Origin of the sequence: Flavobacterium sp. RSSA_27 (assembly GCF_051547125.1) — a bacterium.
Classification (GTDB): Bacteria; Bacteroidota; Bacteroidia; order Flavobacteriales; family Flavobacteriaceae; genus Flavobacterium.
The window spans coordinates 115,343-323,426 of record NZ_JBPTTN010000005.1; the positions used below are offsets into that span (position 1 = coordinate 115,343).

Annotated in this window: 193 protein-coding genes and 2 tRNA genes (1 of these 195 only partly in view); 102 read left to right on the top strand and 93 right to left on the bottom strand. The window is 35.1% G+C overall.

Annotated features, from left to right (window positions below; genetic code table 11):
* Nucleotides 1–377, top strand: partial view of an alanine dehydrogenase gene (gene ald / locus ACSVH5_RS08345; protein ID WP_438060984.1) — the 3' end only. 754 nt of this gene lie to the left of the window's left edge; only the last 377 of its 1,131 coding nucleotides appear in the window; the start codon falls outside the window, past its left edge; the stop codon is at nt 375–377.
* 767 nt (nt 378–1,144) lie between these two features.
* On the opposite strand, the gene ACSVH5_RS08350 is transcribed toward ald, so the two are convergent.
* The 3 genes from ACSVH5_RS08350 to ACSVH5_RS08360 all read right to left on the bottom strand — a co-directional run bounded on the left by ACSVH5_RS08350 (nt 1,145) and on the right by ACSVH5_RS08360 (nt 5,954).
* Nucleotides 1,145–2,560, bottom strand: a complete 1,416-nt coding sequence (locus ACSVH5_RS08350) for a hypothetical protein (protein ID WP_438060985.1) — start codon at nt 2,558–2,560, stop codon at nt 1,145–1,147.
* A gap of 604 nt (nt 2,561–3,164) precedes the next feature.
* Nucleotides 3,165–4,586, bottom strand: coding sequence for an APC family permease (locus tag ACSVH5_RS08355; protein WP_438060986.1), 1,422 nt, complete (start codon nt 4,584–4,586; stop codon nt 3,165–3,167).
* Between the two features lie 90 nt (nt 4,587–4,676).
* A complete protein-coding gene (locus ACSVH5_RS08360) occupies nt 4,677–5,954 on the bottom strand; it encodes a dicarboxylate/amino acid:cation symporter (RefSeq protein ID WP_438060987.1) in 1,278 nt (425 codons plus the stop codon).
* Between the two features lie 331 nt (nt 5,955–6,285).
* Here ACSVH5_RS08360 and ACSVH5_RS08365 point away from each other — a divergent pair, with 331 nt between their 5' ends.
* The 4 genes from ACSVH5_RS08365 to ACSVH5_RS08380 are packed head-to-tail and all read left to right on the top strand — an operon-like array spanning nt 6,286 to nt 8,410.
* On the top strand, nt 6,286–6,861 hold the full coding sequence (locus ACSVH5_RS08365) for a hypothetical protein (protein WP_438060988.1): 576 nt from the start codon (nt 6,286–6,288) through the stop codon (nt 6,859–6,861).
* A gap of 7 nt (nt 6,862–6,868) precedes the next feature.
* Nucleotides 6,869–7,219, top strand: coding sequence for a lysozyme inhibitor LprI family protein (locus ACSVH5_RS08370; RefSeq protein ID WP_438060989.1), 351 nt, complete (start codon nt 6,869–6,871; stop codon nt 7,217–7,219).
* Nucleotides 7,220–7,222: 3 nt separating this feature from the next.
* A complete protein-coding gene (locus ACSVH5_RS08375; RefSeq protein WP_438060990.1) occupies nt 7,223–7,564 on the top strand; it encodes an iron chaperone in 342 nt (113 codons plus the stop codon).
* Nucleotides 7,565–7,588: 24 nt separating this feature from the next.
* Entirely contained in the window at nt 7,589–8,410 is an 822-nt protein-coding gene (locus tag ACSVH5_RS08380) for an alpha/beta hydrolase (protein WP_438060991.1), read from the top strand.
* Between the two features lie 72 nt (nt 8,411–8,482).
* Here ACSVH5_RS08380 and ACSVH5_RS08385 read toward each other — a convergent pair whose 3' ends face one another.
* A complete protein-coding gene (locus ACSVH5_RS08385) occupies nt 8,483–9,397 on the bottom strand; it encodes a TIGR01777 family oxidoreductase (protein ID WP_438060992.1) in 915 nt (304 codons plus the stop codon).
* A gap of 119 nt (nt 9,398–9,516) precedes the next feature.
* On the opposite strand from ACSVH5_RS08385, the gene ACSVH5_RS08390 reads away from it, so the two are divergent.
* The 5 genes from ACSVH5_RS08390 to ACSVH5_RS08410 all read left to right on the top strand — a co-directional run bounded on the left by ACSVH5_RS08390 (nt 9,517) and on the right by ACSVH5_RS08410 (nt 14,005).
* Nucleotides 9,517–10,176: a TetR family transcriptional regulator C-terminal domain-containing protein gene (locus ACSVH5_RS08390; RefSeq protein ID WP_438060993.1), complete on the top strand. Its 660-nt coding sequence runs from the start codon at nt 9,517–9,519 to the stop codon at nt 10,174–10,176.
* On the top strand, nt 10,176–11,483 hold the full coding sequence (locus ACSVH5_RS08395; RefSeq protein WP_438060994.1) for an ABC1 kinase family protein: 1,308 nt from the start codon (nt 10,176–10,178) through the stop codon (nt 11,481–11,483). Before ACSVH5_RS08390 ends, ACSVH5_RS08395 begins: the two co-directional genes overlap by 1 nt.
* A 1-nt stretch (nt 11,484) precedes the next feature.
* Nucleotides 11,485–11,763, top strand: coding sequence for a TIGR03643 family protein (locus ACSVH5_RS08400; protein ID WP_438060995.1), 279 nt, complete (start codon nt 11,485–11,487; stop codon nt 11,761–11,763).
* Nucleotides 11,764–11,781: 18 nt separating this feature from the next.
* On the top strand, nt 11,782–12,465 hold the full coding sequence (locus ACSVH5_RS08405) for an SDR family NAD(P)-dependent oxidoreductase (RefSeq protein ID WP_438060996.1): 684 nt from the start codon (nt 11,782–11,784) through the stop codon (nt 12,463–12,465).
* A gap of 118 nt (nt 12,466–12,583) precedes the next feature.
* On the top strand, nt 12,584–14,005 hold the full coding sequence (locus ACSVH5_RS08410; protein ID WP_438060997.1) for an SDR family oxidoreductase: 1,422 nt from the start codon (nt 12,584–12,586) through the stop codon (nt 14,003–14,005).
* Nucleotides 14,006–14,073: 68 nt separating this feature from the next.
* On the opposite strand, the gene ACSVH5_RS08415 is transcribed toward ACSVH5_RS08410, so the two are convergent.
* The 11 genes from ACSVH5_RS08415 to ACSVH5_RS08465 all read right to left on the bottom strand — a co-directional run bounded on the left by ACSVH5_RS08415 (nt 14,074) and on the right by ACSVH5_RS08465 (nt 25,123).
* Entirely contained in the window at nt 14,074–16,284 is a 2,211-nt protein-coding gene (locus tag ACSVH5_RS08415; RefSeq protein ID WP_438060998.1) for a heavy metal translocating P-type ATPase, read from the bottom strand.
* A 668-nt stretch (nt 16,285–16,952) separates the two neighbouring features.
* Entirely contained in the window at nt 16,953–17,522 is a 570-nt protein-coding gene (locus ACSVH5_RS08420; RefSeq protein ID WP_438060999.1) for a helix-turn-helix domain-containing protein, read from the bottom strand.
* 76 nt (nt 17,523–17,598) lie between these two features.
* A complete protein-coding gene (locus ACSVH5_RS08425) occupies nt 17,599–17,967 on the bottom strand; it encodes a helix-turn-helix domain-containing protein (protein WP_438061000.1) in 369 nt (122 codons plus the stop codon).
* Between the two features lie 131 nt (nt 17,968–18,098).
* Nucleotides 18,099–18,395, bottom strand: a complete 297-nt coding sequence (locus tag ACSVH5_RS08430) for a type II toxin-antitoxin system HigB family toxin (protein ID WP_438061001.1) — start codon at nt 18,393–18,395, stop codon at nt 18,099–18,101.
* Nucleotides 18,396–18,459: 64 nt separating this feature from the next.
* Nucleotides 18,460–19,755 (bottom strand): cryptochrome/photolyase family protein, encoded by a 1,296-nt coding sequence (locus ACSVH5_RS08435; RefSeq protein WP_438061002.1) that lies wholly within the window; start codon nt 19,753–19,755, stop codon nt 18,460–18,462.
* A complete protein-coding gene (locus tag ACSVH5_RS08440) occupies nt 19,755–20,216 on the bottom strand; it encodes an SRPBCC family protein (RefSeq protein WP_438061003.1) in 462 nt (153 codons plus the stop codon). The genes ACSVH5_RS08435 and ACSVH5_RS08440 overlap by 1 nt, the downstream gene beginning before the upstream one ends.
* A gap of 184 nt (nt 20,217–20,400) precedes the next feature.
* Nucleotides 20,401–20,841 carry a sterol desaturase family protein gene (locus tag ACSVH5_RS08445; RefSeq protein WP_438061004.1) on the bottom strand — a complete coding sequence of 147 codons (441 nt, stop codon included), beginning with the start codon at nt 20,839–20,841 and terminating at the stop codon, nt 20,401–20,403.
* A 25-nt stretch (nt 20,842–20,866) separates the two neighbouring features.
* Nucleotides 20,867–21,706: a phytoene/squalene synthase family protein gene (locus ACSVH5_RS08450; RefSeq protein WP_438061005.1), complete on the bottom strand. Its 840-nt coding sequence runs from the start codon at nt 21,704–21,706 to the stop codon at nt 20,867–20,869.
* 3 nt (nt 21,707–21,709) lie between these two features.
* Entirely contained in the window at nt 21,710–23,176 is a 1,467-nt protein-coding gene (locus ACSVH5_RS08455) for a phytoene desaturase family protein (protein WP_438061006.1), read from the bottom strand.
* A gap of 26 nt (nt 23,177–23,202) precedes the next feature.
* Nucleotides 23,203–24,099, bottom strand: a complete 897-nt coding sequence (locus ACSVH5_RS08460) for a MerR family transcriptional regulator (protein ID WP_438061007.1) — start codon at nt 24,097–24,099, stop codon at nt 23,203–23,205.
* Nucleotides 24,100–24,163: 64 nt separating this feature from the next.
* Entirely contained in the window at nt 24,164–25,123 is a 960-nt protein-coding gene (locus ACSVH5_RS08465; RefSeq protein ID WP_438061008.1) for an ion channel, read from the bottom strand.
* A 232-nt stretch (nt 25,124–25,355) separates the two neighbouring features.
* On the opposite strand from ACSVH5_RS08465, the gene ACSVH5_RS08470 reads away from it, so the two are divergent.
* The 4 genes from ACSVH5_RS08470 to ACSVH5_RS08485 are packed head-to-tail and all read left to right on the top strand — an operon-like array spanning nt 25,356 to nt 28,413.
* Entirely contained in the window at nt 25,356–26,243 is an 888-nt protein-coding gene (locus tag ACSVH5_RS08470; protein ID WP_438061009.1) for a dienelactone hydrolase family protein, read from the top strand.
* 33 nt (nt 26,244–26,276) lie between these two features.
* Complete coding sequence (locus ACSVH5_RS08475; RefSeq protein ID WP_438061010.1) at nt 26,277–26,915, top strand: CatB-related O-acetyltransferase; 639 nt, start codon at nt 26,277–26,279, stop codon at nt 26,913–26,915.
* Entirely contained in the window at nt 26,905–27,558 is a 654-nt protein-coding gene (locus ACSVH5_RS08480; RefSeq protein WP_438061011.1) for a hypothetical protein, read from the top strand. Before ACSVH5_RS08475 ends, ACSVH5_RS08480 begins: the two co-directional genes overlap by 11 nt.
* Before the next feature lie 9 nt (nt 27,559–27,567).
* Complete coding sequence (locus tag ACSVH5_RS08485; protein WP_438061012.1) at nt 27,568–28,413, top strand: sulfurtransferase; 846 nt, start codon at nt 27,568–27,570, stop codon at nt 28,411–28,413.
* 66 nt (nt 28,414–28,479) lie between these two features.
* Here the strand turns inward: ACSVH5_RS08485 and carB are convergent, their stop codons facing one another.
* Together carB and rpmH are read right to left on the bottom strand one after the other, a co-directional pair.
* Nucleotides 28,480–31,332, bottom strand: a complete 2,853-nt coding sequence (gene carB, locus ACSVH5_RS08490; protein ID WP_438061013.1) for a carbamoyl-phosphate synthase large subunit — start codon at nt 31,330–31,332, stop codon at nt 28,480–28,482.
* Nucleotides 31,333–31,455: 123 nt separating this feature from the next.
* A complete protein-coding gene (rpmH, locus tag ACSVH5_RS08495) occupies nt 31,456–31,617 on the bottom strand; it encodes a 50S ribosomal protein L34 (RefSeq protein ID WP_008464848.1) in 162 nt (53 codons plus the stop codon).
* Between the two features lie 166 nt (nt 31,618–31,783).
* On the opposite strand from rpmH, the gene ACSVH5_RS08500 reads away from it, so the two are divergent.
* A complete protein-coding gene (locus ACSVH5_RS08500; protein ID WP_438061014.1) occupies nt 31,784–32,299 on the top strand; it encodes a DUF2892 domain-containing protein in 516 nt (171 codons plus the stop codon).
* Nucleotides 32,300–32,334: 35 nt separating this feature from the next.
* On the opposite strand, the gene ACSVH5_RS08505 is transcribed toward ACSVH5_RS08500, so the two are convergent.
* Complete coding sequence (locus ACSVH5_RS08505; RefSeq protein ID WP_438061015.1) at nt 32,335–33,012, bottom strand: alpha/beta fold hydrolase; 678 nt, start codon at nt 33,010–33,012, stop codon at nt 32,335–32,337.
* Nucleotides 33,013–33,251: 239 nt separating this feature from the next.
* On the opposite strand from ACSVH5_RS08505, the gene ACSVH5_RS08510 reads away from it, so the two are divergent.
* Nucleotides 33,252–33,536, top strand: a complete 285-nt coding sequence (locus ACSVH5_RS08510) for a GNAT family N-acetyltransferase (RefSeq protein WP_438061016.1) — start codon at nt 33,252–33,254, stop codon at nt 33,534–33,536.
* Between the two features lie 36 nt (nt 33,537–33,572).
* Here ACSVH5_RS08510 and ACSVH5_RS08515 read toward each other — a convergent pair whose 3' ends face one another.
* Complete coding sequence (locus tag ACSVH5_RS08515) at nt 33,573–34,694, bottom strand: hypothetical protein (protein ID WP_438061017.1); 1,122 nt, start codon at nt 34,692–34,694, stop codon at nt 33,573–33,575.
* Between the two features lie 137 nt (nt 34,695–34,831).
* Here ACSVH5_RS08515 and ACSVH5_RS08520 point away from each other — a divergent pair, with 137 nt between their 5' ends.
* The 3 genes from ACSVH5_RS08520 to ACSVH5_RS08530 are packed head-to-tail and all read left to right on the top strand — an operon-like array spanning nt 34,832 to nt 38,375.
* Nucleotides 34,832–36,232, top strand: a complete 1,401-nt coding sequence (locus tag ACSVH5_RS08520) for a TolC family protein (protein WP_438061018.1) — start codon at nt 34,832–34,834, stop codon at nt 36,230–36,232.
* Nucleotides 36,233–36,261: 29 nt separating this feature from the next.
* The gene (locus ACSVH5_RS08525) at nt 36,262–37,215 is read left to right on the top strand and encodes an HlyD family secretion protein (RefSeq protein WP_438061019.1); all 954 of its coding nucleotides are present in this window, start codon (nt 36,262–36,264) and stop codon (nt 37,213–37,215) included.
* A 2-nt stretch (nt 37,216–37,217) separates the two neighbouring features.
* On the top strand, nt 37,218–38,375 hold the full coding sequence (locus ACSVH5_RS08530; RefSeq protein ID WP_438061020.1) for an ABC transporter permease: 1,158 nt from the start codon (nt 37,218–37,220) through the stop codon (nt 38,373–38,375).
* A 59-nt stretch (nt 38,376–38,434) separates the two neighbouring features.
* On the opposite strand, the gene ACSVH5_RS08535 is transcribed toward ACSVH5_RS08530, so the two are convergent.
* Nucleotides 38,435–40,072: an ABC-F family ATP-binding cassette domain-containing protein gene (locus ACSVH5_RS08535; RefSeq protein WP_438061021.1), complete on the bottom strand. Its 1,638-nt coding sequence runs from the start codon at nt 40,070–40,072 to the stop codon at nt 38,435–38,437.
* Between the two features lie 232 nt (nt 40,073–40,304).
* Between ACSVH5_RS08535 and ACSVH5_RS08540 the strand changes: the two genes are divergently transcribed.
* Nucleotides 40,305–41,693, top strand: a complete 1,389-nt coding sequence (locus tag ACSVH5_RS08540; RefSeq protein ID WP_438061022.1) for a S8 family peptidase — start codon at nt 40,305–40,307, stop codon at nt 41,691–41,693.
* Nucleotides 41,694–41,802: 109 nt separating this feature from the next.
* Here ACSVH5_RS08540 and ACSVH5_RS08545 read toward each other — a convergent pair whose 3' ends face one another.
* Together ACSVH5_RS08545 and ACSVH5_RS08550 are read right to left on the bottom strand one after the other, a co-directional pair.
* Nucleotides 41,803–42,978 carry a GlmU family protein gene (locus ACSVH5_RS08545; protein WP_438061023.1) on the bottom strand — a complete coding sequence of 392 codons (1,176 nt, stop codon included), beginning with the start codon at nt 42,976–42,978 and terminating at the stop codon, nt 41,803–41,805.
* A 151-nt stretch (nt 42,979–43,129) separates the two neighbouring features.
* Complete coding sequence (locus tag ACSVH5_RS08550; RefSeq protein WP_024981357.1) at nt 43,130–43,381, bottom strand: type B 50S ribosomal protein L31; 252 nt, start codon at nt 43,379–43,381, stop codon at nt 43,130–43,132.
* A 242-nt stretch (nt 43,382–43,623) separates the two neighbouring features.
* Between ACSVH5_RS08550 and ACSVH5_RS08555 the strand changes: the two genes are divergently transcribed.
* The 5 genes from ACSVH5_RS08555 to ACSVH5_RS08575 all read left to right on the top strand — a co-directional run bounded on the left by ACSVH5_RS08555 (nt 43,624) and on the right by ACSVH5_RS08575 (nt 49,576).
* Nucleotides 43,624–44,157 (top strand): DUF4199 domain-containing protein, encoded by a 534-nt coding sequence (locus ACSVH5_RS08555; protein ID WP_438061024.1) that lies wholly within the window; start codon nt 43,624–43,626, stop codon nt 44,155–44,157.
* Nucleotides 44,158–44,166: 9 nt separating this feature from the next.
* Nucleotides 44,167–45,123 (top strand): glycosyltransferase family 2 protein, encoded by a 957-nt coding sequence (locus ACSVH5_RS08560; RefSeq protein ID WP_438061025.1) that lies wholly within the window; start codon nt 44,167–44,169, stop codon nt 45,121–45,123.
* 55 nt (nt 45,124–45,178) lie between these two features.
* A complete protein-coding gene (locus ACSVH5_RS08565; protein WP_438061026.1) occupies nt 45,179–46,906 on the top strand; it encodes a phospho-sugar mutase in 1,728 nt (575 codons plus the stop codon).
* Between the two features lie 79 nt (nt 46,907–46,985).
* Nucleotides 46,986–48,821, top strand: coding sequence for an ABC transporter ATP-binding protein (locus ACSVH5_RS08570; RefSeq protein WP_438061027.1), 1,836 nt, complete (start codon nt 46,986–46,988; stop codon nt 48,819–48,821).
* 53 nt (nt 48,822–48,874) lie between these two features.
* A complete protein-coding gene (locus tag ACSVH5_RS08575) occupies nt 48,875–49,576 on the top strand; it encodes a hypothetical protein (protein WP_438061028.1) in 702 nt (233 codons plus the stop codon).
* Here ACSVH5_RS08575 and ACSVH5_RS08580 read toward each other — a convergent pair whose 3' ends face one another.
* From ACSVH5_RS08580 to ACSVH5_RS08590, 3 genes are all read right to left on the bottom strand, one after another.
* Nucleotides 49,577–50,299: a hypothetical protein gene (locus ACSVH5_RS08580; protein WP_438061029.1), complete on the bottom strand. Its 723-nt coding sequence runs from the start codon at nt 50,297–50,299 to the stop codon at nt 49,577–49,579.
* Nucleotides 50,300–50,392: 93 nt separating this feature from the next.
* A complete protein-coding gene (locus ACSVH5_RS08585) occupies nt 50,393–52,858 on the bottom strand; it encodes a TonB-dependent receptor (protein WP_438061030.1) in 2,466 nt (821 codons plus the stop codon).
* Nucleotides 52,859–52,866: 8 nt separating this feature from the next.
* Nucleotides 52,867–54,567, bottom strand: coding sequence for a M23 family metallopeptidase (locus tag ACSVH5_RS08590; RefSeq protein ID WP_438061031.1), 1,701 nt, complete (start codon nt 54,565–54,567; stop codon nt 52,867–52,869).
* 175 nt (nt 54,568–54,742) lie between these two features.
* On the opposite strand from ACSVH5_RS08590, the gene ACSVH5_RS08595 reads away from it, so the two are divergent.
* The 3 genes from ACSVH5_RS08595 (at nt 54,743) to rny (ending at nt 57,099) form a co-directional block, all read left to right on the top strand.
* Nucleotides 54,743–55,033, top strand: a complete 291-nt coding sequence (locus ACSVH5_RS08595; protein WP_438061032.1) for a hypothetical protein — start codon at nt 54,743–54,745, stop codon at nt 55,031–55,033.
* A gap of 3 nt (nt 55,034–55,036) precedes the next feature.
* Nucleotides 55,037–55,327 (top strand): cell division protein ZapA, encoded by a 291-nt coding sequence (locus tag ACSVH5_RS08600; protein WP_438061033.1) that lies wholly within the window; start codon nt 55,037–55,039, stop codon nt 55,325–55,327.
* A gap of 206 nt (nt 55,328–55,533) precedes the next feature.
* A complete protein-coding gene (rny, locus tag ACSVH5_RS08605) occupies nt 55,534–57,099 on the top strand; it encodes a ribonuclease Y (protein WP_438061034.1) in 1,566 nt (521 codons plus the stop codon).
* A 59-nt stretch (nt 57,100–57,158) separates the two neighbouring features.
* Here the strand turns inward: rny and ACSVH5_RS08610 are convergent, their stop codons facing one another.
* From ACSVH5_RS08610 to ACSVH5_RS08620, 3 genes are all read right to left on the bottom strand, one after another.
* Nucleotides 57,159–58,658 carry a PAS domain-containing sensor histidine kinase gene (locus ACSVH5_RS08610; protein ID WP_438061035.1) on the bottom strand — a complete coding sequence of 500 codons (1,500 nt, stop codon included), beginning with the start codon at nt 58,656–58,658 and terminating at the stop codon, nt 57,159–57,161.
* 87 nt (nt 58,659–58,745) lie between these two features.
* Nucleotides 58,746–59,651, bottom strand: a complete 906-nt coding sequence (xerD, locus tag ACSVH5_RS08615) for a site-specific tyrosine recombinase XerD (RefSeq protein WP_438061036.1) — start codon at nt 59,649–59,651, stop codon at nt 58,746–58,748.
* Nucleotides 59,652–59,728: 77 nt separating this feature from the next.
* The gene (locus tag ACSVH5_RS08620; RefSeq protein ID WP_438061037.1) at nt 59,729–60,226 is read right to left on the bottom strand and encodes a hypothetical protein; all 498 of its coding nucleotides are present in this window, start codon (nt 60,224–60,226) and stop codon (nt 59,729–59,731) included.
* A gap of 367 nt (nt 60,227–60,593) precedes the next feature.
* Between ACSVH5_RS08620 and ACSVH5_RS08625 the strand changes: the two genes are divergently transcribed.
* The 3 genes from ACSVH5_RS08625 to ACSVH5_RS08635 all read left to right on the top strand — a co-directional run bounded on the left by ACSVH5_RS08625 (nt 60,594) and on the right by ACSVH5_RS08635 (nt 64,217).
* Nucleotides 60,594–61,157 carry a porin family protein gene (locus ACSVH5_RS08625; protein ID WP_438061038.1) on the top strand — a complete coding sequence of 188 codons (564 nt, stop codon included), beginning with the start codon at nt 60,594–60,596 and terminating at the stop codon, nt 61,155–61,157.
* A 74-nt stretch (nt 61,158–61,231) separates the two neighbouring features.
* Complete coding sequence (gene aroQ, locus ACSVH5_RS08630; protein WP_438061039.1) at nt 61,232–61,645, top strand: type II 3-dehydroquinate dehydratase; 414 nt, start codon at nt 61,232–61,234, stop codon at nt 61,643–61,645.
* An 82-nt stretch (nt 61,646–61,727) separates the two neighbouring features.
* Nucleotides 61,728–64,217, top strand: a complete 2,490-nt coding sequence (locus tag ACSVH5_RS08635; RefSeq protein WP_438061040.1) for a DUF5686 and carboxypeptidase regulatory-like domain-containing protein — start codon at nt 61,728–61,730, stop codon at nt 64,215–64,217.
* A 172-nt stretch (nt 64,218–64,389) separates the two neighbouring features.
* On the opposite strand, the gene ACSVH5_RS08640 is transcribed toward ACSVH5_RS08635, so the two are convergent.
* The 4 genes from ACSVH5_RS08640 to ACSVH5_RS08655 form a co-directional block, all read right to left on the bottom strand.
* Nucleotides 64,390–65,256, bottom strand: coding sequence for a cation diffusion facilitator family transporter (locus tag ACSVH5_RS08640; RefSeq protein ID WP_438061041.1), 867 nt, complete (start codon nt 65,254–65,256; stop codon nt 64,390–64,392).
* Between the two features lie 208 nt (nt 65,257–65,464).
* Nucleotides 65,465–66,775: a UDP-N-acetylglucosamine 1-carboxyvinyltransferase gene (gene murA, locus ACSVH5_RS08645; protein ID WP_438061042.1), complete on the bottom strand. Its 1,311-nt coding sequence runs from the start codon at nt 66,773–66,775 to the stop codon at nt 65,465–65,467.
* Nucleotides 66,776–66,818: 43 nt separating this feature from the next.
* Nucleotides 66,819–67,538, bottom strand: coding sequence for a DUF4290 domain-containing protein (locus tag ACSVH5_RS08650; protein ID WP_438061043.1), 720 nt, complete (start codon nt 67,536–67,538; stop codon nt 66,819–66,821).
* A 2-nt stretch (nt 67,539–67,540) separates the two neighbouring features.
* On the bottom strand, nt 67,541–67,837 hold the full coding sequence (locus ACSVH5_RS08655; RefSeq protein WP_438061167.1) for a DUF493 family protein: 297 nt from the start codon (nt 67,835–67,837) through the stop codon (nt 67,541–67,543).
* Between the two features lie 299 nt (nt 67,838–68,136).
* Here ACSVH5_RS08655 and ACSVH5_RS08660 point away from each other — a divergent pair, with 299 nt between their 5' ends.
* From ACSVH5_RS08660 to ACSVH5_RS08680, 5 genes are all read left to right on the top strand, one after another.
* The gene (locus ACSVH5_RS08660) at nt 68,137–68,679 is read left to right on the top strand and encodes an AAA family ATPase (protein ID WP_438061044.1); all 543 of its coding nucleotides are present in this window, start codon (nt 68,137–68,139) and stop codon (nt 68,677–68,679) included.
* Between the two features lie 46 nt (nt 68,680–68,725).
* Nucleotides 68,726–70,618: a RecQ family ATP-dependent DNA helicase gene (locus ACSVH5_RS08665; protein ID WP_438061045.1), complete on the top strand. Its 1,893-nt coding sequence runs from the start codon at nt 68,726–68,728 to the stop codon at nt 70,616–70,618.
* A gap of 1 nt (nt 70,619) precedes the next feature.
* Nucleotides 70,620–71,567 carry a methionyl-tRNA formyltransferase gene (gene fmt, locus ACSVH5_RS08670; RefSeq protein WP_438061046.1) on the top strand — a complete coding sequence of 316 codons (948 nt, stop codon included), beginning with the start codon at nt 70,620–70,622 and terminating at the stop codon, nt 71,565–71,567.
* Between the two features lie 176 nt (nt 71,568–71,743).
* Nucleotides 71,744–72,016, top strand: a complete 273-nt coding sequence (locus tag ACSVH5_RS08675) for an HU family DNA-binding protein (RefSeq protein WP_064714443.1) — start codon at nt 71,744–71,746, stop codon at nt 72,014–72,016.
* A gap of 117 nt (nt 72,017–72,133) precedes the next feature.
* Entirely contained in the window at nt 72,134–72,694 is a 561-nt protein-coding gene (locus ACSVH5_RS08680) for a YqgE/AlgH family protein (protein ID WP_438061047.1), read from the top strand.
* Here the strand turns inward: ACSVH5_RS08680 and ACSVH5_RS08685 are convergent.
* Nucleotides 72,691–73,530 (bottom strand): aminotransferase class IV, encoded by an 840-nt coding sequence (locus ACSVH5_RS08685; RefSeq protein WP_438061048.1) that lies wholly within the window; start codon nt 73,528–73,530, stop codon nt 72,691–72,693. The genes ACSVH5_RS08680 and ACSVH5_RS08685 overlap by 4 nt on opposite strands.
* Nucleotides 73,531–73,584: 54 nt before the next feature.
* Nucleotides 73,585–73,977 (bottom strand): START-like domain-containing protein, encoded by a 393-nt coding sequence (locus ACSVH5_RS08690; protein WP_438061049.1) that lies wholly within the window; start codon nt 73,975–73,977, stop codon nt 73,585–73,587.
* 151 nt (nt 73,978–74,128) lie between these two features.
* On the opposite strand from ACSVH5_RS08690, the gene ACSVH5_RS08695 reads away from it, so the two are divergent.
* Together ACSVH5_RS08695 and ACSVH5_RS08700 are read left to right on the top strand one after the other, a co-directional pair.
* Nucleotides 74,129–74,205 (top strand) — tRNA-Met (locus ACSVH5_RS08695).
* A gap of 197 nt (nt 74,206–74,402) precedes the next feature.
* Nucleotides 74,403–74,585, top strand: a complete 183-nt coding sequence (locus ACSVH5_RS08700; RefSeq protein WP_438061050.1) for a hypothetical protein — start codon at nt 74,403–74,405, stop codon at nt 74,583–74,585.
* Between the two features lie 52 nt (nt 74,586–74,637).
* On the opposite strand, the gene ACSVH5_RS08705 is transcribed toward ACSVH5_RS08700, so the two are convergent.
* Nucleotides 74,638–75,090 (bottom strand): DUF4442 domain-containing protein, encoded by a 453-nt coding sequence (locus ACSVH5_RS08705; protein WP_438061051.1) that lies wholly within the window; start codon nt 75,088–75,090, stop codon nt 74,638–74,640.
* Nucleotides 75,091–75,343: 253 nt separating this feature from the next.
* Between ACSVH5_RS08705 and ACSVH5_RS08710 the strand changes: the two genes are divergently transcribed.
* The 4 genes from ACSVH5_RS08710 to ACSVH5_RS08725 all read left to right on the top strand — a co-directional run bounded on the left by ACSVH5_RS08710 (nt 75,344) and on the right by ACSVH5_RS08725 (nt 78,724).
* On the top strand, nt 75,344–75,799 hold the full coding sequence (locus ACSVH5_RS08710) for a DUF4870 domain-containing protein (RefSeq protein ID WP_438061052.1): 456 nt from the start codon (nt 75,344–75,346) through the stop codon (nt 75,797–75,799).
* A 122-nt stretch (nt 75,800–75,921) separates the two neighbouring features.
* Nucleotides 75,922–76,254 (top strand): PadR family transcriptional regulator, encoded by a 333-nt coding sequence (locus ACSVH5_RS08715; RefSeq protein WP_078212445.1) that lies wholly within the window; start codon nt 75,922–75,924, stop codon nt 76,252–76,254.
* Between the two features lie 2 nt (nt 76,255–76,256).
* Nucleotides 76,257–77,981: a PspC domain-containing protein gene (locus ACSVH5_RS08720; RefSeq protein WP_438061053.1), complete on the top strand. Its 1,725-nt coding sequence runs from the start codon at nt 76,257–76,259 to the stop codon at nt 77,979–77,981.
* A gap of 2 nt (nt 77,982–77,983) precedes the next feature.
* The gene (locus tag ACSVH5_RS08725; protein ID WP_438061054.1) at nt 77,984–78,724 is read left to right on the top strand and encodes a head GIN domain-containing protein; all 741 of its coding nucleotides are present in this window, start codon (nt 77,984–77,986) and stop codon (nt 78,722–78,724) included.
* A 204-nt stretch (nt 78,725–78,928) separates the two neighbouring features.
* On the opposite strand, the gene trxB is transcribed toward ACSVH5_RS08725, so the two are convergent.
* The 4 genes from trxB to ACSVH5_RS08745 all read right to left on the bottom strand — a co-directional run bounded on the left by trxB (nt 78,929) and on the right by ACSVH5_RS08745 (nt 80,797).
* The gene (gene trxB / locus ACSVH5_RS08730) at nt 78,929–79,876 is read right to left on the bottom strand and encodes a thioredoxin-disulfide reductase (protein WP_024981320.1); all 948 of its coding nucleotides are present in this window, start codon (nt 79,874–79,876) and stop codon (nt 78,929–78,931) included.
* A 188-nt stretch (nt 79,877–80,064) separates the two neighbouring features.
* Nucleotides 80,065–80,313, bottom strand: a complete 249-nt coding sequence (locus tag ACSVH5_RS08735) for a GIY-YIG nuclease family protein (protein ID WP_438061055.1) — start codon at nt 80,311–80,313, stop codon at nt 80,065–80,067.
* Nucleotides 80,314–80,433: 120 nt separating this feature from the next.
* Nucleotides 80,434–80,682 carry a GIY-YIG nuclease family protein gene (locus ACSVH5_RS08740; protein WP_438061055.1) on the bottom strand — a complete coding sequence of 83 codons (249 nt, stop codon included), beginning with the start codon at nt 80,680–80,682 and terminating at the stop codon, nt 80,434–80,436.
* A gap of 40 nt (nt 80,683–80,722) precedes the next feature.
* Nucleotides 80,723–80,797, bottom strand: a tRNA-Pro gene (locus tag ACSVH5_RS08745).
* Nucleotides 80,798–81,011: 214 nt separating this feature from the next.
* Here ACSVH5_RS08745 and ACSVH5_RS08750 point away from each other — a divergent pair.
* The 8 genes from ACSVH5_RS08750 to ACSVH5_RS08785 all read left to right on the top strand — a co-directional run bounded on the left by ACSVH5_RS08750 (nt 81,012) and on the right by ACSVH5_RS08785 (nt 87,901).
* Nucleotides 81,012–81,653, top strand: coding sequence for a PliI family lysozyme inhibitor of I-type lysozyme (locus ACSVH5_RS08750; RefSeq protein WP_438061056.1), 642 nt, complete (start codon nt 81,012–81,014; stop codon nt 81,651–81,653).
* A 34-nt stretch (nt 81,654–81,687) separates the two neighbouring features.
* Entirely contained in the window at nt 81,688–82,143 is a 456-nt protein-coding gene (locus ACSVH5_RS08755; RefSeq protein ID WP_438061057.1) for a hypothetical protein, read from the top strand.
* 496 nt (nt 82,144–82,639) lie between these two features.
* On the top strand, nt 82,640–83,407 hold the full coding sequence (locus ACSVH5_RS08760) for a ParA family protein (RefSeq protein ID WP_438061058.1): 768 nt from the start codon (nt 82,640–82,642) through the stop codon (nt 83,405–83,407).
* 5 nt (nt 83,408–83,412) lie between these two features.
* Complete coding sequence (locus ACSVH5_RS08765) at nt 83,413–84,312, top strand: ParB/RepB/Spo0J family partition protein (protein ID WP_438061059.1); 900 nt, start codon at nt 83,413–83,415, stop codon at nt 84,310–84,312.
* A complete protein-coding gene (locus ACSVH5_RS08770) occupies nt 84,312–84,872 on the top strand; it encodes a DUF5683 domain-containing protein (protein ID WP_438061060.1) in 561 nt (186 codons plus the stop codon). Before ACSVH5_RS08765 ends, ACSVH5_RS08770 begins: the two co-directional genes overlap by 1 nt.
* A 26-nt stretch (nt 84,873–84,898) precedes the next feature.
* The gene (gene dapB / locus ACSVH5_RS08775; protein ID WP_438061061.1) at nt 84,899–85,603 is read left to right on the top strand and encodes a 4-hydroxy-tetrahydrodipicolinate reductase; all 705 of its coding nucleotides are present in this window, start codon (nt 84,899–84,901) and stop codon (nt 85,601–85,603) included.
* A 39-nt stretch (nt 85,604–85,642) separates the two neighbouring features.
* On the top strand, nt 85,643–87,199 hold the full coding sequence (gene lepB / locus ACSVH5_RS08780; RefSeq protein WP_438061062.1) for a signal peptidase I: 1,557 nt from the start codon (nt 85,643–85,645) through the stop codon (nt 87,197–87,199).
* A gap of 78 nt (nt 87,200–87,277) precedes the next feature.
* Complete coding sequence (locus tag ACSVH5_RS08785; RefSeq protein ID WP_438061063.1) at nt 87,278–87,901, top strand: WbqC family protein; 624 nt, start codon at nt 87,278–87,280, stop codon at nt 87,899–87,901.
* A gap of 162 nt (nt 87,902–88,063) precedes the next feature.
* Here the strand turns inward: ACSVH5_RS08785 and ACSVH5_RS08790 are convergent, their stop codons facing one another.
* From ACSVH5_RS08790 to ACSVH5_RS08815, 6 genes are all read right to left on the bottom strand, one after another.
* Nucleotides 88,064–89,107 (bottom strand): endonuclease/exonuclease/phosphatase family protein, encoded by a 1,044-nt coding sequence (locus tag ACSVH5_RS08790; RefSeq protein ID WP_438061064.1) that lies wholly within the window; start codon nt 89,105–89,107, stop codon nt 88,064–88,066.
* A 96-nt stretch (nt 89,108–89,203) separates the two neighbouring features.
* The gene (locus tag ACSVH5_RS08795) at nt 89,204–90,070 is read right to left on the bottom strand and encodes a rhomboid family intramembrane serine protease (RefSeq protein WP_438061065.1); all 867 of its coding nucleotides are present in this window, start codon (nt 90,068–90,070) and stop codon (nt 89,204–89,206) included.
* Nucleotides 90,071–90,127: 57 nt separating this feature from the next.
* Complete coding sequence (locus tag ACSVH5_RS08800; protein ID WP_438061066.1) at nt 90,128–90,886, bottom strand: rhomboid family intramembrane serine protease; 759 nt, start codon at nt 90,884–90,886, stop codon at nt 90,128–90,130.
* Nucleotides 90,883–92,748, bottom strand: coding sequence for a DNA mismatch repair endonuclease MutL (gene mutL, locus ACSVH5_RS08805; protein WP_438061067.1), 1,866 nt, complete (start codon nt 92,746–92,748; stop codon nt 90,883–90,885). The genes ACSVH5_RS08800 and mutL overlap by 4 nt, the downstream gene beginning before the upstream one ends.
* Nucleotides 92,749–92,924: 176 nt before the next feature.
* Nucleotides 92,925–93,497, bottom strand: coding sequence for a 6,7-dimethyl-8-ribityllumazine synthase (ribH, locus tag ACSVH5_RS08810; protein WP_438061068.1), 573 nt, complete (start codon nt 93,495–93,497; stop codon nt 92,925–92,927).
* 319 nt (nt 93,498–93,816) lie between these two features.
* Nucleotides 93,817–94,590, bottom strand: coding sequence for a tetratricopeptide repeat protein (locus tag ACSVH5_RS08815; RefSeq protein ID WP_438061069.1), 774 nt, complete (start codon nt 94,588–94,590; stop codon nt 93,817–93,819).
* 254 nt (nt 94,591–94,844) lie between these two features.
* On the opposite strand from ACSVH5_RS08815, the gene recF reads away from it, so the two are divergent.
* From recF to ACSVH5_RS08870, 11 genes are all read left to right on the top strand, one after another.
* Nucleotides 94,845–95,924: a DNA replication/repair protein RecF gene (gene recF / locus ACSVH5_RS08820; protein WP_438061070.1), complete on the top strand. Its 1,080-nt coding sequence runs from the start codon at nt 94,845–94,847 to the stop codon at nt 95,922–95,924.
* A gap of 99 nt (nt 95,925–96,023) precedes the next feature.
* Nucleotides 96,024–96,722 carry a thioredoxin domain-containing protein gene (locus ACSVH5_RS08825; protein ID WP_438061071.1) on the top strand — a complete coding sequence of 233 codons (699 nt, stop codon included), beginning with the start codon at nt 96,024–96,026 and terminating at the stop codon, nt 96,720–96,722.
* Nucleotides 96,723–96,725: 3 nt separating this feature from the next.
* Nucleotides 96,726–97,397: a DUF2461 domain-containing protein gene (locus tag ACSVH5_RS08830; protein ID WP_438061072.1), complete on the top strand. Its 672-nt coding sequence runs from the start codon at nt 96,726–96,728 to the stop codon at nt 97,395–97,397.
* Between the two features lie 31 nt (nt 97,398–97,428).
* Nucleotides 97,429–98,442, top strand: a complete 1,014-nt coding sequence (gene murB / locus ACSVH5_RS08835) for a UDP-N-acetylmuramate dehydrogenase (RefSeq protein ID WP_438061073.1) — start codon at nt 97,429–97,431, stop codon at nt 98,440–98,442.
* 148 nt (nt 98,443–98,590) lie between these two features.
* Nucleotides 98,591–99,205, top strand: a complete 615-nt coding sequence (locus ACSVH5_RS08840) for an FMN-binding negative transcriptional regulator (RefSeq protein ID WP_438061074.1) — start codon at nt 98,591–98,593, stop codon at nt 99,203–99,205.
* A gap of 74 nt (nt 99,206–99,279) precedes the next feature.
* The gene (locus ACSVH5_RS08845) at nt 99,280–100,386 is read left to right on the top strand and encodes a glycosyltransferase (protein WP_438061075.1); all 1,107 of its coding nucleotides are present in this window, start codon (nt 99,280–99,282) and stop codon (nt 100,384–100,386) included.
* Complete coding sequence (locus tag ACSVH5_RS08850; protein WP_438061076.1) at nt 100,377–100,928, top strand: RNA polymerase sigma factor; 552 nt, start codon at nt 100,377–100,379, stop codon at nt 100,926–100,928. Before ACSVH5_RS08845 ends, ACSVH5_RS08850 begins: the two co-directional genes overlap by 10 nt.
* A gap of 199 nt (nt 100,929–101,127) precedes the next feature.
* Nucleotides 101,128–101,949 carry an energy transducer TonB gene (locus ACSVH5_RS08855; RefSeq protein ID WP_438061077.1) on the top strand — a complete coding sequence of 274 codons (822 nt, stop codon included), beginning with the start codon at nt 101,128–101,130 and terminating at the stop codon, nt 101,947–101,949.
* 126 nt (nt 101,950–102,075) lie between these two features.
* A complete protein-coding gene (gene lipA, locus ACSVH5_RS08860; RefSeq protein WP_438061078.1) occupies nt 102,076–102,945 on the top strand; it encodes a lipoyl synthase in 870 nt (289 codons plus the stop codon).
* Nucleotides 102,946–102,989: 44 nt separating this feature from the next.
* Nucleotides 102,990–103,982, top strand: coding sequence for a type I glyceraldehyde-3-phosphate dehydrogenase (gene gap, locus ACSVH5_RS08865; protein WP_438061079.1), 993 nt, complete (start codon nt 102,990–102,992; stop codon nt 103,980–103,982).
* An 11-nt stretch (nt 103,983–103,993) separates the two neighbouring features.
* Nucleotides 103,994–106,177: an ATP-binding protein gene (locus tag ACSVH5_RS08870; RefSeq protein ID WP_438061080.1), complete on the top strand. Its 2,184-nt coding sequence runs from the start codon at nt 103,994–103,996 to the stop codon at nt 106,175–106,177.
* Here ACSVH5_RS08870 and ACSVH5_RS08875 read toward each other — a convergent pair.
* From ACSVH5_RS08875 to ACSVH5_RS08885, 3 genes are all read right to left on the bottom strand, one after another.
* Nucleotides 106,174–106,986 carry a purine-nucleoside phosphorylase gene (locus ACSVH5_RS08875; RefSeq protein WP_438061081.1) on the bottom strand — a complete coding sequence of 271 codons (813 nt, stop codon included), beginning with the start codon at nt 106,984–106,986 and terminating at the stop codon, nt 106,174–106,176. The two genes, ACSVH5_RS08870 and ACSVH5_RS08875, sit on opposite strands and share 4 nt — an antisense overlap.
* Complete coding sequence (lpxK, locus tag ACSVH5_RS08880) at nt 106,958–107,983, bottom strand: tetraacyldisaccharide 4'-kinase (RefSeq protein ID WP_438061082.1); 1,026 nt, start codon at nt 107,981–107,983, stop codon at nt 106,958–106,960. The genes ACSVH5_RS08875 and lpxK overlap by 29 nt, the downstream gene beginning before the upstream one ends.
* A gap of 66 nt (nt 107,984–108,049) precedes the next feature.
* On the bottom strand, nt 108,050–108,787 hold the full coding sequence (locus ACSVH5_RS08885; RefSeq protein WP_438061083.1) for a hypothetical protein: 738 nt from the start codon (nt 108,785–108,787) through the stop codon (nt 108,050–108,052).
* 228 nt (nt 108,788–109,015) lie between these two features.
* Here ACSVH5_RS08885 and ACSVH5_RS08890 point away from each other — a divergent pair, with 228 nt between their 5' ends.
* The 4 genes from ACSVH5_RS08890 (at nt 109,016) to rluF (ending at nt 112,702) form a co-directional block, all read left to right on the top strand.
* A complete protein-coding gene (locus ACSVH5_RS08890) occupies nt 109,016–110,131 on the top strand; it encodes a Nif3-like dinuclear metal center hexameric protein (protein WP_438061084.1) in 1,116 nt (371 codons plus the stop codon).
* A 3-nt stretch (nt 110,132–110,134) separates the two neighbouring features.
* Nucleotides 110,135–110,914: a zinc ribbon domain-containing protein gene (locus ACSVH5_RS08895; RefSeq protein ID WP_438061085.1), complete on the top strand. Its 780-nt coding sequence runs from the start codon at nt 110,135–110,137 to the stop codon at nt 110,912–110,914.
* A gap of 36 nt (nt 110,915–110,950) precedes the next feature.
* Nucleotides 110,951–111,802 (top strand): alpha/beta fold hydrolase, encoded by an 852-nt coding sequence (locus tag ACSVH5_RS08900; protein WP_438061086.1) that lies wholly within the window; start codon nt 110,951–110,953, stop codon nt 111,800–111,802.
* Nucleotides 111,803–111,889: 87 nt separating this feature from the next.
* On the top strand, nt 111,890–112,702 hold the full coding sequence (gene rluF / locus ACSVH5_RS08905; protein WP_438061087.1) for a 23S rRNA pseudouridine(2604) synthase RluF: 813 nt from the start codon (nt 111,890–111,892) through the stop codon (nt 112,700–112,702).
* A gap of 44 nt (nt 112,703–112,746) precedes the next feature.
* Here rluF and ACSVH5_RS08910 read toward each other — a convergent pair whose 3' ends face one another.
* From ACSVH5_RS08910 to ffh, 5 genes are all read right to left on the bottom strand, one after another.
* Nucleotides 112,747–114,126, bottom strand: coding sequence for a DUF4153 domain-containing protein (locus tag ACSVH5_RS08910; protein ID WP_438061088.1), 1,380 nt, complete (start codon nt 114,124–114,126; stop codon nt 112,747–112,749).
* 54 nt (nt 114,127–114,180) lie between these two features.
* Nucleotides 114,181–114,474: a winged helix-turn-helix domain-containing protein gene (locus tag ACSVH5_RS08915; RefSeq protein ID WP_438061089.1), complete on the bottom strand. Its 294-nt coding sequence runs from the start codon at nt 114,472–114,474 to the stop codon at nt 114,181–114,183.
* Nucleotides 114,475–114,480: 6 nt separating this feature from the next.
* Nucleotides 114,481–115,095 carry a hypothetical protein gene (locus ACSVH5_RS08920; RefSeq protein WP_438061090.1) on the bottom strand — a complete coding sequence of 205 codons (615 nt, stop codon included), beginning with the start codon at nt 115,093–115,095 and terminating at the stop codon, nt 114,481–114,483.
* 122 nt (nt 115,096–115,217) lie between these two features.
* On the bottom strand, nt 115,218–116,096 hold the full coding sequence (locus tag ACSVH5_RS08925; RefSeq protein WP_159686821.1) for a bifunctional 5,10-methylenetetrahydrofolate dehydrogenase/5,10-methenyltetrahydrofolate cyclohydrolase: 879 nt from the start codon (nt 116,094–116,096) through the stop codon (nt 115,218–115,220).
* A gap of 145 nt (nt 116,097–116,241) precedes the next feature.
* Nucleotides 116,242–117,597, bottom strand: coding sequence for a signal recognition particle protein (gene ffh, locus ACSVH5_RS08930; RefSeq protein ID WP_438061091.1), 1,356 nt, complete (start codon nt 117,595–117,597; stop codon nt 116,242–116,244).
* 184 nt (nt 117,598–117,781) lie between these two features.
* Here ffh and ACSVH5_RS08935 point away from each other — a divergent pair, with 184 nt between their 5' ends.
* The 7 genes from ACSVH5_RS08935 to ACSVH5_RS08965 all read left to right on the top strand — a co-directional run bounded on the left by ACSVH5_RS08935 (nt 117,782) and on the right by ACSVH5_RS08965 (nt 125,912).
* Entirely contained in the window at nt 117,782–118,474 is a 693-nt protein-coding gene (locus ACSVH5_RS08935; RefSeq protein ID WP_438061092.1) for a hypothetical protein, read from the top strand.
* 6 nt (nt 118,475–118,480) lie between these two features.
* On the top strand, nt 118,481–119,179 hold the full coding sequence (locus tag ACSVH5_RS08940) for a type 1 glutamine amidotransferase (RefSeq protein ID WP_438061093.1): 699 nt from the start codon (nt 118,481–118,483) through the stop codon (nt 119,177–119,179).
* A complete protein-coding gene (locus ACSVH5_RS08945; protein ID WP_438061094.1) occupies nt 119,176–119,418 on the top strand; it encodes a CBU_0592 family membrane protein in 243 nt (80 codons plus the stop codon). The genes ACSVH5_RS08940 and ACSVH5_RS08945 overlap by 4 nt, the downstream gene beginning before the upstream one ends.
* A 306-nt stretch (nt 119,419–119,724) precedes the next feature.
* The gene (locus tag ACSVH5_RS08950; RefSeq protein WP_438061095.1) at nt 119,725–120,084 is read left to right on the top strand and encodes a hypothetical protein; all 360 of its coding nucleotides are present in this window, start codon (nt 119,725–119,727) and stop codon (nt 120,082–120,084) included.
* A 103-nt stretch (nt 120,085–120,187) separates the two neighbouring features.
* A complete protein-coding gene (locus ACSVH5_RS08955) occupies nt 120,188–121,300 on the top strand; it encodes an efflux RND transporter periplasmic adaptor subunit (RefSeq protein ID WP_438061096.1) in 1,113 nt (370 codons plus the stop codon).
* 28 nt (nt 121,301–121,328) lie between these two features.
* Nucleotides 121,329–124,451 (top strand): efflux RND transporter permease subunit, encoded by a 3,123-nt coding sequence (locus ACSVH5_RS08960; protein WP_438061097.1) that lies wholly within the window; start codon nt 121,329–121,331, stop codon nt 124,449–124,451.
* Nucleotides 124,452–124,484: 33 nt separating this feature from the next.
* Nucleotides 124,485–125,912 carry a TolC family protein gene (locus ACSVH5_RS08965; RefSeq protein ID WP_438061098.1) on the top strand — a complete coding sequence of 476 codons (1,428 nt, stop codon included), beginning with the start codon at nt 124,485–124,487 and terminating at the stop codon, nt 125,910–125,912.
* 228 nt (nt 125,913–126,140) lie between these two features.
* On the opposite strand, the gene ACSVH5_RS08970 is transcribed toward ACSVH5_RS08965, so the two are convergent.
* The 4 genes from ACSVH5_RS08970 to argS are packed head-to-tail and all read right to left on the bottom strand — an operon-like array spanning nt 126,141 to nt 132,533.
* On the bottom strand, nt 126,141–127,838 hold the full coding sequence (locus ACSVH5_RS08970; protein WP_438061099.1) for an MBOAT family O-acyltransferase: 1,698 nt from the start codon (nt 127,836–127,838) through the stop codon (nt 126,141–126,143).
* A gap of 3 nt (nt 127,839–127,841) precedes the next feature.
* A complete protein-coding gene (locus tag ACSVH5_RS08975; protein ID WP_438061100.1) occupies nt 127,842–129,251 on the bottom strand; it encodes a GDSL-type esterase/lipase family protein in 1,410 nt (469 codons plus the stop codon).
* The gene (locus ACSVH5_RS08980; RefSeq protein WP_438061101.1) at nt 129,241–130,719 is read right to left on the bottom strand and encodes a hypothetical protein; all 1,479 of its coding nucleotides are present in this window, start codon (nt 130,717–130,719) and stop codon (nt 129,241–129,243) included. The genes ACSVH5_RS08975 and ACSVH5_RS08980 overlap by 11 nt, the downstream gene beginning before the upstream one ends.
* Nucleotides 130,720–130,754: 35 nt before the next feature.
* The gene (gene argS / locus ACSVH5_RS08985) at nt 130,755–132,533 is read right to left on the bottom strand and encodes an arginine--tRNA ligase (RefSeq protein ID WP_438061102.1); all 1,779 of its coding nucleotides are present in this window, start codon (nt 132,531–132,533) and stop codon (nt 130,755–130,757) included.
* Between the two features lie 349 nt (nt 132,534–132,882).
* Here argS and ACSVH5_RS08990 point away from each other — a divergent pair, with 349 nt between their 5' ends.
* Nucleotides 132,883–135,297, top strand: a complete 2,415-nt coding sequence (locus ACSVH5_RS08990) for a TonB-dependent receptor domain-containing protein (RefSeq protein WP_438061103.1) — start codon at nt 132,883–132,885, stop codon at nt 135,295–135,297.
* A gap of 668 nt (nt 135,298–135,965) precedes the next feature.
* Here ACSVH5_RS08990 and ACSVH5_RS08995 read toward each other — a convergent pair.
* Both ACSVH5_RS08995 and ACSVH5_RS09000 read right to left on the bottom strand, forming a co-directional pair.
* Nucleotides 135,966–138,410, bottom strand: a complete 2,445-nt coding sequence (locus ACSVH5_RS08995; protein WP_438061104.1) for a TonB-dependent receptor domain-containing protein — start codon at nt 138,408–138,410, stop codon at nt 135,966–135,968.
* Nucleotides 138,411–138,499: 89 nt separating this feature from the next.
* Nucleotides 138,500–138,844, bottom strand: a complete 345-nt coding sequence (locus tag ACSVH5_RS09000; protein WP_438061105.1) for an ArsC/Spx/MgsR family protein — start codon at nt 138,842–138,844, stop codon at nt 138,500–138,502.
* A 104-nt stretch (nt 138,845–138,948) separates the two neighbouring features.
* On the opposite strand from ACSVH5_RS09000, the gene ACSVH5_RS09005 reads away from it, so the two are divergent.
* Nucleotides 138,949–139,863 carry a CPBP family intramembrane glutamic endopeptidase gene (locus tag ACSVH5_RS09005; protein WP_438061106.1) on the top strand — a complete coding sequence of 305 codons (915 nt, stop codon included), beginning with the start codon at nt 138,949–138,951 and terminating at the stop codon, nt 139,861–139,863.
* Nucleotides 139,864–139,893: 30 nt separating this feature from the next.
* Complete coding sequence (locus tag ACSVH5_RS09010; RefSeq protein WP_438061107.1) at nt 139,894–140,946, top strand: AMP-binding protein; 1,053 nt, start codon at nt 139,894–139,896, stop codon at nt 140,944–140,946.
* A gap of 74 nt (nt 140,947–141,020) precedes the next feature.
* On the opposite strand, the gene ACSVH5_RS09015 is transcribed toward ACSVH5_RS09010, so the two are convergent.
* The 11 genes from ACSVH5_RS09015 to ACSVH5_RS09065 form a co-directional block, all read right to left on the bottom strand.
* A complete protein-coding gene (locus ACSVH5_RS09015; protein WP_438061108.1) occupies nt 141,021–141,443 on the bottom strand; it encodes a DoxX family protein in 423 nt (140 codons plus the stop codon).
* Between the two features lie 462 nt (nt 141,444–141,905).
* Entirely contained in the window at nt 141,906–143,354 is a 1,449-nt protein-coding gene (locus ACSVH5_RS09020; RefSeq protein WP_438061109.1) for an FAD-dependent oxidoreductase, read from the bottom strand.
* Nucleotides 143,355–143,596: 242 nt separating this feature from the next.
* Nucleotides 143,597–143,935, bottom strand: coding sequence for a HepT-like ribonuclease domain-containing protein (locus tag ACSVH5_RS09025; RefSeq protein ID WP_438061110.1), 339 nt, complete (start codon nt 143,933–143,935; stop codon nt 143,597–143,599).
* Nucleotides 143,925–144,227, bottom strand: coding sequence for a nucleotidyltransferase family protein (locus ACSVH5_RS09030; RefSeq protein ID WP_438061111.1), 303 nt, complete (start codon nt 144,225–144,227; stop codon nt 143,925–143,927). Before ACSVH5_RS09030 ends, ACSVH5_RS09025 begins: the two co-directional genes overlap by 11 nt.
* Before the next feature lie 360 nt (nt 144,228–144,587).
* Complete coding sequence (locus tag ACSVH5_RS09035) at nt 144,588–145,685, bottom strand: YbjQ family protein (protein WP_438061112.1); 1,098 nt, start codon at nt 145,683–145,685, stop codon at nt 144,588–144,590.
* A 150-nt stretch (nt 145,686–145,835) separates the two neighbouring features.
* Nucleotides 145,836–146,042, bottom strand: a complete 207-nt coding sequence (locus ACSVH5_RS09040; RefSeq protein ID WP_438061113.1) for a hypothetical protein — start codon at nt 146,040–146,042, stop codon at nt 145,836–145,838.
* A gap of 6 nt (nt 146,043–146,048) precedes the next feature.
* Nucleotides 146,049–146,252 (bottom strand): hypothetical protein, encoded by a 204-nt coding sequence (locus ACSVH5_RS09045; RefSeq protein ID WP_438061114.1) that lies wholly within the window; start codon nt 146,250–146,252, stop codon nt 146,049–146,051.
* Nucleotides 146,253–146,263: 11 nt separating this feature from the next.
* Complete coding sequence (locus ACSVH5_RS09050) at nt 146,264–146,683, bottom strand: molecular chaperone DnaJ (protein ID WP_438061115.1); 420 nt, start codon at nt 146,681–146,683, stop codon at nt 146,264–146,266.
* Nucleotides 146,676–147,080 carry a hypothetical protein gene (locus ACSVH5_RS09055; protein ID WP_438061116.1) on the bottom strand — a complete coding sequence of 135 codons (405 nt, stop codon included), beginning with the start codon at nt 147,078–147,080 and terminating at the stop codon, nt 146,676–146,678. Before ACSVH5_RS09055 ends, ACSVH5_RS09050 begins: the two co-directional genes overlap by 8 nt.
* Before the next feature lie 14 nt (nt 147,081–147,094).
* Nucleotides 147,095–147,634 carry a hypothetical protein gene (locus ACSVH5_RS09060; protein ID WP_438061117.1) on the bottom strand — a complete coding sequence of 180 codons (540 nt, stop codon included), beginning with the start codon at nt 147,632–147,634 and terminating at the stop codon, nt 147,095–147,097.
* A 13-nt stretch (nt 147,635–147,647) separates the two neighbouring features.
* Nucleotides 147,648–148,070: a hypothetical protein gene (locus tag ACSVH5_RS09065; protein WP_438061118.1), complete on the bottom strand. Its 423-nt coding sequence runs from the start codon at nt 148,068–148,070 to the stop codon at nt 147,648–147,650.
* Nucleotides 148,071–148,563: 493 nt separating this feature from the next.
* On the opposite strand from ACSVH5_RS09065, the gene ACSVH5_RS09070 reads away from it, so the two are divergent.
* From ACSVH5_RS09070 to ACSVH5_RS09085, 4 genes are all read left to right on the top strand, one after another.
* The gene (locus ACSVH5_RS09070; protein ID WP_438061119.1) at nt 148,564–148,785 is read left to right on the top strand and encodes a hypothetical protein; all 222 of its coding nucleotides are present in this window, start codon (nt 148,564–148,566) and stop codon (nt 148,783–148,785) included.
* Nucleotides 148,786–149,058: 273 nt separating this feature from the next.
* Nucleotides 149,059–149,760: an SIR2 family NAD-dependent protein deacylase gene (locus tag ACSVH5_RS09075; RefSeq protein WP_438061120.1), complete on the top strand. Its 702-nt coding sequence runs from the start codon at nt 149,059–149,061 to the stop codon at nt 149,758–149,760.
* Between the two features lie 65 nt (nt 149,761–149,825).
* Nucleotides 149,826–151,172 carry an adenylosuccinate lyase gene (gene purB / locus ACSVH5_RS09080; protein WP_438061121.1) on the top strand — a complete coding sequence of 449 codons (1,347 nt, stop codon included), beginning with the start codon at nt 149,826–149,828 and terminating at the stop codon, nt 151,170–151,172.
* Between the two features lie 151 nt (nt 151,173–151,323).
* Nucleotides 151,324–153,555: a cation:proton antiporter domain-containing protein gene (locus ACSVH5_RS09085; RefSeq protein WP_438061122.1), complete on the top strand. Its 2,232-nt coding sequence runs from the start codon at nt 151,324–151,326 to the stop codon at nt 153,553–153,555.
* A 237-nt stretch (nt 153,556–153,792) separates the two neighbouring features.
* Here the strand turns inward: ACSVH5_RS09085 and guaB are convergent, their stop codons facing one another.
* Nucleotides 153,793–155,265 carry an IMP dehydrogenase gene (guaB, locus tag ACSVH5_RS09090; protein ID WP_438061123.1) on the bottom strand — a complete coding sequence of 491 codons (1,473 nt, stop codon included), beginning with the start codon at nt 155,263–155,265 and terminating at the stop codon, nt 153,793–153,795.
* 149 nt (nt 155,266–155,414) lie between these two features.
* Between guaB and ACSVH5_RS09095 the strand changes: the two genes are divergently transcribed.
* Nucleotides 155,415–157,916: a cation-translocating P-type ATPase gene (locus ACSVH5_RS09095; RefSeq protein WP_438061124.1), complete on the top strand. Its 2,502-nt coding sequence runs from the start codon at nt 155,415–155,417 to the stop codon at nt 157,914–157,916.
* Between the two features lie 117 nt (nt 157,917–158,033).
* Here the strand turns inward: ACSVH5_RS09095 and ACSVH5_RS09100 are convergent, their stop codons facing one another.
* From ACSVH5_RS09100 to ACSVH5_RS09115, 4 genes are all read right to left on the bottom strand, one after another.
* Nucleotides 158,034–159,437: a DUF5723 family protein gene (locus ACSVH5_RS09100; protein WP_438061125.1), complete on the bottom strand. Its 1,404-nt coding sequence runs from the start codon at nt 159,435–159,437 to the stop codon at nt 158,034–158,036.
* Nucleotides 159,434–159,976, bottom strand: coding sequence for a hypothetical protein (locus ACSVH5_RS09105; RefSeq protein WP_438061126.1), 543 nt, complete (start codon nt 159,974–159,976; stop codon nt 159,434–159,436). Before ACSVH5_RS09105 ends, ACSVH5_RS09100 begins: the two co-directional genes overlap by 4 nt.
* A 57-nt stretch (nt 159,977–160,033) precedes the next feature.
* The gene (locus tag ACSVH5_RS09110; RefSeq protein ID WP_438061127.1) at nt 160,034–160,897 is read right to left on the bottom strand and encodes a hydroxymethylglutaryl-CoA lyase; all 864 of its coding nucleotides are present in this window, start codon (nt 160,895–160,897) and stop codon (nt 160,034–160,036) included.
* A 147-nt stretch (nt 160,898–161,044) separates the two neighbouring features.
* Nucleotides 161,045–162,067 (bottom strand): quinone-dependent dihydroorotate dehydrogenase, encoded by a 1,023-nt coding sequence (locus tag ACSVH5_RS09115; RefSeq protein ID WP_438061168.1) that lies wholly within the window; start codon nt 162,065–162,067, stop codon nt 161,045–161,047.
* Nucleotides 162,068–162,204: 137 nt separating this feature from the next.
* Here ACSVH5_RS09115 and pepT point away from each other — a divergent pair, with 137 nt between their 5' ends.
* Complete coding sequence (gene pepT, locus ACSVH5_RS09120; protein WP_438061128.1) at nt 162,205–163,488, top strand: peptidase T; 1,284 nt, start codon at nt 162,205–162,207, stop codon at nt 163,486–163,488.
* A gap of 72 nt (nt 163,489–163,560) precedes the next feature.
* On the opposite strand, the gene yajC is transcribed toward pepT, so the two are convergent.
* From yajC to ACSVH5_RS09135, 3 genes are all read right to left on the bottom strand, one after another.
* Entirely contained in the window at nt 163,561–163,833 is a 273-nt protein-coding gene (yajC, locus tag ACSVH5_RS09125; protein ID WP_438061129.1) for a preprotein translocase subunit YajC, read from the bottom strand.
* 57 nt (nt 163,834–163,890) lie between these two features.
* Entirely contained in the window at nt 163,891–164,802 is a 912-nt protein-coding gene (nusB, locus tag ACSVH5_RS09130; RefSeq protein WP_438061169.1) for a transcription antitermination factor NusB, read from the bottom strand.
* A 191-nt stretch (nt 164,803–164,993) separates the two neighbouring features.
* Nucleotides 164,994–166,097 carry a Glu/Leu/Phe/Val family dehydrogenase gene (locus ACSVH5_RS09135; RefSeq protein ID WP_438061130.1) on the bottom strand — a complete coding sequence of 368 codons (1,104 nt, stop codon included), beginning with the start codon at nt 166,095–166,097 and terminating at the stop codon, nt 164,994–164,996.
* 197 nt (nt 166,098–166,294) lie between these two features.
* On the opposite strand from ACSVH5_RS09135, the gene ACSVH5_RS09140 reads away from it, so the two are divergent.
* Both ACSVH5_RS09140 and ACSVH5_RS09145 read left to right on the top strand, forming a co-directional pair.
* On the top strand, nt 166,295–168,073 hold the full coding sequence (locus ACSVH5_RS09140) for an ABC transporter ATP-binding protein (protein ID WP_438061131.1): 1,779 nt from the start codon (nt 166,295–166,297) through the stop codon (nt 168,071–168,073).
* Nucleotides 168,074–168,137: 64 nt separating this feature from the next.
* A complete protein-coding gene (locus ACSVH5_RS09145; protein ID WP_438061132.1) occupies nt 168,138–168,518 on the top strand; it encodes a PUR family DNA/RNA-binding protein in 381 nt (126 codons plus the stop codon).
* Nucleotides 168,519–168,654: 136 nt separating this feature from the next.
* Here the strand turns inward: ACSVH5_RS09145 and ACSVH5_RS09150 are convergent, their stop codons facing one another.
* From ACSVH5_RS09150 to ACSVH5_RS09200, 11 genes are all read right to left on the bottom strand, one after another.
* Nucleotides 168,655–169,008, bottom strand: a complete 354-nt coding sequence (locus tag ACSVH5_RS09150; RefSeq protein ID WP_438061133.1) for a tRNA-binding protein — start codon at nt 169,006–169,008, stop codon at nt 168,655–168,657.
* 96 nt (nt 169,009–169,104) lie between these two features.
* Nucleotides 169,105–170,037 (bottom strand): peptidylprolyl isomerase, encoded by a 933-nt coding sequence (locus tag ACSVH5_RS09155; RefSeq protein WP_438061134.1) that lies wholly within the window; start codon nt 170,035–170,037, stop codon nt 169,105–169,107.
* Nucleotides 170,038–170,214: 177 nt separating this feature from the next.
* Nucleotides 170,215–170,673, bottom strand: coding sequence for a hypothetical protein (locus ACSVH5_RS09160; protein ID WP_438061135.1), 459 nt, complete (start codon nt 170,671–170,673; stop codon nt 170,215–170,217).
* Between the two features lie 26 nt (nt 170,674–170,699).
* Nucleotides 170,700–171,083: a VOC family protein gene (locus ACSVH5_RS09165; RefSeq protein WP_438061136.1), complete on the bottom strand. Its 384-nt coding sequence runs from the start codon at nt 171,081–171,083 to the stop codon at nt 170,700–170,702.
* 125 nt (nt 171,084–171,208) lie between these two features.
* On the bottom strand, nt 171,209–171,772 hold the full coding sequence (locus ACSVH5_RS09170) for a PepSY domain-containing protein (RefSeq protein WP_438061137.1): 564 nt from the start codon (nt 171,770–171,772) through the stop codon (nt 171,209–171,211).
* A 145-nt stretch (nt 171,773–171,917) separates the two neighbouring features.
* Entirely contained in the window at nt 171,918–174,041 is a 2,124-nt protein-coding gene (locus ACSVH5_RS09175) for a M3 family metallopeptidase (RefSeq protein ID WP_438061138.1), read from the bottom strand.
* Between the two features lie 331 nt (nt 174,042–174,372).
* Nucleotides 174,373–174,534, bottom strand: coding sequence for a hypothetical protein (locus tag ACSVH5_RS09180; protein ID WP_438061139.1), 162 nt, complete (start codon nt 174,532–174,534; stop codon nt 174,373–174,375).
* 281 nt (nt 174,535–174,815) lie between these two features.
* The gene (locus ACSVH5_RS09185; RefSeq protein ID WP_438061140.1) at nt 174,816–175,901 is read right to left on the bottom strand and encodes a hypothetical protein; all 1,086 of its coding nucleotides are present in this window, start codon (nt 175,899–175,901) and stop codon (nt 174,816–174,818) included.
* A gap of 68 nt (nt 175,902–175,969) precedes the next feature.
* Nucleotides 175,970–176,185, bottom strand: a complete 216-nt coding sequence (locus ACSVH5_RS09190) for a hypothetical protein (RefSeq protein ID WP_438061141.1) — start codon at nt 176,183–176,185, stop codon at nt 175,970–175,972.
* A gap of 154 nt (nt 176,186–176,339) precedes the next feature.
* Entirely contained in the window at nt 176,340–176,603 is a 264-nt protein-coding gene (locus tag ACSVH5_RS09195; protein WP_438061142.1) for a hypothetical protein, read from the bottom strand.
* Nucleotides 176,600–177,001: a response regulator gene (locus ACSVH5_RS09200; RefSeq protein ID WP_438061143.1), complete on the bottom strand. Its 402-nt coding sequence runs from the start codon at nt 176,999–177,001 to the stop codon at nt 176,600–176,602. The genes ACSVH5_RS09195 and ACSVH5_RS09200 overlap by 4 nt, the downstream gene beginning before the upstream one ends.
* A 257-nt stretch (nt 177,002–177,258) precedes the next feature.
* Here ACSVH5_RS09200 and ACSVH5_RS09205 point away from each other — a divergent pair, with 257 nt between their 5' ends.
* From ACSVH5_RS09205 to rlmF, 9 genes are all read left to right on the top strand, one after another.
* On the top strand, nt 177,259–177,702 hold the full coding sequence (locus ACSVH5_RS09205) for a DUF1569 domain-containing protein (RefSeq protein ID WP_438061144.1): 444 nt from the start codon (nt 177,259–177,261) through the stop codon (nt 177,700–177,702).
* A 512-nt stretch (nt 177,703–178,214) separates the two neighbouring features.
* Nucleotides 178,215–178,892: a tRNA (guanosine(37)-N1)-methyltransferase TrmD gene (trmD, locus tag ACSVH5_RS09210; RefSeq protein WP_438061145.1), complete on the top strand. Its 678-nt coding sequence runs from the start codon at nt 178,215–178,217 to the stop codon at nt 178,890–178,892.
* Between the two features lie 186 nt (nt 178,893–179,078).
* Nucleotides 179,079–179,429, top strand: coding sequence for a 50S ribosomal protein L19 (rplS, locus tag ACSVH5_RS09215; protein ID WP_438061146.1), 351 nt, complete (start codon nt 179,079–179,081; stop codon nt 179,427–179,429).
* A 267-nt stretch (nt 179,430–179,696) separates the two neighbouring features.
* On the top strand, nt 179,697–181,919 hold the full coding sequence (locus tag ACSVH5_RS09220) for an NADP-dependent isocitrate dehydrogenase (protein WP_438061147.1): 2,223 nt from the start codon (nt 179,697–179,699) through the stop codon (nt 181,917–181,919).
* A gap of 129 nt (nt 181,920–182,048) precedes the next feature.
* On the top strand, nt 182,049–184,460 hold the full coding sequence (locus ACSVH5_RS09225; RefSeq protein ID WP_438061148.1) for a TonB-dependent receptor: 2,412 nt from the start codon (nt 182,049–182,051) through the stop codon (nt 184,458–184,460).
* A 5-nt stretch (nt 184,461–184,465) separates the two neighbouring features.
* A complete protein-coding gene (locus ACSVH5_RS09230; protein ID WP_438061149.1) occupies nt 184,466–185,287 on the top strand; it encodes a DUF4249 domain-containing protein in 822 nt (273 codons plus the stop codon).
* A 22-nt stretch (nt 185,288–185,309) separates the two neighbouring features.
* Nucleotides 185,310–185,756, top strand: coding sequence for a DinB family protein (locus ACSVH5_RS09235; protein ID WP_438061150.1), 447 nt, complete (start codon nt 185,310–185,312; stop codon nt 185,754–185,756).
* A 65-nt stretch (nt 185,757–185,821) separates the two neighbouring features.
* Nucleotides 185,822–186,484, top strand: coding sequence for a thiamine diphosphokinase (locus tag ACSVH5_RS09240; protein ID WP_438061151.1), 663 nt, complete (start codon nt 185,822–185,824; stop codon nt 186,482–186,484).
* Nucleotides 186,485–186,527: 43 nt separating this feature from the next.
* Entirely contained in the window at nt 186,528–187,475 is a 948-nt protein-coding gene (gene rlmF / locus ACSVH5_RS09245) for a 23S rRNA (adenine(1618)-N(6))-methyltransferase RlmF (protein WP_438061152.1), read from the top strand.
* Nucleotides 187,476–187,494: 19 nt separating this feature from the next.
* Here the strand turns inward: rlmF and ACSVH5_RS09250 are convergent, their stop codons facing one another.
* On the bottom strand, nt 187,495–188,271 hold the full coding sequence (locus ACSVH5_RS09250) for a class I SAM-dependent methyltransferase (protein WP_438061153.1): 777 nt from the start codon (nt 188,269–188,271) through the stop codon (nt 187,495–187,497).
* 355 nt (nt 188,272–188,626) lie between these two features.
* Between ACSVH5_RS09250 and uvrB the strand changes: the two genes are divergently transcribed.
* Nucleotides 188,627–190,618, top strand: coding sequence for an excinuclease ABC subunit UvrB (gene uvrB / locus ACSVH5_RS09255; protein ID WP_438061154.1), 1,992 nt, complete (start codon nt 188,627–188,629; stop codon nt 190,616–190,618).
* Here the strand turns inward: uvrB and ACSVH5_RS09260 are convergent.
* Nucleotides 190,615–191,016, bottom strand: coding sequence for an excinuclease ABC subunit B (locus tag ACSVH5_RS09260; RefSeq protein ID WP_438061155.1), 402 nt, complete (start codon nt 191,014–191,016; stop codon nt 190,615–190,617). The genes uvrB and ACSVH5_RS09260 overlap by 4 nt on opposite strands.
* Before the next feature lie 56 nt (nt 191,017–191,072).
* Here ACSVH5_RS09260 and ACSVH5_RS09265 point away from each other — a divergent pair, with 56 nt between their 5' ends.
* From ACSVH5_RS09265 to ACSVH5_RS09285, 5 genes are all read left to right on the top strand, one after another.
* Nucleotides 191,073–191,885 (top strand): alpha/beta hydrolase, encoded by an 813-nt coding sequence (locus ACSVH5_RS09265; RefSeq protein WP_438061156.1) that lies wholly within the window; start codon nt 191,073–191,075, stop codon nt 191,883–191,885.
* A 30-nt stretch (nt 191,886–191,915) separates the two neighbouring features.
* Nucleotides 191,916–192,926 (top strand): dipeptide epimerase, encoded by a 1,011-nt coding sequence (locus ACSVH5_RS09270; protein WP_438061157.1) that lies wholly within the window; start codon nt 191,916–191,918, stop codon nt 192,924–192,926.
* A 5-nt stretch (nt 192,927–192,931) separates the two neighbouring features.
* Nucleotides 192,932–193,960: an aminotransferase class I/II-fold pyridoxal phosphate-dependent enzyme gene (locus ACSVH5_RS09275; protein ID WP_438061158.1), complete on the top strand. Its 1,029-nt coding sequence runs from the start codon at nt 192,932–192,934 to the stop codon at nt 193,958–193,960.
* Between the two features lie 429 nt (nt 193,961–194,389).
* Nucleotides 194,390–194,842, top strand: a complete 453-nt coding sequence (locus ACSVH5_RS09280) for a DUF1456 family protein (protein ID WP_438061159.1) — start codon at nt 194,390–194,392, stop codon at nt 194,840–194,842.
* Nucleotides 194,842–195,513, top strand: a complete 672-nt coding sequence (locus tag ACSVH5_RS09285; RefSeq protein WP_438061160.1) for an oxidoreductase — start codon at nt 194,842–194,844, stop codon at nt 195,511–195,513. The genes ACSVH5_RS09280 and ACSVH5_RS09285 overlap by 1 nt, the downstream gene beginning before the upstream one ends.
* Before the next feature lie 204 nt (nt 195,514–195,717).
* Here ACSVH5_RS09285 and sucC read toward each other — a convergent pair whose 3' ends face one another.
* Nucleotides 195,718–196,911: an ADP-forming succinate--CoA ligase subunit beta gene (gene sucC / locus ACSVH5_RS09290; RefSeq protein WP_438061161.1), complete on the bottom strand. Its 1,194-nt coding sequence runs from the start codon at nt 196,909–196,911 to the stop codon at nt 195,718–195,720.
* A gap of 403 nt (nt 196,912–197,314) precedes the next feature.
* Between sucC and gltB the strand changes: the two genes are divergently transcribed.
* The 4 genes from gltB (at nt 197,315) to ACSVH5_RS09310 (ending at nt 206,225) form a co-directional block, all read left to right on the top strand.
* Nucleotides 197,315–201,832, top strand: a complete 4,518-nt coding sequence (gene gltB / locus ACSVH5_RS09295; protein WP_438061162.1) for a glutamate synthase large subunit — start codon at nt 197,315–197,317, stop codon at nt 201,830–201,832.
* A gap of 2 nt (nt 201,833–201,834) precedes the next feature.
* Nucleotides 201,835–203,289, top strand: coding sequence for a glutamate synthase subunit beta (locus tag ACSVH5_RS09300; protein WP_438061163.1), 1,455 nt, complete (start codon nt 201,835–201,837; stop codon nt 203,287–203,289).
* A gap of 184 nt (nt 203,290–203,473) precedes the next feature.
* On the top strand, nt 203,474–204,691 hold the full coding sequence (gene lysA, locus ACSVH5_RS09305; RefSeq protein WP_438061164.1) for a diaminopimelate decarboxylase: 1,218 nt from the start codon (nt 203,474–203,476) through the stop codon (nt 204,689–204,691).
* Nucleotides 204,692–204,809: 118 nt separating this feature from the next.
* Nucleotides 204,810–206,225: an alkaline phosphatase gene (locus tag ACSVH5_RS09310; RefSeq protein ID WP_438061165.1), complete on the top strand. Its 1,416-nt coding sequence runs from the start codon at nt 204,810–204,812 to the stop codon at nt 206,223–206,225.
* Nucleotides 206,226–206,279: 54 nt separating this feature from the next.
* Here the strand turns inward: ACSVH5_RS09310 and pafA are convergent, their stop codons facing one another.
* On the bottom strand, nt 206,280–207,896 hold the full coding sequence (pafA, locus tag ACSVH5_RS09315; RefSeq protein WP_438061166.1) for an alkaline phosphatase PafA: 1,617 nt from the start codon (nt 207,894–207,896) through the stop codon (nt 206,280–206,282).
* Nucleotides 207,897–208,084 lie beyond the last annotated feature (188 nt).

The window sequence follows — 208,084 nt, forward strand, 5'->3', positions numbered from 1 at the left end:
GCGATATGCTAAAATTAATGAGCCCCGGAACCGTAGTAGTAGACGTAGCCGTTGACCAAGGAGGTTGTATCGAAACTTGTAAACCAACCACTCACGAAGACCCGACTTTCATCATCGATGATATTGTTCACTACTGTGTGGCCAATATGCCGGGTGCTGTGCCTTACACTTCAACTTTGGCGTTGACCAATGCGACTTTGCCTTACGCATTACAATTAGCCAACAAAGGATGGAGAAAAGCCTGCGAAGAAAACAAAGAATTAAAATTAGGATTGAACGTAGCCAACGGAAAAGTAGTTTACCGTGGCGTTGCCGAAGCTTGGGATTTACCTTTGCACGAAGTAGAAAGCGTGCTAGCAGAAGAAGCTGTTTGCTAATTCCATCTAACAACATTTTGATTAAAACATATAAGTCACCTAAGTTTTAGTTTAAATAGATAAAGTAAAATAGTCAGTTCATTGAAGTAGTTTAGGACCAATTTACAAAACCCTTGTATCTTCTATTGTCTTTAACCATCTGAATAAACAAGCTACTTCACACAGCTTAAATGACTTATATGTTTAAAAAAAATGTTTAACATACAAAATCCGTCCAGTTGCAAAACAAGACGGATTTTTTTATGCTTATTTGGGAGCGGAAAGAATAGGCTTTTTTGTGGTCATCGTCCTGCTCTCCGCTCTATCTTTGCTTTTTAACCCAAAAAGCAAAGGATGCCGCTGCGATCAGGGCTAAAAGCTGAGAAATGGCTTTCTTGGAGGTATTGAAAAAAATTAGCTTTTATTATCTAGATACTTTACTACTTTCTTATAAAGTTTTACGACAAAATATACAATTGTAATTAGCAAAACTAAAACAAACAATTGCCATAAAAACAAACCTATACTAAAATCATTTACAATATTTTCCATTTTTTATTTTACTTTTAGATAAATAGTACTGCTTATGGTTTATAAATAATTATTGCTAAAAGCATAACCTTATTCACTATTCTTCTTTATTTCTTTTAATTTATATTGATAATATTCCGTTTTAACATCTAAATATTTTTTCACTAAAATATAAGTTCTTATCAAAAAAAGAATAAAAACAATAACAAGTAAACTTGGTATTAAACTTATCGCTACATCTATAACATTTTCCATAATTATTTATTTTTTATATTTTTTGTTGTAACACAACATATTTTACCTGTTACCTTATCTACTAATACTTCAATTAATTTTCTTTGCTTTATACCAAACTCAAGCCCTTCCATTTTAATTCCGACTAGAATATAACCTGAAATTCGAATTTTGGCATGCGTAGTCGAAAATAACACATCAGATAAATGCATTGAATTTTGAACCCAATCAAGTCCTACAACTGTATTTGATATAAAGGTTTTGGATTCCCCTTTATCAAAGGAATATGGTGTTCCTGAATTAGACACAATTTCAATTGCTAAATCAACAATAGGAGTTAATGAGATTGTCTTTGTAGCCCATGTTTGGTTTTGAAGAATACTTAAATCATTACTCTCTGAATAATCATTAACTTCAGTTTTTAACTGTTCCATTACTTCTAATAATCCCGAGAAATTACTTATTCCTATAGTATTTGATATCTCTGATTGAGCAACAATTTCAAAACTATCATTGCCAGTAAACCAATATTCAAACTGCTCTATACTTACATCAGGATTTTGCTTCAAGAAAGCATTAGCCCACTGAGGAAAACTATCATTGCCAAGAATGTAATTTAATCCTTCTAAATTGGGTATAATAGACACTCCTTCACTATCACTTATTCCTGTACCTCCCTCACCAGAACCTCCAGAACCGCCTCCTATAACACTACCTCCTGCATCAATATATACAGGATCAGGTCCAACTGGTTCTGAACCACATAATCTATAACTTTCATAACCAACACATAAATTACATTGGTCACAAGTGCCACTCGCACAATCACCTGTTCTTGTACAATGCCAAAACTCAACAAAAATTGTTGTACAATTAAGTTGGGAACTTCTAGAAGTTTTTCCTGAATTTGATAAATTGGATTGATACAAACGGCTAATAGTTCCTTCAAATTTGGAATTAACCCCTTGTTTTAAAGATAATAAATACTCCTTAGTTGGTTTTAATTCTATAAGAATACTTTGCCATCCTTGTTTATAAAACATTGTTAAGTTGTAAATATTATTTGATTTTATGTTCTTAGGATGAACTTGAAAGGTATAGGTTGTCTTCTTATCTCTTACTAACTTTTTGATCACAATAGTGTCGATAACAAATTCATTTAATACATGCTTGTTTGTATTCTCTTTTTTAAGTCCTGCATCCAATGTCCCATCGATTTTGAATTTGTTTTCGAAATCCAAAAGTCCTGATTCCTTCTTAAAACGATCAAAAGTAATGTCTTTTTCAATAAAACTACTCTGTTTTTCGAAAGAATCATAACTATCCTTACTACAATTGATAAAAAATAAAAAACAAGCCATAACCCTAAGATATAAAGTTACTTTTTTCCTAAAAGGCTGATTCCTTGTGTGTGTGTGTGTGTGTGTGTCTAATTGCATAATTATTTATGTTTGTTAATAAATTCAAAGATATTTAAATTTTATTAACAAACATATACCCACATTTAGTGATATTTCAATAAAAAATAAATCTTATAAAATTCATTTACTGACAAACTACTTTCTGAGTTTCACAAAATTTAGACAAATTACTTCGAGCAACTAATGCCTATATTCTTTTAAAAAAAACCTTAAATTACATGTTTTCACACCTGCCAATTTTCAAAAACCTATCAAATGTATAATTTAAAAGAACTATTAAAAAAATTCACTTTTCTGTAAAACGAATAAAATCCGTGACTACAAAATGTTTCGTTCCTACAGAACTTGCGCACCCCAAAAGAGTCGTAGACTCGGCATATCCTATAGGCTGGACTTCAGTTGCTACAAAATATTTCGTTCCTACGGAACTTGCACACCCCAAAAAGAGTCGTAGACTCGGCATATCTTATAGGGCTGGACTTCAGTCCAGTTAACAGCAAACCATATGAATAAAAGAGCCATAGGCTCGGTCCATTTTATTTTACAAAAAAAAGCAACGAATTACAATCCGTTGCTATAAAAAATATTCTCTCTTTGAATCTTGTCCCTCCTATGTAGAACACTACTCCTTTAACACTTTACGCTGCGTTACATAATACACTGGAATTCCTGTTAGCATAATCAGTACACCCCAACCACAAGTAGAAAATTTGGTAAACAATAACGAAATACAAATTGCCGTGGCAATTATAATATACAAACCTGGCAAAAACGGATAGCCAAACGCTTTGTAAGGACGCTCGGCATCGGGCATTTTTTTACGTAAAATAAAAATACCGTAGATGGTCAAAATATAAAAAATCAATACAATGATGATTACAAAATCCAATAAATCGCCGTACTTACCCGTCAAACACAAAGCCGAAGCCCAAAAACACTGTGCCCAAAGCGCCCATCCTGGTACACTTTTCTCATTCAGTTGTGCGGCTTGCTTGAAGAACAAACCATCTTTGGCCATCGTATAATACACTCGGGAGCCCGCCATAATCAATCCGTTGTTGCAGGCAAAAGTCGAAATCATAATCATCACCGCAATAATCACGGTACCATAATCGCCAAACGTATATTGAGAAGCAACCACCGCTACCCTATCGGATTTGGCTGTGGCAATTTCTTCTATTGGAATAACCGCCAAATACATCAAATTGGTCAACACATAAATAATCGTCACAATGAAAGTCCCCAAAAACAAACTCAAGCCCACATTGCGCTTTGGATTTTTTAATTCTGCTGCAATAAAAGTAACTCCGTTCCAAGCATCACTCGAAAACAACGACCCTACCATAGCTGCCGAAATCCCAGCTAATAATGCCGTTCCTGTAATTGGTGTCCATTGTTTTGTCACTAAATCATAGGATTTGGTTTCCCATACGTCCGTCCAGTTCACTTCCCAAACTTCGGCTTTTGCCGCAAGGATAAATCCAAAAACAATCAATCCAAAAAGCGACAAAATTTTGATAATCGTAAGCACCGTTTGCAACGTTTTGCTGTCTTTTACTCCGCGACTGTTAAGATAGGTCAAGAAAACAATCGTAATGATAGACACAATTTGAGCCGCGTTGAGTTGAAAAGCGCCCAAATCGAGCAAAATATTTTCATCACTCAACGATGGAATCAAATAGGCCGCAAACTTGGAAAAACCTACACCCACCGCAGCAATAGTTCCGGTTTGAATCACTGCAAAAAAACTCCAACCGTACAGAAACGCAATCAATTTGTTGTAGGCTTCTTTTAGATACACATATTGTCCGCCAGCATTGGGCATCATAGCACTCAATTCGCCATAACTCACCGCAGCAATCATCGTAATTAGTCCTGAGAGTAACCAAATCAAAGTAAGCCAAGCGGCGGAACCCACTTGTCGCGCAATATCGGCACTTACAATAAATATTCCTGAACCAATCATCGAACCTACTACGAGCATCGTACCATCTAAAAGTCCGAGTTCACGTTTAAAATCTTCGGGTTTGTTTTCTTTGTTCATAGTTGAAGTTATAATTCATTAAATAAAATTGGCTTTCGCCAGTTGTTAATAGCATAAAAATTGTGAGTTCACTCTTTAAAAATAAAAGCGTTATCGCAACACTTTTTCTAAGGCTTCCTCATCGAGTTGATTTTCCCAACGAGCAATGACAATTGTAGCAACGGTATTGCCAATAAAATTAGTCAATGCTCTGCATTCCGACATAAATTTATCAATACCAAGAATTAGCGTCATTCCAACTACGGGCACATCAGGAACGACGGCTAATGTCGCAGCCAATGTAATAAATCCAGCTCCCGAAACTCCCGCAGCTCCTTTTGAACTCAGCATAGCAACAAGTAACAACAAAATTTGTTGGTCAAAAGATAAATCAACATCACAGGCTTGGGCAATAAAAAGTGCTACCAAAGTCATATAAATATTCGTCCCATCCAAATTAAAAGAATAGCCTGTTGGAATTACCAATCCAACGACTTGTTTGGCACAGCCTGCTTTTTCTAACTTCTTCATCACATTTGGCAAAGCTGATTCAGAAGAGCTAGTACCTAATACCAAAACCAACTCTTCCTTAATGTATCGTAGCAATTTGAAAATATTGAATTTATTGTACCAAGCAACAGCCCCTAAAATGATAAAAATAAAAAAGGCGGAAGTCAGGTAAAAGGTAACCACCAATCCTCCTAATTTCAATAAAACAGACAAACCAAATTTACCCACTGTAAAGCCCATCGCTCCAAACGCACCAATGGGAGCCAGCTTCATCAATATTTCAACGATTTTAAAAATGGGATGCGACAATGCGTGTAAAAAATCAAGTACTGGTTTACTTTTATCGATAGTCAACGTAATCCCAATACCGAACATAATCGATACGAAAAGCACTTGCAAAATACTATCGCCAGTGAGGGAACTCATCAATGATTTTGGAATAATATCTAGCACAAAATTGGATAAATTATGCTCCTTTGTGGCATCAATATAATCTTGTATAGATTTGGGGTCTAGGGATTTTGCATCAATATGCAGGCCGGCTCCAGGTTGAATGATGTTACTCACTAACATTCCTATAACCAAAGCTAAAGTTGAGAAGATAAAAAAGTAAATAAATGCTTTACTAGTAATCCTTCCCATTGCTTTTAAGTCACCCATAGAGGCAATTCCTGTAGTAACTGTTACAAAGATTACTGGGGCAATAATCATTTTTATTAAAGCAATAAATCCGTCTCCTAAGACTTTTAAATTCATCGCTTTTTCGGGTACAAAATGACCCAATACAACTCCTGCTAGGATAGCAAGGAGCACTTGAAAATAAAGAGCTCTATACCAAGGTTTGGGGAGAGTTGGAGCGGTATGCACTTGAAATGACATAAGAAATAGGTTAGTTATAGTTGGCTAAAGATATACTTTTTTGCTAAAAATTGAATGTTATGAAAAAAGAATCCTAACAAAGGCTTAAAAAAGCTGGCCACAAATTCACAAATTCTTTTTTAAATCTTTTACTGACTAAAAAACAAAAAAAAGATTTTAGTATTTTTGAGAATGTTTACAAAAGGGTACTTTGTCTCCTTTTAGCCCCGGGAGGAGCGGCATCCTTTGTCTTTTTTCTTTAAAAAGACAAAGATATAGCGTATCACGGGACTTTGATGGCCAAAAAGCCTCTTGTTACTGCTCCTAAAATTAAACCAATTAAAATTTAAAAATGTTAGAACGCATCGACATCATCAACAATTTTAATCCCTTAAAAGGAGATTCAGACGCTGACACTTTTGTGAGGTACAGAAAGAGTAAATGGCTCTTACTTGCGAATGGAGTTTTGGCAGGAATTTGTTTTTTGTTTGTTTTCTTGGCAATTATAAATGAATACTTAGGGCTTGAACATCTGCCAAAATGGAGCAAAAGCGGAGGAATGTTTCTGATTTCATTTTCGTTTTTTATTAATTTACAAAGTGAAATTTATAAAACGCTTTTACTACAACATTTGATTAGAATAGAAAACAAAAACAGTAGCCAAATTGAAGAAATAAATTCGAAATTGGAGGCTATTCTTCGTAATATGACCAATGCCAAAAAAGGATTACCTATCATTCTACTTGCAATTTTACTGATTATCGGAAGTGTAATCCAAGTGCTTTCTGAGGGAGGCTTTCAGTATTGGAACTATTTCATACTCCCTTTAATCCTCTTATTGCTTTTAAGTATTTATAGAACGTTTTCCAATTACAAAGCCTTAAAAGAAAACATTACTGCATTTGAAAATCAAACACTTTACACCTAATTCCCTAATGAAAAAACTTCTCCTGTCCCTATTCTTTTTGGTATTTACCGTTTCTGCTGCTATTGCACAAACGCAGTTAGAGATGAACGAAAAAGCATCGCTAGATTACAAGAAAGCCGATGCTGAACTCAACAAAACCTACAAAAAATTGGTTTCGCTTTTGGACAAAAATGAAAAAGCGTTGCTCATTCAAGCGCAAAAAGACTGGATAAAATACAGAGATTCGCATTGTAAATATGAAGCCGACCCTTATACGGGTGGAAGCATAAAACCTTTAATTTTGTTGACTTGTTTGGAGGAAATCACCAAAGAAAGAACCAAGCATTTGAAAGAAAGTCTCAAAAATCAAAACCAATAAGTTATGGAAACCGTAGCCTCTTATTTCGCTAAATTCCCCGAAGCCAGTCAGAAAAGAATGCAGCAAATTAGAGCGCTCATTTTGGAAAAAGCGCCCGAGGTTCAAGAAAGTATTAGCTACGGAATGCCCGCCTACAAAACGAATGGGAAACCGTTGATTTATTATGCGGCTTTCAAAAATCATATTGGTTTGTATGCTACACCTTCTGGTCATACGCATTTTGCAGCCGCACTTTCGTCATACAAACAAGGTAAAGGCTCCGTGCAGTTTCCGAATGACCAGCCGTTTCCGCTTGATTTAATCGCAGAAATTATAGCTTTCAGGGTGGAAGAAAACAAGAAATAGCCATTTCAAAGCAACAAGTATAGTATGAAATATTCTTTTTTAGTCCTTTTTTGTATTCTTCATTTTTCTGTTCAAGGGCAAACAACTTTAAAACAAAGTACGCCTTTGACTATTGGTGAAGTGAAAACCATAGCGTCTTCAATTCTAAAGGAAGACCGAACGTTAAATATTTATTTGCCTCAAAATTATGATGCGACCAAATCTTATCCTGTAATCTATCTTCTTGATGGAAGTAGGAATGAAGATTTTCTGCATATTGTAGGTTTGGTTCAGTTTTTTAACCTTCAATTCAAAATGCCAGATTGTATTTTGGTAGGCATAGCCAACATTGATCGTAAAAAAGATTTTACTTTTTATACCGATAAAAAAGACTTTCAAAAAGAATATCCGACCACAGGACATTCGGCGGAATTTATCAATTTTATTGAAAAAGAGTTGCAGCCCTTTATTCAATTGCAATACAAAACCAACGGAACCAACTTTTTAATTGGTCAATCCTTGGGCGGACTTTTAGCTACTGAAATCGTCCTAAAACGACCCAATTTATTCTCCCATTACTTAATTGTGAGTCCAAGTTTGTGGTGGGATGACGAAAGTTTATTAAATCAAGCTCTTGAATTACTATCGAAATCAAGCCCTACATCAAAATACATTTACATCGCTGTAGGGAAAAAAGAGCATCCTGTGATGCAAAAAGATGCGGAAACATTAGTTACTATTTTGCAAAAAGCACAATTGAAAGACACCAAAATAGATTTCAAGAGTATGCCTAATGACAATCACGCTACTATTTTGCACCAAAGTATCTATGAAGCTTTTCTTTTGTTGTTTCCATTTAAAGAATAAAAAACCTCATTTCGCTATAGCAGCAGCAAAATGAGGCTTTACATAAGTAAACTACAAATGACCAATAAAAAATTATTTATTCAAGCAATCTCGCAAAGCTAAATCTAAATTTTTATACTCAAACCGGAATCCTAAAAGCAGTAACTTATCATTGGATATTCGTCTTCCGGTTAGGGCTAAAATGGCCATTTCACCCAGTGTTAATTGCAAAACAAAAGCAGGAATTTTGGGCATCCAAAGCGAATACCCATAAATGTTTGCTAGTGTTTTAGAAAAAATAGCATTTGTAGTACTATCTTCAATTGCGGCATTGAAAACACCTTCCATCTCTTCATTTTCTATGGCTAATAGATAAATCGCACACAAATCATGAATATGAATCCAAGGCATGTATTGCTTTCCATCCCCTAACACTGAGCCTAAACCTCTTCGAAATAGAGGAGCCATTTTTTTTAAGAATCCTTCGTCTTTACCTAGCACTAAACCCGTTCTGATCTTCACGGTTCGTATACCCAGTTTGGCTATGGTATCGGCGGCTTTTTCCCATTCTTGACAAACTTTACCTAAAAAGTCATGCGCTGCAGGGGTATCTTCCGTACAAATTCCTTTGCCATTTAAAGCACCATATACTCCTACACCCGAAGCCGAAATAAAGGCTTTGACTTTTTTATTATTGGACTGTAAAACACTAGCTAGCAGTGCAGTTGATTGTACCCTACTATCCAAAATTGCCTTTTTACGTGCTACAGTCCAACGCTTATCACCTATTGATTCTCCAGCCAAATGAATAATATAATCAGCATCTAAGACGGCTTTTTCTTCGATACTACCGGCAGACACATCCCAAGAATAATAAGAAATATCGTCTGTATTTTTCTTAGGCGTTCGAGTTAAAATAGATACGGAATATCCCTTGTTGAGTAACATTTGAGTCAAATATTTCCCAACAAAACCAGTACCTCCTGTCAACAATACCTTCTTTTTCATTTTATTTTTTTTTTTATTATCAAAATAATTTATGCAAACATAGGTTAAATTTTTGTTTAACATTATCAATAATAAGTTAAACAATAGTATCTTTATACTCAAATTTAAACGGAACAGCAATGGCAACTAAAAAAACTGTACTTACCAAAGATGAAATAATATCCTATTATATGGACCATGTGGTTGAACATAATGAAAAACCAAAATCAATTTATCAATTTGCTAAGCACAACGGGTTTAGCGAAGCCGAATTTTACACCTTCTTTGGAACACTCGAAGCTATCGACAAAGAAATCTTCATTCAATTCTTTGATAAAACCATCGAATTATTAGAAAAAAATCCTGCTTATTCAAGTTATGACATGCGATCCAAACTGTTGAGTTTCTACTATACTTTTTTTGAATTGCTTACTGCGAACCGAAGTTATGTTTTATATGCCTTGCAACAACATAAAAATCAGTTAAAAAACGTATTGATTTTGAGTGATATTCGTAAAAAATTCAAAAATTATATAGGTGAAATTACCACAGATGATTTCCGTATTCAAATCGAGCGTTTTCAAGAATACCAAGAGAAAGCAACAACCGAGTCATTATGGATTCAGTTTTTACTCACCTTAAAGTTTTGGATGGACGACAGTTCCGCTGGATTTGAAAAGACAGACATCTATATAGAAAAATCCTTAAAAGCAGCTTTCGAAGTAATGAACATCACTCCTATTGACAGTTTAATCGATTTTGGAAAATTCCTATTCAAAGAAAAAATACAAAAAAACTAATGAAAACCATAGACTATATTCCTACTTCAAAGATTGAACGAGCGACCAAATTGGTGCAAACGGGGGCAAAAGTAGGCGTGAATTACCTAAAATATTACGGCGAAAAAATAGTCAACTCCGACTTGTCGAGAGATAAACTCAACGAAGACAATGCCGAAGACATTTATGACGGCCTAAAAAGCTTGAAAGGAAGTGCGCTAAAAGTGGCACAAATGCTGAGTATGGACAAAAATTTTCTACCACAAGCCTATGTAGAAAAATTTTCTCTATCTCAGTTTTCTGTTCCGCCGCTTTCGGCTCCTTTGGTACTCAAAACCTTCAAATCGAATTTTGGCAAAACACCTTATGAAATTTTTGATGAATTCAATGCCGAATCGGTAAACGCAGCAAGTATTGGTCAAGTGCATTTGGCGAAGAAAAAAGGAAAAAAATTGGCTGTAAAAATTCAATATCCTGGAGTAGCTAACAGTATTTCGTCGGATTTGGCTTTGGTCAAACCAATGGCGATTCGAATGTTTAATCTACAGGGCAAAGATTCTGATAAATACTTTAAAGAAGTAGAAGACAAATTGATTGAAGAAACCAATTATACCCTTGAACTAAAACAAAGTCAAGAAGTAGTGGCTGCTTGCCAAAAAATAGAAAACTTGGTTTTTCCTACTTACTATCCAGAATTTTCATCCGAAAAAATACTGACGATGGATTGGATGACAGGGAAACATTTATCTGAGTTCACTGCCGAAAATACCCATCAAGAAACCGCCAACAAAGTGGGACAAGCACTTTGGGATTTTTATATGTACCAAATTCACGTTTTACGAAAAGTACACGCCGACCCACATCCTGGCAATTTTTTGATAGACGAAAACCAGCAATTGGTTGCCTTAGATTTTGGTTGTATGAAAAGCATTCCGAATGACTTTTATGTGCCTTACTTTGAATTAATCAACAAAGAAATCATTGGCAACAAACAACTCTTTAATGCCAAATTGTTTGAGCTTGAAATTTTAAGAAAAGAAGATACTCCAGAAGAAATCGAGTATTTCACTAGTATGTTTTATGATTTGTTGTCCTTATTCACTTTACCATTTCAACACACACAGTTTGATTTTTCAGATGAAGTCTTCTTTAACAATATTGCACAATTGGGCGAGCGATTTGCCAAAGACACCAACCTGCGTAAGATGAATGGCAATCGAGGTTCCAAGCATTTTATTTATATGAATAGGACCTTTTTTGGGTTGTATAATTTAATGTTTGATTTGAAAGCTACTATTTCCGTTAATAAGTACCAAAACTATTTGTAACATGCAACGTTTCCTTTCTGAATTTGAAATTGACCGAATTATAGAAATGGCTTGGGAAGATCGAACCACTTTCGAAGCTATTGAATTGCAATTTGGAGTAAAGGAACAAGAGGTCATCGACTTGATGCGAACCGAAATGAAACCTTCAAGTTTCAGACTTTGGCGAGCAAGAGTAAAAGGTCGGAAAACCAAACATGAAAAATTACGCATATTTACCGAAGGGAGATTCAAATGTAATTTACAACGCCAAATCACTAACAACAAGATATCAAAACGATAAATTAAATCCAGCAACAGCATGAAAAACATTGTAATCATTGGCGGTAGCAAAGGAATCGGTAGCGCGATACTCCTGCAACAGTTGCAATCGAATCAAGTATACAACATCAGTAGAACAGCGCCAGATTTGTCACATCCCAACTTAACGCACTATGCTGTTGATGTTTTACAAGATCCCCTACCGGTTATTGAAAATGTGGATACTTTGATTTATTGTCCGGGTTCCATTACTTTAAAACCTATTGGAAACCTTAGCATATCTGATTTTAAAAGCGATTTTGAAATCAATGTCATCGGCGCTGTAAAAGCCATTCAAAATTATTTACCTGCCTTGCGAAAAGGACAAGACCCCTCGATTCTATTATTTAGTTCTGTAGCGGCTAAATTAGGAATGCCATTTCACGCAAGTATCGCCACAGCCAAAGCTGGAGTAGAAGGATTGGTAAAATCATTAGGAGCGGAACTGGCTTCAGTGGTACGTGTAAATGCAATTGCGCCCACAATTACCGATACCTCATTGGCTTCAGGTATTTTAAGAAATGATCGAATGAAAGATAACATGATAGAACGGCATCCGATGAAAGGTTTTTTGAAACCTGATGAAGTGGCACACTTAGCCAATTTCTTGATTTCTAAAGAGGCACAATCCATTTCAGGGCAAGTCTTTGTAATGGATTATGGAATGGTAAGTTTTAAAGTATAATTCAACTAAAAAAAAGAGCATGATAAAAACCATTTTAACCTTAGTCACAATACTAGTAACAACTATAATTACTGTATTACGCGAAATTCTGTAAACCTTTACTAAACGCTACTTCCATATGAATATTCTTTTAACAGGCGCCACTGGATATGTTGGCAAACGATTACTTCCTTTGCTAGTCGCTAATGGACATCATGTGGTATGTTGTGTTCGAGATAAGGATCGATTTTACCTTCCTGAAAATTTAAGTCATAGTGTACAAGTACTTCAAGTAGACTTCTTGAAACAAGAAACCTTAAGTGCTATTCCCAATGAAATTGATGTCGCTTATTACTTGATTCATTCCATGTCAGGTGCAGCTAAAAATTATGATGCGTTAGAATATGCTTCCGCTATGAATTTTGTTGACCGAATGAATCTTACCCGAGTAAAACAAGTGATTTACTTGAGTGGAATAGTCAATGACACCATTTTGTCAAAGCATTTGGCCTCTCGCAAAGCGGTTGAAGACGTCCTTAAAACGGGCCTTTTTGCCATAACCACTTTAAGAGCGGGTATTATTGTTGGTTCTGGCAGTGCTTCTTTTGAAATCATCCGTGATTTGGTTAACAAACTTCCTGTAATGATTACTCCAAAATGGCTCAATACACATTGTCAACCCATAGCCATTTCGGATGTCTTGGATTTTTTGATAAAAAGTTTACACAATGCATCAACCTATGATCAAAATTTTGACATTGGAGGCCCGGATATTCTCACTTACAAAGAAATGCTTTTGGGGTATGCTGAGGCCGCAGGATTGAAACGTTATATTTATACAGTGCCAGTAATGACTCCTAAATTATCTTCCTATTGGTTGTATTTTGTTACCTCAACTTCTTATAAATTAGCCTCAGCCTTAGTGAGCAGTATGAAAGTGGAAGTCATTTGCCATGACAACCGCATCAATTCTCTGTTGCATCTTCAACCAATGACTTACAAAGATGCTGTATCTAGAGCGTTACTTAAAATAGACAAAGATGATATTCCTTCGAGTTGGAAAGATGCCTTGATAAGCGGACAATTTATAGGCAATGTTGCCGATTATCTCAAAGTGCCTAAAAAAGACTGTTACATTGATCGTCGTAAAAAAGAAATTATCAACCGTAATTTTACTATAGAACGTATTTGGTCCATTGGTGGTGAAACCGGTTGGTACTATGGAGACTGGCTCTGGGAGATTAGAGGTTTCATTGATAAGTTGGTAGGAGGCGTTGGTTTACGTCGAGGACGTACCAATAAACACGACATTCATTCGGGAGATGTTTTGGATTTTTGGCGGGTATTGTATGCCAACAAAAAAGAAGGCAAACTCATTTTGTATGCCGAAATGAAACTCCCCGGTGAAGCTTGGCTAGAATTCAAAATCATACACAATACCTTATACCAAGCCGCTACCTTCAAACCTCATGGTTTTTGGGGCAAATTGTATTGGTACTCCGTGCTCCCCTTTCATGGCTTTATCTTTGAAGGCATGATTAATAAATTGATTAAAAAATAAATTCCAAATTCCAAGGGTACTGCGACTACTTGGGATTTGGAATTTGTTTTTTTTTAAAGTTTACTTCCCTATAACTTTTTCAATTTCAATCGTAAACTATTACTTACCACACTTACACTACTCAGTGCCATAGCTGCACCCGCCAGCATTGGGTTAAGTAAAAATCCATTAAACGGAAATAAAATACCTGCCGCGATAGGAATCCCAATTACATTGTAAATAAAAGCCCAAAATAAGTTTTGGTGTATCGTAGCTACGGTAGCTTTAGACAAACGAATCGCTTGTGGAATCTTATGCAAATCCGAGGTCATTAGCGTCATATTGGCGACTTCCATCGCAATGGCGCTTCCTTTTCCCATAGCAATACTGACATCGGCTTGGGCCAATGCTGTGCTGTCGTTAATTCCATCACCCACCATAGCAACTGTTTTGCCTTGAGCCTGTAATTCCTTGATAAAATCGGCTTTTTGTTGAGGCAACACTCCGCCTTTGAAGTGAGTAATTCCCGTTTGGGCGGCCATCGCTTGCGCGGCTTTTTCAGCATCGCCGGTTAGCATATAGACCGCAATGCCCATTTCTTCCAACTCACGAATCGCAGCCACCGAAGTGGGTTTTACCGCATCCGAAATGGCCAAGAGGGCTAAAACGCTAGTTGAATTAGCAAAGCCAATTACGGTTTTGGCTTCGGCTTCCCAAGCGGTACCTTTTTGAAGGAAGTCATCGTTTATTTTGATTTTGTTGGCTTTTAAAAAAGAGGGATTCCCGATAAAGTACTCCTCACCTCCTACTTTGGCTCGAACGCCTTGCCCCGTAACACTCTCGAAATTCGCAATCGCAACCGTTGGAACTCCTTGTAAATGTTGCACCACGGCTTCCGCCAAAGGATGCTCGGATTGCGATTCAATACTCAACAAAATAGAACGCAACAAAGAATCGACAGTACTCCACAGTTCATCCGTAACTTTGGGTTTTCCTTCGGTGATGGTACCTGTTTTATCTAGGACGATGGTGTCTATTTTTTGTGCCAATTCCAAACTCAAGGCATCTTTGATGAGGATCCCGTGTTCGGCACCTTTTCCTACTCCAACCATAATGGCGGTAGGAGTTGCCAATCCCAAGGCACACGGACAAGCAATCACCAAAACAGTGACCAAAGCCATAATTCCTTGAGTAAACCCATTTTCTCCTCCTAAAATCCACCACAAAACAAAGGCTAAAACAGCAATTGCCATAACCACAGGCACAAAAATACTAGCAATAAAATCGACCTTTTTTTGGACTGGGGCTTTGCTTCCCTGAGCTTCTTGTACTGTTTTGACGATGTGTGCCAAAAGGGTTTCGGAGCCAATTTGAACTGCTTTGAATACCAAACTCCCTTTTTGATTCAACGTACCCGCCCAAACTTTTTCATTTGCCATTTTGAGTACAGGAATAGGTTCGCCACTTAACATACTTTCATCTACATAGGAATCGCCACTTATCACAACCCCATCGACCGCAATTCGCTCGCCGGGTTTTACCAACAATTTATCACCTACTTTGACTTGGGCAATAGGAATTACTTTTTGTTGCTCGTTGTCTAGCCACAAAGTGACCTCATTAGGTTGCAACGCCATTAACTTTTTTATGGCTGTGGACGTATTGGATTTGGCGTTTTCTTCCAACCATTTACCCAATAAAATAAAAGCAATCACTACTGCTGCTGCTTCAAAATAAACGTGTCCGTGTAGTCCTTTTTGATGCCAATACTCCGGAAACAATGTATTGAAAACACTAAATATATACGCAACTCCAGTACTCAGCGCCACGAGTGTGTCCATATTGGCTGTACTATGTTGAGCTTGCTTCCAAGCATTTATAAAAAAACGGCTTCCTAAACCAAAAACAACGGGAGTAGCTAACACCCACATAATTTCGTTGGCATAGGGCATTTCCATAAAAAACATACCAATAATTACAATAGGCAAAGCCAATAGCAAAGCCCAAATGGTTTTGGTTTTTAAAGCCTTAACATTTTTTTCTTGCAGCTCCTCTAGTGTTTGGGTATGATTCGTATCCTCTTCAATAAACAAATCATAGCCTGCGTCTTGCACCGCTTTTTGGACTTCGGATAGGGTAATGACATTGGGAAAAAACTCAAGAGAAAGTAGCGCAGAAGCATAATTAACTTCGGCTGAAACAATCCCATTTAAAGCTTGAACCGTAGATGCGATTCTATTGGCGCAAGACGCACATCCCATTTGTAAAACAGGAATTTGTTTCTTTATAGTGGTTTTCATAATGTACTGTTTAAATATTAGAGTACGCTTAATTTTATAAACTACAGCATTTTATCAAAAAAATTAAAACATAGGAGACATTTAAGTTTCTACTTTGAATAGCTAAAGTAAAATTAATAGATCATCTAAGTGATGTAGGATAGTTTCGAAAAGAATACTAATAACTTATATTCTCTAATACCTATCTGCATAAATAAGCTGATTTAAAAAACTTAGTTAACTTATATGTTTACAATTAAATACTGTTTATATTGTATTAAATCAATACATTACAAAATTAGACGTAATCTAATTGAGAAGTATTACACAATTATCCAAAAAAATTACAACAATTTCGGTAGATAAACAGTGAATACTTTTTCAAGCATCCGTCATCTAAAAAAGAGCCACGAATGCACCAATTGCAGCTAGAATGCTATAATAATTGTGGTGCAATTTACTTTGGTTCTTCAATTCACAAATAACATGAATTTTAGAATTTACGCCATAAAAAACACCTTATAATCAAGAAAATTTCCCCAAAAAAACAAGAATATACACTAATTTCTAACCGTTTTTTATTCCACGAATTCTTAAGGATCTATAAAATTAGTGCAATTCCATTTTAATATTTATAAAAATTAGTACCAATTTGTGCATTCGTGGCTAACTTTTTTAAGGGAAACGAACTACTTTGCTTGGACTTGGTCTAGGGGAATACGACGGTCAGAGCGAAGATTTTTGAAATAACTCGGAGTTAATCCCGTTACGCTTTTGAATTGATTGCTCAAATGTGCCACGCTGGAATACTGCAACTGAAAGGCGATTTCACTCAAAGTCAATTCGTTGTATACTAATAACTCTTTTACTTTCTCAATCTTTTGTGCGATGAAATATTTCTCGATCGTAGTGCCTTCGAGTTCAGTAAATATAGTAGTAATGGATTTATAATCACAATCCAATTGGGTGCTCAAATAATCGGAAAGAGTGTTTTTGAGTGCCGAATTTTGATTTTGAACCAAATCAATAATCAAGGTTTTCACTTTTTCAACCCCTTTCTTTTTATGATCTTCGATGATTTCAAAACCAACATTTTGAAGTGTTTTAGCTATAATTTCTTGGTCGCTTACAGCAAGTTCCTTTTCAAAAACTACTTCACCAAGAGATACGGAAAGTGGCGTAAATCCGCTCTTTTCCAACTCGGAATGCACCACCATAATGCAACGATGGCACACCATATTTTTGATATAGATTTTCATTTTTGGAGTTTTTGCAGAAAGTTAACCAAGAACGGGACGGTGTATTAAGAAGGAATGTATGATTGTCACGAAAAATTTAACGAACTAAAGGATAGTCATTAATCAATACACTAGGAGAAAGGTTCAACCGAATGACCAAATTTCGAATCATCTCAACTGTTAATTTTCTTTTACGATTTAAAATTTCGGAAACCCTACTTTTCCCACCGATAGCTTCAACTAAATCAATCTGTTTTAATTGCATTTCCTCCATTCTGATTTTAATGGCTTCTATAGGATCTGGCAGATTAATAGGAAAATGTACATTCTCATATTCATCGATTAATATTGCTAAAATTTCAGCTTCATCGCCCTCAGGAGTACCTATTGGAGCATCAAACAAAACTTCAAATCTTGCTAGTGCTTCTTTATAATCTTTATCAGTTTTGATGGGAATGATTTTCATATATGTAAAATTTATTTTTTATGGGCATAGGTGGTATGCTTCGCCAATTCGCTTCGCCCGGGTCGCCTTTTTTGTATTGGTTTTTGTTTGCTACAAACCTGTTGTTAATGGCGATTTCATAACTATTTTTTTTATATTGTATTTGCATCAATTTTGTCGTATTCAGAATGTGTTCCGATGAATCGTATAAAAATCCATTGTTTTTCAAAATTGAATTTAGCAATAAGTCTATGAGAATTTCCTTTAATGTTAAAAACTATTCTACTATCTTTTAAGATGCTTGCACTTGCGTAACTTCTTTTCACATCAGCAGGTGTTTTCCAAGTAGAATTTAGGGCGGTATCATACCAAGTCTTCAAATATTGTTCCGTATCAGGATGTTGTCCGCAATAGTCCCTCAATGTACCTTTAACAAAAATTCTAGCCATAGGATGCTGTAAACTGTAGCAAATATACAAAAATTCCCAATTTGAGAACTTTATTTGTGAAAAATTATTTCAAAATCCCTGCTTTATACGTAGCGATTGCGCGGTCTCTTGCCATAGCGTGTTCGACCATAGGTGCTCCGTAACCTAAATCAAATTCAGGTATCCATTTTCGGATGTAGTGTCCTTTGGTATCAAATTTTTGCAATTGAATATCGGGGTTGAAGACTCTAAAATAAGGAGCCGCATCGCAACCTGTACCTGCAGCCCATTGCCAATTGCCCACATTGGCAGACAAATCATAATCTAAGAGCTTTTGTGCGAAATAGGCTTCGCCCCATTGCCACGGTAATAGCAAATGTTTACACAAAAAGCTTGCTACCACCATACGCACGCGATTGTGCATATAACCCGTAGCATTAAGTTCGCGCATACCTGCATCAACCATTGGATAACCTGTGTTTCCAGAACACCAGCGTTGAAAATCGGCTTCGTCATTGCGCCATTCTATGCCGTCGTATGCCGATTTAAAATTGTGTTGGACTACTTTGGGGAAATGATACAAGATTTGCATAAAAAATTCTCTCCAAATCAATTCGCTCAAAAAAACGTCATTTTTACGAGCTGCCCAATTCACTAATTTTCGAACACTAACAGTACCAAATCGCAAATGTGGTGATAAATAAGAGGTTGTGTCTAATGCTGGAAAATCACGGGTTTCGTGATAATTTGCAATCTTAGTCAAATTGTGGGGTTTGACTTTGATGCTACTCGTTTCAAAACCAATAGCAGACAAGGAAGGAAATTCGAAGGAACTAGCCAACCAATTTTCTGAAAAAACATTCGTATCGTGCTCCGTAACGGGTGCTATCGTTTTATATTTTTCTAACCATTTGTTTTTATAGGGCGTGTAAACCGTGTAAGGCAAACCGTCGGCCTTGGTGATTTCGGCTTCTTCAAAAATGACTTGGTCTTTGAATGCCTGAACTTTTACGCCATTTTGAGCTAATAATTCGGTAATCTGTTGGTCTCTAGTTATGGCATAGGGTTCGTAATCTTTATTGAAAAAAAGCGCTTTGACCTCAAATTCGGTTATTAATTGTTGCCAAACATCTTGGGTTTTTCCTTTTTTTACCAAAAGAGAACTCCCAAATTCGGCTAATTTTTCGTTGATTTTCGAAAGTGATTCGTAGATAAAAGTAACTCTAGCATCGTCTTTGGGCAAATGTTCCAAAATGGCCTCATCAAAAATGAAAACAGGAAGTACGGGATAGCCACTTTGTAACGCCTGATACAAACCTACATTATCTTCTAACCGCAAATCGCGACGGAACCAAAAAAAAGTAATAGGCTGGGCAGTCATTATTTTGCATTAAAAAGTTGGTCTACTGCTACTCTTCTGTAGTCGAAGATTGTTTTTAGTTTATTTTTGACTACTAGGAAATTCATGATGCGACCTAAAAAACCTAGAGGTAGGGCGTAATGTACCACATCGGTCATTTTTACACCGTTTTCGGTGGCTTCAAAGAAATGTTTGTGGTGCCACAACGTATAGGGACCAAAACGCTGCTCATCTATAAAATAACTTTTGTCTTTTACGGCAGTAATGATGGTCATCCAACTTAGTTTTATTCCTGCCAAAGGCGATACTTTGTATTGTATCACTTGACCAGGATAAGCGGTTCTTCCGTCGAAATCTACGATTTGAAACCCCATATCTAGAGGTGTAATTTTTTGCAGATTTTGTGGACTGGAAAAAAAAGCCCAACACTCGTCAAGTGTTGCGTTGACGTGTTGCACGGTTTCTAATTTATATACTTTCATAATGTATGCGATAAATGGTGTTGATTTCCCCGCGTGAGGGGTAGTAATGGAGCTCTTTTTATTTTTTTTAAAGCCTAGGGTTTAAGGCTATAAAAAAAATAAAAAAGGGGGAATGGATGACACGACCCCCGATTGGAGTGTCGTTTTGTTAGTATATTCGTATTTCGGGGGGCACGCCCAAAAACTACATTTTATAATATTTGAACGGAACGAATAGCATTCCAAAACATTCGCCGTGTTCTTTGCCTAAATGTTTGTGGTGTACTTTGTGTGCTTTTCGTAGCCCAATAAGATATTTATTATTGGTGTTTTTGAACCATTTGAAGCGTTGATGAATCAAAACATCGTGAATTAGAAAGTAACACAATCCATAAAAAAAGATACCCAATCCGATAAAAAACAAATAATTAAGACCACCTTCTACACCAAAATAAAAAAAGAGAATACTAGGAATAGCAAAAATGACAAAGAAAATATCGTTGCGCTCAAAGATATGTGCATATTTTGGCTGATGGTGGTCGGCGTGAAAATACCACATAAAACCGTGCATCACGAACTTATGTGTACACCAAGTGACGCACTCCATAAAAAGAAAAACTCCTAGAAATATGAAAAAATTAAGCATTTTTGAATGAATTTGAAATGAAATATTAAACTAATCGCAACTTGTAAGTTACGAAAGATTGCGCCAATAATCCCGCTTTGGAATAATTAGAAACGCGTATTCTAGATGTGCCGATTTTGTGTGAAGGAGTACGCTCTAACTTATTCAAAAGTTTTTTGTAATAGACATAGGCTGTAAAAACACCAAATTTAGCCTCAAGCGGTAATTTCTTAATGCCTTCTCTTGCTGCTTTAAAATCTTCATCAATTTCAGCAATAATCGCTTTTTTTGCTTCATCATCGAAAGAACGAAGGTCTACTCCTGGAAAATAATTACGATTCAAAACTAGATTGTCGTCTTTTAAATCTCTCAAGAAATTCACTTTTTGAAAAGCAGAGCCCAATCTCATCGCTTCTTCTTTGAGGGCATCGTATTTTTCTTGATTTCCTTGAACAAAAACCTTAAGACACATTAAACCCACTACATCCGCTGAACCGTAGATGTAATCATCGTATTCAGCCTTGGTATTATACTCTGATTTCACCAAGTCCATTTTCATACTTTTAAGAAAAGCTTGCACCAAATCATCCGAAATATTATTCTTTTTTACAGTGATTTGAAAGGCATTCAGGATAGGATTCAAACTAATTCCTGAAGCCAATGCCTTGTAATAATCGGTTTCAAAATCTTGAATCAATTGTTCCTTTTGATATCCGTGAAAAGAGTCTACAATTTCGTCAGCAAAGCGGACAAAACCATATATATTATAGATATCATCTCGAATACTTGGCGCTAGCATTTTTACTGCCAAAGAGAATGAAGTACTATAGCTTTTGGTCACTAACTTACTACACTTAAAAGATACATCATCAAATAATTGCTTCATAATTTACGCTTCTGAAAATTTTTTATTGATTAACTCTGATACTAACTTTCCTGAAATTAATGCAGGTGGAACGCCTGGTCCTGGCACTGTTAATTGTCCAGTGAAATATAAATTGTTTACTTTTTTACTTTTCAATTTTGGTCTCAAAAAAGCCGTTTGGAGTAGCGTATTGGCCATACCATAGGCATTTCCTTTGTATGAGTTATATTCAGAAACAAAATCATTTTTACAGAATGATTGTTTAAATATAATATTATTTTTTACAGTTTGTTGCGTAAGTTGCTCAAAACGAGTAATTATTTTATCAAAATACTGTTCTCTCAACGCTTCGCTATCATTAATTCCTGGCGCTAAAGGCACCAAAAAGAAAGCAGATTCCATACCTTCTGGTGCTGCTGTCGGGTCCGTAAGAGAGGGAAAATTAGCATAAAACAAAGGTTCTTTTGGCCATTGTGGTTCATCGTAAATATCTTTTGCGTGTTGGTAAAAATCAACATCAAAAAATAAAGCGTGATGCGAAATATTTTCTATTTTTTTATCAAAACCTACATAAAACAATAATGAGGAAGGTGCAAAAACACGGCTTTCCCAATACGTTTCTGAGTAAGCTCGATGCTCTTTATCCAATAAAGTTTCTGTATGATGATAATCGGCACCGCTCAAGACTACATCAGAGGTGATGGTTTGTCCGTTGATGACAACCGCTTTGGCTGTTTTGTTTTCGACTACAATTTTTTCGATGGCTGCATTGGTAACAAACTTTACCCCTAACTCTCTGGCCAAACTTTCCATAGCTAAAACTACATCAAACATTCCTGTTTTGGGATGCCAAGTTCCTAAACCAAAATCAGCGTAATTCATAAAACTATAAAAAGAAGGAGTATCCGAAGGTTTGGCTCCAAGAAACAAGACTGGAAATTCAAGAATCTGAATCAATCTTGGATTGGTAAACTTTTTGCGAACATCTTTACTGATATTGCTAAAAAATTGACCCACTTTTTGGGCTGTTTTTATAGTAACCAATTCTAACGGAGAAACACCAGGTCGGTACACCAAATCTTTAATAGCAATATCGTAATTACTCTGAGCTTCGGCCATAAAAGCTCTAAGAACTTTACCACTTCCTTTTTCGATATTTTCAAAAGTGGTTACAATTTCGTCAAGATTATCTGCAATAGCTATAAAATCATTGATTCCGAAATATACTCTGTAAGCTGGAGAAAGTTTAATTAACTCGTAATAATCACTTGGTTTTTTATTAAAATCGGCAAAAAAACGTTCAAAAATATCGGGCATCCAGTACCAACTCGGCCCCATATCAAAAGTAAAACCAGCGGCTTTCATCTGCCTTGCTCTTCCGCCAATTGTTGCATTTTTCTCAAAAATAGTAACATCGTAGCCGCTTTTGGCTAAATAACAAGAGGCGGACAAAGCAGAAAAACCGGAACCAATAATTGTGATTTTTTTCATTGTTTTTTTAGGCTAAATTAGAAGGGCTAAAGGGCATCTACCAATTCAGTGATAGAACCAAAAACTCTAGTATCTTCTGCAATTTTTTCTTGGTTAATGTTATCTACTAAACGGCCTATAAACCATAATTTCGTTCCATCTCCTAATAACTCCGACTCCATGGTGGCCACATAATTGTCTATAGCATCACGATCGGGCTGTACCGTCATGTAGGTAATGTAGACGATGGGACCAAAATTACTTTTCAACACTTTCAAGTTGTCTATTGGCATGCTTTCTCCCAAATAAACCGTTTTATAACCTTGCAACAGAATTTCATAATGCAAATACATTAAACCTAACTCATGTATTTCATTCATTGGTAATGACAAAACAAACACTTTACTATGAAATTGTACAGGTTTAGTTTGCTGACTCTCAATATTAATCAATAATTTTTGCTTGATTAAATAGCTCACAAAATGTTCGTGAGCTGGTGTAATAGTATCGGTTTGCCATAACAATCCCAATTCATTCATCAAAGGAACAAAAACTTGCATAAAGACCTCTTTGAATGTTTTTTTAGCAATAAGCCAATCATAAGTCTTAAAAAACAAGTCTTGATCAAAATTCATCATTGCCATTTTAAAATCACTGATGGCGTGATTATTGGCATTTTTGGTGGTGATTATTTCGCGTACTAATGAAGGAATTTTTTCTTCTGAATAGGTTGCGATCTTGGATATTTTGTATCCATAATCATGAAGCAACGTAATGTTTAACAACTTTTGAAGACTATGAAGATCATATAAACGAATATTTGTATCCGTTCGCATAGGCTGCAAAACATTGTATCGTTTTTCCCAAATACGAATCGTATGTGCTTTAATCCCTGAAAGGTTTTCTAGGTCTTTGATACTGAATACATTTTTAATATTGTTCATTGTTTTGTCAAATTTATTAAACAAAAGTAAAATATTTTTTTTGATAAACAATGGAAAATAAAAATTATAATCTCACTTTTTCAAAATCATTGAGCTGATTCAAATGGATTAAGGTATGGATGTGATTAGCACTACGTTCAAACATGGGTCTAAACTTAGCTCCATAAATAACTTCAGGAAAAATATAAGAAGTTCTTGTAGCCACAGTGGTGCTGTACATATCATCAAATGTTTTGACGAAAACTAAAATTTCTCCTTGCAGATTTGCAAAATCTTGAGCGGTAAATTGGTACAAAGGGCTTTTATCGGTAATGGGATGCACTATAGTCCAACTCAACACAAGTGTATTTACTTTATTAATTTCTAAATCTAATGAGTAAAATTTATTGGTCATTACTCCATTTTCTTCTATGCTCAATCCTAAGGTAGCATTGACTTCTGTATCGAGATAATTGGTGTTTTTGTAGGGTGCCAGCCTAAACATCAAAGCTGTTCCTCCTTGATAGGGCGCAATGATGGCATTTTCGGAAAATTTTAAATAGATTCTAGGTTTACTAAAACGACCGAAAAACAATCCAGTTGCAATAGCAAAACAGAGCAAACCAATTAATGCTTCGGCAGCCGAAAGCGAGCTGGTTAAAAACCCAATAGGGCTTATATGACCGTAACCAACTGTAGTAAAAGTTTGAGCACTAAAAAAATAAGCTTGCCCAAACTGCTCCCATTGACTTTGAGTGGTCGCTATACCATTTAAATGTTCTATTCCGATGGCGAAATACAAACAAGCAAAAACAAAATTAATACCTATGTAAAACAACAATAATAAACCAAAGAACTTCCAAGAAGGCAAATCCAATAAGGTATGGTACCAACTATTTCTTTCAAAAAAAGTCAATCCTAAACGTTTCACTCTTGCACTACCTTCCTTGTCCAAAAAGCGTTTTCCGTTCACAGTAGCATTGGTCCCAAATCCAGTATTGATAATAGGTGTTAACTTGGAATTCAATCGTTGAAAAAGTGCCATAAAATTTGATGATTATATACCAAAAACAGTATTTTAGTTATTTTTAATGCAATAAAAATAACTAAATAACGCTAGAGTTTGCAATGACTCATTATGTAAACGAAAAAAAAGTTATTTTTATGTGCAAAAAGACTTTTAGATGAGATTATTATTTTTTGTTTAATTAAGTTTACTATTTCGTAATTATTCTCTCCTATAAAACAGCAACCAATTCTCCAAAAAAAAACCAACTATGAAAGAAATTACCAAAGCAGATATTAGCCAAGAAGTTTTTGATTTGTATGATGACTATGCTCATAACAAAATAGAAAGAAGGCAATTTATTGAAAAATTATCGCTTTTCGCAGTGGGAAGTTTGACTGTCCCTACCCTACTCAATTTTATGACGCCAAATTATAAAGACACTCAAACTATTGCAGCCGATGATCCAAGATTAGAATCAGCCATGATTAGCTATCCGTCCCCAAAAGGAGGCGGAACAATCAAGGGATTACTTTCTAAACCAACCGACAAAAAGAAAAAATTACCCGGTATTATTGTAGTTCATGAAAACAGAGGTCTAAATCCTTACATTGAAGACGTTGGAAGAAGAGGGGCGCTGGAAGGTTTTATCACATTAGCTCCCGATGCTTTGAGTCCTCTTGGTGGATATCCAGGAAATGATGATGCTGGTCGTGAATTACAAAAAAAACGTACCCGTGAGGAAATGCTCGAAGATTTTATTGCTGCCTATGAATTTTTAAAAGATCATAAAGATTGTAATGGACATATAGGAGTGGTAGGTTTTTGTTTTGGCGGATGGATTGCCAACATGATGGCCGTTCGCATTCCAAAATTAGGTGCAGCTGTTCCGTTTTACGGAGGACAACCTTCTGCCGAAGATGCCGCAAAAATAAAAGCACCGCTTTTGATACAATATGCAGGCTTAGATACTAGAGTAAATGAAGGTTGGCCCGCCTATGAAACCATTTTAAAACAAAACAAAGTTGATTATACTGCCTTTATCTATCCCGATGTAAATCACGGTTTTCACAACAATACTACACCAAGATATGATGAAAAAGCTGCAACATTGGCTTGGTCAAGAACCATTGACTTTTTCAAAAAAAATCTAAAATAAAAAGCATTCAGAAAGAGATACCAAAAGAGCACTATGCAATATCCTGATAAAAATCAAAAATTTCCACTCGAAAACTACACCAGATTATGCTTTTTAAAAAACATCATCACCAATCCCAACATTATCGTTGGAGATTACACCTATTATGATGATTTTGAAAATGTGGCTAATTTTGAAAAAAATGTAAAATATCATTTTGATTTTATAGGCGACAAATTGATTATTGGTAAGTTTTGCATGATTGCCTCTGACGTAACTTTTATTATGAATGGAGCTAATCATTTAACCCAAAGCATTAGCTCGTATCCCTTTGCCATCTTTGGACACGATTGGCAAAATGCTATGAAAGACAAAACCTATCCCAACAAAGGAAACACAATAGTAGGCAATGATGTTTGGATTGGTTACAATGTGACAATTTTGCCAGGAATAACAATAGGTGACGGTGCCATAATTGCGGCCAATACAACAGTAACCAAAGATGTTCCTCCATACTCAATTGCTGGTGGCAACCCCTCAAAAGTGATTAAAAAAAGATTCACTGATGAAAAAATCGAAACCCTTTTAGAACTTAAGTGGTGGGATTGGGATATTGAAAAAATTACCAAACATGTCGCTGATCTTACAGGCGATGGCATTATTAATTTGAAAGCTATTGCAAATGAAGAATAGACTCCTATTTATATTCCTTCTTTGTTACACTACTCTTGTTTATTCACAAGAAAACGTTCTAAATATTGACCCCGAAGGTATCATCATAGAAGAAGTTGCCAATGGAAGAATAGAGAACAATGTATTCATCTGTAATCTGTTTGATTGGAAAATTGCTATACCCAAAGGATTTAAAGTAACCGAACTCAAAACAACAGAAGAACTTCAAAACAAAGGGTATCCTTTTGTCAAAAACAATGTTCAAGAAGCTAACTCTATCCATTCCAAACCTCCACTTTTGATTGGTTTTGAAAGAAATAAATACAATTATTTCAGTTCAAGTTATGAAAGTCTAAAAGGCGACAAAAAAGTTACTTTGGAAGAGCATAAAAATTTTTCCGTACAATTATTAAGCAATACGTATGCTAAAATAAAAGAGCTCAAATCCGAAATTAAAGCTTCAAATTTAAACTTAGGACCTCGCCAATTCTATAAAATAACGATTAGATTGTACAATAGCAAGAATGACAGACTCGTATTAACACAAGAAATCTATAACACTTTCATCAATAATCATTTGTTTAGTGCCTCCATAAACTACACCAATGAAATTACAGGAATGTTATTGTATTATAGTTTGAAAAAATCTTTTGAAACCAACTAAAAATTGAATATGTCAATATCCCAAATTATAAATGCCACAGAGCTACTAACTATTTACAAAACCGAAAACATCCTTTTGGTTGATGCCAGCAACGGTCCAAACACTAGACTTAATTATGATAGCAAGCATTTGGAAGGAGCCATTTTTGCAGATGCTAATACACAATTGGCTACTATCGAAACTGATGTTGCTATCGGAGGAAGACATCCTTTGCCTAGCATTGAAGATTTTTCAAAAACTTTGGGCTATTTAGGGATTACTCCTCAAACTTGGGTAGTAGTTTATGACGATAAAAATGGAGCAAATGCCGCCGCTCGCTTTTGGTGGATGCTACGCGCTATTGGTCACGAAAAAGCACAAGTGCTTAACGGTGGTATTCAAGGAGCGGAAAAAATAGGTTTTCCTATAAATTCGAAACCAGTTCCTTTAGCAAAAAAAGAAAACTATCCTTGTACAACTTGGCAATGGCCTATAGCTTCAATTGATGAAGTCGAAAAAGTAGCCGAACTTCCTTCACATACCGTAATAGATGTTCGAGAAGCTTTTCGTTATAACGGAGAAAGCGAACCCATTGACTTAATTGCAGGTCATATTCCAGGTGCCATCAACTTTCCTTTTACTGAAAATCTAGATGAGAACGGTTTATTTCTGCATCCAGAAGATTTAAAAGAAAAATACAGCCCTATCCTATCCAAATCTTCTTCAGAAAATACAATTGTTCATTGTGGGTCGGGCATTACAGCTTGCCATACTTTATTAGCCATACATCATGCAGGTTTCGATATTCCTAAATTGTATGTAGGCTCTTGGAGCGAATGGAGCCGAAACGACAAACCAATAGCTAATAACAAATAACAAAAGAGTTCTTTGAAGACACAAAAAAAGCCCCTAAATGGGGCTTTTATATCTATAAATTTGAGTTTATTTGCTCAAGTACATTTTTCTTCTAGAGTACAACTCATAGAATTGATCGTCTTTCAAGTCATCAATAAACAAAATGCTCTCACCAGTAGATTTCATTTCTGGCCCTAACGCTTTGTTTACATTTTTGAACTTACTAAATGAGAAAACGGGTTGTTTGATAGCGAATCCTTTTAACTGTGGATTGAAATCAAAATCAGTCACTTTATTTACTCCAAGCATCACCTTAGTAGCGTAATTCACGTAAGGCTCTCCATAAGCTTTTGCAATAAACGGTACTGTTCTAGAAGCTCTAGGATTCGCTTCGATAATGTAAACCATATCATCTTTTATCGCAAACTGAATATTGATTAATCCTACCGTTTTCAATGCCAAGGCAATTTTCTTAGTATGATCTTTAATTTGTTGCATTACAAATTCTCCTAAATTAAAAGGAGGCAAAGTAGCATTACTGTCACCAGAGTGTACTCCACAAGGCTCAATGTGTTCCATAATTCCTATGATGTACACATTTTCACCATCACAAATTGCATCCGCTTCAGCTTCAATAGCTCCCGCTAAGTAATGATCTAAGAGTAATTTATTACCAGGAATAGACTTCAACAAGTTGATTACATGTTCTTCTAATTCTTGTTTGTTGATTACGATTTTCATTCCTTGACCGCCCAATACATAAGATGGACGAATCAACAATGGAAAATCTAATTTATCTGCTAAAGCCGAAGCTTCATCAGCGGTTTCTGCAATTCCAAACTGAGGGAAAGGAATTTCTAATTCAGTCAAAAGATCAGAGAAACGTCCTCTATCTTCTGCTAAATCCAAAGCTTCAAAACTTGTTCCGATGATTTTTATACCATATTTAGAAAGTTTTTCAGCTAATTTCAAAGCTGTTTGCCCTCCTAACTGCACGATAACACCTTCTGGTTTTTCGTGTTTGATGATATCATAAATATGTTCCCAGAAAACAGGTTCAAAATACAATTTATCCGCAGTATCAAAATCTGTAGAAACCGTTTCTGGATTACAATTGATCATAATGGTTTCGTAACCACATTCTTTGGCAGCTAAAACACCGTGAACACAAGAGTAATCAAACTCAATTCCTTGACCAATTCGGTTTGGTCCAGACCCAAGAACAACAATTTTCTTTTTATCAGTTACTATACTTTCATTATGAACATAACGCTCTCCATTGGCTTTTTCAATTTCGGCCTCAAAAGTAGAATAGTAATATGGTGTTTGCGCTTTAAACTCAGCCGCACAAGTATCAACCAATTTGAACACACGATTGATGTTCATTTTTTCTCTCAACTCGTGTACTTGACTCTCTAAGCAACCCATCATATGCGCAATTTGTCTGTCAGCAAATCCTTTTTGCTTGGCTTCAAGTAGCAATTCTCTCGATAAAGTATCTACTTTATAGTTAGAAATTTCTTTTTCCAAGATATAAAGTTCCTCATATTGTTTTAAGAACCACATATCGATTTTAGTAATTTCGTGAATACGACTCAACGGAATTCCCATTGCAATAGCATCATAAATTACGAAAACACGGTCCCAACTAGCAAAGGTTAGTTTCTCGATAATTTGCTCGTAATTAGTATATCCTTTTCCGTCAGCACCTAATCCATTACGTTTGATTTCTAATGACTGAGTGGCTTTGTGTAATGCTTCTTGAAACGAACGTCCAATTCCCATCACCTCACCTACAGATTTCATTTGAAGTCCTAATGTTCTATCAGAACCTTCGAATTTATCAAAATTCCATCGTGGTATTTTTACAATTACATAATCCAAAGTCGGCTCAAATAAAGCTGATGTAGATTTTGTAATTTGATTTTGTAATTCATCTAAGTTGTAACCCAAAGCTAGTTTTGATGCAATTTTAGCAATTGGATATCCAGTAGCCTTAGAAGCCAAAGCTGAAGAACGCGATACACGAGGGTTGATTTCGATAGCAACAATATCTTCTTTTTCATCAGGAGAAACCGCAAACTGTACGTTACAACCTCCAGCAAAATTTCCGATAGAACGCATCATTAAGATGGCCATATCACGCATTTTTTGGAAAGTCGTATCCGATAAAGTCATCGCTGGAGCAACTGTAATCGAGTCTCCTGTGTGAATTCCCATTGGATCCATATTCTCGATAGAACAAATGATTACTACGTTGTCATTTTTATCTCTTAAAAGCTCCAATTCATATTCTTTCCAACCAAGTAACGCTTTATCGATCAATACTTCGTGAATTGGTGACATTTCTAAACCATAGGTTAGTTTTTCATCAAATTCTTCTTTAGTATGAACAAAAGCTGCTCCAGTTCCTCCTAAAGTAAACGATGGACGAATTACTAACGGAAAACCAAATTCTTGCGCAATTTCTTTACCTTCAAGGAAAGAAGTTGCTGTTTTAGCAGGAGCTGTTGGAACATTAATTTTTTGAAGCAGTTGTTTGAACTGCTCTCTATCTTCAGTGATATTGATAGCATTTACATCTACCCCAATCATTTTTACCCCAAAATCATTCCAGATGCCTTTTTCATCCGCTTCTAAACATAAATTCAAAGCGGTTTGACCTCCCATGGTTGGCAAAACTGCATCGATTTGTGGATGCTCTTTTAGAATTTCAATAATCGATTTGGTTGTAAGAGGCTTAAGATAAATATGATCCGCCATAGAAGGATCCGTCATAATCGTAGCTGGATTCGAATTGATAAGAATAACTTCTATTCCTTCTTCACGAATGGATCGTGCCGATTGAGAACCTGCATAATCAAATTCGCAAGCTTGACCAATTACAATAGGGCCTGAACCTATTATTAAAACGGATTTTATCGATGTATCTTTTGGCATTTTTTATGGGATTGTGGTGTTATTGTACTTATTCCGAGGAAACTAATCAACGCCTGTCGCGTTTGGGTATAAAAAAAGGCGATACTAACAATAAGTAACGCCTTTATGATGTTTATCAAAACATTATTTTTTGTGTCTAGGTTCGCTAGAAACAGTCAATTTGTGTCTTCCTTTAGCTCTTCTACGCGCTAGAACTTTTCTTCCATTCGCAGATGCCATTCTGTCCATAAATCCGTGTTTATTTCTTCTTTTTCTTTTCGATGGTTGAAATGTTCTTTTGCTCATTGCTTTGTATCTTTAAAATAGTAATTTATATATCTTGTTTGTTTGGATTAACCCTTATTCCAAAACCGAGTGCAAATATACAAAGACTTTTTTTTCTAGCAAGTAGTTTTATAAAAATATTTTTAATTCCTTTTACTATCTTTGCAATCTAAATTTAACACCTATTATGTTTCACAAAAATATCAAACTTATCCTTGCTGCATTAATCATCATTGCAGGAATTTGGCAATTTACAGAATCAAATATTGGAAACGGAATTTTCCTTTTATTCCTTAGCGCCTTCCCTATCTTTCTTTATTATAAAAATGAATTTATTTTACTTGCCTTTTTAAAATTAAGAAAACAAGATTTTCCTGGCGCTCAAAAATGGTTAGCGTATATTAAAAATCCTGAAACAGCTTTGGTTAGAAAACAACAAGGATACTTTAATTACCTTCACGGGATTATGGTTTCTCAAACCAATATCAACCAAGCAGAAAAATTTTTTAAAAAAGCGATTGAATTAGGACTGTCAATGGATATGGATTTGGCAGTAGCCAAATTAAACCTAGCAGGAATTGCTCTTTCCAGAAGAAGAAAACTTGAAGCAACTAATTTATTGAATGAAGCCAAAAAGCTAGACAAACAAAATATGTTGAAAGAACAAATTACAATGATGAAGGATCAAATGAAAAAGATCTAAAGCATTTTAATTAAAAACTAAAGGCGATTAACTCATCAGTTAGTCGCCTTTTTTATACCATTTTGTATCAATTCGGGTAAATGCTCATTCAACCATCGGAATCGAAACAAAATCATGGCGTGATTTCCACCAGGTACTACGATTGCATTTGAGATATATTTTATTGGAAAAACATCATCTTGGTTGCCATGAATGTGAATCACTCTTGCATCAACCTCGGTTCGTTCCCACAAAATCACCTGCTCTATAGCCCAATCCAAATAAGTGATATCTCGAACCGAAAGAAATTTTTCATACAACTGTAATCGGCTTTTAATTTTTTCTCCAAATGAAAATTTTGCTAAATTTTCTACATTTAAAATCAAACTTGTTGGAATCAATTTGTAAGCTTTGGTGGCCTTAGCAACTTTCATTCGTCTAGGGAATTCCAAATTGCTCTTAACACTAGAAATGATGATTAAACGAAATGGATTCAAAAAAGCGACCATTTCTTGAACCAAAATACCTCCAAAAGAAACCCCGATGAGCACAGGGTTTTCATGAATAACTTTAGTACTCATTCGCTTAGCATACGCAGAAAGTGTTTCGTTTCCCAATGGAATTTCCCATTCTAATAAAATGACTTCAAATTCGTCCTTGGGCAAATCTATTCTCTCAAAAATAGCGGAACTTGCCGCCAAACCCGGCATAAAATAAACTGGTATTTTACTCATTATATTTCAAATCTAATACAAGCTAAATTTAGTTTTAAAATAACAAAGACCAACTATCCTTGAAAAATAATAGTCAACTTTATTCCGTTTCATTTCTTTAAAAACAAAAAAGAACCTCAAGAAACATTTTACATTCGCTATTTATTGATTATCAATTCATTACCTTTGTATTTATTCTTTTACAACTACAAAAGAATAATCCTATATTTTATCCAAATTTCAGAAAAACAGCCCCAACAATGGAAATTAAAGACAATATTTTTGCTAGACAATTTGAAACCATTGTTCCCGAAGGACTTTTAATCGTTGAATATTCCTTTCAAGAAAAAAAGATTTTTTTGACAAAATTCAATGCCCCCGATTCATTTTCTGATGAAGAAACCATTCACCAATTTTTCAAAGCAATCTTAGATACTATTAGCGAACGCAATTTGAAAGCCGTCCCAATCTTACCTAAAATAGTTCTTTTCTTTAAAAAAAATCCTTGCTACAAAGAACTTCTACCTCCTGGCATCCGTCTATAAAAAAAGCTACCTTTTCAGATAGCTTTTATAATTTAACTAATTTCTTCCTCCTCTATTAGACATATTTCCCGATGCAGTTCGTGTGGCAGGTCTTGCAGCTGGCCTTGATGCTGGAGCACTTGGACGCGTCATTGGACTACTTGGTCTCACATTAGGAGTTGTAGGTCTCGATGTTGATTGCAATCTATCAGTAGGTCTTGTAGACGGACGACTCATAGTGTTATTAGAGTTAGCAGGCCGCGTAGTTGGCCTCGTTGTTGGTCGTATCGAAGGACGATTTGTTGATGGTCTAACTGCTGGAGAAGCAGGTGTTCTATACGTTCTTCCATCATAAGTCGCTCTGTAACTGCCATTAACTCTGTTATTTCTAACCACAACCGAAGTAGTTCTTCGATTAGAGTAATACACTCTGTGACCCGGATTTCGGATGATTACCGTTCTATGATAGTAACGATTTCCATAATAATGTCTGTGATAACCCCAATAATTATGGTAAAAAACAGGGCGCCAAGGCCTCCAGTAAGGTGGATAATACCCCCAATACCAAGGAGAATGCCATGGAATAAACAAGGGAGAAAACATATAAACCACTAATGGCCAAGCGTTAATTGTTGATCCACTATCTGAATTATAATTGTTGGTCGTATTATTGTTAATAATAACCGTTCCTTCGCCCTTATAGCCTGGATTTGGCGTACCCGAAACCTTGGCCACTTCTGTAGGTTCTACGATATAATCTTTACCATATAATTCTTCGTCGCCAATGATTTGAACTAAAACCTGACCTTTCTTATCTTTGGTTACCTCAACAACAGCAACATCTTGTTTTTCGGATGAATTGACCGCTACTTGCAAAACCACAAAATAAGCCTCTCCTTTTTTCTCACTCACTACTTGAATATAATCAATAGTAGTATCGTTGTTCAAATCAAGATTATTGATTTTTCCTTCTTCATCATTTATAGCTTTCTCAAAATCCTCTAATGTCTTTGATTTTTGAAAAACATCTAAAACCGCATACAAATTCAAATTATCTCCAGGAAGCCCCAATGCCTCAGGTTCGTCATTGGATTGGGCATAAGTCGAGAGACTAAAAAAACTCATCAAAAGAAGTATCAAATAAGGCAATACATTTTTCATATTTAATTTTTTTTCCATTACTATACCTCTAAGATAAACAAAATTGCAAAAGGTTTAATAACAAACAAAAAATTGACAGCCAAATAGTTATTTTTTTGTACTTTTAAAACAACAACATTTTGAAATTTAGTTTTCAATCTATTTAGCGATTAACTATGAAAAGAAGTACCCACTATCCTATACATTGGTTTATAGTTTTTCTTTTTACAATCTCCATTTCTTGGGGACAAATAAAAATCTCAACCACTTTAGACGAAGCCATAAACAAAGCTTTAGAAAAAAGCCTTTCACAAAAAAACAAAACACTCGAAATTGAAAAATTGCATTTACAAGAAAAAGGAATCTGGAACAAATACATTCCGACGGTTGAAGCTAGCGCCATATATTCTTATTTCGACAACAAACTCACGGTAGATTTACCCACTACTCAAATACCCATTATCAATTATCCTCTTTTTGACGGAAAAACGCCTTTCGATAATTATGGTAATCTTTTCAATGGTAGCATTATGGCAAAAACAGTCTTGTTTAGTGGTATGCAAATCCCTAATGGCGCCAAAGCAATCAAAGAAAAAACCAAAGGAACACAATACCTAAAAGATTCCGAAAAAGATCAAATCATTAAGGAGGTTATTAATACTTTTGACCAATTGTCGCTTTTGAAAGCTATTGACACCTTAATCAAAGACAGTAAAAATCGTCTTCAAACCGAAGCAAAAAGAGTCCAAAAAGCCATCGAACAAGGCCTAGCAGTACCCTATGACCGAGACAAAATCAAACTTGCTGCTTTAGAGTTACAATCCAAAAAAGCAGAACTTGACGGAAAAAGAGAGCTGATTTACAAAAAAATCACCTATTTAACCGGCTACGATGCCTCACAAATTAATTTGGTCACCTACAATTTAGAACCATACCTTATCCTGAATAATCAATTAAACACTGAAAACAAACAGGAAATCAAAGCTCTCGAATCTTTTAAATCGGCTTACGAATTTTTATTAAAAAAAGAAAAAGGCACTTATCTCCCAACAGTTGGAGCCTTTGGAGGCGTTACCTATTCAAGTTTATTCGATGCTAGAGCCACTACACCAGTAATCACTGGAGTCAATCAGGCACTATATTTAGGACTCAACGAATTGACCATAAGCAACAATTGGATGGTTGGAGCTGCTGTAAAATGGGAGATTTTCACAGGTTTTGAAAGACAACACAAAATTCATGAAGCCAAAATAAACATCCATCAACTGCAAAATCAAATTGATGATACGAAAGAAAAACTAGCACTGCTACTTGAAAACAATTGGGTCAATTATACAGTTTTAAATAAAAAATTAGAAATCGCTTACCAACAAGAAAAAATTTCAAAAAACAATTTAAATCTTGCTTCGAAACAATACGCTCAAGGCCTTATCTCGGTCTCTGAACGATTAGAAGCTGAAAATGATTGTTTCAAAAGTGCCGTAAGCAAAATCAACACCCTAATTGACCAACGTTTGGCCGCTATAGAAACGATAATTGCCACTGGCGATCTTACCAAACAACTTAACAAACAATAAATCAGATTCCAATCAAAATATAGCTAAAGATGAAAAATACACTCCTATCATTCCTCACCCTACTATTATGCGCGAGTTGTAAACAATCCCAAAAAAAAGAACTCCTTCAAGGTAAAGTAGAAAAAGAACAAATTGCAATTGTTAGCAAAGTACCTGGAAAAATCATCAGTTTACTAGTTAAAGAAGGGGATTTGGTACAAAAAGGAGACACCCTTGCCATTTTGGATATTCCTGAAGTCGATGCTAAAAAAAGTCAAGCAGAAGGCGCTGTTTTTTCGGCAAAAGCCCAATACAATATGGCCGTAAAAGGAGCAACAGATAATCAAATCAAACAATTGGAAGCCAAACTAATGGCCCTAAAAGAACAATATCAATTTGCGCAAAAATCGATTAAACGTTTGAATAATATGCTGAAAGACTCTCTGATTCCACAACAAACTTACGACGAAACTTTTGCCAAATACCAAGGCGCTTTAGCCCAATACAATGCCGTTCAAGCCGAATTGGACGATGCAAAAAAAGGTGCCCGAAAAGAACAACAAGAAATGGCGCTCGGACAACAAGAACGTGCCTACGGGGCACTACAAGAAGTAGAAACTGCCAATAAAGAACGATATGTAATTGCGCCTCAAGACATGAGCATCGAAACCATAACTTTAAATCTGGGAGAATTGGCGCTTCCAGGCTATACTTTATTCAATGGATTTATAAAAAATAGTACCTATTTCAGGTTTACAATCGCAGAGAGCAAGTTAAACCAAATCAAAAAAGGTCAAGAAGTAGTAGTTACTATCCCATACAACAAACAATCCATCAAAGGAAAAATCACTACCATTAAACAATTGAGTGCCTACGGGAATATCGCAACCGCTTATCCCGACTATGAAATGCAAGAGAGTTTGTTTGAAATCAAAATTACACCAATTCAAGTACAAGACACGAAAGATTTAATCTCAAAAACATCAGCCACTTTATCTTTATAATTATGCAGCACTTCTTTTCGCTTTTAAAAAGAGAATTTCAATTGTTTTGGCAAAATAGTGTGTTGCGAATGCTTTTCATTGGCGCACCACTTTTGTATGCCATATTATTAGGATATGTATATAGCAAAGGAAAAGTAACCGACTTACCAATACTAGTAATAGATTATGATCAAACCGAAATGAGCGCCAAAGCCATCGAGATGTTTAACGATGATGAAGTTATCAATGTAGCTGCGGTTTTATACGATCAAAATGACATAGCAAAAATTACTATTGACAAAGAAGCCAATGCTGTAGTCATCATTCCAAAGGGTTTTCAAAAAATGGTGTTTACCAAGAAATATCCTGAAATAACTACCATAATTAATACGGCCAATATTCTAACTGCCAATTATGCATCAACAGCAATACAAGTTTGTTTAGGGACTTTAAAGGTTGGAATTCAAATGGAAACCCTAAGAAAACAAGGTGTTCCCGAAAAAATACTTCCCTCTCAATACGAACCTTTTAAAACAACTTTCATAAAAAAATACAATCGAAGTACCAACTATATGTATTATCTCTGGCCAGGTGTTTTATCGGCAGTTCTACAACAAGTCATGTTATTAGCCTTAGCGCTTTCCTTTGCATCTGAATTCGAAAACGGTACTTTTAGCCAATTAGTCCAAAAAAGCAATTCGATTGTACAAATGATGAGCATTAAAATCATACCTTATTTAGTCATGAGTTTTGGAGTGTGGCTTATCTATTGGTTTTTTACCTTTTATTTCCGAATTCCTTTTTTCACGAACCTTCCACAACTCACTTGTGTGGCAGGTATCTTTATCCTCTCGGTTTCTTTTATCGGAATTCTAGTAAGTATCTTGATTCCAAATCAACTCAAAGCCACCGAAATTTTAATGGTGATTGCTACTCCGAGTTTCATTTTGAGCGGTTTTAGCTGGCCGCTGAGCCAAATGCCCAATTGGGTTCAAGGCGTGGCTAATATTATTCCATTGACCCACTTTTTAAAGGCGTTTCGAATCCTAATAATTGAAGAAGGCACCTTATCACAAGTACAAAATCCAATTTACAATATGATTATAATTGGAATAGTTTGCGCTATTTTATCCTATATCGCCTTGTATTTCAAAAGCAAAAAAGCATTACAATCAACATAAAACAAAAAAGGCAAGAGAATGAACCACTTGCCTTTTTGATAATTTCAAAATAAAATAAATTATTTCTTTTCGATTTCTCGCATACTATCCATTTTCTTATGAGCAAGGAAACCTTTGATATCTTCAAAATGCTCTACTACACGTTTGTTTCCAAATTCAAAAACTTTTGTTGCCAATCCGTCAAGGAAATCCCTGTCGTGCGAAACTAGAATTAAAGTACCATCAAAATCACGCAACGCATCTTTGATAATATCTTTGGTTTTCATATCCAAGTGATTGGACGGCTCATCCAGAATTAGAAGATTTACCGGTTCTAACAATAATTTAATCATTGCTAAACGCGTTTTTTCTCCACCAGAAAGTACTTTTACTTTCTTTTGAATGTCATCTCCTTGAAACATAAAGGCACCAAGAATATTTTTTATTTGAGTTCGAACATCACCCACTGCAATTCTATCAATGGTTTCAAATATGGTTGCGTTCTCATCCAACATTGCGGCTTGATTTTGGGCAAAATAGCCAATTTGTGCATTGTGTCCAACTTCTACAGAACCTCCATTGATTTCGATTTCCTTCATGATGGCTTTAATCATGGTAGATTTACCTTCACCGTTTTTACCCACAAAAGCCACTTTTTGACCGCGCTCAATTACTAAATTGGCATCTTTAAAAATCAATTTGTCTCCATAGGATTTTTCCAAATCTTTCACAATAACAGGGTATTGCCCAGAACGAACTGATGGTGGAAATTTCAATTTCAAAGCCGAAGTATCAATTTCATCTACTTCGATAGGAACAAGTTTTTCCAACATTCTCACACGAGATTGTACGGCATCGGTTTTAGAAAAAGTACCACGAAAACGCTCAATAAACGCTTGATTATCTGCGATAAATTTTTGTTGCTCATCGTACGCTTTTTGCTGATGAACGCGTCTGTCTTTTCGCAATTCTAAATAGTGAGAATATTTGGCTTTGTAGTCATAAATTCTACCCATTGTCACTTCGATAGTTCGATTCGTAATATTATCTACAAAAGCTCTATCGTGTGAAATTACCATAACAGCTTTGGCTTGATTGATTAAAAAGTCCTCTAACCATTCGATACTATCCATATCCAAGTGATTGGTTGGCTCATCGAGTAGAATCAAATCGGGTTTTGTTAAAAGGATTTTTGCCAATTCAATTCGCATTCTCCAACCGCCAGAAAATTCTTTCGTTGGACGATTGAAATCTTCTCTTTCAAAACCTAAACCTTTTAATATTTTTTCAACTTCAGCTTCATAATTAACCTCTTCGATAGAATAATACTTCTCCGATAATTCTGAAACTCTTTCAATCAACTTCATATACTCGTCACTTTCATAATCAGTACGAATAGTCAATTGCTCATTGATTTCGTCAATTTCTTTTTTCATGTTCAAAACGCCCGCAAATGCTTTGGATGTTTCTTCCATCACAGTACAATTATCTTCCGTTAATAAATGTTGCGGCAAATAAGCAACTACGGCATCGTTTGGAGCCGAAATAACCCCGCGTGTAGGTTTGTTTACCCCTGCTACAATCTTTAACAAAGTAGATTTTCCCGCTCCATTTTTACCCATAAGGGCAATTTTATCGGTTTCATTGATAGCAAAAGTAACTTCGCTAAAAAGAGTTGTGCCACCAAATTCAACGGCAATATCGTTTACTGTAATCATTATATAAAATTAGAAATTAGAAGTTAGAGATTTGAAGCTCTTTCCTCAATAAATTAAAAAGGGCAAAGATAACTCAAATAGAATATTGCACAAATTGAGAAATAGGTTTTTAAACTTAATAATCATTTTGTAAAACTAAAATCAAACATATTGATTTATAATACATTACACGAAATAATAAAAAACATTATGTATATTTGATTTCATTAACAACCAAAAAACTAAGCAAATTATGAAAAAAAACACTTTCTTAATGCTCACTTTTGCTCTATCAACATTGATAATATCATGTGAGAACGATGTTACACTAACAGAAGAATCTGCACAAAATCAAACAGAATTAAAATTTGTTCCTGGAGAAGTGCTTATTAAATTTAAAGCAACTAGCATAACAGGCAAACCCATTAACAAGTCCAACATTTTATCATTAATCAACGCAAGTGTTGTTGAAACTATTAGCACTAATGCAATGAAAACTTCCAACACTAATAAAGGGATTAAAGATGGCGAACTTTTATTAGTTACAACTAAGTTAGGAACTATGGAAGCGATCCAAATGCTTAAAAATTCAGCAGATGTAGAATATGCTGAACCCAATTGGATTTATCAACATTTTGAAATCTCAAACGATCTCTATTATACTAATGGCTCGCTTTGGGGTATGTATGGAGACGCCACCTCACCTACAAACCAATTTGGAAGCCAAGCTGGAGAAGCTTGGGCTGCTGGAAAAACTGGTTCTAATACGGTTTATATTGGAGTAATTGATGAAGGAGCTCAATTTTCCCATGAAGACCTAGCAGCCAATTTCTGGACCAACCCTTTCGACCCAATTGATGGAATTGACAACGACGGCAACGGGTATATAGATGATGTTCGAGGTTGGGATTTTGACAAAAACGACAATAGCACTTATGACGGAACAATAGACGACCACGGGACACATGTTTCAGGAACTATTGGAGCTGTTGGTGGAAATGGCAAAGGAGTTGCTGGAGTAAACTGGAAAGTAACACTTATCTCAGCAAAATTTCTAGGAAGAAGAGGTGGAACTACAGCAAACTCTATTAAAGCTATTGACTATTTTACAGACTTAAAACTACGTCACAACTTAAACATTGTAGCTACAAATAACTCTTGGGGCGGTGGAGGATTTTCTCAAGGAGTACAAGACGCAATTGAGAGAGCAAATGCAGCAAATATCTTATTTTGTGCTGCAGCGGGTAATGGAGGTAGTGATGGGATTGGAGACAACAACGACAACGTTGCTAATTACCCTTCAAATTATCCAAATGCAAATATAATTGCAGTAGCTGCAATAACTAGTACTGGAGGAGTAAGTAGTTTTTCTAATTTTGGCGCTACTAAAGTTGACATCGGAGCTCCTGGCTCAGGTATTTTTTCTACTTTGCCAAATGCAACTGGAAATTCTTACGGCTCCTATAATGGCACCTCGATGGCTACACCACATGTAACAGGAGCTTGTGCTTTATATGCATCAACTCACCCAGGATCAAGTGCAGCTACTATAAAAGCAGCAATATTAAACAGTGCAATCCCAACTAGCTCCTTATCTGGAAAATGCGTAACTGGTGGCCGATTAAATGTTAGTGGCTTTTAAAAAACAATTATTATTAACTTAAGAACATAAAGAAGGGCTAAACAGAAATCCAATCTGGATTCTCTACTAAGCCCTTCTTAATAACTTACAGCGCTCTTATTAATAATTACTATTCTTTACGATACTTTTTAGTAATTTCAAAAACGTGCTCTAGAATTGCTGCTTCTTTTTCATCAAAAACAATATTTCTTCGAGCCATTACCAAACGTGCTGTTTCGAAAGCTTTTTTTGTTAGATAGGTAGTAAATCCAGAAGCTCCTCCCCATGAGAAACTTGGAACAAAATTTCTAGGAAACCCACTTCCAAAGATATTAGCACTCACTCCTACAACGGTTCCTGTATTAAACATTGTATTGATACCGCATTTACTATGATCTCCCATCATCAACCCACAAAACTGTAGCCCTGTTTTGGCAAAACCTTCCGTTTGATAGCTCCACAAACGAACTTCTTCATAGTTGTTTTTAAGATTTGAATTGTTGCTATCTGCACCAATATTACACCATTCTCCTAACACTGAGTCCCCTAAAAACCCATCGTGCCCTTTGTTAGAATAAGCAAAAATCACTACATTTTTAACCTCTCCTCCTACTCTAGAATACGGACCAACAGTAGTTGCTCCATAAATTTTTGAAGCCATTTTCACTTGTGCATTATCGCATAGTGCAAATGGACCACGAATCACAGAACCTTCCATAATCTCGGTATCTCTACCAATATAAATTGGACCCGAAGAAGCATTTAAGGTTACAAATTCCAGCTTAGCTCCTTCCTCAATAAATACATTCTCGGGTGCAATTACGTTTACACTTTTAGGAATAGGCTGAGAACGTCTGTCTTGCGTTAAAAGTTCAAAATCTTCTCTTATTGCGATATCATTTTTAGAAAAAATATCCCAAGTATTTTCAATTGTAATACAATCGTCGTTGTATTCAATGATTTCATAAGTATCAAAATCAACTTCTTCTTGATTTTCAGAGGTATAAAAAGCAATGATTTCATCTTTCTTGAAAATGGCTTGATTGGGCTCTAAGTTACTTACCAATTCTGCTAAAATTGCATTGGGCAAAAAAGAAGCATTAATCATAACATTGCCTTCCAATTCTACAATTGGATATTTATCAGACAAGTATTCTTCGGTTAAAGTAGTGGTAGTTGACCCAAGATGCAGTTCCCATTTTTGGCGAATGGTCATAATGCCCACCAAAATATCGGCAACGGGACGGGTAAAAGTAAACGGCAACAAAGCATTTCGAGCGGGACCGTCAAAAAGAATGTAATTCATAAAAAATTGATTTGGCTATTGTTTCTTTTTCGATTTGGTTATCACGCACAAAGTTAAATCATTTTATGGTATAAATTCTATCCAAACAAAGCCAAACAAAAAAAGCCTTTCTAAAAAGAAAGGCTTCATTGTATTTAAAAACGAGTTAAAATTATTTAACGTGTTTTGCGTATTTAGTTTTGAATTTATCAATACGTCCTGCAGTATCGATAAGTTTAGATTTACCTGTGTAAAAAGGGTGAGAAGTTCTAGAAATCTCCATTTTCACTACTGGATATTCAACACCTTCGTGAATAATTGTTTCTTTTGTTTCAGCTGTAGATTTAGTAATAAAAACATCATCATTTGACATGTCTTTAAAAGCAACTAATCTGTAATTTTCTGGGTGAATACCTTTTTTCATCTTAAATCTTTTTTTATTGGTTCAATTATAATTTGTTTTGCAGCTTTTCTTCTGAATGAAAAGGTATAAACATCTTATAACTTTTTATTTACACTATTATTTTTGAGTGTGCAAATTTACACTTATTTTTAGATATACAAACCATTGTTGCTTTTTTTTTGTATTTGGCTAAAAAACATTTTTTAATCCACTTTAAATTGGAGAATTCTTATATTTGTAGATTAATTAAAAACCGAACCTATATGATCAATGAAATTATAAAAAAGAATGGGATTACTTTTGGTATAGTAACAGGAATTATCTCTTGTTTGTTGACTTCAACAATTTATGCTGTTGACTTAAATCTTTTTATCAAACCATGGATTGGAGCAATTAGTATTGTAATATATCTAATAATTGGAATTGTTCTTTTATCGAAAACTAAAAAAGAAATCAATGGTGATTTTTCCTTTAAAGATGCTTTTACCACTTACTTTATTTCAGCAGTCGTTGGAATATTGATTTCTACTCTATTTAATATTATGCTTTTCAATTTCATCGATCCTTCTGCCAAAGAAACTTTAAATGAGATTACCATAAAATACACCATCAACATGATGCAAAAATTTGGAGCTCCTTCCTCATCTATAAATGAAGCCATTAAAGGAATGAAAGAAAGCAGCCCTTATGATATCGATTCTTTATTAAAAGGAATGGTAACAAGCCTTATTTTCAGCTCCATCTTTGGACTAATTATGGCTGCCTTTTTCAAAACTAGAAGATCTTCTCAAGAATAAAACAAGTAAATGAATTTATCTATCCTAATACCACTTCTTAACGAAGAGGAATCCTTACAAGAATTGTACACTTGGATTCTAAAAGTGATGCAATCCAATAACTACTCCTATGAAATCCTTTTTTTGGACGACGGAAGTACCGACAATTCTTGGACTATTATTGAAAATTTTGCTACAACAAATCCCAACGTGAAAGGGATTCGTTTTATGAAAAACTTCGGCAAATCACAAGCGTTACATGCTGGATTTGCTCAAGCCAAAGGTGACGTAATCATCACCATGGATGCCGATTTACAAGATAGTCCTGACGAAATTCCAGGATTATACAACATGATTACCGAACAAAAATATGACTTGGTTTCGGGTTGGAAAAAGAAACGCTACGACTCAGTTGTAGCCAAAAATCTTCCTTCCAAATTATTCAATTGGGCTGCTAGAAAAACATCAGGTGTTGAACTAAATGATTTCAACTGCGGATTAAAAGCCTATAAAAATGTAGTAGTCAAAAACATTGAAGTTTCTGGCGAAATGCACCGATATATTCCAGTTTTGGCTAAAAATGCTGGTTTTGGAAAAATTGGAGAAAAAGTTGTACAACATCAAGCTAGAAAATACGGAGAAACCAAATTTGGAATAGACCGTTTCATTAATGGCTTTTTGGATTTGATTACCATCTGGTTTTTATCTCGTTTTGGCAAAAGACCCATGCATCTTTTTGGAGCCATTGGCTCTTTAATGTTTATAATCGGTTTTATAGCTGCGGCTTACATTGGAATTTCCAAATTGTATCATATGTATAACGATATGAAATACACTTTGGTTACCAACAACCCATGGTTTTATATTGCTTTAACTACCATGGTTTTGGGAACGCAACTATTTTTAGCTGGTTTTTTGGGTGAAATTATTTTAAGGACCAAAAGCAATGAAGCGCGATACAAAATTGCGAATCAAATCAATTTATAATTAAACCTCATCAAATTCAATTACAATTTATTGTTTCATATAAAATAAGTATACAATGTACATCCCTCAAAACATCCTTGACGCACTAAATGTTTGGCTTACCCCAACATTTGATTCAGCTACACAAGATGCTGTAAAAGAGTTAATGACTTCCGCTCCAAAAGACTTAGAAGAGAGTTTTTATAAGAACTTAGAATTTGGAACTGGTGGAATGCGTGGCGTTATGGGTGTAGGTGATAACAGAATCAACAAATATACCTTAGGAAAAAGCACTCAAGGACTATCCAATTACTTAAAAAGTGTTTTTCCTGGAGAGCAAATAAAAACAGCTATTGCTTTCGACTGTCGTCACAACAGTAAAACGTTAGCAAAAGTTGTAGCTGATGTATTTTCTGCTAATGGTATCGAAGTATTTCTTTTTTCAGACTTGAGACCTACTCCCGAATTATCTTTTGCTTTAAAACATTTGAACTGCCATTGTGGAATTGTACTAACTGCATCTCACAATCCTCCAGAATATAATGGCTACAAAGTATATTGGCAAGATGGCGGACAAATCGTTCCTCCTCAAGACGGAGAAATCATCAATGTGATTGAGAATCTGAAATATGATGAAATTAATTTCACGGCCAACGAAGACTTAATTCATTTTATTGACACAGAGATTGATCAAGCTTTCATTCAATCGTCTATAGAAAATGCAAGTTTTGCTACTCCAGCAACTGCCAAAGAGAATTTAAACATTGTTTTCACCTCTTTACACGGAACTTCTATTACAATTATCCCTGAAACGCTTTCTAAAGCTGGATATCCAAATGTACATATTGTAGAGGAACAAGCTGTACCAAATGGCGATTTCCCAACCGTAAAATCACCCAATCCAGAAGAACCAGAAGCACTAACAATGGCGTTAGCATTAGCTGATAAAACAAATGCTGACATTGTGGTGGGAACTGACCCAGATTGTGACCGTTTAGGTGTAGCCGTTCGAAATAATGAGGGGAAAATGGTCTTGTTAAACGGAAATCAAACGATGATTTTGATGACCGCATTCTTATTGGAGAAATGGAAACAAGCTGGTAAAATTAACGGTAAGCAATTTGTGGGTTCTACCATAGTTTCTACACCAATGATGATGGAATTGGCAACAGCCTACGATGTAGAATGTAAAGTAGGTTTGACAGGATTCAAATGGATTGCCAAAATGATCAAAGATTTCCCTGAATTGGAATTCATTGGTGGTGGAGAAGAAAGTTTTGGTTTTATGGTAGGCGATGCCGTAAGAGATAAAGATGCCGTGGCTGCAACGCTTCTAATTTGTGAAGTGGCTGCTCAAGCAAAAGCAAGCGGCAGCTCCGTTTACAAAGAGTTAATCAACCTTTATGTAGATCACGGTTTTTACAAAGAACACTTAGTTTCGCTAACCAAAAAAGGAATGGACGGATTACAGGCCATCAACCAAATGATGATTGATTTACGCGAAAATCCAGTAAAGGAAATTGACGGTCAACGTGTAATTATGGTAGAAGACTACCAATCTTCAATTGCCAAAAATTTGTTGTCTGGCGAAGAATTGACTATGGATATTCCAAAATCTAATGTCCTTATTTACTACACAGAAGATGGTTCAAAAATTTGCGCTAGACCAAGCGGAACCGAACCTAAAATTAAATTTTACATCAGTGTAAATGCCGATTTAGAAACAGCAACTGATTTTGATGCCGTAGAACATATTTTAGATCAAAAAATAAAAAACATCATTGCTGCAATGCAATTGAATTAATATACAAAAACATCATTCTTTCTGACAGACCCGATAAGCCCAAAAACTCATCGGGTCTTGATGATAACAAACAATTCAAATGGATCCTAATATAAAAAAATTAATACCCTTTACCAAACCTTATCAATCCCATATTATTTGGAATGTGATTTACAATATATTATATGCTTTGTTTAGCACGATTTCGATGTTGACCTTGTTTCCTGTTTTACAAGTTCTTTTTGGGAAAACGGAAGATAAAAAAAATTATACTCAACCAATATACTCAGGAATAGGACATCTTAAAGATTATGTAACAGAATACATAAATTTCAAAATAACATCATTATCAGAAAACCAAAGTACAGAGGTTGTACTTTTGTTTGTTGTAGCAATGGTAATTACAACATTTTTCATCAAAAATTTATTCAACTATTTGGCTTCATACCATATCATGCATCTTAAGAACGGTGTTTTAAAGGATTTGAGACGATCCATGTATGCTAAAATTATTGAGTTGCCAATTTCTTATTATTCAGAAAAAAGAAAAGGTGACATGATGGCACGCATGCTAGGAGATGTAAACGAAGTTCAAAATTCTTTTTTTTCTATCCTAGAGCTAGTAGTTAAAGAACCTCTAACCATCGTTTTTGCCTTAGGGATGATGTTTGCTATCAGCACAAAATTAACTTTATTTGTTCTCATTTTTATGCCTATTTCGGGTTGGATCATCTCAAAATTGGCAAAAAATCTAAGAAGCAAATCAGCTGAAGCTCAAAAAGAAAGTGGATCGCTAATTTCTGTGGTTGAAGAAACATTAGGTGGATTAAAAGTAATTAAAAGTTATAATGCTGAACCGACTTTTAAAGGGACATTCAATAATTCTGTAACACGATTGTTGAATTTAAATAACAGCATAGGAAGTCGAAATAACCTCGCAACACCATTGAGCGAATTTCTGGGAGTAACCACTATAGCTATTTTGCTTTTTTATGGCGGCCTTTTAGTCCTAAATGACAAAACACTAGACGGAGCTTCTTTTATTGTTTATTTAACACTAGCATTTAACATTCTCACACCAGCTAAAGCCATTTCAAAAGCATCCTATTCCGTAAAAAATGGATTGGCCGCAGCAGAACGTGTTTTTGAAGTTTTAGATGTAGAAAACGAAATCACATCCAAAGAAAATGCCATTCAAAAAAAGGCTTTTGAATCAGACATCACCATCTCTAACATCAACTTTAAGTATGAAGACGAGAATGTTTTGAAAAATTTCTCTTTGCAGGTAAAAAAAGGACAATCTGTTGCACTTGTAGGACAATCTGGTAGCGGAAAAAGTACAATAGCCAACTTGCTCACTCGTTTTTATGATGTAAACGAAGGAAACATATCAATTGATGGAACGGATATTAAAGACATCGATTTACAATCACTTCGTGGCTTAATGGGATTGGTAACTCAAGATAGTATTTTATTTAACGACACCATTAAAGCCAATATTTCACTTGGCAAACACAACGCCACCGACGAAGAAATCACAGATGCTTTAAAAATTGCTAATGCATACGAATTTGTGAAAGACCTCCCTAATGGCATTTACACCAACATTGGAGATAGTGGTAACAAACTTTCAGGCGGGCAAAAGCAACGTTTATCTATAGCTAGAGCGGTACTTAAAAACCCTCCGATTATGATTTTGGATGAAGCTACATCAGCATTAGACACCGAAAGCGAAAAATTTGTTCAGGTTGCACTTGAAAACATGATGCAAAACAGAACCTCTATTGTTATTGCACATCGTCTTTCTACCATTCAAAAAGCAGATGTAATTGTGGTAATGAAAAAAGGAAAAATTGTTGAGCAAGGCACTCACGAAGAATTGATTGCACTAAATGGTACATACAACAAATTAGTAACCATGCAATCCCTTGAATAGTCTCAAATGATTTGTATCTTTAAACAAGATTTTTTCTTTTTTAAATTCAACAAATGTATTTAGACAACCCCAACATTAAATTACCTGAAGACCCTGAAACAATTGTCTGGAAATACCTAGACTTGTCTAAATTTTTAGATTTATTATTATCCAAAAAATTATTCATGTCTAGGTCCGACAAATTCGAAGACCAGTACGAAGGCACTTTTAGTGAGCCTACTTTTGAAGAAATCAGAAAATTATCCAAAGACAATCCTGACTTTTTAAATTATTATAAAACTCATCGGGAAAAAGTCGCAATCAGTAGTTGGCACATTAACGAATATGAATCTTTTGCAATGTGGCAAATTTTCACACAAAACAGTGAAGGACTTGCCATACAATCGACCATAGGAAGATTACAAAAAGCATTGCTTCCTGAAGATCATTTTCAACAATATATTGGTGAGGTAAATTATATTGACTACAAAAAAGAATACATCCCTTTTGATGATTTATTTTTCCCTTTTTTATACAAAAGGAAAAGTTTTCAATACGAAAGAGAAGTTCGCATTATTAGCGATGTAACCCAAAATAATTTGAAACTAAATGATGGGTTAAAAATTAATGTCGATGTGAATCAACTAATAGAAAAAATATACATTCACCCAAAGTCTGAGAATTGGTATAAAAATCTTGTAATTCAACTAGTAACCCAATTAGGTTATAATATTGCTATAGAGAAATCAGACTTAGAAAGCGATATTTTGATATAATTAAATTGGAGAATAACGAACAACTTTCCAATCGTTCTTATTCAAATCGATATAATTATAATGTACCACATCTTTTTGATCAAACTGACCATTTTTATTGGTATCCTCAATAGTCCTAAAATACAATCTATTCGAAGACTCGATTAAATTCCAATCGATAAGTTCCTCTAAATCTGTAGAAACTTTAGTAAAATTATCACCGCTAATAGTGCTCAAATACAAAGTATTGATATCATTGGTGTCTAATTTCCCATCTTTATTGGTATCCGCATCAACCAAAGTGTAGGCCATAATTTGCTTTTTGATACGATCTGAGACTGTTTTTAAATAAGTAGCAGTTTCAATCAAAATAGGTTGATCCGTTAACTGACGAATTGAATCCGAATCAATCTTTTGAAATTTTAAGTTCTGCAAAAAACCTGTTATCTCATATTGTGCTACATTGCTAATGGTAAAACTTACGTCATTTACTGCTGAAGAACCATAACGGGACTTGGAGCCTCTTTCATAAATACGCAAATCGCCTATAGGATGAATCAAATAGTCGGTTCCTTCCATTTGAACTGGTAAATCGGCAATTTCTACTTTTGTAGAATCTAGTTTTGGTGCCACTGTATTTTTGGACGAATTATCGTATATCACTTTAGGTTTTTCAACCTCTTTCTGGCAACTCACCATCAAAAAAAGTAAAAACAAACCACTGATTATTGATTGAATCTTCATGCTAAACATAATTTATTTTCAAAAGTAAACAATTCTAATAAAACCCTACACTTTATGTTTTGAAATCACAGTAAATAATCGTTAGTTGACGAATTAAAAACGCGCATTCAATTTGATGTTAAAAACTCTAGTTGTCATATAATTAGCAATTCCATATTGATTTTTGGTATACACGTCTCGTACCCAAGTGTTGGTAATAGCATTTTGATTATTAAAGATATTATAAACTTCAAGTCCAATAGCCAGTTCTTGAAAACTATCGGCCCATTTCCCATAGTGTTTTGAAGCACTTCTATCGACTAGAAGTTTTGAAAACCCAACATCGGCTCTACGGTAATCTCTGAGTCTGTTTTGATACAAATAAGGGTCTGCATACGATGGAGAACCTCCTGGTAAGCCTGTGTTGTATACCAAATTGAGATACAATTTAACACTAGGAATATTTGGCATATAATCTTGAAACAACATGGCAAACTTTAATCGTTGATCTGTGGGACGAGCTATAAATCCTTTTCCACTACTATTTTCTTCGGTTTTTAGATAGCCAAAGCTTATCCAAGATTCAGTACCCGGAACAAATTCGCCATTCCATCTCACATCAATTCCTTGCGCATATGCTTTTGCATCATTATTGGCTTGATACCGAATCCTAACATTGTCGATAGTATAGGTATTGACATCGGACAATGATTTATAGTAAAGTTCTGTTACTAATTTAAAAGGACGACTCCACAAATTAAAACTATAATCATTCCCAAGAACCATATGTATTGATTGCTGGGCTTGTACATTGGGCTGAACTACCCCATCACTATCACGAAGTTCTCTGTAAGAAGGCGGTTGATGGTACATTCCACCAGACAATCGAAACAAAAGATTCGCCTTAGTATTAGGTTTAATGGTAAACTGAGCTCTTGGGCTAAATGTTAATTGTTGATCACCAGAAACAGCACCTCCTAAAACTTGCCAACTGTGCATTCTAACTCCCAAATTATACCAAACCAAACTAGTACCTAAATTGGCCTTACGACTCCATTGCAGATAGCCCGAAAAACGATTGATAGTATTGAAATTAATTGCTCTCACATCTTGGTAGGGAGCCAAAGGGCCATTGTAAATTGTATAAGGTTCATCTTTTTTAGGCAAAAAACGAGGAGGATTTAATGCAAAACCAGCAGAATCAATCACTTCCCATTCATTAATTCTGTCTCGTATTGATTCACGAGTGTATTTTACTCCCCATTCGACAAGATTGTTTTTCCAGTCATGAATACCTTTAAACTCTGCATTAGCAATTAAGGCATCCAAATCATTTCGAGCATGATTCAATTGTGAACCAATTCCTCTTGAAAACGAAACATCTCCCAAGGTTTCAGAGCCAATATTGGTATCTATGTCTCCCAAACGGTATTCAGCTAAAATATCAAAATACTCTTGTTCAATCGCATGATACATAGAGCCAATAAACTTAAATGTGGAATATTCATTAAGTTTAAACGAAGATTTTAAAGCTCCAAAATAAGTTTGATATTGATCTCGCTCTTGGCCTTCATAAAAAATCAACAACGCTTGAGGATTATCTATCGTACCAAAATTAGTTTGACGCGTTAGAGGTTCAAAATTGTATTTGTTTTGAGAAATATTTCCTAAAAAACTCCATTGCCATTTTGAAGAAGCTTGGAAATTGATGGCTGTTTGTACATCAACAAACGATGGGGTATAATTGGTTTGTGTTTCTTGACTGTTGACCAATAAACTATTATTTCTATAACGCACACCCGTAATTGCTGTCCATCGCTTGTCTTTTGAAACCAAATCCAAAGAGGCGCTTCCACCTAAAAAACTAGCTTCTACAGTTGCACCAAATTGTGTAGGTTTTCGATAAGATATATCCAAAACAGAAGATAACTTGTCGCCAAATTTACTTTGAAAACCACCTGCAGAGAAATCCACATTTTGAATCAAATCTGTATTGGTAAAACTCAAGCCTTCTTGTTGACCTGACCTAATCAAAAAAGGCCGATAGACTTCTACTTCATTAACATAGACTAAATTTTCATCATAATTTCCTCCACGAACAGCATATTGCGAACTTAATTCGCTATTGGAATTTACTCCTGCCAAAGACTTCAATACATTTTCTATACCAGGATTGGCTCCTGGAATATTCTTTAATGTGGCTGGCTCTATGGTCAAAATCCCTTGAACGCTTTTTTTATTGTTGGCATTTACAAACACCTCCCCCATTTGTTCCTCTTTTTCGCTTAAGACCAAGTTAAAATCTACCACTTCATTTGGAGTTACCTTCAAAATCAATGTGGCTTTTTTGAACGAAATATGACTAAATACAACTGCAACTTTTTCATCTGAAGGAATCGCTATCGAATAAAATCCTTGGCTATTGCTTTGAGATGCATACCCTTGAACCGAAACATTAACATCCGAAATTGGTTTTTTGTCATTATCAACAATAAATCCTTGTAATTTCCCTTTTTGAGAAAAAACAGGTGTCCAAAGAGATAAAAGGAAGAAGAAAAAACAAATTGGATATATTTTCAAACGAAGGGCTATTTATTAATTTGACTTCTAAAAAAACGAGTTTCAAAGGTAGTAGAATTTCCCATTTGATCTACTACATTTACTTTAAGAATATTAGCTCCTTCAGCCACTATTCCATCGCTAAAATCATGTGTTAATTGCCTAGTTTTGTTGTCATATTCCATCAAAATCCATTGGCCGTTTAAGTAAGCATTATACGATTTAATTCCAGACAAAGCATCATAAATAGAAAGTTTCATCTCTTTTTGAGAAGTAATCCATTTTCCTTCAATGGGTTTACCAATACTAATTACTGGATTTACATTATCAAGAACAAGACCATATTTCCCAAGGGTTTTAACCTTAGTGGTAAAAGTATTTTCCTTTACAGTAGTTGGGTTATAAGATATTCGTCCTCCTTCAATCCTTCCCAAAAACATTTTTTCTTTATCTACTGCCGTATGCGTAGAATCCTGAACCTGAATCGTAAAATTAGAATGTACTGGAACGGTATCCTCATGCAAAGTCAACACTTTATTCGCCACTGAAAGATTCAAATCAAAATCATTATAAAAAGTATTGGCAGGAAAAGTGACCGTCCAGTTGTCCTTTTCAAAAATGTATTCTTTTTTTGCTTTAATAAAATAATTTGAAGGAGTTGTTTCTTTTGGAATTACAGTAGCTTTTGTATCATAAGCAATAGGAATTGTGATAAGTGTTGTATTATTAAAATAATCAGCAACCTCAATACGATAAATACCCGACAAATTAGGCACTACAGATAGTATACCATTATTGTCATCGGTTTTTATAATGCTCAAATCGAAAGGTGCCATTCGAAACAATCGCTGAATACGCTGTTGTGATTTCTTATACCTTGCATAATCTATTAAAACATTGATATAACGCATTTCATCAAAAGAATAAGTCCCAAATTGATAGGCATAAGTAGGCGTTCCATTATAAAAAGCTTTTACCTCAAAAACACCATTTTTATTAAAAGAAACATCATCCGTGTCTGTAGCAACAATACCAAAACCAATATTTCCATTCGCCATAACAGGGTCTGCAAGATAAGTTCCGTCTTTTTGTAGGGTCAAATTAATTGGTACTGGACGTAAAGACTGATTCACGCTAGTCTGGTTATCCAAAGGATAAGCATAAACAGCGGTAACTTGTGGTTTTTTGGTGTCTTTAAGTTGAGAGTCAAATCCAAAAAACAAAGGATTGATAATAAACTCAGTTTTAGAATCTCTAATTTCAAAATGAAGGTGTGGTCCTTCTGAAGCACCAGTATTTCCTGAAAGCGCAATAAGTTGCCCTTTGGTAACAACTAACTCATTTGGTTTTAAGAAAATCTCGACTTCAAAGGATTTTTCTTCGTACTGCCTTTTTTTTATCACTTCTTGAATGGACCCAACAGCTTTTTGCAAATGTGCATAAACGGTTGTGTATCCATTAGGATGCGTGATATAAATGGTTTTTCCATTTCCAAAAGTCGAAATCTTTATTCTAGAGACATATCCGTCGGCAGCTGCATACACTGATAATCCTTCGCGCTGAAGCGTTTTATAGTCAAAACCTGCATGAAAATGATTGGGACGCAATTCGCCAAAATTACCCGACAATTGCATCGGAATATCCAATGGTGACCTAAAATAATCTTTAGGATACTGATTTTGAGCAGTCAAAACGCAACAACAAAACAGCAAAAAACATATTAATCTCATCCGACATCTTTTTGCTAAGGTAACCAAAACTGCTAAAACATAAAAAAAGAAATAAAAACATCAAAAATCTGATTATTAGACAATTAAATATTTTAGCACAAAAAAGACAATAAAATATTGCAATAATAAAAAGGAATACTAACTTTGTAAGATTAAGAAATGAATTGGTCAAAAAATGAGTGTAATTGCAGAAATAATTGATACTCTTGAAAATAAGATTGTAAAACTTTTTTCTAAAATAAAAAATCTAGAAAAAAACAATCAAGAATTAAGAGAAAAATTATCCGATGCAACACAAATCATATCCAAGCAATCTGAAGAGATTGAAGCGCTGAAAAAGCAATATGAAATCCTCAAAATAGCCAATACATTACTAGGCAGTGACGATAATAAAAGAGATACAAAGCTTAAAATAAATTCATTAATTCGTGAAATTGATTACTGTATAGCTCAGCTATCAGATTAAAAAATGGAAGAAAAGCTTAAAATAAAGATATCAATTGCAGACAGAGTTTACCCGTTAACGGTAGATGCTTCTCAAGAAGAAGGGCTAAGAAGTGCTTCGAAAAAAATTGATATGATGATTAAGCAGTTTGAAGAAAATTATGCCGTAAGAGACAAGCAAGATGTATTAGCCATGTGTGCACTACAATTTGCTTCTCAAGTGGAACAAAAACAAATTGACAATGCAATAAATGGCAGCGAAACCATTGACAGATTGCAAAAAATCAATACTGTTTTAGATCAATATCTCGATTAACGTTCTTACAAAAGATTAAGATACTGCCTACATTAGTTCTTATTTGATAAACTCAACACTAACAATTTAGAATGAGCGAATCATCGTTTCTATAGCAAGCCAATTCAGTTTGGAAGCTTGAACAACGAGTTAGCTCAAAACTTGTCTTTTCGAGTTTATACAATCCCACTAATGTAGGTTTTTTTATATATATAATTTAAACACAAATGGATAGTACATTATTAATAATTGTTTCAGGAATCATAGGTATTGCAGCTGGTTTTGGTATTGCCAAAATCATTGAAAAAAGCAATATCTCTAATTTAATTAAGAATGCTAAAAAAGAAGCTGCTTCAATTTTAAAAGACGCCAATTTAGAAGCCGAAAACATTAAAAAAGACAAAATTCTTCAAGCAAAAGAAAAATTTATCGAACTGAAATCAGAGCACGAGCAAGTGATTTTGGCTAGAGATAAAAAAGTAGCCGAAGTTGAAAAAAGGGTACGCGATAAAGAGTCTCAAGTTTCGAGTGAACTTTCTAAAGCCAAAAAAATCAACGATGATTTTGAAGCAAAAAAAGCGGAATTCCAAGCCAAAATTGAAGTTCTAGATAAGAAACAATTAGAAGTTGAGCGCTTACACAAAAGCCAATTACAACAACTGGAGGTGATTTCTGGATTGTCTGCAGAAGAGGCTAAAGAACAATTAGTAGAAGGATTGAAGGCTGAAGCGAAATCAAAAGCCATGTCGCATATCCAAGAAACTATCGAAGAGGCAAAATTAACCGCTCAACAAGAAGCTAAGAAAATCATCATCAACACCATTCAACGTGTTGGTACGGAAGAAGCTGTAGAGAACTGCGTATCTGTTTTCAACATTGAATCTGATGATGTGAAAGGTAGAATCATTGGTCGTGAAGGTAGAAATATTAGAGCTCTTGAAGCCGCAACTGGTGTTGAAATTATCGTAGATGATACTCCCGAAGCTATCATTCTTTCTTGCTTTGACCCTGTCCGAAGAGAAATTGCTCGTCTATCCTTACACAAATTAGTTACTGACGGACGTATACACCCAGCTAGAATTGAAGAAGTTGTAGCCAAAACAACTAAACAAATTGATGACGAAATCATTGAAGTTGGTAAACGTACTGTTATCGATTTAGGAATCCACGGTTTACACCCTGAATTGATTAAAGTGGTAGGTAGAATGAAATACCGTTCTTCCTACGGACAAAACTTACTACAACACTCTCGTGAAGTATCTAAATTATGTGGTATCATGGCAGCCGAATTAGGCTTGAATGTAAAATTAGCTAAAAGAGCAGGTTTATTGCACGATATTGGAAAAGTTCCTGATGCAGAAAGTGATTTACCACACGCTTTATTAGGTATGCAATGGGCTGAAAAATACGGTGAAAAAGAAGAAGTATGCAACGCAATTGGTGCGCACCACGATGAAATCGAAATGAAATCATTATTATCCCCAATTATTCAAGTTTGTGATGCGATTTCTGGAGCTAGACCAGGCGCAAGAAGACAGGTGCTAGATTCATACATACAACGACTAAAAGACCTAGAAGAAGTAGCGTATGGCTTCAATGGGGTTAAAAATGCTTATGCTATTCAAGCTGGTAGAGAATTACGTGTAATTGTAGAAAGCGAAAAAGTTTCTGATGATAACGCAGCTTCCTTATCTTTCGAAATTTCTCAAAAAATACAAACAGAAATGACCTATCCTGGTCAAGTAAAAGTCACTGTGATTAGAGAAACAAGAGCCGTAAATATCGCTAAATAACTTACCTTAAACACATAAAAAAAGCTTCCGAGAGGAAGCTTTTTTTATGTGTAATTAAATTATCTTTTAAAATAAATCTTAAATGTTGATCCCACATCTAAAGTGCTTTCTACTTCAATTTTACCTCCCATATTTTCGATTTGATTTTTAGTAAGATACAATCCTACTCCACGTGCATCATTATTTTTATGAAACGTTTTATACAATCCAAAAATAGAATCTTTGTATTTATTCAAATCAATACCTAAGCCATTATCTTTAATGTTCAAAATAATAAAATCATCGTTCTCTTCGGAAGTAAAAATAATTTTAGGCACTTTTTTACTATCTGAATACTTAATGGCATTCGTGACAATATTCAACAAAATACTTTCCAGATAGGCAGGCAAACAATCAATGTTTACATTGCTTTGGATATAATTGAGTACAACAATTTCTTTTTGTTTAATGGAATCATGTAAAACATCTAAAACTTTATTGATATATACATTAAGATTCAATTGCTCAATTTCTTTGTCTTTTACTGTATGAATGTTGACCAAATCATTTAGATTCTCAATTGTTGAAAACAATTCATCTGATACAATTTGAATATTACTTAAGGTATCTAAATCCGAAAGCAAGGCTTCTTTATGTAAATCCAATAAAGATTTGATATTACCACTATGAGTTCGCAAATTATGAGAGACAATATGTGCAAAATTGAGCAATTTGTTGTTTTGTGTATTCAATATCTCAAGCATTTTAGCTAACTCTAACTCTTTTTCCTTCTGATCAGAAATATCGGTATGTGTCCCAACAATTCTCAGGGGCTTACCATCAGAATCGCGTTCGATTACTTTTCCTCTGTCAAGAATCCATTTATAACGACCATTACACAAAACGCGATGACAAGTTTCGTAAAAAGGTATTTTATTATCAAAATGAAGGTTTATATTGCCATAATATTCTGCTCGATCATCAGGATGCACTCGTTCATCCCATTCCTCTGGAGTAGCTACTAAATCGGATTCTGTCAGTTCCAAAATCTTCATCGATTCAGAAGAATAATAGACTTTTCCAGTAACCAAGTCCCAATCCCAAACCCCTCTATCCGAAGCTTGTACTGCAAAATGATAGCGTTCATCTGCTACTTTCAACCTAATTTCTTGTTCTTTTACATCGGTAATATCAGAGATAAGACCATAAAAAACAACCTCATCAAAGTTATTTTTCTTAGGAGTAGCTTCAATTTTTATCCATTTATAACCACTATCCGGCAATAACAATCTAAATTCTATATCCCATACCTCAACATTGGCTATAGCATTTTCATAAGAATCTATAAATCCTTTCAAATCGGGCTCATAAATGGTATAATTTGATAACTTATAGGAGTCTTCAATAAATTCATTAAATGAGAATTCATTCAAAAAATCGACAGGCTTACTCAAGAAATCAAATGCTATCTGTCGATTAGCATTGACGCGAATTTGAAAAATAATATTAGGGAGTTGTTTAATTAAACTTTCGTAGAGTTTATTTAAATCTTCTGGATTTCGACTTTTTGCAAATATCATCTGTTATGCTCTTTCATTTGGATAAAAATACTAAAAGTTTTAATTAAACTAACATTCGACAACTGTATAGTTAAAAAACATCACTCCCTATAACTTTTCCTTTCTAGGGTGATAAGACTGCATGACTTGTTTTAAAAAGGAACGATCTAAATGTACATAAATTTCGGTAGTAGTAATGGACTCATGTCCTAACATCAGTTGAATGGAACGCAAATCGGCTCCATTTTCCAACAAATGAGTAGCAAAAGAATGTCTGAACGTATGTGGACTAATTTTTTTGTTGAGTTCAATTAAATCAGCTAATCTGTTGATAATGGTAAATATCATCGCCCTTGTCAATTGTCGCCCACGTCGGTTCAGAAACAAAGTATCTTCAAAACCTTTTTGTATAGGCAAATGCACACGACAAGTTTCTTTATAAATGGTGATATACTTTTGAGCCAATTCGCCAATAGGAACAAACCGTTCTTTATTGCCTTTTCCGTGAATTTTGATAAAACCTTCCTCAAAAAAAAGATCCGAAATTTTCAAACCAACCAATTCAGAAACACGAAGACCGCAACCATATAAAGTTTCGAGCATCGCACGATTGCGTTCTCCTTCGTTTGAGGTTAAATCAATCGCTAAAATCAAGTCATCAATCTCATCCACCGATAAAGTATCAGGAAGTTTTCTTCCAAGTCTTGGTGATTCTATCAATTCCATTGGATTATCTGCTCTATAGTCTTCAAAAATCAAATACGAAAAAAAACTTTTTAGACCAGAAATAATTCTAGCTTGAGATCTCGCGTTAACTTCTTTAGCAACCTCATAAATAAATTGTTGTACTGTTTCTTCAGCTATAGCAACAGGAGTGACTGTTACATTTTTATCAGACAAAAACGAACATAGCCGCTCAATATCTAAAGTATAATTCGCAATGGTATTGGCAGACAAACCTCTTTCTATTCTAAGATACGACTGATATTGCTTGATATAATTACTCCAACTCATACTACAAAGAAAGGCAATTTTAAGGCATAAAAAAACCTCCTTTTTAAGAGGAGGTTACTATATTAAAATATATAGAATTACAATTTAAAAGCAACTCCAAGATTTAAGGAAGAAAATGTTCCTCCATCAACAGAAATCCCTTTGTAACCTAAAAACAAATCTGTTTTACCAAATGAATAACCAATTTTTGGCTGGTACAAAAATCCACCATCATTCTCACTTGGAGCAACTCCAATTGCATAGCCTAAATCTAAACCTAAAAATAATTTATCGGATAAAGAATATTGAGCAGTTCCGTACACTGGTACAAATCCTGCATCTTCAACATCTAATTCAAAACCTCCAAAGTCAATTGTTTCTCCTAAATAATGAGCGTAACCAGCTCCAAAACCGGCTTCAAACTTTTCAGAAACTTTCCATGTGTAAGCAACGTCAACACCTAAATTTAAAGAATAACTATCTTTAATATCCCCTAATGGTAATCCTAAATTAGCACCTAACTTAAAGCCTCCATCTTGTGCATTAGCAAATGCGAATCCAAAAACTGCCACTGCAATTAAAATAATTTTTTTCATTTTTTTTGTTTTTGTTTATTAAGATTATTCAGCGAAACTAACCAATCAAAAGCAAATAAAAAAATAACTACGACCTGAACGTACAAAAAAAACACTGGAATAACAAAAATCAAAATTTAAAAAGCTATGTAAAAATCTAGTTATCAATAAACTAAAAAACAACCTATCACTAAAATCAGGTATTTTTTATAAAACTTAAAAAAATAATATTTTTAACAAGTTTAATCCTTCTTAATACTTTGGAAAGCAATTAAAATTGTTGTTATTTCGCGAATCAAAACAATCAGGTTGTAGGCTATATTTTTATAAAAACAGCTTTTATTTAAAATGTAGTTGCCAACTATTTAAATCATTAAATATAAATACAATGAAAAAAACCATTCTTCTTGCTGTTTTTGCTTTATTTGGAACACTAACTTCGCAAGCACAATTATTACATTTTGGAGCTAAAGCGGGTATTAACTACGCTAACCTTACAGGTTCTGAAATCACAGTTAATTCAGAAAATTACAATTCTGATGCCATTACTGGCTACCATATTGGACTATTGGCTGAAGTAAAATTGACAGAAAAATTCGGTATACAACCCGAGCTTTTGTATTCTACTCAAGGAGCTAACTACAAAAATGCACTTACTGAAATCAAAAACGAATTGGGTTATTTATCCATTCCAGTGATGGCAAAAATTTATTTAAACAACACTTTTAGTTTAGAATTAGGACCACAAGCTTCATTCTTATTAAGCGAAAAAGACAATGTAAACTTAGAAGATTCTAATACCTTCGACTTTGCGGTTGCTGGTGGTTTGGGTGTAAAAATTACTAAAGGCATCTTTGTTCAAGCACGTTATGGTCTTGGATTAACGGAGGTTTCTACCAATGCAAAAGCAAAAAATTCAGTAGTACAAGTGTCTGCAGGATTTATGTTTTAATAAATAACAAAAACTACCTCAAAACCGTACTATTATTTAGTACGGTTTTTTTATTTTTACCAAAAACAACCATTATGCAAATTGCTATTATCAACGGACCCAATCTTAATTTACTAGGAAAACGCGAACCTGAAGTGTACGGAAGTGAAACCTTCGAAGATTATTTTGAAAGGCTTAAGGCTAAATTTCCACATATTCAATTCTCTTATTTTCAGAGCAATATCGAAGGGGAATTAATTGACAAAATCCAAGAATTAGGATTTACTTATAACGGAATCATACTTAATGCTGGTGCCTATACCCATACTTCAATTGGCATTGGCGATGCGGTAAAAGCCATTACGACCCCTGTTATCGAAGTGCATATTTCCAATACTTTTTCAAGAGAAAGTTTTAGACATCAATCCTATATTTCAGGAAATGCCAAAGGAGTTATTTTGGGTTTTGGTTTAAAAAGTTATGAACTCGCCATTCAATCTTATCTATAAACCAATGAAATTTAGTACAAAAATTTAACAAGTTTTTATGATGTAAGTTTTTTCATCTGTTTAATTTTACCAAAAAAAACAGATGAAACAATTTTACGTTTTTATTTTATTTTTATTTTCTTCGCCTTTTATCGCACAAGTAAAAGGAACTATCACTGACGAAAAAGGAAACCCATTAGCTTTTGTTTCTGTCATCATTCAAAACTCCTATTCAGGAACTACTACCAACGAGAAAGGGAAATACGAACTAAATCTCAAAAAAGAAGGTGATTACACCTTACTATTTCAGTTCCTTGGCTTTAAAACCGTAAAGAAAACTATTCACTACGAAAAAACACCACTAACAATTGACATTCAGTTATCGGAAGAAAACTACAATCTCAACGAAGTAGTCATCAATCCCAAAAATAATCCTGCTAACGCCATTATCAGAAGTGCAATTGCAGCACGTAAAGAAAACGCAGAAAAAACAGCTCGATTTACTGCCGATTTTTATTCTCGTGGATTGTTCAAAATTAAAAATCTGCCTAAAAAGATTTTAGGAATGAAATTAGATATGCCAGACGAAATGACCACTGGCTTAGATTCTACTGGAAGTGGCATTTTGTACTTATCTGAAACCGTATCAAAACTCACCTTCGAAAAACCAAACAACTATAAAGAAAGAATTATTGCCTCAAAGATATCAGGAAACGACAAAGGCTATAGTTACAATACCGCTCGCTCTTCTTTTTATGACTTATATGACAATATGGTCGGTTTTAATGTAAAAATGATTTCACCAATAGCTAGCAATGCCTTTCAATATTACAAATACAAACTCGAAAGCACATTTTTTGACGAAAGCAATCATCAAATCAACAAGATTAAAGTCATTCCAAGACGCGACAAAGAGCCCGTTTTTGAAGGTTACATTTACATTGTAGAAGATAGCTGGGCAATTTATGCCGTTGATTTAGATATGAAAGGCTATCGCATGCGTGATGAATTTGTAGAAGTTATGACTTTAAAACAAAACTTCAATTATAATGCTTCAACTAAAATTTGGAGTAAAAATTCGCAAAATTTAGCATTATCCGCAGGTATTTTAGGTATTGGTTTTAATGCAAATTTTAATTATGTGTACAGCAATTATGAGTTCTTTGATACTTTTGACAAAAAGACCTTTGGCAATGAAATTGTAAGTTTTGAAAACAATGCCAACAAAAAAGAAGATACTTTCTGGGAAAGCACCAGACCTATTCCTCTCACCGAAGAAGAAAGCAAAGATTATATCAAAAAAGACAGTATTCAAACCATACGTTCATCCAAAACCTATTTGGATTCTATCGACCAAAAACGAAATAAATTCAAACTATTAGACCCAATAACAGGTTATAATTATAGAAACACCTTCAAAAAATGGTCATTCAATTATGCTGGATTAATGGACATAAGCTCACTAGCTTTCAATACGGTTCAAGGTTTCAATCTAGACTCTGGCTTTACCTATAGAAAATGGGACGAGGATTCTGGAAAAAGCACAGCTCTTGCAACAACTTTCAATTATGGTTTTTCAGACGAACGTCTTCGCGTAGTCGGAAACTTTAGTCACCGATTTAATAATCAAAATTACGCTACAATTTGGGTTGCTGGAGGAACGGCTGTTAAACAATTCAACGAAAACAATCCTATCTCTCCATTTATCAATTCGATTAGCACACTGTTCTTCAAAAACAATTTTATGAAATTGTACAACAAAGAGTTTTTCAATGTTACGTATTCACAAAATATAGCCAACGGCATCAACTTTACGGGAAAACTTGAATACAGCCAACGCAAACCTTTATATACTACTACTAACTATACCTTTATCAAAAATGACGACCTTTATTCTTCAAACAATCCTCTGGATCCTAATGATTATTCAACTGCTGGTTTCTCAACTCATCAGTTACTAAAAGCCAATTTGAACTGGCGCATTAACTTTGGCAACCAATACATTTCGCGCCCTGACGGAAAATTCAACCTCCGAAACGACAAGTATCCAACCGTGCTTTTAGGCTACGAAAAAGCCTTTGCTGCTAGCCAAAAAAACTACGAGTACGACTTAATTAGTGCACGTGTTCTGTATGACCTTCCGTTGGCCAACAAAGGCGATTTGGGAGTAAATCTAAGAGCGGGCAAATTCTTCAATGCTGAAAATATTGCTTTTATGGATTACAAACATTTCAACGGCAACCAAACGCGAATTGGCCAAACCGAACGCTATTTAAACGTTTTCAACCTGTTACCCTATTACAGCAATAGCACAAACGATGCCTATTTTGAATTTCATTCAGAGTACAGCGACAATGGTTTTATAATGAACAAAATACCAGGACTCAACCTTTTAAAAAGCAGTTTAATGCTCGGTTTTCACAACTTAGCCATTCCAAATCGCAAACCGTATCAAGAAGTCAGCATAGGACTCGATAACTTAGGAATCGGGAAATTCAAACAGTTTAGAGTAGATTATGTCCGTTCTTACCAAAATGGTTATCAAGGTGATGGCGTAATATTTGGACTAAAACTTTTGAATATTTTAGATTAGAAGCGGTATGAATAGGCTTTCTTGTCAGCAAAGTCCCGTCATCCGCTATATCTTTTTTTATTTTACCCTGTCAGGGTTTTGAACCCTGACAGGGTAAAATAAAAAAAGGATGCCGCTACTACCGGGGCTAAAAGGAAACATCTTACCTTTTTGCTTTCGTAGTAACTCAAAATTAATTCGGTTCTACATGAATCAAAACATGTCCCAAAGAAGGAATTTTTGCTCTAAGGGTATCTTTCAAATCATGTGCAATATCATGTCCTTCTCTAACAGTAATGGTACCTTCTACCCTTGCGTGCAAATCTACATGATACTGCATTCCTGCTTTTCTAATAAAACACTTTTCAGTATCTTGAATTCCTGGAACCGTTAAGGAAACGAGTCTAATTTCCTCCACCAATTCATCATATAGATGTTCATCCATTATTTCGCTCAAAGCCGGTCTAAATATTTTATAGCTATTGTACAAAATAAAACCAGATGCAAAAAGAGCCGCCCAATCATCGGCAGATTCATACCCTTTTCCAAAATAAAGTGCGATAGAAATACCTAAAAATGCCGCTACCGAAGTAATAGCATCACTTCTATGATGCCAAGCATCAGCTTCCAAAGAAGAACTATTGGTTTCTTTACTCCTTTTCATCACTAACTGAAAGGAATATTCTTTCCAAATAATAATGGTTCCCAAAATATAAAGTGTCCATGATTTAGGTAATTCATGAGGAGTTCCTATATTCTGAATACTCTCATACGCAATAATCGTTGCCGAAGTAATCAAAAAACCAACTACCAAAAACGTAATTAAAGGTTCAGCACGACCGTGTCCGTATGGATGATTATCATCTGCAGGTTTATTCGAATATTTGATTCCAAAAAGTACCAAAAAAGACGCAAAAATATCGGTTGTTGACTCAATCGCATCGGCAATTAGCGCATAAGAATTGCCAAAAAAACCAGCCAATCCTTTTACAATAGCCAATAAAGTATTACCAATAATACTGAAATAAGTTGCTTTTATAGCTGTTTGTTCGTTAGTCATAAATTAGTCCTTAGTACTTAGTGATTAGTCCTTAGCAGTTAGTCCTTAGCAATTAGTCAATTTGGCTAATTACTAAGGACTAAGAACTAAATATTAATTGTAAGCGATTTATTAATTTAGTAAAAACTAATATTTTATTTGATTAAGATTTAGCAACTAGTCCATTGAGCTATTAACTATGGACTAATTACTAAGTACTCAAAAAAAATTAAGCTCTTACAATATTGGCTCCGATAGCTCTAAGACGCTCATCAATGCGCTCGTAACCTCTATCAATTTGTTCAATATTTTGAATAGTGCTTGTTCCTTTCGCTGACAAAGCAGCAATCAATAACGAAATACCCGCACGAATATCTGGGGAAGACATTATAGTAGCTTTTAATTGCGATTTGAAATCATGCCCAATAACTACCGCTCTATGTGGGTCACACAAAATAATTTTTGCTCCCATATCGATTAGTTTATCTACGAAAAACAAACGGCTTTCGAACATTTTTTGGTGTATCAACACATCACCTTTTGCTTGAGTCGCTACTACCAAAACAATACTTAATAAATCTGGAGTAAAACCAGGCCAAGGCGCATCAGCAATGGTTAAAATAGAACCATCAATGTCTGTTTTAACTTCGTAACCATTTACGTGTGCTGGAATAAAAATATCGTCTCCTTTTTTCTCTAGTGTAATCCCTAGTTTACGGAATACATTAGGAATAACTCCAAGATTTTCCCAACTTACATTTTTTATCGTAATCTCAGACTTAGTCATTGCTGCTAACCCTATCCAAGAACCAATCTCAATCATATCCGGAAGAATACTGTGTTCACATCCACCTAATGCTTCTACTCCTTCAATAGTCAACAAATTAGACCCAACACCAGAAATTTTAGCACCCATAGCGTTCAGCATTTTACACAATTGTTGCAAATATGGCTCACAAGCAGCGTTGTATACTGTAGTTGTACCTTTAGCCAAAACGGCAGCCATTACGATATTAGCAGTTCCTGTTACTGAGGCTTCATCCAATAACATATCTGTACCTGTAAGTCCATCTGGAGCTTCTACTCCATAGAAATGATCTTCTCTATTGTATCTAAACTTAGCGCCTAAATTGATAAATCCTTCAAAATGGGTATCCAATCTTCTTCTTCCAATTTTATCTCCCCCTGGTTTAGGAATATAGCCTTTACCGAAACGAGCTAATAATGGACCAACAATCATAATCGAACCACGTAAAGAACCACCTTCTTTTTTAAAAGCTTCGGTTTCTAAATAGCCCATATTTACCTCATCAGCCTGAAAAGTAATGGAACTATTTCCGTTTTTTTGAATTTTAACTCCTAAGTTACCCAACAAAGTGATTAATTTGTTGATATCAATAATATCTGGAATATTATTGATTGTTACTTTTTCTGGAGTAAGCAATACGGCACATAAAATTTGTAACGCTTCATTTTTTGCTCCTTGTGGGGTGATTTCTCCTTTTAATTGAATTCCACCTTCGATTTTGAAAATTCCCATTTGTTATACCAATTTATATTAATCAATAATTACCCAAATATAATTACTGCGGTTTTCTATTTTGATTTTTGTGCATCGGAGTTTTGCCCGATTTATTTTTATTATTCTGATTCTTTTGTTGATTGGTAGGTGTGATTTTATTCGACATCCTTTTGTTGGTTCGAAGTAAATCTGTAGTACCCAAAAGCTCTTCTTTGCTTTGCAACAAATTCAATTTTCCACCAGAGAGCTCATGCAAATGCTCAAAAATAACATCGTCTTTTACGGTGTCTTTGTTCCAACTCAAATACGATTTCTTCATATGATTGGCAATTACCTTAACCAATGCGCTTTTCATTTCGCCCTCTTCCCATTTATTGGCTACATCTATCATATACTTAATATTATTTCCATAATATCTGTACTTAGGATAGTTCTGAGGATATTGCAAAACCTCAGGTTTCAATTGCAAAACTTCACGAGACGGAATAGGATATGGAGAATCTACCGCCAAACGAAAGTCGGACATAATAAACAACTGATCCCATAACTTGTGCTGAAAATCAGGCACATCACGCAAATGAGGGTTCAAGCTACCCATAACTTGAATGATGTATCTAGCAGCTTTGTTTCGCTCTTCGTCATTCTCAATATCAATGGCTTGCTCGATCAATTTTTGCAAATGACGACCGTACTCAGGAATGATTAAATGTTTTCTTTCAGAATTGTATTCTAAATGATACACTACATCATTGGCGTTCTCTTTTTTATATTTTTCGATCATATTTATAGGGAAACAATACCTTCAATTGTAGATAATTCTTGGTATTTTTCAATAACTTCTTGAGAGTTTTTCATGGTTACATCAACAGAAACACTTGTAAATTTACCTGTTTTTGATTTAGTAGTTTTAATTACGGCCCCCATACAATTGAAAGCCTCTTCTACTTTTTTCACATTTCCATCTACAGATGGAACGATAAATTTAAACAAATATTCTGAAGGCCAAGTAGTACTTTTATCTAATTCTACTTGTAATCTTTCATAAAAAGCAGCGGTCTCTTTTTCTTTGTCTTTATCCATTACTAATTTAAAATAAACGCAAATATACATTTTTGAAGGCAGATTCAAGAATTTAGAACCAGGATTTAGTTTTTTTTTAGTATAACATAGCTACTAAAAGCTATCGGAAAACACAATTTATTTTCTGTCATTAAACAAAAACACACAAAACTAAATCATTAAAAACCAATACATTCATTTCTATTCAAAATAAAATAGCATTACAAAAATCAAGCAAACCTATTGCTATTGATAATCCTATCAAAAAATGTTTTGAAAACCAATTAGTTTAGGTAAATTTGCCCCCTTATTTACAAATCGTGCAAAAAGAAATCATCGTTATTATTGGAGGACCTGGTACAGGAAAATCAACTATCATCAATCAGCTTACTGTAATGGGGCATTGTTGCTATCCAGAAATCTCCCGACAAGTAACTGCCGAAGCTAAAAAGCTAGGAATTGACCAATTGTTTCTAGAGGACCCAATATTGTTTAGCCAAAAACTATTAGAAGGAAGAATTAAACAATTTAACGATGCAAAAAATGAACCTCATCCAGTAGTATTTATAGACAGAGGCGTACCTGATGTAGTTGCATATATGAATTTTATAGGGGATGCTTACCCTCCACATTTTGAGGAAGCATGTATAAATTATACTTATTCAAAAATATTCATGCTCCCACCATGGGAAGAAATATACCAAAGTGATGGCGAGCGCTATGAAAACTACGAGCAAGCTCAACAAATATACTTGCACTTGAAAGAAACCTACCAAAACTATGGTTACGAACTCATTGAAGTACCCAAAGATACCGTTGATAACAGAATTCTTTTTATCTTAGACCGAATTTCTAGCAAATAATCAAGAAATCGGGAACAGATTTCTAGTTTGAACGAAACTGAAATCCATGCAAGAAGCCTTACAAATCCTACAAAAATATTGGCAACACAATAGCTTCCGTTCACTTCAACAGGAAATTATTGAATCTGTTCACAAGGGTAAGGATACCTTGGCCATTTTGCCAACAGGTGGAGGAAAATCGATATGTTTTCAAGTTCCTGCACTAATGAAAGAAGGCATTTGTCTGGTCATATCGCCTCTTGTCGCTTTAATGAAAGACCAAGTGGCGAATCTTCAACAGCGCAACATCAAAGCTATAGCACTTACCGGCGGTATTGCAACTGAAGAAATTATTGATTTGTTAGACAATTGTCAGTTTGGCAATTACAAATTTCTATATCTCTCTCCGGAACGACTTCAAGCAGATTGGATTTTGGACAGAATCAAAAATCTACCTATCAACTTAATTGCCATAGATGAAGCGCATTGTGTATCGCAATGGGGTCATGATTTTAGACCTGCTTACTTAAAAATCAGCCAACTTAAAGAACACTTTCCTAAAATTCCTTTTTTAGCTTTGACAGCAACTGCAACGCCTAAAGTTAAAGAAGACATCATACAAGATCTCAACTTACAACAGCCTGTGGTTTTTCAAAAATCATTTGCAAGAGAAAACTTAGCGTATATGATTTTTGAAGTCGAAGACAAACTATATCGCATTCAACAAATACTGATAAAAAACCCTGCGCCGTCTATTATATATGTAAGAAACAGAAAATCTTGTTTAGACCTTGCAGCACAACTCAATACCTTGGGATTTAAAGCCACCTATTACCATGGTGGTCTATCCTATAAAGAAAAAGAGAAAAATATGCAACTATGGATGAATGAAGAGACTCAAGTTATCGTTGCTACCAATGCTTTTGGAATGGGAATTGACAAAGCAAATGTAAAAACGGTCATTCATATTCAATTACCCGAAAATTTAGAAAACTACTACCAAGAAGCAGGAAGAGCAGGAAGAGATGGCAATAAAGCGTATGCCATTTTATTAAACAGTCCATCGGATAGTCTTCAGGCGGAGTCACAATTCATCAATAATCTACCGGATCGTCCATTTTTGAATATCGTTTATGTAAAACTTTGTAATTATTTTCAAATTGCGTACGGAGAAGGAATTAACGAACAGTTTAGCTTTAATTTAAATCATTTTTGTACAAAATATAGTTTTCCTATTCTAAAAACATACCAAACGTTACAATTCCTAGATCAACAAGGAATCATTAATTTATCTCAAGAATTCTCTGAAAAAATAACTTTGCAATTTTTAATTCCGTCGAAAGAAGTCATTCGGTACATTAGCCTTAATCCAAACGACGAAGAGATTATTCTAGCTATTCTTCGAACATATCCTGGAATATACGAAATGCAAACTCCTTTTAATCTTTCGTTGATTGCAAAAAAAGCAAACGTAAAAGAAGAAGTCGTTCAATTGGTTTTAAAAAAATTAACTGAAAAAGAAATCATTGATTACCATGCCAAAAACAATGACGCAACCCTTCTTTTTAATGAAGTAAGAGAAGATGAACGAACCATCAATCGGGTAATTAAACATTTGGATCAGCAAAATCAGTTAAAAAAAGATCATCTTGCTAGTGTCATAGCATATATACAAAACAAACACCAATGTAAGAGTCAACAGCTTCTTGCTTATTTTGGAGAAAAATCAAGCCCAGAATGCGGCATCTGTTCTTATTGCATTTCCAAATCAAAGCCCACTTATCTTGATGAAGAGTTGCCCAATGTCATTCTTGATTTTTTGAAAATAGAAGATTTGAACTCGAGAGAACTCGAAAAAAAGACTCAAAAAGGCTCCGATGCTATTATCTTTGCACTGCAAACCTTGATGGAACATGACAAAATCAAAATTCTAACCAACAATAAATATACTATACAATAAAATGGAAAAATTACGAATCGTTTTTATGGGAACTCCTGAGTTTGCCGTAGGAATTCTGGATACAATAATCAAAAATAATTTTGACGTAGTTGGGGTAATTACTGCAACTGATAAGCCTGCTGGACGTGGTCAAAAAATCAAATATTCAGCAGTAAAAGAATATGCACTTGAAAAAGGATTAAAAATCCTGCAGCCTAGCAATTTAAAAGACGAAAGTTTTTTGGCAGAATTAAAAGCACTCAATGCCAATTTGCAAATTGTTGTAGCGTTTCGAATGCTTCCAAAAGTAGTTTGGGAAATGCCAGCATTGGGTACCTTTAATCTACATGCTTCCTTATTACCTGATTATCGTGGTGCTGCACCTATCAACTGGGCCATCATCAATGGGGAAACCAAAACCGGAGTCACCACTTTTTTTATAGATGACAAAATCGACACAGGAGCTATGATACTTAGTAAAGAAACAACTATCAATAAAGAAGAAAATGCCGGGCAACTGCATGATCGACTTATGCAAATAGGAAGCGAAACAGTTATAGCAACTTTACATCTAATCGAATCCAAGAAAGTAATTACTACAATTCAAGAAGATAACGAAGGAATAAAAACAGCCTACAAACTCAATAAAGAAAATTGCAAAATAGATTGGAATCAATCTGCCGAAAATATTTATAATTTGATACGTGGATTAAGCCCTTATCCCGCTGCTTGGTGTTATTTTAAAGACAACGATACAGAATACAATGTTAAGATTTATGAATCAAAAATTGTTTCTGAACCACATTCAAACCCTATAGGAAGCCTGATTTGTACCAAAAAACAAATAAAAATAGCCATACATGATGGTTATCTTGAGATTTTAAATTTACAATTCCCAGGCAAAAAAAGAATGAAAGCCTCAGAACTTTTAAATGGAATTAAATTTTCAGAAAAAGCAATAGCTTGTTAATGTCAGTAAAAACGGGAGTTCACAATCAATTCATCTTCATGCGTAAGTCTTTTATGAACAATAAAAGTAAGTTATTAACAAATTTAGCTAAAATCAACAAAAACACTTGCAAGGAACGTAAATCCTACTAAATTTGTTCTAGTAACATTTTAACCAACAATTAATAACTATTTATTATGAACAAATCAGAATTAATCGACGCTATTGCTGCTGATGCAGGAATTACAAAAGCTGCTGCAAAATTAGCATTAGAATCATTTTTAGGAAATGTAAGTGGTACCTTGAAAAAAGGCGGAAAAGTATCTTTAGTAGGTTTCGGATCATGGTCAGTTTCTTCAAGAGCGGCTAGAGATGGAAGAAATCCTCAAACTGGTAAAACTATTCAAATTGCTGCAAAAAACGTTGTTAAATTTAAAGCTGGTGCAGATTTAGAAGGTGCAGTAAACTAATCCATTCTAACAACAATACATTAAAACCTTCCGCTGGAAGGTTTTTTTTTGCATTTAAACGATTATTTTTGCACTAATAAAATTTATTTAGTTAAATTTAATAAAAAAACAAGTGCTATGATTACTGAAAAATTAAAAAAAGGACATTTGCTCGTGGCAGAGCCTTCGCTAATTGGAGATTTATCATTTAATAGATCCGTAATCTTATTAGCAGACCATAACCAGGAAGGATCCATAGGCTTTATCATTAACAAACCTTTAAAATACACTATAAACGATTTAATACCCGAGATTGAAGCTCGTTTCAAAATCTATAACGGTGGCCCTGTCGAACAAGACAATCTCTATTTTATTCACAACATCCCAGAACTCATTCCAAATAGTGTTGAAATTTCAAATGGAATCTATTGGGGTGGTGATTTCGAATCCACAAAGGAATTAATCAATTCTGGTTTAATCGGAAAAAACAACATTCGCTTCTTTTTGGGCTATACTGGATGGGAAGAAAACCAATTAGAAGAAGAAATGGAAGGCAATTCATGGATTGTTGCAAAAAACTCCTATGAAAACAAAATAATTGGAAAATCTTCTGTTCATTTCTGGAAAGAACAATTAAGAGAATTAGGGGGCGACTATTTAATTTGGTCAAATGCTCCTGAAAACCCTTATCTGAACTAATTTTTTGCCAAATGTTGATTGAGTATCTCATTCAACATTTTAGCTTTTTCGATTGTAAACTCTTTTTTTCTATATTTGGTGATAGGCTGAATACCTTGAATTACATTGGTTACAAATAATTCATCTGCTTTTTGAAGATCAAAAGGAGAAACGATTTGTTCGACAACTTCTAAATCTGTTTCTTTTTTAGCCAAACTCAAAATTTGCTTTCTCATAATACCATTCAAACATCCCTCAGAAATCGGAGGTGTAATTAATGTATTTCCGCTGCACAAGAAGATGTTCCCTTGCAAGGCTTCGACTACATTTTTACTATCATTAAGCAATATACAATTGTCTAAACCATTTTCTTTAGCAAAAACACTACCAACTACATGTATCATTTTATTGGTAGTTTTTAAAGTTGATAATAACTGCTTGGTAACATAAAAATCCTTGTACAAATCTACCTCATATTTATTTTCATTAATAGCATAAGTAGATTGCATTAATTCTGAAGCTTGAATCAAAAACGACACTGTATTATTTTTAGGCAAATAAAAACCACCATCATTTCGATAGATTGTAATTCGAACACGAGCCGAATGTTCACAATGATTATTTTTAACAAGCGTGAGGACTTGTTCTTCTAAGAATTCTAAAGTAAAACGCATCGGAATTTCCATACGAACAATTCGCATAGCGGCCATAACTCTAAAATAATGATCTTCAAAGAATAATATTTTTCCCTCAACCACTTTTAAAGTTTCAAATACAGCATCACCATATAAAAACCCACGATTTTGTTCTAACAAATTTGTATTTGAATCCTGAAGTATTCCATTAAAATTAATCATAAAAAAAGCCCTAAAGTTAATTAGGACAAAGATATAGTTAAAAAAAGACTTTTACTAAATAGAACCTATGAGATGTTTTAAATCAGAAATTTGATTTTCCCAAAGTTGCGATGCCTCGGTAATTTCACTTTTTTCAGCAAAATCGATTACTAACAAGGAAACATCTCTAGTCAATTCATCTTCAAGAATATGCAGTTCAAAAAAATATTCGGTGTCTTTATTTTTATCATCTACCCATCTAAATTTAACTTTCTCGCCTGTTTTTTTTGAAGCTAATCTCGCTTTTTCTTGTGAATCATTCCAAATGAAAGTAAAAAACTCCCCTCTTGAATTGACATCATCAGCAAACCATTCTGCCAAACCCGAAGGTGTAGATATATATTGATACAACAACTGCGGCGATGAATTTATAGGGAATTCAATTTCATATCTAACTTTTTGATCCATACTTCCTATTTTTTTTTGGAAATATAAGAATATAAAGTCAAAAAAAAAGGTTTTTAAAAAAAATTATTTTTTGACACAATAAACTTGTCATCATTAAATTTATTTCTATATTTGCACCCGCATTCAGGGGTTATTCAATTAACCAGAATATGGCGAGATAGCTCAGTTGGTTAGAGCGCAGGATTCATAACCCTGAGGTCCCGAGTTCAAATCTCGGTCTCGCTACCAAAAGCCTCAAATTTACTATTTGAGGCTTTTTTTATACCCTACATTATCCTATCGTCAACTCACTAATACAAACCCTTATCAATAAATACATTAAAGGTTTTTTGTTAATTTTTATCAAAAAGAGCGCCTCAAAAAACGCACGATTGATTTTCTTATTATATTTGATACAAGTAAAACAAAAACTAAACTTTAATACAATGAAAAAAGTAGCCGCAATTTTAGCTTTTTCATTCTTTGCTTTGTCAGTTCAAGCACAAGAAGCTCCAGCTAAAGAAAAAACAAAAAAAGAAACTACAACAACTAAAAAAGAGACAACTAAAACAAAAACCGAATGCAAAACTGAAGGAAAAAAATGTTGTTCTTCTAAAAAATCAAAATAAAAAATGCCTCAATCGAGGCATTTTTTTATTGTTTACTTAAATCTAGAACTTATTATTTTACTTTAACGCTCCATTCAAAATCCATTTCAGAAACCTGAACTCCTTTTTCATCGGTTCCAATGGATTTCATCCAAAAAGTTTGCCCCTCACCTGTAGCAATCGTCTGCTTTATTGCTTCTTCTATCAAATGCCCATCATTACAGACAAATGTAATTCTGCCTGTTGCCTTTTTGGTAAAACTCCCTTTGTTATTAGCTACTAACATAGAAATTTTTCTACCGCTTTTTTGAATTTGATACATTACTAATGCCCCTGTAGACAACTCAGCAGCCATTGCCTGAACAGCAAAGTACATAGAATTAAACGGATTTTGATTGATCCAGCGGTGCTTGACACTTACTACACATTGCATTTCGTTTATAGCTTTTACTCTTACCCCACACAAAAAAGCCGAAGGCAATTTAAAAAATAAGAATTGATTCAATTTTGATACGTTTATTTCCATTATATGTTGGTTTTTGGGTAAAAGTACAAAAAAATACTATGCATACATATAAAATTACAATATCACCCCTAAACCATAACCACATCTCCAAATAACACACTCAAAGCACTACTAATCAATAGAAAACAACTAAATAAGCAGCAATTATAAAAAACACTTTTGTTAATATTTTGTTAATATTCACTACTATGCGATACAAGATACTTTCTTTTAGACATATATTTGCATAAGAAATTACTATATACTTTAAATCATGGAAACATCATCAGAAAAAAACATTGCAACTTTTACTCACCTGAGTACACTGAGTCAGTATATAATTCCTTTTGGAAATTATATCTTCCCTATTTTGATTTGGACTTCAAAAAAAGAGCAATCAGAATTTGTAGATCATCACGGGAAACAAGCTATTAACTTTCAATTGAGTATCCTTATTTACTCACTGGTTATGGCGGCAATTGCTTTACCGATATTAATTTTTACTGTTTTTAACAATATAACCTTTGATGAATTCTATCACAATCACGGATTAGTGATAAGAGATTTTAATTTTGAAAACCACATTGGACTTATTACAGTTGGAATCATCGCTGCTCTAGCTTTGGTAGGATTCAAAATAGCAGAATTCTTTTTAATAATTATTGCAGCTGTAAAAACATCAAATGGAGAAAAATACCAATATCCATTCACTATTCCCTTTATAAAGTAATCAATTATAAAGTAGTATATAGTAGTCTAATCAACTCTATAAATCATCTCAACTATCATCTGTAATGGAAAGTAATCAAAAAACGAACAGTTCTAATCAAACAAAAAATCAAAACGAAAATTATGAACATTGAAAACACAAAAGCCCAGATGCGTAAAGGTGTTCTCGAGTTTTGCATCTTATCAGTTTTAAAAGAAAAAGATGCCTACACTTCTGAAATATTAGACACTTTAAAAGACGCTAAATTGTTAGTAGTTGAGGGAACCATTTATCCTTTGCTAACACGATTAAAAAATGACGGATTACTCAACTATCGTTGGGAAGAATCAACCTCAGGACCACCACGAAAGTATTATGGTCTTACTGAAATAGGTCAAACCTTTTTAACTGAATTAAGCGGCACTTGGAATGAATTATCCGAAGCTGTAAGTCTAATCACCAACCAAAAACAATAGTCATGAACAAAACTGTAAATATAAACTTAGGCGGAATGTTCTTCCATATTGATGAAGATGCATACCAAAAATTAACTCGTTATTTTGAAGCAATCAGACGCTCGTTATCTAAATCTTCTGGCCAAGAAGAAATCATAAAAGACATCGAAATGCGCGTTTCAGAATTGTTGAATGAAAAACAAAAAAGCGACAAACACGTTGTAGGACTGAAAGACGTAGACGAAGTTATCGCAGTAATGGGACAACCAGAAGACTATATTATTGAAGATGAATCCAACACTTCTCAAAAATTCAACGAATACAGTGGTAGAAGCACAAAAAAACTATACCGCGACAAAGAAAAAGGAATGATTGGTGGTGTAGCCACAGGTCTTGGACATTACTTCGGAATCGATGCGGTTTGGTTAAAAATTATGTTCTTAATCTTTGTTTTTGCTGGATTTGGTACTGGTATATTGGCTTATATCATTCTATGGATTGTAACTCCTGAAGCCATCACTACTTCGGAAAAACTAGAAATGACAGGTGAACCTGTAACCATCTCTAACATCGAGAAAAAAGTACGTGAAGAATTTGAAAACGTATCTGGTAAATTCAAAAATGCCGATTATGACAAAATGGGAAACCAAGTAAAATCGGGAGCCGAAAAGTTGGGAAATTCTTTAGGTGATTTTATTATGACTCTTTTCAAAGTTTTCTCTAAAGTCTTGGGTGTTATTTTAATCTTGACAGGACTTTTTACACTAGTTAGCTTATTTATTGGAGTATTCACATTAGGCTCTTCAGCATTTATCGATTTTCCTTGGCAAAACTTTGTTGAAGCAGGGAACTTTGCAGACTATCCTGTTTGGAGCTTTGGTCTATTGATGTTTTTTGCTATCGGAATCCCATTCTTTTTCCTTACTATATTAGGATTCAAGTTATTATCACCAACTATTGGATCAATTGGAAACATTGCTAAATATAGTTTGTTGGCTTTGTGGTTAATCTCTATTGCCATCTTAATCTCTATAGGAGTAAAAACAGCTACTCAAGTAGCGTATGACGGAAAAACTGTAGCCAAACAAAATATTCCTTTGAATGCAAACGATACTTTGTTCGTGAAATTCAGATATAATGATTACTATACAAAAGATATCGATGATCATACTGAATTTGAATTTGTACAAGATTCTGCGAACAACAAATTGATTTATTCTAACAATGTAAGTTTGAGAATTTTGTATACCGATGAAAAAACTCCTTACATCCAAATTGAAAGAACTGCTAAAGGAAAATCGTTTCAAGATGCAAAATTCAGAGCTGAAAAAATTCAATATGGGATAAAAGTAGAAGGAAATCATTTGTATTTAGACAATTATTTATTGACCGATGTAAAAAACAAATTCCGTGATCAAGAAGTAGAATTGTATTTGTATTTGCCAGAAGGCACTTTATTGAAACCAGACGCATCAGTACAAAACTATGATCGTTCAGATAATGATTTCTTTAATTTACACTATAGCTCAGACAATTACGTTTACAAAGTAACTAATTCTCAAATAAAATGTTTAAATTGCCCTGATGATGAGAACGAGTGGAATGATGTAGAAAACGATTCAAAATCTACTAATGTTACCATCAACGAAAATGGTATTTCTATTAAAAAAGATACTTTAATTAAATCCAATAAGGATATAAAAGAATTAAAAATCAACAAAGACGGAATAATCATCAAAACCGAATAGCTATGGTAAAAATAATCACTTTAGTAACAAAATTCATCATTGTTACGCTGACCGCTTTACTGTTTGCCTCTTGTAACTTGTCTACAAATTTCAATTCCATCACAGGAAGTGGTAATGTAACCACCGAAAAGAGAATTGTAAATGGCGATTTTAAAAGTATTGAAGTAGGTAACGCTATCGATTTGGTACTAGAACAAGCCGACAAAGTTGAGATAATAGTAGAAGCCGATGATAATTTGCAAAAAGAAATCACTACCAAAGTAGAAAATGGCAAGCTTATTATTGGATGCAAATACAGTTCATTCATAAATATTAACTCTAAAAAAGTTACTGTTCGTGCTCCTATTATAGAAGGTATCGAAGCCAATAGTGCTGCAACTGTCAATAGCAAATCAACGCTTAAAGCTACCGAATTCAAGATTGATGCATCGAGTGCGGCTTCTTTGGATTTGAACATAGAGTCTGAAAAAATAATTTGTGATTCTGGTAGCGGAAGTAGCATTGAATTGAAAGGTAAAGCTATTAGCTTAGAAACCAATTCTTCGAGCGGAAGTTCTATTAATGCTGGTGAGTTGTTGGCAAATGATATCAAATCACAGGCTTCATCAGGAAGTATTCAATCACTACATCCTTTGGTGAGTCTTGATGCCGAAGCGTCTAGTGGAGGAAATATCTCCTACAATAATAAGCCTAAAAGCCTGAAAAAAAGCGAAAATTCTGGCGGTTCGATAAGCCAAGAATAGTTTTAGTTGACACAAAAAAAGTCCTTCTTCGTGAAGGACTTTTTTTATGACTAAAATTAAAAAGGTAACCCAAAAATCTCATTGCTGCTCTTTAGCCCCGATCGCAGTGGAAATCCTTTGTTGCCGGGGTTCGGCAACAAAGATTATAACGGAGAGCGGGACTTTGCTCACAAAAAAGAACTTTGAATACTGCTCCTAAAAAGATTATTCTTTGGCAGCCAAATAACGCTCGGCATCCAATGCAGCCATACAACCTGTACCAGCAGCAGTAATGGCTTGACGGTACACGTGATCGGCGGCGTCTCCTGCTACGAAAACTCCTGCTACATTCGTTTTTGAACTTCCTGGAACGTTTACGATATAACCCGTTTCGTCTAAGGTCAAGTAATCTTTGAAAATATCGGTGTTAGGTTTATGGCCAATGGCCACGAAAAATCCGGTTGCGGGAATGTCATAGACTTCATCGGTGGTTTTGTTTTTTACTTTGATAGCCGAAACCACTTGTTCATCCCCTAAAACTTCAACCGTATCGTGGTTTAAAAGGATTTCGATGTTTTCGGTTTTGCGTACTCTTTCTTCCATAATTTTGGAGGCTCTGAATTTTTCGCTTCTAACCAACATCGTAACTTTTTTGCATAATTTAGATAAGTAGTGTGCTTCTTCGCAAGCTGAATCTCCTGCTCCAACGATTACCACTTCTTGATTTCTGTAGAAAAATCCATCGCAAACGGCACAAGCAGAAACTCCTCCACCCATTTTTAAATAATGTTGTTCCGATGGTAAACCTAAATATTTTGCGGAAGCTCCTGTAGAAATAATTACGGTTTCGCAGTGCAATTCGATAGTATCATTAATCCAAACTTTGTGGATATCGCCAGAGAAATCAACTTTGGTAGCCCAACCATCGCGCACATCGGCACCAAAGCGTTGCGCTTGTTGTTGCAACTGAATCATCATTTCTGGACCAGTTACCCCGTCTACATAACCTGGAAAATTTTCTACTTCATTGGTTGTAGTTAATTGTCCACCTGGTTGCATTCCTTGATACAAAACTGGATTCATATTAGCTCTAGCAGCATAAATGGCAGCCGTATAACCCGCAGGTCCTGAACCAATAATTAGGCATTTTATTTTTTCGATAGTATTTGACATTGTTTTTTGAGTTTTTTAAAATACACGCAAAAATAGGATTTTAAAAAATAATAACTCGCTTTGAAGTATTTGTTTTGATTATAAGGTAATAAAAAAAAACCTTTCTGAGTTTCAGAAAGGTTTTTTTGTCGGGGTGGCAGGATTCGAACCTGCGACCTTCCCGATTATCATCGGGACGCGATAACCGTTCATTGCTTTGTTAAGAGTTGAATTCTGGCTTTGCTTTTCCAACTTTTTATTTCTTTTTCTCTTTTAATAGCTTCACTCTTTTCTGGAAACTTCTCAAAATAAAACAACTCCCAATCTTTAATTCTTCCAGTAAAACCTTTATGATTACTTAAATGACGCCTTAGTCGATCATCAATTCCCATAGAAGTATAACCGACATAGTACTTGTCAGCGGATTTTGAATATAATATGTAAACTGTAAATTCCATATATACAAAAAATCCCTTCTGAAACTCAGAAAGGATTTTGTCGGGGTGGCAGCGTTTATTCCGTTTAACGGAAATTCGAACCTGCGACCTTCCCGATTATCATCGGGACGCGATAACCGCTCATTGCTTTGTTAAGAGTTGAATTCTGGCTTTGCTTTTCCAACTTTTTATTTCTTTTTCTCTTTTAATAGCTTCACTCTTTTCTGGAAACTTCTCAAAATAAAACAACTCCCAATCTTTAATTCTTCCAGTAAAACCTTTATGATTACTTAAATGACGCCTTAGTCGATCATCAATTCCCATAGAAGTATAACCGACATAGTACTTGTCAGCGGATTTTGAATATAATATGTAAACTGTAAATTCCATATATACAAAAAATCCCTTCTGAAACTCAGAAAGGATTTTGTCGGGGTGGCAGGATTCGAACCTGCGACCTCCTGCTCCCAAAGCAGGCGCGATAACCGGGCTACGCTACACCCCGTAACGCGGGTGCAAATATAGAATACTTTTTTGGCTATCACAAGTTATTTAAAAAATAATATTACTAATAAATTATTGAACTCAAATTTGATTACTCTTGGAATTCGTTTTGTTTTTAAACAAAATATTTTTCATAATACAATAATCACATTAGAATTGTAATTATTTTTTTGTAATTTTATTCTAATCAACACATTTACAGCCAATATATTCTAATGAAATCAAATTTTATATTTATTTTTATATCAATTTCAACAATAACAACGCTATTTAGTTGTCAAAAAAAACAAGAGGAAAACCGCCAACTGCCATCAAATAAAAAAGCTGATTCTTTAGTTAGTTCAAATTACACAACTAAGGAACCTCAAACAACTTTCCAAAAAAAAGTGACTTACCAAAATATTAGCTTTGTTATTACATTAAAAGACACAACATTAACTATACAGCCAAATGGCTTCACCGAAGATAACTCATTAATTAAAAAAAACGTAGACGGAATAATTAATACTATAGAAATAGAGGATGTAAATACGGATGGTTCACCTGAGTTATTGATTTATATCACAAACAGCGGAAGTGGTAGTTATGGCACGGCAATTGGATTCTCAGGAAACAACAACAAGTCTGTGAGTGAAATTTCGATTCCTAGTATAATTGAGAACCCAAAGGCTAACAAAGGATACCTTGGACATGACGAATTTAAGCTCATCGTAGGAACTTTAATTCAACGCTTCCCTATATACAAAGAAGGAGACACCAATAGTAATCCTACTGGTGGTACCCGTCAAATACAATACAAACTAAAAAATGGTGAAACTTCAAAAATTTTTGTAATCGACAAAATAATTGAATATTAAAAAAATAATAACTAATCCTTAAAATTTTTAAAAAATGAAAAATCACTTTAAAACCCTAACTGTTCTATGTTTTTTCGCACTTTGTTCCACTACAGCTGTAGTAGCCCAAAAACATGACAACAAAAAAAATGATAAAAGCAACCATTCTAATAATGGTAGGTATAACAACAACAATAATTACAATAATGACCGATATGATAATGACCGATATGATAATGATCGATATGACAATGACCGTTACAGCAAGGATAGATACAATAACGATAGATACAGTAGCAAAAGTTACAACAATAGAGATTTAGTAGGTAGACAAGCTTTAACAGCATACTCTATGTTGAGAAATCGAAACTTTTACGAACAAAAAAGTCACCAAGAAGGAGGAAATACTTACAAAGTATGGTACAATCGAAATACCAGACAATGCCTAAAAACAACAAGTAGGGACAGAAGAATTACCTCTGTTGTTTCGTCTTCAAATTGCAGATATTAATCTTAACTATTTTATTTCTTATGAAATTCAAATTAGGTTAAGTAATAAAAAAAAGGAGCTATTCTTAAAAAAATTCATTAAAAACAGGAAAAATGACATTATTTTTTCCTGTTTTTTTTCTTTTTATAATTTAGAAAAGAGAATAGAAATGGCTAAAGAGTGGTTATTTTATGAAGCTATAAAATGTATAGATGCAATTAGCATAAAAATTATGTTTTATAAAAACCATATAAAACTAAGTAATGAAACAGAAATGCAAAACATATACAAGTACCAACAAACTATTTTAAATATACTATAGTTTTGTATATTGAATTGTTCTAAATACTATTTAGAGGAAGTAAGTTCTTGGTTTTGAAGAAGAATTCGCGCGAAGTAAATATATAATTCTAGATTTGTTAAAAATCGTTACTTCAAGAAGATCACAATTGTTAGTAATTAGATTTTCAATAACCATAAAAAATTGTATTTTTACCGCTCAAAATTCAAAAAACAAATGGGCAAAATCATTGCGATTGCTAATCAAAAAGGAGGCGTTGGAAAAACTACAACTTCCGTTAATCTTGCAGCATCATTAGGTGTTTTAGAAAAAAAAGTTTTATTAATTGATGCTGATCCTCAAGCCAATGCCACTTCAGGCTTAGGAATTGATGTAGAATCTGTTGAAATTGGAACTTATCAAATCCTAGAACATAGTAACACACCACACGAAGCTATACTAAAATGCACTGCACCAAATGTAGATGTCATTCCTTCTCATATTGACCTTGTAGCTATCGAAATAGAATTAGTTGACAAAGAAAACCGCGAGTACATGCTCAAAAAATCTTTAGATAGTATCAAAGATGAATACGACTACATTTTAATTGACTGTGCACCTTCATTAGGTTTACTTACTTTGAATGCCCTCACAGCTGCAGATTCTGTAATTATCCCAATTCAGTGCGAATATTTTGCACTCGAAGGATTAGGAAAATTATTGAACACCGTAAAAAGTATTCAAAAAATTCACAATCCAGATTTAGACATCGAAGGGTTATTATTAACGATGTATGACTCAAGACTACGATTATCTAACCAAGTTTTGGAAGAAGTTCAAAAACACTTCAATGATATGGTTTTTGAAACTGTAATCCAACGAAATGTGAAATTGAGTGAAGCACCAAGTTTTGGCGAAAGTATAATCAACTATGACGCAACAAGTAAAGGAGCGGTTAACTATATTCACTTGGCTCAAGAAATAATAAAGAAAAATAGCAAATAGGTTTTATGACAAAAGCAGTAAAAAAACAAGCACTCGGTAGAGGATTATCCGCATTACTAAAAGACCCTGAAAACGATATTAAGTCGGTTGAGGACAAAAATGCAGACAAAGTTGTAGGTAATATTATTGAGCTTGAAATTGATGCTATTGAAATTAATCCGTTTCAACCAAGGACTAATTTCAATGAAGAATCACTGCGTGAATTAGCCACTTCTATTAAAGAATTAGGTGTGATTCAACCTATTACAGTTCGTAAATTAGATTTCAACAAATACCAATTAATTTCTGGAGAACGACGTTTAAGGGCTTCAATTTTAGTAGGACTGACAACCGTACCAGCATACATTCGAATTGCCAATGACAACGAATCATTGGTAATGGCGTTGGTGGAAAACATTCAGCGTCATGACTTAGATCCAATTGAGATTGCGCTTTCCTACCAACGATTAATGGATGAAATCCAATTGACTCAAGAGCAAATGAGTGAAAGAGTGGGAAAAAAACGTTCTACCATTGCCAACTATTTACGTTTATTAAAATTAGACCCTATTATTCAAACTGGGATTAGAGACGGTTTCATTAGCATGGGACATGGTCGTGCTATTATCAATGTTGAGGATTTGGATGTACAAGCCCAAATGTATCAGAAAATTGTAAGTCAAAATCTATCGGTTCGTGAAACAGAAACTTTGGTAAAAAACTACCAAGAAAGTTTGCTACCAAAATCGAATACGCCTTCAAAATCTGCTGCTTTCGAAATTGATGAGGAACAACAACAAAGTTTTAATTCTTATTTTGGAACCAAAGTAGACTTGAAAGTAGACCCTAAAGGAAAAGGAAAAATAACGATTCCCTTTCACTCTAAAGAAGATTTAAACAGAATTCTAAAATTAATCAAAGGGTAGTGACAAAATTCCTAACCATATGTATCCTCACTTTTTTTCTCGTAAATGGTTTTGTTTTTGCACAAGATAAAAAAACGGAAGGTTTAGTTGCAAAAGACACTGTCCAATCCAATGATATTGACCCACTTACACCTGCAAAAGCAGCTTTTTATTCTGCAATTTTACCAGGTTTAGGTCAGGCTTATAACAAAAAGTATTGGAAAATTCCCTTGGTTTATGCCGGTATTGGGACAAGCTTGTATTTTTATTTAGACAATAACAGAAAATACAATCAATACCGTGATGCTTACAAAAGAAGATTAGAAGGTTACACCGATGACAAATTTTCCTATTTAGACAATAGCCGACTCATTGCTGGACAAAAATTTTACCAACGCAATAGAGATTTATCGGCATTAGTAACCGTTGGTTTTTATGTACTGAATATTATTGACGCCAATGTGGATGCGGCTTTAATTCAGTTTAATGTGAATGAAAACCTATCATTAAAACCCGAAATTTACCCAAACGATGTAACGTTTCGTCCCAACGTTGGACTAACTTTCAATTATACTTTTTAAGAAGTACTTATTTTAAATCAAAAAAAATGAAGATTGCGCTTTTAGGATACGGAAAAATGGGCCAAGTAATTGAAAGAATTGCACTTGAAAGAGGTCACGAAATAGTTTTGAAAAAAGACGAATTCAACACTTATGAAGGACTAGAAAAAGCCGATGTTGCCATAGATTTCAGTGTCCCAGCAGCAGCAGTTGCCAATATTTCGGCCAGTTTTAACAATAATGTCCCTGTCGTTTCGGGTACAACTGGTTGGTTAGAACACTATGACAAAATGATTGCCTTATGTAAAGAAAAAAACGGTGGTTTTATTTCAAGTTCTAACTTTAGCTTAGGAGTAAATCTTTTTTTTGAATTGAATTCCTATTTATCAAAAATAATGGCTCCTTATGATTCTTATAAAGTGGCTATGGAAGAAATTCACCATATCCACAAATTAGACGCGCCAAGCGGTACAGCTATTACCTTAGCCGAAGGAGTTATGGAACATAGTAACTATTCTAAATGGACTATGGATGCAAGTCCAAAAGAAAACGAACTTCACATTGAAGCCATTAGAACAGGAGAAGTTCCGGGAACACATACAGTAACCTACAACTCCCCTATCGATGCCATCGAAATTAAGCATACTGCTCACAACAGAGAAGGATTTGCCTTAGGTGCTGTTATAGCTGCAGAATGGTTGGCAGGAAAACAAGGCGTTTTCACCATGAAAGATGTTTTAAATTTTAAATAATCCTAGAGCTACATAAGTTTTTAAAAAATACCGAATCCTATGACACTATATTCTTGGTTTGTATTCTTTTTAGTTATTCAAATAGTCCATTTTTTGGGTACATGGAAAATGTACGAAAGTGCCGGAAGAAAACGCTGGCAAGCCGCTGTTCCTATTTACAATGCTATTGTATTGATGAAAATCATTGGAAGACCAACTTGGTGGACGATTTTATTGTTCATTCCGGTAATCAACTTAATTATGTTTCCTGTAGTTTGGGTAGAAACCTTACGCAGTTTTGGAAAACGTTCTACAGTAGACACTATCTTGGTAATTCTAACTTTTGGTTTTTATTTGTATTACATCAATTATACACAACCTTTGAATTATATTACCGATAGAGACACCGCACCTGACCACAAAGCGGCTGATACGGTTAGTTCATTATTGTTTGCCGTTATAGTTGCTACTATTGTTCATACTTATTTTATTCAACCTTTCACCATTCCGACCTCCTCTTTAGAGAAATCATTATTGGTAGGTGACTTTTTGTTTGTGAGCAAAATGAACTATGGAGCAAGAGTACCAATGACAACTGTGGCCCTACCGATGGTTCATGACACTATTCCTTTAACTAAGAAAAAATCCTATTTGAATTGGCCACAATTACCTTATTTGAGATTTCCATCTATTGAGGATATCAAACGAAATGACATTGTAGTATTCAACTGGCCAGTGGACACAGTATATAAATTCAGAGACAATTCAGGCTTACGAGTTGACAAACCTATTGATAAAAAATCAAATTATGTAAAACGTTGTGTAGGTTTACCTGGAGACAATTTATCTATTAAATATGGCATCGTTTACATTGATGGAAAAGAACTTATCTTACCAGAAAGAGCCAAAACTCAATATTCGTACAAACTGGTTTTAGATGGTAAAACACCTATTGATTTTGAAACTTTGTTCAAAGAATTAGACATTACTGATCCTGCAGGTTTTTTAGATGATCAACGACGAGACACTTTATTTATAAGTGCTTTGACTGCAGCTGGTGCCGAACGATTTAAACAAGTGCATGGAATTACATCTGTAATTAGAATAAATTCAAAAGGAGCAGAAAAAAGCGTCTTTCCACATACCAAAGACTGGAATCAAGATAACTACGGCCCAATTTATATTCCGCAAAAAGGAAAAACAGTGGCTTTGAATCTAGAAACGCTTCCTTTTTACAAAAATATCATAACCGATTATGAAAATAAAAAATTAGAAGTAAACGGAACCGAAATCCGAATTGATGGTAAAGTAGCTACTAATTACACTTTTGATCAAAATTATTATTGGATGATGGGAGACAATCGCCATAACTCGGAAGACAGTCGTTATTGGGGTTTTGTTCCAGAAAACCATATTGTGGGTAAACCAATATTTATTTGGATGAGTTGGGACACAAATGGAAAAGGCATCAACAAAATTCGTTGGGACCGCGTTTTCACAACGGTTAGCGGAGAAGGCCAACCACAATCTTATTTCAAGTATTTCTTGTTTGCTTTAGTTGCTTTCTTTATTGGAGAATATTTTTGGAAAAAAAGAAAAGCTAAAACCGAGATTTAACCCAATGTACAACGTTTCTTCAAAAGTCATATTTTTCCTTATCGGATAGATATGACTTTTGACTTTAAAAAAAGCAGTATGAATACACTAATACACCCCTCGTATTTCCCCTCTATCAGTCAGTTTGCGGCTATGGTACAGTCGGAAGTGGTGACCTTTGAAGTTGAAGATAATTTTCAAAAACAGACGAATAGAAATAGAACTTACATTTATAGCCCGAATGGGATTCAAATGCTAAATATTCCTATTAAGCACGCCAACAAAGGACATCAAAAAACAAAAGACATTATCATTGAGAATGATTTTGATTGGCAAAAACAGCACTTTAAATCTCTTGAAGCGGGCTATAGAAGCTCTCCTTTCTTTGAGTTTTTTGAAGATGATTTTGTGCCTTTTTTTGAAAAAAAACACCACTTTTTGATGGATTTGAATTTTGAAACCATTGCTTTGATAGAAAAATGCCTTCGATATCCGCTTGAGTTTAAAAAAACAGCTGAATATTTTCACGAAGTAGCAGATGATATTTTTGATGCTAGAAGCCTTGTTAATGGCAAAAAAGATCCTACTATTTTTGAGAGTTACCCTCAAGTTTTTGATGACAAACACGGATTCATCAATAACTTAAGTGTACTGGATTTGATTTTTAATGAAGGGAAATTTGCTTTGGATTATCTGAAAAATCAAAAGATTATAACAAAATAAATAACCAATTGACGGCTCTTTAGCCCCGATAGGAGCGGCATCCTTTTTTTATTATACCCTGTCAGGGTTTTGAACCCTGACAGGGTATAATAAAAAAAGATATAGCGGAGAGCGGGAACCCATGCTTACAAAATTGCCTTTTGTTTCGCTCCAAAAACTACTTTAAAAACTCAACTTAGCCATGATGGGATAATGATCCGAGTTTTGAAATTCTGAAAAACTCTGAAATTCTTTGACTTCCATTTTATCATCGGCAAAAATATAATCAATCCTTGCAGGATAATAACGAAAGGTATAGGTTTGCCCGAAACCCTTTCCTGCTTCTTCGAACGCGTCTCTTAATTTCCCTTTTACATTGCGATATACATACGAAAAAGCGCTATTGTTTAAATCGCCACATATAATTACGGGGTAGGGTGATTCTTTTTTATGAGCAATAAAAATGGTTGCTTGTTCTTGTTGTTTTTTAAAAGCTATGCTAATGCGGTTCAATAATTTTTGTGATTTTTGTTGATTGATCACTTCAATATTTTCGGAAATTTCATGTACATCGGGTGATATTTTTATGGATTGAAAATGGATATTGTACACACGAATAATGTCTTTTCCTCTCTTAATATCGGCAAAAATGGCATTGTTGTTGGAATTAGGAAACACAATGTTTCCTTGATTGATAATTGGAAATTTTGAAAAAATAGCTTGACCCGTACGAATTTTATCCCCTTCAATAAAAATATAACGATAAGGATACACTTTCAAATCGACATTACCATGATTTGAGTACTCTTGAATACAGAGTATATCGGGATTATTTTCGTTGATAAAGGCTAAAATCTCTTGAGGAATGTCTTCTCTATCAATCCACTTAAAGACGTTAAACAAGCGAACATTATAACTCATCACCTTAAAATCTTTTGGGGAATCTTGGTAAATTTTAGGAGAGAATTTATAGAACTTATTGATAAATGTGATGCCCATAAGCAGAACCAAACCTGATAAAATCATTCTTTTTTTGAATTGCATCCCCCAATACAAAAAAAACAAGCCGTTGAGTACAAAAAAAACAGGCATAAACAAGGTAAAAACCGCAAATAATGGAAAAACTTTAGGCGATAAAAAAGGAAATATATAGGCAGTAAATGTGAATACAGTTAAAACTATATTCAAAAAAAACATTATTTTATTAAACCATGAAAGGTTCTTCATTACTTGATAATTATCGTTGGTGGATGTATGGTTTGTCGCTGAATTGAGGACAACAATTTTGTATTGAATTTAACCTAAATCTACATAAACTTTGGATTATTTCCCTGCTTTAAACAAAAACTCTTTTTCTTCGGCGGTTAAACAATCATAACCAGATTGGCTTATTTTATCTAAAATTTCATCGATTTGTTGTTGGGTTTTGTCTTTGGTTACAATTCTGGAAGAAGTTCTTGGCGTTTCTTTTTTTGAATAATTAACGTGAACTTTCTTGAAAGGTGTTTTCTTTTTGGGCTGAAACAAACCTGTTCCAAAATCGACGGTACCCGAGACCAATTTACTCAAATCCACTCCATTAACCAACAACTTTATAAATAAAAAACCAAAAAAAGCACCAGCAAAGTGAGCAATATGACCACCCATATTTTCTAAACGAAATTGAAGGACATCTAATAGAAGAATAACAGCAGTAATGTACCATAACCTAACTCTCCCGAAAAGAAATAATTGCACTTCCATTAGTGGTTGATAGGTAGTTGTCGCCATTAGAATTGCATAAATTGCAGCCGAAGCACCAACAATTAACGAAGTATATTGCAAAAAATAATAAGAAACCACAAACACTATTCCTGAAAAAATTGAGCTGAGCATATACAATCCTACGAATTGTTTTGTGGTAAAAAAGGTCAAAAACAACTGACTGCAAAAATGCAAAACAAGCATATTGAAGAACAAATGCCCAATCCCGTCGTGAAAAAAAGCATACGAAAGATACGTCCATGGGTGACGAAAGGAAACCATAGGATCTGATGACAATGCAATCCAATCAGGAAATGCAAATTGACCTAACTTAAATTGGTAAAAAAGCGGTATGGAGAGTAAAAAGAGGGCTATATTCCAGAAAATGAATTGCAATGCAACATCTCCCATACGGTAACGTGACTTTAAATCATCGAGTATATTCATAAAAAGATGCTATAATATTCCAAATATAAACAAAGCTATAAAAAAGAACGCTCTTTTTTAATTCCAACGATTGTTATTGAATTGATTTTTTTTCCAATACCACATCATCAAGAAACCTAACAAAGCACCTCCCAAATGAGCAAAGTGCGCAATTCCTGTAGAACCGCCAAAAATAGAGCCTCCAGAAACACCTGAATACAAATCAATCAACAGCAATCCTGGTACAAAATATTTTGCTTTGATTGGAATTGGGACAAACATTAACATCAATTCGGCATTAGGAAACATAAAAGCAAAGGCTACCAGTAAACCATAAATAGCACCCGATGCTCCAACTACTGTACCTGTATAGGCCCCAATAAAACTATTAAAATCAGATACCGTAAGTAATTCTTGCCATCTCGTGTCAAACTTACCTTGATTTAGAATCTGCATGATTTCCATTTTGGAAAAACCATTAGAAATCAAAGTATTCAATCCGTTTTCAAACAAATAATAATTTACTCCTGAATGCAATAAAGCAGCTCCTAAGCCACAAGAAATGTAAAAAAACAAAAACTTTTTTCCTCCCCAAAAATGTTCCAAAGCTGATCCAAAGGAATACAAGGCAAACATATTAAATAAGATATGCATAATATTTGGCAATGGAGCATGCATGAACATGTGTGTAAAAATTTGCCAACTATGGAACTCTGGACTTTCTAAATAATACATAGCCAGTAAGCGATAGGCAGGTTCGCCTACAACTATGGAACCAATATAAAACAGCACGTTAATAATCAACAATTGCTTAACAGTTGGGGTGATATTCATCATATAGCAAATTTTTTATCTATATCTTCCACACGCATGGTAATGAAAGTAGGTTTATTAAAAGGGGAAACATTGGGTTCTTTGCATGCAAAAAGACCATTTACAACATTTTCTTGTTCTTTTTCGGTTAAATAGGTTCCTGTTTTTACTGCTAAACTTTTCGCCATTGATTTGGCAATAGTATCGCTTTGACTAAAACTGTTTTCTGGAATCCCATCGTTTAAATCGGCTACTAATTGTTCGATTACCAAAGCCACTTCACTTTCAGAAATCGTGACAGGAATACCAGAAATCACTACATGATCTGTAGCCGAAGTATCAAAAACAAAGCCTGTAGCGGTCAATGTGCTTTTCAATTCTGCAATCAACGCCATTTCATCGGTAGAAAAGAACAAATTCAATGGAAACAACAATTGCTGACTAGCTGCTTTATGCATGGTCATATTGGCCAAAAATTGCTCGTACAACACTCTTTGATGCGCACGCTGTTGGTCGACAATTACCATTCCTGACTTTATAGGCGAAACAATATATTTTTTATGAATTTGATACGTTTTTTGAACCGCTTGTTCTACTTCATTATCCGAAAACAATGAGGAAGAAATCGCATCTGTTTCAAAAGCCATACTAGAAAACTGCTCGGGTTCTGGGTCACGTTCTATCTCTGGTTCTAAGCCGACATACAAGCTTTCCCAACTTGCTGTAGCTTCTGGTTTCTTATAACTTGAATAGGATTTTTGAGGTGTTGGAGTCGATTCAGCGAAAGGGTTAAAATTACCATTAACTTCAATCGTAGGAAAAGAACCTTCCAAATCTTTATAATGATAAGGCGTATCCAAATTGGCATCACGATCAAAGTCCAACACAGGAGCTACATTAAATTGCCCAAGACTGTGCTTGATTGAAGCTCTTAGAATAGCATACAAAGCGTGTTCATCGTCAAATTTAATTTCAGTCTTCGTAGGATGAATGTTGATATCAATTGTATTGGGTTCCACTGTGAGGTACAAAAAGTAACTAGGTTGCAAACCGTCTTTCAAAATACCATCAAAAGCTGCCATCACAGCGTGGTGCAAATAGCCACTTTTTATGAATCGGTCATTAACAAAGAAAAACTGTTCACCCCTACTCTTTTTGGCAAACTCGGGTTTGCTTACAAAACCTTGAATGCTCACTATCTCGGTTTCTTCGCTTACAGGTACCAATTTTTCATTGGTCTTCCCAGCAAAAATTCCAACAATACGCTGACGTAAAGTGGCTGGAGGCAAATTGAACATTTCATTTCCGTTGTGATAAAAAGTGAAATGAATTTTGGGATGCGCCATAACCACACGTTGGAACTCATCGACCACGTGACGAAACTCGACAGTATCTGATTTTAGGAAATTACGACGGGCTGGAATATTAAAGAAAAGATTTTTTACGGCAAAAGAGGTTCCTTTGGGCAAAACAGCCACTTCTTGGGAAACGAATTTGCTTCCTTCGATAACAATGTGAGTACCTAATTCGTCTTGATCTTGCTTGGTTTTCATTTCTACGTGGGCAATCGCAGCAATAGAAGCCAAAGCTTCTCCACGAAATCCTTTGGTATTTAATGAAAATAAATCTTCGGCCAAACGAATTTTGGATGTAGCATGACGTTCAAAACACAAACGCGCATCTGTCACACTCATTCCAACGCCATTATCAATGACTTGTACCAGTGATTTTCCGGCGTCTTTTATAATCAATTTAATGTCGGTGGCTTTGGCATCAACGGCATTTTCCAACAATTCTTTGACAACAGATGCAGGTCTTTGGACTACTTCTCCAGCAGCAATTTGGTTGGCTACATGATCCGGAAGCAATTGAATAATACTCGACATTAAAAAAATAAAATTTAGAGGTTAAGAATTTCTGATTGGGATTTAAAATTAAAAACCAAGGAGGACAAATTTAAGCAAAAACTATTGGGTTTTGCTAGCGTCGTACCTATAAAAAAAACAAAAAACCTATACTTGAAAATTCGAAGTATAGGTTGTATAAGTGAGAAACCAAATTGTTATTCTTCAAGTTGTAACGGCTTGTCTTCGATTTGCAAAGCGCCTGCTCCTAATAAATTTTGATGTTGAAACAGGTGGGTAAGCGTAGCTTGATGACGAATGTATGCCATTTTTATAGCAGCGATGGCGGCTTCGGTACCTTTGTTTCCGTGAATTCCTCCGCTTCTATCGATAGACTGTTGCATCGTATTATCGGTTAGTACGCAAAAAATTACAGGAATATCGGTTTGTACGTTTAGGTCTTTGATGCCTTGTGTAACGCCTTCACAAACAAAATCAAAATGTTTGGTCTCGCCTTGAATCACACAACCTATCACAATAACCGCATCTACTTTTTGGGTTTGTAGCATTTTTTTGGCTCCATAAATCAGCTCAAAACTTCCTGGAACATTCCAACGGATAATGTATTGAGCTGGTACTTGATTTTCTATCAAGGCTTGGTAGGCGCCATTAAAAAGTCCTTCTGTTATGTTCTCATTCCATTCAGCAACCACAATTCCGAAACGGAAATCTTTGGCATCTGGAACTTCGTTTTTATTATAATCCGATAAATTTTTGTTTACGGTTGCCATTGTATTATTTTATTTAAATTAAACGCATCTACATTTTGTTGCCTTTTAAAAATGTTTACAAAAAAGCGAAATCACTACTCCTAGCCCCGATGGGAGGGAATATCCTTTTGTTTATAGCTGGCAGTTCTTCAACTGCCCGCTATAAACAAAAGATAGGAAGGACAGCGGGACGATTTTGCCTGAAAAGCCTATTGTTGCTGCTCCTAAAAGACCCTATAAATATAAGTATAAAAAAAGAGGTTAGAAAATGAAAGTATTCAAAAATTAATTCGAACTCCTTTGGTTTCTAACCTCACATTATTTTGGAGAAAAGTGCTTCTTATTGCGCTAATCCTATCAATCCATCTACAACGGCTGCTTCTGGAGTTGCGTCATAATTTTCTTTGATTTCTGTGAAATATTTCAAAGCTTCTTCTTTTTTGCCTAAGCTCAAAGCCGTTTTACCCGCTTTCATCAAGAAACGTGGCGTAGTAAAATCGTTTTTGTTGGACTCAGCTGCTTTTACATAAAAACCTAAAGCTTCTTCTTGCTTATTAGTTTGAGCATAAGCATCTCCGATAGCTCCTTTTGCCAATGCCCCAAGAATGATATCGTCAGATTTGAATTTCTCTAAATACGAGATAGCTTCTGCATATTTACCAGTATTTAGATAAGCAATACCTGCATAATAATTGGCTAAATTTCCAGCATCGGTACCTGAATATTCATCAGCGATTTTGATAAAACCAAATTTACCTTCTGATCCATTCAAAGCCAATTTATACAATGAATCACTAGCCACACCATCAGTTGCTTTTTGGAAGTTTTGTTGTGCCACAAACATTTCGTTGGCTGCTTCTTCTTGTTGAGGAGTTGCAATGAATTTTTGATAGGCTAAATATCCAACTGTTACCAATGCGATACTTGTTACAAAACCTATGATGATTTTTTGATTTTTGGCAATAAAATCTTCAGTTCTATTAGCCGTTTCGTCTAACTTTGAGAAAACTTCGGCCGTAGCACTGTCTTTTTCATTTACTTGAACTTCTTCGATTGGTTCTTTTACTTCTTTCTCTTTCGGTGTTTTATATCCTCGTTTGCTGTAAGTAGCCATTTAAAATAAATTTAGTGAGCCGCAAAAATAAAATTTTTATTGAAACTGAAGTAAAAAAAATGACTTTTATATCAAAACTTAACTCTTTTTTTTATTTGGTCCCTATGGACAGCCAAAATTAACCTATAGTTACAAGCATCAACGATATTATCCCTAGACCAAAAGCAAATAATATCAATATTTTTCGATAATTTGCACCCCTTAAATAAAGGGTGTAAATAGTCCCCAATCGTATCCTTAGTAAATTATCATCAATGTATTTAAAGAAAATTTCGTTATTCAATTATAAAAATTTTGGCGAAGCTGAATTTGAATTTGACATCAAAATCAATTGCTTTGTTGGCAAAAACGGAATTGGAAAAACGAATGTTTTGGATGCCATTTATCATTTGGCTTACGGTAAAAGTTATTTTAATCCGCTGGCCATTCAAAATATCAAACACGGTGAGGATTTTTTTGTAATTGATGCTTTGTTTGAAAAAAATGAGCGCAACGAACAAATTGTTTGCAGCATCAAAAAAGGACAAAAAAAGATTTTAAAAAGAAACGGCAAAGCCTACGATAAATTTTCGGACCACATTGGTTTCATTCCACTGGTCATTATTTCGCCAGCCGACCGCGACCTTATTATAGAAGGCAGCGAAACCCGAAGAAAGTTTATAGACAGCGTGATTTCACAATTGGACGCGACCTATTTACAGCAATTGATTCAGTATCAGAAAACAATCAGTCAGCGCAATGCTTTATTGAAGTATTTTGCCTTGAACCACGTTTTTGACAAGGACACCTTATCTATTTACAACGAGCAATTGGATGGTTTTGCTGCCTTACTTTTCGAAAAAAGGAAAGCCTTTATTGCCGAATTTTTACCGATTTTTAATAAACATCATCAAGCCATTACTGGAAGCGCAGAACAAGTACAACTTGTTTATGAAAGTCATCTTTATGAAAATTCTCTTTTAAACTTACTAAATGAAAATTTAGCTAAAGACCGAGCGTTACAGTACACCAGCGTTGGCATCCATAAAGACGATTTGTCGTTTGAGATTGATTCGTTTCCTATCAAAAAGTTTGGTTCTCAAGGCCAACAAAAATCATTTTTGATTGCGCTAAAACTGGCTCAATTTGATTTCCTAAAACAACAAAGTGGCGTAAAACCGATACTGCTTTTTGATGATATTTTTGATAAGCTAGATGAATTTCGAGTAGCCAAAATTATCGAAATGGTAAAAGACGATTCGTTCGGACAACTCTTTATATCGGATACCCATCCCGAAAGAACCGAAGCCATATTGCAATCGACTTACCAAAGCTATACTGTTTTCAATTTGTAGCTACCAAAAAGAACTCGCTATAGCATTCAAGATTTGAAATGTTTTATTTTAATCAAAGCCCAAAAAATAATTACTTTTACATAAAATCATTCAATACTTATGAAGAACATTTTTATCATCGCATTGGCAATGTTTTTTAGTTTTACTTCTTGCCAAAGTCAAACTTCAAAAAACATACAACTACTAGAAGCTTCAGTTTTTGCAGAGAAAATACAAAACATCCCAAATGCACAAATCCTTGACGTAAGAACGCCTCAAGAATTTGCGGATGACCATATAGAAAATGCCCAAAATATAAACTGGCTCAATGCTGATTTTGCCACAAATGTTGCAACATTAGACAAAACAAAACCGGTTTTTGTGTACTGCAAAGCAGGTAGTCGTAGTCAAAAAGCTGCCGCAAAATTAGAAGAAATGGGATTTACCACCATTTATGATTTACAAGGTGGTATTCTAAAATGGGAAGTCGCTGGACTTTCAAAACCAAGTGACAAACTTGTTGGAATAAACCGTCAACAATTTGAAACACTTTTGAACTCAGACAAAAAAGTACTAGTCAATTTCTTCGCCCCTTGGTGCGCTCCTTGCAAAAAAATGGAACCGTACATCTCAAAAATGCAAAAAGAAAATAGCGACAAAGTTGTTATTGTTCGTTTGAATGCCGATGACAACAAAACCATTATGAAAGAATTAAAAGTAGAAGAACTTCCTACCCTGCTTTTGTACGAAAACAAAAATCTAAAATGGAAAAGTAGCGGATTTGTAAGCGAAGAAGATTTGAAAAAACAAATACTATAACTTATGGTTTCTGAAAGCACAATACAATTCTTGAAAGATTTAAAAACCAACAACAACAGAGAGTGGTTTTTAGACAACAAAAAACGATACGAAGCTGTAAAAAAAGAATACTACCAAATAACTGCTGACATCTTGGATAGTATGAAAGCTTTGGACCCAACTTTAGAGCTTTTGGAAGTAAAAAACTGTGTATTCAGAATCAATCGTGACATTCGTTTTTCAAAAGATAAATCGCCGTACAAAACCCATTTGGGCATTTGGCTTTCTACTGGAGCAAAAAATGTAGAATCGGCTGGATATTATTTACAAATCGATGCCGAAAATCCTTTTGTTGGCGGCGGAATGTATTGCCCTCAACCCGAACAAATTCAGAAAATCAGAAAAGAAATCAACTTTTTTTATGACGATTTAATAGCCATAACTAGCAACAAAGATTTCGTCTCCAATTACAAAGCACTGAATCGTGACGAAAATTCAACGCTAAAAAATCCACCAAGAGGCTACGAAAAAGACAATCCAGCCCTAGAGTTTTTAAAGTTAAAAAGCTACACCGCCACAGAAAACTTTAGTCTTGAACTTTTGACACACAAAGATTTCATTCCATTAATGGTTCAAAAAATGATTGCTTTGCGACCGCTAAACGAATTCCTCAACAGAGCTTTAGAAACAGAATAACCTGTTTGCAACAGACAAAATAATTATCCTTATGGAAATCCTTGAAAATTTTTCATTAAAAAAATACAACACTTTTGGCATTGAAGCCAAAGCCAAACAATTCGTTGCTGTTCATTCTACCGAAGAACTTCAACAAGTATTAGCACAGTATCCCAACGAAAAAAAATTCATTTTAGGAGGAGGCAGCAATATGCTGTTAACCCAAGACGTTGACGCCTTGGTCATCCACATCGATTTGAAAGGGAAAAAGATAATTGATGCCAATGACGATTTTGTTTGGGTCGAAGCTCAAGCTGGCGAAAACTGGCACGAGTTCGTGCTTTGGACCATCGAGCAAGATTTTGGTGGATTAGAAAATATGTCGCTTATTCCGGGTAATGTGGGCACTACTCCCGTTCAAAACATTGGCGCTTATGGTGCCGAAATCAAGGATACTTTTGTTTCGTGCAACGCTATGCACATAGCCTCTCAACAAAACAAAAGTTTCACTAATGCCGATTGCCATTTTGGATACCGCGAAAGCATTTTCAAAAATGAAGTAAAAGGCCAATTCATCATCACGAGCGTGATTTTCAAATTAACCAAAAGAAATCACCACATCAACACCTCTTACGGCGATATTACTGGAGAATTAGCCAAAAACGGCATTACACAACCCACGCTAAAAGACGTGAGCAACGCCGTAATTGCCATCCGAAAAAGCAAATTACCCGACCCAAAAGAGCTAGGCAACAGTGGTAGTTTCTTCAAAAACCCAATCCTTCCAAAAGCCGATTTCGAAAGCATTCATAAAAAATTCCCAGAAATGCGCTTTTTTGAGGTCTCTCCTACCGAGGTCAAAGTGCCTGCGGGTTGGCTAATCGAGCAAGCGGGTTTCAAAGGCAAACGCTTTGGCGACGCTGGAATTCACAAAAATCAGGCGCTGGTGCTTGTCAATTACGGCAACGCGACAGGGCAAGAAATCGTGGCGGTCTCCAAAAATATCCAAGAAACTATTTTTAACACCTTTGGCATCCACATCGAGGCCGAAGTGAATATCATTTAGAAGCAAAACAATAGGCTTTTCAGGAAACAAGGTTCCCGCTCTTCGTTACAATCTTTGTTGCCGAACCCCGGCAACAAAGGATTTCCACTACGATCGGGGCTAGCGAGCCACAAATAGCTTTTTTGTAAACATTCAAAAATCTAAAAAAATGTACACACCCACTATTTACCAACTAGAAAATCCTGACACCATTCGCACCTTTCTTAAAGAAAATGCTTTTGGCATACTCATCAATCAAACCAACGGAAAATTATGGGCCACGCACATCCCGATGGAATTGGATTGCAATAGCGAAGGAAAAGAAATCTTACACGGTCACCTTTCCAAAGAGAACCCTCAAGGCGCTGCTTTTGTAGATAATGCGGACGTATTGGCTGTTTTTACAGGTCCACACGCTTACATTTCGTCTTCTTGGTACGACCACGAAAACGTTCCCACTTGGAATTACACCGCCGTTCACGTATACGGAAAAGTAAAAATCATTCACGGAGAAGCGGTAATCGATTCTCTAACAAAATTGGTAGACAAATATGAACAAACCTCAGCCTGTCCGGTAAAAGTAAGTGAGTTATCCAAAGCTACGATGCAACAAGTCAAGGGTGTAATTGGCTTTGAAATTGAAATCACACAAATTGAAGCAATACAAAAAATGTCTCAAAATCGTGACGACCACAATTACAAAAACATAATTGAGGAGTTACAAAAAACACAAACTCCTTCTTCCATTGCTGTTGCAGAAGAAATGAAAAAATTAAGAAAGTAAACAACCGATTGTGTGGAAAGTTTACAATTGATAAGTAACTTTGCAGCCATCGCTATCAGAAACTAATTATTACAATGTTTTTATACCTACTATACATTTTTATCGCCTTAATTGTCATACAATTTGTATACTATATTGGCATTTTTAGCAAATTTTCCTTCACAAAACAAGAAGTAATTGTACCCAAAAACATTCCTGTTTCGGTAATTGTTTGTGCCAAAAACGAAGAAGAAAACGTTAAAGAATACATTCCGATTCTTGCACAACAAGACTATCCAACCTTCGAATTAGTACTGATAGATGACGCTTCTAGCGATGAAACATTAGAGGTTTTTGAAGCCTTTGAACAACAATTTCCCAACATTCGATTAGTAAAAGTAAAGAACAACGAAGCCTTTTGGGGCAATAAAAAATATGCTTTGACCTTAGGTATTAAAGCTGCAAAATACGAACATCTGTTGTTTACTGATGCAGATTGTTTTCCGCATACCAAAGATTGGATTACCCAAATGGTCGCTCACTTTGATACCGAAAAAAAAATAGTTTTAGGATATGGAGGATACCTCAAAACAGCTAATTCTTTTTTGAACAAAATCATCCGTTATGAAACGGTATTAACTGCGATTCAATATTTTGCGTGGGCAAAAGCAGGCCGCCCCTATATGGGAGTTGGCCGAAACCTGGCCTATAAAAAAGAAGTTTTCTTTGGTGTCAATGGATTTATAGACCACATCCAAGTGCGATCAGGTGATGATGATTTATTTATTAATCAAGCAGCCAATAGCGAGAACACCACCATTGCTTACCACCCCTCAAGCTTTACCTACTCTGAACCTAAAAAAACATTCAAAGAATGGTTCAATCAAAAAAGACGACATATAGCTACCGCTGAACATTACAAATTGGGGGATCAAATCCAACTTGGTGTTTTTTATATCTCTCAATTATTGTTTTTTTGTGCAGCCATCTTTTTACTCATTTTTCAATATGAATGGATTATTGTGGTAAGCCTGATTGGCTTTAGATACCTATTCTCTTGGATTAGTTTTGGATTTGGAGCCAAAAAATTAAATGAAAAAGATGTTATTTTTTGGTATCCTATTCTTGAATTTTGGCTTATATTCACACAAATTAATATCTTTATTACCAATATTTTTTCAAAACCTGTACATTGGAAATAAATAAAAAAATTGAAAAAGCTAAAAAAGGAGATCAAATTGCTTTTACCTTCTTGTTAGATCATTATTGGAGTGAAGTGTATGGTTTTATGCTCAAAAGAACCGAAAACGAAACCGATGCAGAAGACATTACTATCGAAACTTTTTCCAAAGCCTTCGATAAAATAAGCACCTACAATAGTGAGTTTCAATTCAACACTTGGTTAATAGCTATAGCAAAAAATGTCCACATTGATTTACTACGCAAGAAAAAATCCAATCTTTTTGTAGAAATAACCGAAGAACAAGACCGACAAGCCCAAAATATTGCAGACACAACCCCATCAGCAGAAGACGAACTGATTACAGAGCAAAATTTATCTCGTTTATTACAATTCATCAAGGAATTAAAACCACATTACCAAGAAGTCATTCAATTGCGTTATTTTCAAGAATTAAGCTACCAAGAAATCGCTACTAAAATCGACGAACCCATCAGTAATGTAAAAATTAAGCTCCTGAGAGCTAAAAAGTTACTAGCAGAAATCATCCATCAAAAACGCTAGTTGCGTCTAAATTTTCTATTTTTTATATTGTTATTTTTTTAATAAAAACCTACAAAAACCACCAATAAAACACCTGTATAGTTAAATACTTATAATTATTTTTGTATTTTAACACAATAACAAAACACTTGTTAACGTTGTTAAATACAAAGATACTGCTTATGATGCTATAGTTACTTAACCTCTAAAACTATATACCATGTCAAAATTAAGTATTTACGAAAGCCGCTGGATTGATCTTGTTTTTGAACACAAAAACAAAAATTATGGAGCCTACCAATTACGCCAAGAGAACACTAAAAACACAGTGTCTGCATTTTTTCTTGGAGTAGTATCAATTACCACTATTGCCTGTATTGCCATGGTTATTAACAAGCTAAGCCCAAATACCATTGTAACGCCTGAAATACCAAAAATTATAATCCGTCCTGTAGATTTAAATGAGATCATTCCGATAACACCTGAAGACCCTGTTAAAAAAACAGCCCTTCCAACAGTAAAAAACCCTGTTGAAAATGTGGTAACCACCCAGCAAATGTCCAATCCACAAGTTGTAAATGCACAGGTGGCTACTCCCGAAGTCCCAAAAAACAATGAGTTTTCTCAATCCAACACAACAACCGCTGTTGGTGGTGAGGCTTCAACTGGAACGGTGACTACTGCAACACTAGGCACAACATCCGAAGTAGCATTACCCAATAATTCCATAGTGAATGCCGCTGTACTAGATAAATTACCAGAATTTCCTGGTGGAATGAAAAAATTCTATACCTACGTTGGGAATAATTTTGCAAAACCAGACATCGAAGGATTAGCCACGATAAAAGTGATGATTGCCTTTGTTATAGAAAAAGATGGCAGCATGACCGATATTCGCCTTTTAAAAGACCCAGGATACGGATTAGGACAAGAAGCTATTCGAGTATTAAAATCATTAAAAACAAAATGGGTACCCGGAATCCTAAATGGTAACCCCATGCGTACAGCCTATACATTACCCATTGTCATAAAAACAGAATAATTGCAATAAGGCAGGGCATTTGATCCTGCCTTATTTTTTTTACATAAGCACTAAAAAACTGATAGATCAGATACTTTTTTTCCATGCAACTTTGCCCTATATTTGTGGCGCTGAAAATTTGAAAAAATGGAAACCTTAACAGACAACACTTTACCGATAGGCAAACCAAAATGGTTAAAAGTAAAATTGCCCATTGGACAAAAATATACCGAACTACGCGGATTGGTAGATAAATACAGCTTAAACACCATTTGTACTTCTGGAAGCTGCCCTAATATGGGAGAATGCTGGGGAGAAGGAACTGCTACCTTTATGATTTTGGGAAATATCTGTACGCGTTCTTGTGGCTTTTGTGGGGTAAAAACAGGCAGACCAGAAACCATCGATTGGGACGAACCTGAAAAAGTGGCTCGTTCTATTAAAATCATGAACATCAAACACGCTGTAATAACAAGTGTTGATAGAGATGATGTAAAAGATGGTGGATCCATTATTTGGAATGAAACCGTAAAAGCCATTCGAAGAATGAATCCAAACACTACTTTAGAAACTCTAATTCCTGATTTTCAAGGTATAGAAAGAAACATCGACCGTATTGTAGAAGCCAATCCAGAAGTGGTTTCGCACAATGTAGAAACCGTTCGAAGATTAACTCGCGAAGTACGTATACAAGCCAAATACGACCGAAGCTTAGAAGTCTTACGCTATCTAAAAGAAAAAGGCATCAACAGAACTAAATCTGGAATTATGCTTGGATTGGGTGAACAAGAAGAAGAAGTTTTTCAAACACTTAGAGATTTGCGCAATGCAAATGTGGATGTAGTCACAATTGGTCAATACTTACAACCTAGCAAAAAACACCTTCCGGTAAAGGAATTTATTACTCCTGAGCAATTTGCCAAATACGAAGAGTACGCGCTTTCCTTGGGCTTTAGACATGTTGAAAGTGGACCATTAGTTCGTTCTTCATACAAAGCACAAAAACATATTTTATAAAACACTTCCTATAACAGGATAAGTACCAGTAACAATTACTCCTATTGAAAACAAGAATTGCTATTAATGGTTTTGGACGCATTGGTCGGAATTTATTCCGACTTTTAATCAACCATCCTACAATCGAAGTGATTGCGATTAATGACATCGCCAATGTTGAAACAATGGCACATTTAATAAAATATGACAGCATACATGGTATCTTGGCTGAAAAAGTAAGTTATGACACCGATAGCTTAATAGTTGCAGATAAACATTATTGGTTTTATAATGAAAAACAACTTGCCAACTTAGATTGGAAAAAGCATGCTATTGATTATGTTATAGAAGCAACAGGTAAATACAAAACCTACGAAGAAATTGCTGCACACCTCACTGCTGGAGCAAAAAAAGTGATTTTGACAGCACCAGCCGAAGTTGAGAACATCAAAACAGTTGTTTTAGGAGTTAACGAAGACATTTTGAACGGTACCGAAACCATCATTTCTAATGCGAGCTGTACTACCAATAATGCCGCACCGATGATTCAAATCATTGATGAATTGTGTGGTATTGAACAAGCATACATTACCACTATTCATTCTTATACAACCGATCAAAGTCTACATGACCAACCGCATAAAGACCTGAGAAGAGCAAGAGGAGCCAGTCAATCCATTGTTCCCACTACTACAGGAGCTGCCAAAGCCCTCACAAAAATTTTTCCAAAATTAGAAGGTAAAATTGGAGGTTGTGGTATTCGTGTTCCAGTCCCAGATGGCTCATTAACCGATATAACTTTTAACGTAAAAAGAGCGGTTACCATCGAAGAAATCAACAAAGCCTTCAAAAATGCAGCCCAAAACAAACTCAAAGGCATATTGGATTACACAGAAGATCCTATTGTCTCGGTAGATATTATTGGCAATACTAATTCCTGTCTTTTTGATGGTAAATTGACCTCAGTCATAGATAAAATGGTGAAAGTCGTAGGCTGGTATGATAACGAAATAGGCTATTCCTCTAGAATAATTGATCTTATACTTCACACAAAATAGTACAACATACTATGAAAGCAATGTTAAAATACCTATTGATTGTACTGTTAACTAGTAGTAATTTGCTAATTGCCTCTAGAACACAAATTATTGATAGCGTATCTATTTATCAAAATCTTTCACAATACAATATCAAAATTCACAATTACGAAAAGGCAACACTTTTTGCTACCAAAGCACTACAATTCAGTCAAAAGACTAAAAATTATGAAAGCCAAATTCAACAAAATTTTGCTCTTGGCAAATTATATTTCGACCTAAACAGAATCAACGAAGCTCAAAACTATTTCGAACAAAGTCGTCTATTAAATACCAAAAGACCCGTTACTTTTTGCAAATTAAAAACACTTTACTTTCTCGCATTTTGTGCTATAGAAAAAAAAGAATGGACCAACGCAGCTTCTTACTTTGCTCAAGCTGACCAATTACCTATTGCTACTTCTATCCAAAACAAGGCAAATGTTTTACTTTTAAAGAAAGCCAAATTATATTACAGCAACAATCAATTAACGGTAGCCTCAGAAAATTTCACTAGACTCTTAGCTCAAACTAATTTTGAAAATGAAAAAAACATCATAGAAGAAGCATATTTATACAAAGGCATGATTGCATTGAGGTACACGAAATACAAAGATGCCTTAGACATGTTAGAAAAAGCTTTGAATATCAATAGAATTACTAAAAATCTAAAAAGCAAAGAAAGTATTTTGTTGCATCTTAGTAAATGTCACAAAGGATTGCGAAATTTTGACCAAGCCTATTCTTATTTAGAAGAATATCATTTGCTAAAAATGCATTTAGCGGAAATCTCCAACTCGAAACAAAATATAGAGAACTTCAAAAAATTCAAGCGAGACGAACAATACAAAGATTTCATCGATAAAAACAAACAGCAACAGAAAGAAGAGGATGCTCATAAATACTCAAAATTGATCAACATATTAGCTGTTGCCCTAATCACCATACTATCGTTATTAAGTTTTTCCTTATACAAAAACAACATCATAAGAAACGAAAGCAATAAACTTTTGAAGGAAAAAAATCAAGAATTAATTATTGCAAAAAACAATGCCGAAAAAGCATCGAAAGCTAGAGCCGAATTTCTATCAACAGTAAGTCATGAATTGAGGACACCACTCAATGCAATAAATGGAATAACACATCTTCTTTTAGAAGAAAAACCTAAAAAATCCCAACTCAATTATTTAGCTTCCTTACAATTCTCAGGAAATTACCTTGCAACATTTATCAATGAAATTCTTGAAATAAATAAGATTGAATCCAATAAAATTGAATTGGAAAGCATTTCGTTTCACTTAAAAGAGTTACTCGAAAACATCCAAAGTTCACTAAATAAGTTTGCATTGACCAATAACAATGAATTCCATCTTTTATTTGACCAAAACATTCCGGATTATCTCATTGGTGACCCTACAAAACTATCTCAAGTATTTTTAAACTTAATCAACAATGCCCTTAAGTTCACCCAAGATGGATCGGTAACGATTAAAGTTAAATTATTAAAGAAGGAGGAGGATACCGTAAAAATCAATTTTCAAATCATCGATACCGGCATAGGTATTCCCAAAGATAAACTGGAATTAGTTTTCGAAAATTTCTCTCAAGGCTCTGTGGAAATCAACAGAAAATATGGTGGAACAGGACTTGGATTAACAATTGTAAAGAAGTTAGTTAAAGTATTGGGAGGAAAAATAAAATTGGAAAGCGAGGAAGGAAAAGGCTCAACTTTTTCGTTTAGTCTTCCGTTCAAAGTAGCTGAAAGTTTGGTAGAAACTACTGAAAAAGAAACTAATTATGATGAAAATCAATTCAAAAGCAAAAAAATATTATTGGTTGAAGACAACAAAATCAACCAAATGATTACCAAAAAAATGCTTGAAAACAAAGGAATTGTTTGTATTATCATAGACAATGGTGAAAGTGCTGTTCAATTAATGCATAACCATGATTATGATTTGGTATTGATGGATGTTCATTTACCCGGAATAAATGGAACGGTTGCTACACAAGAGATTAGAACTTTTGACACCTCAACGCCTATTATTGCACTAACGGCCATTTCATTGGATGAGAATAGAGAAATGCTACTTTCCTATGGGATGAATGATGTCATTACAAAACCATTTGTACCAGAAGAGTTTTATACTATTATTTCAAAATACCTTCCTAATTAATACGTTTCGATTAGATTTCGGATTAAATGCCTCACTTTAGGCTCTGCCCCTTTGGCTGCTTCTAGGACTTCGTCATGAGAAATGGTATCAATACTATCCGCATCCCCCATGTCAGTAATTACTGAAATCCCAAAAGTTTCAAGATCCATATGACGAGCCACTATAACCTCGGGAACGGTAGACATCCCCACACAGTCAGCTCCCACTGCTTTAACCATTTTATACTCGGCCAAGGTCTCAAATGTTGGTCCTTGTAAGGCCAAATAAACACCGACATGAACTTTAATTCCTAAATCCGCAGCCAGTGAAGTAGCATGGCTGATCATTTTTCTTGAATACGGCTCACTCATATTGACAAAACGAGGGCCAAAACGTTCGTCATTTTTCCCTCTTAAAGGGTGTTCAGGCATGAAATTAATATGATCTTTTAGTATCATAATCGATCCTACTTGAAAATCCGAATTAACTCCGCCACAAGCGTTTGATACTATTAACTTACTCACCCCCAAATACTTCATAACTCTTACAGGAAACGTCACTTCTTTCATAGAATAGCCTTCGTAAAAATGGAAACGCCCTTGCATGGCTACCACCTTTTTGTCTCCAATCCTTCCAAATACCAAAGCACCTTTATGTCCTTGCACTGTGGATACTGGGAAATTTGGAATATCGGCATAAGGTAAAGTGTATTCTATTTCGATTTCCTCGGTAAAACTTCCTAATCCTGAACCTAAAATCACCCCATATTCAGGTGCAAAATTGATTTTATTTTGAATAAAACTAACGGTTTCTTGAACTTGTTCCCACATAATCTAAAATGGTTTGGTCGAATTCTTTTTCATTACTGATAAAAGAACTTCGAATTGGTAAATAATACAATTGTTCAGAAAGAATGGAATCTTTCAATCGAACATAATCTTTTTCGGTAGTGATAATTTTTCTACCCTTGGCTTGCTTTTGAATAGCTATAATCTCGCTTTCGCTAAAATGATGATGATCTGGAAATGTCAAACATTCATCATTTGCTTCTTTAAGATGCTCAAAAAAAGATGCTGGTTTTGCAATTCCTGCCAAAAGCAATTTGGATTCCTTTCCTAAATCGGCCAATTTTACTTTTAAATCTTTCGAATAAACCGAATCTTCATAGTCTATAAAGGTAAAATATAATTGCTGATTATCGGCTACCTTGAGTTGGTTTTTTATCCTTATTTGTTCCGAAGAAGAAAGGTTTTTAGGGCATTTGGTTACCACCACAATCGCTGCTCTTTGGGCTCCATTGCTACTTTCTCTTAAGTTTCCTGTTGGCAATATATAGTCATTGGCATAAATATCTCCGTAAGCCGTTAATAGAATATAAAAACCTGCTTTTACTTTGCGGTGTTGATAAGCATCATCTAACAAAATAACTTCTGGAGAAATCTTTTGTGACAACAATTGTTCGATACCATTTTTCCTATCAGCATCTACCGCTACTTGAATAGCGGGAAACTTTTGAAAAAACTGAAACGGTTCGTCTCCAAAAATTGCCGCATTGACTGATGCATCGGCTAGTAGAAAACCTTCGGATTGTCTTTTGTAACCTCTGCTCAAAGTCGCCACGCGATAGTTACTTGAAAGCAACCGAATCAAATATTCAATTTGAGGCGTTTTGCCCGTTCCGCCAACACTTAAGTTTCCTACCGCAATAATTGGCAATGGAAATGCATACGATTTTAAAAATCCAATATCAAATAGAAAATTTCGGATAGTTGTGATAAGGCCATATACAACAGCAAAAGGAAAAAGTAATTTTCGGAGTAATTTCATAATACGAAATTAGGACAAAATATTAAAACATCTCCAAACAACAATTAATTTATAGCAACACTACTGCTAATTTGAACTTGTTCTTCTTTCTAAATAGTCTTTCTGCTTTTTAAATAAAAAATCCAACAAAGTCAATTCATCTTTGTTTATAAAAACTTTTTTTGATTGAGGGTCTTCTTTACAAAAAGCCAAGAAATTATCTATTTCATTTTTTTGAAGACCAAGCTTTTGCAGATAAAAAGTCTCGCTTAAACTAACTTTAGCATAAGCTATAAAATCTTCCTCAGGTTGTTTTTTCCGTTTTGGTTTATCAGGATTTTTGAAAAGACTGATTATTTTTCTTCCAATTTCCATAAAATCCATCCCGTTGGTAATAGTACCATCATAGACAAAAGGATTTTTTGGATTAGCAGCTTGTTTATCAATTCTAGCGGCAGCCGCTTGCTCATAAGTAAACAATGGGACATTTAACTTAGTATTTGTAACAACTACTTCATCCAATTCGATAGCTGACTTAATGAGGTTAACCTTCCATTGTTTCATCTGAAAGTACTCTGGAACAACCACCACCTTTTTAAAAACATACTCTTTCGAATAAAACGCTACAAGGTCTTTACTTTTTGCGGAAATCACAAAAAAACCTCGACTATCGGTTTTGGTGCTTTGCTCTGTGCTCAAATTGATTACTTCGATTCCGCTAACTGCCAATGTATCGCACATCACTTTTCCTTTCAACAGATTAGTGGTTTGTGCCTTTCCAAAAGAGAAAAATAAAAGTCCAAAAACAATGGCCAGTTGCTTCATAATTACATAAAAATTAGACTACAAAAATACCCAATAATCGTTCTGTCTTTCAAAAACTATCCTAATTTACTGTTAATGAATCTTTAAAATATTCAATCGACCAAAAAAAGAGAAAATTGACGACTACTAAATTATTCATTAAAAAAAGCTAAAAAGTGTATATTTGTTAGGCTTTTCAAGTTCTCACAACCGAGAACTAAATCAATCCAATACTCAAAAATCTTTTGAATGAAAATAAAACAAATCCTTGCGCTACTTGAAGAAATGGCACCACTAGGCTATGCCGAAGATTTTGACAATGTAGGTTTATTAATTGGTGACCAAGATGCTGAAACAACTGGTGTTTTGGTTTGTCACGACGCTTTAGAGAATGTAATCACCGAGGCAATCAATAAAAATTGCAATTTGGTTGTTTGCTTTCACCCCATTCTTTTTTCGGGCATTAAAAAAATTACTGGCAAAAATTATGTTGAAAAAGCAATTCTAAAAGCGATTAAAAATGACATTGCCATTTATGCCGTTCACACCGCTTTAGACAATCATCCTGAAGGTGTAAATCAAATCTTCTGCGATGCCTTGGGCTTAACCAACACCAAAATATTAGTTCCCAAACAAAACTATATTCGCAAATTAGTTACCTACACGATACGAGAAAATGCTGATGCTGTTCGAAACGCTTTGTTTCAAGCGGGCGCAGGAAGTATTGGTAATTATGATAATTGCAGTTTTAATTCTGAAGGTACTTTCACCTATCAGGGCAACGAAAATAGCAATCCCGTAGTAGGACAAAAAGGCGTTTTATCAACAGGAACCGAAACCAAAATAGAAGTTGTTTTTGAAAAACATTTGCAATCAAAAGTGTTGAAAGCATTATTTACTACACATATCTACGAAGAGGTAGCCTACGAAATTTATGATTTGCAAAACAATTACCAAAAGATTGGACTAGGAATGGTGGGCGAACTAGAAGAACCGATGGAAGAAGCTTCCTTTTTGCATTTGGTGAAAGAAAAAATGCAAGCAGAAGGCATACGACATTCGGCATTTTTGGGTCGCACCATCAAAAAAGTAGCCGTTTTGGGTGGCGCTGGAAGTTTTGCCATTTCACAAGCCATACAAGCAGGAGCTGATGCCTATTTGACGGCTGATTTGAAATATCATCAGTTTTATGAAGCAGAAAATCGAATACTTTTAGCAGATATCGGACATTTTGAAAGCGAACGTTATACAAAAAATTATATTGTTGAGTATCTTCGAAAAAAAATCCTTAATTTTGCACCCGTCTCGCTACCAAGCGGAATCATTTTATCAGAAGAAAATACAAATCCAGTTAAGTACTTATAGAATATGGCCACTACGAAAGAATTAAGTGTTGAAGAAAAGTTAAGAGCAATCTACGATTTACAACTTATTGACTCAAGAATTGACGAAATTAGAAACGTAAGAGGAGAGCTTCCTTTAGAGGTAGAAGATTTAGAAGACGAAGTTGAAGGTTTAAGCACTCGTACCGAAAAATTAAAAGCAGATCTTGAGGTTATCGAAGACATGATCAAAGTAAAGAAAAATGCCATCGACGAGCACAAAGAAGCGATTAAAAAATATACCAAACAACAAGAAACAGTTCGTAATAACAGAGAATTCAACTCTTTGACCAAAGAAGTAGAGTTTCAAGAATTAGAAATTCAATTGGCTGAAAAGCAAATCAAAGAAATGAAAGCTTCTATCGAACACAAAAAAGAAGTAATTGCTAATTCTAAAGAAAAGTTAGAAGCAAAATCATCTCACTTAAAGCACAAAAAGTCAGAATTGGAAGCTATCATGGCCGAAACTCAAAAAGAAGAAGCCTTTTTGACTCAAAAATCACAAGAATTTCAAGCATCAATTGAACCCCGTTTATTAGCAGCTTATACTAGAATTAGAACTAGCGTTCGTAATGGTTTAGCGGTTGTATCTATAGAAAGAGGCGCATCAGCTGGTTCCTTCTTTACGATTCCACCACAAACACAGGTAGAGATTGCAGCAAGAAAGAAAATCATCATCGATGAGCACTCAGGAAGAATCTTAGTCGACAGTGTTCTTGCTGAGGAAGAAAGAGAAAAAATGGAACAATTGTTCTCCACAATCTAAATCTAACAAGCCTCCTTTTTAGGAGGCTTTTTTGATATGAAAAAAACCGCACTTTATCTTTATATCAAATTCTTAGGTTTAGGACTAAATCTACTAAGTTTTGCGTTCCCAAAAAAAGCGACCAAAATTGCTTATGGTTTATTTAGCGAACCAAGAGCTGGGAAACTAAACAATAAAAAACTCCCGAAGATTCTTCAAAAGGCTCAATCAGAACAAATAAATTTTGAAAACTCTTTCTTTCAAACCTATACTTGGAAAGGAAATGATACTCTAATTTTGTTAGTACATGGTTGGGAGAGCAATGCTTCTCGTTGGGAAAAATTATTACCTTTCTTAAAAAAATCTGGCAGTACCATTGTGGCTATTGATGCACCTGCCCATGGCTTATCTAGCGGCAAAGAATTTAGTATTCCACAATATGCGGAATTTATACACCTTGCGGTTCAAAAATTCAATCCTGATTACCTTATTGGTCATTCCATTGGAGGTCAAACGTGTTTGTATTACCAATCGAAGTATCAAAACAAAGCGATACAAAAAATGGTGATTTTAGGTACTCCAAGTGATTTTACCATTATACTTTCCAATTTCATCAAATTATTGCGACTCAATACTACCATTGCCAAAAATATCGAGAATCATTATTTAGATCATTTTCGCTTAGATATTCATCAATTTTCAAGTCATTTGTTTGCTAAAAAAATTGAAACTAAAGGTTTTATTGCACATGACACTGAAGATACAGTGGTCAAAATTTCCGAAGCTAAAAAAATTGCGGCCACTTGGAAAGATGCCATTTTCTATGAAACTAAAGGTTTAGGTCACAGTATGCATGATCCCCAACTGTACCATAAAGTAAGTGATTTTTTATTCGGAAAAGAAAGCTAAGAATCCTCCCAAAAGACAATTTTAATTATAAAAACAAACAATTGTATTAGTATCCTAAACTGCTATTCAATTTTGTATTTTTGCATTATGGAAGTAAATCTAAAACGACTCAATAAATTCATTGGCGAAACAGGCTATTGTTCTCGTCGTGAAGCTGATAAATTAATCGAAGAAGGCCGAGTGACCATTAATGGTGTGGTTCCTGAAATGGGGACTAAAGTATCACCCCAAGACGAAGTACGCATAGACGGAAAATTGATTACTGAAAAACACGAAAAATTAGTGTACTTGGCTTTCAACAAACCCGTAGGCATTGAGTGCACAACGAATCTAGAAGTTCGTAACAATATCGTAGATTACATTAATTACCCAAAGCGTATTTTTCCTATTGGCCGATTGGACAAAGCCAGTGAAGGCTTAATTTTTATGACCAATGACGGAGATATTGTAAACAAAATTTTGCGTGCTAGAAACAACCACGAGAAAGAATATACAGTTACCGTAAACAAACCTATAACCGACCGTTTTATTCAAAGAATGGGTAACGGTATTCCGATTTTGGAAACAGTGACTCGCAAATGCAAAGTAGAGCAAATCAGTAAATACACCTTCAAAATTATTTTAACACAAGGCTTAAATCGTCAAATACGTAGAATGTGCGAATATTTAGGCTATGAAGTAACTGCTTTGAAGCGTATTCGAATCATTAACATCTCATTGGATATTCCAGTAGGACGCTACAGAGAGTTAACCGATGCCGAAATCAAAGAGCTCAACATGCTAATAGAACCTTCTAGCAAAACAGAAGAAGCCAGCTTACCTAAAGCTGAAACTCCCAAACGAAGAGCCGAGTTCATCAAAAAAGACGATCCTCGATTTAAGAAGAGAGGAGATTATTAAATAGAAAACCCAAGATGAGAGTCTTGGGTTTTATTATTTTTTTCTTAGTCTTTTATGAACTCATAATACAAAACCTTAGATAAAAAAGATTCCTTTTTTTGTTGATGGATAAAACCTTGTCTGTAGGAATATTGCTCAGGAGTATTGATTTTGTTCGCTAAAAAATAGTTATCCCTCGATTCATCATTAAAATTCAAGCTACATAGAAAAGTAGGCTCCACTCCTTTCCCTACCGAAATATTGTAGATTGTAATTATATTTCCCCAATTGATACTAGCACACAAAAGAATGGTTCCATAAAAATACCAGACCATTTGATTAAAAATATAAGCATTGGTCTTTTGACGAATAATCTTTATAAAAGTATACCCCAAACCTATAAAAGCCAAAATCAAGAAGGCATAAACCCCCAACCTTTTGTATGTCAGACCAAAAAAAGAAACATATTCTGAATTCTTGATAAACGTACTTATGATTAACACACTATTTAAAAGAATCCAAATTTTGGCTAAGCGTTTAAGATGAACCGCTCTTTTATCAAAATTAAAACCACCTTTAAAGTAAAACAATAAAACACCAACCGCCATAATCGTTGAAAAAATAACCGCATTCACTCTTTCGTGCGTCGCTTTACTCAATGAGCTACTTGCTGTTACTTCAAAAAATTGTTCGTAGTTGTAGGTAACTATAAAAACCAAAAGTATGGTATTAAGCAACCACAAAGTGATTTCACCACTCTTCCTTTCAAAATCTAAATCCAAAAAAGAAAAAGTGGGTTGATTTACCTCCTCGGCTATTACGAAGTCATTAGCTAACTTTTCATTAAGTTCATAGGATATGTCGGGAACCCAATAATTCCAAAAACTAAAGGAAATATAAAACCCAATCAAAACGATTAAAAGCAGTTCAAAAATATCCAAATCTAAAGTGTAGTCTGTAAAAAGTGCCGAAAAATGGTCACTACCAAAAGAATATACAACAAAAAACAGCAACAAAAACACTAGTGGAATCACTACATAAGCAATCAGTTTTTTAGCAAAATCATTTTTTAATTCTCGTTTAGGCAGCCATTGTCCAAACAAAAAAGGGCGACCTAAAGAAGCAAATCCATTAACAACAATCAATGGAAACAATTGTATCAATTTTAACTCAACCAATTGTGTCCTAAATTGCAGCATAATAATAGAGAGAAAAAGCGCTAAAAAAGAAGCAAAATCGCCATACCAAGCAAACGACAAACAAGATAAGACACAAGTAAAAACTAGCCACCAATGGGATTTATTGACGAACTGATTTTTAAAAAAATAAACAATCATTACCGTCAGAAACAAACCAAAAATAGCAAGGTTTAAACCAACAGACTGATTGTAAAAAAGCAAGGTAAAAACGAAGCTTGAGGCAAAAATGAAATGGTGTTTTTTCATGATTTTAAATTTAAAAGTACTTTGTATTTCAAAGCAATTAGACAAAAAAAATAGTTATTTAGTTTTCAATAATTTTTCAAGACTTTTGAGATGTTGTTCAAAGGCAACACGCCCTTTATTCGTTACTCGATACGAAGTTTTAGGTTTCTTACCTACAAATTCTTTTTTAACTTCGATATATTCCCCCTTTTCTAAAGCACTGGAATGGCTAGCTAAATTTCCATCGGTTATATCCAATAGCGATTTCATTTCGGTAAAATCTACCCAATCGTTAACCATCAAAATAGACATAATGCCTAATCTGACGCGACTCTCGAAATCTTTATTTAGTTTATCTATAATTCCCATCGATGGTTACTTATATTTTTTGAATAATAATAAACCATAGAAAATGTGCAATATACCGAAACCGAGAATCCAAAATACCAAACCGTATCCCACAAAAAACAAAGCAATACTTCCTAAAACTACCTCTGAAAATCCTAGGTATTTAATATCTGAGTAAGTATATTTCTCTGCATTTAGCAAGGCTAAACCATAAAAAATCAAGGTGCTAGGTGCTACCAAAATAAACATCTGATGATAAACAAGTGCAAAACAAAAGACAGCACCGGCAATTAGAGGAATTGCTAAATTGAAAAGCATATTTTTTGTAGCTGAAGTCCAGATTGGCAAGTTTAATTTTTTACTTTTTCTAACTGTAAAAAAAATACCAAAAGCAAGTGCAAAGAACAAGATAACAAATGCTGTAAGGATTAATTCGGTAATTAAACTAGTAGAATACAACTGATGATTGTCTGCAAAATACTCAATACCATTGGCTTTAAACAATTGATAAACATATACACCGCCTAGTAGAGCAGACAAACCAGCAAAAACGCCAGACAAACCGCTTAAAGAAATAAAACGGGAAGAACGCTCCATCATGGAACGGATATGCACTAAATCTTCTTGATGCTTTTCAGTCATAATAAAAGTACTTTGAATTACAAAGTTAATAAAATAATTCAAACATCATAATTTATTTTAATTGATTTTTAAAAAAAAGCCACTTAAAAAAAGTGGCTCTATAAATTTTAAAAAAAGAACTATTATTTCATTCTCATTTTTCTAGCTAATAAGGTGTTTTGCAACAGCATCGCTATGGTCATTGGCCCAACACCACCAGGTACTGGAGTGATGAATGATGATTTTTTACTTACCCCATCAAAATCAACATCGCCGGTGATTACATATCCTTTTGGGTGAGAAGCGTCTTCGACTCTAGTGATTCCTACGTCGATAACAACAACGCCGTCTTTTACCATATCGGCTTTCAAATAATTTGGAACACCTAATGCGGTGATGATTATATCAGCATTTTTAGTAAATTCTTCAATGTTTTTTGTTCTACTATGGGTTAAGGTAACGGTCGAATCCCCTGGATTCCCTTTACGACTCATCAAGATACTCATTGGACGGCCTACGATATGACTTCTTCCAATTACAACCGTATGTTTTCCTACTGTATCCACTTTGTAACGCTCTAACAATTGCATGATTCCAAATGGTGTCGCTGGAATAAAAGTATCCATATCCAGTGCCATTTTGCCGAAATTAGCTGGATGGAAACCGTCTACATCTTTGTCAGGGTCAATTGCCATTAATATTTTTTGTTCATCAATATGTTTTGGCAATGGCAATTGTACGATGTAACCGTCTAAATCATCATCTTCATTCAATTCTTTTATTTTTAACAATAACTCAGCTTCAGTAATACTTTCTGGCAAACTCACCAAAGTAGATTCAAAACCAATTTGCTGACAAGAACGCACTTTACTACCAACGTAAGTTAAACTTGCGCCATCTGTACCTACAATTACTGCTGCCAAATGAGGCACTTTCTCCCCATTGTCTTTCATTTGTTGTACTTCAATGGCTATCTCTTTCTTGATATCCTCAGATGTTTTTTTTCCGTCTAGTAGTTGCATTTTTGTTTTGTTTATAAGTTTAAAAGTTTAAAAGTTTAAAGACTTAGAAAGACCTTACTTCTAAACTTTAAAAAAAAATGTATTGCTATAAAAAATGAGGTTAAAAACTTAAAACGTAATTAAACTTTTAAACCTTAAACCCATCTTATCTCATTCCGGGCATACCTGGCATTCCTTTCATGCCTCCCATCATTTTCATTAAATTTTTGCCGCCTGGACCTTGCATCATTTTCATCATTTTGCTCATTTGGTCGAATTGCTTCATCAATTGATTGACTTGCTCCACTTTTGTACCAGAACCTTTTGCGATTCTAATCTTACGTTTAGCATCAATTAATGCTGGTTTGCTTCTTTCTCCAGGTGTCATTGAATAGATAATGGCTTCAATATGTTTGAATGCATCGTCTTCAATTTCGATATCTTTCATGGCTTTGGAAGCACCTGGTATCATTCCTACCAAATCCTTCATATTACCCATTTTCTTTACTTGCTGAATTTGAGTCAAGAAATCATCAAAACCAAATTCATTTTTAGCAATTTTCTTTTGTAATTTTCTTGCTTCTTCTTCGTTGAACTGCTCTTGTGCACGCTCTACCAAAGAAACAACGTCTCCCATTCCAAGGATACGTTCTGCCATACGAATAGGATAGAATACATCAATTGCATCCATTTTCTCTCCTGTTCCTACAAACTTAATTGGTTTGTTTACAACAGTCTTGATAGACAAGGCTGCTCCACCGCGAGTATCACCATCTAATTTCGTCAAGATTACACCATCAAAATTCAAACGGTCGTTGAAAGCTTTGGCTGTATTTACTGCGTCTTGACCTGTCATAGAATCTACTACAAACAGGGTTTCTTGTGGTTGAATGGCTTTGTGAACGCGTTCGATTTCGTTCATCATTTCTTCATCCACTGCCAAACGACCTGCGGTATCGACGATTACCACATTGAATCCGTTGGATTTGGCGTGCTTAATCGCATTTTGTGCAATCTCTACAGGATTTTTGTTTTCTGGTTCAGAATAGACCTCAACGGCTATAGAATCTCCAACAACATATAATTGTTGTATCGCTGCTGGACGATAAATATCACAAGCCACTAAAAGGACCTTTTTATTTTTTTTGGTTTGAAGATAATTGGCCAATTTACCTGAAAAAGTCGTTTTACCAGAACCTTGTAAACCTGACATCAAAATTACGGATGGATTACCAGACAAATTGATTCCAGCAACATCGCCTCCCATTAATTCGGTTAATTCGTCTTTGACCAATTTCACCAAAAGCTGCCCTGGTTGCAAGGTCGTTAATACATCTTGACCAATCGCTTTTTCTTTTACTTTAGCCGTAAAATCTTTAGCAATTTTGAAATTAACATCGGCATCTAACAAAGCACGACGAACTTCTTTTAAGGTATCCGCTACATTGACTTCGGTAATTTTTCCGTGTCCTTTTAAAATATGAAACGCTTTATCTAACTTATCGCTTAAATTATCAAACATGATAGTATCTCTCTTAAATTAAGGCGCAAATTTAATGATTTGATATCGAAGTTTAAATATTAAAAACAATTTATTTGAAAGCGTTTTTCTTGAAAAGTCAAAGCTTACTAAAGTTGATAAAAAAGGAAGCAAAAAAGGGCTACACTTTACGAACTTCTTATATTTGCCCTAAAAAAAACAACATATGAAAAGTTTTACATTCCTTATACTATTGTTTTTTGGGTTCACCCATGCGCAACACCATGCCACACAACAAGACAAACCGGCTACTCATGGTATGCTTTTAATGGGTACGACTGTAATATATGCCTCGCACTTACCCATGTTTCATTCTCCTCACGATTACCAAATTATAGTAGCGCTCGAACTTGATGCCAAAACCAAGCAATTATTTATTGAGGACCAAGTACAACATCCCCACTATAGCTGCTATACCCTGGAACCTGAAAAATTTGTTTTGCCTGAAATGATGGCACAACCAAGACCATTTAAAGCCAATCTTTATCGAGGACATTTTGAAAGAGGTGGAACCAAAATAGCTACTGATGTAGTGGTTTCAATACAAAAAGTTTTGTACTCTTCTAAATTTGACCCCAAAGCAACCCCAACAGAAAACGGTGATTTTATCCTATTTGGCAATGAAAAAGAGCAGTTCTTAGCACATAAAATCACTAAAAGTCCAGCCTTTGATCAAGTAATTCAGGTTACCACTAGTCTCCCTTGGAAAAATAATAGTCATTATGTTGTAAGTGGTTTTTCGAATGAAAAAAAACCATTAGGAGTAAGTTCAAATACCATTGAAGCGAAAATGGATCAAAACACCATTTCGCTTGTTTTGCTCCGACAATTGTACTTAGAATTTGAAGATTTAAAATAATAACTTATGAGAATTCATTGTTTCCAACATGTCGCTTTTGAAAATTTAGGTGCCATTGCTTCATGGGCTGCCCAAAATAACCACAGCGTCACGTATACTCGCTTTTATGAAAATGAGCCCGAATTTCCTAAACTAACCTCATTTGATTTTTTAATTGTATTGGGTGGTTACATGAATGTAGACGAAGAAACGCAATTTCCTTGGCTCAAAGAGGAAAAAGCTTGTATTAAAAATGCAATTGAAGCCCAAAAAAAAGTACTCGGTATTTGTCTCGGTTCTCAGTTGATTGCTTCTGCATTGGGTAGCAAAGTAATGCAAAATAGTGAACCCGAAATTGGCTTTTTTCCACTTCACTTTAGCGATAAAGCTTTAGCTAATGGTCTTTTCGATCATTTTAAAAACCCATGTGAAGTTTTTCAATGGCATGGAGATACTTTTGAAATTCCTGAAAATGCCCTAATTTTAGCGAGCAGTGCCGCCTGCAAAAATCAAGGTTTTTGGATTGAAAACCAAGTTTTAGCACTACAATTTCACCTCGAAATGACGGAGGAGTTACTACATGAAATGCTAAAACACGATGGACATGAGCTAATAGAAAATCGAAACTACATACAAACCAAAGCTGAAATCATTGCTAAGCTTTCAACCTTACAATCGAATACAGAAGACTTATTCGAATTACTAGATAAATTTATTGCCTCATGAATTATAACGACATCATTGGAGCCATTGGTGTAGGAATCATCTTGATTGCCTATTTTCTTAACATCTTTTCACTAATCCCAAAAGAAGGCAAACTATACTTTCTTTTGAACATCTTAGGCGCGACTATTGCTTGCTATGCCTCTTTGCTTATCAACTACTTCCCGTTTGTGATTTTAGAGGGTACTTGGGCTTTAGTAAGTGGCTATGCCCTTTTTCAATTGTACAACAAAAAGCGTTAAAAAGAAACAGTGTTTTTAGATTTGAACTAAATTACACAATGATTTACCGTTAAAAGTGTTGCAAAAAAAAGGGAATAAAAGATACCCATTTACTCGAAACCTCGGCAATGAACTAGCAGAAGGAAAGTGCACTATTTATTAATGGTTTGAAAAGTAATCAATCATGAATAGAAACGCTTTCAAAAAAAGAAATGAAAACAAGTCTTATAGATTTACTAAAAATTACCTAAGATATTCTTAAATAGCCAACCACATTAAGTAATTCGTATATATTTGCAGCTCATAATGGAAAAAAGATTTCTTCATATGCGCTCAGTATTGATATGGCTTATTACGCTACTACTCTTTGTTGACACTACTGTACTTGCCAATACAGGAGCATCTTTCTCTTTTTCATTAAGCGATAAAAAGAGCCAACAATCTGTTTTGAACTATTTGTCGGCTACCTCTAAAGATTCGAACTCAAACGCTCCTTTTGAAACAACAAAGGATAGCGATCAAATCTCTGTTAACGAAATAGAAGATAGTTTCGAGACTTCTTTATTTCCAATTACTTTTCTTTATCAATTACCGTTGACTTTCAATTATAGAAAAATATCTGATTATATCCATATAGAGCCACATCAGTGTCACCAAGATATTGTCCCTCCTCCTCCAAAAAATTAAATAATTATTAGACTAAGTTGCTGTTGTATTGTGCATCCTAAGCAAAAGGATTGTCGATAAAGCAGAAATACACTGTACTTTCTATTATTTAATTTTCATAAAAATGAACAAAATTATTTTGATTTTTGTCCTAGTTCTTGCTATTGGGACCACTTTCTCTTGCAACTCCAACAAAAGCGAAAAAATCGCTTTAGAAAAATACCCTACCACTAGTCCTATTTTGGTAGACACTACTTTTACAATAGATCACGTAGCAGAAATACAATCTTTACAAAATGTTGAGATCAGAACAAAAATTAATGGCTACATCGAAAAAATATATGTTGATGAAGGTAAACCTGTAAAAGCAGGCCAATTACTTTTCACTATAAGTAGCCAAACTTTACAAAAAGATGTTCTTAAAGCGAAAGCAATGGTCAAAAATGCTTTAGCGGAGGCAAAAACTGCAGAACTTGATTTGCAAAACATTAAAATACTAGCCAACAAAAACATTGTATCCAAAACTGAATTAGAGAAAGCACAAGCAGCTTATACTGCTTCTTTAGCTCGCATTGATGAATACCGAGCGAATCAATCTAGTGCAGAAATTCAAGTTTCGTTGACTAAAATAAGAGCTCCTTTTGACGGTGTCATCAATCGAATTCCTTTCAAAATTGGGAGTTTAATCAATGAGGGAACGCTCCTTACTACAATATCCAACAACAGCTCTGTCTATGCTTATTTTAATGTATCCGAAAAGGAATACCTGCAATTTAAAGAGCAAAAAAAAGAGAATAACGCAGCAGATATTACTTTACTCTTAGCCAATAACAAAGCACATGCTTACAAAGGAAGCATTGAAACGATTGAAGGAGAATTTGACAAAACAACTGGAAATATAGCTTTTAGAGCCAAATTCCCAAACCCAGATTTACTATTAAAACATGGGTCAAGTGGAAAAATTCAGCTGACCAATACTATAAAAAAGGCTTTACTTATTCCTCAAAAAGCATCCTTTGAAATACAAGACAAAGTATACGTTTATGTTGTAGATGACAACAACATAGTACGCGCAAGAAATATTGAAATCAAACAACGCATTCAACACTTGTATGTAATCGAGTCGGGATTAAAAACAACGGACAGAATTATATATGAAGGCATTCAGAACTTGAAAGAAGGAGATAAAATATTCCCTGAAACCAAACGAATGCAAGAATTAATTTCAAAACTATAAAGTCTGTGGACTTTAAAAAAACAAAACAATGTACTCAAAATTTATACATAGACCTGTATTATCAATAGTTATCTCCTTAATTATTGTTCTTTTAGGGGTATTGTCATTGACGCAATTACCCATGACCCAATTCCCAGATATTGCTCCACCAGAAGTGACGGTTACCACTAAATATACTGGAGCAAATGCTGAAGCCTGCGTAAAAGCAGTGGTAACTACTTTGGAACGTGCTGTGAATGGTGTACCTGGAATGGCTTATATGTCGTCTGTATCAGGAAACGACGGAACCAGTGTCATCAACATCATCTTTAAAGCAGGGACAGACCCAGAAATTGCCGCTGTCAACGTGCAAAATAGAGTTTCTTCTGTTCTGGATGAATTGCCCGAAGAAGTAATTAAGTCTGGAGTAATTGTTGAAAAGGTACAAAACAGTATGCTTTTGTATCTTAACATATTAAGTTCAGACACCAATCTTGATGAAAAATTCCTATTCAATTTTGCTGATATCAATATCATACCAGAACTAAAGCGAATTGAAGGAGTGGGTTATGCCGATATAATGGGGCAACGAGAATATGCAATGCGTGTTTGGCTCAACCCAGTAAAAATGGCTGCTTACAATATTTCGACAGAAGAAGTCATTCAAAATCTTAAGCAGCAAAACATAGAAGCAGCCCCTGGAAAAGTGGGCGAAAGCTCTGGAAAAATAGAACAATCCCTACAATATGTAGTAAAATATACAGGAAAATACAATACCAAAGAACAATATGAAAATGTAATCATAAAGCGTGATTTTCAAGGAGAACTGTTGCGTTTGAAAGACATTGCTGATATAGAATTTGGCTCACTAGATTATGATGTTTTATCCAAAGAAAACGGAAAACCATCTGCGGCAATTGTTTTAAAACAACGTCCCGGGAGTAATGCAAGTGATGTAATTGAAAACATCAAAAATAAAATGGACGAGTTAAAGTCTTCTTTTCCCGCAGGAATATCATATACTTATAGTTATGATGTTTCCAATTTCTTAAACGCCTCTGTTGAGGGTGTCCTTTATACGCTGATAGAAGCTTTTCTATTGGTTGCTTTAGTCGTTTTTATTTTCTTGGGAGACTTTAGGTCTACTTTGATTCCTGCTATTGCAGTTCCTGTATCGCTAATAGGTACATTTTTCTTTATGCAACTCTTTGGATTTAGTATCAATCTTATCACACTTTTTGCATTGGTTTTAGCCATTGGAATTGTGGTAGACAATGCCATTGTTGTTGTAGAAGCGGTACACGCCAAAATGGAAGAAGAACATCTCAATCCAAAAGAAGCTACAGAAAGTGCTATGAAAGAAATTGGTGGAGCCATTATAGCGATTACTTTGGTAATGTCTGCTGTGTTTATTCCAGTAGCCTTTTTACCAGGACCTTCAGGGGTATTTTTCAAACAGTTCTCTGTGACAATGGCCATCGCAATTGTACTTTCAGGTGTTATCGCACTAACATTGACACCCGCTTTGTGTGCTCTTATGCTAAAGAACACTCATGGTCAAGAACGCAAAAACACCCTTATCAATCGCTTTATTGATGCGTTCAACGCTCGCTATACTACCATAGCAGCAAAGTATCGAAAAATACTAGAATACATTGTAAACAGACGTGTGGTAACGGCTTTAGCGCTTGGTCTATTTTGCATAGGAACTTTTGGAATTGGACAATTTTTGCCAACGGGTTTTATCCCAAATGAAGACCAAGGAACCATTTATGCAAGTATCACAACTCCTTCAGGCGCCACATTAGAACGCTCTGAAAAAGTAGTAGATGCGATACAAGAAGCTGCTTTAAAAATAGAGGGTGTTGCCTCTGTTTCTACCTTAGCAGGCTACAATTTCCTTACTGACGGAACTGGTGCGTCATTCGGGATGAACTTAATTAGCTTAAAAAGCTGGAAAGAAAGAAAAGGAACGACAGACCAAGAAATAATCCAAAAGCTAAAACAAGACACTAAAAACATCAAAGATGGTAAAATTGAGTTTTTTACCCCTCCTCCTGTTCCTGGATATGGTAATTCAAGCGGATTTGAATTGCGAATTCTAGATAAAACTGGTAAAAGTGATTTGAAAAAACTAGAAGAAGTAGCACGAAATTTTGCATTAGAATTGAACAAAAATGAAGCAATAAAAAACACCTTTTCCTCTTTTGATGCAAGCTTCCCTCAATTCCTTGTAAACATTGACAATACCAAAGCTGCGCAAAAAGGGGTGGTAATAAGCGAAATTCTGAATACACTACAAACCTACTTAGGAAGTGAATATGCCACCAATTTTATCAGATTTAATCAAATGTATAAAGTTATGGTGCAGTCTTCTCCTGAATTCAGAACAAAGCCCGAAGATATTTTAAAGCTTTATACCAAGAACTCTCAAGGTGAAATGGTTGCGATGTCCTCCTTTTTATCCATTGAAAAAGTATATGGCCCGGAACAAATTACTCGTTACAATATGTATCCCGCAGCAATGTTAAACGGTGAACCAAAAGAGGGCTTCAGTAGTGGGCAAGCCATTGCTGCTGTCAAAGCTGTGGCTAGCGAAAAACTTCCAAAGGGATACGGTTTTGACTGGGGTGGTTCTTCGCGAGAACAAGCCAATGCAGGAAATGAAGCTATTTACATATTCCTTATTTGTTTACTATTTATTTATTTTTTGTTAGCGGCACAATACGAAAGCTTTCTTTTACCACTGCCGGTGATTTTATCTTTGCCAACGGGAGTATTTGGAGCCTTTTTCCTCTTGGTTGCCTTGGGTTTAGAAAACAATATTTATGCTCAAGTAGCGATGGTAATGCTTATTGGACTACTAGGAAAGAATGCCGTATTAATTATTGAGTTTGCCATTCTCAAGCAAAAAGAAGGGTTAACTCCATTTCAAGCCGCCATAGAAGGAGCCTTAGCACGTTTGCGTCCTATTCTAATGACTTCGTTTGCATTTATTGCAGGTTTGCTCCCACTTATGCTCGCTACGGGTGCTGGTGCCATCGGGAATAGAACTATTGGTACAGCAGCTGCCGGAGGAATGTTGTTTGGTACCATTTTCGGGATTCTAATTATTCCTGGACTTTACTACATTTTTGCGAGTTTGACCTATAAAAAAACAGAAGCAAAATAAATTTTATTCATTAAAGAATCAACTTCAACAATTATGTTACAATTCAAAAGAATCGTTTTTTTCCTCATTATAACCCTTGTTCTATTTGGATGCAAGTCAACAAATAATGTAGCGGAACAACAACTTACACCTTTACCCGCTACCTACTTGGAGTCAAAAGACACGCTTAACAGTGCGAGGGTAAAATGGGAGCTATTTTACAAAGATGATAATCTAAAGAAACTGATTACCACAGCCATCAACAACAATTATGATTTGCAGATTGCGATTCAAAAAATTGAAATTGCCCGTGCAGGAGTACAATTCACTAAAGGAGCACAGCTTCCTGTTTTAAGTGCAGGATTGTCTGCCGCACAACGCAAATTTGGATTATTTACAATGGATGGCGCTGGAAACGCCAGTACAGATATTCAACCTGGAAGAGTCGTTCCAGAAAACCTACCGGACTACTTTGCGGGCTTCAATGCGAGCTGGGAAGTGGATGTTTGGGGGAAACTTCGCTCTAATAAAAAAGCCGCAGTTGCCCGCTTTAGTAGTTCTATAGAAGGTAGAAATGCCATTCAAACCGCATTAATTGCAGAAGTTGCAACGACCTACTTTGACCTACTTGCTTTAGACAATGAACTTGATATCGTAAGGGAAACCATTGCGCTGCAACAAGCTGCACTTGACATCATTAGAGTAAAAAAACAAACGGGTATACTCAATGAATTGGCCGTAAAACAATTTGAAGGACAAGTCAACAATTCCAAAGGATTTGAGTTTAAAATATTGCAACAAATTACAGTAGTAGAAAATAAACTTAACTTCCTCTGTGGTCAATTTCCGCAAACTATAATTCGAGACAAAACTAAATTCAACACCTTAGACCCCAGTATTGTTAACTTAGGTATTCCCTCGCAATTACTAACCAATAGACCCGATATCAGACAAGCAGAACTTACGTTACTTGCTACTAAATGTGATGTAAAAGCGGCAAAAGCAGCGTTTTATCCTAGCTTCACCATCACTGGAGCAGCGGGGTTCCAAGCCTTTACTACTGGTTTGCTTTTTCAATCTCCACAGTCTATAGCATACACTATTCTTGGAGGAATGACAGCAACTCTCTTAAATAGAAGTGCTATTAAATCACAATTTAATACAACCAAGGCAAACCAAACCGAAGCATTACTCAATTACCAAAAGACAATTTTAAACGGTTATATCGAAGTATCCAATGAAGTGTCCAATGTAAAAAACTTGAAAGAACTTTATGAACTAAAAAACAAAGAGGTTGCTTCGTATACACAGTCAACCGAAATTGCCAATGATTTGTTTAAATCCGGAAGAGCCACTTACTTAGAAGTATTGTTGGCACAAAGGACAGCTTTAGACTCAAAAATCGAACTTATCATTACCAAAAAACTGCAACACCAAGCCATTATCAATTTATACAAAGCTTTAGGTGGTGGAGTAAACTAGTAAAACTTTTGAAGCTAGTCATCACTATTTTGTTTAGCACTTATAACTACAAGGGCATAAAGCCCTTGTAGTATTTTATGCTTATCCCATTGGGTATCTGTTATGTTGCAAAGAGATTCAACTTCTAAACTAAAAATAACATTAAAGTGAACGAAGTGTACTTTCAGAGAGCTTTCATAAAAAAATCTCCCTTAGAAATCTGCATTGTTTTTCTAGTTACTAGGAAAATTAAAACTGAAAATAAATAAAAGGTACCAATTCACTCGAAGCCATGGCAGCAACCAACCAAAAAACGAATGCCAATACTAATGATTTAAAAAGTACCGGTAAATGGTCATACGATTTTTTCAAAGACGAGGTGGTTTTACTAGGGATAAAATGCAATACATAACCAATAAGAATCATTAGAAATACATTTTGATAACCTGCAATTACCGTACTCCACTGCTCCCAATTCAATCGTAAACTTGCAATTGATTTCAGTACATCTAAAGCGACTGTGAAATCTTTGGCTCTAAAAAATATCCAACAAAATGCTACAAAATGAAAAGTGAATAGCACTGAAACAATTTTGATGATAAAGCTCCAAAAAGTGGGTTTAGCGTCTTTGGGTGAAGGAAAAAAATCAGAAAACATTTTATTGACTGCCAAAGCCACACCATGTAACGCACCCCAAATAATAAATTTTAAACTGGCTCCATGCCAAAACCCACCTAAAAGCATCGTGGTCATCAAATTCACATTGGTATACAAGGTTCGTTTTTTGTCTTTGGCTACTAAAAACGTCAAGCAAAACACGAATAATGCGCTCAACGAAACTATCAAAGGAATGGCACTTATCGGATAATACCAAGTTGCCCAAGCTATCAATCCTACAAAAAACAGGACTGGAAACAAGAACCCTCCAAAACTACCCTTGCGGTTTCCTCCTACAGAAATATACAGATAATCTCTTAACCATGTAGACAACGAAATATGCCATCTTCTCCAAAACTCAGTAATTGAAGCTGACTGGTAGGGGTTTCTAAAATTGACCGATAAACGAAAACCCATCAATAAAGCAATTCCAATAGCCATATCAGAATACCCTGAAAAATCACAATATATTTGGATGGTATAACCATATGAGGCCATTAAATTTTCGAATGCAGTATAACTCCTTGGCGAATCAAAAACACGATCCACAAAATTGAGTGAAATATAATCGGATATCACCGTTTTCTTTATCAATCCTCCCATGATCAAAAAAACAGCAGAATCAAAATCCTTACGTGTCAAATGGATCTTACTATAAATTTGTGGGATAAACTCTGAGGCACGAACTATGGGTCCGGCTACCAATTGAGGAAAAAAAGACACAAAAAACATATAATCCAGTAAGTTTTTTGTTGGTTCTAATTCTCGTCTATAAATATCTATGATGTAACTCATGGATTGAAAGGTGTAGAACGAGATCCCAACCGGTAAAATAACATCTATAAAATGAATTTGTCCCTCGAATAATTGATTGTAATTGTCAATTAAAAAATTGGAATACTTAAAATACCCTAAAAAAGACAAATTGAAAATAATGCTTACAACTAAGAAAAACTTTCGATACCCTTCCTTGGTTTCTTGATACAAGAATTTGGCCAAGGTATAATCGACTAGACCAGAAAATAATAATAAACAAAAATAAATACCACTGGATTTGTAATAAAAAAACAAGGAGAAAGCAAATACATAAATATGGCGATATACTCTGGTTTTGGCTTTTGTTGTAACAATATAAATAGGATAAAACAACAAAAACAACCCAAGAAAAAAGGCAGTATTAAATAATATTGGCTCCTTTGGATTAAACGTTATCCATTCGCTAACTCTTTGTGCGTCTATGCTTCCGAAAGTAGTAGTAAGCCAGTTGGTTATATCAGTAAGTGTAATCACAATCTAATTTTTAGTAAATTCTTTATATGCGTCCAACAAGACTTTGGTCAGCATTTTTCCTTGCCATTGATAGCCTGCTGTTGTATAATGCACCCGATCAGGATTCATTAACCCACTTTGATAATTGGCCTTGACACCTGTCATCCCTCCGAATACTTGAAACATATCCCATACGGCATAGTGTCCTAACTGCGCATAATTAATCAAACTAGAAGAATATTCATCGACAAAAATATTTTGCTTGTGGTGCGGTAAATAAGATGGCGGAGGTGTAATGATCAAAATAGCAGCTTTTGGACATTGATTACGAGTATGTAGTAAAAACGCTTGTACTTCTTTCAAATAGTGCAAGGAAGAAATTTTACCATAGGATTCATTGGTTCCCAAAGAAACGATGACCAAATCAGGTTGTAACGCTTTAAGCTGTTCAAAAAACATCGGATATTTATTATAATCCGAAAATTTAGCACCGTTAACCCCTATATTATGATATAAAAGACCAGGAGTAGCCTTTTCTAAAACCACGCCATTGAGGGTAAAAACATCGGCCTCTTGATTGGGTAATAATTCAAAACGATCCAACTCCTTTTCAGATTCATAAAAATGAAACTCATCATTTTGCTCAAGCGGAATGGAATGGTATTTTGTTTGGACAACTGTTTTATCTTGTGTTTGAGCCGTTGGAATTTTTAGTGATTTGCCCGCTGTAATTTTGTTAGTTGTGAGCTTATTCGCCTTCTTCAGTTGGGATACACTCACGTTGTACCGTTCGGCAATGGTAGATAGTGCCTCCCCTTTCTTAATAGTATGGAAGATTTTCTTTGGCACTACTTTTACCACCTGACTTTTCTCAACCTCTCCAACCCTTTCAAAAAGTGGAACATTGTTTGGGGTTATTACTTTTATTGAATTAAAAAAATAATCTTTGTTTTTTACAAGTAAAGAAAGTCGCATACTTCTGGATTTGGTTGACAATGCGATGCCACTTACTCCTACTGCACTCCCATTAATTGGTAAAATATTTTTATGATTGTTCCATTTTACATTTGAAGCAAAACGAACATCGGGCGAACCATTGGTATGTGCCAAAGTAAAAGGAAAAACCAATCCTCTACCACCATTCCCAAAAGTTTTCTGAAGATTTTGACGACAAACCGCAGTCATAACATCGCCTTGGATATGAGAATCTCCAATGTGAACCACATTCACTTTTCCTTGTTTAGTGCTTTGCAACGCTTTCAATTTGTTAAAAAAAGTGGTCAGTTCAGCCGTGTTTTGAATCCCTCTTGGATAAAACTCAGGCTCTTTTAAGGTGCTATCATCAGGTAAAGTCATAACAGAAAGAATAAAATCAGTTCTATAAAATAGTGTACAAAATACCACTAAAGAAAAAAGAAAAAGTTTAGTTTTCATTAGAATCTTCGGTATTTACTTCTACTGTGGGGGTAACTGTGGTGTCTTTGATGGGAACGGCTTTTGGAAGCAATGCTTTGGCACGTAATCTTTTATACTCTTGGTAACCAACCATAATTTGATTGTATATAATTCCAGCCACTTTTTTGGAGCCACGCATGTTAAAATGTGTATAATCCTTATTGGCTTGTACCGGTTCTTGCTCTACCCATTTGATCATTGATCCATCTCCTCCCATGAGTGTATATAAGTTTATAAAACCAGACTGTGTTTTGAGTGCATAATTACGTTGTGCTTTGGTTAATGGCACTACAGCCGAATCGGTTTTCATTTCGGTTTTATACTTCGTGGCTTTATCTGCAGTAGACACTATTAAAATAGAAGCCCCTGGAAATCCTTCTCGTAATCGGTTGACTGTTTTGGTCATACTCCTAGCATACCAAGCATAATCTTTGGTGCCATAGTTCAACACATTGGTTCCGTAGTGCAATACGATCAAAGCATAATTCAATTTTTTTTGAAAAGCTTGCATCAAAGCGGGGTCAAATTTAGAAATCGGTATACCTGAGTTGCCACGTTGTGAAAAATTATCTACATGTACCCCTTTGCCATCGTCAAAATTTACTCCATAAATAGGAATCGCATTGGTTTTCTTAAAATTGAGTTGTAACGTTTTTAGGCTTCCTTCTTTTAAAACTAAAGTATTGAGTAAATTACTACTCGTCAAATTTTTTCGAATAGTATCACTGCCAATGGTATAAAAAACTTGCCCAGCACTGGAATTAGAACTACCATAAAACAAGACTGGACGATCTAAGCTGGAGGTGTTTTTATGGCGTCCAGCTATAAATTTTACCCAATTAGCATTCGTATCACTATTGGCAAAAAACACATGGCCGTTGACCCCAAATGGGCGTATAGGCTTTTTTACATTTAAATAGGATTGCATTTTCCAATTATCAGAAAAGCTATGTTGAATAGAACTACGAGAAGCTGCAGATTCTGAAGTTATAGACACAAAACCCACACCTTTTCCTCCGAAATCATTTTGAAATGCGGCACGAACATCTTGAACGATCATGTCACCATCGGTCATCGAATCTCCAAAGTAAGCGATACGAACCTTACCTGTTTGTTGGTTTTCTAATTGAAACAAACGCTCATAAAAGGGAATCAAATATTGATATCCTTTAAATTCATTCAGTGTTTCTTCAGGAAAAGTAACACCATTAAATGCTTCAAAAGTGATTGTCTCATCCGGTAGGGTATCATTTTGAGAAGTCACCTCATCCTCCGATTCGGATTCAAAAGCATCAATCAACATACTATCTATCAAAACGTTTTTTGAAGGTCCTTTGGCAGCTGCAAATATTTTTTTTGGCAATACTTCCTTCAATCCTAAGAAGAAAACACTGGCCATGAGGATGATCAAAAAAGACTCAAGAAAATAGGATTTTTGTGAACTCACAGGGATTATTTTTTGATTGAATTAAAAGTGTACCACTACATTCGCTCAGGCACATTGATTCCCAATAAACTAAAGGCCGAAGCAATCGTATCGGCTACTTTTTTGGACAATTGCACTCTGAAAATTTTCGTATTTTGATGGGTTTCACCTAAAATTGAAACCGCTTGATAGAAAGAATTATATTCACGTACCAACTCATAAGTGAAATTTGCAATCAATGCAGGACTATGATTTTGGGCTGCATTTTGAATCACTTCTGGGAACAGTTCTAATTGTTTGATGAGTTCTTTTTCTTTTTCGTTCAATACTGTTACAGCACTATTTTGTGAAAAATCGAAAGTTGCTTTACGAATAATTGACTGAATTCTGGCATAGGTATATTGAATAAAAGGCCCTGTATTTCCAGCAAAATCAACCGATTCTTCGGGATTAAACAAGATGCGTTTTTTGGGATCCACTTTTAGAATATAGTATTTCAAAGCTCCTAAACCAATCGTTTTGTAAAGAGCTGCTTTTTCTTCGGTTGAATACTCGTCTAATTTCCCTAAATCCTCTGCAATTTTTTGAGCGGTATCCGTCATTTCTTGCATCAAGTCATCGGCATCTACAACAGTTCCTTCACGACTTTTCATTTTCCCTGAGGGCAAATCTACCATGCCATAAGAAAGGTGATACAAGCTAGAAGCCCAGTCAAAACCTAGTTTTTTCAATATCAAAAACAATACTTTGAAATGGTAATCTTGTTCGTTTCCTACGGTGTACACCATTCCACCCACATCTGGCATATCTTTGACACGCTGTATTGCCGTTCCAATGTCTTGTGTCATATAAACCGCTGTCCCGTCTGAACGCAAAACAATCTTACGATCCAAACCTTCATCGGTCAAGTCAATCCAAACGGAACCATCAGGATCTCTTTCGAAAATACCTTTATCTAATCCTACTTGTACGACATCTTTTCCTAGCAAATAAGTATTGCTTTCGTAATAATAACTATCAAAGTCAACGCCCAAATTTTTGTAGGTAGTCGCAAAACCGTCATACACCCATTGGTTCATCATCTTCCAAAGAGCGATGACTTCTTCGTCTCCTGCTTCCCATTTCAACAGCATTTCTTGGGCTTCTAAAAGAATAGGCGCTTGTTTTTTCGCTTCTTCTTCCGTTTTACCTTCAGCCATTAATTGGTTGATTTCTTCTTTATAGGCTTTATCAAAGGCAACATAATAATTTCCCACCAATTTATCTCCTTTCAAGCCTGTGCTTTCTGGAGTGGCTCCGTTTCCGAATTTTTGCCAAGCCAACATCGACTTGCAAATATGGATTCCTCTATCGTTGATGATTTGTGTTTTGTATACTTTTTTACCAGAAGCTTTGATAATTTCGGCAACGGAATACCCCAAAAGATTGTTTCGAACGTGCCCTAAATGCAAAGGTTTGTTGGTGTTGGGAGAAGAATATTCTACCATTACCGCTTTCGCATCTGGACTTGGCGTTACAAAACCATAACGGGTGTCGTCTTTGATTCTGTTGAAGAAATTCATATAGTAGGCATCGGCAATGACAATATTCAAAAAACCAGATACTACGTTAAAACGAGCCACTTCAGCTACGTTTTCTACCAAATAAGTTCCTATTTTGTTTCCTAACTCTACCGGATTACTTTTGATTACTTTCAATAGAGGAAAAATAACTAAGGTAATATCACCTTCGAATTCTTTTCGAGTCGCTTGAAATTCAACTTTATCAAGAGATATATCAAACAAGGTTTGAACGGCTTTGTGAATTGACGGAGTAAGTATCTGTTGTAATGACATGTAGACTATGATTTTAAAAGTGCGCAAAGATACTGCTTATTTAGCAATTAGAAAACCGCTTGTCTAACGAAAATGTTTGATTTTTCCTTAAATTATCTCTTTAAAGAATCGTTTTTCTATTTTTTATGTTCCAAGAAAAATCAATTGCTCCTATTTCTTTTTACAAATAATACTCTATTGAATAAAAAAGAGCTGAGTGAACGTGCAGCATTACAAATCAAGAAGATACAAATATCCTAAAGAACTTAATAGTAGTCGTTTCAAACATTTGTTAATTTTTTTTGTAACACAAGACATACTTTATCGTCTAAAACTATCATCAATCAAAATCAATCAAAATCAATCCATCATGAAAATCAAAATCATCACCTTCCTACTGCTAGGCTTAGTCGGAATGGCAAACGCTCAAAATTCCGGAAAGATCTCTGGAACCATTTCTGAAAAATCCACCAACAAACCCATTTCTTACGCTATCGTTTCTATCAAAGACAACGGAAAAGTTATCTCTGGCGCAAATACTGATGACAAAGGTGAATTCACCATCAAGAATTTGGCTTTAAAAAACTATACTATCGAAATTCAATACATCGGATTTAGAAAATACATCGGTTCAGCCATTTTAAGCGAAAACAAAAAAGAAGCCACTTTCAAAGTTAGTTTAGAAGAAGAAGCTACACAATTGAAAGGCGTCAACATCGTAAGCGAACGCTCTACTATTGAACAAAAAATCGACCGAAAAGTAATTACTGTCGGAAAAGATTTGACCACGGCAGGTGCTTCGGCTTCAGACATTATGAACAATATTCCTTCTGTAAATGTGGACCAAGACGGAAAACTATCGTTGCGAGGCAATGAAAATGTTCGTGTCTTAATTGACGGTAGACCAACAAACATTGACCCAGCGCAATTGCTAAAACAAATTCCATCGACTTCTATCAAAAAAATAGAATTGATCACCAATCCGAGTGCCAAATACAATCCTGAAGGAATGTCGGGTATCATCAATATCATCTTGCACAAAAATGCCAATACGGGTTTTAACGGAAGTTTTAGCGGTGGAATTACCTTTGGTGAAACTGCCAAATACAACCAATCTTTGGATATGAATTACAAAGTTGGCAAAGTGAATTTCTTTGGCAACGGAGGGCGCAACTTTGGTACTTATTTCAACGATGGAAAAATCGCGAGATTGGACCAAGACCTAGTGCAACGATTAGATATCTCGAATGAAAACGATTCATTTTTATACAAAGTAGGAATGGACTATTTGATCAACGACCACAACACCTTGTCATTTTACACCACCCAAAACAAAGCGGATGGAACTGGAAATGTAAACACCAATATTGATTATAATAACGGCAGCTCAATTGACAAAATTCTGCAAAAATCCACTTACGAAGGACCTAATCAAACCGGAACTTACAACTTGGCATACAAACATATTTTCAAAAAAGAAGGCCACACACTAGATGTAGAAGCCAACTTTAACGACTATAAAGAAACCCAAAGAGCGAGTTTTGATACCGAAACGACTACGACTAACAATTCCAACAGCACTGTTTTTTTCAAAGACAATATCCAAGATGCTCAAAAACTGAGTACGTTCAATATTGATTACGTTAATCCAATCGACGAAAAATCAACACTTGAAGCAGGTGCCGAAGCCAGAATTACCAGAACCGAGAACAACTACAGCACCGGAAATCCATTGGTAGCTCCAGCCGATCAGCAATCGAATTATACTTACGATATTGACATCTATTCTGCCTATGCCACTTTTGGGCAAAAATTCAAAAAGATTAGTTACCAAATAGGTGCTCGATTTGAAAGTTATAAAGTTGCTGCAAACCTAAACAGAGGAAAAACCACCTTTGACGACGATTACATTACTGTTTATCCTTCTGCGTATTTGACGTATAATTTGAATGAGAAAAATACGTTGCAATTCAGCTATAGCCGTCGTGTGGATCGCCCAGGTTTAGAGCAAACCAAACCTATTCGTGAATTTGCAACTCCATTGGTTACTTCTTTTGGAAATCCAGAATTATTGCCTCAATTCACCAATTCGATTGAAGTGAATTACACCAAAGTTTTAACAAAAGGAAGCATTACCGCCGGGGTGTTCGTGAGAAGCATCAACGACCAAATCAGCCGAATCTTATACCCTGATGAAAATGACCCGAGTGGCCAAAGACAGATTTTGACCTACACCAACTTCGATAACAATACGGCTTCTGGATTTGAAGTGTCTGCCAATTATAAAATTACCAAATGGTGGGACATACAACCAGCTATTGATTTTTCGAGCATCAAACAACAAGGTGTGGTTTTCCAATTCGACCCAACTAGCAACAGCAGCAAACCTTTGGAAAGAAATGTGACCGTATCTGCTTTCAACGGACGATTGAACTCTAACTTCAAAGCCAACAAGCGCTTAAGCTTCTTACTTTTCGGATTCTACAGAGGGAGTGTAGATGGATTGCAAAACAACAGCAAAGAAATGTACAAAATTGATAGTGGTGCGCGCTATACTTTGCTAGACAACAAAATGAACATTAGTGTGCGTTTCAATGATATGTTCAACACGATGCGTTATGCTTTTGATGCAGCCTATCCTTTCCCTCAAAAAGGAGAATTCACTTGGGAAAGTCAAACGGTTTATCTGGGTGTGACCTACGGTTTTGGAGGCGGAAAAAACAAAAGTTTACAACGCAAACAAAGAGACGACAATACGAATAAAGGAGGCGGAGGTATGTTTTAACCTAGAATCCGTTCCTTATTTTTTATTTTTCTTGTAGAAAAAGAACCCCTAGAGACTGCCAACTCTAGGGGTTCTTTGTTTTTTTTTAAACAGTAGATTTCAACTAGGTAATTTCAACTAAAAATCAAAAAAAGAGCAATGAAAACCACCTAAACGCAATAGGAGACAATAGGGCAAACACACCATTTATTTTTTCGCCACGAATTTAAAGAAAGTGGAAAAACTTTGAGGGCAGCTTGGCTAATTTTTTTTACCGCTGATTCGCTGATTTTCAAAGATTAAAAAAAGTGTTAGTTAGAATGACACTAAAACGCACTAATTTTTGTGATCCAAAATTTGAATGACTCGAATTGTATCTTCCATTGGCAAATTTGTGCTGTTTATGATATCCTAAGCAATTAGAATAAAATAGTGTTATACTTTATAGTAATTTCTCGCAAAGCCGCAAAGAAAGCTCTGTGAATACTGCACCTTTGTGTAGTAGCGAGAATATTGATTGGTAAATTACTAGCGAAATAGTGTAAGTCGAAATCGGAATGAAATACGACTATTATTATTGCCAACAACTTAACTTTTTGACTGGTACATTTTCAATCACAATGTTCACTCCTACATTGCCATAGCATTACAACAAATAAAAGACCCGTTTTCACGAGTCTTTCAGTTGTTTATCCTTGGAATTCCATTTCGCCTTCGTTCATGTTTTTCTTAGGACGTTCTCTTTCATTTTTGGCTTTATTAAAGCGATAGGTGAAAGAAAGCGTTACTTGTCTTACTCTGAACTGCATTTCTGAATAGGACTCAACTGCAGGCAGTGTGGTCTCTGAAAGCATTTTTCTGCTATTGAAAACATCGCTGATGTTAAAAGCAACGGTTCCTTTATCTTTTAAAACATCTTTACTAAAAGCTAAATTCATTGCAAAAACGCCTAAACGTCGTCCTTGTGCATTGTCTTGAGGGCCATTGTAATTCATGTTGGTTTGCCAATCAATTTTACCCGGTAAAGTAATTTTTGAGGTAAGGCGAGCATTCCATGAAGTAGCATCAAAATCAAAATTTTGAGTTATTTTTTGACCTGCCGAATTAATATACTCAAAATCGCCACGGGTTTGCACTGCAAATAAATTGAAGTTACTGTTCAATTTCCACCATTTGTAAGGAGAATAATTTAAGGTAAATTCAAAACCACTACGTAGTTCAGTACCAAGGTTTATGGGCGAAGCTACAATTACCGGAACACCGTTAACAAAATCTCCCGATTCTCTTCTTGCAAATTGAAAGGCATCAGTAGTTCTATTTACGTATAAGGAAGAACTTAAGGTTACTTTTTCCCATCGTTTAATATACCCAAAATCAATCGCATCCGTCAAAGCAGGATCCAAATCCGGATTTCCTAGAAAAATATTAATATTACTAGACAAACCATTAAATGGATTCAAGAATCGGCCTCTTGGTCTTTGAATTCTTTTACTGTAGCTTACTGAAGCACTACTTTGGTCTGATAATTCATAGGTAAAAAAGGCACTTGGAAATAAATTACCATACTTTTTTGTATTGAAATCATTCGTTTGAAGAAAATTAATATCAATATTGGAGTCTTCATATCGCAAACCAAAAAGCATAGAAAGTTTATTCACTTTAAGACCATATTGCGAATACACCGCGTTTACTCTCTCTTTGTATTCTAATTCATTTGTAAAGGTACTAACAGAAGTTCCAGCAGTATTTACAGCATAGTCGGTGTTCAAATTGGTAAAATCACCACGGTATCCTGCTTCAAATTGTTGGCCTTTCCCAAGAGGCAATACATAATCTACTACAAACAAATTTCGTTTTTGATCTTGATTGTTTTTGGTATCATCAGTAGTTACAAGTGATGTGTTGGTAGCACTATCCGTAATCAAAGCCGTATTGATATCTTTATTGCTTGAGATGGAAACATCAACGCTCAATTTATGGCCTTCTTTTTTAAAGTTCTTGATAAAATTAGAAGCGTATTCAAAATTTTCACTGTCACTATTTTCATCATTCAAACGGTTACGGGTGTAGGTATATATAAAATCCTTATCATAATTGTTTTGAAATACATCATCCCTATTGTTACCATTACTTTTTCTATAATTGATGCTATTGCTCCAAGAAGTAGATTTGTCCAAAAACAATTCGATCCCCAACGTTCCATTATAAGCATTATTGAACCGATCGTTTTCTCTAGTTTCATAAACGTAATTTCTCGTAGATCCATCAGGATTAAAATACTTTGAATTATTCAAACCTCTACCAGGATTGTTTCGGTTACTGAATCCTTGCGTGGTAAAAAGATTGTATTTTTTGGTTTTATAATTTAATGTTCCGCTTACTCCGTTATTGTCAGGATAACCAATATTACCAATAAAGGTTCCATTTAAACCTTGATTTTTTCCCTTTTTTAAGATAATATTCAAAAGTCCACCTCCACCTTCGGCATCATATCTAGCCGATGGATTCGTTACCACTTCTACTTTATCGATAGCATCAGCTGGTATTAATCGAAGTGCTTCGGTGATATTAATTGCGTTTGATGGTCTTCCATCAATTAGAATTCGTACATTTTCGTTACCTCTCAAACTCACATTTCCTTGAGCATCTACTGCAACCGATGGAATATTATCCAAAACATCACTTACGGTACCTCCTTTGACCATTAAATCAGCACCTACATTGTATACTTTTTTATCCAATTTAATTTCTACCGAAGTTTTTTCGGCACGAACGAGCACCTCATTCAATTGGGCAGCATCTTCCGTCAAATCTATAGTTCCTAATGAAAGGTTAGCGGTGATATTTTTCTGTTTGATCTCTTTTGATTTAAAAGAAATAAATTCAACAACAATGTCATAAGTTCCAGATGCTACATCAATGGTAAACTCACCTTTGTTATTGGTTACCCCTCCAGCAATAATTTTTGGATTTGAGGTGTTTTTTAGCGTAATGGTTGCGTATTCGAGAGGTTGTTTAGAATTCTTTTCGATTACTTTTCCGGTAACTTTTAGTTTGGATTTGTTGGGTTGAGCGTAGCTAAATAAGCTAAAGCATAGTAAGAAAAGGGTAATGTAATGGGTAAAGTTTTTCATTTTGGTTTTTTTGTTTGCCAGCATAAGACTCGCTAATAGAAAATAGGTTTCATTGACAAATGATAAATATTTGTTAAAAAAAAACGTTCTTATTTTAAGAACTCTAGTATTTTTGACTCCTCGCGTGCTATAATTGCTTTTGTATCAGAAACTAAAAGGGGTCTTTCTATGAGTATGGGATGAACTACTAGGATATTCAGTAAGGCTTCATCGGTCAAGTCTTGTCCTTTGTACTGTTCCATCCAAATTTTCTCTTTCTGACGAATCAAATCAATTGGAGCAAGGTTTAATTTTTGAAGCACCACTCGAAGTGCTTCTTTGGTGGGTGGGGTAATTAAATAGGATACTATTTCGAATTCTTTTCCTGAAGCTTCTAGTAATGCTAGGCAATTTCTAGACTTACCACAGCGATTGTTATGAAAAATTTGTAACATCTTTTAGTTTTCTTTATACTTATGGTGCAAAATAAATAGGTACTTTTAAGGACTGCAAATGTATAAGAACCAAATCACAAATCCATAAACAAATTGTTAATACTATGTTTTTAGAACAAGGAGTAACTCCACAAAATCATTTTTTAAAATACATACTGGGATCTATATTAATTATTGTTGCGAGTTTGGTGGGACAACTACCTATGATGGCTGCTATATTTTTCAAAGCCACCGCAGAAGACAAACCGTTTCCAGTGACAAACAATGCCATAATGCGCTTCTTTGAACCTAATATGACTTTGTTTTTGATGTTGCTCTCATTTGTTTTTGCTTTAGCGGTCGTTTTTTTTGTCATTAAAACGATTCATAAACAAACCCTACGATCCGTAACAACCGCTCGGCCAAAAATAGATTGGAGTCGAGTGTTTTTTTCCTTTATGCTTTGGTCTTTTATAGGAATAGCAACAACTATGATAGATTGGTGGATGAATCCAAGCGATTATGAAATCACCTTTCAACCGATTCCTTTTTTCATATTACTAGCAATTGGCGCTATTATGATTCCGATTCAAACCACAACCGAGGAGTATGTTTTTAGAGGCTATCTCATGCAGGGCTTTGCTAATTTAGCACACAACAAGTGGTTCCCATTACTGATGACCTCGCTACTATTTGGAGGAATGCATTGGTTCAATCCCGAGGTGAGCAAAATAGGAAATAGCATTATGATTTACTATATAGGTACAGGCTTTTTTCTCGGAATAATCACTTTAATGGATGAAGGAATGGAACTTGCCTTAGGCTTTCATGCTGCTAATAATTTAATTGGAGCTTTATTAGTAACTTCGGATTGGACGGTTTTTCAAACCAATTCCATTTTGAAAAATACAGCTGAGCCTAACCTTGGCATCGATGTTATCCTTCCTGTTATACTAATATACCCAATACTTTTGCTTATATTTGGGAGGAAATTCCATTGGGAAAATTGGAAAGAAAAACTTACAGGCACTATAGCTTGATATATATTCACAAAATAAAACACTACTACTATGAAAACAGTAACCTATAAAAATGTACACAATCGTTTTAAATTTAATGGAGTACACTTAGATCGTGATGAACTTTGTATGGTGGCGTATTCTTTTATTAAAGAAGGAGCCGATTTTCAAAAAGCACTTGGTGATTTTCTAATTGATTGGTTTGACAATAGGTCCTTTATCGAAATGAACACCTCTGGAACTACGGGAGCCCCCAAACTAATTCGTGTTGAGAAAGAAGCCATGGTAAATTCAGCACTTTCTACAGGAGATTTCTTTGATTTGCAGCCAGGAAACAAAGTATTGCATTGCTTACCGGTTGATTATGTTGCAGGTAAAATGATGTTTGTACGTGCTTTTATTTTAGGTTTGGAATTGGATTTTGTAGAACCTAGTTCGCATCCCTTAGAATACAATGATGAGAAATATGATTTTGCGGCTATGGTGCCTTTGCAAGCAATGAATTCTTTGTCAAAATTGACCCAAATCAAAAAAATTATTATCGGAGGGGTAAAAATTCACAAATCCTTGGAAGAGAAATTAGTAAAATTACCGATCAAGATTTATGAAACCTATGGTATGACCGAGACTATTTCTCATATAGCGGCCAAACGAGTGGGCGAAAAAGCGTTTACTGTACTAACCAATGTTACGGTATCTGAAAATGAAAACCATTGCTTAGTCGTTCATGCCAAAAACATCAATCCAGAACCCATAGTCACCAACGATATTGTAGAAATTGTCTCCGACACACAATTTATTTGGCTAGGCCGTTTTGATAACATTATCAACAGCGGTGGGATAAAACTAATGCCAGAAAAAATTGAAGAAAAACTATCAACGCACATCCCAAGACGCTATTTTGTTTACGGACAAGCAGACGATGTTTTAGGGGAAAAAGTGGTTTTGTGTGTTGAAGGCGAACCAATGACGATAGACGAAACGGTGTTTGGTGTGTTGGACAAATATGAAAAACCCAAAAACATAGTTTTTGTACCAAAATTTATAGTCACGGCTACAGGTAAAATTATGAGAAAAGAAAGCCGTGCGTTGGCCAAACTATAACTGGAACTAAATAGTCAAAAAGAGAGGCAGTGATGCCTCTCTTTTAGGTTAGGATTCATAGAAAACAGTAGCAACTATTGCTGCATTTTAAAATAATAATCCGCAGAATGTTTCCCACTACCATAAATAAGAAAACCAATGCAAACGACCAAAGTAAGCAAAGCTAAAAATAAATTTTGCTCCTGCATTTGCCCTGCAAAGTTGATGACTATAGCACCCAGTAAAATGGGTAATTGAGCAAAAATTGCCCAACGAGTAAGTAAGCCAAAGAAAATCATTACTCCCCCAACCAAATGTGCTGGCGCTATATAATGTAGCAAAAACATTCCTCCTCCAATGTGATCAATTGGCGAAAGTAAATCCACCAAATACTGAATATTGGAAAGAAAATACACTCCTTTCAAAAAAAGAAAAACACCCAATGACATCCTTACAATATCTATAGGCAAATAAGTGTGCGCATTGGCCCACTTATTCAAGGTTTTTACATTATTCATCTTTTCTAGATTTAAATTTACCCTCTAAGTTACTAATAATTAGGATGTTATTTAAATAATTTAACTATTCATACCGCTATAATTCTAATTCTAACTTAAAAGGTGGCACACACTATGAAAATGGCACACTGATGACGCGAATCTAAACAGATAAAAACAGATTGAAGTAATTAGAATAAAATAGTGTCATACTTTATAGTAATTTCTCGCAAAGCCGCAAACAAAGCGCTGTGAAAACTGCGCCTTAGCGGGAATATTGATTGGTAAATTACTAGCAAAATAGTATAAGTAAAATCGGAATTAAAAACGACAATTTATACTGCCAACAACTTAATTTGAAAACTGCGAAAATCAGTACCATCCTTGGCATTCGTGGCATCGGCGTTCTAGTTTGAATGGTTAGTCACTTAGCGAAAAAACATAAAATATAAAGTGTGTAGACTCGGAAAGCAAGCCAAACTCTTACTGCTTTTTCCGTTTGAGTATTCGCCCACGCGGTTCATCCGATTCATAAAGTACGATATCCGAATGCAGAAATTCAGCGGCGGCGGCGGAGTCTTTGACTTTTATAGCACTTCGGGCAATCATTTCCGCTTCAAATGGGAGTAAAACACTTTGTCGCAATCCTGCTGTTCTCCATTGAGACGAGGGTTTACAGCCTTTGGTAATAGCTCGAGCCAATGCCAAAGCATCCAACAGGGCTTGATTGGCTCCTTGTCCTTTGAACGGACTCATAGGATGCGCGGCATCGCCAATCAAAGTACTATTTCCGGCCTTTTCAAACTGAGCGGTGGTTAATAAAGTTCGGTCATATACTGGATAACCCGAAACCTGAGCAGCCGCAGTGGCATCGACGATTTGCGGAATAGGAGCATGCCATTGCGTTCTTCGAGAAGCTTCTTCCTTCAAGGCTTGTGCGCCTTGTGCACTTAGTTTTATGGCTTCGGATTCTTCCATCGGGAAACTCAATTGCCACATCACCGAATCTTGTGTAAAAGGCATAATATAGATCCGTTCGTGACCATTGGCCGTCTGAAAAACCGTAGCCGAATCCAACAACTCTGATGCTAAAGTTGGCAAGGCATTCAAAGGACAAATTCCTAAAATCACCAGACAACCCAAATAGCGCAAAGGGGTATGCGCCTCTCCAATCAATTGTTGACGGACGACACTTCGAATCCCATCGGCACCTACCACCAAATCGGTTGCAATTGTTTTGATTTGCGCACCTATTTGAAACCGCAACTGGATTTTACCCGAAGCTTCCTCCTGAAAATCGAGCAATTGATGTCCCCATTGCATTTTGTCCCTGCCTCCGAGTTGCTCCACAAGTGCCAAACGCAACGCTTGTCGCGCAATATGAATATTAGAGCGTTTGGTATATTTTTTATCGGTGGGCTGCACCCATTTTCTCATCCCCCACTCGCCTACTACGGTTCCGTCTGTTTTGTGGACCAAATGCCGTGTAGAAACCACGCCTTCGGTCAAAGAAAAAATCCCAAAACCTTCTATGGCTTTGCTCGCTTGCTGCAAAGTCAGTCCATAGCCTTGTGAACGGGCCTCAAAGTGGGTGTCGCGTTCAAAAAGCGTGAACGGAATGCCGCGATGCAAACAAGCGACGGCCAAGGCCACGCCCCCAATGCCACCACCAATAATGGCGATATGGGGATAGTTTTCATGATCCACTACAGGAAAATTTTCTGAAGAAAGCAAACCCGATCCACCGCATAAGGAACAAGACACCAAAGGCGCTTTGGGCGCTTCAGGCAAAGCAACTGCACCAGCAGCCGTGAGGTTCGCTACCAACTGCTGGTACTGCAACCGCACTTTTTTTCGTAGTCTTTGACTTTTCTTGCCTTGCCCCATACACTCTGGACAAGGGCTCCAGCAAGGCGTATTCTTTGTATCCATATCCGATGTTCTACCCAAAACTATTGGGTGCAAAAATAGCGATAAAAAACGAGTCGGTTTTTGAAGTTGGTGTACGAAGCGAGGGTTAGAGACATTGGAGCAGTATATATAATAAATTTGTTTAGAAGAAAGAATAGTGTGGAAACGGCTTTGAATAGAGCCTTTGCGAGTACAAAACCAACTTTAAATTATTCCTAAACCCGCCATATTACCAAACGGCGGTTCAAGTACTTTATTCTTTATTATTCACCAAGTAATTCTTCGACTTCTTTTTGTAAAATAGGTAAATTTTTAATTACAATTCCCCAAATTACATCATCCGAAACAGAATCATATCCGTGAATAATTCTATTTCTAACATCAACAATTTTTCTCGAGTTTGAAATTACAATTTCACTATCAAGTTTCAAAATACGGTTCATCGCTTCACCAATAATTTCAATATTTCGCTCAACCGCTCTTTTTGTCTTTAAGTCATTTTGATAAATCTCAAATATTTTTGGAGTATCAATATAATAACTTTCTATTTCATTGATTGAACTTAAAATATCATAAAGCCAAGTTTTACTATTATTGTCCATAAATCAATTGTTTTTTTTGATTTATAGTTTTTCTAAAAAAAGGATTTTTTATTGCTTTTTCTTCAAGTAAATCAACACTTCGGTTAAAAATGTTTTCTAAGGAAAATTTCAAATCATAATAATTATCTCCATAATCAAGAACATCCAATTCTTGGAAATCAACGATTAAATCAATGTCGCTTTCTGAATTAAATTTATCAGTTAAAACTGAACCAAAAGCATATAATGATTTCACTTTATGCGATTTACATAAATTTAAAATATCTTTACTATGACTTTCAATTACATTCATTTTTTCAATTTTTCAATTTTTTATAAAAGTAATAAAAACAAATTTAGATGTATACTATATTCTGAATTTTCACAATTTTGGGCGTATTTCTATTAACACCCCACGCTACAATCAGTTCGTTACTAAATTAATCCAAATTATATAAAAACAAAAAACTACAAAATAACCCAACGGTAATTTTTGTAGTTTTCTTTTACCTTTTGAAGAGGTAGTCATTCTAAAAATAGTTATAAAAGTCGTGAGACTTTTAACGAATTTACGGATGGCAACATAATTTGAAATAGCCCGAAGTCAGAGACGTTCGAGCAGCATATGCAGCAATTTAGTTTGTATTAAGAATATTGTTGGGAAAGAGCATCGTTATTTTAAAAACTCATAAATAAGTTCAATTTTTTGGTCAATGTATTCCACAATTTCGGTTGGTTTCATTTCTGATTCTTTAAATCCAAAAATATCATTTTTGCAACTTCCGCAGTATTCTCCAATTTCAACATATTTATTTCCACATTCACAATTCCAAACTTCTCTTTCTTTTGATGATAAAAGTTGTTTTTTTGTTGATATTTCGCCTCTTTCATCAAAAGTTTCAGAAATAAAAACTTTAGTCTGATTTAAGCTTTCAATATCTTTTTTGTCATAAAATGATTTGTCATAGGTCGCTATTCTTAAACCAATTTTTTGTTTTTTGAAATCTGCATTTTTAAGTAAACTCATATTTTTTTCATAATCAAATAAGTTCAATTCTTTGATTACTTTAGATAAATATAAAGCAACTTGATGATTAGTTTCGGTTTCAATTTTGTCATAAAGTAAACTTACCTTTTTGCTTTCTTCTAGAGCATCAATATAGCTTATGAAATTTTTATTGAAAACATTATAAGCATCTTGCATTTGATCAAAGTTTTCAATTACGTTGGTATATCTCCTTAATAGCGCTGAAAAAACTTCTTGAACTTGATTTGATGTTATAAAACTCCAAGTTTCATCATCATAATGTAGCTCTCGTTTTTCAGCTCTTTCAATAATATTTTTTCTTTGTCTTAAATTGTTTATTCTTTCAACTCCAACATTTTCAAACTTTTCATTTGTGTTTGATAATGAATTTAATTTTTCATCTTTTTCAATAATTACCGCTGTTCCGATAGCAGTTAACATAAACATTGATTTTCCCTTTCCTGAAATTTCGTCCATATCAATATTCAAACCTATAACACAATTCCCACCAATTTCATATGTGTTGTATTTTATCCTCTCAATTGCTTCATTATAAAGAGAGGATAACTGTTTTTGATAGGAACTTGAACGACCTCCAAATACATCTGTTAATCCTCCTAAAAAATCGCTAAATAAATTGGTTCCTGCTACAATATGAGCAGAAACTGGTTTTAGATGTTTTTTAATATTTAAACCCTCAGCGGAAGAAGTTGTTATTACTAAAATGTCTTTAGGATTTGCCATAGTTCGTTTTTATTTCTTATTTAGTCAACCTATTTCATGATTTGTCATTAGTTATTATGTTGCCCAACGGTTTCGGTCTTGGCAATGTGGTGGATTAATATATCCTAAACTCGCCAAATTGCTAAAAAGCAACCATGAGCTGGATTTTCTCTATTTGCCACCTGTATTCCCTTGTTCCCATTGCCTTTTCCTATCCGCTTCTTCTTTCTTTTTGTTAGCACGACTTATTAAAAAAGCGCCTAAAACTATTAATGTCACTCCCGAAAAATTAGGTTGTCCTCCTACAATTGCACCCAAAATTCCGCCTAGTGTCGAAAGACAACCAAGTGCAAGTATTACTATTCCTGTTGTTTTCATAGTATGTTAGTTTTGTTCGTTTTCTCTCTTTACATCAACAAATTCAAAGTCATTTTTCTTGGAACAAAGAGTTATAATTAGTCCAATTATTGGTGATAAAAATATGCACAGTGCAAAGCTCCAACCAAAGCCAATTTTTCTGTTTTTTCCTAATTGACCTACTAAAGCTGCAAGTCCGACTGCTATTAATAAAATGAATACTTGTTCCATAATAAAATAATTTAAAAGTTAATATTTAATTTTTGTTTTGCCTCTTCTTTTAGTTCAAGTAAACGCTTGACATTATTTTTATTTTTAGAAATCTCTTGAAAGATATTTTCTGCTATTGTGTTCTTTTCCTTGTCTGTTGGAAAGCGGTCTGGATGGCACTTTACTTTAAGTTCGTCATAAAGCTGAATTGAATTGAAAGAACTGTTAATTATATTACCAAAATCAATGTCTTGCTTTAATGATTCATTCTTGAAACGTTGTTTTTCTGTGTCTTTTAGTTTCAGTTGTTCCTTTAAGATAAAAAAAGCAATAATTCCAATTTCGGCTATTGCTAACCACATCCACCAATTTGTTTGTTCTCCAGTTTCTGCTGTTTTTGAGATAGCTTGTCCAGCTACTTTGATGCTATCTTTTATTAATGTATCATTCATTTTTGTTGAAATTAGGAAGTGGTATATAATCTTTTAATTGCCATCTGCAACCGTATATTCCGGCATCACCGTGTATTTCTAAAGTGTCCCACCCGAGAACAATTAGTCTGCGAACCAAAACATCATCGTCAAGAATAACTTTTCCTACATGAATTAATTCGTCTTTTGTCAAAGCCCTGCCAGTAAAAGCTTGAATTCTAAATCCAGTATTTAGCCAATTAGAAAATTGATGTTTATATGAACTTTCTCCTTTTGAAATACTTGATTTCAATAATGTAGGTGCGATTCCTGCAACAAATGATGCCCTTGCGGATTCATTAAAACTGCGTAACAGTTTTGCTCTTTCGCTTCTGTCACGAAACCAATCGAGTATATTATTCCAAGTGTTATCTAACATTTTATGTTTATTTTTTAAAGTTCTTTGAATGAATAAATTATTCGGTTCATCTTGTCCTTATATTCGTATTCTTTGTTCTGTAAAGTCCAAGCCATAATTTGATAATACCTTTCCTTACCTTGAATATATGCTAATGAATAATAAGCATCAATACCTTCAGCTCGTCCCCTTATTGTTATAAGTTTTGCAGGCATATTATTAATTGTAGTGTCAATAATTTCAGACTTATGAGATACAGATATGGCCATTTCAATTCCGTTTATAAGTAGACCTGAATAACCTTTAATGTCGTTAGTATAAGTTTCGGTGAGATTATTGTCGTCCAAAGCTTTTTGAAATTCAGCTTTTGATTCGTCAATAACTATTACATAAAATTCTTTCCAAGCGTGTTGATATTGCAATGAAGCATCATCATTTAGTCTGCTTGTTTTCGTCAAAAATGAAGGTATGACTACTGAATATTTATTTTCAATTGTCACGATTTGTTGCTCGTCACCTAATTGGCAAGAGTACAATGACAAAATTGTCAAAAATAGAATTGTGATTTTTTTCATTGTCTGTCTGTCGTTAAGCTTGCCCATAACTAAAATTATTATCATACTTTTCTAGCAATTTCCATGGTAATTCATCGGAGGTCATCGAATTCCAAATTTCTTCGAAAGGAACTGTTTCAAAGTTTTCTTTATTGTACTTTCTAGCATAAATACTTTTTATTTCTTTCTTGATTTCTTCAACTTGTTCATCTTCATCCCAATCTTCATAGTCAACATGTATTTTCGAAATGCCTTTATTCCATATTGCACTTACATACCTTGATGGAAATTTAATCCAATCGTAACCATAAACATTACCTTTATGATATTCAACCACTACATCACTTCCACCAGGTGCGTGTGACAAAGCGTTTGTTCTATATTGTCTTGAAACCCATAATACCGAATTAGCTAACGACTTTGGTAAACCTAAGAACACTCTTTTAATATTATCCATATTCAATTAAATTTAGTTTTGTTTTTTTGCTTGCACCAAACTAATTTTATAAGTCTTAACAACTAGCCCCATTTATCCTAAATTAAAGCCATTTATCTGTCATCCAAAAAATAGTTTGTCGAATGTATGGCTTCAAACTAAAGAAGACTATTACTACCAGTAAATTTGCAAACAAATAGAAAGTAAGGCAGGCTTTATTTTTCATTTTTTAAAACAGCTACAAATTTATTGCATACTGTAGTCTTAAGACCTGATTTATATCATGTTAGGGTGTTAATTTTTTATTAAATATTTTTTTATTAGGACATTAATTGTGATCGATGTGTATTTCCTTTTTTAGTCGGTTAGTTAGAGAATTGTTGCGGGGTGTTGTTTGCAAAGAATGATACTATTTGACGAAAGTTTCAGAGGGAGTATTTTTAATATCCCACAAGTAGTACGCTCTCTGATATATAGCATTTGGAAATTATCACGATAGTTATGGGATTGGAATTTGGGATTTAGCAGTTGGGATTTAGCATTTGGAATTTATCACGATAGCTATCGGATTGGAATTTGGGATTTAGCATTTGGAATTTATAACGATAGTTATCGGATTGGAATTTGGGATTTTGCAGTTGGAATTTATCACGATAGCTATCGGAATGGAATTTGGGATTTAGCATTTGGAATTTATCCCGATAACAATTGGGAATTGAATGAAAAAATGATTTAATTTGAGTACTACTTTGGCGCACCCAAGGAAAGAAAAAGGAAGTTTAATTGTAACAATAGCCCCATGAAATCGCCATTAACAACAGGTTTGTTGCAAACAAACACCAATAAGAAAAGGCGACTCGAGAGAAGCGAATTGGCGAAGCATACCATATATGACCTATAAAAAACAAAATTTACATATATGAAATGAGCATGACCGAAAATTGGTCGTAAAAACCAATGATGATATGCGAATTACATATGACCGATAAAAAACAATAAATATCAACATATGAAAAAGAAGTTAGTGGTATTAACAGGAGCCGGAATAAGCGCTGAAAGCGGCATCAAAACCTTTAGAGACAGCGACGGATTGTGGGAAGGACACGATGTTATGGAAGTGGCATCACCTGAAGGGTGGGCAAAAAACCCTGCTTTGGTCTTGGATTTTTACAACCAAAGAAGAAGACAATTACACGAAGTAGCTCCTAATTTGGCGCATCAGATTTTAGCGGACTTAGAGCAGGATTTCGAGGTTCAAATTGTTACACAAAACGTGGATGATTTGCATGAACGCGCGGGTAGTCAAAACATTTTACACTTGCACGGTGAGTTGCTAAAAGTACGAAGCACAGGAGATGCGTCCTTTGTTTTGGATTGGTCTGGCGACTTGCTACTTGGCGATTGTGACTTCAACGGCAATCAACTGCGCCCGCATATCGTATGGTTTGGCGAAGCAGTACCGGCGCTAGAAGCCGCGATTGATTGGGTGGAACAAGCGGATTATATCGCCATTATTGGGACTTCGTTGCAAGTGTATCCTGCGGCAGGACTGACGGATTTTGCGCCAAAAAATGTTCCTATTTTTTATATTGACCCCAAAGCGACCTCGATTTCGAATAGGAGAAATCCGCTAACTTGCATCGCTATGAAGGCTACTGAAGGAATTCTTGTGTTGCAACAAAAGTTATTGGAATTAGAGAAAAAAAACTAAGCCCTGCAAACTGAATACTGAACTCTAATGCTTATTTTTGTGCCTTTCGAACAAAAAACACAACAATGACTATTTTAAACGAATTAAATGCCATTTCTCCTATTGATGGAAGATACAGAAATAAAACAATTGCCTTAGCACCTTTTTTCTCAGAAGAAGCGTTGATTAAATACCGTGTTTTGGTTGAAATCGAGTATTTCATTGCTTTATGCGAACAACCTTTACCACAATTGACTGGAATAAACCCAAATGTATTTGAGAGTTTACGCAACATCTACAAAAACTTTAGTACCGAAGATGCGCTTTGGATTAAGGAAACTGAAAAAGTGACCAATCACGACGTAAAAGCGGTAGAATATTTTATAAAAGACGCTTTTGAAAAATTAGGTCTTTCAGCTCACAAAGAATTTATTCATTTTGGATTAACGTCTCAAGACATCAACAACACGGCTATTCCGCTTTCTACAAAAGAAGCGTTTGAAAAAGTATATATGCCCTCGTTGATTACTTTAATTGCCAAATTGAAAGAGTTAAGTCAAGAATGGGCACACGTTCCTATGTTGGCTCGTACGCACGGACAGCCCGCCTCTCCTACTCGTTTAGGAAAAGAACTTGGGGTTTTCGTTGAGCGTTTGGAAGAGCAAATGCGTTTGTTGTTCAATATTCCTTTTGCGGCTAAATTTGGTGGTGCTACTGGAAATTATAATGCACACCACGTTGCCTATCCACAAATTGACTGGAGACAATTTGGTAAAAAATTCGTAGAAGATATTTTGGGATTGCACCATTCTTTCCCAACGACTCAAATTGAACATTACGACCATTTTGCTGCATTTTTCGATGCTTTAAAAAGAATCAACACCATCATCATCGATTTGGACCGTGATATTTGGACGTATGTTTCGATGGAGTATTTCAAACAAAAAATCAAAGCGGGCGAAATTGGTTCATCGGCTATGCCACATAAAGTAAACCCTATTGATTTTGAAAACTCAGAAGGAAATTTAGGTATTGCCAATGCAATTTTTGAGCATTTGTCTGCCAAATTACCGATTTCAAGACTACAACGCGATTTGACCGACAGTACAGTTTTGAGAAACATTGGAGTGCCCATGGGACATACACTTATTGCCTTTGAAGCAACTTTGAAAGGATTGAACAAATTGCTATTGAACGAAAGTAAATTCCACGAAGACTTAGAAAACAATTGGGCGGTAGTTGCAGAAGCTATTCAAACGATTTTGCGTCGCGAAGCTTATCCAAATCCTTACGAAGCACTCAAAGGATTGACAAGAACCAACGAGGCGATTACTAAAGATTCTATGCATGCATTTATAGCTACGCTTGAAGTTTCTGATGCCATAAAAGCAGAATTACTTCAAATCACACCAAGTAATTTTATTGGGATTTAATCGACCAAAAAATATTTACCAAAAAAAGCTATCCTAACCGATAGCTTTTTTTGGTTTTTAGCGCTTAGTTTTAGCTCAAAAACAGGATTTGAAAAACGATTTTTGTAAATTAGCCAAAATCGAGATTGTATACTATTCAAAACCAATAATAATGAGTGCAGTTGCAGAAGCATCAACCCATCTTGAACCCTTAATAATTGATTTGGGCTTAATACTCATGACCGCAGGAATTGCGGTACTATTATTTAAGAAACTCAAGCAGCCTTTAGTTTTGGGTTATTTGATTGCAGGTTTTTTGGCTGGAAATAATTTTAGTTTTTTTCCAACTATTCGCGACACTAAAAGTGTTGAAGTATGGGCAGAGATTGGTGTTATTTTTTTGCTTTTCAGTTTGGGTTTGGAATTTAGTTTCAAAAAACTGATTAAAGTAGGAGGAACCGCATCAATTACAGCAATTACCCAAATTGGCATGATGGTCTTTTTGGGCTTTACTGCAGGACAATTACTCGATTGGTCGTCTATGGATAGTATTTTTCTTGGGGTTATTTTATCCATTTCTTCGACCACAATTATTTTAAAAAGTTTTGAAGAGCTCGGGGTTAAAGCACAACGTTTTGCTGGAAACGTTATTGGCTCCTTAATTGTGCAGGACATTATAGCCATCTTGATGATGGTGCTGTTGTCCACGATAGCAGTAAGTGAAAACTTTTCCGGTAGTGAGTTGCTTCAATCGATTTTAAAATTGGTCTTCTTTTTAGTGCTTTGGTTTTTGAGTGGGATTTTTATCATTCCAACGGTTTTGAAAAAAGCCAAGCATTTATTAACCGACGAAATGTTGCTTATCATATCTATTGCGCTTTGTTTGTTAATGGTAATTTTGGCAGCTAAAGTTGGTTTCTCCCCTGCCTTGGGAGCTTTTATCATGGGTTCTATCATTGCCGAAACCACTCAGGCAGAACACATTGAACACTTGGTAAAACCTGTAAAAGATCTCTTTGGAGCCGTATTTTTTGTATCCGTTGGAATGCTTATCGATCCTCAGGCTTTGACAGAACATGCCCTTCCGGTTTTGATTTTGTCCTTAGTAACCATCCTTGGACAATCCGTTAGCTCAACCATTGGATCGCTTTTATCCGGACAACCACTCAAAGAATCAGTACAAACAGGAATGAGTTTGTCGCAAATTGGGGAGTTTTCTTTTATCATCGCTACTTTAGGCATTACCCTGCAAGTAACTAGTTCCTTTTTGTATCCAATAGTGGTCGCGGTATCAGCAGTAACGACCTTCAGCACACCCTATATGATAAAACTATCAGGACCATTTTCAGACTTATTGAGTCGAAAACTGCCAAGGAAATGGCTGAAAAAAATCGAACGTTATAGTGCCAGTACTCAAGCGATTAAAACAGTAAGTTATTGGAAAAAAGTATTGAATGCTTATTTAATGCAAGTAATTATTCATTCGATAATCATTGTTGCTGTAATTATTCTTTCGTCAAGATTCATACTTCCTATCGTCAAAGTGTATTCCTTTGGCTCAGGTTTGGGTGCGTTGATTACTCTGGTTTTTCTCTCACCTTTTCTTTGGGCTTTATCTTTGAGAAGAGTAGCTGTAGAAGAAGTAAACATTTTGTTGGAAGATAGAAAATCTAGAGGTCCGATGGCGATGTTATTTCTGTTTCGCATTCTAATAGCGGTAGTTTACATAGGTTTTTTATTGAATATTTTCTTTTCACCCAAAACAGCATTTGGAGTTTTTGTTGTTGCTATTGTGCTTTATTTTTCATTTCAGTCAAAATTAAACAAGCAATACCACAAAATAGAGAATCATTTTTTATCCAATTTAAATGACAGAGAAATCACAAAAGCCAAAAGAAGCCGCAGTGATTTATCGCCTTGGGATGGCCACATGGCCGTTTTTGATATTGCAGCCGAATCGAATATTGCTGGTGAGACTTTAAAAAAATTGCAACTAAGGGAACAACTCGGAATCAATATTGCTTCGATCAAAAGAGGAGAAATTACCATTCATATTCCCGACGCCAATGAGCGTATTTTTCCTGGAGATGAAGTATTTGTAATTGGAACTGATGCCCAAGTACAAGAATTCAAAAAATATTTGGATCAACACGAAATTGAAGCCACTCCAGAAGTAAGAGAACCCGATATTGTCTTGAGACAAATCGAATTGAAAAATCATGCTTTTATTGGTAAAAGTATCAAGGAATCTAAACTTCGAGAAAAAACAAATGGACTGGTAGTGGGAATAGAAAAAAGAGGACAGCGGTTTATGAATCCCGAATCGAACGTCTTACTAGAAAAAGATGATATACTCTGGATTGTAGGCGATAAAAAACTACTCGCGGATTTGGTGCATGAATAAACAACTATGAACTTATTGGTTAGCAATCTTAAGTCGCACGTTTGAAAACATAAAAAACCGCAAATTCGCAAATTACAAACTTAAATACAGACCATAATTTGTGAATTTGCGGTTATCATTTTTAGAAACTGAAAGGAAAATGCACTAAAGCATATAGTTTTAACTGAAATTTGAGACCATAAAAAAAGTGCAAAATCGAAACTTTGCACTTTTTAAAATTTATTGATAAAATTAGAACTACCTAGAATAATTAGGAGCTTCTTTAGTAATCGTTACATTGTGTGGATGGCTTTCGTTAATTCCACTAGCTGTGATTCTAACAAAACGACCGGTTTCTTTAAGAGTTGGAATGTCTTTTGCACCGCAATACCCCATACCGGCACGAAGTCCACCAATAAATTGTTGCATACTTTCGTTCAACTCTCCTTTGTAAGGTACACGTCCAACAATTCCTTCGGGTACCAATTTCTTCACATCGTCTTCTACGTCTTGGAAATAACGATCTTTCGATCCTTCTTGCATGGCTTCAACAGAACCCATTCCTCTATAAGACTTGAATTTTCTTCCTTCAAAAATAATAGTCTCACCTGGTGATTCTTTAGTACCTGCCAACAATGAACCTAGCATCACACAATCCGCTCCAGCTGCAATGGCTTTAGGAATATCTCCTGTATAACGAATTCCTCCATCTGCAATAACAGGAACACCAGAACCTTTGATAGCCGCAGCAACTTCGAGAACAGCAGAAAATTGAGGAAAACCAACTCCGGCAACAACTCTTGTAGTACAAATAGAACCTGGTCCAATTCCTACTTTTACGCCATCAGCTCCACTTTCAACCAAGTATTGTGCGGCTTCTGGTGTAGCAATATTTCCCACAATTACATCAATCTGAGGGAATTTAGATTTTACTTCTTTTAAAACATTAACTACACCTTGGGTATGACCGTGAGCTGTATCGATAATAATAGCGTCTACTCCTGCGTGAACTAAAGCTTCGGCTCTTTGCACTGCATCTCCAGTAACGCCAATAGCTGCAGCTACACGCAAACGACCATAAATATCTTTATTAGCAATTGGTTTTTGAGTCAATTTAGTAATATCTCTAAAAGTAATCAAACCAACCAACTCGTATTTATCATTTACAACAGGTAACTTTTCGATTTTATGTCCTTGCAAAACTACCTCAGCTTGTTCTAAAGAAGTTCCTTCTGCAACTGTAATCAAATTGTCTTTAGTCATTACTTCAACAATAGCCCTTGAACTATTTTTCTCAAAACGCAAGTCTCTATTGGTAACAATTCCTTTCAATATTTTGTTTTCATCAACAATTGGAATACCACCAATACCATATTCTTTCATTGCCATCTTAGCATCTGAAACTGTTGATGTTAAAGGCAGCGTGACTGGATCGATAATCATTCCTGATTCCGCTCTTTTCACTTTTCTTACTTTGGCGGCTTGCTGCTCAATAGTCATATTTTTGTGCAACACTCCAATACCACCTTCTTGAGCCATAGCAATAGCCATAGCGCTTTCAGTCACTGTATCCATAGCGGCAGATACAATAGGTACATTTAAAGTTATGTTTCTTGAAAATTTGGATTGAATACTCACTTCGCGAGGCAAAACGCTAGAGTAATTGGGAACTAATAATACATCATCGTAAGTTAAACCTTCGCCGATAATCTTGGAATTGTGTGCTTTCATGGTGCAATTTCTAGTTGAATTGCGTGCAAATATAGACAATCTTAAGCAAAAAAACACCTATACTTTACATTTATTGCCTAAATTGCAGGAATTGAAACTTTTCCCGTACTTATTTTACAGACACATTTCAACCCAAAACTTTAATTATCATGTCTGAAATCAATACTACGACTATTCAAGGACTTTCATCAGAAGAAGTCATAGCCTCTAGAACAAAAAACGGTACCAATACAACCGAACATCAACAAAAAAACAACTTTTTGCAGGCTGTCTTAGAATTGATTAAGGACCCCATGTTTTTGCTATTACTCACCGCTTCAAGTATCTATTTTATAACCGCAGATTACAACAATGGAATCTTTATGCTTTTGGCTATTATTCTGGTCGTATCAATTTCTTTATACCAAGAATCGAAAAGTAGAAATGCCATCGAAGCCTTATCTAAATTAACACAACCCAAAAGCAAGGTCATTCGAAATGGGGTAGTCGTTGAAATTCCTAGTGAAGAAATTGTTTTGGGCGACTTGATACAAACAGAAGAAGGAACATTTATCCCAGCCGATGGAATCATCCTCCAATCCAATGACTTTTCGGTTAATGAATCCATACTAACAGGCGAATCTTTATCGGTTTCAAAAAATAAACAATCCGAAAACAAACAAGTGTATCAAGGAACTATAGTCGCAAGCGGATTAGCAATTTGCCAAGTTACAGCTATTGGTAATCAAACACAATTGGGTAAAATTGGAAAAAGCCTAGATAACATAACGGAAGAAAAAACACCCTTACAAATTCAAATCAACAACTTTGTCTCTTACATTTCTTTGATTGGTTTGGTTGCTTTTATCATTGTCTGGGGAATCAACTATTGGAATTCTAAACTCATTTTAGACAGCTTACTAAAAGCATTAACCCTCGCTATGAGTATTATCCCCGAAGAAATTCCGGTAGCTTTTACCACTTTTATGGCACTTGGCGCTTGGCGATTACTTCGAATGGGAATTATTGTAAAGCAGACTAAAACCGTAGAAACTTTAGGAAGTGCCACCGTAATTTGTACCGACAAAACAGGTACCATCACCGAAAACAAAATGAGTCTTGCCGAATGGTTTACTCTTGATGCAACAACAGTTACAGTATGTCATTCCAATTTAAACCCCAAAGAACAAGAACTTATTAAAGCCGCAATGTGGGCAAGTGAGCCCATCCCTTTTGATGCTATGGAAATGGCATTGCATGACGCCTACACCAACTCCATCGCAACAGATGAACGTCCTCAATATAAAATGATACACGAATATCCTTTGAGTGGAAAACCACCCATGATGACACATCTATTCGAAAACAAAGAAGGAAATCGAATTATTGCAGCCAAGGGAGCTCCAGAGGCTATAATTGCCTGTGCTAAACTATCGGAATCTGAAAAAGAAAAAATCAACAATGCTTTTCTCACTATGACAAAAAAGGGGTTTCGTGTGTTGGGCGTTGGGACTTCTGATTTTGCTGGAACCAATTTTCCTAAAACACAACAAGAATTTGAACTAGATTTCAAAGGGCTAGTTGCTTTTTATGACCCTCCAAAAAAGAACATCAAAGCTGTTTTAGAAACTTTTTATAAAGCTGGAATTGCTGTAAAAATAATTACAGGCGACAATGCCGAAACCACCGCAACAATTGCTCAACAAATTAGTTTTAAAAACCCTGAAAAAATACTCAATGGAGACGAATTAATGCAAATGAGTCCTGCTACATTGAAAGAAAAAGTAATGGAAACTACTATTTTTACTAGAATGTTTCCAGAGGCAAAACTCAAAATCATTCAAGCGCTAAAAGACAATAATCAAATTGTAGCCATGACTGGTGATGGCGTAAACGATGGACCTGCACTAAAATCAGCACACATCGGAATTGCTATGGGCAAAAAAGGAACTGAAATTGCCAAACAAGCCGCCAATTTAATTTTGGTTGACGATGATTTTTCGAAAATGACAGACGCCATTGCGATGGGAAGAAAAATCTATATGAATCTTAAAAAAGCCATTCGCTACATCATCTCTATCCATATTCCCATCATTTTAATCGTAATTATTCCATTAGCTTTAGGATGGATGTATCCCAATATTTTTTCTCCAGTCCACATCATTTTCTTAGAAATGATTATGGGCACCACCTGCTCTATCATTTATGAAAATGAACCGATGGAAGACAATCTGATGAAACAAAAACCAAGACCATTGCGTACCACTTTTTTCAGTTGGAAAGAAATCACCATTAGTCTCATTCAAGGACTATGGATAACTGCAGGATTATTGGTTGTTTACCAATTTGCTGTAATCCATCAGTATAGCGAAAACAGTACACGAACGATGGTGTTTTTGACCTTGATTCTCTCGAATGTATTCTTGACACTAACCAATCGTTCGTTTTATTATTCGGTTTTAACCACTTGGAAATACAAGAATAATCTAGTGGGATTAATCATCGGAATCACGCTTTTCATCACCGCTTTACTACTTTTTATTCCACCATTATCTAAATTTTTCTTATTCGAAAAAATCACATTCCTACAAATAGGATGGTGCACTCTAGTAGCTGCAATTGCGGTTTTTTGGATTGAAATTTATAAATTCTTCAAAAGAAGAAAGAGCTAAAAGTTTAAATTACAAGAATAAAAAAAAATCCCAAATTCCAATTCATATAGCTATCGGGATTTGGAATTTGGAATTTGGAATTTGGGATTTGGGATTGGTAATTTGTTTATTCCATTCTTATTCCCCCTCTTTTTTATCAGCAAAAATAAGATTAAGTCCTAATTGAAAAGAAGCACTTTGCGCCTTGGCTACATCATAAAGCTCTAATAAATTATCGGCCATCAAATAAAAATTGACAGGACCTATTTGGGTTGACAAACCCAATCCAACATTACTACTCGAAAAAGAATCAACCGTATAGGTGGCTTTCATTTCCAAACCTGAGAAAATGGTCTTTCTATAATAAGCAGTCAACGCCATCATTGGAAGTCGTGGCGTAGACATAGCGAAATAGTGCAATCCAACGGAATTAGTGTACTTTTCAGAGCCAACATTGGATTTACAATTACATTCTTCCTCTTCCATTTGCCCGAAAGAATATTGTGCAGAGGCATTAAATTTAACAGGTCTCCAAGAGGTGTAGCCTCCTTTTAAAGTATCTCTAGGAAAAGCTTCTTGAAACTCTTCTGTGATGTTATTGCCTCCCGTTCCATTGAAAAAATCAGGAAGAATCCCTTCATATTTGTAGGTTCCTCTAGCTCGATAACTTTCCACTTCTTTTGTGTGATGAATAAAACCTACATCAAGAACACTAGCTGTAATTTGAATGTCTTTTTTGGGATAATAAGTAATTCCCGCATCAAAACCTAGACCTAAATTTCCTCCTAAAAACGCTCTTTTTTGTATGTCTTTGGCAATATCAGAATCGTCTCCTTGATCGTCATATTTTGCAATTCCTGAGGTATTCAACAACATATCAGCCGAAATAACCTGTTCATACATAGTGTTTCCATTTGAAGGAATAGTGTACAAATAGCCTGAGTTTTTGGTTGATCGAGCGTCGAAAATACTAGAATATATTTTTCCTCTCACGCCCCAAATCAATTTTTCATTTTCTCGCTTATTGTACCCTACATGAAAAACGCTCAACATTTCGGCACGGGCACTCATGTCACTGAGATTAAAATACTTTCCTAAATAATTTTGATTTCCGTCTAAAGCTAAAATGGCTAAATCCTTCGGAACATAACTCATTACATCAAATTCCTCATACATTCCAAAAGAGATATAAGCAGTGTTATTCCAATCGCCTACTTTAAATCCTCCTTGAAAAACCTCCAATTGCTGATTGAGACTTACTTTGTCATTTCTTGAAGTTGAAAAAATAACTTTACGCAATTTGGTATTAAAATTTACGCCATCATTCGCAAATAAATCATAAGCAGAAAAACCAGTCGAACCAACATTTGCAGAAATTCCTGACAGTAAAGGAACACCAGCGTACCATCTATAGGTTACATCAGCCCCGGGATTTAAAGATAAAGATTGTGGAATTGCCGTAAAATTATACAAAACGGCTTTATTTTGAGCCAAAAGTACACTTCCTAAAAATAGTAGTGCACAGGTAGTAATTTTTCTCATTTAATATCAAAATAGGCGGTGACACTAGAACGTAATTTCAAATTCCCAACACTTGTTGAAGTTAATGGTGGCCCAGGTAATAAGGCAACTATAAAAGCAATTCTTTTGGTTTGCTTTAATAAAATAAGATCGGTGCCTTGAAAGGTTTTTGTAAAAGGGGTTAAATTAGGGGTTCCGGCATAAGCAGGAATATCCATTTGAATCGTTGTTAGTGGTGCATTGTTTACATCAAGAAACACCATTTGCAAAGTAAAAGCCCGATTGATAGTGTTGTTAACTTCAAAAAACAATTCGGCTTTGCTTACATTATCTCTTAAAAAAGAATCATTAAATACCCCCACTTCAGGAGTGGCTATTGCAACCGTTTGTTCTATGCCATTATTGACAAACTGATTCGCCGCAGCATCAAAACTTGCAACATTAGCGACGACTACAGGTTGTAATTCAAGGTCGTTTACTTGATCAAAATCGAGGTCGCTACTACATCCTAATACAAAGAGCAGTACAAAAAATCCGAGTAGGGTTTGTGTGACTTTCATTCTTTCCTATTTATTGATACTATTCTGAACGAATAGAAAATTACTTTAGTACATTATTTAATGAAACGCTCCGAACAATTTTGAGGCTTCATTATAAGCACTTTCAAAGCTCATAGCGCTCAAATTCGTATTTTCTTTTTTTGCGGTAAAATAAGAAAGCAATTTTTCAGTTGGCATATTTCCCGTTAAACGATCCGTAGCCATTGGGCATCCGCCAAAACCCTGAATCGCTCCATCAAATCGACGACAGCCGGCATGATAAGCTGCATCAATCTTTTCAAACCATTTATCTGGGGTAGTATGCAAATGAGCCCCAAATTCTATCTCGGGGTATTTCGGGATTAAATTAGAGAACAAATGGGTAATCACTTCAGGAGTCGAACTGCCAACTGTATCCGACAAGGAGAGAATCTTCACGCCCATTTGCGCCAAGCGTTCGGTCCATTCGCCTACAATTTCTTCATTCCAAGGATCACCGTAAGGATTGCCGAATCCCATAGATAGATAGGCTATCACTTCTTTATTGTGTTGGTCTGCAATTTCAAGAATTTCTTGTAAGATAACCAAAGATTCTGCAATGGTTTTGTGCGTGTTTCGCATTTGAAAATTCTCGGATATAGAAAAAGGAAAACCCAAATAGTGAATCGGTTGATGAGAAGCGGCATCTCTGGCTCCTTGCACATTAGCGATTATAGCTAATAGTTTGCTCTGTGTTTTGGATAAATCCAGTTGTTCTAAAACCGCAGCCGTATCTTGCATTTGTGGTATTGCCTTTGGAGAAACAAAACTTCCAAAATCGATACTATCAAAACCTACCCGCAATAATGCTTGAATATACGATACTTTTCTAGCGGTAGGAATAAATGTTTTTATTCCTTGCATAGCATCACGTGGGCATTCGATAATTTTTATTGGCTCCATAGCTTTCAAAGATAGCAAAAGGAATTAAAGTTCAAAATCGAAAAGTAAGAAAGTAATTAGTGATTAGTGAATAGTGATTATTAACTAGTCCTTAATTACTAGCTTTTAGTTCTTAGGATTAGCTATTTTTTAAATTCAGAAAAAACACTATTTCTTTTGTTTCAAAATAGCTTTATTGATGGCTTTTACCAAGGCAGGACCCTCATAAATAAAACCAGTATACAATTGAATCAAACTGGCGCCAGCTTCTAATTTTTCAATAGCATCTTCGGCAGAATGAATACCTCCCACTCCAATAATTGGGAAAGCGCGATTGCTTTTTTCGGCCAAAAATCGAATCACTTCTGTAGATCGCTTAGTTAATGGTTTTCCAGACAATCCGCCTGTTTCATTTTTAGCTTCAGAGACTAATCCTTCTCTAGAAAGCGTGGTATTCGTAGCAATCAAACCTGCAATTTTAGTTACTGCCATAATATCAATAATATCTACTAACTGCTCCTCTGTTAAATCAGGTGCAATTTTTAGCAATATCGGTTTAGGGTTAACTTTTGCACTATTTTTATTTTGTAGAGTTTGCAGCAATTGCGTTAACGGTTCTTTATCTTGTAATGCTCTTAAATTTGGAGTATTGGGCGAACTTACATTGACCACAAAATAGTCGACATAATCGAATAACGCATCAAAACAAATTTCATAATCAGAAGTAGCTTCTTCGTTGGGAGTTAGTTTGTTTTTACCAATATTACCTCCAATAAGCACATTGGTATTTGACTTCAATCGCTCAACCGCATCTAGGACACCTCCATTATTAAACCCCATTCGATTAATAATGGCTTGATCTGAGATTAATCTAAAAATTCGCTTTTTAGGATTACCCTCTTGTCCTTTTGGAGTTAAGGTACCTATTTCGATAAATCCGAATCCAAAGTTTGAAAATTCTTTGTACAAACGGGCTTCTTTGTCAAATCCTGCCGCTAAACCTACTGGATTTTTAAATTTTAACCCAAAAACCTCCCGTTCCAAACGTGGGTCTTCAACACAATAAAGCATTCTAAAAATTGCCGAAAAACCTGGGATTTTTGAAATAAATTTGATGAAAGCAAAAGTAAAATGATGTACCTTTTCAGGGTCAAAACAAAAAAAGATCGGACGAATCAATAATTTATACATAGTAGCGAAGTTGTGTGCCACAAAAGTAAAGAATTGAATTCAAAAACCAGCAAAAAAGTGACTCCAACACTTGCCTTCAGCATAAAAAAACAGCACAAAAATGTTTACCTTTGTTTATAAAAAATAAAAAAAACACCATGCAACACATTATTGATCGCTTTATAAGTTATGTCACAGTTGATACCGAATCCGATCCAAATTCTGACACCACCCCTAGTAGCGCTAAGCAATGGGATCTTGCCCATAAATTGGTAGAAGAACTCCAACAAATTGGGCTTCAAGATGTGACTATTGATGACAAAGCATACATTATGGCTACTTTGCCTAGTAATGTTGACAAAAAAGTCCCAACCATTGGTTTTATTGCTCATTTTGATACCACTCCCGATTTTACTGGTGCCAATGTAAAACCACAAATAGTCCCTAATTACGATGGGAAAGACATAGTGCTCAACGAAGCCGAAAACATCGTACTTTCACCAAAATATTTCAAAGATTTGTTGCAATACAAAGGTCAAACCCTAATCACTACCGACGGAACTACGCTTCTTGGTGCCGATGATAAAGCCGGAATTACCGAAATTGTTTCTGCTATGGAATTTTTGATTCAAAATCCAGACATCCAACACGGAACCATTAAAGTTGGTTTTACTCCCGATGAAGAAATTGGTCGCGGCGCTCATCATTTTGACGTAGAAAAATTTGGAGCCGATTGGGCTTACACTATGGACGGTAGCCAAGTTGGCGAATTAGAATATGAAAATTTTAATGCTGCTGGAGCTAAAATTACCTTCAAAGGAAAAAGTGTACATCCTGGTTATGCAAAGGGAAAAATGATCAATTCAATGCTTATAGCCACTGATTTTATTAGTGATTTGCCAAAAGGAGAAACACCACAAGAGACTAAGGGTTACGAAGGATTTTTTCACGTTCATCACTTAAAAGGCAGCATTGAAGAAACTGTTTTAGAACTCATCATCAGAGATCACTCGAAGAAAAAGTTTGAAAAAAGAAAAGAGTTGATTGAGAAAATGGTTCAGAAAATCAATAAAAAATTTGCCAAACAATTTGGAGAACCCATAGCCATAGCCGAAATCAAAGATCAATACTACAATATGAAGGAAAAAGTGTTGCCTGTAAAACACATCGTAGATATTGCAGAAGAAGCTATGAAACAAGTCGGAGTCAAACCGATTATCAAACCTATTCGTGGAGGAACAGATGGCTGCCAATTGTCCTACAAAGGATTGCCTTGCCCCAATATTTTTGCAGGTGGTCATAACTTTCACGGCAAATACGAATACGTTCCTGTAGAAAGCATGCAAAAAGCCGTACATGTGATAGTAAAAATAGCCGAATTAACCGCAAGTATTGATTTTGATGCCCCTAAATTAAATCAAAAACGAAAAAAAAATAAATAAGAATAAATCCAAAAAAAAATCCCAAATTCCTAATCAATTGGAATTTGGGATTTTTTAATGAGTAGTAAACTACTATTTTTTATTCAAAGCAGCGCTCAACTCCATTGAGATAGCAGAACGCTCCATTTTCAATTTACCTGACATCGTTTCGATAATAACTGTGGTCTCTGCCAACTCAGCAACTTTACCGTGTAATCCGCTTTTAGTTACTATCTTATCTCCTACTTTTAAATTGCTTTCAAATTCTTTTTCGTTTTTAGCACGTTTTTGTTGTGGTCGAATCATGAAGAAATAAATCACCACAAACATCAATAAAAACGGTAAAAACTGTTGTAATTGTCCCATAATAAAAATCTTAATTTGTTATTTTTTTTGTTAAATTTAAATGTTACACACTATTGACTACATCAAGCCGCGACCCACTTTTACCAACTTCTTACTTTCGGTTAATTCTTTTACAAGGTTATCTAAAATTCCGTTGATAAAAATACTACTTTTAGGCGTAGAATATTCTTTTGCAATTTCTAAATATTCATTCAAAGTTACCTTCACAGGAATTGATGGGAATTTCAAAAACTCACAAATAGCCATTTTTAATATAATGGTATCTACTTCAGCAATACGATCACTGTCCCAATTTGGCGTTTTATCGACATATGTTTTGGCCAATTCCCTTTCATTCAAAACGGTCTTGCGGAACAAATCCCTTACAAAATCCTTATCTTCAGTGTCTTTGTATAATTTTGGCACTCTAAAATTATCTTGTTCAATCGGTTTCAATGCTTTTAACTGCTTCAAAATCTGAGTATTCACCATTGGAATATCATCAATCCAAGTTAACTTATCGTCCTCAAGATACTCGTATAACTTTTCATTAGGCACAATAATTTCTTCAAAGATTGCCGCAATAAACGCTTTATCTTCTTCAAAAGTATTCACTGTATTGCTCATATATGTAGCATACAACTTGCTTTCTTTTATCGCATTCAATAAAATAATAATGTAATCATCATTCAATGACCAAGTATTGATTTTACGATTTTCCATCGCGATACTCAAAGAATTGTTTTCAGCCAAAATCTGAAAAACAGCATTTTTTATAAATTTTTCGTTGGGTGTGCGTTCTTGAGGAGTTGCAAGGTGTTTTTGACTGGATAAGTGTAAAAAAACTTGTTCTTTTTTACAAATTTCTAATAAGGATGACACCATTGTTAGGTATAAATCTAGAATATGATCGATACTATTAAAGAGAAATTTTTCTTCTTTTTCTAGATTGTCAGCACCATTTTGATGCATAGCATAAATGGATTGCATGACTTTAACGCGGATGTGTCTTCTGTTTACCACCTTGTAAGAACTTTTAAAAATTAGTCTGCAAAATTAAGGATTTCATCGCTTAAATGAAAATTTGAAGAGTAATTTATTTAATAAATAAAAAAGTGTCCCAATTCATAAAAGATTCGAAAAACCTTTCTGTAATTGGGACACAAAAATCTATAAAGCTATTATTTACTATTTGCTAGTTTTCTTTCAGCAATACGCTGTTGCGCAATAGTCAAAGCTGCTTGATGTGTAGTCATTTTGTTTGCAATGGCAAAATCAAAAATCTCCAAAGTAGTATTGTAGATATTTTCGGTTTTAGCCATAATCTCTGCTTTACCATAATGTGCTAATTCTGCATATACATTAATGATTCCTCCTGCATTAATCAAGAAATCTGGCGCATATAAAATCCCTCTTTCTTGCAAAATGGCACCGTGAACCACTTCATTAGCCAACTGATTATTAGCGGCTCCTGCAATTACTTTTGCTTTAATTTTATGGATTGTTGCATCATTAATAGTAGCTCCCATTGCACAAGGCGCATAAATATCTACTTCTTCCGCATAGACATCTGCACCTGTGTATATAGTCGCGTTGTATTTTTTACCAACTTCAAACAAACGTTCTTCATTAATATCTGAAATAGTAACCAAAGCACCTTCTTTAGTCAAATAGTCTACCAAAGCCTCACCAACATGTCCAATTCCTTGCACTAAAACCTTTTTCCCGGTTAAAACATCTGATCCAAATTGTTGCTTAGCAGCAGCTTTCATTCCCATATACACTCCAAAAGCTGTTACGGGAGACGGATTTCCTGCTCCTCCTCTTTCTTCTGAAATTCCAGTAACATACGGAGTAACATCTCTTACGATGTCCATATCGGCTGTTTCCATACCAACATCTTCTGCAGTAATATATCGTCCACTTAATGAATGTACAAATTCACCAAACTTACGCATCAATTCTGGTGTTTTTTGTGTTTTAGCATCACCAATAATTACTGCTTTTCCTCCTCCAATATTCAAACCTGTTATAGCTGATTTAAAAGTCATGCCTCTAGACAAACGCAAAACGTCATTCAAAGCTTCCCATTCATTGCTATAATTAAACATTCTTGTACCACCCAAAGCTGGCCCCATTACAGAATTATGAATACCAATTATTGCTTTTAATCCTGTATCTTTGTCGTTGCAAAATACAATTTGTTCGTGGTCATCAAATGACATTTGACCAAAAACAGGATCCATTTTTTGAATTTCCTTAGCAGTTGCTAGTGTTGCATTCATGAGCATGTTGATTTTATTATTTTACAAATTTGATAAAATTTCAAGTCAAAAATATAAAATAATTAAATACAACCTATTTAAAATTGATTTTTTTGATTATATCGCAAAACACACTTAAGTATTACAACCCAAGCGACTTATTTATTTTAACAAAAAAGTAATAATAGAAAAAGAAACAAGTCCGAATCTCAAAAAAAATGAAAGAATTACGTTATTTAGATAAATACTTTATAAAATACAAATACAGTTTCTCTCTTGGTATTTTAATCACAATTATCGCACAAATATTTTCTTTATTTACTCCAAAATTAATTAGTAGTTCACTTGAAGCTATCGAAAAGTTCGACAAACTTTCTAGTGTAGAAAAATCATCTACAATGATCATTGGTCAATATCGCGAGGAACTTATACACAACGTTTTATTGATTATTGCCACAACTATTATTGCTGGATTTTTAACCTTCTTGATGCGACAAACACTGATTGTAATGTCCCGTCATATCGAATTTGATTTGAAAAATGAAGTGTTTCGTCAATACGAAAACTTGTCTCAAAATTTCTACAAACAAAACCGCACTGGAGATTTAATGAACCGCATTAGCGAAGATGTTTCCAAAGTGCGAATGTATGTGGGACCTGCTGTGATGTATACCATCAACACCTTTATTCGATTTGCGATTGTTATAGCTTATATGTACAATGTCTCGCCAAGATTAACCCTTTACACTTTGCTTCCTCTGCCAATTTTGTCGTATGCCATTTTCAAATTAAGCTCTGAAATCAATATCCGCAGTACGGTTTTCCAACAATACTTATCCAAAGTGTCTAGTTTTACTCAGGAAATATTCTCAGGAATTCGGGTCATCAAAGCCTATTCTTTAGAAAACCAACAACAAAACAACCTCATCAGTCTCGCCCAAGAAAGCAAAAGCAAAAGCTTAAGTCTTGCTAGAGTTCAGTCGTTATTTGGCCCATTGATGTTGGCTTTAATTGGGATTAGCAACTTAGTGGTTATCTATTTTGGTGGTGTATTGTACATTAATGGTACTATAAAAAGCATTGGTACGATTGCAGAATTTATTTTGTATGTCAATATGCTAACTTGGCCTGTAGCCTCTTTGGGCTGGGTTTCGTCAATGGTACAAGAGGCTGAAGCTTCTCAAAAACGATTGAATGAATTCCTGAAAATTGTTCCCGATATTCAAAACAACAATCCTTCATCAAGCACTGTAGATGGAACCATTAGTTTCGAAAACGTAAGCTACACTTACGAAGACACCAATATCGAAGCACTTAAAAAGGTTTCTTTTACGGTGAAAAAAGGAGAAACATTGGCTATTCTTGGCAAAACGGGTTCGGGAAAATCAACACTTTTATCGCTCATTTCCAGAATGTATGATGTAACGGAAGGACAAGTAAAAATTGACGGAAAAGAAATCAGTCAATTGAATTTATTCGACTTAAGAAACAGTATCGGAATCGTACCTCAAGATGCCTTTCTTTTCTCGGATAGCATCAAAAACAATATCAAATTTGGCAAAGAAAACGCCACTGATGAAGAGGTAATCGCAGCTGCCAAAAGCGCTGTAGTCCACGAAAATATTGAAGGCTTCAATAAAGGTTACGACACCATTTTAGGGGAACGCGGCATCACTTTGTCTGGTGGACAAAAACAACGTGTTTCAATTGCCAGAGCCATCATCAAAAAACCTGAAATTTTACTTTTTGACGACTGTTTATCAGCGGTAGACACCGAGACCGAAGAAGCAATTTTAAACAATCTATTCGAAATTTGTAAAGACAAAACTACTATAATTGTAAGTCATAGAGTTTCTTCTGCAAAAAATGCTGACAAAATCATTATCCTTGAAAACGGAAAAATTATTCAGCAAGGGTCTCATAATCAATTAATAAATCAAGAAGGCTATTATGCAGCGCTTTATTTAAAACAACTTTCAGAAAAAGAATTGCTTTAAATGTTGTTTTATCAATAATTTTTTATGATTTTTGGTTGCTATTTATAAAAGGATCGAAAGAATTATGAGAGAAAATGACATGTTAGAAAAAGAAGAAATTTACTCTAAAGTGCTTCGCGCAGGAAGAAGAACCTATTTCTTTGATGTAAGAGCCACAAAGGCTGATGATTATTACATTACCATTACAGAAAGTAAAAAATTCACTGAAGAAGATGGCTCTTTCCACTTTAAAAAGCACAAAATCTACTTATACAAAGAAGATTTTGCAGCTTTCGAAGAGATATTAAGCGATATGACTTCTTATATTTTAAACCACAAAGGAGAAGAAGTAATTTCGGAAAGACATCAAAAAGATTTCAAAAGAGAATTTTCTAATGAATCTTCTCAAGATGAAACCACTCCAAAAGTATCTAGTTTTACGGATATCGATTTTGATGACATTTAAATTCCTAAACATTTAAGATAAGCCCAAAAATCATAAGATTTTTGGGCTTTTTTTTACCCTATTATTACAACTGCTTAAAAAATCCAAAAAACAACTCAGGTTTTGTAAAAAGAACAAACAAGGTTGCAACTATTAATTAAGCAATTCTTAATCCGTTTTCAATTTTGAAATCTGGCGACAATAAAACTACATCGCCTTGTTCACCTACAGCTCCAAGAACCAAACATTCACTATTGAATTTTCCTATTTGCTTCTTTGGAAAATTCACCACTGCTACAATTTGTCGGTTTACTAATGCTTCTTTAGTATATCGACGAGTAATTTGGGCTGAAGATTTTCGAATACCTAGGTGCGCCCCAAAATCAATAGTGAGTTGATACGCAGGTTTTCTGGCTTCAGGAAAATCATTGACTTCTAAAATGGTCCCTACTCGCATCTCTACTCTTTCAAATTCTTCCCAACTCAAAAGAACCTCATTTTTTATATTCATAGAATTTTTATTTAGTTGCTATTCAATACTACAAAAAAAATCCCAAAACAGCTAATTAGACTGCTTTGGGATTCTATTTATTGAGTAACGTTTTTTTTATTTCACGTCCATTAATTCAACATCAAAAATCAAAGTGGCGTGTGGTGGAATTACGCCTCCTGCACCACTTGGACCATAAGCCAAATCAGATGGGATTACAAAACGGGCTTTGTCTCCCACTTGCAACAAAGCAATACCTTCGTCCCAACCTTCAATCACTTGACCTTGCCCTAAACGAAATTCGATTGGTTTTTTTCTTGGGTAAGAAGAATCAAATACTTTACCGTTTTCAAGAGAACCTTCATAATGTACTGCAACCGTTTTTCCGTTTTCTGCTTTTTTACCCGAACCTCTTTGAATAAATTGGTAACGCAATCCGCTTGCTGTTCTTTCAAAACCAGCAGCTAATTGTTCCATTTTTGCTTCTGCTTCAGCTTTCAAAGCGGCTTCTCTTTTCATTCTAGCCCCTCTCAAGCTTATAAAAGCTTCAATAGCATTCCAGTTTTGCGCTTCTTCACCAACACGAATAATTTCTAAAGTCTCCAATTGGTCTCCTTGCGCAACAGCATCTACAACCTCTTGCCCTTCGATTACGTGACCGAAAACAGTGTGTTTGTTATCCAACCAGCTAGTTGGAACGTGAGTGATGAAAAACTGTGATCCGTTGGTTCCAGGTCCAGCATTAGCCATAGATAATACTCCTGGACGATCGTGTTTCAAAGAAGGATGAAACTCATCATCAAATTTGTATCCTGGATCTCCGGTTCCTGTTCCTTTAGGACATCCACCTTGAATCATAAAATCAGGAATTACTCTGTGAAAAGATAAACCATCATAGTATTTTACACCTTGAGGTTTCACTTTGTTTTCCATATTTCCTTCTGCCAAAGCCACGAAATTCCCAACAGTTCCTGGAGTCAAATCGTGCGTCAATTTTACCAAAATCGAACCTTTTGAGGTATTGAATTTAGCGTATATTCCGTTTTCCATGATAAATTATTTTTATTGAGGCGCAAATTTACAAAAATAAATGCGATATCGATTTTTGCTTATAATTAAATTTATTGGCCCATAAAAAGTCTTGCATCGAACTAGAACAAACGATGAATTTCTAATCTATATTTTTAAGTTGATGCTTTTTGCTAATAAAAAATTTACTATTATATTTCAATTTTGTGTTCTTGCTTTTCCATCGGCAGAAATTGCAAAACTAGATCTACGAGTAAGCGCTTTAATATAGGTCGTTTTTCTGAATCGTAAAGCACTCCAATCTTCATCAACAGCGACCATCCGAACAGGTTCAAAGCCTAAATTTCCTAGCACTGCCCAGCCATTATCACGATTGAACTCGCATTTGTATTTTTTGGAGGTCCCTTTTGGATAACAAAACCAAAGAACTGCATCACCATTCAACTTGGAATCAATTGCATTCATTGCGTTTTCAATTTCTTTCAATTTTGTTACAAAAACCAAAACAAAATCAATTTTACTGAGTTCCTTATGGGAGCTAAAAAAAGTGGTCTCATTGGACATCGCATTTTTTTCTGATGCAAATGATGTTGGAGCATTTAGGATCAAAATGGCTTCTTGGTTTTTAAAATTTAATTTTTTGAATAATGGTGTCATATTTTAGGTATTCTTTTAGAACTCAATTAACGTATTGAATGAAAACCGATAGTATTGCCTTCGGTATCTGAAGCTAAACCGCAAAAGCCATGTTCACCAATTGCAAATTTAGGCGCAATAACTTTCCCTCCAGCCCCCTCTACTCTAGCCAATTGTTCTGCACAATCAGAACAAGCGAAATATACTAAAGTACCCGTTGCACTTGGTTTGCCCATTTCATGTTTAACTAGTGCTCCTGATGAATTTGGTGCTCCCTCTACCCATGGAAAGGCAACCATTTGGCCAAATTTCTCATCAGGCATCGGCATGGGAATCATTTCGTATCCTAAAACTGTTTCATAAAATCTTTGCGCTCTTTCCATAGAATCCACATAGATCTCGAACCATGTTACTGCGTTTGTTGTTATCATACCTTTTAAAATTAAAATTATACATACAAAAACTTACATTTTACAAATACTTGATATACAAAGTATTACTACTCTAATTTACACAAATAAATATAAAAAAGACAATTTTTTAATTACTTTTACGATTAACTTCGCATTCGTTTAGGACCATACCATAGCCAAAAACCTGTTATGGTAAAAACTAAAAGAGCCAAACCCATTACAGTAGTATAAATCAATTTAAAAACCCCATTGCCCGTTTCAAAATATACATCTAGATAGGAACCATCATGAATGTTTTCGACAAAATCAGCATTTCGTCTTTCTAGGTGAAGCATTTCTCCAGTAGCCCCATCCAATTGAACACCCCAATAGTCTTCTTCAAAAACAAACTTCACCATTCCTTTATCGGGACGAATGTCAATTCGGTTCAAAGCTAAAGAAACATTTGGTGAAACTTCTTTTTGCAAATAATAACAGGCTTTTTGTTGTAAACTATCCACAGGAAGCCATTGCCTCAAATCGGTTGTGGTTCCTTTGCGAGAATCAGCCAATAGTAAACCACCGCTATTCTTTTTCCACCCTAAAAGCAATCCAGTGATGGATATAATAAAAAAGAAAACAAATAAAAAAGCGCCCGTGGTCCGATGCACTTTTCTAAAAACTCTCAATGTTTTAGCCTGACTTTTTCTTTTGTTACTTTCGATCATATGACAATTCGTAGTAATGCATTAAAAATATTGTCTGACAATATAGTTATTTCAACAAGTGTAAACAAAAAAATTCTGCAACTAATAAAAAAAATGACATCCATTCGAATGTCATTTTTAAGTTATAATTAAGGATATCAATCAATTATTTAGTCAATCCCGCATTTTTTAGATAGGGCTCAATCTTCATATCGTGACCGATGAATTCTTTGAAAGCTTTATTCAAATCTACACTGTTCCCTACAGACAAAATGTATTTCACAAAACGATCACAATTTTTTCGGGTCATTCCACCATTAGCCTCAAACCAATCGTAAGCGTTATAATCTAAGGTTTTAGACCAAGTGTAAGCATAATATCCTGCAGAATAACCACCTCCCCAAATGTGAGCAAAGTAAGGAGAATGATAACGAGTAGGCACTTCATTCACTAACAAACCATATTTTTGCAAAGCCTCTTTTTCAAAATCTAAAGTAGGTTTAAAATCCGACTCTTTTTCTACAGTATGCCAAGCCATATCTAACGTTGCGGCAGCCAATAATTCCGTTATTACATACCCTTTATTGAAGGTATCCGCTTTTTTAATTTTATCGATTAACTCTTGCGGAATGGCTTGTTTGGTTTGGTAATGCACCGCGTAATTTTTCAAAACCGTTGGATCTAAAGCAGCGTGTTCGTTGATTTGCGAAGGAAACTCTACATAATCTCTTGGCACAGCCGTTCCAGAAAGTGTTACATATTTTTGGTTGGCAAACAATCCGTGTAAGGTGTGTCCAAACTCGTGAAATAATGTCGTTACATCATCAAAACTAATTAAAGATGGATTACCATTAACTGGTTTTGCAAAATTGTACACATTGACAATGACTGGTTTTTGGTTTAAATAATGCGATTGATTCACCAAATTACTCATCCAAGCGCCTCCGTTTTTATTGTCTCTAGCATAAAAATCCAAATAGTAAATCGCGATTGAAGTTCCTTTATCATTGAAAACTTCATACACTTTTACATCAGGATTGTACACCGGCAAATCGGTTCTTTCTTTGAAAGTAAGCCCGTACATTTGTTTAGCTGCAAAAAAGACTCCTTTTTCCAGCACCGATCCAATTTCAAAATACGGTTTGATTTGACTTTCGTCCAAATCGTATTTGGCTTTACGCACTTGCTCAGAATAGAAATCCCAATCCCAAGGTTCTAATTTAAAACCACCATTTTGCGCATCAATTAAAGCTTGAATATCTTTGGCTTCTTCATTGGCTTTGGCTACTGCTGGTTTTGCAATTTTGGCTAATAAATCCATTGCAGGTGCTGGCGTTTGTGCCATTTGGTCTTGCAATTTCCACTCGGCGAAACTCTTTTTACCCATCAATTTGGCTTTTTGCAAACGCAATTTGGCCATTTTTTCAAGGGTTTCGCGAGTATCGCCTTCATCTCCTTTTTCGGCACGATACCAAGAAGCTTTGAAAACCTTCTCTCTTGAGGCACGATTGGTCAAACTCATCAAAACAGGTTGCTGTGTGGTATTGATAATCGCAATCATGTATTTTCCGTCTTGTCCTGCTGCGGTAGCATTGGCTTTGGCAGCTGCAATTTCATCAGGAGTTAAACCTGCCAAATCTGAAGCTGAATCAAAAAACACAGCAGCATTTTTACGAGCAGTTAATAATTTATTGCTGTATAAAGTACTCAAGGTAGCCAACTCTTCGTTGATCTTTTTCATTTTTTCTTTATCGGCTTCTGAAAGATTAGCCCCTGCTAATTCGAATTGTTGCAAGTAGTATTCGGTTAGTTTTCTATCTTCTCCCTTCAAACTCGACAATGGAATGCTTTTGATGCGGTTATACAATTTACTGTTCAAGTAAATTTTGTCGTTATGCGCCGAAAAAATGGGTGCATATTCTGCTTCAATTGCCTGAAGTGTTGGATTGGTGTTCGACCCCGAAAGATTATAAAAAACTCCAGTTGCTCTACCTAAATCTACACCACAAGTTTCTAGCGCTAAAACGGTATTCTCGAACGTAGGTTTTGCGGTAGTATTCGTGATTTTCTCGATTTCTTCGTCGTGTACTTTTAAACCATAGTCAAAAGCTGGTTTAAAATGTTCATCTTTAATTTTATCAAAAGGTGGCGTTTGGTACTGTAAAGTACTGCGTTGCAAAAGAGGATTGTTCATAGGAGCAGTAGTGTTTTGGGCATTCACGTTCTCGACTAGCAGCGTACTGAACAACAAAAGACAGCCCGCACTAGCTATTTTTGAAAAAGAATTCATATTGAAAAATTTACAAATTATTAGGTTTTAAAAGTACTAAAAAAAACAGTATTGCAGACAAATGTTATCTTTATTGAGAAACCAATAATAGTAAAAAGATTTACAATTAATGAGCTAAACGTTTGGCTAAACTTAAGTAGGCGCTCATTTTGAATTGTTAAAATTCAGCATCTTTTTCAAAAGAAGTTTAAATAATTCTTTAGCTGGCTTTACGATGTGTTGGATTAAAGGAGCACAGACTTAGTTTTATGACTGCACCCCAAGAATAAAATCATCTTTAAATTAAGCTTAAATGAGCCAAGTTGAGAAACGGCTGTTGTATGAAGTAACATTAGATTTTTTTAATGTCGCCTAATGTTTTGATATTCTCTATTAAAATTCCGTTTTTATCATAAGCTTTGATTACGGGAAAGCTGAATGAAATACCTAAAGCAAAGTCTGATGGGAAGTTGTCCTCTTTGTCTAGTAATAAATATCCTCTAAAATTTGACATTTTATTCGTATCTATAAAATCAATAAGCTTTTTTGAATCATTTCCTTTTGCAACTAAAACAAAATTTACACTATCATTCTTTGACTTAAAATATTCTAAATAATCATTAATCATTTTACAGTCATTACATTCTGTCGAAAAGTATACAAATATAGTATGTTTATTTTTAGGCAAATTGTCTTTAGAAAATGTCGCATTATTTGCAAAAAAATATTTAAAAGAAGGAACGTTATTTGTTGAATAGTATCTATTAAATAAAAAAAACGCAACTAACAACATTACTAAAAATGGTATTGTTTTAATAATTTTTTTTCATGATTATAATTTGTTTTGTAAGTTATGACGTCAAAAGGCACCATGCTCGATGTGTCAAAATATGGAGTCAGTTCTTTTCTACATTTGTTGATGAAAATTCTATCTTTAAAAAAACCATTTAATACTTTTAACTCACTGTCGTAAGCATATTTAATCAATTCATAATTTCCATTTATATCTTTTTTATATTTTATATAACTAGTTTCAGTTAATATTTGAAAATTCAAAATTTTATTCTCTAAAACTAAATTTCTTTTATTCTTTTTTATACTTACCTCAGCCTTAAATTCGTATACACCAAAATCACTTTTATCTACGATTATATATCCTGAATATGGATATTCATTATTAGTTACCTTAGGTTCAAATTTTATTTGATAAAAGTCTTCTTCTTCAAATATTGAAAATAAAAATTTATCCTTTAATTTAGTCACAATCATTAATTCAAAACTATTAATAGGGCTATTTGAGTGTGTGAAATTTTTATTAAAAATAATATTATGGTTGCTTAAAGAAAAAACAGGGTTACTATTTTTTTGGGTGAAATTCGAAATTATTTTGTTTTCTCTTTCAATAAAACAACCTCTGCCTTTAATAAAAGCAACTCTATTATTGGCGAAAAGTAATGTATCGCTTTGAGTTGTTAAAACATTAAAAAAATGTAAATATTTGGTAGGATTTATTTTTTTTAAAGTAATTGAATTTGAATAAACACTGTCCAAAATACTTTCAATATTTTTTTTACGAACAATAACTTCTTTAAGTTCTATAACATCTATTTTTTTTAAGTAGATTTCATCACTTTGTAATAGTTCAAGATTAATTATGGTATCATAATAGTCTTCTTTAACAATAAATAAATTGCCATAGTTTTTATTGTCAAGTTTTATAACTCCATACTTATTTGATTTTGCAATAACTTTATCATTAGAATAAAACAATACATCATTTAATGGATTTTTATCCTTTTTGTCTAAAACTTTAAATTGTTTGTTTTGTGAATAAGTATTACTAAATATTGAGCAAGTAATAAGAAATATTAATTTATACATTCTATAATTAATTAGTTGTTTTGATATAAAGAGACCGGAGTTGTTAAGCTCCAGTCTTTGTAAACGGTCTATTCCCAAAACCATTGCCACCTATTACTCTCGTTGCATTTAAAAGTTTGCACCTCTGTAATAGGCTGAAGATTTTGATCATAACCTATTTGAACTACTTCTTGGTATGTACCTGAAATAATTGTAACAAATCCAAGGCTAAGCGAGCGGCATTCAGCAAAAACTGTCGAAGATAGCATTAAAGTTGCTAAAACTGTAAAAACTACTTTTTTCATAAAAATAATAATTTTAGTGTTAATAATAATTGTTTCTAACAAACTCTAGTTACGTGCACTTAACTTTGATTTGTAAGACTTTTCAAAACTATAGAATCTGTTTAATATGATTTTACGGTTTTTATGTTAAAAAAGCACGGTTTTTCGTTAAAATTTAAAGCAAGCCTATTCTTTTAGCTGATGCCACTATTTCTTTGCTGCCGCCCGTGCCCATTAGGAGTACGTTTTTAATATGTAGTTTTCTTTTCTCTATAGCGCTTAAAGAAAGATTAAGATGCATTGGTATGTCTTTGGTTTTTACTTTTTGTGCCAATAGTCCCAAAATTCGGTAATCTATAGCATCCAAATCGAGTTTTTCGGTAAGGAATTCGTTTCTTACTTTCTGGATAGTTGCAGTGTAAAACGTTTCTCCATTCATAATAACTTGTAGGCTTCTTTAAATGAATTGGAATCAATGTCATTTTTTAAAATAAATCCTTCTGGATTAATCTCCTGTATAGTATTATTGACTATCACAGACTTACTATGCATGGTTAATAGAATAATTTTGCATAAAGGAAAATGGTTTCGAATCAATTTTGCTAAGTCTACCCCAGATTTTATTTTCTTGGCGGCATAAGGAGGCAAACTAATGTCCAGGAAAGCCGCATCAAATGTTTTTTGCGACACATAACGTTCTGTGATTTTCAGATAGGCGTCATGACAGGAATTAGCTGTAGTAAAATCAATTGCAGCATCGTGATTAGAAAGAATGTTACTATAGCTATCAATTATTATAGGATGGTCATCAATTAATAGTAGTCTTGGAGTTCCCATTAATTCAGTTATTTAATTCGTAATGTTTGGGTAGTTTTTGAAAGATTTTACTCTATTCTATTGCAAATCTATAGAAATAGTTGCGTTTTTCCTACAATAAATTTTGTTGGCAATTCTATTTTTAAATTATTGCTAATTCAAACTTATAAGCTCTTAAACCTGATAAAATCAATCCTAAAAGCAATTGGATAGCTGTAAAACAATTTAAAACTTTAAGCAAAAGAATTATATTTGTTCAACCTAATACCTAAGTACTTATGCCTTCTATTTACACTGCTTCCGACAATGCGATTTTGGTTGAGAGAATTCAGAATTTAAACACCAATTCTACTCCGCTTTGGGGCAAGATGAGTGTTGATCAAATGTGTGAACACTGTATTGCTGCCATAAATGTAGCGTTTGGAAAACAAGATTTAACAATTAGTTTCCCTATGCGATTATTGGGTCGCCTCCTAAAAAACAAAGCTTTTAACAGTGACTTTGGAAAAAATAGTCCCACGGCAAAAGAATTCCGTATTACTGGCCATTCAGATTTTGAAAAAAGCCAAACACAACTTATAGCTTGTGTTCAAGAATTTGCCAAAGGAACTTCGGTCATTAAGGTAATGCAGCATCCGTTTTGGGGAAAGATGAGTTATGAAGACTGGGACAAACTGATGTACAGACACTTGGACCATCATTTGAGACAGTTTGGGGTGTAACCGAAAAGTGTATTGATTTGCAGGGATTGCGTGAGGGCAATGTCATTAAGTTAAGGGTTAAATGATAAAATGATTGCTGATTTTTGATTAACGATTTTTGATTGCTGATGTTTAAGATCCTGAAAATCATTTAATTTTTACTCACTTGCTCCAAAATCTAAAATCAAGAATCGTTAATCTTCAATCTAAAATCTCTTAACTTAATGACAATGGGGTCACGTCCAAATAACTATAAGATATAAAGGGCATTCGCATTTAAAAAAAGTTAGACACTAATTACACCAATTGACACTAATTGTCATCGAAATTGAATGTCACGAATTCCAGCAACATAAATAATTCGTGTCATTAAAACAGATTTTAATTCGTGATTCATTAGTGAATTGCTTCGCCTATTCGCTATCGCTCGGGTCGTGGTGGATATTTTTAAAAGCGAATACCCTGTAAGGTTACATTACTTGATTCGTGTCCTTTGATTTAATTTGTACCTTTGCGCGATATAAAATACTACAATGAGAATTGATATTATTACCGTTTTACCTGAATTATTGAGAAGCCCTTTTGAGGCTTCGATTATGAAACGTGCTATCGACAAGGGGTTGGTGGAAGTGCATTTTCACAACTTGAGAGACTATACGACCAACAAACAAAAAAGTGTAGACGACTATCCTTTTGGCGGAGGCGCGGGTATGGTGATGACTGTGCAACCGATTGATGCTTGTATCACGCATTTGAAGAGCGAGAGAACTTACGACGAAATCATTTATATGTCGCCCGACGGAGAGACTTTGAATCAGAAAATGGCCAATACGATGTCGATGTATGAAAACATTATCATTTTGTGCGGCCATTATAAAGGAGTGGATCAGCGCGTACGCGACCATTTTATCACCAAAGAAATTTCTATTGGCGATTATGTTTTGTCTGGAGGCGAATTGGGTGCTTTGGTTTTGTGTGATGCCTTAATTCGATTGATTCCAGGAGTTTTGAGTGACGAAACCTCAGCTTTGACCGATAGTTTTCAGGATGGATTGTTGTCGGGTCCAATTTATACGCGACCTGCCGACTACAAAGGCTGGAAAGTACCTGATGTTTTGTTGAGTGGGCATTTTGCAAAAATTGACAAATGGAGAGAAGACATGGCTTATGAACACACCAAAAATAGGAGACCCGATTTGTTGGAGGAATAAAACTCTAATAATCAACATTTAAATTCCAAATCCCAAAAATAAAAATCAATTTTATTTACCCATAAAAAAAATTGGAATTTGGATTTTAAATATTCTTTTTTTGTTTACATTTGCACCCACATTAGACCAACCTCTGGCGAGAACCGTGAATGTTGCTCTATTTTAAACCATAATTAAACATTTATCATGGCAGATTTATTGAAATTCGTTCAAGACGAGTTTGTAACAAGAAAAGATTTCCCTGAATTCGGAGCTGGAGACACTATCACTGTGTACTACGAAATTAAAGAGGGTGAAAAAACAAGAACTCAGTTTTTTAAAGGAGTAGTGATTCAAAGAAGAGGTTCAGGAAACACTGAAACTTTTACTATTCGTAAAATGTCAGGAGCTATTGGAGTTGAGCGTATCTTCCCAGTTAACTTACCTGCTTTACAAAAAATTGAAATCAACAAAAAAGGTCACGTTCGTAGAGCTAGAATTTTCTACTTTAGAGAACTTACTGGTAAAAAAGCAAAAATCAAAGACAAAAGAAGATAATCTTTTTTCTTTCACACATAAAAGTCCCGACCTGTCGGGACTTTTTTTTGGTAGTATAGTACCAAAATTTTTACCATTTTTAAAATTTACCCCCGTCAAAAATAACGATTTCGTAATATCTCAAATAGCCCAAGAATTATGATATTTTTATAGCAAAATCAAGGAGTAATTACATCTGATTTCCATATATTTGTCCGCCTTGTTTTTTTGCACTTTTCGCAAAGTAAGGCACGCAACTAAGTGATTTCGATTAAAAAAAATAGAAAAATGACACAAAAATCAAAAATTTTTTACACCCTTACAGATGAAGCGCCATTGTTGGCTACTTACTCTTTTTTACCCATTGTTCAAGCATTTACTGCCACATCGGATATAGAAATTGAAACAAGAGATATTTCGCTGGCTGGAAGAATTTTAGCCAATTTTCCTGAATTTTTAAAAGACGATCAAAAGACGAGTGATGCCTTATTAGAATTAGGAAAACTAGCCACTACTCCAGAGGCCAATATTATTAAATTACCGAACGTTTCTGCTTCTGTTCCACAACTCAAAGCGGCTATTGCTGAATTACAAGCACACGGTTATGCCGTACCAAATTTTCCAGAAGACCCACAAACAGAAGAAGAAAAAAACATCAAGTCTAAATATGCCAAAGTATTAGGATCTGCGGTGAATCCAGTATTGCGTGAAGGCAACTCTGATCGTAGAGCTCCAAAAGCGGTAAAAAATTACGCTAAAGCCAATCCACATTCAATGGGCGCTTGGTCTTCTGAGTCTAAAACGCACGTTGCCTCTATGGAACAAGGTGATTTTTACGGAAGTGAGCAATCAGTTACCGTTGGCCAAGAAACTGATGTAAAAATTGAATTCGTAGGAGCAGACGGAACTACAACAGTTCTTAAAGCAAGTACTCCTTTGAAAGCAGGTGAAATCATCGACAGTTCTGTAATGAATATTGCTGCTTTAAAAAGCTTTGTAGCCAAAACAATTGAAGAAGCAAAAGCACAAAACATCTTACTATCCGTTCACTTAAAAGCTACAATGATGAAGGTGTCTGACCCTATCATTTTTGGAGCTATTGTTGAAGTTTATTTTGCTGATGTTTTTGAAAAATATGCAACACTTTTCAATGAATTAAATATTGATACTCGTAACGGTTTAGGAGACGTTTACGCAAAAATAGCCGGACATCCTCAACAAGCAGAAGTAGAAGCTGCTATTGATGCTGCTATTGCTAATGGTCCTGCTTTGGCAATGGTGAATTCAGACAAAGGAATCACCAACCTACACGTACCATCAGATGTAATTGTAGATGCTTCTATGCCTGCTATGATTCGTACTTCGGGTCAAATGTGGAATAAAGAAGGAAAGCCACAAGATACTGTAGCTATCATTCCGGACCGTTGTTACGCTGGAGTGTATACCGCAACCATTGATTTTTGTAAAAAACACGGTGCTTTTGTACCAACTACTATGGGAAGCGTACCTAACGTAGGTCTTATGGCTCAAAAAGCAGAAGAATATGGTTCACACGATAAAACCTTCCAAATTCAAGGAGAAGGTGTAGTTCGCGTGGTAACTACTGAAGGAACTGTTTTGATGGAACAAAAAGTGGCTAAAAATGACATTTTCAGAATGTGCCAAGCTAAAGATGCTCCAATTCAAGACTGGGTAAAACTAGCCGTAAACAGAGCGCGCCTATCCGCTACTCCAGCGGTATTTTGGTTGGATAAGAACAGAGCACACGACAACCAATTAATTCAAAAAGTAGAAAAATATTTAAAAGACCACGATACAACAGGATTAGATATTCGTATTTTAAGCCCTATCGAAGCGACTAATTTCACTCTAGAACGCATCATCAAAGGATTAGACACCATTTCGGTAACCGGAAATGTATTACGTGATTACTTAACCGATTTATTCCCAATCTTAGAAGTTGGAACTTCAGCCAAAATGCTTTCTATCGTTCCATTGATGAATGGTGGTGGTTTATTTGAAACTGGTGCTGGCGGATCTGCTCCAAAACACGTAGAGCAATTTATCGAAGAAGGCTATTTACGTTGGGATTCTCTTGGTGAATTCTTGGCTTTGGGCGCTTCCTTAGAACATTTAGGACAAACGCTAAACAATGCTAAGGCAATTGTTTTAGCAGAAACCTTGGATGTGGCTACCGAAAAATTCTTAGCAAAAGATAAATCACCTTCTAGAAAAGTAGGCGGAATTGACAATAGAGGTTCGCATTTCTACTTAGCAATGTACTGGGCCGAAGCATTAGCTGCTCAAGATAAAAATGCTGATTTAAAAGCAATTTTCTCCCCTATCGCTGCTGAATTTATCGCAAATGAAACACAAATTAACAGTGAACTAATTGGTGCTCAAGGAAAATCGCAAACTATCGGCGGATACTATCAACCCAATCCGGAGTTAACAAGTAAAGCCATGCGTCCAAGTACCACTTTCAATACAATCTTGGCAAAAATCGCCTAGTTTGACCAAAACTATAGGAGTAAAAAGACAACTGGAAACGGTTGTCTTTTTTTGTTAACCATACATTAACAATTGTAGACTAGTATTTAACTCAAAAATTCTTCTTCTTTGTAGTATTAAAATCAATCTATGAAAAATCAATTTAGTTTAGTTTGTATATTCTTTATACTATTTGCTTCAACATTTTTCTATGGTCAAGAAAATACCCAGTCTAATTCAAATAAAGAAAAATTTACGTTAAGCGGCACTATCACTGATCAAAACAGTAATGAAACATTAATTGGAGTCAATATTATTTTTCCTGAATTAAAAACGGGTGTCACTACCAACGAGTATGGTTTTTATTCCATTACACTGCCCAAAGGAAATTATAAAATTCAAATTTCGTATTTGGGATACAAAACAATAAATGAAACCATTGTATTAACGCAAAACACGAAACACAATTGGCCTTTGTCTAGTGATGACAATGTGCTCAAAGAAGTGGTTATCACTGACGACAGAACCAAAACCGACATTAAGAACCCTGAAATGAGTGTGAATAGACTCTCGATTTCGGCTATAAAAAAAATGCCTGTCGTTCTTGGTGAAGTTGATGTTTTAAAATCTATTTTACTACTCCCAGGAGTAACCAATGCTGGGGAAGGTGCTTCTGGATTTAACGTTCGTGGTGGTGGAGCGGATCAAAACTTGATTCTTTTAGATGAAGCTACCATTTTTAACTCATCGCATGTTTTTGGTTTTTTCTCTGTTTTTAATCCCGATGCTATCAAAGATATTCGACTTTACAAAGGCGGAATTCCATCTCGATTTGGGGGGAGAGCTTCCTCAGTTTTAGATATTTATCAAAAAGATGGAAGTAGTAAAAAATTCCACATGAATGGAGGAATTGGTTTAATCTCCAGTCGGCTTCTTGCAGAAGGCCCATTGGTAAAAGACAAAGGTTCCTTCCTGATTGGTGGTCGTGGTTCCTATGCTCATTTGTTTTTGAAATTATCTCCTGAACAAAAAGACAATGCTGCCTATTTTTATGATCTAAATGCAAAATTCAGTTATAAATTAACCGAAAACGACAATTTATACCTTTCTGGATATTTTGGCCGAGACGTTTTTAGCCTCAATGATAGTTTCACCAATATCTATGGGAATTCAACCCTGAACTTGCGTTGGAATCATTTGTACTCTGACAAGCTATTCTCTAATCTTTCCTTAATTTACAGTGATTACTATTATGGTTTAGACCTCGATTTTGTGGGATTCAAATGGGATTCGGGTATTAAAAACTACAATATTAAATACGATTTCAAGAATTACTTAACAGACTCATTCAAATTAAATTACGGGCTGAACGCGATTTATTACGACTTCAATCCTGGTACCATAGTCCCTTCTAATAACACTTCTGGGATCAATCCTGATCAATTGGATAAGAAATATGCTTTTGAACCCGCACTCTACATCAGTGCCGATCACGATTTGAGTAAAAAAGTAAGTATTTCTTATGGTTTACGCTACAGTTTATTTTATCGCTTAGGACAATCTACAGTAAATATTTATGCAAATGACAATCCAGTCCTTTTCAATACCGACTTACAATTGTATGAAAAAGCTACGCCAATCGACACAAAATTTTATGGCAAAAACGATGTCATTCAAAGTTTTGACAATTTTGAACCTCGATTTTCTGCTGCATATCAATTCAATGATACCCAATCGGTAAAAGCAAGTTATAACCGAATGGTGCAGTATTTGCAATTGGTCTCGAATACCTCATCACCTACTCCACTCGATGTTTGGACGCCAAGTGACAACTACATTAAACCTCAAATTGCGGATCAAGTGGCATTGGGATATTTCAAAAACTTCAATGATGGGATGTATTCTCTAGAAGTAGAAACCTATTATAAAAAAATCAAAAACCGTATCGATTACATTGATGGCGCCGAATTAATTGCCAACAAAGCTTTGGAACAAGTCATTTTGAATGGTCAAATGAGAGCCTACGGATTAGAAATTTTATTGAAGAAAAACGAAGGCAAACTCAATGGTTGGGTTTCTTACACTTTATCAAGATCTGAACAACAAACCCCAGGCAGAAACCCACTAGAAACAGGAATTAATAATGGTCAATGGTATAAATCGCTTTACGACAAATTGCATAATTTAGCCGTGACTAGTTCCTACACTTTGAACGAGAAATGGAGTTTTGGTGCCAATTTTGCTTTTCAAACCGGACAACCTGTTACTTATCCCGAAGGGAAATATGAGTATGAAAATATTTTGGTTCCTAGCTATGGATTGCGCAACGAAAATCGTTTACCTGCTTACCATCACTTAGATATTGCAGCTACCCTAACTCCAAGAAAAAACTACAATCGCAATTACAAAACCGAATGGGTTTTTAGCATTTACAATCTGTACAACAGAAGAAATGCGGCGTCAATGAGTTTTAGACAAAATGCAAACACCGGGAACAACGAAGCAGTAAGGACTTCAATATTTGGTATTGTTCCGGCTGTGAGTTATAATTTTAAATTTTAATCATCATGCAAAAGATCCCTTTCTTTTTCGTTTTTATACTAGCTACCTTATTCGTAGGATGTGAAGATGTAGTAGATGTTGACCTAAATACGGCACCACCAAAATTGGTAATTGAAGCGGCTATCAAATGGCAAAAAGGAACTTCTGGAAATCTGCAGCGCATCAGATTAACAACTACAACAGACTATTTCAGCAATTCAATCCCAAAAGTTTCGGGAGCAATAGTGACCATTACCAACAGCACCAATACTGTTTTTAATTTTGTAGAAGCACCCAATACAGGCGAATATTTTTGCTCGAATTTTGTCCCTAAAATTAATGAAACATACACTTTAACTGTTGTCAGTAAAGGACAAACCTATACTGCTACAGAAAGCTTACAAGCTGTGGCTCCCATTACCAAATTAGAACAAAAAAATGATGGTGGCTTTACTGGAGACCAGATTGAAGTCAAAACTTTTTACAATGATCCTGCTGGTACCCCCAATTATTATTTGTATAAATTCACTTATTCCAATCAGGTAAAATCCAATCTCTATGTAGACAGAGATGAGTTTTTTGATGGCAATGATTTTTTTAGTATTTCGCAAAATGACGAACTGAAAAAAGGAGACAAAATCGAAATCGCCCACTACGGCATCTCCAAAGCTTATTACAATTATATGAGCATTTTGGCAAATATTTCAGGTAATAATGGCGGAGGTCCATTTCAATCTCCACCTGCTACGGTTCGTGGAAACATCCTCAACACTACAGACAAAGCCAATTATCCGTTGGGGTATTTTTCGTTGAGCGAAATTGACCAAAGAAGTTATACTATTCAATAATACTCTTTTCAAGTAACTTTTTATGCTAATTCAGACCTTACAAATACTTTTCAAAAGGGATTTGACTTCCTTAAAAAGAGAAATAAATGCCTATCAAAACGAGGCTGCAATCTGGTCAACTGACCAACAAATCAACAATTCGGCAGGTAATTTGTGCTTGCATCTTATTGGTAATCTCAATACTTACATTGGAGCTGAAATAGGGAAAACAAATTATGTTAGAAATAGAGACTTAGAATTTTCTGCGAAAAATAGTTCCAAATCAGAATTGATTCAAAAAATCGACGAAACAATAACAGTTGTTCATCAAGCGCTTAATCAACTAACAGAAGAAGATTTAGAAACAGAATATCCCTTACTAGTTTTGGACAAAAAGACCTCTTATGGTTTTTTCTTGGTCCATATTGCTTCGCATCTAGCCTATCATTTGGGACAAATTACCTACCACCGCAGACTACTTGATGCATAAGAAATGAACTAGCTCAATAACTTTTGTACATTTGTTTCGAATAAACTTAAATTTAAATCGAAAAAATGTCTTCACATCACATCGTTCGCGACGACCAAGAACCCGCTTTAATTATCGCCAATGGCGCTTCTTGTCAGCCCGAATTATTGGGTCAATTATTAGAATGGTCACCTTTGGTTGTTGTGCTTGACTCAGCCATAGAACGCGTGATGCATCTTGACATTAAAATCGATGTGCTCTTGGGTGACTTTGATCGTGATTTTGACCCTGAGGTTTACAAAACCAAACAATATCCGCTGGAAATTGTGCACACTCCCGATCAAAACAAAACCGATTTAGAAAAAGCATTAGACTATTTAATCGAGCGAAAAATGCCAGCTGTCAATATTGTTTGGGCTACTGGAAAAAGAGCCGACCACACCATAACCAATCTCACAAATATCGTACGTTATCGTGATTTAATCAAAATTGTGATTTTGGACGATCATTCCAAAATATTTCTTTTACCCAACAAATTCGAAAAGTGGTACACGGCAGGCACACCTATTTCGCTAATCCCAATTGGCGTGGTAAAAGGCATTCATTCTCAAAACTTAGTGTATCCTTTAGCCAATGACACCTTGACGATTGGGTACAGAACTGGCAGTAGCAATGCTGTCGCAACAGATGGTTTGGTTACTATTGAACATGCTGAAGGGGATTTATTACTGATGGAGTGCATGGATTAAATTACAAAAAAGGAATACCTATCTTTGCACCGAAATTTAGAAAATGAAACGTACAAAGCAGCCCGAGAAAAAAAACCTACATCCAAGAAATCAGCATCGTTTAGGATACGACTTCGATTCCTTAATTCAGATATTGCCTGAACTCAAAAATTTTGTAGGCATTAATGAACATCAAATTCAAACGCTAGATTTTAGTAATCCAGATGCTGTAAAAGCATTGAACAAAGCGTTATTACTAGCGTACTACGATATTCAATTTTGGGAGATTCCTTCTACTTTTCTTTGCCCACCCATCCCAGGCAGAGTAGATTACATTCATTACTTAGCCGATTTGTTGGCCCAAAGTAATAATGGTATTATCCCAAAAGGAGAAACTGTTCAGGGCTTAGACATTGGCGTAGGTGCGAATTGTATTTATCCTATTCTAGGAAATGCGGTTTACGGTTGGAGTTTTGTAGGCACAGATATCGATGAAAAGGCGATTCAAAATTGCAAAAAAATTATCGAAAAGAATCCAAAACTAATCGATGCTATTAGCTTACAGTTACAGACAGAACCTCGTTTTATTTTCAAAAACATAATGGAACCCGAAGATAAATTCGCATTTACTATCTGTAATCCTCCGTTTCATAATTCAAAAGAAGAAGCCACAAAAGTAGCTTTACGAAAAGTCAATAATTTAAATAACGACAAAGCAACTTCACCAGTATTAAATTTTGGTGGACAAAATGCTGAGTTATGGTGTCCGGGTGGTGAATTGGGTTTTATTACCCAAATGATTTACGAAAGCGCCAAATATCCTATGCACTGTCTTTGGTATACTACTTTGGTCTCAAAACAAGCGCATTTGAATAGCTTGTACAAGACCTTAAACAAAGTAAATGCTGCCAACATCACCACCATTGATATGGCACAAGGCCAAAAAACCAGTCGCATCTTAGCGTGGACTTTTTTGACCGAAAAGCAACAAAAGGAATGGAAGTTCCAATAGGAATAATCACTTTTTGATCTTACTTTTTTATTCTTACTTGCATAGCATAGTCATAGGTATCTAAATCTTCAAAAGAAATTTGATGTGGGGCTATAAAAGGCAAATAGGCATACAGCTTTTCTTTCGTAAAACGTTGAGACCAAAAACGTTCTTGAGTCGCTGTAAAACTGTCTTGAGGAGAAGTAATTATGGTCATCCCCATTTTTTGATAACTGAATTCTTGTTTTAATCTAGTGGCCTCGTTGTCTTTGTAACAAGCGCCCAAAACAATTTCACCTTGTGGGGCTAATAAACTGTATGCCTGAGAAAAAATACTGGTAAACTTAACATTGATGGTTAAATCTAATTTTGATGTAGCCCTTGAATAGTTTTCAAAATCAAAATCATCGGGATAAAAATTACCCGGAGTAAACCAAGTGCAAATAATCAAATCATACATCCCCGTTAGTTGGTGTAAGGCTACGGCATCTAAATTCAAAAGTGTCACTTTATCATTTATGTCTAAATCATTTACCATTTTTGAGGCTAATTCCAAACATAAGTCTGCATTGTCTGTACCAGTATAATGCCCTATAAACTGCCATATTTCGGGAATATCGTGAAGGTTTTGTATGATTCTACCGCTTCCTACTCCAATATCTAAAATACGAATGGGTCTTTGAAAGCGTTGTGATAGCTCGTATATTACCTTTTTTAAAGACACAAATTCAGCCCATTGCGCTTGAATCAAATAAGGGGAAAGATAGTTTTCATCAAAAGAATGGGCTACTGTATCTGGGTTATCGTACATATTCATAGTCAAAAAGGTTGATTTTAATTACGATGTAATTTAATAAAAAACAATTAAAAAAGGGTTAAGCAAACACGAACTATTGATTCCAGAGAAACGATAATTCCAATCCTATAATTAGTAGTTCAACGGCAAATGACAACAAAAATGCAAATTGTGGCTCCCTAACCCCGATAGTAGCGGCATCCTTGCTTGCCGGGGTTCGGCAAGCAAGATATAGCGGATAGCGGGACTTTGCTGGGTAAAATGCCTTTTGCCGCGGTTCCTAAAAATAACCATAGAATGAAGACTCATAAATTAAGGATTAGCTGTATTTTTGTGCTCTATCCTTCTTCTCACAATCAAGTTAGCTCAGTAAAAAATGAAATTTCAAATTGTATCGGATTACCAACCTACCGGAGACCAACCTCAAGCTATTGAAAAATTAGCGCAAGGCATTATTGCTGGCGATCCTTTTCAAACACTTATGGGAGTTACTGGGTCAGGCAAAACATTTACCGTTGCAAACGTCATTCAAGAAGTACAAAGACCTACCCTAATTCTTGCTCACAACAAAACATTGGCTGCGCAGTTGTACTCGGAATTCAAACAGTTTTTCCCTAACAACGCGGTGGAATATTTTGTTTCGTATTATGATTATTACCAACCCGAGGCGTTTATGCCTGTTACCGGAGTTTTTATAGAAAAAGATTTGTCGATCAATGAAGAGTTAGAAAAAATGCGTTTGAGCACGACTTCCTCTTTATTGTCTGGACGAAGAGATATTATAGTGGTCGCTTCGGTTTCTTGCATTTATGGTATTGGAAATCCAGTGGAATTTCAAAAAAACGTAATTGCCATCGAAGTCAACCAAATGATTTCAAGAACTAAATTGCTTCATAGTTTAGTACAAAGTTTGTATTCTAGAACCGAGGCCGAATTTGCCCCAGGAAATTTTAGAATTAAAGGTGATACGGTTGAAGTCTATCCAAGTTATGCGGATGATGCATTTCGAATTCATTTTTTTGGTGATGAAATCGAAGAAATAGAAAGCTTTGATACTAAAACCGCTCAAGTCATTGAACGCTTTGAAAAATTGACGATTTATCCCGCCAATATGTTTGTGACTTCGCCAGATGTGCTACAAAATGCCATTTGGGAAATCCAGCAAGATTTAGTAAAACAAGTGGATTACTTCAAAGAAATAGGCAAACATTTAGAAGCCAAGCGCCTCGAAGAACGCACCAACTTCGATTTAGAAATGATTCGGGAATTGGGCTATTGCTCTGGAATTGAAAATTATTCTCGTTACCTTGACGGAAGAGAAGCGGGCTCAAGGCCTTTCTGTTTATTGGATTATTTTCCGAATGATTTTTTATTGGTAGTCGATGAAAGCCACGTGACTTTGTCGCAAGTACAAGCTATGTATGGTGGCGACCGTTCTAGAAAAGAAAACTTGGTAGAATATGGCTTCCGCCTTCCCGCTGCAATGGACAACCGACCTTTGAAATTCGAAGAGTTTGAAGCTATGCAAAATCAAGTCATTTATGTGTCGGCAACACCTGCGGATTATGAATTGCAAAAATGTGATGGCGTTTATGTAGAGCAAATCATTCGTCCAACTGGCTTGTTAGACCCGATTATCGAAATTCGTCCAAGTTTAAATCAAATTGATGATTTAATCGAAGAAATACAAGTGCGTTGTGAGTTAGACGAGCGTGTTTTGGTCACGACTCTAACCAAAAGAATGGCAGAAGAATTGGCAAAATATTTGGCAAAAGTTTCCATTCGTTGTCGCTATATTCACTCAGATGTGGATACATTGGAGCGTATTGAAATTATGCAAGATTTACGAAAAGGCTTATTTGACGTGCTGATTGGAGTCAATCTATTGAGAGAAGGATTGGATTTACCTGAAGTGTCTTTGGTTGCCATTTTGGATGCAGACAAAGAAGGCTTTCTTAGAAGTCATCGTTCCCTTACTCAAACCATTGGTCGTGCAGCAAGAAACTTAAACGGAAAAGCGATTATGTATGCCGATAAAATCACAGCAAGTATGCAAAAAACGATTGATGAAACCAATTATCGCCGTACCAAACAAATCAATTACAACACCCAACACAATAAAGTCCCACAAGCTTTGGATAAAAAAATAGACAGTGCTTTTACTAAAAATCCACTGGTGGAATACGAATTAGGACATACTATTGCAAAAGCAGCTGAACCAGACACCACTTATCTTTCGAAACCAGAATTGGAAAAATTAATTCGTGAAAAACGAAAAGCGATGGAAAAAGCTGCAAAAGATTTGGATTTTATGCAGGCGGCCAAGTTTAGAGATGAAATTAAAGCACTACAAGAAAAACTTACTTAATTGTGTTGTTCTTGAAACATTGCTAACAATACTTTAGCATCAATCATAGCGTTAGGAGAATCCTGCATCATTTGCAACACTCGTTTGGTAGCCCCGGGATTTAATCCCATATCAATAGCAATCTGATGAATCGCTACTGCTTCTTTCTGATGCAAAATCCCATCACAATGCATAATTAGCGCTAATCTATAGAACTGCTGAATACGTTGGAATTCTGATTTAATCGGTAATTGAGGTAACTCTTGATGAAATAAATCTGCAAATTGTTCTTTAGAAAAACCCAATTGCTTTCCTATTGCAGATATAAAATTAAATTCTCTTTCGTGCAGTTTACCATCAATTACAGAAAAACTGATCATTTCTAAAAGTAAACTTCTTTTTTCTTCAAAACTATTCATCAATTTATTATTTTTAGCTAATTTATTGCTTTTAAATATATCCACAAAATTCAATTATGTCTAAAAAAACAATCCTACTTTTTTGCTTCTTTTCCCTTGTAGTGAAAGGATGGACACAGGAAACCACTGCTTCCGCTCAAGTAAGTACTTTTAGTATTGTATCTCCTGAGTTGCAAACTACAAAAAAAATCTGGCTGTATTTACCCAAAAACTATAGCGCTTCCAAGAAGAAATATTCCGTGATTTATATGCCCGATGCCCAAAATTTATTCGATGCTAAAACTTCCTATAGTGGCGAATGGAATATTGATGAAAAACTAGACAGTCTAAGCGCACAAGTAATCGTAGTGGGAATTGAACACGGAAACGAAAAACGACTTGAGGAACTCACTCCCTATCCTCACGAAAAATACGGCGGCGGCAAGGCGAATCAATACCTAGATTTTATTGTCAACACTTTAAAACCGAGCATCGACAAAAAATACCGTACTAAAACCGACAAAACACATACGCTTATTATAGGTAGTTCCTTGGGTGGATTGACCGCTTTTTACGCTACGCTAAAGTATCCCGATGTTTTCGGCAAAGCAGGCGTTTTTTCGCCTGCCTTTTGGATTAACAGAAAGGACATTATCACACTAACAGAACAAACCCAAAAGATAAAGGCAAAGTACTATTTTCTTTGTGGAGACCAAGAAGGCGATGATAACAGTATGGTCAACGACTTGAATACAATGGAAAACATTATCAATACCAAGCGTTGTTCCTGTAAACATTTAAACAAAAAAACCATCATAAAAGGCGGTAAACACAACGAAAAATTATGGCGAGATGGTTTTGTAAAAGCCCTTCTTTGGTTGGGATACTAATCCTTTTTTAGAACAGTAAATTTTTATATTATGCAATTAATCCTTCGCGAATACAACCTAAAACTAAAACACACCTTCACCATTTCAAGAGAATCTATCGATTTTCAACCTTCACTTATTGTAGAATTGCAAAGCGAAGGCTACTCAGGATTTGGCGAAGCAACTTCCAACCCTTATTATCACACCACGGTTCCGATGATGCAAGCGGATTTGGAAAACATTCGTTCATTGATAGAAAACACAACAACAGAAACTCCCGAAGAATTTTGGAACAAAGTACATCCTTATTTAAAAGACGATATGTTTGCGCTTTGTGCTTTAGACTTGGCTTATAATGATTTATATGCTCGCAAAAAAGGTAAAAAATTATACGAACTTTGGAATTTTACTACCGATAAAAATCCATTAACAGATTACACCATCGGCATCGCTCCTATCGAAAAAATGGTCGCCAAAATGAAAGAACTCCCTTGGCCTATCTATAAAATTAAATTAGGAACTCAAGAAGACATTGAAATCGTAACCGAATTACGAAAACACACAGACGCCATCTTCAGAATCGATGCGAACTGTGGTTGGGGTATTGAAGAAACCATTGCTAATTCCATAGCTTTAAAAAAACTCGGGGTGGAATTCTTAGAACAACCTATGAAAGCCGATAATTGGGAAGCACATAAAGAAGTATACAAACACTCCGCTTTGCCCATCATTGCTGACGAGAGTTGCATCATCGAATCCGATGTAGCCAAATGCCACAACCATTTTCACGGCGTAAATGTCAAATTAGTAAAATGTGGCGGTCTTACTCCTGGCAAACGTATGCTGGAAGAAGCCAAAAAACTAGGACTAAAAACTATGGTAGGTTGTATGACAGAATCTACAGTAGGTATCTCAGCTATAGCCCATCTACTACCACTACTGGATTACGTAGATATGGACGGAGCGCTACTACTAGATAAAGATATTGCCACAGGAGTAACCATTACTTACGGCAAAATTGATTACCCTGATGGAAACGGAACTGGAGTGACACTTTTATAATTCGTATGAAAGTCCATCAATTCCCCAATCGTACAATCGAAATTAACCAAGAAACGTTCCTTTATTTTGGAGGAACGGCTTATCTTGGTTTACCAACTTTACCCGAATTTCAAGAAATCATTTTCAAAAATATCCAGCGTTGGGGCACCGCATACGGAAGTTCAAGAAACGCAAACGTCCAATTGAGCGCCTACGACACTGGCGAAACTCACCTTGCACAATTCATTCAGGCCGATGCTGCAGTTACCGTTTCATCAGGAATGCTAGCAGGCAAACTAACTATAGATTTTTTAAGCACAAGCACCGATGTTTTTTACCATTTTCCAAATGCTCATCCCGCCATTCAAAGAAAAGACAGCATCCCTTTGTTGGCAGAAAACGAGTTGAATCCAAGGATTTTAGACAATAAAAAAGAAAAAATCACCATCGTTACAGATGCGGTGCCTTCGTTTCAAACACAAGCCATAGACCTAAAAATTCTCGATAGCATTCCCTCCCACAAAGAAATCACTTTGGTTGTAGATGAATCACATTCTATCGGAATCCTAGGCAAAAACGGGTCAGGAATTTATTCGAGTATCACCAATCCTAACATCAAACGCAAAATTTTGGTCGCCTCACTTGGCAAAGCTTTTGGATTAACAGGCGGGGTAATTGCTAGTGACTCCAATTTTATTCAGCAAATCAAAAATTATGACACCTTTGTCGCGGCCGCTGGAATGAATCCTGCCTATGTACAAACCCTTGCCGAAACTGGGCACTTAGTACAACAGCAACTTCAAAAATTACAGGACAACTTAAACTATCTCGCCCAAGATTTACAACCCAGCCCCAAAATCAATTTCACCGCAAACTACCCTTCCATTTACTTACATTGGGACAAGAGCTACGAGATATTATTACAAAACAAAATCGTAATTACCCATTTTGATTATCCCTCAGACCAAAAAACCTTGAACCGAATCGTCATTTCGGCCAATCATCAAAAAGAAGACCTTGACCAACTAGTTCAAGTTTTAAATTCCTTTTCATAGGTTTTAGGAGCAGAAAAAAAGGCTTTTATGCCATCATAGAACCCGTCATCCGCTATATCTTTGCTTTTTTAAAGAAAAAAAGCAAAGGATGCCGCTACTACCGGGGCTAAAAGGAAACATCTTGCCTTCTTGTAAACATCAAATTCATAGCTTTAGTCTGAAACACTTAAAGACTCCAACCTTAAGACTTTTCAAATTAAAAAATTCATACCGATTCACCTGTGTTCCTTATATGCCCTTCTATTTTACTCCTATAAAACACTCCAAAAATTATAGAAACTTATATGCCTCAAATGTTTAAAAAAAGCAGTCAATTAATGATAATTATAGCGATTCATCTTCATTTTTTTGACATAGTCCTTTGAATTCAGACTCGAATATAACGTCTCTCTATTTTTAAACTGTACCTTTGTAAAAAATTAAAAGAATATGACCAACAACGATATTTTCAAAAAATTACGCGTAGCCTTAATGTTGCGCGATGACCAAATCGTCCAAATCCTAGAATTAGTAGATTTCAGAATATCAAAATCAGAATTGGGTGCCTTTTTCCGCGACGAAAAACATCCCAACTATATGGAATGTGGCGACCAAGTATTACGTAATTTCCTTAACGGATTAGTAATTCACTTACGTGGCACCAAAGAAAACCCAAAAGTACCTACTGAAGTTTTAGCCAAACACAGAGCTGAAATCCCAACAAAAGACGGAGCCGCAAAACGACCAGAGTTCAAAGCCAAACCAAAAGATGCAGAACAAAGCCGCGGAGACAAAAAGCCAGCAAGCAAAAAACCTTTCAAAAAAAGTAATAAAGCAGCTGCTCCAAAAATTCAAGTGGTAGAAAAAGTAAAATTCAACAACGGAAAGAATAAAAAATCATAATGAAAACGGCTCTAGTTATTGGCAGTACGGGACTTATTGGTTCGCAACTAGTAGATCTACTTTTAGAAAGTGAACACTATCAAAAAGTTGTCATTTTTGTAAAAAGAGAATCTGGAAAATCACATCCCAAACTAGAGCAACATAGCATCAACTTTGATGCTCCCGAAACCTATCAGCATCTGGTAAAAGGCGATGATTTATTTTGCACCATTGGAACGACCATCAAAAAAGCAGGAAGCCAATCCGCCTTTCGAAAAGTAGATTACGAATATCCAATTGCATTTTCAAACATTGCAAAGACGAATAACATAAAGCAATTCCTAATTGTTTCTTCTTTGGGCGCCAACAAAGACTCGAACAACTTCTATTTAAAAACCAAAGGAGAAATGGAAGCGGAACTAGCTAAAGCTAATTTTGAAACCACAGTCATTGTTAGACCTTCATTATTACTAGGTCAACGCTCAGAGTTTAGATTAGGAGAAAAAATAGGCGCTTTTTTCATGAAAGGATTTTCTTTCCTACTATTTGGAAGTTTAAAAAAATACCGCCCTATCGAAAGTTCTACTGTCGCCAGAGCATTATATTTTTTGGCACAATCCAACAAAAAAGGCTACACCATTTACGAATCAGATACCCTTCAAGACATAGGAAAACAAACCACAATAAACTGAAATTCAGTAAAGCTGAACTCAAAATTTTCACCGCAAATTCGCAAATTACTCCAATTATGACTATTTTAAAATTTTCGAATTTGCGGTAATACAACTTTTAGATTCTAAAGGAAAATGTATTTTCATAATTTTGAGTCAAATTAAAACCAATAAAAAAGCCTGTTCATAACGAACAGGCTTTTGAATATATAACTAGTTTGTAAATTAAGACAATGCCGCTTTTACTTGATCGGCAGCTTCTTGAAACTCAACTGCAGAAAGAATTGGCATTCCAGAATTATCAATTAATTCTTTTGCAATAGCAGCATTCGTTCCTTGTAAACGTACAATGATTGGCACTTTTATAGCGTCACCCATATTTTTGTAAGCATCTACAACACCTTGTGCTACACGGTCACAACGAACAATTCCACCAAAAATATTGATTAAAATTGCTTTTACGTTTGGATCTTTTAAGATAATACGGAAGGCCGTTTCTACACGTTTTGCATCAGCTGTCCCTCCTACGTCTAAGAAGTTTGCAGGCTCAAATCCAGCATACTTAATCAAATCCATAGTTGCCATAGCCAAACCAGCTCCGTTTACCATACATCCAACAGTTCCGTCAAGATCTACATAATTCAAACCTACTTCTTTTGCTTCAACTTCGATTGGGTTCTCCTCACGAATGTCACGCATATCAGCATATTTAGGTTGTCTGTACAAAGCATTATCATCGATATTTACTTTAGCATCAACCGCCATAATTTTGTTGTCAGATGTTTTTAACACAGGGTTAATTTCGAACATCGAAGCATCTGAACCAATGTAGGCATTATATAAAGAATCGATGAATTTCACCATTTCTTTGAAAGCATTTCCAGAAAGTCCTAAGTTAAAAGCAATTCTTCTTGCTTGAAAACCTTGTAAACCTACAGCTGGATCTACTTCTTCTGTAAAAATTAAATGAGGAGTATGCTCAGCCACTTCTTCGATATCCATTCCACCTTCAGTAGAATACATAATCATATTACGTCCAGTAGCTCTGTTCAATAAAACAGAAACATAAAACTCAGAAGTTTGGCTTTCACCTGGATAATATACATCTTCAGCGATTAACACTTTGTGTACTTTTTTACCTTCAGCAGAAGTTTGAGGAGTAATCAATTGCATCCCGATGATTTCGCTAGCAATTCCTTCTACTTTGTCTAAGCCTTTAGCAAGTTTCACACCACCGCCTTTTCCACGTCCACCGGCGTGAATTTGAGCTTTAACAACATACCAACTTGTACCTGTTTCGGCAGTTAATTGTTTTGCAGCAGCAACCGCTTCTACAGGGCTATTCGCTACAATTCCGCGTTGAATTCGTACGCCGTAGCTTGCTAAAATTTCTTTTCCTTGATATTCGTGTATGTTCATAGTATATAATATTTGACCGAATCCTGAAAACGTTCCAGAATAAAGTGCGACAAAAATAGAAAATTAAACTCAAATAGAATTATTTTTTTTTCTTAAAAAAGAGGCATTTATTTTACAGAAAAGACCAATAAAACCTTTCACTTTAAAAAAAAATAAAGGATGAACAAAAATTTGTGATATTTTTTTAGGACTGCGCCATTATCAGTCAAAAAACGGCTTTTTTCCCCACTTCTGAGGACTTTTAAATTTTGAAATTATGAAAATGACAATTAGTTAGGGAGGAAATTTTGCAATTATCATTTTTGCAAACAAAAATTGATTTTATAACAAAAATCATAGTCATTATCTGTATTCAAGTAGTTTATTTCATGAAATATATAATTTTGTAAAAAAAAATGCAAGCATGAAAATTGAAGAACAAGGCCTTTACTTGCCCGAATTTGAACACGACAATTGTGGCGCAGGATTTATTTGTAATTTGAACGGAATCAAATCTAATGACATCATTCATAAAGCATTAGACATTTTAATTAAATTAGAGCATCGTGGCGCTGTTAGCTCTGATGGTAGAACTGGTGATGGAGCAGGAATCCTTTTTGATATTCCGCACACATTTTTTAAGAAAGTATGTGAATTTTCTATTCCTGAGCCTAGAGAATATGCTGTTGGTATGGTATTCATGCCTAAAAGTAGCAATCAAGTTGATTTTTGTAAAACTACTTTTGAAAAAGCAATTTCAGATCAAAAATTAGAAATCCTCGGATGGAGAGATGTTCCTGTTGATGTTAGCAATCTAGGCCAAATCGCTGCCGAAAAAGAACCTACGGTAAAACAAGTTTTTGTTGGCAAAAATGGTTTGGACTTAACAGAACAACAATTTAACGCCAAAATGTTTGCCGCTAGAAAGATAGCAGAACATGCAGTTAGAGGCTCAAAAACTTCTGAGAGTCATATGTTTTATTTCTCAAGTTTTTCTACAACAACTATTATATATAAAGGACTGCTAATGCCAGAAGACATTAGCCGTTATTACACCGACTTATTAGACAGCGATTTAGTTACTCGATTGGCATTAGTGCACCAGCGATTCTCTACAAATACTTTCCCATCATGGGATTTAGCACAACCTTTCCGCTATATGTGTCACAATGGTGAAATTAACACATTAAGAGGAAACGTGAGCCGAATGAGAGCTCGTGAAGAACTGATGAAAAGTGATGTTTTTGGTGAAGATTTAAAAAAATTATTCCCAATCATTTTAGAAGGCAAATCCGACTCTGCCTCTATGGATATGGTTGTTGAGCTACTACTAATGACAGGACGAACACTTCCTGAAGTCATGATGATGGTAGTTCCAGAAGCATGGGAAAAACATCAAACGATGAGTGCTGAGAAAAAAGCATTCTATGAGTACAATTCTTGTATTATGGAACCTTGGGATGGCCCAGCTTCTATACCATTTACTGACGGAAACGTTATTGGAGCGTTATTGGATAGAAATGGTCTGCGCCCTTCAAGATACACTTTGACTAAGAGTGGTTTTGTAATTATGTCGTCAGAAATTGGTGTACTTGACATCAACCCAGAAGATGTAATTCAACATGGTCGATTAGAACCAGGAAAAATGTTCTTGGTTGATATGAACGAAGGAAGAATAATCGAGGATGACGAAGTAAAACATTCCATAGTTACTAAACGTCCTTACCAAAAATGGTTGGATGAAAATCTTTTACAATTGGCTTGTATTCCTTACACAGACAACCCTATTCCTGTTGAGAATCTTGATTTCGAAACCAGACAACGTATGTTTGGCTATACAATCGAAGATTTAAAAACCATAATCAACCCAATGGGTGGTAGCGGAAATGAGGCTATTAGCTCTATGGGTAATGATACCCCATTAGCTGTTTTATCAGATCAACCACAATTATTGTATAACTATTTCAAACAATTATTTGCTCAAGTTACCAATCCTCCTTTGGATGGAATTCGTGAAGAAATTATCACAGATATTAGTTTAGCTATTGGTGGAGATTACAATATATTTGACATTGAAGCAAAACAATGCAAAAAATTAAAAATCCAAAACCCTATCATTTCTAATGAAGATTTGGATAAAATAAGAAACATTCAGCACGAGGATTTCAAATCAGTTACTATTGCTACGTTGTACAAAATAGAAAAAGGAGCTAATGGTTTAGAGCGTGCCTTAGAGAAATGCGTACAAGCCACTTTCAAAGCTGTTTCTGAAGGAAGCAATATTGTCATCCTCTCAGATCGTGGAGTAAGCGAAACCCTAGCGCCTATCCCGATGCTTTTGGCTTGTTCTTATATTCACCACACTTTAAACCAACTTAAAGTACGCTCTAAGTTTGGAATTGTTATTGAATCTGCTGAGCCTCGTGAGCCTCATCATTTTGCTCTTTTATTTGGATATGGTGCTAGCGCAATTAATCCATATATGGTAAATGAAATAATTCATAATCAAGTTAAAGAAGGCCACATCGCTGGAATAACTGCAGAATATGCAATTAAAAACTACAACAAAGCAATCGGAAAAGGGATTTTGAAAATTATGAATAAAATCGGAATCTCTACGCTACACTCGTATAGAGCTGCTCAAATTTTTGAAATTTTAGGTTTAAACAAATCATTCTCAACCAAATATTTCCCATACACTCCCTCTAGAATTGAAGGTATTGGATTAATGGAAGTAGAAAAAGAAGTGAAAAAGCGTTTCCAAAAAGCATTCCCAAATTCAAAAGTAGCCAACTTGCTACCGCTCGAAATTGGTGGTATTTACAGATGGAGACGAAATGGTGAAAAACACATGTTTAATCCAACAACCATTTCAAAACTACAACAAGCCGTTCGTTTGAATAGCCCTGAAAGTTATGCCGAATATTCTAAAATGGTCAATGAGCAAAGCGCTAATTTGATGACTATTCGTGGATTATTTGAATTCAATAATTTGGATCCAATTTCAATTGACGAAGTAGAACCTTGGACTGAAATTGTAAAAAAATTCAAGACAGGTGCCATGTCATACGGTTCTATAAGTCAAGAAGCACACGAAAATCTAGCGATTGCTATGAACAGAATTGGTGGTAAAAGTAATTCTGGAGAAGGTGGTGAAGATGCGAGACGTTTCCAAAAAGAATTGAATGGTGACTCAAGAAATAGTGCTATCAAGCAAGTTGCTTCAGGTCGATTCGGAGTGTCCATCAATTATTTGACTAATGCCAAAGAGATTCAAATAAAAATGGCTCAAGGAGCTAAACCAGGTGAAGGTGGACAATTACCAGGTGAAAAAGTAGTGCCTTGGATTGCTGCAACCAGAAATTCTACACCTTATGTTGGGCTAATTTCTCCACCTCCACATCACGATATTTATTCTATTGAAGATTTATCACAATTAATTTTCGATTTAAAAAATGCCAACCGTGAAGCTAGAGTAAATGTAAAATTAGTATCAGAAGTTGGAGTTGGAACCATCGCTGCAGGTGTTGCTAAGGCAAAAGCTGATGTCATACTAATTTCAGGTTACGATGGAGGAACAGGAGCTGCACCATTAACTTCCTTAACTCATACCGGAATTCCATGGGAATTAGGTTTGGCTGAAGCACAGCAAACTTTAATATTAAATGATTTAAGAAGCCGTGTGGTTTTAGAGTGTGATGGACAGTTAAAAACGGGTCGCGACGTTGCTATTGCCGCTTTACTTGGAGCTGAAGAGTTTGGCTTTGCCACTGCTCCATTAGTAGCTTCAGGTTGTATTATGATGCGTGCTTGTCATTTAAATACGTGCCCAGTAGGTATTGCAACGCAAGATCCTGAGTTGCGTAAAAACTTCAAAGGTACTCCAGAACATGTTATTAATTTCATGTACTTCATTGCTGAGGAATTAAGACAAATCATGGCGCAACTTGGCTTTAGAACTTTAAAAGAAATGGTGGGCCAATCTCAAAAATTGAACGTAAATAAAGCGATTCAACATTACAAAGCTATGGGATTAGATTTATCTACCATTTTATACAAACCAGAAAAAGCAAAAACAGTTCCTAACCACAATACCATGTCTCAAGATCATGAATTAGAACATGTATTGGATTTTGATATTATCAAAGCTGCGATTCCTTCTATTTATAGAAAAGAAAGAACAAGAGTAACCTTTGACATCAAAAATACAGATCGTTCAGTTGGAGCAATTTTGAGTAACGAAATTTCAAAAATATACGGTGCACAAGGACTACCAGAAGACACTATTCTAGTTGACTTTACGGGTTCTGCTGGGCAAAGTTTCGGAGCTTTTGCTACCAATGGATTATCATTTAAAATCCACGGAAACTGTAACGATTATCTAGGTAAAGGACTCTCTGGAGGTAAATTAATTATTAAAGTACCACCAACAGCAACTTTCAAACCAGAGGAAAATATAATTATTGGTAACGTAGCACTTTATGGAGCCATTACTGGTGAAGCATATATTAATGGGATGGCTGGAGAACGTTTCTGTGTTAGAAACTCAGGAGCAACTGCAGTGGTTGAAGGTATTGGAGACCATGGTTGTGAATACATGACCGGAGGGACTGTAGTTGTACTGGGCAAAACCGGACGAAACTTCGCTGCAGGTATGAGTGGAGGTATCGCTTATGTTTATGACCCAAATAAGAAATTCGACCAAACACTTTGCAATATGGAAATGGTAGCTTTTGACCCATTAGAAGCAGAAGATATCGTAAAAATGAAACGTTTGATAAAAAATCATTCCTTATACACAAGTAGCCCATTAGCTAAAAGAATTTTAGCAGATTGGGACAACCAAGTCAAGCATTTTGTAAAAGTAATGCCTACAGATTACAAAAAAGCATTACAACGTATTGCAGCAGAAAAGGAAGTTGAAGAATTAATAGCACAATAGTCATGGGAAAAATAGGAGGATTTAAAGAATTTAATAGAGCCGACGAAGGTAACATAGCTGTTGTTGAACGCGTTGCCAATTATAATGAATTCACAATTGCATTACCAAAAGATAAAATAAAAGAACAAGGTTCAAGATGTATGGATTGTGGCATCCCATTTTGCCATAGCTCATGTCCATTGGGGAATTTAATTCCAGATTTCAATGATATGGTACATCAAGAAGAATGGCAAAGTGCCTTAGAAATATTGCAATCAACGAATAATTTCCCTGAATTTACAGGAAGATTATGCCCTGCACCATGTGAAAAATCATGTGTTCTCGGTATTATTAAAGAACCTGTTGCCATCGAAAATATCGAGAAAAATATTATCGAAAGAGGTTTTGCCGAAGGTTGGATTAAACCACAACCACCTGCTGTTAGAACTGGCAAAAAAGTTGCTGTAGTAGGTTCTGGACCTGCTGGTTTAGCGGCCGCACAACAACTCAATCGTGCAGGACATACTGTAACTGTTTTTGAAAGGGACAACGCAATTGGAGGATTGTTACGTTACGGAATTCCAAATTTCAAATTAGAGAAAGGAATAATAGATCGTCGTGTTGCTATTTTAGAAGCTGAAGGTATCGTTTTTAAAACCAATGTAAATGTTGGTGTCAACTTTTCAGTAGAGGAATTAAATGAATTTGATTCAATCGTTCTTTGTGGTGGAGCCACAGAAAGAAGAGGTTTACCTACCAAAGGAGCCGATAGCAAAGGCGTAGTGCAAGCTATGGATTTCCTAACACAACAAACTAAAGTTTTATACGGTGAAGAAGTTCCTAATCAAATCAAAGCTACAGGAAAAGATGTTATCGTAATAGGTGGAGGAGATACAGGATCTGACTGTATTGGAACTTCAAATAGACAAGGCGCAAAATCAGTTACCAATTTTGAGATTATGCCAAAACCTCCAGTGGGTCGAAGCGAATCTACTCCTTGGCCTTTTTGGCCACTACAACTAAAAACCTCTTCTTCACACGAAGAAGGTTGTAATAGAAATTGGTTAATCAATACCAAAGAATTTATTGCTAATGAAAAAGGAGAACTAACTGCGCTAAAGACAGTAGAAGTTGCTTGGAAAATTGTTCCTGGACAGCGTCCTGAACTAATTGAAAAGGAAGGTTCAGAGAAAATATGGCCGTGTGATTTAGCATTACTAGCTCTCGGATTTACAGGACCTGAAAAAACTTTAGCAGAACAACTTGGTCTAGAATTGGATATGAGAAGTAATTTCAAAGCAAACAACTACCAGACTAATGTTCCTCATATTTTTACCGCTGGTGATATGAGAAGAGGACAATCATTGATTGTTTGGGCCATTTCAGAAGGTCGTGAGGCTGCAAGAGAAGTTGATTTATTCTTAATGGGATACACCAACTTACCAACTAAAGGTAAAGGCGATTTGCCTTCACTATAAGAAACCATTTTTTTTAAATCCCTTGGCTATAAGTATTTAAGTCAAGGGATTTTTTATTGTTATAAAACTTAGATTTAGAAAACAAAATGTTTGAATTAAAACTTTTTGTTATATTTTGTTATATTTTGTTTTTTATTTGGTCGACGGTGTAAACTGTAATAAATTTGTAAAAAAATAAATCACAATGCAAGGAAAAGACTTACTTCAATTAGCAGAACAATTTGGCACGCCATTATATGTTTATGATGCTGAAAAAATTCAATCGCAATTTAACAGATTAACAAAAGCTTTTTCTAAGGTTGAAAAACTTCGCATTAATTATGCGATGAAAGCATTATCAAATATTTCAATCCTTCAACTCCTAAAAGATATGGGGTCTGGTTTAGATACTGTTTCTATTCAAGAAGTGCTACTTGGATTGCATGCAGGTTATGCACCAGAAAAGATTTTTTATACTCCAAATGGTGTTTCTCTAGAAGAAATAGAAGAAGTAAATGCTTTAGGAGTTCAAATAAACATTGATAATTTATCCATTCTAGAACAATTCGGTACTAAACACCCAAATGTTCCTGTATGCATACGTATTAATCCACATGTAATGGCTGGTGGAAACACTAACATTTCTGTAGGTCATATTGATAGCAAGTTTGGAATATCAATACACCAATTACCACATTTAGTTAGAATAGTAGAAAACACCAAAATGAACATCGTAGGAATCCATATGCATACGGGTTCGGATATTTTAGATATCGAAGTATTTTTATACGCAGCAGAAATTTTATTTGATGCAGCCAAAAATTTCAAAAACCTTGAGTTTTTAGATTTTGGAAGTGGTTTCAAAGTACCTTATAAGAAAGACGATGTACAAACAGATATTGAGGAATTGGGCAAAAAATTATCTAAGCGATTTAATGCTTTTTGCAATGAATATGGTAAGGCATTAACGCTTATTTTTGAACCTGGAAAATTCTTAGTGAGTGAAGCGGGTTACTTTTTAACCAAAGTAAATGTAGTAAAACAAACTACATCAACTGTTTTTGCCGGAATTGATAGCGGTTTTAACCATTTAATTCGACCAATGCTTTATGGTTCTCAACATCATATCGAAAATATTTCTAATCCAAAAGGAAAAGAACGTTTCTATTCTGTTGTAGGTTACATCTGTGAAACCGATACTTTTGCAAATAATAGAAGAATAGCTGAAATAAAAGAGGGAGATATCCTTTCTTTCCACAACGCCGGTGCTTATTGCTTCTCTATGTCGTCAAATTATAATTCTAGATATAAACCCGCTGAAGTTTTGTGGTTAAATGGCAAAGGGCATTTGATTCGTGCTCACGAAAAATTCGAAGATTTACTTCAAAATCAGATTCCTCTACAAATAGAAACAACAGTATAATATTTAAATCCCATTTGAAAAAATGGGATTTTTTCATTTATGTTTTATATATTTAAAAAAATCTTAACCTCAATCAAACGTAAGCTTTCTTAAATTTGATTTATAATAAAAACAATATATGAACAGACGGAATTTCTTCAAAAACGGTTCCCTTTTCGCTCTTGGAACAACTCTACTAAATCCATTCGAAAGCCCTGCAAACGAATTAGATTTATCCAATTATCACAAAAATAAAAAAGCAAAAAACATTATAGTTATCGTAAGTGATGGGATGAGCATTGGCACACTTAATATGGCTGATCTTTATTTAACCCGAAAAACTGGTAAAGGCAGTAACTGGATGCAATTGTATAAAGACAAAAAAGTTAGTCGTGCATTAATGGATATGGCCTCTGCTTCTTCAATCGTTACAGACTCAGCAGCTGCAAGTTCATCTTGGGGTTGTGGGTTTCGAGTTAAAAATGGATCCCTAAATATAGGTACAAATGGCGAAGAGTATTTACCAATTTGGCAAAAGTTTCGAAAAGCTGGAAAAATGGCTGGCTGTGTCACTACTGTTCCCGTTACACACGCAACACCAGCAGGATTTTGTATTTCCTCTAAAAGCAGAAATAGTCAAGAAGGAATTGCTGAACTTTACTTGGACTTAAAATTTGATGTCATGTTGGGGGGTGGAGACAACTACTTTTCTGCTGCTGTGCGAAAAGACAAAAGAGATCTCTATAAAGATTTTAAAGATAAAGGTTTTACTGTAGTCAAAAACAAAACTGAAATGTGGTCTAGCGACAATAGCAAACCAATATTAGGCGTTTTTGACAAAGAAGGACTTCCTTACTCCAAAGACAGAGAAAGCAGCAAAGAACTAACCAATAGCATCCCTACTCTTGCAGAAATGACACAAAGAGCTATTGATAAAATGAAAAATCATCCAAAAGGATTCGTTTTACAAGTCGAAGCTGGAAAGGTGGATTGGGCTGCTCATGGAAATGACGTAGCAGGCTTAATTTACGATCAAGTAGCCCATGATGAAGCTATAAAAGTAGCGATAGATTTTGCTGAAAAAGATCAAAATACTTTAGTAATCATAACTTCTGATCATGGGAATGCCAATCCTGGGATAGTATATGGAAAAGATGCCAATGATAACTTTGATAGTATTCAAAAATATACACAAACCAATGATTGGATTTTAAATGGTATCGGAAAAGAAACTAGTGTAGCGCAAGTAATAGAAAGAATTGAATATGCCAATAAGATAATTTTAAAAGAAGAGGAAGCTAAGGAAATTTTAAGCTACTATACTAATATAAAACTTGAAGATGGACTTTACAATCCAAGACATTTACCTCTTAAAGTATTGGGAGATATTCAGAAAAAGCGCAATTCGGTAGGTTGGATCAGTACTGACCATTCGGCTGATTATACTGAACTAGCTATGTTTGGACCAGGAAGCCAACTTTTATCTCCATTTATAAAAAATACTGACCTTCATTATTTGATGCTTCAAGCTGCAGAAATAGAAAATAAATTTTAATCAAAAAGACTCCTGAAATTCAGGAGTCTTTTTTTTACTTTCTTGAGAAATCATTTATTTAGAAATTAAAAGTTCTTCTAAAACTTCAGCTTCAGTTCCATTCGGAAATGCAATTTTTAGCATTTTAGACAAAGTTGGTGCTATTGATGTTATGTAAACTTTTTTATAAGATTCTCCTTTTGGAACATGCCAACCATAAAACAATAATGGTACATTAGTATCATAACTATTAGGTGTTCCGTGTGTTGTTCCTGTTTCGTTATATTCCATATAACCCGTTTTTTGAACTAAAACTAAATCTCCATTCTGTTTAGGATCAAATCCTTTAAAAATAAAATTTAAATAATAATCACCTCCTGATGATGCCAAAATTTCTTCATCGGTATATACTCTTTTTATATGAGGTAGTTCCAAAATGAAAGTTTTGAAAGCCTGTTTTACAGCGCTTAATTCTAATCCTTTGGTTTTAACTAAATCTCTATTCAAATAAATATTATAATTAGAATAATTCGATACTAAGTTAACTCCATAAGTTGCGATTGAAAACTTTTCAAGAGATTTAAAAGTCTCTTTTGATGGCACATTCGTGACATCATATTTACGATCTCTTAAAAAAATAGGATTCTCAGCAGCTGCATGATCTGCAGTTAAAAAAAGTAGATAATTATCTTTACCAACATTTTTATCAAGGTAGTCTAATATTCTAGCTAAAGTTACATCCAAACGCAAATAAGTATCTTGAATTTCCATCGATCTTGGGCCAAAAGTATGCCCTACATAGTCCGTTGAAGAAAAACTAACAGCTAAAAAGTCGGTATCATTATCTTTTCCTAAATTTTCACTTTCAATAGCCTGCAAAGCGATATCTGCTAACAAATCATTTCCAAAGGGTGTTGTTCTAAGAATATCAGCACCAGATTCTTTGTATAATTTATTTAAGTCATAAGGAAAAATAGGAGCCTTTGATTTATCTATTTTCCCTTCGTATGGATTATCATCAGGAAGGCTCTCATTATAATCAACAGCAGGTTTTAACAAGCTCCAACCTTTCTGAATGTAATTCAAATAACGTTTTTCACTATTGAATTTGGTAATCCAATCAGGCATCTTATCACCATAAAAAGAACTTGATATAAAGTCACCAGATTTACTAAACCAAAATGCCCAATTTGCAAAATGCCCTGCAGGCAAAATAGCTCCCCTATCCTTAATGCTCAAACCTATAACTTTTCCTTTAAAATTAGTTGCCAATCGCAACTCATCGGTAACAGTAGTTCCAAAAAGATTTTTGGGAGACATCATTCCTTCTTTTTCGGTTCCCACAACTAATGAATATACAGAGTCATCATCTGTACAATACCTGTTTTTACCAGTTTCACGAATATACCAATCATTACCAATTATGCCGTGAGTTGCAGGAGTAGTTCCTGTATAAATTGAAGCATGTCCAGGAGCTGTATAAGTAGGCACATAATTATAATTCATATTATAAAATGAGTACCCATTATTCATCAATCGTTTAAAACCATCTTGAGAATAATCATCATAGAATCTATCTAGATATTCAGCTTTCATTTGATCCACTACTATTCCAATGACAAGTTTTGGCCTTTGCTGACCAAAAGAAAACAAGAAAACAAACAAAAACGATAATGCAAAAACTTTTTTCATAAATAAATATTTTCAACAAATTTAATTGATATTATCAAGAAATTTAAAAAAAAGGAACTTTAGTCGATATATTTCCGTCATGATAGAAACAAGAACGCACAAAAAAACCCTTCATTTTGGATGAAGGGTTTTTTAAAAGAAAGGCGGCGACATACTCTCCCACAAATTGCAGTACCATCTGCGCTGGC

Bases quoted from the DNA above. Each gene is read 5' to 3' on its own strand.
- ACSVH5_RS08350 (WP_438060985.1), bottom strand. From the start codon at position 2,560: ATGCAATTAGACACACACACACACACACACACAAGGAATCAGCCTTTT.
- ACSVH5_RS08355 (WP_438060986.1), bottom strand. From the start codon at position 4,586: ATGAACAAAGAAAACAAACCCGAAGATTTTAAACGTGAACTCGGACTT.
- ACSVH5_RS08360 (WP_438060987.1), bottom strand. From the start codon at position 5,954: ATGTCATTTCAAGTGCATACCGCTCCAACTCTCCCCAAACCTTGGTAT.
- ACSVH5_RS08365 (WP_438060988.1), top strand. From the start codon at position 6,286: ATGTTAGAACGCATCGACATCATCAACAATTTTAATCCCTTAAAAGGA.
- ACSVH5_RS08370 (WP_438060989.1), top strand. From the start codon at position 6,869: ATGAAAAAACTTCTCCTGTCCCTATTCTTTTTGGTATTTACCGTTTCT.
- ACSVH5_RS08375 (WP_438060990.1), top strand. From the start codon at position 7,223: ATGGAAACCGTAGCCTCTTATTTCGCTAAATTCCCCGAAGCCAGTCAG.
- ACSVH5_RS08380 (WP_438060991.1), top strand. From the start codon at position 7,589: ATGAAATATTCTTTTTTAGTCCTTTTTTGTATTCTTCATTTTTCTGTT.
- ACSVH5_RS08385 (WP_438060992.1), bottom strand. From the start codon at position 9,397: ATGAAAAAGAAGGTATTGTTGACAGGAGGTACTGGTTTTGTTGGGAAA.
- ACSVH5_RS08390 (WP_438060993.1), top strand. From the start codon at position 9,517: ATGGCAACTAAAAAAACTGTACTTACCAAAGATGAAATAATATCCTAT.
- ACSVH5_RS08395 (WP_438060994.1), top strand. From the start codon at position 10,176: ATGAAAACCATAGACTATATTCCTACTTCAAAGATTGAACGAGCGACC.
- ACSVH5_RS08400 (WP_438060995.1), top strand. From the start codon at position 11,485: ATGCAACGTTTCCTTTCTGAATTTGAAATTGACCGAATTATAGAAATG.
- ACSVH5_RS08405 (WP_438060996.1), top strand. From the start codon at position 11,782: ATGAAAAACATTGTAATCATTGGCGGTAGCAAAGGAATCGGTAGCGCG.
- ACSVH5_RS08410 (WP_438060997.1), top strand. From the start codon at position 12,584: ATGAATATTCTTTTAACAGGCGCCACTGGATATGTTGGCAAACGATTA.
- ACSVH5_RS08415 (WP_438060998.1), bottom strand. From the start codon at position 16,284: ATGAAAACCACTATAAAGAAACAAATTCCTGTTTTACAAATGGGATGT.
- ACSVH5_RS08420 (WP_438060999.1), bottom strand. From the start codon at position 17,522: ATGAAAATCTATATCAAAAATATGGTGTGCCATCGTTGCATTATGGTG.
- ACSVH5_RS08425 (WP_438061000.1), bottom strand. From the start codon at position 17,967: ATGAAAATCATTCCCATCAAAACTGATAAAGATTATAAAGAAGCACTA.
- ACSVH5_RS08430 (WP_438061001.1), bottom strand. From the start codon at position 18,395: ATGGCTAGAATTTTTGTTAAAGGTACATTGAGGGACTATTGCGGACAA.
- ACSVH5_RS08435 (WP_438061002.1), bottom strand. From the start codon at position 19,755: ATGACTGCCCAGCCTATTACTTTTTTTTGGTTCCGTCGCGATTTGCGG.
- ACSVH5_RS08440 (WP_438061003.1), bottom strand. From the start codon at position 20,216: ATGAAAGTATATAAATTAGAAACCGTGCAACACGTCAACGCAACACTT.
- ACSVH5_RS08445 (WP_438061004.1), bottom strand. From the start codon at position 20,841: ATGCTTAATTTTTTCATATTTCTAGGAGTTTTTCTTTTTATGGAGTGC.
- ACSVH5_RS08450 (WP_438061005.1), bottom strand. From the start codon at position 21,706: ATGAAGCAATTATTTGATGATGTATCTTTTAAGTGTAGTAAGTTAGTG.
- ACSVH5_RS08455 (WP_438061006.1), bottom strand. From the start codon at position 23,176: ATGAAAAAAATCACAATTATTGGTTCCGGTTTTTCTGCTTTGTCCGCC.
- ACSVH5_RS08460 (WP_438061007.1), bottom strand. From the start codon at position 24,099: ATGAACAATATTAAAAATGTATTCAGTATCAAAGACCTAGAAAACCTT.
- ACSVH5_RS08465 (WP_438061008.1), bottom strand. From the start codon at position 25,123: ATGGCACTTTTTCAACGATTGAATTCCAAGTTAACACCTATTATCAAT.
- ACSVH5_RS08470 (WP_438061009.1), top strand. From the start codon at position 25,356: ATGAAAGAAATTACCAAAGCAGATATTAGCCAAGAAGTTTTTGATTTG.
- ACSVH5_RS08475 (WP_438061010.1), top strand. From the start codon at position 26,277: ATGCAATATCCTGATAAAAATCAAAAATTTCCACTCGAAAACTACACC.
- ACSVH5_RS08480 (WP_438061011.1), top strand. From the start codon at position 26,905: ATGAAGAATAGACTCCTATTTATATTCCTTCTTTGTTACACTACTCTT.
- ACSVH5_RS08485 (WP_438061012.1), top strand. From the start codon at position 27,568: ATGTCAATATCCCAAATTATAAATGCCACAGAGCTACTAACTATTTAC.
- carB (WP_438061013.1), bottom strand. From the start codon at position 31,332: ATGCCAAAAGATACATCGATAAAATCCGTTTTAATAATAGGTTCAGGC.
- rpmH (WP_008464848.1), bottom strand. From the start codon at position 31,617: ATGAGCAAAAGAACATTTCAACCATCGAAAAGAAAAAGAAGAAATAAA.
- ACSVH5_RS08500 (WP_438061014.1), top strand. From the start codon at position 31,784: ATGTTTCACAAAAATATCAAACTTATCCTTGCTGCATTAATCATCATT.
- ACSVH5_RS08505 (WP_438061015.1), bottom strand. From the start codon at position 33,012: ATGAGTAAAATACCAGTTTATTTTATGCCGGGTTTGGCGGCAAGTTCC.
- ACSVH5_RS08510 (WP_438061016.1), top strand. From the start codon at position 33,252: ATGGAAATTAAAGACAATATTTTTGCTAGACAATTTGAAACCATTGTT.
- ACSVH5_RS08515 (WP_438061017.1), bottom strand. From the start codon at position 34,694: ATGGAAAAAAAATTAAATATGAAAAATGTATTGCCTTATTTGATACTT.
- ACSVH5_RS08520 (WP_438061018.1), top strand. From the start codon at position 34,832: ATGAAAAGAAGTACCCACTATCCTATACATTGGTTTATAGTTTTTCTT.
- ACSVH5_RS08525 (WP_438061019.1), top strand. From the start codon at position 36,262: ATGAAAAATACACTCCTATCATTCCTCACCCTACTATTATGCGCGAGT.
- ACSVH5_RS08530 (WP_438061020.1), top strand. From the start codon at position 37,218: ATGCAGCACTTCTTTTCGCTTTTAAAAAGAGAATTTCAATTGTTTTGG.
- ACSVH5_RS08535 (WP_438061021.1), bottom strand. From the start codon at position 40,072: ATGATTACAGTAAACGATATTGCCGTTGAATTTGGTGGCACAACTCTT.
- ACSVH5_RS08540 (WP_438061022.1), top strand. From the start codon at position 40,305: ATGAAAAAAAACACTTTCTTAATGCTCACTTTTGCTCTATCAACATTG.
- ACSVH5_RS08545 (WP_438061023.1), bottom strand. From the start codon at position 42,978: ATGAATTACATTCTTTTTGACGGTCCCGCTCGAAATGCTTTGTTGCCG.
- ACSVH5_RS08550 (WP_024981357.1), bottom strand. From the start codon at position 43,381: ATGAAAAAAGGTATTCACCCAGAAAATTACAGATTAGTTGCTTTTAAA.
- ACSVH5_RS08555 (WP_438061024.1), top strand. From the start codon at position 43,624: ATGATCAATGAAATTATAAAAAAGAATGGGATTACTTTTGGTATAGTA.
- ACSVH5_RS08560 (WP_438061025.1), top strand. From the start codon at position 44,167: ATGAATTTATCTATCCTAATACCACTTCTTAACGAAGAGGAATCCTTA.
- ACSVH5_RS08565 (WP_438061026.1), top strand. From the start codon at position 45,179: ATGTACATCCCTCAAAACATCCTTGACGCACTAAATGTTTGGCTTACC.
- ACSVH5_RS08570 (WP_438061027.1), top strand. From the start codon at position 46,986: ATGGATCCTAATATAAAAAAATTAATACCCTTTACCAAACCTTATCAA.
- ACSVH5_RS08575 (WP_438061028.1), top strand. From the start codon at position 48,875: ATGTATTTAGACAACCCCAACATTAAATTACCTGAAGACCCTGAAACA.
- ACSVH5_RS08580 (WP_438061029.1), bottom strand. From the start codon at position 50,299: ATGAAGATTCAATCAATAATCAGTGGTTTGTTTTTACTTTTTTTGATG.
- ACSVH5_RS08590 (WP_438061031.1), bottom strand. From the start codon at position 54,567: ATGAGATTAATATGTTTTTTGCTGTTTTGTTGTTGCGTTTTGACTGCT.
- ACSVH5_RS08595 (WP_438061032.1), top strand. From the start codon at position 54,743: ATGAGTGTAATTGCAGAAATAATTGATACTCTTGAAAATAAGATTGTA.
- ACSVH5_RS08600 (WP_438061033.1), top strand. From the start codon at position 55,037: ATGGAAGAAAAGCTTAAAATAAAGATATCAATTGCAGACAGAGTTTAC.
- rny (WP_438061034.1), top strand. From the start codon at position 55,534: ATGGATAGTACATTATTAATAATTGTTTCAGGAATCATAGGTATTGCA.
- ACSVH5_RS08610 (WP_438061035.1), bottom strand. From the start codon at position 58,658: ATGATATTTGCAAAAAGTCGAAATCCAGAAGATTTAAATAAACTCTAC.
- xerD (WP_438061036.1), bottom strand. From the start codon at position 59,651: ATGAGTTGGAGTAATTATATCAAGCAATATCAGTCGTATCTTAGAATA.
- ACSVH5_RS08620 (WP_438061037.1), bottom strand. From the start codon at position 60,226: ATGAAAAAAATTATTTTAATTGCAGTGGCAGTTTTTGGATTCGCATTT.
- ACSVH5_RS08625 (WP_438061038.1), top strand. From the start codon at position 60,594: ATGAAAAAAACCATTCTTCTTGCTGTTTTTGCTTTATTTGGAACACTA.
- aroQ (WP_438061039.1), top strand. From the start codon at position 61,232: ATGCAAATTGCTATTATCAACGGACCCAATCTTAATTTACTAGGAAAA.
- ACSVH5_RS08635 (WP_438061040.1), top strand. From the start codon at position 61,728: ATGAAACAATTTTACGTTTTTATTTTATTTTTATTTTCTTCGCCTTTT.
- ACSVH5_RS08640 (WP_438061041.1), bottom strand. From the start codon at position 65,256: ATGACTAACGAACAAACAGCTATAAAAGCAACTTATTTCAGTATTATT.
- murA (WP_438061042.1), bottom strand. From the start codon at position 66,775: ATGGGAATTTTCAAAATCGAAGGTGGAATTCAATTAAAAGGAGAAATC.
- ACSVH5_RS08650 (WP_438061043.1), bottom strand. From the start codon at position 67,538: ATGATCGAAAAATATAAAAAAGAGAACGCCAATGATGTAGTGTATCAT.
- ACSVH5_RS08655 (WP_438061167.1), bottom strand. From the start codon at position 67,837: ATGGATAAAGACAAAGAAAAAGAGACCGCTGCTTTTTATGAAAGATTA.
- ACSVH5_RS08665 (WP_438061045.1), top strand. From the start codon at position 68,726: ATGCAAGAAGCCTTACAAATCCTACAAAAATATTGGCAACACAATAGC.
- fmt (WP_438061046.1), top strand. From the start codon at position 70,620: ATGGAAAAATTACGAATCGTTTTTATGGGAACTCCTGAGTTTGCCGTA.
- ACSVH5_RS08675 (WP_064714443.1), top strand. From the start codon at position 71,744: ATGAACAAATCAGAATTAATCGACGCTATTGCTGCTGATGCAGGAATT.
- ACSVH5_RS08680 (WP_438061047.1), top strand. From the start codon at position 72,134: ATGATTACTGAAAAATTAAAAAAAGGACATTTGCTCGTGGCAGAGCCT.
- ACSVH5_RS08685 (WP_438061048.1), bottom strand. From the start codon at position 73,530: ATGATTAATTTTAATGGAATACTTCAGGATTCAAATACAAATTTGTTA.
- ACSVH5_RS08690 (WP_438061049.1), bottom strand. From the start codon at position 73,977: ATGGATCAAAAAGTTAGATATGAAATTGAATTCCCTATAAATTCATCG.
- ACSVH5_RS08700 (WP_438061050.1), top strand. From the start codon at position 74,403: ATGAAAAAAGTAGCCGCAATTTTAGCTTTTTCATTCTTTGCTTTGTCA.
- ACSVH5_RS08705 (WP_438061051.1), bottom strand. From the start codon at position 75,090: ATGGAAATAAACGTATCAAAATTGAATCAATTCTTATTTTTTAAATTG.
- ACSVH5_RS08710 (WP_438061052.1), top strand. From the start codon at position 75,344: ATGGAAACATCATCAGAAAAAAACATTGCAACTTTTACTCACCTGAGT.
- ACSVH5_RS08715 (WP_078212445.1), top strand. From the start codon at position 75,922: ATGAACATTGAAAACACAAAAGCCCAGATGCGTAAAGGTGTTCTCGAG.
- ACSVH5_RS08720 (WP_438061053.1), top strand. From the start codon at position 76,257: ATGAACAAAACTGTAAATATAAACTTAGGCGGAATGTTCTTCCATATT.
- ACSVH5_RS08725 (WP_438061054.1), top strand. From the start codon at position 77,984: ATGGTAAAAATAATCACTTTAGTAACAAAATTCATCATTGTTACGCTG.
- trxB (WP_024981320.1), bottom strand. From the start codon at position 79,876: ATGTCAAATACTATCGAAAAAATAAAATGCCTAATTATTGGTTCAGGA.
- ACSVH5_RS08735 (WP_438061055.1), bottom strand. From the start codon at position 80,313: ATGGAATTTACAGTTTACATATTATATTCAAAATCCGCTGACAAGTAC.
- ACSVH5_RS08740 (WP_438061055.1), bottom strand. From the start codon at position 80,682: ATGGAATTTACAGTTTACATATTATATTCAAAATCCGCTGACAAGTAC.
- ACSVH5_RS08750 (WP_438061056.1), top strand. From the start codon at position 81,012: ATGAAATCAAATTTTATATTTATTTTTATATCAATTTCAACAATAACA.
- ACSVH5_RS08755 (WP_438061057.1), top strand. From the start codon at position 81,688: ATGAAAAATCACTTTAAAACCCTAACTGTTCTATGTTTTTTCGCACTT.
- ACSVH5_RS08760 (WP_438061058.1), top strand. From the start codon at position 82,640: ATGGGCAAAATCATTGCGATTGCTAATCAAAAAGGAGGCGTTGGAAAA.
- ACSVH5_RS08765 (WP_438061059.1), top strand. From the start codon at position 83,413: ATGACAAAAGCAGTAAAAAAACAAGCACTCGGTAGAGGATTATCCGCA.
- dapB (WP_438061061.1), top strand. From the start codon at position 84,899: ATGAAGATTGCGCTTTTAGGATACGGAAAAATGGGCCAAGTAATTGAA.
- lepB (WP_438061062.1), top strand. From the start codon at position 85,643: ATGACACTATATTCTTGGTTTGTATTCTTTTTAGTTATTCAAATAGTC.
- ACSVH5_RS08785 (WP_438061063.1), top strand. From the start codon at position 87,278: ATGAATACACTAATACACCCCTCGTATTTCCCCTCTATCAGTCAGTTT.
- ACSVH5_RS08790 (WP_438061064.1), bottom strand. From the start codon at position 89,107: ATGAAGAACCTTTCATGGTTTAATAAAATAATGTTTTTTTTGAATATA.
- ACSVH5_RS08795 (WP_438061065.1), bottom strand. From the start codon at position 90,070: ATGAATATACTCGATGATTTAAAGTCACGTTACCGTATGGGAGATGTT.
- ACSVH5_RS08800 (WP_438061066.1), bottom strand. From the start codon at position 90,886: ATGATGAATATCACCCCAACTGTTAAGCAATTGTTGATTATTAACGTG.
- mutL (WP_438061067.1), bottom strand. From the start codon at position 92,748: ATGTCGAGTATTATTCAATTGCTTCCGGATCATGTAGCCAACCAAATT.
- ribH (WP_438061068.1), bottom strand. From the start codon at position 93,497: ATGGCAACCGTAAACAAAAATTTATCGGATTATAATAAAAACGAAGTT.
- ACSVH5_RS08815 (WP_438061069.1), bottom strand. From the start codon at position 94,590: ATGGCTACTTACAGCAAACGAGGATATAAAACACCGAAAGAGAAAGAA.
- recF (WP_438061070.1), top strand. From the start codon at position 94,845: ATGTATTTAAAGAAAATTTCGTTATTCAATTATAAAAATTTTGGCGAA.
- ACSVH5_RS08825 (WP_438061071.1), top strand. From the start codon at position 96,024: ATGAAGAACATTTTTATCATCGCATTGGCAATGTTTTTTAGTTTTACT.
- ACSVH5_RS08830 (WP_438061072.1), top strand. From the start codon at position 96,726: ATGGTTTCTGAAAGCACAATACAATTCTTGAAAGATTTAAAAACCAAC.
- murB (WP_438061073.1), top strand. From the start codon at position 97,429: ATGGAAATCCTTGAAAATTTTTCATTAAAAAAATACAACACTTTTGGC.
- ACSVH5_RS08840 (WP_438061074.1), top strand. From the start codon at position 98,591: ATGTACACACCCACTATTTACCAACTAGAAAATCCTGACACCATTCGC.
- ACSVH5_RS08845 (WP_438061075.1), top strand. From the start codon at position 99,280: ATGTTTTTATACCTACTATACATTTTTATCGCCTTAATTGTCATACAA.
- ACSVH5_RS08855 (WP_438061077.1), top strand. From the start codon at position 101,128: ATGTCAAAATTAAGTATTTACGAAAGCCGCTGGATTGATCTTGTTTTT.
- lipA (WP_438061078.1), top strand. From the start codon at position 102,076: ATGGAAACCTTAACAGACAACACTTTACCGATAGGCAAACCAAAATGG.
- ACSVH5_RS08870 (WP_438061080.1), top strand. From the start codon at position 103,994: ATGAAAGCAATGTTAAAATACCTATTGATTGTACTGTTAACTAGTAGT.
- ACSVH5_RS08875 (WP_438061081.1), bottom strand. From the start codon at position 106,986: ATGTGGGAACAAGTTCAAGAAACCGTTAGTTTTATTCAAAATAAAATC.
- lpxK (WP_438061082.1), bottom strand. From the start codon at position 107,983: ATGAAATTACTCCGAAAATTACTTTTTCCTTTTGCTGTTGTATATGGC.
- ACSVH5_RS08885 (WP_438061083.1), bottom strand. From the start codon at position 108,787: ATGAAGCAACTGGCCATTGTTTTTGGACTTTTATTTTTCTCTTTTGGA.
- ACSVH5_RS08890 (WP_438061084.1), top strand. From the start codon at position 109,016: ATGAAAATAAAACAAATCCTTGCGCTACTTGAAGAAATGGCACCACTA.
- ACSVH5_RS08895 (WP_438061085.1), top strand. From the start codon at position 110,135: ATGGCCACTACGAAAGAATTAAGTGTTGAAGAAAAGTTAAGAGCAATC.
- ACSVH5_RS08900 (WP_438061086.1), top strand. From the start codon at position 110,951: ATGAAAAAAACCGCACTTTATCTTTATATCAAATTCTTAGGTTTAGGA.
- rluF (WP_438061087.1), top strand. From the start codon at position 111,890: ATGGAAGTAAATCTAAAACGACTCAATAAATTCATTGGCGAAACAGGC.
- ACSVH5_RS08910 (WP_438061088.1), bottom strand. From the start codon at position 114,126: ATGAAAAAACACCATTTCATTTTTGCCTCAAGCTTCGTTTTTACCTTG.
- ACSVH5_RS08915 (WP_438061089.1), bottom strand. From the start codon at position 114,474: ATGGGAATTATAGATAAACTAAATAAAGATTTCGAGAGTCGCGTCAGA.
- ACSVH5_RS08920 (WP_438061090.1), bottom strand. From the start codon at position 115,095: ATGACTGAAAAGCATCAAGAAGATTTAGTGCATATCCGTTCCATGATG.
- ACSVH5_RS08925 (WP_159686821.1), bottom strand. From the start codon at position 116,096: ATGCAACTACTAGACGGAAAAAAAACATCTGAGGATATCAAGAAAGAG.
- ffh (WP_438061091.1), bottom strand. From the start codon at position 117,597: ATGTTTGATAATTTAAGCGATAAGTTAGATAAAGCGTTTCATATTTTA.
- ACSVH5_RS08935 (WP_438061092.1), top strand. From the start codon at position 117,782: ATGAAAAGTTTTACATTCCTTATACTATTGTTTTTTGGGTTCACCCAT.
- ACSVH5_RS08940 (WP_438061093.1), top strand. From the start codon at position 118,481: ATGAGAATTCATTGTTTCCAACATGTCGCTTTTGAAAATTTAGGTGCC.
- ACSVH5_RS08945 (WP_438061094.1), top strand. From the start codon at position 119,176: ATGAATTATAACGACATCATTGGAGCCATTGGTGTAGGAATCATCTTG.
- ACSVH5_RS08950 (WP_438061095.1), top strand. From the start codon at position 119,725: ATGCGCTCAGTATTGATATGGCTTATTACGCTACTACTCTTTGTTGAC.
- ACSVH5_RS08955 (WP_438061096.1), top strand. From the start codon at position 120,188: ATGAACAAAATTATTTTGATTTTTGTCCTAGTTCTTGCTATTGGGACC.
- ACSVH5_RS08960 (WP_438061097.1), top strand. From the start codon at position 121,329: ATGTACTCAAAATTTATACATAGACCTGTATTATCAATAGTTATCTCC.
- ACSVH5_RS08965 (WP_438061098.1), top strand. From the start codon at position 124,485: ATGTTACAATTCAAAAGAATCGTTTTTTTCCTCATTATAACCCTTGTT.
- ACSVH5_RS08975 (WP_438061100.1), bottom strand. From the start codon at position 129,251: ATGAAAACTAAACTTTTTCTTTTTTCTTTAGTGGTATTTTGTACACTA.
- argS (WP_438061102.1), bottom strand. From the start codon at position 132,533: ATGTCATTACAACAGATACTTACTCCGTCAATTCACAAAGCCGTTCAA.
- ACSVH5_RS08990 (WP_438061103.1), top strand. From the start codon at position 132,883: ATGAAAATCAAAATCATCACCTTCCTACTGCTAGGCTTAGTCGGAATG.
- ACSVH5_RS08995 (WP_438061104.1), bottom strand. From the start codon at position 138,410: ATGAAAAACTTTACCCATTACATTACCCTTTTCTTACTATGCTTTAGC.
- ACSVH5_RS09000 (WP_438061105.1), bottom strand. From the start codon at position 138,844: ATGTTACAAATTTTTCATAACAATCGCTGTGGTAAGTCTAGAAATTGC.
- ACSVH5_RS09005 (WP_438061106.1), top strand. From the start codon at position 138,949: ATGTTTTTAGAACAAGGAGTAACTCCACAAAATCATTTTTTAAAATAC.
- ACSVH5_RS09010 (WP_438061107.1), top strand. From the start codon at position 139,894: ATGAAAACAGTAACCTATAAAAATGTACACAATCGTTTTAAATTTAAT.
- ACSVH5_RS09015 (WP_438061108.1), bottom strand. From the start codon at position 141,443: ATGAATAATGTAAAAACCTTGAATAAGTGGGCCAATGCGCACACTTAT.
- ACSVH5_RS09020 (WP_438061109.1), bottom strand. From the start codon at position 143,354: ATGGATACAAAGAATACGCCTTGCTGGAGCCCTTGTCCAGAGTGTATG.
- ACSVH5_RS09025 (WP_438061110.1), bottom strand. From the start codon at position 143,935: ATGGACAATAATAGTAAAACTTGGCTTTATGATATTTTAAGTTCAATC.
- ACSVH5_RS09030 (WP_438061111.1), bottom strand. From the start codon at position 144,227: ATGAATGTAATTGAAAGTCATAGTAAAGATATTTTAAATTTATGTAAA.
- ACSVH5_RS09035 (WP_438061112.1), bottom strand. From the start codon at position 145,685: ATGGCAAATCCTAAAGACATTTTAGTAATAACAACTTCTTCCGCTGAG.
- ACSVH5_RS09040 (WP_438061113.1), bottom strand. From the start codon at position 146,042: ATGAAAACAACAGGAATAGTAATACTTGCACTTGGTTGTCTTTCGACA.
- ACSVH5_RS09045 (WP_438061114.1), bottom strand. From the start codon at position 146,252: ATGGAACAAGTATTCATTTTATTAATAGCAGTCGGACTTGCAGCTTTA.
- ACSVH5_RS09050 (WP_438061115.1), bottom strand. From the start codon at position 146,683: ATGAATGATACATTAATAAAAGATAGCATCAAAGTAGCTGGACAAGCT.
- ACSVH5_RS09055 (WP_438061116.1), bottom strand. From the start codon at position 147,080: ATGTTAGATAACACTTGGAATAATATACTCGATTGGTTTCGTGACAGA.
- ACSVH5_RS09060 (WP_438061117.1), bottom strand. From the start codon at position 147,634: ATGAAAAAAATCACAATTCTATTTTTGACAATTTTGTCATTGTACTCT.
- ACSVH5_RS09065 (WP_438061118.1), bottom strand. From the start codon at position 148,070: ATGGATAATATTAAAAGAGTGTTCTTAGGTTTACCAAAGTCGTTAGCT.
- ACSVH5_RS09075 (WP_438061120.1), top strand. From the start codon at position 149,059: ATGAAAAAGAAGTTAGTGGTATTAACAGGAGCCGGAATAAGCGCTGAA.
- purB (WP_438061121.1), top strand. From the start codon at position 149,826: ATGACTATTTTAAACGAATTAAATGCCATTTCTCCTATTGATGGAAGA.
- ACSVH5_RS09085 (WP_438061122.1), top strand. From the start codon at position 151,324: ATGAGTGCAGTTGCAGAAGCATCAACCCATCTTGAACCCTTAATAATT.
- guaB (WP_438061123.1), bottom strand. From the start codon at position 155,265: ATGAAAGCACACAATTCCAAGATTATCGGCGAAGGTTTAACTTACGAT.
- ACSVH5_RS09095 (WP_438061124.1), top strand. From the start codon at position 155,415: ATGTCTGAAATCAATACTACGACTATTCAAGGACTTTCATCAGAAGAA.
- ACSVH5_RS09100 (WP_438061125.1), bottom strand. From the start codon at position 159,437: ATGAGAAAAATTACTACCTGTGCACTACTATTTTTAGGAAGTGTACTT.
- ACSVH5_RS09105 (WP_438061126.1), bottom strand. From the start codon at position 159,976: ATGAAAGTCACACAAACCCTACTCGGATTTTTTGTACTGCTCTTTGTA.
- ACSVH5_RS09110 (WP_438061127.1), bottom strand. From the start codon at position 160,897: ATGGAGCCAATAAAAATTATCGAATGCCCACGTGATGCTATGCAAGGA.
- ACSVH5_RS09115 (WP_438061168.1), bottom strand. From the start codon at position 162,067: ATGTATAAATTATTGATTCGTCCGATCTTTTTTTGTTTTGACCCTGAA.
- pepT (WP_438061128.1), top strand. From the start codon at position 162,205: ATGCAACACATTATTGATCGCTTTATAAGTTATGTCACAGTTGATACC.
- yajC (WP_438061129.1), bottom strand. From the start codon at position 163,833: ATGGGACAATTACAACAGTTTTTACCGTTTTTATTGATGTTTGTGGTG.
- nusB (WP_438061169.1), bottom strand. From the start codon at position 164,802: ATGCAATCCATTTATGCTATGCATCAAAATGGTGCTGACAATCTAGAA.
- ACSVH5_RS09135 (WP_438061130.1), bottom strand. From the start codon at position 166,097: ATGAATGCAACACTAGCAACTGCTAAGGAAATTCAAAAAATGGATCCT.
- ACSVH5_RS09140 (WP_438061131.1), top strand. From the start codon at position 166,295: ATGAAAGAATTACGTTATTTAGATAAATACTTTATAAAATACAAATAC.
- ACSVH5_RS09145 (WP_438061132.1), top strand. From the start codon at position 168,138: ATGAGAGAAAATGACATGTTAGAAAAAGAAGAAATTTACTCTAAAGTG.
- ACSVH5_RS09150 (WP_438061133.1), bottom strand. From the start codon at position 169,008: ATGAATATAAAAAATGAGGTTCTTTTGAGTTGGGAAGAATTTGAAAGA.
- ACSVH5_RS09155 (WP_438061134.1), bottom strand. From the start codon at position 170,037: ATGGAAAACGGAATATACGCTAAATTCAATACCTCAAAAGGTTCGATT.
- ACSVH5_RS09160 (WP_438061135.1), bottom strand. From the start codon at position 170,673: ATGACACCATTATTCAAAAAATTAAATTTTAAAAACCAAGAAGCCATT.
- ACSVH5_RS09165 (WP_438061136.1), bottom strand. From the start codon at position 171,083: ATGATAACAACAAACGCAGTAACATGGTTCGAGATCTATGTGGATTCT.
- ACSVH5_RS09170 (WP_438061137.1), bottom strand. From the start codon at position 171,772: ATGATCGAAAGTAACAAAAGAAAAAGTCAGGCTAAAACATTGAGAGTT.
- ACSVH5_RS09175 (WP_438061138.1), bottom strand. From the start codon at position 174,041: ATGAATTCTTTTTCAAAAATAGCTAGTGCGGGCTGTCTTTTGTTGTTC.
- ACSVH5_RS09180 (WP_438061139.1), bottom strand. From the start codon at position 174,534: ATGTCAAATTTTAGAGGATATTTATTACTAGACAAAGAGGACAACTTC.
- ACSVH5_RS09185 (WP_438061140.1), bottom strand. From the start codon at position 175,901: ATGTATAAATTAATATTTCTTATTACTTGCTCAATATTTAGTAATACT.
- ACSVH5_RS09190 (WP_438061141.1), bottom strand. From the start codon at position 176,185: ATGAAAAAAGTAGTTTTTACAGTTTTAGCAACTTTAATGCTATCTTCG.
- ACSVH5_RS09195 (WP_438061142.1), bottom strand. From the start codon at position 176,603: ATGAATGGAGAAACGTTTTACACTGCAACTATCCAGAAAGTAAGAAAC.
- ACSVH5_RS09200 (WP_438061143.1), bottom strand. From the start codon at position 177,001: ATGGGAACTCCAAGACTACTATTAATTGATGACCATCCTATAATAATT.
- ACSVH5_RS09205 (WP_438061144.1), top strand. From the start codon at position 177,259: ATGCCTTCTATTTACACTGCTTCCGACAATGCGATTTTGGTTGAGAGA.
- trmD (WP_438061145.1), top strand. From the start codon at position 178,215: ATGAGAATTGATATTATTACCGTTTTACCTGAATTATTGAGAAGCCCT.
- rplS (WP_438061146.1), top strand. From the start codon at position 179,079: ATGGCAGATTTATTGAAATTCGTTCAAGACGAGTTTGTAACAAGAAAA.
- ACSVH5_RS09220 (WP_438061147.1), top strand. From the start codon at position 179,697: ATGACACAAAAATCAAAAATTTTTTACACCCTTACAGATGAAGCGCCA.
- ACSVH5_RS09225 (WP_438061148.1), top strand. From the start codon at position 182,049: ATGAAAAATCAATTTAGTTTAGTTTGTATATTCTTTATACTATTTGCT.
- ACSVH5_RS09230 (WP_438061149.1), top strand. From the start codon at position 184,466: ATGCAAAAGATCCCTTTCTTTTTCGTTTTTATACTAGCTACCTTATTC.
- ACSVH5_RS09235 (WP_438061150.1), top strand. From the start codon at position 185,310: ATGCTAATTCAGACCTTACAAATACTTTTCAAAAGGGATTTGACTTCC.
- ACSVH5_RS09240 (WP_438061151.1), top strand. From the start codon at position 185,822: ATGTCTTCACATCACATCGTTCGCGACGACCAAGAACCCGCTTTAATT.
- rlmF (WP_438061152.1), top strand. From the start codon at position 186,528: ATGAAACGTACAAAGCAGCCCGAGAAAAAAAACCTACATCCAAGAAAT.
- ACSVH5_RS09250 (WP_438061153.1), bottom strand. From the start codon at position 188,271: ATGAATATGTACGATAACCCAGATACAGTAGCCCATTCTTTTGATGAA.
- uvrB (WP_438061154.1), top strand. From the start codon at position 188,627: ATGAAATTTCAAATTGTATCGGATTACCAACCTACCGGAGACCAACCT.
- ACSVH5_RS09260 (WP_438061155.1), bottom strand. From the start codon at position 191,016: ATGAATAGTTTTGAAGAAAAAAGAAGTTTACTTTTAGAAATGATCAGT.
- ACSVH5_RS09265 (WP_438061156.1), top strand. From the start codon at position 191,073: ATGTCTAAAAAAACAATCCTACTTTTTTGCTTCTTTTCCCTTGTAGTG.
- ACSVH5_RS09270 (WP_438061157.1), top strand. From the start codon at position 191,916: ATGCAATTAATCCTTCGCGAATACAACCTAAAACTAAAACACACCTTC.
- ACSVH5_RS09275 (WP_438061158.1), top strand. From the start codon at position 192,932: ATGAAAGTCCATCAATTCCCCAATCGTACAATCGAAATTAACCAAGAA.
- ACSVH5_RS09280 (WP_438061159.1), top strand. From the start codon at position 194,390: ATGACCAACAACGATATTTTCAAAAAATTACGCGTAGCCTTAATGTTG.
- ACSVH5_RS09285 (WP_438061160.1), top strand. From the start codon at position 194,842: ATGAAAACGGCTCTAGTTATTGGCAGTACGGGACTTATTGGTTCGCAA.
- sucC (WP_438061161.1), bottom strand. From the start codon at position 196,911: ATGAACATACACGAATATCAAGGAAAAGAAATTTTAGCAAGCTACGGC.
- gltB (WP_438061162.1), top strand. From the start codon at position 197,315: ATGAAAATTGAAGAACAAGGCCTTTACTTGCCCGAATTTGAACACGAC.
- ACSVH5_RS09300 (WP_438061163.1), top strand. From the start codon at position 201,835: ATGGGAAAAATAGGAGGATTTAAAGAATTTAATAGAGCCGACGAAGGT.
- lysA (WP_438061164.1), top strand. From the start codon at position 203,474: ATGCAAGGAAAAGACTTACTTCAATTAGCAGAACAATTTGGCACGCCA.
- ACSVH5_RS09310 (WP_438061165.1), top strand. From the start codon at position 204,810: ATGAACAGACGGAATTTCTTCAAAAACGGTTCCCTTTTCGCTCTTGGA.
- pafA (WP_438061166.1), bottom strand. From the start codon at position 207,896: ATGAAAAAAGTTTTTGCATTATCGTTTTTGTTTGTTTTCTTGTTTTCT.